This window comes from Photobacterium frigidiphilum, assembly GCF_003025615.1.
GTDB lineage: Bacteria > Pseudomonadota > Gammaproteobacteria > Enterobacterales > Vibrionaceae > Photobacterium > Photobacterium frigidiphilum.
Genome location: NZ_PYMJ01000004.1, coordinates 1 through 230,686, shown reverse-complemented (window position 1 = coordinate 230,686; position 230,686 = coordinate 1). Strand labels below are relative to the sequence as shown.

204 protein-coding genes, 4 tRNA genes and 10 pseudogenes (1 of these 218 cut by a window edge) are annotated in these 230,686 nt (G+C 39.9%); 85 read left to right on the top strand and 133 right to left on the bottom strand.

What is annotated here, in order from left to right; genetic code table 11:
- Both C9J12_RS05990 and C9J12_RS05985 read right to left on the bottom strand, forming a co-directional pair.
- Positions 1-35 carry the beginning of a sensor domain-containing diguanylate cyclase gene (locus C9J12_RS05990; RefSeq protein ID WP_107241887.1) on the bottom strand. It extends 946 nt beyond the left edge of the window, so 35 of the gene's 981 nt are visible here — the first part of the coding sequence; the start codon lies at positions 33-35; the stop codon falls past the left edge of the window.
- The gene (locus tag C9J12_RS05985) at positions 32-1,015 is read right to left on the bottom strand and encodes a response regulator (RefSeq protein ID WP_107241886.1); all 984 of its coding nucleotides are present in this window, start codon (positions 1,013-1,015) and stop codon (positions 32-34) included. The genes C9J12_RS05990 and C9J12_RS05985 overlap by 4 nt, the downstream gene beginning before the upstream one ends.
- A gap of 409 nt (positions 1,016-1,424) precedes the next feature.
- Between C9J12_RS05985 and C9J12_RS05980 the strand changes: the two genes are divergently transcribed.
- From C9J12_RS05980 to C9J12_RS05970, 3 genes are all read left to right on the top strand, one after another.
- Entirely contained in the window at positions 1,425-1,784 is a 360-nt protein-coding gene (locus tag C9J12_RS05980) for a glutathione S-transferase N-terminal domain-containing protein (RefSeq protein ID WP_107241885.1), read from the top strand.
- Between the two features lie 232 nt (positions 1,785-2,016).
- The gene (locus C9J12_RS05975) at positions 2,017-2,691 is read left to right on the top strand and encodes a DUF3334 family protein (protein ID WP_107241884.1); all 675 of its coding nucleotides are present in this window, start codon (positions 2,017-2,019) and stop codon (positions 2,689-2,691) included.
- A 180-nt stretch (positions 2,692-2,871) separates the two neighbouring features.
- Positions 2,872-3,978 carry a ParB/Srx family N-terminal domain-containing protein gene (locus C9J12_RS05970; RefSeq protein ID WP_107241883.1) on the top strand — a complete coding sequence of 369 codons (1,107 nt, stop codon included), beginning with the start codon at positions 2,872-2,874 and terminating at the stop codon, positions 3,976-3,978.
- Between the two features lie 67 nt (positions 3,979-4,045).
- Here C9J12_RS05970 and C9J12_RS05965 read toward each other — a convergent pair whose 3' ends face one another.
- The 3 genes and pseudogenes from C9J12_RS05965 to C9J12_RS31595 all read right to left on the bottom strand — a co-directional run.
- Positions 4,046-4,297: a hypothetical protein gene (locus C9J12_RS05965; protein ID WP_107241882.1), complete on the bottom strand. Its 252-nt coding sequence runs from the start codon at positions 4,295-4,297 to the stop codon at positions 4,046-4,048.
- Positions 4,298-4,473: 176 nt separating this feature from the next.
- Positions 4,474-4,626 (bottom strand): annotated as a pseudogene (locus tag C9J12_RS30945) (DUF188 domain-containing protein); the annotation flags it as partial.
- Positions 4,627-4,634: 8 nt separating this feature from the next.
- Positions 4,635-4,796, bottom strand: a pseudogene (locus C9J12_RS31595) (ABC-F family ATPase); the annotation flags it as partial.
- 129 nt (positions 4,797-4,925) lie between these two features.
- Here C9J12_RS31595 and C9J12_RS05955 point away from each other — a divergent pair.
- Complete coding sequence (locus C9J12_RS05955; RefSeq protein WP_107241881.1) at positions 4,926-5,897, top strand: aldo/keto reductase; 972 nt, start codon at positions 4,926-4,928, stop codon at positions 5,895-5,897.
- 97 nt (positions 5,898-5,994) lie between these two features.
- Here the strand turns inward: C9J12_RS05955 and C9J12_RS05950 are convergent, their stop codons facing one another.
- From C9J12_RS05950 to C9J12_RS05925, 6 genes are all read right to left on the bottom strand, one after another.
- A complete protein-coding gene (locus C9J12_RS05950) occupies positions 5,995-6,360 on the bottom strand; it encodes a MerR family transcriptional regulator (protein ID WP_107241880.1) in 366 nt (121 codons plus the stop codon).
- Between the two features lie 333 nt (positions 6,361-6,693).
- Entirely contained in the window at positions 6,694-7,146 is a 453-nt protein-coding gene (locus tag C9J12_RS05945; protein WP_107241879.1) for a YaiI/YqxD family protein, read from the bottom strand.
- A 125-nt stretch (positions 7,147-7,271) separates the two neighbouring features.
- Positions 7,272-8,867 carry an ABC-F family ATPase gene (locus C9J12_RS05940; protein WP_011218453.1) on the bottom strand — a complete coding sequence of 532 codons (1,596 nt, stop codon included), beginning with the start codon at positions 8,865-8,867 and terminating at the stop codon, positions 7,272-7,274.
- A gap of 186 nt (positions 8,868-9,053) precedes the next feature.
- The gene (locus C9J12_RS05935) at positions 9,054-9,953 is read right to left on the bottom strand and encodes a hypothetical protein (protein ID WP_227876287.1); all 900 of its coding nucleotides are present in this window, start codon (positions 9,951-9,953) and stop codon (positions 9,054-9,056) included.
- A 422-nt stretch (positions 9,954-10,375) separates the two neighbouring features.
- Entirely contained in the window at positions 10,376-11,830 is a 1,455-nt protein-coding gene (locus C9J12_RS05930; RefSeq protein ID WP_107241878.1) for a lipopolysaccharide biosynthesis protein, read from the bottom strand.
- A gap of 75 nt (positions 11,831-11,905) precedes the next feature.
- Positions 11,906-12,859, bottom strand: coding sequence for a glycosyltransferase family 2 protein (locus C9J12_RS05925; RefSeq protein ID WP_107241877.1), 954 nt, complete (start codon positions 12,857-12,859; stop codon positions 11,906-11,908).
- A gap of 196 nt (positions 12,860-13,055) precedes the next feature.
- On the opposite strand from C9J12_RS05925, the gene C9J12_RS05920 reads away from it, so the two are divergent.
- The gene (locus C9J12_RS05920; RefSeq protein WP_107241876.1) at positions 13,056-14,210 is read left to right on the top strand and encodes a glycosyltransferase family 4 protein; all 1,155 of its coding nucleotides are present in this window, start codon (positions 13,056-13,058) and stop codon (positions 14,208-14,210) included.
- 43 nt (positions 14,211-14,253) lie between these two features.
- Here the strand turns inward: C9J12_RS05920 and tdh are convergent, their stop codons facing one another.
- Together tdh and C9J12_RS05910 are read right to left on the bottom strand one after the other, a co-directional pair.
- The gene (gene tdh, locus C9J12_RS05915; protein WP_107241875.1) at positions 14,254-15,285 is read right to left on the bottom strand and encodes an L-threonine 3-dehydrogenase; all 1,032 of its coding nucleotides are present in this window, start codon (positions 15,283-15,285) and stop codon (positions 14,254-14,256) included.
- A gap of 186 nt (positions 15,286-15,471) precedes the next feature.
- Positions 15,472-16,683, bottom strand: a complete 1,212-nt coding sequence (locus C9J12_RS05910) for a glycine C-acetyltransferase (RefSeq protein ID WP_107241874.1) — start codon at positions 16,681-16,683, stop codon at positions 15,472-15,474.
- A 227-nt stretch (positions 16,684-16,910) separates the two neighbouring features.
- On the opposite strand from C9J12_RS05910, the gene C9J12_RS05905 reads away from it, so the two are divergent.
- From C9J12_RS05905 to C9J12_RS05890, 4 genes are all read left to right on the top strand, one after another.
- The gene (locus tag C9J12_RS05905; protein WP_107241873.1) at positions 16,911-17,822 is read left to right on the top strand and encodes a LysR family transcriptional regulator; all 912 of its coding nucleotides are present in this window, start codon (positions 16,911-16,913) and stop codon (positions 17,820-17,822) included.
- Positions 17,823-17,964: 142 nt separating this feature from the next.
- The gene (locus tag C9J12_RS05900; protein ID WP_107241872.1) at positions 17,965-18,408 is read left to right on the top strand and encodes a DUF4174 domain-containing protein; all 444 of its coding nucleotides are present in this window, start codon (positions 17,965-17,967) and stop codon (positions 18,406-18,408) included.
- A 174-nt stretch (positions 18,409-18,582) separates the two neighbouring features.
- Positions 18,583-20,448, top strand: a complete 1,866-nt coding sequence (gene malZ, locus C9J12_RS05895; protein ID WP_107241871.1) for a maltodextrin glucosidase — start codon at positions 18,583-18,585, stop codon at positions 20,446-20,448.
- A gap of 201 nt (positions 20,449-20,649) precedes the next feature.
- Entirely contained in the window at positions 20,650-21,777 is a 1,128-nt protein-coding gene (locus tag C9J12_RS05890; RefSeq protein WP_107241870.1) for an anhydro-N-acetylmuramic acid kinase, read from the top strand.
- Between the two features lie 60 nt (positions 21,778-21,837).
- Here C9J12_RS05890 and C9J12_RS05885 read toward each other — a convergent pair whose 3' ends face one another.
- Complete coding sequence (locus C9J12_RS05885) at positions 21,838-23,715, bottom strand: response regulator (RefSeq protein ID WP_107241869.1); 1,878 nt, start codon at positions 23,713-23,715, stop codon at positions 21,838-21,840.
- Between the two features lie 53 nt (positions 23,716-23,768).
- Positions 23,769-24,842 carry a sulfurtransferase gene (locus C9J12_RS05880; protein ID WP_107241868.1) on the bottom strand — a complete coding sequence of 358 codons (1,074 nt, stop codon included), beginning with the start codon at positions 24,840-24,842 and terminating at the stop codon, positions 23,769-23,771.
- 316 nt (positions 24,843-25,158) lie between these two features.
- Here C9J12_RS05880 and C9J12_RS05875 point away from each other — a divergent pair, with 316 nt between their 5' ends.
- Entirely contained in the window at positions 25,159-26,598 is a 1,440-nt protein-coding gene (locus C9J12_RS05875; RefSeq protein ID WP_107241867.1) for a glyceraldehyde-3-phosphate dehydrogenase, read from the top strand.
- An 86-nt stretch (positions 26,599-26,684) separates the two neighbouring features.
- Here the strand turns inward: C9J12_RS05875 and C9J12_RS05870 are convergent, their stop codons facing one another.
- From C9J12_RS05870 to C9J12_RS05845, 6 genes are read right to left on the bottom strand one after another with little or no spacing between them, the layout of a single operon-like run.
- Positions 26,685-30,476 (bottom strand): cellulose synthase subunit BcsC-related outer membrane protein, encoded by a 3,792-nt coding sequence (locus C9J12_RS05870; protein WP_107241866.1) that lies wholly within the window; start codon positions 30,474-30,476, stop codon positions 26,685-26,687.
- Entirely contained in the window at positions 30,467-31,576 is a 1,110-nt protein-coding gene (bcsZ, locus tag C9J12_RS05865) for a cellulose synthase complex periplasmic endoglucanase BcsZ (protein WP_107241865.1), read from the bottom strand. The genes C9J12_RS05870 and bcsZ overlap by 10 nt, the downstream gene beginning before the upstream one ends.
- A complete protein-coding gene (bcsB, locus tag C9J12_RS05860) occupies positions 31,573-33,849 on the bottom strand; it encodes a cellulose biosynthesis cyclic di-GMP-binding regulatory protein BcsB (protein ID WP_107241864.1) in 2,277 nt (758 codons plus the stop codon). Before bcsB ends, bcsZ begins: the two co-directional genes overlap by 4 nt.
- Positions 33,839-36,463, bottom strand: a complete 2,625-nt coding sequence (bcsA, locus tag C9J12_RS05855; protein ID WP_107241863.1) for a UDP-forming cellulose synthase catalytic subunit — start codon at positions 36,461-36,463, stop codon at positions 33,839-33,841. The genes bcsB and bcsA overlap by 11 nt, the downstream gene beginning before the upstream one ends.
- Positions 36,456-37,253: a cellulose biosynthesis protein BcsQ gene (gene bcsQ / locus C9J12_RS05850; RefSeq protein WP_107241862.1), complete on the bottom strand. Its 798-nt coding sequence runs from the start codon at positions 37,251-37,253 to the stop codon at positions 36,456-36,458. Before bcsQ ends, bcsA begins: the two co-directional genes overlap by 8 nt.
- 12 nt (positions 37,254-37,265) lie before the next feature.
- The gene (locus C9J12_RS05845) at positions 37,266-37,463 is read right to left on the bottom strand and encodes a hypothetical protein (RefSeq protein ID WP_006231731.1); all 198 of its coding nucleotides are present in this window, start codon (positions 37,461-37,463) and stop codon (positions 37,266-37,268) included.
- Between the two features lie 201 nt (positions 37,464-37,664).
- Here C9J12_RS05845 and bcsE point away from each other — a divergent pair, with 201 nt between their 5' ends.
- The 5 genes from bcsE to C9J12_RS05820 all read left to right on the top strand — a co-directional run bounded on the left by bcsE (position 37,665) and on the right by C9J12_RS05820 (position 44,070).
- Positions 37,665-39,257, top strand: a complete 1,593-nt coding sequence (gene bcsE / locus C9J12_RS05840; protein WP_107241861.1) for a cellulose biosynthesis protein BcsE — start codon at positions 37,665-37,667, stop codon at positions 39,255-39,257.
- Positions 39,257-39,445: a hypothetical protein gene (locus tag C9J12_RS05835; protein WP_107241860.1), complete on the top strand. Its 189-nt coding sequence runs from the start codon at positions 39,257-39,259 to the stop codon at positions 39,443-39,445. The genes bcsE and C9J12_RS05835 overlap by 1 nt, the downstream gene beginning before the upstream one ends.
- Positions 39,445-41,082, top strand: a complete 1,638-nt coding sequence (gene bcsG, locus C9J12_RS05830) for a cellulose biosynthesis protein BcsG (RefSeq protein WP_107241859.1) — start codon at positions 39,445-39,447, stop codon at positions 41,080-41,082. The genes C9J12_RS05835 and bcsG overlap by 1 nt, the downstream gene beginning before the upstream one ends.
- A 330-nt stretch (positions 41,083-41,412) precedes the next feature.
- A complete protein-coding gene (locus C9J12_RS05825; RefSeq protein WP_107241858.1) occupies positions 41,413-43,584 on the top strand; it encodes an LruC domain-containing protein in 2,172 nt (723 codons plus the stop codon).
- Between the two features lie 21 nt (positions 43,585-43,605).
- Complete coding sequence (locus C9J12_RS05820; RefSeq protein ID WP_107241857.1) at positions 43,606-44,070, top strand: hypothetical protein; 465 nt, start codon at positions 43,606-43,608, stop codon at positions 44,068-44,070.
- A 159-nt stretch (positions 44,071-44,229) separates the two neighbouring features.
- Here the strand turns inward: C9J12_RS05820 and C9J12_RS05815 are convergent, their stop codons facing one another.
- From C9J12_RS05815 to C9J12_RS05800, 4 genes are all read right to left on the bottom strand, one after another.
- On the bottom strand, positions 44,230-44,592 hold the full coding sequence (locus C9J12_RS05815; protein WP_107241856.1) for a hypothetical protein: 363 nt from the start codon (positions 44,590-44,592) through the stop codon (positions 44,230-44,232).
- A gap of 348 nt (positions 44,593-44,940) precedes the next feature.
- Complete coding sequence (locus C9J12_RS05810; protein WP_107241855.1) at positions 44,941-45,306, bottom strand: hypothetical protein; 366 nt, start codon at positions 45,304-45,306, stop codon at positions 44,941-44,943.
- A 5-nt stretch (positions 45,307-45,311) separates the two neighbouring features.
- A complete protein-coding gene (locus tag C9J12_RS05805) occupies positions 45,312-46,334 on the bottom strand; it encodes a hypothetical protein (RefSeq protein WP_107241854.1) in 1,023 nt (340 codons plus the stop codon).
- A 425-nt stretch (positions 46,335-46,759) separates the two neighbouring features.
- Positions 46,760-49,144 (bottom strand): helicase-related protein, encoded by a 2,385-nt coding sequence (locus C9J12_RS05800; protein WP_107241853.1) that lies wholly within the window; start codon positions 49,142-49,144, stop codon positions 46,760-46,762.
- 422 nt (positions 49,145-49,566) lie between these two features.
- On the opposite strand from C9J12_RS05800, the gene C9J12_RS05795 reads away from it, so the two are divergent.
- Positions 49,567-50,100 (top strand): NADPH-dependent FMN reductase, encoded by a 534-nt coding sequence (locus tag C9J12_RS05795; protein WP_006231723.1) that lies wholly within the window; start codon positions 49,567-49,569, stop codon positions 50,098-50,100.
- 77 nt (positions 50,101-50,177) lie between these two features.
- On the opposite strand, the gene C9J12_RS05790 is transcribed toward C9J12_RS05795, so the two are convergent.
- From C9J12_RS05790 to ygfM, 5 genes are all read right to left on the bottom strand, one after another.
- On the bottom strand, positions 50,178-51,590 hold the full coding sequence (locus C9J12_RS05790) for an NCS2 family permease (protein WP_107241852.1): 1,413 nt from the start codon (positions 51,588-51,590) through the stop codon (positions 50,178-50,180).
- Between the two features lie 242 nt (positions 51,591-51,832).
- Positions 51,833-53,149 (bottom strand): guanine deaminase, encoded by a 1,317-nt coding sequence (gene guaD / locus C9J12_RS05785; protein WP_107241851.1) that lies wholly within the window; start codon positions 53,147-53,149, stop codon positions 51,833-51,835.
- A gap of 206 nt (positions 53,150-53,355) precedes the next feature.
- Positions 53,356-54,771, bottom strand: a complete 1,416-nt coding sequence (locus C9J12_RS05780; RefSeq protein ID WP_107241850.1) for a nucleobase:cation symporter-2 family protein — start codon at positions 54,769-54,771, stop codon at positions 53,356-53,358.
- A gap of 261 nt (positions 54,772-55,032) precedes the next feature.
- Positions 55,033-57,903 carry a molybdopterin-dependent oxidoreductase Mo/Fe-S-binding subunit gene (locus C9J12_RS05775; protein WP_107241849.1) on the bottom strand — a complete coding sequence of 957 codons (2,871 nt, stop codon included), beginning with the start codon at positions 57,901-57,903 and terminating at the stop codon, positions 55,033-55,035.
- Between the two features lie 2 nt (positions 57,904-57,905).
- Positions 57,906-58,700, bottom strand: coding sequence for a molybdopterin-dependent oxidoreductase FAD-binding subunit (gene ygfM, locus C9J12_RS05770; RefSeq protein WP_107241848.1), 795 nt, complete (start codon positions 58,698-58,700; stop codon positions 57,906-57,908).
- 462 nt (positions 58,701-59,162) lie between these two features.
- On the opposite strand from ygfM, the gene C9J12_RS05765 reads away from it, so the two are divergent.
- Both C9J12_RS05765 and C9J12_RS05760 read left to right on the top strand, forming a co-directional pair.
- Entirely contained in the window at positions 59,163-59,708 is a 546-nt protein-coding gene (locus tag C9J12_RS05765; RefSeq protein ID WP_227876286.1) for a Crp/Fnr family transcriptional regulator, read from the top strand.
- A gap of 91 nt (positions 59,709-59,799) precedes the next feature.
- Positions 59,800-60,312, top strand: coding sequence for a YgjV family protein (locus C9J12_RS05760; protein ID WP_107241846.1), 513 nt, complete (start codon positions 59,800-59,802; stop codon positions 60,310-60,312).
- A 175-nt stretch (positions 60,313-60,487) separates the two neighbouring features.
- Here the strand turns inward: C9J12_RS05760 and C9J12_RS05755 are convergent, their stop codons facing one another.
- The 3 genes from C9J12_RS05755 to C9J12_RS05745 all read right to left on the bottom strand — a co-directional run bounded on the left by C9J12_RS05755 (position 60,488) and on the right by C9J12_RS05745 (position 64,939).
- Positions 60,488-62,095 (bottom strand): BCCT family transporter, encoded by a 1,608-nt coding sequence (locus C9J12_RS05755; RefSeq protein ID WP_107241845.1) that lies wholly within the window; start codon positions 62,093-62,095, stop codon positions 60,488-60,490.
- A gap of 440 nt (positions 62,096-62,535) precedes the next feature.
- Positions 62,536-63,246, bottom strand: a complete 711-nt coding sequence (locus C9J12_RS05750) for an HAD family hydrolase (RefSeq protein ID WP_107241844.1) — start codon at positions 63,244-63,246, stop codon at positions 62,536-62,538.
- A gap of 118 nt (positions 63,247-63,364) precedes the next feature.
- Positions 63,365-64,939: an ATP-binding cassette domain-containing protein gene (locus tag C9J12_RS05745; RefSeq protein WP_107241843.1), complete on the bottom strand. Its 1,575-nt coding sequence runs from the start codon at positions 64,937-64,939 to the stop codon at positions 63,365-63,367.
- Positions 64,940-65,288: 349 nt separating this feature from the next.
- Between C9J12_RS05745 and C9J12_RS30615 the strand changes: the two genes are divergently transcribed.
- A complete protein-coding gene (locus C9J12_RS30615; RefSeq protein ID WP_006231711.1) occupies positions 65,289-65,429 on the top strand; it encodes a hypothetical protein in 141 nt (46 codons plus the stop codon).
- 48 nt (positions 65,430-65,477) lie between these two features.
- Positions 65,478-66,143, top strand: a complete 666-nt coding sequence (locus C9J12_RS05740; RefSeq protein ID WP_107241842.1) for an SDR family NAD(P)-dependent oxidoreductase — start codon at positions 65,478-65,480, stop codon at positions 66,141-66,143.
- Positions 66,144-66,276: 133 nt separating this feature from the next.
- On the opposite strand, the gene C9J12_RS05735 is transcribed toward C9J12_RS05740, so the two are convergent.
- The 7 genes from C9J12_RS05735 to C9J12_RS05705 all read right to left on the bottom strand — a co-directional run bounded on the left by C9J12_RS05735 (position 66,277) and on the right by C9J12_RS05705 (position 75,942).
- Positions 66,277-66,879, bottom strand: a complete 603-nt coding sequence (locus C9J12_RS05735; protein WP_107241841.1) for a 2OG-Fe(II) oxygenase — start codon at positions 66,877-66,879, stop codon at positions 66,277-66,279.
- A gap of 209 nt (positions 66,880-67,088) precedes the next feature.
- The gene (locus tag C9J12_RS05730; RefSeq protein WP_107241840.1) at positions 67,089-67,988 is read right to left on the bottom strand and encodes an FAD binding domain-containing protein; all 900 of its coding nucleotides are present in this window, start codon (positions 67,986-67,988) and stop codon (positions 67,089-67,091) included.
- The gene (locus C9J12_RS05725; RefSeq protein WP_107241839.1) at positions 67,982-68,464 is read right to left on the bottom strand and encodes a (2Fe-2S)-binding protein; all 483 of its coding nucleotides are present in this window, start codon (positions 68,462-68,464) and stop codon (positions 67,982-67,984) included. The genes C9J12_RS05730 and C9J12_RS05725 overlap by 7 nt, the downstream gene beginning before the upstream one ends.
- 38 nt (positions 68,465-68,502) lie before the next feature.
- Positions 68,503-70,677: a xanthine dehydrogenase family protein molybdopterin-binding subunit gene (locus C9J12_RS05720; protein WP_107241838.1), complete on the bottom strand. Its 2,175-nt coding sequence runs from the start codon at positions 70,675-70,677 to the stop codon at positions 68,503-68,505.
- A gap of 14 nt (positions 70,678-70,691) precedes the next feature.
- On the bottom strand, positions 70,692-72,020 hold the full coding sequence (gene ssnA, locus C9J12_RS05715; RefSeq protein ID WP_107241837.1) for a putative aminohydrolase SsnA: 1,329 nt from the start codon (positions 72,018-72,020) through the stop codon (positions 70,692-70,694).
- Between the two features lie 15 nt (positions 72,021-72,035).
- On the bottom strand, positions 72,036-75,179 hold the full coding sequence (ygfK, locus tag C9J12_RS05710; RefSeq protein ID WP_107241836.1) for a putative selenate reductase subunit YgfK: 3,144 nt from the start codon (positions 75,177-75,179) through the stop codon (positions 72,036-72,038).
- 367 nt (positions 75,180-75,546) lie between these two features.
- Positions 75,547-75,942 (bottom strand): VOC family protein, encoded by a 396-nt coding sequence (locus tag C9J12_RS05705; protein ID WP_107241835.1) that lies wholly within the window; start codon positions 75,940-75,942, stop codon positions 75,547-75,549.
- A 114-nt stretch (positions 75,943-76,056) separates the two neighbouring features.
- Here C9J12_RS05705 and C9J12_RS05700 point away from each other — a divergent pair.
- Positions 76,057-76,245 (top strand): annotated as a pseudogene (locus C9J12_RS05700) (hypothetical protein); the annotation flags it as partial.
- 249 nt (positions 76,246-76,494) lie between these two features.
- On the opposite strand, the gene C9J12_RS05695 reads toward C9J12_RS05700, so the two are convergent.
- Positions 76,495-76,743: a DUF3297 family protein gene (locus C9J12_RS05695; RefSeq protein WP_107241834.1), complete on the bottom strand. Its 249-nt coding sequence runs from the start codon at positions 76,741-76,743 to the stop codon at positions 76,495-76,497.
- 248 nt (positions 76,744-76,991) lie between these two features.
- Between C9J12_RS05695 and C9J12_RS05690 the strand changes: the two genes are divergently transcribed.
- The 3 genes from C9J12_RS05690 (at position 76,992) to C9J12_RS05680 (ending at position 78,725) form a co-directional block, all read left to right on the top strand.
- Positions 76,992-77,864 (top strand): spermidine synthase, encoded by an 873-nt coding sequence (locus C9J12_RS05690; protein WP_227876285.1) that lies wholly within the window; start codon positions 76,992-76,994, stop codon positions 77,862-77,864.
- 264 nt (positions 77,865-78,128) lie between these two features.
- The gene (locus C9J12_RS05685; RefSeq protein ID WP_107241833.1) at positions 78,129-78,314 is read left to right on the top strand and encodes a hypothetical protein; all 186 of its coding nucleotides are present in this window, start codon (positions 78,129-78,131) and stop codon (positions 78,312-78,314) included.
- 90 nt (positions 78,315-78,404) lie between these two features.
- Positions 78,405-78,725: a hypothetical protein gene (locus C9J12_RS05680; protein WP_107241832.1), complete on the top strand. Its 321-nt coding sequence runs from the start codon at positions 78,405-78,407 to the stop codon at positions 78,723-78,725.
- A gap of 230 nt (positions 78,726-78,955) precedes the next feature.
- Here C9J12_RS05680 and C9J12_RS05675 read toward each other — a convergent pair whose 3' ends face one another.
- The 6 genes from C9J12_RS05675 to C9J12_RS05650 all read right to left on the bottom strand — a co-directional run bounded on the left by C9J12_RS05675 (position 78,956) and on the right by C9J12_RS05650 (position 83,385).
- Positions 78,956-79,666 carry a pseudouridine synthase gene (locus C9J12_RS05675; RefSeq protein ID WP_107241928.1) on the bottom strand — a complete coding sequence of 237 codons (711 nt, stop codon included), beginning with the start codon at positions 79,664-79,666 and terminating at the stop codon, positions 78,956-78,958.
- 245 nt (positions 79,667-79,911) lie between these two features.
- Entirely contained in the window at positions 79,912-80,334 is a 423-nt protein-coding gene (locus C9J12_RS05670; RefSeq protein ID WP_107241831.1) for a GNAT family N-acetyltransferase, read from the bottom strand.
- A gap of 26 nt (positions 80,335-80,360) precedes the next feature.
- A complete protein-coding gene (locus C9J12_RS05665; RefSeq protein WP_107241830.1) occupies positions 80,361-81,362 on the bottom strand; it encodes a S66 family peptidase in 1,002 nt (333 codons plus the stop codon).
- A 116-nt stretch (positions 81,363-81,478) separates the two neighbouring features.
- Positions 81,479-82,426, bottom strand: a complete 948-nt coding sequence (locus C9J12_RS05660) for a 5'-nucleotidase (RefSeq protein WP_107241829.1) — start codon at positions 82,424-82,426, stop codon at positions 81,479-81,481.
- A gap of 10 nt (positions 82,427-82,436) precedes the next feature.
- Positions 82,437-83,096, bottom strand: a complete 660-nt coding sequence (locus C9J12_RS05655; RefSeq protein ID WP_107241828.1) for a DNA-methyltransferase — start codon at positions 83,094-83,096, stop codon at positions 82,437-82,439.
- 7 nt (positions 83,097-83,103) lie between these two features.
- Entirely contained in the window at positions 83,104-83,385 is a 282-nt protein-coding gene (locus C9J12_RS05650; RefSeq protein ID WP_107241827.1) for a hypothetical protein, read from the bottom strand.
- Between the two features lie 584 nt (positions 83,386-83,969).
- Here C9J12_RS05650 and C9J12_RS05640 point away from each other — a divergent pair.
- The 8 genes and pseudogenes from C9J12_RS05640 to C9J12_RS31590 all read left to right on the top strand — a co-directional run.
- Positions 83,970-84,265: pseudogene (locus C9J12_RS05640) on the top strand (IS4 family transposase); the annotation flags it as partial.
- A 263-nt stretch (positions 84,266-84,528) separates the two neighbouring features.
- Complete coding sequence (locus tag C9J12_RS05635) at positions 84,529-85,263, top strand: DNA/RNA non-specific endonuclease (RefSeq protein WP_107241825.1); 735 nt, start codon at positions 84,529-84,531, stop codon at positions 85,261-85,263.
- A gap of 955 nt (positions 85,264-86,218) precedes the next feature.
- Positions 86,219-87,103, top strand: coding sequence for a signal peptidase I (gene lepB, locus C9J12_RS05625; RefSeq protein WP_107241823.1), 885 nt, complete (start codon positions 86,219-86,221; stop codon positions 87,101-87,103).
- A 146-nt stretch (positions 87,104-87,249) separates the two neighbouring features.
- Positions 87,250-87,714, top strand: coding sequence for a hypothetical protein (locus tag C9J12_RS05615; RefSeq protein WP_107241821.1), 465 nt, complete (start codon positions 87,250-87,252; stop codon positions 87,712-87,714).
- A gap of 127 nt (positions 87,715-87,841) precedes the next feature.
- A complete protein-coding gene (locus C9J12_RS05610; RefSeq protein WP_107241820.1) occupies positions 87,842-88,300 on the top strand; it encodes a hypothetical protein in 459 nt (152 codons plus the stop codon).
- Positions 88,301-89,074: 774 nt separating this feature from the next.
- Positions 89,075-89,614, top strand: coding sequence for a hypothetical protein (locus C9J12_RS05600; RefSeq protein WP_107241818.1), 540 nt, complete (start codon positions 89,075-89,077; stop codon positions 89,612-89,614).
- A 158-nt stretch (positions 89,615-89,772) separates the two neighbouring features.
- A complete protein-coding gene (locus C9J12_RS05595) occupies positions 89,773-90,330 on the top strand; it encodes a hypothetical protein (RefSeq protein ID WP_107241817.1) in 558 nt (185 codons plus the stop codon).
- Positions 90,331-90,578: 248 nt separating this feature from the next.
- Positions 90,579-91,685, top strand: a pseudogene (locus C9J12_RS31590) (ISAs1 family transposase).
- Positions 91,686-91,879: 194 nt separating this feature from the next.
- Here the strand turns inward: C9J12_RS31590 and C9J12_RS30610 are convergent.
- Entirely contained in the window at positions 91,880-92,041 is a 162-nt protein-coding gene (locus C9J12_RS30610) for a hypothetical protein (protein WP_170111722.1), read from the bottom strand.
- 117 nt (positions 92,042-92,158) lie between these two features.
- Positions 92,159-92,299, bottom strand: coding sequence for a hypothetical protein (locus tag C9J12_RS30605; protein ID WP_170111721.1), 141 nt, complete (start codon positions 92,297-92,299; stop codon positions 92,159-92,161).
- A 414-nt stretch (positions 92,300-92,713) separates the two neighbouring features.
- On the opposite strand from C9J12_RS30605, the gene C9J12_RS05585 reads away from it, so the two are divergent.
- From C9J12_RS05585 to C9J12_RS05550, 8 genes are all read left to right on the top strand, one after another.
- The gene (locus C9J12_RS05585) at positions 92,714-93,592 is read left to right on the top strand and encodes a hypothetical protein (RefSeq protein ID WP_107241816.1); all 879 of its coding nucleotides are present in this window, start codon (positions 92,714-92,716) and stop codon (positions 93,590-93,592) included.
- Positions 93,593-94,267: 675 nt separating this feature from the next.
- Positions 94,268-95,692 carry an exodeoxyribonuclease I gene (gene sbcB, locus C9J12_RS05580; RefSeq protein WP_107241927.1) on the top strand — a complete coding sequence of 475 codons (1,425 nt, stop codon included), beginning with the start codon at positions 94,268-94,270 and terminating at the stop codon, positions 95,690-95,692.
- 300 nt (positions 95,693-95,992) lie between these two features.
- Positions 95,993-96,517, top strand: a complete 525-nt coding sequence (locus C9J12_RS05575; RefSeq protein ID WP_107241815.1) for a winged helix-turn-helix domain-containing protein — start codon at positions 95,993-95,995, stop codon at positions 96,515-96,517.
- A 143-nt stretch (positions 96,518-96,660) separates the two neighbouring features.
- The gene (locus tag C9J12_RS05570; RefSeq protein WP_170111726.1) at positions 96,661-96,999 is read left to right on the top strand and encodes a CidA/LrgA family protein; all 339 of its coding nucleotides are present in this window, start codon (positions 96,661-96,663) and stop codon (positions 96,997-96,999) included.
- Between the two features lie 2 nt (positions 97,000-97,001).
- Positions 97,002-97,682, top strand: a complete 681-nt coding sequence (locus tag C9J12_RS05565; protein ID WP_211321744.1) for a CidB/LrgB family autolysis modulator — start codon at positions 97,002-97,004, stop codon at positions 97,680-97,682.
- A 210-nt stretch (positions 97,683-97,892) separates the two neighbouring features.
- Positions 97,893-98,780, top strand: coding sequence for a cytidine deaminase (gene cdd / locus C9J12_RS05560; RefSeq protein ID WP_107241812.1), 888 nt, complete (start codon positions 97,893-97,895; stop codon positions 98,778-98,780).
- Between the two features lie 169 nt (positions 98,781-98,949).
- Entirely contained in the window at positions 98,950-99,846 is an 897-nt protein-coding gene (locus C9J12_RS05555) for a DMT family transporter (RefSeq protein ID WP_107241811.1), read from the top strand.
- Between the two features lie 246 nt (positions 99,847-100,092).
- Positions 100,093-101,064 (top strand): TAXI family TRAP transporter solute-binding subunit, encoded by a 972-nt coding sequence (locus tag C9J12_RS05550; protein ID WP_107241810.1) that lies wholly within the window; start codon positions 100,093-100,095, stop codon positions 101,062-101,064.
- Positions 101,065-101,201: 137 nt separating this feature from the next.
- Here C9J12_RS05550 and C9J12_RS05545 read toward each other — a convergent pair whose 3' ends face one another.
- Entirely contained in the window at positions 101,202-101,606 is a 405-nt protein-coding gene (locus tag C9J12_RS05545) for a hypothetical protein (RefSeq protein ID WP_006231694.1), read from the bottom strand.
- Positions 101,607-102,019: 413 nt separating this feature from the next.
- Between C9J12_RS05545 and purT the strand changes: the two genes are divergently transcribed.
- Entirely contained in the window at positions 102,020-103,195 is a 1,176-nt protein-coding gene (gene purT, locus C9J12_RS05540) for a formate-dependent phosphoribosylglycinamide formyltransferase (RefSeq protein ID WP_107241809.1), read from the top strand.
- A 147-nt stretch (positions 103,196-103,342) separates the two neighbouring features.
- On the opposite strand, the gene C9J12_RS05535 is transcribed toward purT, so the two are convergent.
- Together C9J12_RS05535 and C9J12_RS05530 are read right to left on the bottom strand one after the other, a co-directional pair.
- Complete coding sequence (locus C9J12_RS05535; protein WP_107241808.1) at positions 103,343-103,984, bottom strand: thiopurine S-methyltransferase; 642 nt, start codon at positions 103,982-103,984, stop codon at positions 103,343-103,345.
- A 239-nt stretch (positions 103,985-104,223) separates the two neighbouring features.
- Complete coding sequence (locus C9J12_RS05530) at positions 104,224-104,517, bottom strand: hypothetical protein (RefSeq protein WP_006231697.1); 294 nt, start codon at positions 104,515-104,517, stop codon at positions 104,224-104,226.
- Positions 104,518-104,778: 261 nt separating this feature from the next.
- Here C9J12_RS05530 and C9J12_RS05525 point away from each other — a divergent pair, with 261 nt between their 5' ends.
- A complete protein-coding gene (locus C9J12_RS05525; RefSeq protein ID WP_107241807.1) occupies positions 104,779-105,225 on the top strand; it encodes a nitrous oxide-stimulated promoter family protein in 447 nt (148 codons plus the stop codon).
- A 4-nt stretch (positions 105,226-105,229) separates the two neighbouring features.
- Here the strand turns inward: C9J12_RS05525 and C9J12_RS05520 are convergent, their stop codons facing one another.
- Positions 105,230-105,601, bottom strand: coding sequence for a spore gernimation protein (locus tag C9J12_RS05520; RefSeq protein WP_107241806.1), 372 nt, complete (start codon positions 105,599-105,601; stop codon positions 105,230-105,232).
- Between the two features lie 276 nt (positions 105,602-105,877).
- On the opposite strand from C9J12_RS05520, the gene C9J12_RS05515 reads away from it, so the two are divergent.
- A complete protein-coding gene (locus tag C9J12_RS05515) occupies positions 105,878-107,368 on the top strand; it encodes a multiheme c-type cytochrome (protein ID WP_107241805.1) in 1,491 nt (496 codons plus the stop codon).
- Between the two features lie 106 nt (positions 107,369-107,474).
- Here C9J12_RS05515 and C9J12_RS05510 read toward each other — a convergent pair whose 3' ends face one another.
- On the bottom strand, positions 107,475-108,983 hold the full coding sequence (locus C9J12_RS05510; protein ID WP_107241804.1) for a peptide MFS transporter: 1,509 nt from the start codon (positions 108,981-108,983) through the stop codon (positions 107,475-107,477).
- A gap of 270 nt (positions 108,984-109,253) precedes the next feature.
- Between C9J12_RS05510 and C9J12_RS05505 the strand changes: the two genes are divergently transcribed.
- The 6 genes and pseudogenes from C9J12_RS05505 (at position 109,254) to C9J12_RS05485 (ending at position 115,478) form a co-directional block, all read left to right on the top strand.
- Positions 109,254-109,883 (top strand): thermostable hemolysin, encoded by a 630-nt coding sequence (locus C9J12_RS05505; protein WP_107241803.1) that lies wholly within the window; start codon positions 109,254-109,256, stop codon positions 109,881-109,883.
- Positions 109,883-111,400 (top strand): annotated as a pseudogene (locus C9J12_RS31050) (AMP-binding protein); the annotation flags it as partial. The gene C9J12_RS05505 and the pseudogene C9J12_RS31050, both read left to right, overlap by 1 nt.
- A gap of 132 nt (positions 111,401-111,532) precedes the next feature.
- Positions 111,533-112,237, top strand: coding sequence for a TenA family transcriptional regulator (locus C9J12_RS31045; RefSeq protein ID WP_227876290.1), 705 nt, complete (start codon positions 111,533-111,535; stop codon positions 112,235-112,237).
- 53 nt (positions 112,238-112,290) lie between these two features.
- The gene (locus tag C9J12_RS05495) at positions 112,291-113,091 is read left to right on the top strand and encodes an SDR family oxidoreductase (RefSeq protein ID WP_107241801.1); all 801 of its coding nucleotides are present in this window, start codon (positions 112,291-112,293) and stop codon (positions 113,089-113,091) included.
- Positions 113,092-113,326: 235 nt separating this feature from the next.
- Entirely contained in the window at positions 113,327-113,983 is a 657-nt protein-coding gene (locus C9J12_RS05490) for a response regulator (RefSeq protein ID WP_107241800.1), read from the top strand.
- A gap of 34 nt (positions 113,984-114,017) precedes the next feature.
- Positions 114,018-115,478 (top strand): ATP-binding protein, encoded by a 1,461-nt coding sequence (locus C9J12_RS05485; protein ID WP_107241799.1) that lies wholly within the window; start codon positions 114,018-114,020, stop codon positions 115,476-115,478.
- 13 nt (positions 115,479-115,491) lie between these two features.
- Here the strand turns inward: C9J12_RS05485 and C9J12_RS05480 are convergent, their stop codons facing one another.
- Complete coding sequence (locus C9J12_RS05480; protein ID WP_107241798.1) at positions 115,492-115,965, bottom strand: nuclear transport factor 2 family protein; 474 nt, start codon at positions 115,963-115,965, stop codon at positions 115,492-115,494.
- Positions 115,966-116,214: 249 nt separating this feature from the next.
- Here C9J12_RS05480 and C9J12_RS05475 point away from each other — a divergent pair.
- From C9J12_RS05475 to C9J12_RS05460, 4 genes are all read left to right on the top strand, one after another.
- Positions 116,215-116,305 (top strand) — tRNA-Ser (locus C9J12_RS05475).
- A gap of 45 nt (positions 116,306-116,350) precedes the next feature.
- A tRNA-Thr gene (locus C9J12_RS05470) sits at positions 116,351-116,426 on the top strand.
- An 8-nt stretch (positions 116,427-116,434) separates the two neighbouring features.
- A tRNA-Gly gene (locus C9J12_RS05465) sits at positions 116,435-116,509 on the top strand.
- A 6-nt stretch (positions 116,510-116,515) separates the two neighbouring features.
- Positions 116,516-116,591: transfer RNA gene (locus tag C9J12_RS05460), tRNA-Asn, on the top strand.
- Positions 116,592-116,664: 73 nt separating this feature from the next.
- Here the strand turns inward: C9J12_RS05460 and C9J12_RS05455 are convergent.
- The 7 genes from C9J12_RS05455 to C9J12_RS05425 all read right to left on the bottom strand — a co-directional run bounded on the left by C9J12_RS05455 (position 116,665) and on the right by C9J12_RS05425 (position 123,615).
- The gene (locus C9J12_RS05455; RefSeq protein WP_107241797.1) at positions 116,665-117,573 is read right to left on the bottom strand and encodes a hypothetical protein; all 909 of its coding nucleotides are present in this window, start codon (positions 117,571-117,573) and stop codon (positions 116,665-116,667) included.
- Positions 117,570-120,017 (bottom strand): fimbria/pilus outer membrane usher protein, encoded by a 2,448-nt coding sequence (locus tag C9J12_RS05450; RefSeq protein ID WP_107241796.1) that lies wholly within the window; start codon positions 120,015-120,017, stop codon positions 117,570-117,572. The genes C9J12_RS05455 and C9J12_RS05450 overlap by 4 nt, the downstream gene beginning before the upstream one ends.
- The gene (locus C9J12_RS05445) at positions 120,017-120,730 is read right to left on the bottom strand and encodes a fimbria/pilus periplasmic chaperone (protein ID WP_107241795.1); all 714 of its coding nucleotides are present in this window, start codon (positions 120,728-120,730) and stop codon (positions 120,017-120,019) included. The genes C9J12_RS05450 and C9J12_RS05445 overlap by 1 nt, the downstream gene beginning before the upstream one ends.
- Before the next feature lie 57 nt (positions 120,731-120,787).
- Entirely contained in the window at positions 120,788-121,492 is a 705-nt protein-coding gene (locus tag C9J12_RS05440; protein WP_107241794.1) for a hypothetical protein, read from the bottom strand.
- A gap of 61 nt (positions 121,493-121,553) precedes the next feature.
- On the bottom strand, positions 121,554-122,075 hold the full coding sequence (locus tag C9J12_RS05435) for a hypothetical protein (protein ID WP_107241793.1): 522 nt from the start codon (positions 122,073-122,075) through the stop codon (positions 121,554-121,556).
- 306 nt (positions 122,076-122,381) lie between these two features.
- A complete protein-coding gene (locus C9J12_RS05430) occupies positions 122,382-122,858 on the bottom strand; it encodes a hypothetical protein (RefSeq protein ID WP_107241792.1) in 477 nt (158 codons plus the stop codon).
- 106 nt (positions 122,859-122,964) lie between these two features.
- Positions 122,965-123,615: a LuxR C-terminal-related transcriptional regulator gene (locus tag C9J12_RS05425; protein ID WP_107241791.1), complete on the bottom strand. Its 651-nt coding sequence runs from the start codon at positions 123,613-123,615 to the stop codon at positions 122,965-122,967.
- A gap of 708 nt (positions 123,616-124,323) precedes the next feature.
- Between C9J12_RS05425 and C9J12_RS05420 the strand changes: the two genes are divergently transcribed.
- The 4 genes from C9J12_RS05420 (at position 124,324) to C9J12_RS05405 (ending at position 129,960) form a co-directional block, all read left to right on the top strand.
- Positions 124,324-125,304 (top strand): helix-turn-helix domain-containing protein, encoded by a 981-nt coding sequence (locus C9J12_RS05420; RefSeq protein WP_107241790.1) that lies wholly within the window; start codon positions 124,324-124,326, stop codon positions 125,302-125,304.
- Between the two features lie 194 nt (positions 125,305-125,498).
- Positions 125,499-126,464, top strand: a complete 966-nt coding sequence (locus C9J12_RS05415) for an AraC family transcriptional regulator (protein WP_107241789.1) — start codon at positions 125,499-125,501, stop codon at positions 126,462-126,464.
- A 255-nt stretch (positions 126,465-126,719) separates the two neighbouring features.
- The gene (locus C9J12_RS05410) at positions 126,720-128,687 is read left to right on the top strand and encodes a TonB-dependent receptor (RefSeq protein ID WP_170111720.1); all 1,968 of its coding nucleotides are present in this window, start codon (positions 126,720-126,722) and stop codon (positions 128,685-128,687) included.
- Between the two features lie 4 nt (positions 128,688-128,691).
- Positions 128,692-129,960 (top strand): MFS transporter, encoded by a 1,269-nt coding sequence (locus C9J12_RS05405; RefSeq protein WP_107241788.1) that lies wholly within the window; start codon positions 128,692-128,694, stop codon positions 129,958-129,960.
- An 85-nt stretch (positions 129,961-130,045) separates the two neighbouring features.
- Here C9J12_RS05405 and C9J12_RS05400 read toward each other — a convergent pair whose 3' ends face one another.
- From C9J12_RS05400 to C9J12_RS05380, 5 genes are all read right to left on the bottom strand, one after another.
- Entirely contained in the window at positions 130,046-131,734 is a 1,689-nt protein-coding gene (locus C9J12_RS05400) for an ABC transporter ATP-binding protein (protein WP_107241787.1), read from the bottom strand.
- Entirely contained in the window at positions 131,727-133,379 is a 1,653-nt protein-coding gene (locus C9J12_RS05395) for an ATP-binding cassette domain-containing protein (RefSeq protein ID WP_107241786.1), read from the bottom strand. The genes C9J12_RS05400 and C9J12_RS05395 overlap by 8 nt, the downstream gene beginning before the upstream one ends.
- Positions 133,380-133,562: 183 nt before the next feature.
- A complete protein-coding gene (locus tag C9J12_RS05390) occupies positions 133,563-135,089 on the bottom strand; it encodes a YfcC family protein (RefSeq protein WP_107241785.1) in 1,527 nt (508 codons plus the stop codon).
- Between the two features lie 271 nt (positions 135,090-135,360).
- Complete coding sequence (locus C9J12_RS05385; protein WP_107241784.1) at positions 135,361-135,699, bottom strand: hypothetical protein; 339 nt, start codon at positions 135,697-135,699, stop codon at positions 135,361-135,363.
- A gap of 26 nt (positions 135,700-135,725) precedes the next feature.
- Complete coding sequence (locus C9J12_RS05380; RefSeq protein WP_107241783.1) at positions 135,726-136,469, bottom strand: metallophosphoesterase family protein; 744 nt, start codon at positions 136,467-136,469, stop codon at positions 135,726-135,728.
- 354 nt (positions 136,470-136,823) lie between these two features.
- Between C9J12_RS05380 and C9J12_RS05375 the strand changes: the two genes are divergently transcribed.
- Both C9J12_RS05375 and C9J12_RS05370 read left to right on the top strand, forming a co-directional pair.
- On the top strand, positions 136,824-138,410 hold the full coding sequence (locus C9J12_RS05375; RefSeq protein WP_107241782.1) for an ABC-F family ATPase: 1,587 nt from the start codon (positions 136,824-136,826) through the stop codon (positions 138,408-138,410).
- 117 nt (positions 138,411-138,527) lie between these two features.
- The gene (locus C9J12_RS05370; protein WP_107241781.1) at positions 138,528-139,199 is read left to right on the top strand and encodes a glutathione S-transferase; all 672 of its coding nucleotides are present in this window, start codon (positions 138,528-138,530) and stop codon (positions 139,197-139,199) included.
- A gap of 30 nt (positions 139,200-139,229) precedes the next feature.
- Here C9J12_RS05370 and C9J12_RS05365 read toward each other — a convergent pair whose 3' ends face one another.
- From C9J12_RS05365 to C9J12_RS05355, 3 genes are read right to left on the bottom strand one after another with little or no spacing between them, the layout of a single operon-like run.
- Positions 139,230-140,003, bottom strand: a complete 774-nt coding sequence (locus C9J12_RS05365; protein WP_107241780.1) for an aminoglycoside phosphotransferase family protein — start codon at positions 140,001-140,003, stop codon at positions 139,230-139,232.
- A gap of 40 nt (positions 140,004-140,043) precedes the next feature.
- Complete coding sequence (locus tag C9J12_RS05360) at positions 140,044-140,466, bottom strand: GNAT family N-acetyltransferase (protein WP_107241779.1); 423 nt, start codon at positions 140,464-140,466, stop codon at positions 140,044-140,046.
- A gap of 60 nt (positions 140,467-140,526) precedes the next feature.
- Positions 140,527-140,970 carry a CopD family protein gene (locus tag C9J12_RS05355; RefSeq protein ID WP_107241778.1) on the bottom strand — a complete coding sequence of 148 codons (444 nt, stop codon included), beginning with the start codon at positions 140,968-140,970 and terminating at the stop codon, positions 140,527-140,529.
- Between the two features lie 441 nt (positions 140,971-141,411).
- Here C9J12_RS05355 and C9J12_RS05350 point away from each other — a divergent pair, with 441 nt between their 5' ends.
- Positions 141,412-141,693, top strand: coding sequence for a hypothetical protein (locus tag C9J12_RS05350; protein ID WP_107241777.1), 282 nt, complete (start codon positions 141,412-141,414; stop codon positions 141,691-141,693).
- Between the two features lie 21 nt (positions 141,694-141,714).
- Here C9J12_RS05350 and C9J12_RS05345 read toward each other — a convergent pair whose 3' ends face one another.
- Positions 141,715-142,392, bottom strand: coding sequence for a hypothetical protein (locus C9J12_RS05345; RefSeq protein WP_227876284.1), 678 nt, complete (start codon positions 142,390-142,392; stop codon positions 141,715-141,717).
- Between the two features lie 114 nt (positions 142,393-142,506).
- Between C9J12_RS05345 and C9J12_RS05340 the strand changes: the two genes are divergently transcribed.
- Positions 142,507-143,382, top strand: coding sequence for a DMT family transporter (locus C9J12_RS05340; RefSeq protein ID WP_107241775.1), 876 nt, complete (start codon positions 142,507-142,509; stop codon positions 143,380-143,382).
- Between the two features lie 114 nt (positions 143,383-143,496).
- Here the strand turns inward: C9J12_RS05340 and C9J12_RS05335 are convergent, their stop codons facing one another.
- Positions 143,497-143,982, bottom strand: coding sequence for a group I truncated hemoglobin (locus tag C9J12_RS05335; RefSeq protein ID WP_107241774.1), 486 nt, complete (start codon positions 143,980-143,982; stop codon positions 143,497-143,499).
- 378 nt (positions 143,983-144,360) lie between these two features.
- Between C9J12_RS05335 and C9J12_RS31040 the strand changes: the two genes are divergently transcribed.
- Positions 144,361-144,543 (top strand): hypothetical protein, encoded by a 183-nt coding sequence (locus tag C9J12_RS31040; protein ID WP_107241773.1) that lies wholly within the window; start codon positions 144,361-144,363, stop codon positions 144,541-144,543.
- A 60-nt stretch (positions 144,544-144,603) separates the two neighbouring features.
- On the opposite strand, the gene C9J12_RS05325 is transcribed toward C9J12_RS31040, so the two are convergent.
- From C9J12_RS05325 to C9J12_RS05250, 16 genes are all read right to left on the bottom strand, one after another.
- Positions 144,604-144,879 (bottom strand): nitrogenase-stabilizing/protective protein NifW, encoded by a 276-nt coding sequence (locus C9J12_RS05325; protein ID WP_107241772.1) that lies wholly within the window; start codon positions 144,877-144,879, stop codon positions 144,604-144,606.
- Positions 144,880-145,057: 178 nt separating this feature from the next.
- Positions 145,058-145,693 (bottom strand): hypothetical protein, encoded by a 636-nt coding sequence (locus C9J12_RS05320; protein WP_107241771.1) that lies wholly within the window; start codon positions 145,691-145,693, stop codon positions 145,058-145,060.
- A gap of 12 nt (positions 145,694-145,705) precedes the next feature.
- Positions 145,706-147,037: a transglycosylase SLT domain-containing protein gene (locus tag C9J12_RS05315; protein WP_107241770.1), complete on the bottom strand. Its 1,332-nt coding sequence runs from the start codon at positions 147,035-147,037 to the stop codon at positions 145,706-145,708.
- 27 nt (positions 147,038-147,064) lie between these two features.
- Positions 147,065-147,823: a hypothetical protein gene (locus C9J12_RS05310; RefSeq protein ID WP_107241925.1), complete on the bottom strand. Its 759-nt coding sequence runs from the start codon at positions 147,821-147,823 to the stop codon at positions 147,065-147,067.
- Complete coding sequence (locus C9J12_RS05305; RefSeq protein ID WP_107241769.1) at positions 147,813-149,114, bottom strand: hypothetical protein; 1,302 nt, start codon at positions 149,112-149,114, stop codon at positions 147,813-147,815. Before C9J12_RS05305 ends, C9J12_RS05310 begins: the two co-directional genes overlap by 11 nt.
- 14 nt (positions 149,115-149,128) lie before the next feature.
- Positions 149,129-150,526 (bottom strand): hypothetical protein, encoded by a 1,398-nt coding sequence (locus tag C9J12_RS05300; RefSeq protein WP_107241768.1) that lies wholly within the window; start codon positions 150,524-150,526, stop codon positions 149,129-149,131.
- Positions 150,508-151,686, bottom strand: coding sequence for a hypothetical protein (locus tag C9J12_RS05295; protein ID WP_107241767.1), 1,179 nt, complete (start codon positions 151,684-151,686; stop codon positions 150,508-150,510). Before C9J12_RS05295 ends, C9J12_RS05300 begins: the two co-directional genes overlap by 19 nt.
- The gene (locus C9J12_RS05290; RefSeq protein ID WP_107241766.1) at positions 151,686-152,402 is read right to left on the bottom strand and encodes a hypothetical protein; all 717 of its coding nucleotides are present in this window, start codon (positions 152,400-152,402) and stop codon (positions 151,686-151,688) included. Before C9J12_RS05290 ends, C9J12_RS05295 begins: the two co-directional genes overlap by 1 nt.
- Before the next feature lie 11 nt (positions 152,403-152,413).
- Complete coding sequence (locus C9J12_RS05285) at positions 152,414-153,256, bottom strand: hypothetical protein (protein WP_146150077.1); 843 nt, start codon at positions 153,254-153,256, stop codon at positions 152,414-152,416.
- 679 nt (positions 153,257-153,935) lie between these two features.
- On the bottom strand, positions 153,936-154,271 hold the full coding sequence (locus tag C9J12_RS05280) for a DUF1971 domain-containing protein (RefSeq protein WP_107241764.1): 336 nt from the start codon (positions 154,269-154,271) through the stop codon (positions 153,936-153,938).
- 99 nt (positions 154,272-154,370) lie between these two features.
- Positions 154,371-154,607, bottom strand: coding sequence for a hypothetical protein (locus C9J12_RS05275; RefSeq protein ID WP_107241763.1), 237 nt, complete (start codon positions 154,605-154,607; stop codon positions 154,371-154,373).
- A gap of 451 nt (positions 154,608-155,058) precedes the next feature.
- Positions 155,059-155,259 (bottom strand): hypothetical protein, encoded by a 201-nt coding sequence (locus tag C9J12_RS05270; RefSeq protein WP_107241762.1) that lies wholly within the window; start codon positions 155,257-155,259, stop codon positions 155,059-155,061.
- 174 nt (positions 155,260-155,433) lie between these two features.
- A complete protein-coding gene (locus C9J12_RS05265) occupies positions 155,434-155,817 on the bottom strand; it encodes a nuclear transport factor 2 family protein (protein WP_107241761.1) in 384 nt (127 codons plus the stop codon).
- Positions 155,818-155,909: 92 nt separating this feature from the next.
- On the bottom strand, positions 155,910-156,443 hold the full coding sequence (locus tag C9J12_RS05260; protein ID WP_107241760.1) for a GNAT family N-acetyltransferase: 534 nt from the start codon (positions 156,441-156,443) through the stop codon (positions 155,910-155,912).
- A gap of 140 nt (positions 156,444-156,583) precedes the next feature.
- Positions 156,584-157,036: an NUDIX hydrolase gene (locus tag C9J12_RS05255; protein ID WP_107241759.1), complete on the bottom strand. Its 453-nt coding sequence runs from the start codon at positions 157,034-157,036 to the stop codon at positions 156,584-156,586.
- A 169-nt stretch (positions 157,037-157,205) separates the two neighbouring features.
- A complete protein-coding gene (locus C9J12_RS05250; RefSeq protein ID WP_107241758.1) occupies positions 157,206-157,592 on the bottom strand; it encodes a DUF1090 domain-containing protein in 387 nt (128 codons plus the stop codon).
- A 272-nt stretch (positions 157,593-157,864) separates the two neighbouring features.
- Between C9J12_RS05250 and C9J12_RS05245 the strand changes: the two genes are divergently transcribed.
- The gene (locus C9J12_RS05245; RefSeq protein ID WP_227876283.1) at positions 157,865-158,269 is read left to right on the top strand and encodes a DUF3103 family protein; all 405 of its coding nucleotides are present in this window, start codon (positions 157,865-157,867) and stop codon (positions 158,267-158,269) included.
- Here C9J12_RS05245 and C9J12_RS05240 read toward each other — a convergent pair.
- Complete coding sequence (locus C9J12_RS05240) at positions 158,238-158,651, bottom strand: GntR family transcriptional regulator (RefSeq protein ID WP_227876282.1); 414 nt, start codon at positions 158,649-158,651, stop codon at positions 158,238-158,240. The two genes, C9J12_RS05245 and C9J12_RS05240, sit on opposite strands and share 32 nt — an antisense overlap.
- A gap of 200 nt (positions 158,652-158,851) precedes the next feature.
- On the opposite strand from C9J12_RS05240, the gene deoC reads away from it, so the two are divergent.
- The 4 genes from deoC to C9J12_RS05220 all read left to right on the top strand — a co-directional run bounded on the left by deoC (position 158,852) and on the right by C9J12_RS05220 (position 162,944).
- Positions 158,852-159,625, top strand: coding sequence for a deoxyribose-phosphate aldolase (deoC, locus tag C9J12_RS05235; RefSeq protein WP_107241757.1), 774 nt, complete (start codon positions 158,852-158,854; stop codon positions 159,623-159,625).
- A 52-nt stretch (positions 159,626-159,677) separates the two neighbouring features.
- The gene (locus C9J12_RS05230) at positions 159,678-160,313 is read left to right on the top strand and encodes an alternative oxidase (protein WP_107241756.1); all 636 of its coding nucleotides are present in this window, start codon (positions 159,678-159,680) and stop codon (positions 160,311-160,313) included.
- Between the two features lie 203 nt (positions 160,314-160,516).
- A complete protein-coding gene (locus C9J12_RS05225; protein ID WP_107241755.1) occupies positions 160,517-161,884 on the top strand; it encodes a Na+/H+ antiporter NhaC family protein in 1,368 nt (455 codons plus the stop codon).
- A gap of 118 nt (positions 161,885-162,002) precedes the next feature.
- Positions 162,003-162,944 (top strand): NmrA family NAD(P)-binding protein, encoded by a 942-nt coding sequence (locus C9J12_RS05220; protein WP_107241754.1) that lies wholly within the window; start codon positions 162,003-162,005, stop codon positions 162,942-162,944.
- 241 nt (positions 162,945-163,185) lie between these two features.
- On the opposite strand, the gene C9J12_RS05215 is transcribed toward C9J12_RS05220, so the two are convergent.
- Positions 163,186-163,641: a GNAT family N-acetyltransferase gene (locus C9J12_RS05215; RefSeq protein WP_107241753.1), complete on the bottom strand. Its 456-nt coding sequence runs from the start codon at positions 163,639-163,641 to the stop codon at positions 163,186-163,188.
- Between the two features lie 498 nt (positions 163,642-164,139).
- Here C9J12_RS05215 and C9J12_RS05210 point away from each other — a divergent pair, with 498 nt between their 5' ends.
- Positions 164,140-164,472 carry a PBPRA1643 family SWIM/SEC-C metal-binding motif protein gene (locus C9J12_RS05210; protein WP_107241752.1) on the top strand — a complete coding sequence of 111 codons (333 nt, stop codon included), beginning with the start codon at positions 164,140-164,142 and terminating at the stop codon, positions 164,470-164,472.
- Here C9J12_RS05210 and C9J12_RS05205 read toward each other — a convergent pair.
- The 4 genes from C9J12_RS05205 to C9J12_RS05190 form a co-directional block, all read right to left on the bottom strand.
- Entirely contained in the window at positions 164,469-164,738 is a 270-nt protein-coding gene (locus tag C9J12_RS05205; protein ID WP_107241751.1) for a hypothetical protein, read from the bottom strand. The two genes, C9J12_RS05210 and C9J12_RS05205, sit on opposite strands and share 4 nt — an antisense overlap.
- A 102-nt stretch (positions 164,739-164,840) precedes the next feature.
- Positions 164,841-165,620 (bottom strand): alpha/beta fold hydrolase, encoded by a 780-nt coding sequence (locus tag C9J12_RS05200; RefSeq protein ID WP_107241750.1) that lies wholly within the window; start codon positions 165,618-165,620, stop codon positions 164,841-164,843.
- 283 nt (positions 165,621-165,903) lie between these two features.
- Positions 165,904-166,146, bottom strand: a complete 243-nt coding sequence (locus C9J12_RS05195; protein ID WP_107241749.1) for a hypothetical protein — start codon at positions 166,144-166,146, stop codon at positions 165,904-165,906.
- Between the two features lie 146 nt (positions 166,147-166,292).
- Complete coding sequence (locus C9J12_RS05190; RefSeq protein ID WP_107241748.1) at positions 166,293-166,820, bottom strand: phosphoribosyltransferase; 528 nt, start codon at positions 166,818-166,820, stop codon at positions 166,293-166,295.
- A 70-nt stretch (positions 166,821-166,890) separates the two neighbouring features.
- Between C9J12_RS05190 and C9J12_RS31035 the strand changes: the two are divergent.
- A pseudogene (locus C9J12_RS31035) lies at positions 166,891-167,157 on the top strand (integrase); the annotation flags it as partial.
- An 11-nt stretch (positions 167,158-167,168) separates the two neighbouring features.
- Here the strand turns inward: C9J12_RS31035 and C9J12_RS05180 are convergent.
- Positions 167,169-167,882: a hypothetical protein gene (locus C9J12_RS05180; protein ID WP_107241747.1), complete on the bottom strand. Its 714-nt coding sequence runs from the start codon at positions 167,880-167,882 to the stop codon at positions 167,169-167,171.
- A 145-nt stretch (positions 167,883-168,027) separates the two neighbouring features.
- Between C9J12_RS05180 and C9J12_RS05175 the strand changes: the two genes are divergently transcribed.
- Both C9J12_RS05175 and C9J12_RS31710 read left to right on the top strand, forming a co-directional pair.
- On the top strand, positions 168,028-168,186 hold the full coding sequence (locus C9J12_RS05175) for a hypothetical protein (RefSeq protein WP_227876291.1): 159 nt from the start codon (positions 168,028-168,030) through the stop codon (positions 168,184-168,186).
- A pseudogene (locus C9J12_RS31710) lies at positions 168,161-168,268 on the top strand (IS91 family transposase); the annotation flags it as partial. The gene C9J12_RS05175 and the pseudogene C9J12_RS31710, both read left to right, overlap by 26 nt.
- Before the next feature lie 257 nt (positions 168,269-168,525).
- Here the strand turns inward: C9J12_RS31710 and C9J12_RS05170 are convergent.
- The 5 genes from C9J12_RS05170 to C9J12_RS05150 all read right to left on the bottom strand — a co-directional run bounded on the left by C9J12_RS05170 (position 168,526) and on the right by C9J12_RS05150 (position 171,268).
- Entirely contained in the window at positions 168,526-169,032 is a 507-nt protein-coding gene (locus C9J12_RS05170) for a GNAT family N-acetyltransferase (protein WP_107241746.1), read from the bottom strand.
- A 64-nt stretch (positions 169,033-169,096) separates the two neighbouring features.
- The gene (locus tag C9J12_RS05165) at positions 169,097-169,450 is read right to left on the bottom strand and encodes a tRNA-binding protein (RefSeq protein WP_107241745.1); all 354 of its coding nucleotides are present in this window, start codon (positions 169,448-169,450) and stop codon (positions 169,097-169,099) included.
- A 26-nt stretch (positions 169,451-169,476) separates the two neighbouring features.
- Positions 169,477-169,836, bottom strand: a complete 360-nt coding sequence (locus tag C9J12_RS05160) for a DUF6404 family protein (protein WP_107241744.1) — start codon at positions 169,834-169,836, stop codon at positions 169,477-169,479.
- A gap of 219 nt (positions 169,837-170,055) precedes the next feature.
- Positions 170,056-170,508, bottom strand: coding sequence for a GNAT family N-acetyltransferase (locus tag C9J12_RS05155; protein WP_107241743.1), 453 nt, complete (start codon positions 170,506-170,508; stop codon positions 170,056-170,058).
- 190 nt (positions 170,509-170,698) lie between these two features.
- Positions 170,699-171,268: a 1-acyl-sn-glycerol-3-phosphate acyltransferase gene (locus C9J12_RS05150; protein ID WP_107241742.1), complete on the bottom strand. Its 570-nt coding sequence runs from the start codon at positions 171,266-171,268 to the stop codon at positions 170,699-170,701.
- A gap of 232 nt (positions 171,269-171,500) precedes the next feature.
- Here C9J12_RS05150 and C9J12_RS31705 point away from each other — a divergent pair.
- The 3 genes and pseudogenes from C9J12_RS31705 to C9J12_RS05135 form a co-directional block, all read left to right on the top strand.
- Positions 171,501-171,569 (top strand): annotated as a pseudogene (locus C9J12_RS31705) (site-specific integrase); the annotation flags it as partial.
- Positions 171,570-172,288: 719 nt separating this feature from the next.
- Entirely contained in the window at positions 172,289-172,735 is a 447-nt protein-coding gene (locus C9J12_RS05140) for a MauE/DoxX family redox-associated membrane protein (protein ID WP_107241740.1), read from the top strand.
- A gap of 37 nt (positions 172,736-172,772) precedes the next feature.
- Positions 172,773-173,351 (top strand): rhodanese-like domain-containing protein, encoded by a 579-nt coding sequence (locus C9J12_RS05135; RefSeq protein WP_107241739.1) that lies wholly within the window; start codon positions 172,773-172,775, stop codon positions 173,349-173,351.
- Positions 173,352-173,998: 647 nt separating this feature from the next.
- Here the strand turns inward: C9J12_RS05135 and C9J12_RS05125 are convergent.
- The 5 genes from C9J12_RS05125 to C9J12_RS05105 all read right to left on the bottom strand — a co-directional run bounded on the left by C9J12_RS05125 (position 173,999) and on the right by C9J12_RS05105 (position 178,762).
- A complete protein-coding gene (locus tag C9J12_RS05125) occupies positions 173,999-174,775 on the bottom strand; it encodes a zinc ribbon domain-containing protein (protein WP_107241738.1) in 777 nt (258 codons plus the stop codon).
- Positions 174,776-174,959: 184 nt separating this feature from the next.
- Positions 174,960-175,880, bottom strand: coding sequence for a hypothetical protein (locus tag C9J12_RS05120; protein WP_227876281.1), 921 nt, complete (start codon positions 175,878-175,880; stop codon positions 174,960-174,962).
- Between the two features lie 97 nt (positions 175,881-175,977).
- The gene (locus C9J12_RS05115; RefSeq protein ID WP_107241737.1) at positions 175,978-177,303 is read right to left on the bottom strand and encodes a hypothetical protein; all 1,326 of its coding nucleotides are present in this window, start codon (positions 177,301-177,303) and stop codon (positions 175,978-175,980) included.
- Positions 177,304-177,658: 355 nt separating this feature from the next.
- Positions 177,659-178,180 (bottom strand): DUF4823 domain-containing protein, encoded by a 522-nt coding sequence (locus C9J12_RS05110; protein ID WP_107241736.1) that lies wholly within the window; start codon positions 178,178-178,180, stop codon positions 177,659-177,661.
- A 36-nt stretch (positions 178,181-178,216) separates the two neighbouring features.
- Positions 178,217-178,762 (bottom strand): GNAT family N-acetyltransferase, encoded by a 546-nt coding sequence (locus tag C9J12_RS05105; protein ID WP_107241735.1) that lies wholly within the window; start codon positions 178,760-178,762, stop codon positions 178,217-178,219.
- Positions 178,763-178,895: 133 nt separating this feature from the next.
- Between C9J12_RS05105 and C9J12_RS05100 the strand changes: the two are divergent.
- A pseudogene (locus C9J12_RS05100) lies at positions 178,896-179,829 on the top strand (IS4 family transposase).
- 167 nt (positions 179,830-179,996) lie between these two features.
- Here C9J12_RS05100 and C9J12_RS05095 read toward each other — a convergent pair.
- The 3 genes from C9J12_RS05095 to C9J12_RS05085 all read right to left on the bottom strand — a co-directional run bounded on the left by C9J12_RS05095 (position 179,997) and on the right by C9J12_RS05085 (position 182,340).
- The gene (locus C9J12_RS05095) at positions 179,997-180,839 is read right to left on the bottom strand and encodes a DUF3800 domain-containing protein (protein ID WP_107241734.1); all 843 of its coding nucleotides are present in this window, start codon (positions 180,837-180,839) and stop codon (positions 179,997-179,999) included.
- Positions 180,840-180,876: 37 nt separating this feature from the next.
- Positions 180,877-181,569: a hypothetical protein gene (locus C9J12_RS05090; protein WP_107241733.1), complete on the bottom strand. Its 693-nt coding sequence runs from the start codon at positions 181,567-181,569 to the stop codon at positions 180,877-180,879.
- 141 nt (positions 181,570-181,710) lie between these two features.
- Positions 181,711-182,340, bottom strand: coding sequence for a tetratricopeptide repeat protein (locus tag C9J12_RS05085; RefSeq protein WP_107241732.1), 630 nt, complete (start codon positions 182,338-182,340; stop codon positions 181,711-181,713).
- A 755-nt stretch (positions 182,341-183,095) separates the two neighbouring features.
- Between C9J12_RS05085 and C9J12_RS05080 the strand changes: the two genes are divergently transcribed.
- Positions 183,096-183,566: a cell division inhibitor SulA gene (locus C9J12_RS05080; protein ID WP_107241731.1), complete on the top strand. Its 471-nt coding sequence runs from the start codon at positions 183,096-183,098 to the stop codon at positions 183,564-183,566.
- Positions 183,567-183,765: 199 nt separating this feature from the next.
- Positions 183,766-185,172, top strand: coding sequence for a basic amino acid/polyamine antiporter (locus C9J12_RS05075; protein WP_107241730.1), 1,407 nt, complete (start codon positions 183,766-183,768; stop codon positions 185,170-185,172).
- A 103-nt stretch (positions 185,173-185,275) separates the two neighbouring features.
- Here the strand turns inward: C9J12_RS05075 and C9J12_RS05070 are convergent, their stop codons facing one another.
- The 4 genes from C9J12_RS05070 to fruB form a co-directional block, all read right to left on the bottom strand.
- The gene (locus tag C9J12_RS05070; protein WP_107241729.1) at positions 185,276-185,671 is read right to left on the bottom strand and encodes a RuvC family protein; all 396 of its coding nucleotides are present in this window, start codon (positions 185,669-185,671) and stop codon (positions 185,276-185,278) included.
- Positions 185,672-186,201: 530 nt separating this feature from the next.
- A complete protein-coding gene (gene fruA / locus C9J12_RS05065; RefSeq protein ID WP_107241728.1) occupies positions 186,202-187,941 on the bottom strand; it encodes a PTS fructose transporter subunit IIBC in 1,740 nt (579 codons plus the stop codon).
- 21 nt (positions 187,942-187,962) lie between these two features.
- Complete coding sequence (gene pfkB, locus C9J12_RS05060; RefSeq protein WP_107241924.1) at positions 187,963-188,991, bottom strand: 1-phosphofructokinase; 1,029 nt, start codon at positions 188,989-188,991, stop codon at positions 187,963-187,965.
- A gap of 2 nt (positions 188,992-188,993) precedes the next feature.
- Complete coding sequence (gene fruB / locus C9J12_RS05055; protein ID WP_107241727.1) at positions 188,994-190,112, bottom strand: fused PTS fructose transporter subunit IIA/HPr protein; 1,119 nt, start codon at positions 190,110-190,112, stop codon at positions 188,994-188,996.
- A gap of 343 nt (positions 190,113-190,455) precedes the next feature.
- On the opposite strand from fruB, the gene cra reads away from it, so the two are divergent.
- Positions 190,456-191,439: a catabolite repressor/activator gene (gene cra, locus C9J12_RS05050; RefSeq protein WP_107241726.1), complete on the top strand. Its 984-nt coding sequence runs from the start codon at positions 190,456-190,458 to the stop codon at positions 191,437-191,439.
- Positions 191,440-191,542: 103 nt separating this feature from the next.
- Here cra and C9J12_RS05045 read toward each other — a convergent pair whose 3' ends face one another.
- From C9J12_RS05045 to C9J12_RS05035, 3 genes are all read right to left on the bottom strand, one after another.
- Positions 191,543-193,162: a GTPase family protein gene (locus tag C9J12_RS05045; protein WP_107241725.1), complete on the bottom strand. Its 1,620-nt coding sequence runs from the start codon at positions 193,160-193,162 to the stop codon at positions 191,543-191,545.
- Positions 193,159-194,343, bottom strand: a complete 1,185-nt coding sequence (locus tag C9J12_RS05040) for a YcjF family protein (RefSeq protein ID WP_170111725.1) — start codon at positions 194,341-194,343, stop codon at positions 193,159-193,161. Before C9J12_RS05040 ends, C9J12_RS05045 begins: the two co-directional genes overlap by 4 nt.
- A 191-nt stretch (positions 194,344-194,534) precedes the next feature.
- The gene (locus C9J12_RS05035) at positions 194,535-196,361 is read right to left on the bottom strand and encodes an ABC transporter ATP-binding protein (RefSeq protein WP_107241923.1); all 1,827 of its coding nucleotides are present in this window, start codon (positions 196,359-196,361) and stop codon (positions 194,535-194,537) included.
- Positions 196,362-196,794: 433 nt separating this feature from the next.
- On the opposite strand from C9J12_RS05035, the gene C9J12_RS05030 reads away from it, so the two are divergent.
- The 4 genes from C9J12_RS05030 (at position 196,795) to fhuB (ending at position 202,678) form a co-directional block, all read left to right on the top strand.
- Complete coding sequence (locus tag C9J12_RS05030) at positions 196,795-198,894, top strand: TonB-dependent siderophore receptor (RefSeq protein ID WP_107241723.1); 2,100 nt, start codon at positions 196,795-196,797, stop codon at positions 198,892-198,894.
- 84 nt (positions 198,895-198,978) lie between these two features.
- Positions 198,979-199,764 (top strand): ABC transporter ATP-binding protein, encoded by a 786-nt coding sequence (locus C9J12_RS05025; RefSeq protein WP_107241722.1) that lies wholly within the window; start codon positions 198,979-198,981, stop codon positions 199,762-199,764.
- Positions 199,765-199,784: 20 nt separating this feature from the next.
- A complete protein-coding gene (locus tag C9J12_RS05020) occupies positions 199,785-200,711 on the top strand; it encodes an iron-siderophore ABC transporter substrate-binding protein (protein WP_227876289.1) in 927 nt (308 codons plus the stop codon).
- Positions 200,711-202,678, top strand: coding sequence for a Fe(3+)-hydroxamate ABC transporter permease FhuB (gene fhuB, locus C9J12_RS05015; protein ID WP_107241720.1), 1,968 nt, complete (start codon positions 200,711-200,713; stop codon positions 202,676-202,678). Before C9J12_RS05020 ends, fhuB begins: the two co-directional genes overlap by 1 nt.
- 120 nt (positions 202,679-202,798) lie before the next feature.
- Here the strand turns inward: fhuB and C9J12_RS05010 are convergent, their stop codons facing one another.
- The 11 genes from C9J12_RS05010 to C9J12_RS04960 form a co-directional block, all read right to left on the bottom strand.
- On the bottom strand, positions 202,799-203,938 hold the full coding sequence (locus C9J12_RS05010; protein WP_107241719.1) for an AI-2E family transporter: 1,140 nt from the start codon (positions 203,936-203,938) through the stop codon (positions 202,799-202,801).
- Positions 203,931-204,647, bottom strand: a complete 717-nt coding sequence (locus C9J12_RS05005) for a potassium channel family protein (protein ID WP_006232140.1) — start codon at positions 204,645-204,647, stop codon at positions 203,931-203,933. Before C9J12_RS05005 ends, C9J12_RS05010 begins: the two co-directional genes overlap by 8 nt.
- Positions 204,648-204,694: 47 nt before the next feature.
- A complete protein-coding gene (locus tag C9J12_RS05000; protein WP_107241921.1) occupies positions 204,695-205,576 on the bottom strand; it encodes an HlyD family secretion protein in 882 nt (293 codons plus the stop codon).
- Between the two features lie 17 nt (positions 205,577-205,593).
- The gene (locus C9J12_RS04995) at positions 205,594-205,797 is read right to left on the bottom strand and encodes a DUF1656 domain-containing protein (RefSeq protein ID WP_086000062.1); all 204 of its coding nucleotides are present in this window, start codon (positions 205,795-205,797) and stop codon (positions 205,594-205,596) included.
- Positions 205,798-205,802: 5 nt separating this feature from the next.
- The gene (locus C9J12_RS04990; RefSeq protein WP_107241920.1) at positions 205,803-207,356 is read right to left on the bottom strand and encodes a TolC family protein; all 1,554 of its coding nucleotides are present in this window, start codon (positions 207,354-207,356) and stop codon (positions 205,803-205,805) included.
- Positions 207,357-207,472: 116 nt separating this feature from the next.
- Positions 207,473-209,767 carry an FUSC family protein gene (locus C9J12_RS04985; RefSeq protein ID WP_107241718.1) on the bottom strand — a complete coding sequence of 765 codons (2,295 nt, stop codon included), beginning with the start codon at positions 209,765-209,767 and terminating at the stop codon, positions 207,473-207,475.
- A 364-nt stretch (positions 209,768-210,131) separates the two neighbouring features.
- Positions 210,132-211,427: an amidohydrolase gene (locus tag C9J12_RS04980; RefSeq protein ID WP_107241717.1), complete on the bottom strand. Its 1,296-nt coding sequence runs from the start codon at positions 211,425-211,427 to the stop codon at positions 210,132-210,134.
- Between the two features lie 34 nt (positions 211,428-211,461).
- A complete protein-coding gene (locus C9J12_RS04975; protein WP_107241716.1) occupies positions 211,462-212,553 on the bottom strand; it encodes a lipocalin-like domain-containing protein in 1,092 nt (363 codons plus the stop codon).
- Positions 212,553-215,012: an ABC transporter permease gene (locus tag C9J12_RS04970; protein WP_107241715.1), complete on the bottom strand. Its 2,460-nt coding sequence runs from the start codon at positions 215,010-215,012 to the stop codon at positions 212,553-212,555. Before C9J12_RS04970 ends, C9J12_RS04975 begins: the two co-directional genes overlap by 1 nt.
- Positions 214,993-215,664 carry an ABC transporter ATP-binding protein gene (locus C9J12_RS04965; protein ID WP_107241714.1) on the bottom strand — a complete coding sequence of 224 codons (672 nt, stop codon included), beginning with the start codon at positions 215,662-215,664 and terminating at the stop codon, positions 214,993-214,995. Before C9J12_RS04965 ends, C9J12_RS04970 begins: the two co-directional genes overlap by 20 nt.
- A gap of 284 nt (positions 215,665-215,948) precedes the next feature.
- Positions 215,949-217,316: an MATE family efflux transporter gene (locus tag C9J12_RS04960; protein ID WP_107241713.1), complete on the bottom strand. Its 1,368-nt coding sequence runs from the start codon at positions 217,314-217,316 to the stop codon at positions 215,949-215,951.
- Positions 217,317-217,545: 229 nt separating this feature from the next.
- On the opposite strand from C9J12_RS04960, the gene C9J12_RS04955 reads away from it, so the two are divergent.
- The gene (locus tag C9J12_RS04955; RefSeq protein ID WP_107241712.1) at positions 217,546-219,006 is read left to right on the top strand and encodes a DUF2867 domain-containing protein; all 1,461 of its coding nucleotides are present in this window, start codon (positions 217,546-217,548) and stop codon (positions 219,004-219,006) included.
- A 358-nt stretch (positions 219,007-219,364) separates the two neighbouring features.
- Here C9J12_RS04955 and C9J12_RS04950 read toward each other — a convergent pair whose 3' ends face one another.
- From C9J12_RS04950 to rsuA, 4 genes are all read right to left on the bottom strand, one after another.
- A complete protein-coding gene (locus tag C9J12_RS04950) occupies positions 219,365-220,957 on the bottom strand; it encodes a BCCT family transporter (protein WP_107241711.1) in 1,593 nt (530 codons plus the stop codon).
- 337 nt (positions 220,958-221,294) lie between these two features.
- Entirely contained in the window at positions 221,295-221,948 is a 654-nt protein-coding gene (locus C9J12_RS04945) for a DUF2913 family protein (protein WP_107241710.1), read from the bottom strand.
- Positions 221,949-222,041: 93 nt separating this feature from the next.
- Positions 222,042-223,232 (bottom strand): Bcr/CflA family multidrug efflux MFS transporter, encoded by a 1,191-nt coding sequence (locus C9J12_RS04940; RefSeq protein ID WP_107241709.1) that lies wholly within the window; start codon positions 223,230-223,232, stop codon positions 222,042-222,044.
- A gap of 311 nt (positions 223,233-223,543) precedes the next feature.
- Positions 223,544-224,242: a 16S rRNA pseudouridine(516) synthase RsuA gene (gene rsuA, locus C9J12_RS04935; RefSeq protein WP_107241708.1), complete on the bottom strand. Its 699-nt coding sequence runs from the start codon at positions 224,240-224,242 to the stop codon at positions 223,544-223,546.
- Positions 224,243-224,551: 309 nt separating this feature from the next.
- Here rsuA and C9J12_RS04930 point away from each other — a divergent pair, with 309 nt between their 5' ends.
- Complete coding sequence (locus C9J12_RS04930) at positions 224,552-225,046, top strand: GNAT family N-acetyltransferase (protein ID WP_107241707.1); 495 nt, start codon at positions 224,552-224,554, stop codon at positions 225,044-225,046.
- A gap of 122 nt (positions 225,047-225,168) precedes the next feature.
- Here C9J12_RS04930 and arsA read toward each other — a convergent pair whose 3' ends face one another.
- Genes arsA through arsB form a run of 3 tightly spaced genes read right to left on the bottom strand, consistent with a single transcriptional unit; the run spans position 225,169 to position 228,410 of the window.
- Entirely contained in the window at positions 225,169-226,941 is a 1,773-nt protein-coding gene (gene arsA, locus C9J12_RS04925) for an arsenical pump-driving ATPase (RefSeq protein WP_107241706.1), read from the bottom strand.
- A gap of 16 nt (positions 226,942-226,957) precedes the next feature.
- Positions 226,958-227,332, bottom strand: coding sequence for an arsenite efflux transporter metallochaperone ArsD (arsD, locus tag C9J12_RS04920; RefSeq protein ID WP_107241705.1), 375 nt, complete (start codon positions 227,330-227,332; stop codon positions 226,958-226,960).
- A gap of 10 nt (positions 227,333-227,342) precedes the next feature.
- Positions 227,343-228,410: an ACR3 family arsenite efflux transporter gene (gene arsB / locus C9J12_RS04915; protein WP_107241704.1), complete on the bottom strand. Its 1,068-nt coding sequence runs from the start codon at positions 228,408-228,410 to the stop codon at positions 227,343-227,345.
- A 297-nt stretch (positions 228,411-228,707) separates the two neighbouring features.
- On the opposite strand from arsB, the gene C9J12_RS04910 reads away from it, so the two are divergent.
- Positions 228,708-230,471: a DEAD/DEAH box helicase gene (locus C9J12_RS04910; protein WP_107241919.1), complete on the top strand. Its 1,764-nt coding sequence runs from the start codon at positions 228,708-228,710 to the stop codon at positions 230,469-230,471.
- Positions 230,472-230,686: the final 215 nt, after the last annotated feature.

Here is a 230,686-nt window from a genome sequence, read left to right as displayed (position 1 = left end):
GTCAGGTGGAAGTCTGCTAACGTGATTTCATTCAATGTAAAGTGCCCATTATTTTTTTGATGACCTGAGTTGATCCACTATCCATCAAAAACAGCACATCACATTCCAAATCTAACGATTCAGCTTGGTAAGTATATTCGATGGTAAATAATTCTAATGTACTATTTTCGCCATCCCCCCAGCTCATATATTCTTCTAATACAATAGGCTGGCGAACAGAGAAAGGTATATTCATTTGCTCAGACAATGCCACAAGGAAAGATGACACCATCAGATTCGCAGTATCAATCACGATTTCATTTTTGTGTTCATCCATCTGGCTAAACCCCAGCTTTTCACCAAAAACACCAATATCATCGCCGCGTAAACACACTAACGCTTCACCGTTAATACCACCACCAACGAATCGTTGCGCAATAGCAATGGTATCGTCTGTATTTTTAATATCGGTAATAGCCATCGCCAACTCACCAGCATCCATATGAGCAACGTTGGGCAAAGGCATTTTGATGAATTCACCAAAGTGATCTGAAATAATGGCAGCCCCACGCCCAAGAGCAATATTCGCGACTTCTTTGAACGTGTTTACGTAATCAGACTCACTATTCACTAATGTTTCATTTTGCAGAGGCGAGTGACTTTCTACGCTAAGGTCTAAACTGGTTAACAATGTTTTAAAGTCTTTAGAGTCAAAGGGTTTACTTAAAAAATGGTGCGCCCCTAAAGAGAAGCAGCGCTCAATTGCTTGTTGTTGAACATCTGCCGATACAACCACTACTTTTGTGTCAAAGTCACGCACTGGTAATGATTTTAATACACCAAAACCGTCCATCACGGGCATCGTTAAGTCTAAGAATAAAACATCAATATCGTACTGGCTCAAGCACTCTAAACCCGCTCTACCATTTTCTGCAAAATGAAGCGTCAAAAAATCACTGTCAGGTAGCAAGCGAGTGAGTGCTTTATGTACAATCGGTGAATCATCACAAATTAAAATACGCTTAGACTTAGCCACTTATATAATGTGTCCCAATTTAACTTTTTCACAATACATATATAATAAGCATTTGACTGGGCATTCATAATGCCACTGTATGAAAATTATTGAATAAGTGATACGGATCCTCTTTTGAACCTTTATAAGTTGTTACTGATATTGTTATCATGAGTAAAGGTCACATTTTTTAGCCTTATTTGTTCATTTTTTGTACAGGAATGCATCTAGATATCATTTCATCCTTTTTCAATAAAAACGCACTAATCATGAAAATTCTCACATATTCACACAGGGAATAATCTTAATGAATAGTTTTAACTCAAATAAAAAATCACGCCTAAAAAGGCTTTTGTTTCCTGTATTTTAAATCATGTTAAAACGTTGTAATATTGACACTGCTCATCATTATTAAATAGGAACAGCTGTAATGAAAATAGTCCGTTGGGTCTTAGGACGTATCATCCTTTTACTGAATTTCATCTTCTCTCCACGCGCACAAAAACGTGATAATTCTGAACAAAATCGCGTTAATCAAGATGTTGAAAAATTAAAACTCTATCAATTTGATGCATGCCCATTTTGTGTAAAGGTTCGCCGCTCTGCCAAACGTTTAAATTTACCGTTAGAGACACGAAACGCAAAAGTTGCACCTTGGGAGCAAGAACTGATCAACGATGGAGGTGCACGAAAAGTACCTTGCTTACGCATTGAACAAGAAAATGGCAGCATCGAATGGCTATATGAATCAAATGATATTATTGGCTATTTAGAGCAACGCTTTGCTTAGTGGTAATTTTGAGCATTATTAATAACATCTAATGAGATTAAGTGAACTAAATCAATTCGTTCACTTAATCTTTGTGCACTCTTGAAATAATAGTGAGACACTGTTTATACCCAAGTCACTTCAAGATGCAGGATTCATAGTGATCTCAGCGAGCAGCTTGAGGTAACTTGGGTATAATTACTTGCACTAAACGCGGTATCAACACTGGCTTTTTGCCAATACGGGACAAAGAATGAAAAAAAATAAAATTATAACGACTGACGATATTCTACTTAAGCTTTGCCAATCTATTTCAAGTGTTTTATCTACCGCAACAGATAGCCAAATCAACTACTCTGCTATGGTACAAAAGATTAATAAAACAAGTTTAAAACCTGATATCGGGTGTTTTGTACTATTTGATGGTGGTTTCACCGGTCTCGTTGTAAGTAACTTTACCCAACAAGCTGCACTTGAAATTTATCAAGCGTATATGTTGAAAATGGGGATTCCTCGTGAAGATCTTGCGATTCATCATACTTCTGACGAAGTAGCTGATGTACTGGGCGAACTGATGAATCAAACCGTTGGTGACTTTACAAGTAAGATTCGTCGTGAATTGCAAATATCAATTACGCAGAATCAACCTAAAATGTTAGCTTTAAATAAACAAATTATTCTTTCTGTCGATACTAACCTTGACCGCCCACAAGCACGTCGCGTTAGCTTTACAACAGAAAAAAATAACATCTTTTATTTAGAACTCGCAATGGATAAAACTGAATTCATTCAACTTGAAGAGTTTGAACAACATCAAGATATCGACCCTGACGTTATCATCGAAAATACAAAAAAACAAAACGAAAGTAATTTAACGCTTGTAAATCAAACGACTGAACAAGATTTACTCGATGAGCTTGGTATTTAACATCCACTAATACTAAAGTATCAATTACGAAAGGCACTATGAGTTAGGGTTTATATCTACTCATAAATAGAAAACCATGGTGCTTTTCTTTTCACATTAATCCTATGAATTGTAACTGCTAATATTTTTCTCTTTGCTAGACTAAAAAGCATCTTCAGTTACATGTTATAGGTCGGCGCCATGGCTATTCAGACTAAAGCTTACGCATTGTACAAACAATACATCCCCTTCATTATTTTATTATCCACTTTCGTCGCTTTACCAGCCCTAGCCGAAAAAACTAACTATGCTGAGCTTAAACGTGGTGACGTCATTAACGTCAATTTAGACCAATTGCTACCAACCCAAGCAGTCATAAGCTTGGATGAGGAATATTATAATCTTGGTCGCTATGCTGAAGACTTAAAGAAAATGTACAATGACCTCTGCCGTGTTAACGGTGCTAAGGGTATCAAAAAGTGGGATAAAGATTCGAACCCTACCGATATAAGTACATACAGTTGTCAGGCAAAACAAGGGGAAAATATTGATGCCCTCCCCGCAGTAATTATTGGCCCCAAGGATGGCGAACTCTTTCTTATCGATCACCATAATATTCTCTCTACCTTCTGGGATATGCCTAACGGCGGTACTAGTGTGCCAATAACATTAAAAGTTGAATACAACCTATTGGGTTCTGGTGATGATTTTTGGCCGGAGTTACTGAATGATCACGAAGTTTGGCTATACAACAATAAAGGGGAAAAGATCAAACCAAGTGCCTTACCTCAATATATTGGTTCTAAACAATTAAAGCACGACAAGTACTTTTCTCTCGCCTATTTTCTAGATGGTATCGCCTATGACATGCCCGATGAGAACAAAGTGCCTTACGTGAAATTAAATTGGTCTCGCGTATTACGAGAGAAAATGGACATCGGTGATTACAATCTTAACAATCTTGATGAATACGCTACGGCACTAACGGAAGCTGCAACGATTATCACAGATCTAGAAAGTGACACTGTAATAGGGAAATCAGAAAAAATAGCTAAAGAAATGGGTCAGAAAAGTAGTATTGATACTAAAGCGTTAGAAAATTTACTAACGAATGAGAAATCAACTTGGCATTATGCGATGGCTTATCGCCTTGCCAAGAAAGAGAAGGCGACACCAAAAAATATTGAAGATGAAAATAATAATAAAGAAGATGATGCCAGCAATAAAAAAGGGTCGAAGAAAAAAGAATCAAAGAAAAAAGACAAGCCCAATTCAATCAATGAAACAGATAAAGTAAAAGTTGAATAAAGCACAGAATGGAAGAATAGACACTACTGTCACTATAAAAATAAATATTTTAGAACTGAGCCTTACCTTAAGAACAAGGCTCTTTTTTATCACTTAAAGCAGCTAAGTGAATAATCGCTTGCTCTAAAGCTTGTTGCAAAGAGTGCCCTTTAATTGTCGAATAAAAAAATGATTCTCGTAACTGAGCATTATGTAAGTAAACCATTTCAAGGTGCTCTGGAAGGTTATCAATATCGAAAATCTCAGATAAACCGTCAGTGCCTTTCTGATCGAGTGCCATTACATTAACCATTATATCCCCGCTTAAATCTTGTGTCATGATGAAAAACCGTTACGTTCGCTACCATAAGAGTAATTCAAACGTAGCAGATTACACCGCCCATTAACGCAACATAAGATTTACAATTAGATCGAGGCGTTAACAGCTATGATGTGAGAATGACAGTGGCTACACAAGACATTGGGAATATATATTACAGATTCATACACTGCTTATCAGTGTATGAATAATAAAGCGCAGGTAAAACTTTCTTTTTTAAAGTTCTTAACCAAAAAGGTATCAAGCTTATTGGCAAAATTTTGTCGATCTGCCTGACTTAATAGCGGTGGCCCACCAGTTTGAACACCAGAACTACGCATTGTTTCCATGTGATTAGTTCATCAATTAGAAGAATGTTTGGCTTTTGCATAATTAGCTTACCAAGCAGCATGCGACCTTGCTCGCCAGGAACAACTTGTTCGTCGTCACCTTCTTTTTTCCACTTAACCATACCTTCCAATGGTTCCATTGCACCAGCAAGCGTGTTCAGTAATATTGATACCGAATGTAACTCTCCGACCCAATTCACGTTTTCGTAATTAATCCATTGACTTAGAGCATACTCTAAGCCGAACCATAATTGTGATTTAGCAATTAATTCGACGTTAACTTTTAAGGTAAATTCACTATGGATAAAAGACTACTAGGCAACTCAGATATGAACATCTCTCGTTTGGGTTTAGGTAGCTGGGCTATTGGTGGTGATATTGGTGACTGGGGATGGGGGAAACAGTCTGAAAAGGATTCAATTAAGACCATTCACGCCGCACTAGAGTCGGGCATAAACTGGATAGATACGGCTCCTGCTTACGGTTTAGGTAACGCAGAAAATGTTATCGGTAAAGCATTGAAACAAACACACTACAAGCCATTTATTTTTACAAAATGTGGTTTTACTTGGGCTGCAGGTGAATCTGAACTTAACCTTAGATTAGATAAAGCCTCAATAACCGCCGAGATAGACGCTAGCCTTAGCAGATTGAATGTAGATATTATTGACCTATATCAGATCCATAGGCCCCTTTCTAATGACGAGAATGAGGAAGCTTGGCGCACACTAGCAGAATTAAAACAGCAAGGTAAAGTGCGACATATTGGCGTCTCTAATTTTTCAGATACACAGCTTGAACACGTACATGCAATCGCCGAGATTACATCTAACCAACCTCCTTACTCGTTAATTAATCGTGGGATAGAAAAGAAAGTTCAACCATGGTGTCAACAGCATAATGTTGGCATTATTAATCACTCAACCATGGGTTGGGGTTTGTTAAGTGGTGCTATGAATAAAGCACGATTTGCACAATTAGATAGAAGAGACTGGCGTCATAAATGCAATGCCTATAAAGATCCCGCTTTTAGTCAACATTTAGAACTCGTAGATTTTCTAAAAGCAATGGCCGAAGAAAAAGGCTGCTCTGTGGCTCACCTCAGTATCGCATGGACACTGGGGAACCCCGCTACCACAGGATCTATTGTTGGAGCGCGAAATATAACTCAACTTGAGGGCCTATTCGGGGCTACCGATGTAAATTTATCAACAAAAGAGTACACCGCTATCAATAGCTTTATTGATGTACAACAAGCTGTGCCTGTATAGTCAAGAACCCACTATTCTGACACAGGGGGACGCTCAAACATTATTAGTCCTAACGTACTATGCGTTGGGGCTTCATTAACTCAAATCCTATGCCCTATTATGACTGATGCTCTGTAATAATCTCTTGATAATGATTGATCTTCCATTCAATGTCAGACAAGAATGATTGAGTTTCTATCACTTTTTTTTCCAAACGTAGCTTATGCTGTCGTAATATTTTGACTAGAAGCTCTGCTTGATGTTCTGTATCACCAACTTTAGCAGCATACTGTTGGATATCTTTAAGGGGCATTCCTGTACTTTTTAAACACTGCACAAAATGAAGCCAACGAATATCGTGTTCTCGATAAAATCGATGCCCAGCAGTATCTCTAGAAATAGGATATATTAAGCCACTTTTCTCATAGAACCGCAGCGTGTGGCAGCTTAATCCACTCACTGTCGCGGCTTGCTGAATTCTCATCGTATTATTTCCTAAAATCGGGCAGATTTGTCGTAGGATCTATTTATAATAGAAATATATCCAATCTACCCACATTTACCAATAGATGTATCTTCCAGTAAAAAATATTTATTTTCAATAGCTTGAATCTATACTGTAGACGTTAATGCGAGGTACAACACGGTATTCCAGGTACAACGAATAAGACACAATTTACATTATCGGAAATAAATTTATCGGGGCATTAACAGCCATGATGTGAGAATGACAGTGGCTACACAGGACATTGGGAATATATATTGCAAATTCATACACTGCTTATCAGTGTATGAATGATAAAACGTCAGTAAAATTTTATTTTTTAAAATTCTTGACCAAAAAAGTATCGAGCTTATTCGCAAAATTTTGTCTATCTGCTTGGTTCAATGGCGGTGGTCCACCTGTTTGAACACCAGAGCTACGCATTGTTTCCATGAAGTCTCGCATCTGCAAGCGCTGCTTGATGGTATCTTTAGTATATAGCTCACCACGCGGATTTAGAGCATGAACCCCATTGGTGATCAATTCATCAGCTAATGGAATATCAGCAGTAATCACCAAGTCACCAGATTCAGCCTGTTGAACAATATGATCGTCGGCAACATCGAAGCCAGCTAGCACTTGTGTTGAGCGAATATGTGGTGACGGTGGTACCCGTATATGGTGATTGGCAACTAATGTCACCATTATGCCTACCCTATTGGCAACACGAAATAAAATTTCTTTAATGACGTTCGGACACGCATCTGCATCAACCCAGATCTGCATATTATTCCTATCTTTTTAACTGACTCAATACTGAGTATGATAACGCTGAATACAGAAAAGCCACCATTAAAAATGGCGGCTTTTATAATTGTTTACTTTATTTGTAACTCAAGCAAGCGGTTAAATTAACCTGTAAGACCTTGCTTAGCTAGGTACTCTTCGTAAGTACCGTGGAAATCTTCAAGGCCGCTTTCTGTAATTTCAATGATGCGTGTTGCAACTGAAGATACAAACTGACGGTCGTGAGATACAAACATTAATGTACCTTTGAAGTTTTCAAGTGCAAGGTTCAATGCTTCAATAGATTCCATATCCATGTGGTTGGTTGGTTCATCCATTAGAAGAATGTTTGGCTTTTGCATAATTAGCTTACCAAACAGCATACGACCTTGCTCACCACCAGAAATTACTTTTACAGATTTCTTGATGTCATTTTGAGAGAAAAGCATACGACCAAGAATGCCACGAACAACTTGTTCGTCGTCACCTTCTTTTTTCCACTGACCCATCCAATCAATAAGGTTCAAATCTTCAGCAAAATCTGAACTATGATCCTGAGCATAGAAGCCGATATTGTGGTTTTCAGACCACTTAACCATACCTTCCATTGGTTCCATTGCACCAGCAAGCGTGTTCAGTAATGTCGATTTACCAACACCATTCTGACCGATAATCGCGATACGCTCGCCAACTTCTACCATTAGCTTAACGCCATTGATTAGAATGTTCTCGCCGTAACCTTGCTTTAGACCTTCAACTTCTAAGGCGTTACGGAAAAGAGGCTTTTCTTGATCAAAACGAATAAATGGCGATTGACGGCTAGATGCCTTCACTTCACTCAATTGAATCTTATCAAGCTGCTTTTGACGTGACGTTGCTTGCTTTGCTTTAGATGCGTTAGCAGAGAAACGGCTTACGAACGTTTGTAGTTCAGCCATCTGTGCTTTCTTCTTCGCGTTATCAGCATGTAGCTGTTCACGAGACTGCTCTGCCGCTGACATGTACTCATCATAATTACCAGGGAATAGGCGAAGTTCACCGTAATCCAAGTCAGCCATGTGGGTACAAATACTGTTCAAGAAGTGGCGATCGTGCGAGATAATGATCATTGTGCAGTTACGCGCCAACAAAATCTCTTCCAACCAGCTAATTGTATGAATGTCCAAGTTGTTCGTTGGTTCGTCAAGAAGCATAATTTCTGGATCAGCGAAAAGAACCTGAGCAAGAAGTACACGTACTTTAAGACCCGGAGCAACTTCGCTCATTAAGCCAAAGTGTTGCGATTCAGGAATACCAAGACCTAACAGTAATTCACCTGCACGCGCTTCAGCAGAGTAACCGTCCATTTCAGCAAATTCTGTTTCTAGATCGCCAACACGCATACCATCTTCATCTGACATTTCAGGTAAAGAATAAATGTGATCGCGCTCTTCTTTTACTTTCCAAAGCTCTTTGTGACCCATAATAACGGTATCTACAACAGAAAATTCTTCAAAAGCAAACTGATCCTGACCCAACTTAGCCATACGCTCGTTTGGGTCTAATGAAACAGTACCGCCTGACTGCTCTAATTCGCCGCCAAGGATTTTCATGAAGGTTGACTTACCACAGCCATTCGCACCGATAAGACCGTAACGGTTACCACCGCCGAATTTAACTGAAATGTTTTCAAACAATGGCTTATCGCCAAATTGCATTGTAATGTTAGCTGTAGAAATCAAAGTACTGTTCCATAAATAGTTTATGTATAAAGCATTAAAAAAGCCGACATCATCTGCCAGCCTTTTCAATTTTAATTGCGGCGTAGTATATCAGGTTTCGTGAGCCACATCACCATTAATAACATTCATAATATGAACAAGTTACCTGTATAGGCATGCAACCGAAACTTAACGCCGATAAACCGCTTAATAGGTAGACGAATAGTCATCTGAATAATCACTATCTGAATAGTCAGTGTCATCTTCATCGCTGTAACCATCGTCGCTATAGTCATCGTTGGAATAGTAATCAGATGATTTAAGGTCAATCACAAACAGGCAATCAAAAGTAATAGGGCTTCCTTCACTACCAGTAAAGTCTGTCATATTTACCATACCCGATAACCGCACAGTACCTTTACTATTTTTAAAGCGTCCAGTACCACGAAGAACTGAATTATTTTTACTTGATGCACCAGTAATATGCGTCATCTTAACGCCGTTAGGTGTCACTATGTCATGTAGTGCTTCTTGAACCGTCGTTTCGCCTCGAGTAACTAACTTACCATGTGGTGTCTTAAAAAAAGTGGTACCAACTAACCTAATTCCACCGCCCTCATCATCACTTTTAGCCTCAATGTTAGATAAGCAATCTATCGCCGTCCCTATTTGTTTTTGATTTTTTGCATTAACCAGTTGAAGTTTAAAACAAAATGCTTCATCTTTATTACCATCCCCATCAATATCGGGGACATTTCTAATGAACATGTCGCCTGTGCCAATTAAATTATAAATAAGGTGTCTAGCTGTTTTTTTGTTCTTTCTGTACTTACCGTTATCGTAATACTCATGACCGTAATAGTCATCATTGTTATAGCTATCTTCATCATCACTATATTCATAGTTATAATAATTATCAGAGCTGTAGCTGTAGCTATCCTCATAATAACTATCATCGTCATAACGTTGTTTATAATCACGATAATCATCGCTGTAATAATCATTTCCACTATATCGTTCATTGCTTTCATAGCTTTTTGCAAAAACATTGAATGAGATACCGAGGCAGATCGCGATAACAATAGCCATTAAATTCTTGATATTCATTGCGATTTACTCCAAGAACATTTTCGTATAGATCAATGAGTCAATTCGTTACCCATTGTCAAGAAAACACAGTTCATCACAGAGTCACAAAGCAATATTAAATATCGCCATGTATCTACAAAGACAAAATATTAAGCATAATCACTTAATAAATGTTGACTCTGCAATGCATTGTCTAATTATTGTAGGGTATGTTAGTGCTATCGGTTAGTTATGTCAGACTTGTCTATCTCAGTCTTATTTATCTGATAAGTGTCCTGTTTTTAATAAATCATTACTATATTTCGTAAATATTACAGCTATATTCTCAATTATGAGACATGGAATTGACGACTGAAATGAAAAAGAATAAATGCAATGACAAGGTTGATTTATAGACAAAATGGAGTGCGTAAAGAATGAATTATTTCTTTAATACATCCTTACACTTTGCGAAAATTAGTAATATATCGAAAATTCAAAGAAGTAAATTTTCCCGTTAACTGTGAGCGTAAATTAGGAAATGTATTTAAATACACTAAAAGTATGATGGTAAAGATACTAATAACACCACCAGAGATAAACACCATCCAAGTCGAAAACATCGTTGATATAACACTATGAAATAGATATGCCATGCTGCAGATACACAAGGTTTTTATCCAATAAGCATGTTTATAAGGTAATGGCTCTAATGACTGACTAACACAGTAAAACAACACTAAACGCATACTATAAACACTACCTAACACAGCAACCGCAGCCCATACCCCATAAAGTGGAATTAGAAAGTAATAACCCACTACCGCTATTACTGCACACAAACATTGTATCCACATTTGCTTCTGACTTGATTCACCGCTGAAACACCCAAGGTTCATCAATTCACTTAGATTTTTTATTGCACTCACTAAAATAAGAGCAACCGACAGCTTAGCTGCCAGATAATAATCACTTGGTAAACACAAGTAAATAAAACTTGGTACGGTAAGAAGCATTGAAAAGGCAAGGAAAACAATCAAATTACAACCAAGAATAGCCTTTTCAGCGCATTGTTGTGTGCCATTATCTTGTTGTAATATTTTAATTCTATTTGGAAACCACCACAAACAAAATGGTTGCATTAATAAACTTAATATTAGTGCAAACTTAGCGCTGATTGCGTATACAGCTAATGCTTCAACGTTTACTTTATCGGCAAGAATCCATTTATCAAGCCCTGTAACGGCAAACATACCGATACCACTAATAACAATGGGACCTCCAAATTTAAGCAATGGCAATGAATAGCCTAAATAACCTAATCGTCCCATTTGCTGCCATTGGAATTTTAGTAAAAAAACAAGCATTAATATGCTTGATGCCGTACTTGCAATTAACACCCCATCGATTCCAAGTCCATGCTCTAACATAATGACGATAAGTAAAGCCTGAACGATAGCTTTAATAACATTAAAAATACAAAACCACTTAGCCAATGACTGCATGCGCATTAAAGTAAGAGGGATAGCAATTAATCCATCTAATAGTGTTGGTATCGCGATTAATACCACTTGGTACACTTCAACTTTTGCTGGAATATACAAAAGTAACCATGGCATGATTAACCAAACAATCACACCACCCATTACTGCTGCAATGAGGCTAAGCGAGAAGCAATTAGCAATCAATAATTGCCGTTTTTTTCCTTCACTAGAGCCAACATATCGATACATTGCATCGATTAAGCCGAAACCAACCAAAATGGTACCAATATCAGCCAGTAATATTAACACTTCAAGTGAACCATACTCCTTCGTAGGTAAGTGCCCTGTGACATAAGGCATCATTAACAATGATACCCCTTTCATCATCACAATTCCGACTCCATAATACAAAGACTGTTTAATTGCGCTCATGAAACACCTTATTACTTAATTAGAGATACAAATAACTGTTATATCTTTATTAATGATGCATTTTATATTTATAATTCAAATATCTTCACTTGTAGAAGGTTTTATTTTTATTGGTTTCCATTCTTTTTTTACCTTGGCTAAAAAATTGACTACTCTGCGATGTTTGGGTTCGAAGAAAAGCGAGCGAAAACCAAAGATCAACGTTTTAACCTTGTTGCCTTTAGCCCTGTAATAATCTGCATATTCTTCACTTAATCGAGCTTCAGCTTTCGAAATTGATTTTGATGTTATTAACGAGTTCCGTTCTTTACAACGTGAAATAATATTTTCAATTGATTCAAGATTGTTTAACTTGTTCTCATCAGCTTGTGTTATTGAACCATCCCTTATTAAGTAACTCACATATATTTCAGGTATTACTGCCACATCAAAACACTCACACACTTTCAACCAAAGTTGCCAATCTTCTGCATATTTTAACTCAGTATCAAACAGCCCTATTTTTTTAAATACTGAATTTTTTATCATAACTGTCGATGTACCAATCAGATTATTTGAAAAAATGATATTTAAAGGATCATCCAAAATTTTAGCTTGCTCATTACAATCTTGAAATTGATTCCAATAGCTAAAACAATCGACTAACTTCTGATTACTCTCAGTCAAGTGATCATAATTAGTAAAACTCATACCCAATTCAGGATTTAACTGATGCATGGAAAGCTGAGCTTGCAGCTTTCCATCATGCCAACTGTCATCTGAATCAAGAAAAGCAATGTATTCTCCACTGGATTTATTAATACCTAAATTTCTAGCGCTAGATACACCAACGCCTTTCGTTGTTATCACTGTTATTCTGGTATCACGACTAACTAGTCGTTCAAGATACTCAGCTGTACCATCATCACTATTATCGTTTACGACTATTAACTCTATATTTTCATGGTCTTGTTTTAAAACACTTTCAATTGCTTTTGGTAAATAGTTCAAACAATTATAAGTTGGTATAACAACAGTAATTCGGCACATTACTGACTCCTTTTTATTATATTTCTAATAAAGCAGGATTCATGCCGTTATTACATTCAATAACATAGGCGTAAAGACATGCAATATTTTATGTTTTTTGCATAATGCAATCATCTTACTCAAGTTTTGCTTTTTATTCATAGGCACAATAATTGCTATTCAATGATAATACTGAATGTGATTAGAGAAGAATAATATGAAAAAAGTGGCTTTTATCACTCCAACCTTTCCGGTATTGAGTGAAACATTTATTCGTACTGAAGTGGATGCAATAAACGCATGTGGGCATGACGTGTGTGTGATGACATTTGAAAAAAATAAAACTGATGATGCTTTTAACTATACCATTTATAAAATCGGCGATTTTTTTAATTTCAATCTTTTAAAAAAATTAAAACCTCGTAGAGTCATTGATTGCTTGAAATTTATCTACTCACAACAATCTATGCCTAAATTATCTTTATTTTGGCATAGCTTTAAAATGGCATCACAAATGGCAAAGCACAATGTTCAGCATATTCACGCACATTTTGCTCAACATACTTGCTCTCACGGTATTGCTTCAGCCAAATTGATGGGTATTTCATGTTCTTTTGTTGCTCATGGTCATGATGTTTATGAGTTCCCTTTTGATCTTGATTTAAAAATTAAACACAGCGATTTCGTCGTTGCTGTTTGTAATGATATGCGCAATGATTTTAACAAGACCGCTGACGGCAATATTAAATTACTTCACTGTGGTGTAAAAACCCAACTCTTTAAGCCCCATACAAAACAAGATCAAGAGACAATCAAGCTCATTTTTATTGGGCGGTTAGTTGAACAAAAAGGTGTTAAGTATTTACTTGATGCGTTGAAACCCTTATGTGGGCACTATCCTATGACTTTAGATATTATTGGTACTGGTGAGTTATTAAAACCATTAAAAGAACAAGTTGCTCAACTTGGTTTAGCCCCTTATGTGCGATTTTTAGGCTCAAAACAACCAAGCTGGATCCAAGAAAATTTACCTTTCTATGATTGCTTGGTAGCACCGTTTTGTTTCTCACATTCAGGATGTGTAGATACAGGCCCAGTCGTCTTAAAAGAAGCCATGGCTGTCGGTATACCCGTTATCACATCAAACATTATGGGCTGTAAAGAAATTGTCGCCCCAAATACAGGCTATTTGGTTGAGCAAAAAAACGCACTCGAGTTAACTGATGCGATTAAGACATTTGTAACATTGCCAATAGAGCGAAGAAAAGAAATGGGGATTTCAGCGCGGAAAAATGTAGTACTAAATTTTGATGCATTAAAACAGGCAAAGGTACTATCAAATTGGATAGAAACGCATACCGTAAAACAGTAAAAGCGAGCACTAAGCTCGCTTTTCATTTAGGTATGACTGCTGATTATTCCCAATCGAGAATAACTTTACCTGACATGCCTGAACGCATCATGTCGAAGCCTTTTTGGAAATCATCAATCTTGTAATGATGCGTGATAATTGGTGTTAGATCTAAGCCTGATTGAATCAAGCTTGCCATCTTGTACCACGTTTCAAACATTTCACGACCGTAGATACCTTTAATAACCAAACCTTTAAAGATAACTTGAGTCCAATCTACTGCCATATCTGATGGTGGAATACCCAGCAACGCCACTTTACCGCCGTGGTTCATGTTAGCTAGCATGCCGTTGAATGCTGATGGTACGCCAGACATTTCTAGACCAACATCAAAACCTTCTGTCATGCCAAGTTCAGACATTACATCTTCAAGTTTTTCATTTGCTACGTTAACAGCGCGAGTCACGCCCATCTCACGAGCAAGATCTAGACGGTATTCGTTCACATCGGTAATCACAACATGGCGTGCACCAACGTGTTTTGCTACAGCAGCAGCCATAATACCAATAGGGCCAGCACCTGTAATTAGCACATCTTCACCAACAAGATCGAATGATAATGCAGTATGAACAGCATTGCCAAACGGGTCGAAGATCGATGCTAGATCGTCAGAGATGCCTTCAGGGATCTTAAACGCATTGAATGCAGGAATAACCAAAAATTCAGCAAATGCGCCATCACGGTTAACACCAACACCTGTCGTATTACGACAAAGGTGTGTACGACCACCACGACAATTACGGCAATGACCGCATGTAATGTGACCTTCGCCAGATACACGATCACCAATTGTAAAACCACGAACTTCTTGGCCAATACCAACAACTTCACCAACATATTCATGACCTACAACCATTGGAACTGGAATCGTCTTTTGTGACCATTCATCCCAGTTGTAGATATGTACATCTGTACCACAAATAGCTGTTTTCTTAATACGAATAAGTAGATCGTTATGGCCCATTTCAGGCTTGTCTACTTCATTCATCCAGATGCCTTCTTCAGGCTTTAGTTTTGACAGCGCTTTAATTTTCATTTTTTATTCGCTTACATCTGAATGCTGTTTAAAGGGAAGACACTTAGCCTTAATACCCTACTCAGCATTATACGAGGATACTGTTACCTCTGAGCAAACCAGAAGTACGTTTTTGGAAAACTGAATTATCAACGAATATGTTCACGAGATCCGAGAACCTCGTGACACTTATTCATAATTAGGCTATTAAATAATGCCCATATCTTTACCAACTTCGATGAATACATCGATAGCACGGTCAAGTTGCTCTGGCGAATGCGCCGCAGACATTTGCGTACGAATACGCGCTTGGCCTTGTGGTACCACAGGGAAAGAGAAACCTACAACGTAGATACCTTTTTCTAGTGCGCGTTCTGCAAATTCCGCAGCCACTTTCGCATCACCCAACATGATTGGAATGATCGCATGGTCAGCACCTGACATTGTGAAACCAGCTTCTGTCATACGCGTACGGAAATGTGCAGAATTTTCCCATAGGCGCGTGCGTAAATCGCCACTTTCAGCCAATAAATCAAGAACACGGATAGAAGCAGAAACAATTGCAGGTGCCACAGAGTTAGAAAATAGGTACGGACGCGAACGTTGACGTAACCAGTCAATCACTTCTTTCTTACCAGCCGTGTAACCGCCTGAAGCGCCACCCATAGCTTTACCCAATGTACCCGTGATGATATCAACACGATCAATTACATTGTGGTGCTCATGTGTACCACGACCATTGTCACCCATGAAGCCAACTGCGTGTGAATCATCAATCATCACAAGCGCGCCGTACTTATCAGCAAGGTCACAAATAGCAGGAAGGTTAGCGACTACGCCGTCCATAGAGAACACACCATCAGTAACGATTAATGTATGGCGAATACCCGCTTCTTTCGCGGCAATTAATTGCTGCTCAAGTTCTTCCATGTTGTTATTTGCATAACGGAAACGCTTAGCTTTACATAAACGTACGCCATCAATAATAGATGCGTGGTTTAGCGCATCAGAAATGATTGCATCTTCTGGGCCTAATAATGTTTCAAACAAACCCGCGTTCGCATCAAAGCAAGAGGTATAAAGAATCGTATCTTCAGTACCTAGGAACGTTGATAGTTTTTGTTCTAGTTCTTTGTGAGAATCTTGTGTACCACAAATGAAACGTACCGATGCCATGCCAAAACCATGTGCATCCATACCTGCTTTCGCAGCTTCAATTAATTCTGGGTGGTTAGCTAAGCCAAGGTAGTTGTTAGCACAGAAGTTCAGCACTTCTTCGCCTGTATCAACACCTTCTTTGTTAAGAATAGAAACAGCCGCTTTTTGAGCTGACGTAATAATACGTTCAGACTTGTACAAGCCACCAGCTTTAACCTCTTCAATTTGCTGGTTAATTTGTTCGTAGAATGCAGCAGACATAGTGTTCCTCACATTTATTATATTTTGGGGAAATGGCTAACCAGTGAAATACTTACCCAACGAATACCTTACAAACTCGCTAAGGGTGCTTAACATTCATCACTGTGATGATTAGCTAAAAATCGTGCAATTAACTCTTCGATTAACTTTAATCATTCTAATTCAAGTGCATTACAACTATTATCCCCTTATATGGAAAATGATTATTGAACCTGAGGCACAAATCTGTGGATACGAACAAATTGATCGCCGTAATGCCCGACCTTGCCGTCTTTATTATTGTTGTTGATGAAGGCAGTTATACCGCGGCAGCAAAGAAGTTAGGTGTTACCCCATCGGCTCTCAGTAAGCAAATTTCTCGCCTTGAAAAGGCCCTTTCAGTGAAACTTTTAGAGCGCACAACACGTAAGTTAATGATCAGTGAGTCTGGTACTAAAATTTATGAACAATGCAAAGTTATGACGAATGCCGCAAAACAGGCCGTTGAAATTGCAAGTTCAGAACATACGATCCCATCAGGTACATTAACCGTTGCAGCGCCAAAAGCTTTCCTAAGTATAGTATTACAACCTTTAGTTACCCCTTTTCTGACTCAGTACCCTGATATTCAACTAAAACTTAAAGCCTCAGACGGTGAGATCGACATTTTATCTGAAGGCATTGATATCGTTTTTCGCTTAACAGAGCACCCATCAGAAGCTTTAGTGAATAAGAAAATTGGTAAAGTAAACCTAACATTGTGCGCAAGCCCTGAATACTTGGCGCTACGCGGAGAACCCCAAATACCCACAGACTTACGTCAGCATGATTGTATTTATCTTGGTGAAACCACTACCGATCACATTTGGGACTTCATTAAAGATGACGAATTTCAAAGCGTGAGCGTGACAGGTCGTTACGCCGTTAATCATTCTCAAATGCGCTTAAAGGGCGTAATAGATGGATTAGGTATAGGTATCTTTCCAGATTTTGTGATTAAGCAAGCGTTAGAAAATGGTTCAGTGAAAGAGGTATTAAAAGACTGGACAATGAAAGGAAACTATCAAGGAGATATTGCTTTACAGTTTGCTCAGACCAAATTCATGCCTGCAAGATTACGGGCATTTATCGACTACGTTACTGAACACCTTGCACAATAGGTTGTCCTTGTTTCAGAAGCGGTTCAGATACGAAAAGCAACCCGTTCCGCCGTTATTGAGTGTTTTCACCTATAATCAGAAGGGAATTACACTCTATTACGTTGCTAGTTCGTACTAGGTTATAGAACTTAGGTGCACGCTGATGAAACTATTCATATATTTGTTATCTCTCGTTCTGTTTGTGGGAATAAATAATTGCGTCGCCTACCCGATGGATTCTATGCATTGGAATCATCGAAGCATCTTGTACTTTGCACCAGAGAAAGATCAACACGTACAAGAATTTATGAAACAAGTACTAATGAATGAGTGTGTACTGCAAGAACGAGATATAAAGACCGTGATTATTACCAACGACGGTTTTAACCAACCTTATGGTTTTTTTAGTCCAGAAGAAATTAACCACCTTCAGCAAAAATATAACATTCCTAAAGAACATCATACTGGCATTCTTGTCGGTAAGGATGGCTTAGAAAAACACCGCTGGAATGAAAAAACAAATTGGTTACAACTCACCGAAATTGTTGACCGTATGCCGTTAAGAAAAGAAGAGATGCGCCATCAAGCAAGCCGCTGCCAAATCTAATCATCAGATTCCTCTGATCCAAATGAATTGTTACACGTGTTTTCTACGCCTAACGTCTACTCCTTCCATTTTTGAACCAAGGTGGATTTATTTCTCGTCAAAAAGCGGTAGATTGGAACTATACCCAAGCACGTACAGACATTTCCAATTCAGTTTCAGGCAGAGATAATTACAATGAAAACGCCATTTCTTTACCATGGACAGGATAGCGCCTGGCTTACTCCTACAGACAACACGCTTAACGTAACGATGGTCAGTGATGTTGATACACTGATATCAGCCATCTTCATTCGATGTGAACCCGATAATGAAGAACTATTAATTGATATGGAACGCGGTAGAACCCAAGGTCGCCTGCAATACTGGCATGGGAAATTACCGATCAATTCAGATAAAGACACCACTTTTTATACCTTTAAAGTGATGCAAAACAGTCGTCAATGGTGGCTACACGGTTGTGGTGTGTCACCACGAGTACCGGGTAAAGAAAAGCACTTCAAATTCAATAACCAGCATCAACCGCCAGCTTGGGTTAAAGAACAGATTTTCTATCAAGTTTTCCCCGACCGTTTTTCAAATGCAAACCCATCAATCAGTGTTCAATCTAATGAATACTGTTTACGTGGCACAGAAAAACCGACAATAGCAAAAGCATGGGGTGAATCAGCATCAAACCATGATTCGAGTGGACCAAGCGAATTCTTCGGAGGCGACTTACAAGGTATTCATAATAAGATTGATTACTTACAAGAATTAGGTGTAACCGCACTCTATTTAAATCCGATATTTACCGCGCCCAGTAATCATAAATACGATACAACGGATTACCTCAATATCGATCCTCATTTAGGCACGAATGAGCAATTTGCCAACATGGTGGCAGATCTGCATCAACGTAATATGAAGATTATGCTAGATGCCGTGTATAACCATACTTCAGTCGATCACCCTTGGTTCGATATGTATCAACGTAATACCGCAGACCAAGCTGTGGGCGCATACGATCATCCTAACTCTACTTACCGTCAGTATTATCAATTTGCCGATAACAGTAACGAATACGTTGGCTGGAATGGTATATCAACGCTACCTAAACTGAATTTTTCTAATCCTGAAGTACAGGATTATATCTATGCAGGTGACGACGCTGTAATCAAACACTGGCTAAAACCGCCCTATAATATAGATGCATGGCGTTTCGATGTTATCCATATGCTAGGTGAAGGCAAAGGCGCACATAATAATGCTCATTTTGTTAAATCCTTCCGCAATGCCGCCAAGTCGGTCAACCCTGATTGTTATGTATTAGGCGAACATTTCTTTGAAGCGTCTAACTGGCTTCAAGGTGATCAAGAAGACGGTGCGATGAACTATTACGGTTTTGCTCACCCTCTTCGTGCTTTTTTCGCTCAAAAAGACATTGCCTATCACGCATGTCAAATTGATGCTGAAGAATTAGTAGAATGGCTAAACGAAGCGCGTACGAAATTACCGTGGTTGAATCAGCTCTCTCAGCTTAACCAGCTAGATAGCCACGATACAATGCGTTTTTTAACCATGGTGGATAACAACACAGAAACGATGCACCTAGCATTAATGATGCTTTTTGCTTATGTCGGCACACCGTGTGTTTACTACGGTACAGAAGTTGAATTACAAGGCGGCCAAGATCCAGATAACCGTCGTTGTTTCCCGTGGGAAAGAACAGAGCAAGAACAAAAACCACAAACATTCAGTTATTTGCAGCAACTCATTGCTGTCAGAAAATCATCAACCGCCCTTCAATCTGGCAGTGTTCAGTGGTTATTGGCTGAGAACCAACATTTTGCCTTTGCTAGAACGACAGAAACAGAGCATGTTATTTGCCTTATTAATAACAGTGAATCAGCTAAAACGTTGCATTTACCTGTTTGGCAATTAGGCATTGAGTCAGGTTCTTTACGCGACCTGTTAACTGATGATGAATGGCATATTAGCGAAGGAAGCGTTTCAATCACATTGGCAGGTAAAGAAGGAATATTACTGACAGCCAGCGAATAAAACACACATAGAGGTTAAGTGTGATTTTCTATCCACTTAACCTTTTCCTATACTGTAATGGTCAAGGAAAACTGTCCCCTTCTTTGCGCTAACAATTTGCATCAATAATTTACGCTAACAATCATTCCCTCGATTACTTTTTCCGTTTACATTATGACTGTAATACCATTTATCTATGGACAGCACACACTAGAGGTTCTTATGGCAATTGAGCGTTATATCGGCATTATGTCTGGTACAAGTATGGATGGTGTTGATACCGTTTTGGTTGAAATTGAAGAAAACAGTATCCGCTTGATGGGTGAAAACTCTTTTCCTATGGGTGAAGACCTTAAACAGGCATTACTTGACATTTGCCTTGGTCAATCCACCAATTTGCAAGCAGTTGGAGAGCTCGATCACCGACTCGGGCATTTATTTGCTGATGCTGTGCTCGCATTGTTAAAGAAAACCGGTATATCTCCAGACTCTGTTACTGCGATTGGAAGCCACGGGCAAACCGTATTTCACTCACCAGAAACACAATATGCTTTCACCATGCAACTCGGTGATGCCAATATTATTGCGGCTAAAACACACATTACAACCATCGCTGATTTTCGTCGAAAAGATATGGCTCTCGGTGGGCAAGGCGCACCACTCGTTCCAGCTTTTCATCAACAGCTTTTTAGTTCTCTTGATACAACGCGCGTAATCCTCAATATTGGCGGCATTGCTAACATCACAATACTCACTCCCGATCAACCTGTTACGGGCTATGATACTGGCCCAGGTAACATGTTAATGGATGCATGGATCCACCAGTATAATGGCGACCAATATGATGCTAATGCCAAATGGGCTAAAACAGGCACTGTAAATAAAATACTGTTAGAAAGACTGCTCGACGAGCCTTACTTCAAGCAGCCAGCACCTAAAAGTACAGGTCGTGAATTATTTAATTTACCGTGGTTAAAACAAGAATTATCAGGTTTAGATATACCCGCAGAAGATGTACAAGCAACCCTAGCTGAATTTACTGCAGTCACCATTGCAAATGATGTCCTTTCATATCAACATAATGAAAAACCTGAATTATCAACCAAACAGGAATTGTTAGTCTGTGGCGGTGGTGCTCATAATCCATTATTAATGGCGCGTTTAGCAGCACAATTACCCGAATGGCAAGTGATGTCGACAACAGAACGAGGAGTAGATAGCGATAATATGGAAGCCATGGCTTTCGCGTGGCTAGCATACCGAACACATCATAATAAGCCGGGAAATTTACCAGAAGTAACAGGCGCTTCTGGATTAACCAGCCTAGGGGCAATCTACCCAGCATCGTAATATCAATGATGAAAAGCTCAAGTTACAATGGTAGATAATAAACTAACCACTTGAGCTTATTTATTGTTTATACCCATTTTCAAACGCATTTTTTAGACTTGAAAATAACTTAGCCCTTTCTATCGGCTTAGGAATATAATCATTCATCCCCGCGGTTAAACAGCGCGTTTTTTCATCATCAAGCACATTTGCAGTTAAAGCAATTATACTCGGTTGATGACATAAATTAAGTACTCTAATTGCTTTGGTAGCCTCAAGCCCTCCCATATTAGGCATTTGGCAATCCATTAATACCAAATCAACTTTTTGTTGTTTAATAAAATCGATAGCTTGAATACCATCACTTACCATTGAAATAGTTGTTAGCCCTAATGTTTTCAATAGTGCTTTAACTAATTGTTGGTTCACCATACTGTCTTCAGCAACCAAAATATGCTTGTTGGCATAATTTGATAAATTGAAATTTGGAGAGCGTTTTTTTACAACTATCGGTACGGCAACTTCATCTAACTGAACGTCAAAATAAAACTCAGTTTCAACTGATGGCTGGCTCTTTACCTCGAGCTTCGAGCCCATTAATTTACATAGACTATTCGATATAGATAGCCCTAAACCCGTACCGCCATATTTACGCGATATCGAACCATCGGCTTGGGTGTAAGAATCAAAAATAATTATTTGTTTCTCTAAATCAATACCAATTCCTGTATCTTTTACTGTAAAGTGTATACATGTGCCATTTTTTGTTTTATTAATTAATGTAACAGAGAGAGTTACCTTACCATGCTCTGTAAATTTAACGGCATTACCCAGCAAGTTAGTCAATATTTGCTTAATACGACACTCATCACCAAGATAATGAGAAGCTAAGTTCGGATCAATGTTATTGTCAAGGATGATACTTTTCTTTTCAGCCTCATACTTAATGGTCATCAAACTAGACCTAACTAATTCTGTTATTGCTATGGGGGTATAGTTCAACGTCACATTACCGCTTTCAAGCTTTGAATAATCCAATATTTCATTGATTATACTTAATAAGGATTGTGCAGACTCTTTAATATAACTAACTTGGCGTTTTGCTTCATCATCTAATGGTTGAGCTTCTAAACACTGGATAAAACCCAACACCCCATTCATAGGTGTACGTATTTCATGGCTCATGTTCGCCATAAAGTCCCCTTTTATGGTAAGTGCCTTATTCAATGCTAATGTACGAGCTTCAAGTTTCTTATTCAGGGCTTCCATTTTTAGGCCATGTAAATAAATACATTTATCTGCATAGTCTATTTCTTTTGCTAATACAGTAACCTCTCCTTCTAATTTTTTCACTGAATTAACCGAAACCTGACCAGTACCCACTTTGGGTAGTTCACCAATTAAATGGTTTAATGGCAGTGTTACTTCTCGGTACATATAATATAATGTATATACTAATAGCACTACGAATGGAAAAAGAAGAAGTATCAACTGGGTATATATTGCTTTTATAACATTAGATGAGAAATAAAAAACGACATACTTTAATATTGGCAAGTTATTAAAATCTAGCGAGTAGCTTAATTTATAATCACCTTTATAAATTGATATACCTTCTTTATAATCAAGGTGATAGTCAGTTGTTGCATGCATGGTATAGTTGGTATAAAAATGTACTAAATTACCATTTAGATCATATATAGCAACAGAGCCGATCTCTTCGTAATTACTAAATAGACGGTTTAGTTCTATACTTTTTTCTGTATTGTCAAAAATTGTTGCATCAATAATAAGTTGGCTTGAAGAGTTCATCACAGTTTGTATGTCTTTTGATATTCGATGAGTATTCGATGTGTAAGTAATATACAGCGTTGCCATGAATGACAACATCATGACAACTCCCATAATTACTGCAATTTTTTTGAAAATAACACTTTTAGTGAAGCGTTCCAATTCCATGATTGGTCTAACCCTTTTCGTCATACCTCGATATGTACTATTTAATGTATACATTATTTTTCAACAGGTAATTCATTCGAAGACCAGTCCAACCACGAACCATCGTAATGTGCTACATCAAAACCAGAACGCTTCATAAGGTAATATGATAGTGTTGACGCTAGACCTTTATTACAATATGTAACGCTTTTTTTTGTTTTATCTAATGAAGAAAAAATAAGATCCATTTCCTCTTGGCTTTTTAATACACTGTCACCTTTTTCATTCTTTAAAAAAAATGAAGAGATTAAAAGATTTTTTGCCGTGGGGATATGACCATATTTTTCTGTCTTCGATTTTTCACCAATATACTCTTCTTTTGTACGTGAATCATAGAGTTGATAATCGGGGCTGAATGTTGCAACTTTTGCTAACATCGTATTGGCATATACGTCAGCGTTTAACGATGGAATGTAACTCGTTTTTTGTGGAATAACTACCTGTTGGTTACTAGGGTATCCTTGTCTATCCCAATATGCATAACCCTCTTCTAATATCACAACTTTACTAATGCCATAGAGCTCTAACACCCAAAATATTCGTGCTGCATGCTTAACGTCTCCACCATCGTAAAGTACTATGAGCTTACTTTTATCAATACCTTTTTCACGCAGCAATGGTGCTATTTCATTCTTCCCTTTAACATAGAAAGAATTCTTTTCGGTTTTATATGACATCTCTGTCGGGAAACTTATTGCACCCGGTATATGCCCATTCTCATATGCACTCTGATCACGAGTATCATAGATAACGACTTCATCACTGTTTAAATTCTTATTCAGCCATGCACTATCCACCGCATACTTAGAAGCAGTAGCACTTGAGATATTAACCCCTGAAGAGTGAATAAATACACCAAACCCTAAAAGAATTAACCATAAAAAACGAGGTATAGACTTCATTCTTTTCATTATGATCCCCAGCCAACAACAATACGCAAGATGGCTGAAGCCAGTTACTCTAAGCCCATCAACGTGTGACATGCCTACAACAGAAGCAATTTTCTTACCAAAATTATTCAAGTTGTATCCAGTTGATAAGTCGCTCACAACCTCATTTCGAGCCGAAAAATCAGCAATTAAGTGCATTTTGCAATGCTTTTTAACATGTAAAATAAAACACTAACGGCACGTTATGTGAAACGACCAAATAACACAATTAGGAAACATATCGCTTACACCTCATCAAAAAATAAGCAGGGGGTTTTCATGCCAACATTTAGAAAATCACTCATATATTGATAGGAATCCACCCTCAAAATACAATCTATATCACAGTTTAAAAGCCTTAATTTTACTAGGACAATAACGCAACATCCATTACAATCCCGTCACATAAAAACAATAAAAACCTTCAGGTCTTTAAGCCTGTTTTATTCCCTAACGTGAAAGGTTCCTAGTAAAGATGAGTCCGGAAAAATACCTTCTAGACTGGCAAGCAAGCCAGACGAATGCAGAATCCATCTCACCACTTCTTGGCCAGTTATACCGACAGAAAGGCGTTGAAGTCATTTTGTTTGGTCGCCAGTTAGTTAACGCATCAACCATAGACATTATCAAAGCTCACCGTGTGGCACGTCGTTATACTGGTGATGAGCTATCCCCTGCTCAAACACTTCCTTTAATCAAGCAACTTGCTGAGCTAGAACTCTCGCCTTGCCGTATAGATGTAGGTCAACTTGCTCATTCTTATTGGAAAAACCAAGAAGATGAACAAAGTTTAAACGATTATTTACAAACGGCTTTAGTTGATTCATTAAACAGCTCAGAATCTGTTGTGCCGCGTGATGTCGTTTTATATGGTTTTGGTCGTATCGGTCGTTTACTTGCTCGCTTATTAATTGAAAAAAGCGGTCAAGGTTACCCATTACGTTTACGTGCAATTGTTGTACGTGGCGGAAAAGAAGGTGATCTTGAAAAACGCGCAAGCTTACTACGTCGTGATTCAGTGCATGGTCCTTTTAATGGCAGCATTACTGTTGATGACAGTCGCAAAGCCATTATCGCTAACGGCAATTACATTCAAGTAATCTATGCCAATAAGCCTGAAGATATTGATTATAACGATTACGGCATTAACAATGCGCTAATCGTTGATAACACAGGTATTTGGCGAGATAGCGAAGGTTTAAGTCAACATCTTGGTTGCCAAGGCGCTGAAAAAGTATTGCTAACCGCCCCAGGTAAAGGTGATATCAAAAATGTCGTGTTTGGTGTTAACGAATCAGTAATACAAGATAGCGACACAATCATTTCAGCCGCAAGCTGTACAACAAATGCAATTACCCCAGTGCTAAAAGCAGTTAATGATAAGTACGGTATTATTTCGGGTCACATTGAAACCGTTCACTCATTCACCAATGATCAAAATCTGATTGATAATTTCCATTCAGGCGATCGTCGTGGTCGTTCAGCATCATTAAACATGGTACTAACGTCAACCGGTGCAGCTAAAGCAGTAGCAAAAGCATTACCAGAATTAGCAGGTAAATTATCAGGTAACTCTATTCGAGTACCAACGCCAAATGTTTCGATGGCTGTTGCTAACTTGAATCTAGAGTCTAATGCTACCGCTGAAGATCTGAATGCTTATCTACAAGAAATAGCATTAGTTTCTCCACTTTCTGGTCAGATTGATTTCACTAATTCGACCGAGGTTGTATCAAGTGACATCGTGGGTTCACGACATGCAGGTGTGGTTGATGGTGTTGCAACAATTGCACAAGATAACCGTTGCGTATTATATATCTGGTATGACAATGAGTTTGGTTACAGCTGTCAAGTTGTACACTGCATGGAACAAATGATGGGCGTTAAATACAAAACGTATCCAGCATTAAAATAAGCACCTTGAAATAAAGAAGCTAGATAAAAAACCATGTGATTATTATGCCGCCTTTAATTTTTATAGGCGGCATTTTTATAGTCATTTTAATCAAAATTACTGTATAAAATTGGTGTATTGGGCGGTGTTGGAATCAATTGCCAACGGTCATTAAATGTATATCGAGCATAAACAATAAAATGATTAGGTTCATAGAAATCTGAACGTTGTAAATCTAATGCAGCCCCTATATACCATCTTTTACTAACACGTTTTTCAAGGGCTGCAAGAAATGAATAACCAAACCCACCCCCTGTACTTGAATCACCATCAGATAAATAAGGCGCATCTTCTTTTGTCCAAGAATTTGAAATTGAGCCATTTAATAAATAAGCCCATGTATTATCGAAACGACCATAATAGTTAACGGGCAAAGATATCGAAAAGTAACTTTGAGGGCTGTAATAACCGCCATGACCTAAGGTATATTCACTGAGGTTTTTATCATAGGTTAAATACATTAAATTCATACCAAGGCTTAAACGCTCATCCTCCTCTGCAATCAATTTATAGTAGCCCCCGCCTAACAACCCTATCCGAGTATTATCTTCAACTTTTTCACCCGTAATTTGATGATACTGCAAGCTACTCCAAAAACCAGTGGGACCACCAATGTCGTAGCTACCACCAAGTTTAACACCAGTTCGTACTACTCCACCCCACTTTGTACCTTCTTGGTCAATACTTCCTGCAGATGGTGATCCCGAGGGGACAGATAACCCAGCATAGGACAACATACTACTCGTTTCAGGCCTACGTGAAAGTGTTGCATTCCACCCAAAATCTCGTATGTCACCATTCAAATTAACACCACCAACCCAAGTGGCATGATCAAAACCTATTGGTGTTGTACCAATATCTGCCGACCATGTTTCGGCTTCCCAACCGACCCCTAAAGTAGTACCAAATGCGCTTTGATCAATAGCTTCAGTAACATTTTCAGCTGACGTCTTGTTGAAATACTCTAATTCCCCCGAGCGGATACTCACAGAATCAATACGAATAAGTAGATGACCATTATATTCTGCAATCGGAATGCGGGCTTCGATAGGTATTTGAAACGCAGTATTTTCACCATCTCTACCACTGTAATCGAAACCAAAAACAACATGCCCATCATTGCGGTCACGAAGTTTATCAATATCTCTTTTTACATTACGTGTTAACCAATAATCGTCAGCATTATCGTACAACTCGCGCAGTTCAGGTTGATCTTTGTTTACTTGTAGGGGCATTTTGCTCTTTTCGATTCGATCTGAATTCAACGCTTGATAAGCCAAAGTATCTGCCATACCCCATTCATGGTTAACCATGGCAACAGCCATTGCATCACGATAATCCATCGCCTCGGCATCATATTTAGTTAACAAGATTGAATTTAATGCATTTGCTTGCGTTTTTCGGTCAATTTGATTGAAAGATACTGCCACATCAACCAGTTGTTTCGCTGTTAATTGCGTTCGTTTAGCGTAAAGGTCTTCTGCTAACTTGCTATATTGCGACGAGGTTTGTATTGGGACACTCGATTGTAGTACACCTATTTGCCCATCTGTACGTAAGGGGCCTGCTTGCGTTGATACTACAGTGTATAGGCGATTTGCTTCAGCATAATTGCCCGTTAGCATTTTACTGTCTGCTTCAGATAAATAACGTCGAGTATTTAATTGCCGTAATGCGCTGTACTCAGATGAAGATAATCCATCACCATTAAACGGCTTTATCCATTGATCAAATACGTGGTACTTTTCAAGTTTTACGATTAATTCGCCATAACTCAATTGAGTCGAAAATAGCCATTGTTTATCAAAAATTAACCCATCAAAAATCGTAATCGCTTTTGTTGGCTGCAAGAACTCAACCCATGTCGACGCAATTCGCATCATGGCTTCTGGGTTAGATTTATAATTTCTCGACAATAGCTTTAGCTGCTGTTCGGCTTCAAAAGGTTGAACTAAAAATAAAGATTGGATATCACCAAGTTCAAGATCAAGCTTTAAACGAGCTAAATTCCGCTCTATTGCAGACGAGCGTTGTGCAATATCTATTTTTTCTAATTCATTAACTGCCGCTTTGAGTTGTCCATTACGTGATAAATACAAAGCGTAAGCAAAACGCATTTCTGGGTCAGGATTATTATTGGCCCAAATCGCCATTAAACGGTTGGCTCGTTCACTTTGCCCTGTCAAACGTAGTGCATCTGCGATATTGGCGCGCTGCCAAGCTGATGTTGGTTTTAACAAAAGTAATGCTTCCACTTTTTGACTTGCGAGAGGATTGTCTCCTGCCAATAATGCCGCCTGTACCTCTTTATTTAGCTGGCCTATTTTCAGTTCGTTCACTTTCGCTTTAACAATGCGCTTCTGACTGTTTGAGTAACTATTCGCAAATCTTATAGCTTGCTCTGATTTATTTTGACTCAGTAATAGGTCAATTCTTCCTCTTAAGGCAGTGCTATTTAAAGTATCTAGCTTTAACGCTTGGATATAATATCTATCCGCCTCTTTATAGTTACCTTTTATTCCATATAACTCTGCTAAGCGATTTAATGTATAAGGATTCTTGGGCTGAAGTGCTTTGGCTTTCTTATACTGCCGCTCTGCACGACTATATTGTTTTTTCTCTGTATATTTATCGCCTTGATCCACAAAAGCCCAATAAGAAGAAGTATCAATTAAACTTTTCCATTTAGATTGGTTGTCAGGGTCATTATCATTTTCCTGTGCTTTTTTAAAAAAAGCTAATGCCTTGGTTTGATTTCCCCAACGTAAGTACACCTTACCCATACCACCAAGAATTTCAGGATCATTCGGTCGAGTTGTAATTGCATATTGAAGTTGTCGAGCTGCTGCATTCGTTTGGTTTTTTTCTAGTAATGCTAACCCTTTTAGCTTCGCTAAGTAGGTTGGATCTTTACGCAACTCTTTTTCAGTCGCAAGGCGACGTTGTGCACTTTGACTTGCACGTTTTATCTCTAAATCTGTAGGGTAATAGCTTGCCAATATTGCATACTGCTTTTCAACATCGTCAGTAATTGGCAATTGATTTAACGCCCTTAGCCATGATGTTGCCGCCTGTTTACCAATATTAGGCTTAAGCGCTAAACGCTGGTACGTTGCTAAAATCCAAGGGTCTGCTGGGTTCTGTTTACGTATATGATTTGCCAATGCTAATTGAAAAGTAGGAACCCCAGGATAATTAAAGTTAAGTAGCTCCAACTCAGATTTAACATGAGACCAATGGTTATCAATATTACCTTCAACTTGAAGGTACTCGAGTTGCAGTACCTCTGTTGGCATACCGTTAGGGAATAGCTTTTGATAGGCCTTTAATGCTTCTTCATCACGCCCTGATCGCGCAAGTAAACGGGCATGTTGAAATTCAGCTTTCTTTTCATATCTTATAGCAAAAATTGCTGTTAATTTTTTTGTTTGTTTAGCATTGGGTGCCAATGACTTAAGCTGCTCAAAAGTCGCTTTCGCGTCATCAATTTGATTAAGCTTTAAGTACATATTGGCTTGATAATAAAGCCCATCAAGATTGTTTGGTTCAATCGCGAACAAACGCTCTAACGTACTTAATACAATATCATCCCGACTCATTGCTTGGGCAAATTTAAGCTGGCTAGAGAGCCACTCTACTGAGTCAACCTTCAGTAAATTCGAAGAGAAAATAACATTCGCACTATTCAGTTGATAAACTTGAGAGGTATCTTTTTTCGTTGATTGAGAGCCAGTCATTCCATTTCCGGAATTATATCCAGCAGCCAATGCTGGACTCGTGCCCAGGACTAGCGTTAAACCGATAAACAGCGGGTAATAGACCTTCGTTTTTACTGACATTGCTCAACCCAAAACGGTTGTAGCTCGCCATTGACTCCAAACTGATATTTACCTTGATACCACCCCATGCCAAATAGAGCTAATACGTTGTCATAGTAATAATCATTACTATTAGAATGAAGCGAAATAGATACGACCTTGGCTTGCTCTATCGCCAATTCTTTTTCACCTAACGATTGTAATAACGGTAATAAAGCGGCAGAAAAGCCAGCACTACCGCCCCCCTTAAATGTGCCGGTTTCAGTATTCACACTTCGAGGTGGCGCCTGTAGTTGCTTTATGGCATTCACCATTGGCGACATCATTGATAATAAGGTTTCTTTTTCCTCCGTTTTATCATTTAACATGCCTGCCCATAGGTAAGTTCTTATCGCATTGTAGCTACCAATAGGTCCCGTTTCTGCATCAGCGTAAAACGTTGCATTAGACAAAGTCACCCAATCAGGACTAAAACCTTTTGGCATCGTCTTTTCTAACATGGTGTAGCTTGAATTGTATAAAGATTGCCATTGATCATTCGGGTAATGGGATGCCATGTTTTTAATAAGAAATAGTGGCACATAACTTGGGTTAAGGCGTAGCTGCCCTTTGCCATTATCAAAGCCCTTTTTCCCTGGTAGTAAAACTGTCCCTATGCCTTCAACTTCACGTGTTTCTTCACGTAAGATGCGGCTTGCTAACAAATAGCCTAGCGATTCATAGTAATACTCTCCCCATAAACGACCCGCTTCAATTAAGCTGTATGCTATCCATAAATCTGAATCTGATGCAGGGTTGTTATCAAGTACGCCATATGTATTAAAATCTTTCTTTCCCCACAACCAAGCAGGCAAGCGTGCCGTTAAATCACCATCAGCTAGGTGGGTTTCAGTCCAATTTAGCATTGCCTTGAATGTAGTCGGATCATTAGCGACTACCGCAAAAAACAAGCCGTAAGATTGCCCTTCTGAGGTGGTAATTTGTCGTGTATCGCTACCGTCAATCACTCTGCCATTTTGGATATATGTCGATTTAAATTGTTCCCATTCAGGCCAACTACAAGTACTTGCATTCACTTGATAAGAAAAAATAAAGCCAATAATTAATACTAACTTTTTCATACGTCATCCTCATCAGTTTCTAATCGCTTACGCGCTACTGTACGAAGCAATCGCCACAATACAATCGTAATAATGACAACAAGAAATGCCGAAATAAAAGCTAATAACACAGGACGATTAGAAAAGTGATACCAAATTAATTGCCAAATTGGCAACTCACCAACGAAGTAATGATCACCTACGTTGAAGCTAGCAACCTCATTATTTCGAAGCGTAACAACAGAGCCAAACATATGTGTTATTTTACCGCTGTCTAATAACGCCTCATCAATCAAACTGAAATCGGCTGAATTTGCTGCCAGCAATGATACAAGGCTGCGATTTTGCGTAAACGGTGATTCAGCACCCGTTATTGCAGCAAAGGCACCTTCCGAACGAACTGAAATAACATCTGAAACCACCTGCACATCTTCGACATCAAGTATCCAATTCAGATTAGCTTCTTGTTCATTTTTAACGGGTAACCGAATCAGTCGTTCACCCGCTTGTAATACTAGATTCACTTCATTTTTATCAGACGCAGCTTCTTGTAATTCAGGAACAACGCCAATGCTGAGAATATCTTTATCTTTCAGCTGTTCTTCTGCCCAAGTATCAATTAATTCAACTCGGATGGCTGGGTAGCCTGATTCGGAACCAATTACGCCCATCACATTAATAAACGTCTGTAACGCTTCAATGGGGGCGTTTTTAGGTACTATTGCAACGGTCTCAGATAAGTCAGCCATACGGGTAAAAGGAAAACCTGAATTAGCAAACGCCCGTAAATTTGGCATTTCGATATAGTGTGGAAAGCCTGAAAAATCGATCGTCGAATCAGCCTGAATAACCGCATATTGCTTACTCGGCTGTGAACTTTGACACATGCCTTCAGTCATTGAAGCAAAGCCAAATTCAAACTCAATCTCATTATTACTACCCACTTTAAATGCAGGAATTCTTACCTGATCGCCTAAACCAAGTAAACCATCATCCAATAAAGGGACCCGTATACGCTTAGATTTACCGCCTTCACCTTCCATTTTCAAATTAAAGGCTTCAATAAATTGGCTGTTAATACTCAAACTCATTCGAGAGCCAGAGTTTTCTTCACTCGGTGGCGAATAGCGATACCTAAGATCTAATGGTATACCTCTACTTTGCCAAGTAAATAAATCAGGAGCCAGTCGAAAGTTCACACTAATTGGTGGTGGTGTTCTGCCCTCTACTTGTAAATCTTGTACATCTTTGATTAATTCAGACAAAGCAATAGGCCGTAATGTACTTACCCAATTGGGTGCATCATAAGGTCGGCGAGGTGAAATCTGCTTTACGTCATTAATTGTTGCAATGGGCCCAGTTAATATTTTATTACCTAAAGTCAGCCCCATAACCGCGTCGTTCAGATCTTTGCTATCGCGCCCTATAATCAATAATAATTTAATGTATGGATTTTCTGGGTGACTAATCATTTGTAATGTAGGCTTATCAACATCAGGAAAGTCTTGTAAAAAAGCAGGTTTATTGGTGTTAGTAACAAAAACAATAGCATTCTCTTGAGGTAACTCATCCAAAGATATTGGGAAACGCGCACCGCGCCAGTCTGATAGAACACCAAAATACGACGCTAATACCCCTGCTGCCTTTACTTCACTTAAATCATAATGTTTACCCATTACGAACGGGATATTAACTTGGCTAAAGTCTCGCTCATCAAAAAAAGGCGCTGGTAATAAATTTAAATCACTCTTAAGAACCGTTTTTTGGACCTGTAATGCTATATGGCTGCTTTGGCTTATTTCAGTCCAAATACTGGGATGATTAGGGTTAGCACAAAGACCTTCGGTATCACCTATAAATTCAATATGCAGTTGATTAAAATTACTAAAAAAACGAGGATCTAGCGGGATATCTGCATTTATTTTTTTACCCTGATCACCATCATTAATAGAAATAACACCCATCAACTCATTATTTAAATAAACCTTTAGATGTGATACAAGTGAGCGCAATGCTGGTGAAGGTGTAAAATCAAATGAGAGCATGCCTTTTGAAATCACTTCATCCAACCGAGAGCCAAAACCAATATAAGCATTACTTTCACTGCCAAGCATACTAATAGAACCGTTATAGCCTAATTGTGAAAATTGAATTATCCGCTCTGTCACAATAGGAAAGTCACCAACTTCACTTTTAATCAAGTGCTCTGGATCGGATGTCGCAGCACCTGTAATGCTTGATAATGCAAGCCCTAATGCGGTTGCGACTATTTGTATTATTCTCTTAATTCGCATTATCGTTTGCTCTTGTTAATGTATTCCTTGGTCTAAATGACCCAACAAAATTACCCACTTTTAGAAAACTCTGAACAATTAATACAACTGGTTTGGGGCTGTGTTGCAATAAACTGTGGTAACCATTAAAACCAACTTTGAGTACGCTTTTCATACTCATCAACGGTTTATCAGTTTGATAGCCTTGCTGCCATTTAGTCCAGGTATCTGCACGCGCAAAAGTACATTGCACATAATCAACTTCTTGCTGAGTCGTTAATGGCTCTAATTGCAAACCCATAGTACTGCCATTCGAATAGGTTATCTTTGCAGGAAAAATAAACTCTTGATCTGCTCGGCTTAATATTATGTCTAGCTTCTGATCTTGCTGTAATGCCAGCGACTGACCTATGACAACCCGTATTCCACCTAAAGAAAAGTCATTCATTTCAGCTTGCAGTAAATGACCAGAGTGCAAACGTATCGTCATCGGAATTTTAACGGGCACTCGGTGATCTTTTCGAATTTGCTTTGTTTCAGCAGCAACCGCAACTGCACCGCCAAGGATCAAGAGGTTATATACTGTCCATAAAACATTGACTATCACAGTCGCAATCTCATCTGTTGGTCCCCACCCCAGTCGATAAATGCCAAAACCGGCACCAATAATATTAAGAAAGACCAACGCCAAGTAGGGTTTCGATATTACCCAGTCATAATGTGTTTTATGAATTAACCCACCTTTCGCAGTTACATTAAAGGTGCCTTTATGAGGAGCAAATAACGCAATCGTCGTGGGACGTGCTATATACCATGCCAATACTGTTTCATAAACCTCCCCCCAAAATGAGAAACGATAATCCCCCTGTATTCTTGAATTTGTAATACTGGCATGAACCATATGAGGTAATACATAAAGAACGATTGCTAACGCTGGCGCATAAATGACATAAGAGTGTAGTAATAAAAAAGCTAGAGGGGCAATTAAGAAAATAATTCGCGGAATACCAGAAAGAAAATGCAGCATCGCGTTGGCATAGCAAAGGCGTTGTTGCCATTTTAACCCTTTTCCTGTTAAGGGGTTATCGACTCTAAATATTTGTGCCATTCCCCTTGCCCATCGAATACGCTGCCCTACATGAGCTGAGAGCGTTTCTGTCGCCAAACCTGCCGATAAAGGTTGCTTTAAATAAGCAGAACTGTAGCCAAGGCGATGCATACGTAATGATGTATGTGCATCTTCTGTAACGGTCTCGACAGCTATGCCCCCCACCTCCTCCAGCGGCTTACGACGTAAAACCGCGCACGAACCGCAGAAAAATGTACCGTCCCATAAATCATTTCCATCTTGAATCAAGCCATAAAAAAGGCTTCCCTCATTTGGGACATCACGAAAATTCGATAAATTTCTTTCAAAAGGATCCGGCGAGAAAAAATGATGAGGTGTTTGTACAAGGGCAAGCTTAGGATCGTTAAGAAATAGCCCCATAGTTAATTGGAAAAAAGCACGTGTTGGAATATGATCACAGTCAAAAATAGCCACATATTCACCATTCGACCGTTCAAGCGCGTAGTTAATGTTTCCCGCTTTAGCATGGTTATTTAATGGACGTCGAATATAATGAACACCAGCTTCTTTGGCGAACTTTTTAAAACTATCTCTTTTTCCATCATCTAGAATATAGATATTCAATTTATCTTTTGGCCAATCAATACCAAGTGATGCATAAACCGTTGCTTTCACAACATCAAGATCTTCATTGTAAGTAGGTATCATTAAATCAATACTCGGCCAAAGCGTCGTATCAACAGGTAAGAGAGCAGGTTTACGATTAAGTGGCCAAATATTTTGAAAATAGCCGAGTATCAAGACAACCCATGCAAATGTTTCAGCAAATAACAATAAAAGCCCTAAAACAAGCGCGAGAGGTTCATCCCAATTTAATGTCGATGTATAACGCCACCATATATAGCGGCAGGAGGCAGTAAGTGACAAGACAATCAATAGCATTGTTGGAAAACGACCAGGCATTCGCCTGAACATCATGGCTAATGACCATAAAATAAATATAAAAACAGTCTGAGCTTGTAAGTTAAAAGGGACGGTAAAACACAAAAAGATCAATAATAAAACAATGAACAACAGCACATAATTCACGGCATTAAATAATTCATCACTTTTATTTTTATTTATAAAAGGCACACTCTCAGACGAACTTGCTTTCTTTTCAAGCCAAATAACCAGTAATGAAAGATACTCAAAAGGCATACGAAAAACACTCACAACGTTGCTCTTCAGTCTTAATGAATAGTTTTTTACTGCAACATTATTTGTATTAGAGAGATCTTGCCTAACAATTAACAACCAAAACGATTGTATTATAAAACGTAGCAAATCCAACACTTTTGGCCTGGCGAAATTTATTTGCGGGTAATACAGTAAGAGTAATTTCCAACTCGGTGTTTCATTGATTTTCTCTTTCAAAAAGATAAAGCAAAATGTAAACCAGATAAAAAGAATAAAACGACCTATACGATTAGAAGCTCCTCCCCCATCATGCTCATAAATTTTCAATTGCTGAAAAAAAGCATTAACAATCCATCTTTTAAATATCACGTTTAAACCACTATACATACTCACCTCTCTTATCATTACCCCTCGAGTAAAGATGAGTAACACACCAAAAAGCTAATGATTGATAATCACGAGCAGCTTGGCTATGTGGTGAGGTAGTATGAACATTTGTTAAGTTGGCAATACTATCAATAACAGTTGTATCACGGTGCAATGACACTGGAAGTAGTATACTGGTGAGTTCTTTTTGTAAAACAAGTCTAAAATCTTGACTCACTTCACTTTCTGGCTGAAAATTATTAATAAGAAATTTAATTTTATTTTCATCCGCAACCAATTTCTTTAACTCGAGATAATTAATAGAGTCATTACGTATCAGATAATAGCTTATAGGATCAGGGTTAATAACAACAATAACAAGATCAGCACTATTCAATATCTCTCTATTTACTCTTTGATTATGTTCTAAATTTGGTAAGTGAATAATTTGCCAATGCTCAGCATCCATATCAACAATTGACAGCTCACCGGCTAGTTTCGCTACCCATTCCTCTTTATGTACACTATATTTTTCTAACTCAGATGAGTTTAACGTCCCAAATGGAACAAAGCGCATTCTTTGAGGGCTTTCATAACAGGCATTCGTCCAACATTTATTATTTAAAAAATGCTTAGCCCAACCATCATCATTATTAATATCCATAGTGAAATGTAAACGTAAAAGGTTTAACTCAGCTAAATCCACCGTTATTGTTTCTTTACTCAATAAATGTAAAGCGTGAGAAAGGTTTGCCGTAACCGTTGTACTGCCAACACCTCCCTTCAGACCAACAATAACGATACGATTCATATAAGGTCCCACCTATTCATGATGTATTGTCGTTGAAGGAGTCACTCGTAGCTTCATACTTGTTATCTCATTTGACATGACACTAAGCATTACCCACTTTTTTTTGATTGAGTGATATCGTTCATCTTCACTTAACTCAGCATAATTACATTCATCAAGTTCAAACGATGCATAAATAGCATCAATATCTTTAGCTGGCTTTTTCGTCATAATACAAACCCCTGCTAGCATTACTAATGATAGTAGGTTTATTATTATCATGAATCAAATGCTTTTACTATTACATTCAAATTGTTAGCAATATAATTGGATTTTTAAAAAACAACACGTTAGTATTATTACAAGTTCTATTTATAACTAATAACCCTTCTTAATGACATCGCATTCTGTAAACTCATTTAAGGTCATATTATGTCAGGAATACTAAATCTAGATTTAGATGCAGCTTCATTTGATTGTACCTGCCAGTATATAAACCTGTTTAATACAAAAAAATCGAGTTTTAAGTACATCAACCGACTCATAGTAGATGTAAAATTGGTATCTCTTGTTTCCTTATCAAATATAGATGATTATTTTTCTGGTTTTGATGCTAATGAAAGGCAAGAAAGTTACAATAATATTAATGTAAACTGCCAAAAAAAGTTTTTCCTTGGTTCCAAGTTTACAAATAAAACTATCAATTTAAAAAAAATCGTCAATGATCTCATTAAAATGCAGTTCCGTACCGACTCTATCTTAATAATCTCAATACCTGATAAAATCTTTGATCAATGTAATAATAACGATGTAACGTATTTCTTCAGAAAAACAAAAATATGGGCTATAGATCAAAAAATAGCCATTAATTTTATAATAAATGGCGCTACCGTAACATCTGTCATCAAGCCTCAACTTGCTTTACTTAATCGCTATATATCTGGACTAGCTACATTGCAACACGTTGATGACACTCACTCTAATTACCATGTAATTTTTTGGGGTAGTCATCATGGCGTAATAAGTAATGTTGAATTCAATCTCAATACAAATGACCGAAATCAATATTATGTTAGCTCTCGCGAAAACGACAGTAATTACCATTCGGGGCTAAAATTCACAGACGATGAGCGGATATATGCCCCAATGACAGCCATCGGTGATGGCATACATGTACCTGGTAAAGTCATTATTAGCAATACTAATACTGACCTTTTCAACATACTAGAGACTATACATATACAAGCTTCCACCGTAATTCTAAGTTGTTATGATACGCATGAAGTCAAACAACTTGCACTCGATAGCTTTCATCTAAGACGCAAAGCAGGCAGCGCTGTTAAAATCATTGTAAGAGAAATGGCTCAATGTCTACGGTATTCTGACGAGAAGTTTCTGATGAAAGCCGGGATAAACCTTATTACTCCTTATAATATGTCTTACGCCAAGTTTCTTAGTTTAATTGAAGCTATTCAAGGGCAAATTTTTACTCGTCAGATACCAGATTCAATTGAATCCTTACTAAAATTTGATAGAGAATATGGCTACAAGGGCTACCTTTCTAATAAAAACTTCGTTTCTTACTGCTCTAAACTGATTGAAGTATCAGAGCAAACACAGCTACATTTCTCTTTGATAAAATTGAACCTTTTACCTGGTATGAGCGCAGAAGAATGTTTACGTTTATGTCACATCCGTCGAGATGGTGATATTGCGACTGCATGTGAACACGCAATATATGTGTTATTCAGCGCAGTACGTATGAATGACGCTCAGATCGCCCTCAATAACATTTTTGACATCCCAGTCAGCGATCTCTTTCACTCCCATATTATCATTGAAGATAATTACGATTTTGAGTTGGAATTAAAGAATATTATTAAACATGCCGTCGATATACCATCTGATATTACAATAACGTCAGCAGAACATCATCTTTCATATTTAAACAAAGAACATATAATACCTGAACCAGCCATTACACAATTTGCGATAAACAAACCGCTTAAAGTAAGGTGCAAATAATGAATATTAGCAATTTCATCTTAACAGTCGTTGCTAGTCTCTCTATTGGTATTATCATTGGCTACCTATTGCGAGATATCTTTTCAGGTTTAAAGAAGTTCTACCGTCATCGCATTCAAAAACCAATATACTTTGAAGAGAACATGAAAAAAGCTCAACCGTCAAACCAAAAGAATGAATATAAATAATGAATAGCCAAACATCGGAACCAAAAAACATTCTTAACGGTTTAGGCTGGTGGAATGTTTACTTTATTATAAAGATAGCCTTGTTCTTAAAAGGTGATATCAGCTTTCATGCTATTGAAAATTTCGCCTTTATCAGCTTTTTATTATTACCCATATCGTTTAAATGGCTAAAAATCACTCGATTTTTTATCTCTATTCCAATTGGCTTATGGCTATTGTACTTTGACTCCTATTTACCACCACTTGACAGGCTGTGGTCTCAAATAGGGCAACTTATGCAATTTGAGCTGAGCTATCTAATAGAGCTCGCGGGGCGATTTGTCTCACTAACAACGTTATTAACTATTTTTACGTTGTCTGCTGCTTACTATTTATTGAATAAATATATTCGAGTAACTGTACTGGTTTTAATTTCGCTAATTTATATTAGTGTTCCACAATCAATTATTACAACGCCAAATATTGGCAATACCCCATCATTATTAGCACAACAGCAAACAACAGACCAAAATGGAAAAGAAAAACAACCGCTACAAATTTCAGACGTTAACGATGATGTACTCAATGACTTTAAAAACAACTTCTTTGCAGATGAAGCAAAACGAGTCACAAACTTCAATAACAATACTCAATCAGATGCACCATTCGACCTTCTTTTCTTAAGTATCTGTTCTGTTGCGTGGGATGATATTAAACTTGTAGGCTTGCAGAATCACCCGATCTTTGATGATTTTGACATCATGTTTGATAATTTCAACTCTGCTACATCTTATAGCGGACCAGCGGTAATTCGCCTTTTACGGGCAAACTGTGGACAAGAAGAACATAGCCAGTTATTTGACGATGCAGCATCTAATCAATGCTATTTATTTGAAAATTTAGCAAATCTTGGATTCCAAGAAAACTTATTAATGAACCATGATGGTGTTTTCGATAGCTTCTTAAGCCTTATTAAAAAAGATGGTAAGATTGAAACAAACTTAATGCCGCAAGAAGGGTTAACCCCTTATCAAAAAGGTTTTGATGGCGCATCTATCTTTAGAGATAAAGATGTTTTAGACCGTTGGTGGCAAGAGCGTATAGAAAATGACAGTGGTCAAGTCGTCGCTCTATACAATACAATTTCACTTCATGATGGCAACCGTATTATTAACAACAATGCGTCAACTAGTCTAATCAGCTATAAACGTCGATTAAACAATTTACTCGACGATTTGTATTCCTTCTTTAATGAACTAAAAGTATCTGAACGTAATATTGTGGTTGTGCTGGTGCCTGAACATGGTGCTGGAATACGCGGTGATAAAATGCAAATTTCTGGAATGCGTGAAATCCCAGCACCATCAATAACCCATGTACCAGTCGGTTTAAAAGTGTTTGGCAAGAATATTGAGCGAGCTGGAAAAACTGTACATATTACAGCACCATCAAGTTACTTAGCTGTTTCTTCTTTAATATCAAATATCTTAGACCAAAATATTTATGAATTAGCCACCTTTGATCCAGAAAAACTTGTTATCAATTTACCCGAAACATCTGTTGTAGCAGAGAACTCAGGAACAACAGTTATGGATATAAACAATAAACATTATATTTCACTAGATGGTAACACTTGGAGTGAATACCCAACGAATTAAGATTCCACTAAAAATAGTGAAATGATTTACGCTCTAGATTAACAACTAGAGCGTAAATTACATTGCCATATAAATAGCTATAAGAATAAACATAGAAATTCTACTCGTTGTCTAAAAACACCCTTCCCTTGTCTAAATTATATTTTTTTAATCATTATCATTTTGCGAATAAAGGCTCCATATTGGCAATCTTATTATTAATATGATGAGACTCTTACGCAACCACCTGTTTTCCCGATAAATTCAAATGAAAATATCAGTTTAAAAACTGGTATACATATTGATGCTTCTCGTATGAACTCGACTTTAAATAATTTAGAAGGCATAAAAATGAAATGTCTGAAACGTTCGATACTACTTATCTTATTATCTTCAGCTTCTATTGATGCTTATAGTGCTCAAGCATTTGATGATTGTCCAACTGAAGCAATGTTATTTCAAGGAAGTCCATCCACAGTTTATGAAGTTGACCTTTCCTCTGGGTCATATCGAGTTGCAAATAATCAGAATACCGGTGCTACAGGCGTTATCAATGCGGTAGGTTTTAATGAAACAGATCGCTATATTTATGGCTGGAATAAAGGTGATTCAACGGTTACGCGTATCAATCAGCTTTACCTTATTGAAAATATATCCGTTACAGGTTTACCTGCTAATACTAATTTCTTTGTCGGTGATGTATTTGATGATGCTTTGTACTTCTATCTTAGAGGTACTGGTATGTTTAAAATTGATTTAAGTACAGGTGATGATAATTTCACTGCAGTAGAAATAATGACGGCTGCTGAAGCGACATTAAATTTAACTGACTTTGCATTCTACCCTGACACTGGTGAGCTTTTTGCGGTAGAAAACAGTGCTAACGATCTGTATAAATTCAGTTTCGATGGTTCAGGCAATGCCAGCTTTGCACGTATTGATTCAACAGGCTTAACAGGGTCTACAACATTTGGTGCACAATATTTTGACGTGAATGGCTTCATGTACATCAGCAATAATGTAGATGGGAACATTTATCGGTTAGATTTACGCGATATTTCTGGAACGATCGACGCCACAGCAGAATTCTTCGCGAGTGGACCGATTTCTGGCCAAAATGATGGTGCTCGATGTGCAAGCGCCCCTGTTGTGGCGACAAATACTGATTTTGGTGATGCACCAGAAAGTTATAAAACAAGTTTACTAACCAACGGGCCTCGCCACTTTATAGGACCTAACTTTTTCTTTGGCGCACTGGTTGATGATGAAGGCGACTCTGCCGTTTTATCAGGTTCTTCTGACGACGCTACAGGCTCTGATGATGAAGACGGTATTGTATTTATTAACGATTTGAAACAAGGCTCAGATACTCGCATTCAAGTTACCATTGGTGGAGGTGCAAATACTTATGTAAGTGCTTGGTTTGATTGGAATGATGATGGTGATTTTGCCGATGATGGTGAACAAGCGATAACTGACCAATTATTACCACCAGGGGTGAATATCCTTAAATTACGAGTGCCAGAATCCGCAACCCCCGCAACAACTTGGGCACGATTTAGAGGGGCAAGAAATACAGGCATCACATATTTTGGGGGCGTAACAGACGGGGAAGTAGAAGATTACAGCGTAACGATTAACGAACAAAACCTAACCCATAATTACTATCCTGGGGAAGGTACATGGGTAACCCTAGCCTACGAAGATAATTGGCCAGAAAAAGATGACTTCGATTTTAACGACGTTGTTATGTTTTACCGTGTTGATACTGTCACAGATACAAATACAGGGAACATTGTTCGCTATGATATCTCAGGCAGTTTACAAGCATACGGTGCTGACTTTAACAATGGTTTTGCTGTGCAACTCGATGGTATAGCAAGGTCATCTATTGATGAAGATTTAACAAAGCTTGTCGTGAATAATCAAACTAAACACGCGGCAACAGTACTAGAGGTTGGTACAACGAATGCCGTCGCGGTTATTTCTACCGATTTAAAAGCCGAAATTACAGATCCTGTATGTTCAGGTAGTGAAGGAAACTATTATCGAGTCTGGCAAGGTTGTTCAAGCGATAGCGCTAATCAATTCGTCTTTGAAGCAAGTATTCCTTTCAGTACACCACTCGCAGCAGGTACAGGACCTAGCATGCCACTTAATCCATTCATATGTGGGTTAGAAGGTCGCTACCATGGTGATTCATTTAGCGGTAATCCTGGCCGAACTCTCGAGATACATTTAAAAGGTGATGATATTACATCTGTTGCATCTTCAAGCTTTTTTTCTACCAATGATGATACATCTACGCATACTAATTGCCCAGGCGAGGATTGCGATACTTACCACACCGATAACGGAATTTCATTTGGTTTACTCATTGATGGCGAATGGAACCACCCAAGTGAGAGAACCGATATTCTAGCGGCATATCCAGATTTAGAAGGGTACGCAACCTCTGGCGGAGAAACGAATACTGACTGGTACCTACGCAGTAATGCTGTTATCAATCAATTATTTGAATAAAAAAAGATAAAGGATTCCAATATGAAAAATTTACTCTTGATCATACCTGTCGTCTTTTTATTAATCGGCTGTGGTGGCGGTGGCGGTGGCGGAGATGATGCATCGACCAGTAATCCTGATTCTCCTGCCGATAGTGCAGCGGCAAATGATGAGTCTTCAGCAAAATTTGAATCATTAGTCGTACCAGACGGCTTCAATTTTAAAAGCTCTTATCCTGTAAGTATTGTTATTGACCTTAATGAAACAGAAACCATGTTTTTAAGTGTTTATGGGAAGTATTCGATCGATGCGACAGGCACGCCAGTACCTGATGCAAACAGCCGAATTATTGCTGGTGAAATTAAAAATGGTAATTTCAAAGGTACAATAACTGCTACATCCCAATTAAAAAGTTTATTAATTGAAGCGTGGTATGTAGATAGCACACAAGAACCTTTTAGAGAAACCGTTAGCCTACCCGCGGAACAAGTAAATATTACGAATTAAAATCATAATACAAACATCCTCAATACGATCAAGCAGCCAGTTTCTGGCTGCTTTCATTTCAAGGCTAGCTGCTGTTATTACAATCGTGATTATTTAATATCTACCGTTCTGCTTACTTTACGGCACTATATTTCCATTTAAGTGCAGTGCAAATTACTCTTATAAATCATATGCTTTGACCATAATTGCACTTGCTGCCATCAACGTCCCGCTAGACATGAACCAACAAAAAGTAAATACAAACCATTTTTGAATGTGCTTAGGAACATTATCCCTTTTTTCGAGCATCCCATAACGTTTAGCATGAAAAGACCAAAGGAATACTGTGGCATATTGCAATATCCCTGGACCTGCAAGAAAGAAATTCAAGCTATAAAATCGAACTCCATCGTCAAGAATATCTTCTAATAAAGGTAGCCACTTTGATTTTAAATAGAACACTAGTAATATCCAAATAAAAGTGCCAACACTCCAAAATAATAATAAGATTAAAAAGATGTTTTCAGCTGTTTTCAATGCCATTTTATTTAATGGAATTCATACGATATAAAAATCCCCCTCCTTTATTGCCTAAAAATCCACCAGACATTCCGCCAGCATAACCACCGCCAGCACCTGCTACGACGCCACACCAAAAGAAACTAGTCCCGCCGGTTGGTAAACCAAATACAATAGAACAAGTAACCCACGTTGTACTCGATACAGGTTGTGGGTTAAACCTTTCATGACAGGGGCTTTCACCCTAAATATGCATCAAGCTTTGCTTGACGCACTAACGCAAAACTAAACGGAAAAATACCGTTTGGCTAAAATGCATAAGGTACGAACCGCAGCCAACAGTATTTTTTTTAGCGCCATGCAACTTACTTTTTATAAATCATATACTTTGACCATAATTGCACTTGCAGCTATCAACGCCCAACAAGACATGAACCAACAAAAAGCAAATACAAACCACTTTTGAATGTGCTTAGGAGCATTATCCCTTTTTTCGAGCATCCCATAACGTTTTGCATGAAAAGACCAAAGGAATACTGTGGCATATTGCAATACCCCTGGACCTGCTAAAAAGATATTCAAGCTATAAAATCGAACACCATCGTCAAGAATATCTTCCAATAAAGGTAGCCACTTTGATTTTAAATAAGCGACTAGACCGATCCAAATAAAAGTGCCAATGCCACCAGCGATACCAAGAACCAGCATAACGTTTGTTAATAAACTTAATACTTCCATTTTAATTATTTAATTCCTGTTGAAATATATAATTTTTCGCCTATATAATCCCCACCGCTACCGCCTATCATACCTCCAGCATAACCACCGCCAGCACCTGCTACAAGGGAACACCAAAAGAAACTGGTCCCGCCAGTTGGTAAACTAAATACAATAGAACAAGTAGCCCAAGTTGCTGCTGCACCACCCAAAGTCCCCCCTACGATACTTCCTGCAGCCTTACCCGTTTGAGTAAACTTAGCCTTGCTACACGCAGTCGTATCACTAACAGTGCAAGCTTTTTGAATATTAGCTACCGCATCAAATCCAGTTAGTGCAATACCTACATAGCCTACACGCTTCAAATTACGTGACATTTCAGCTACAGCGGCATAGTTTTTGTGGAAATTAGGAATAGTGGTGACATTGCCGGGTTGCTTGCTCCATTGGTGAATAATGCTTTTAGTGCTTAGTCCTAAATTACTGCGAATATCTCCAGATATAAGCTTTCCACCTAATGTAGGTTGTGCAAAACGACTGAGTGCGGTATCTAAACGCGCAAATTGAATTTTACGTTGAGTAAAGAAACTTCGGTTATTTAAATTTCCGTTCAATTTATAACTCGTAACATAGGTACGTTCTAAATCTTTTAAAATTAATTTAACTTGTTTGGTATGAGCATTCCATGCTGTATTACTTACACCTAAAAACAAGCCATTATAGCTAGCAACGTTAGATAAAAATTCATACCTATTCACCAGCAGCTGTTTTTCTGAATTGCTCATTTTTAATAAGGTTGAGTCAACAGATTTAGCTATGTTTAAAAACTCCGTTTCTTCAATTGTACACTCTCGACTAGTAGCTGGTGATAACAATACAATTTGTCCAACTTTTACCTTATTGTCTTTCAAATGAGAATTCACAGCCCTAAAATGCTCGTAGACTATTTTATCTGGCGAGTTATATAAAATAATTATTAGCTGATCAATAGGCATAGCCTTTTCAACTATGTGCATTGCCATGTGATTTTTATCAGATGACGCAACCATTTATTACTCATCAATATTATTTCTGAAGTATTTCCAATTAACTTACTAGTATGCATAAGAAAGAATAATCAATTGAAGCATGAAGAAAAACAAACAAACATGCCGAAGAGTAAATACTGCGATGGACAACAAATAAGTCTCTGTAAAAAACAATAATTTCACTGATATGTATTTTCGACTAAGGAAGGTAGCTAACGCCGAAAAACTAACTACTGTTGACCTTGTTATCACTATTTAATGCGGTGTCTTGGCATATTTCGACCAAGATAAAATAGCGTCATATAAGGTAGTTCGGGCTTGCTGAACAGGTAAATATTACAAATTAAACAATACCATCCTCAATACGATCAAGCAGCCAATTACTGGCTGCTTTTATTTGAAGGCTTAATACTGTTATTTACAGTCTCCGGTTATTACAATCGGGATTATTTGATATCTATCGTTCTGCTTGCTTTACAATACTGTATTTTCCACCCTTGCCAACGAGGTAATTCCCAACGCTTAGGATCCGCTTTTCGGTTACCTTTAATATAAGTAGCAACAACACTTTTACGGTAAATATCGTATTTAATATTCATCACTAAATCATTTAATTGCACTTGATATGGATATTCGGTATCAAAATCTTCCCTTTCCCATTCTGGGATGCCTTCAAAATGAAAGTCGTCCATAGAAAATAATGCCAGATCATCTGACGACTCAATTCCAAGATCTTCAATTTGAATAGATAGCCACTTAACAACATCGACAGGTTCGGGCTTTATGTTGGTGTTGTAGAGCGAGGCATCATATCGCCCCAAAGCTAAATATAAATTCCACTGTTGGATATCAGCACTGATCTTTTCTGCTAAGCCTGAAAGCATGTGTCCTTGAAGAATCAAATCGACTAATGTCTCTTTAGCCACACTTCCTTTAGGTTTTTGCCATTGTCGTTGAATAACCCGCCCAGCATAGCGACGTTCAATTTCAACTCGGCATTCGCCCTCTACAATTTCGCTTTTCCCTGCTACCTGCTCACCCAAATCTAACGCAATCATCTGGTCAAGGGTTATAGGCGTCATACAGGTTGCCAGCGCTAATGTTTGTTTACTGCCACGACCAGGCATTGCATATTGATCAAAAACGATAGCGGCTTCATCATTATCTGAAAAGCGACTTTCACGGCCAATACTCACCTCACTATAGCCATTACCTAACGCCTGCTTGCGTTTTTCTCGGCGTACAAACACTAATTCAGGTGCTGCTTCAATAACTGCATTTAACCATTGTTCACGTTTAATTGATGTTGCAACTTCAAGCATCGGTAATTCCAATGCTTCACGAATTTGGCTCGATAACTGACGCGCATCTTGAAGCACTTGCCTATCAACATTGAGTGATTCAGGTGCGTCTTCACGTAATATTTTAATCAGTGTTGTCGCGTCACAATGCTGGGGCTGCCATTGTACTAATTCTTCTCTGCCCTCTGCGTTTTTAGGAAACTGCCATAAACGCTGAGGAACAGATAGCGCAGCAGACAAATCGACCATCGCTTCTTGGCTGGCTTTATTGGGCATTACCGTAATTAAATGCGCAAAAAGTGTGTCTATCGGCAGTGGAAATAACAGTCGCCCATGTGCGGTGACTCGCCCTTTTTCATCAATCGCCCTCATATTGCGTAATCGATCAATCGCTTGCTGAGTCGTTTTCTCTGGAAGACTATCAACAAATGCCAAGTCATTGAATTTATAACCACAACACGCAGCGGCTAACATCGGTTCAACCAACTCTTCTCGATGTAATTCGGGTGGTGTTAAGTGCTCTAATGGTGCGGCTTTACCGTACAACCGAACGCATATCCCTTCACTTACTCGTCCAGCCCTGCCTTTTCGTTGTTCTGAACTGGCGTTAGAAATGGCATGTAAACCCAACACAGTACGGCCATTTCGCTGATGTGTTCTTCGCTCTAACCCACTATCAATAATTAAGGTGACACCGGGAATCGTTAACGATGTTTCAGCCACATTGGTTGCAACAATTATTCGCTGCTTGTCACTTTGAGTTAATGCGCGATAGCGTTCATCATCAGATACTGAGGCATGCAATGGGATTACATCGATTAAACCTAGGCTGATTTGTTCTTTAAAATGCTGCGCTAATGTCGATACACATTGGCTAATTTCTTTACGGCCGGGCAGAAAAATTAAAATATCACCTTGTTCACGATAATATTGTTCAACCACCTCTTTTATCTTTCGTTCAATACCACGGGCATCTGGCATATCACGGCTATCATTCGCCTTGTAAACAACCTCTACATTATACGTTCTGCCTGTCGCTTTAAGATGCTGCGCACCAAGATAGTCAGCCAAACGTTGGCTATCCATCGTCGCTGATGTTGCAATCAATTGATGCGCATTTTCTTTTTTTAGTAACGCCAACAATAAGTCTGTATCCCACCTGCGTTCATGAAATTCATCAATCATAATGGTAGTAAAAGACTGCAGTTTATCTTCTATCATCCAGCGTAAGGCAACACCGGGAGTAACGAAAACGACTTGAGTATTGTCATTAAAACGATTATCAAAACGGATGGCATAACCAATTCGCTTACCTAACGTTTCACCATTGCTAGAAGCAACATATTCAGCCAACGCGGTACACGCCACTCGACGAGGTTCAACCACTAAAACACGTCCAGATTCTGCTGCCCATAAAGGCAATCTGGTTGATTTACCAGAACCGGTTTCAGCTTCAATAACAAGGTGAGATGTTTGTAAAGCCTTCAGAAAGTCGAGCTTTAGCGAATCAATGGGTAATGGGTTTTGCATAGTATTCTGTAATCGATGAACAATATCTTGCCGCTATGATCGCAAGTATTTTATTGGCTGTCATATTTATATTGAATTAACGTTGCAGAAAAAAGGCAGCTACATTCAATACTTCGTAACCATAAATCAAACAGCCCCTTCTTTAGGAGCTGTAATGTGTCTCACCGAAAAAATAAAAAAGGTCACTTCTGCGATCTTTTGTCTAACTCAGAGCTGCCCCATTCTCATTTAGAGCTAGAACTCATTCACTGACTGTTAAGGCTGATTTGTAATACCTGTGCTAATGTGATTACAGGTGGTGTTCCTCAGAGTTAGCGGTTAGAAGAGTTGCTAGTCATAATGTTAAAACTAGTGTCTTGATAAATAACATACTCCCACTACTCCTATTTTGCGACTAAGTAATAACTATTAGGAAAATAATCATGAAAATTATTGCCTTTGCTGCTAGCAATCACAAGAAGTCAATCAATAAACAACTGGTTGGGTATGCTAGTCAGTTATTAAATAAAGTTGATGTTGAAATTTTAGATTTAAATAATTATGAATTGCCTTTGTATAGTCAAGATAAAGAAGAAGAATTGGGACATCCAAAATTAGCCAAAGATTTTTTAGCAAAAATAGAGGGATGTGACGGAATTATCATTTCATTTGCAGAACATAATGGTTCGTATTCAGTCGCATACAAAAACATATTTGATTGGTGCTCTCGTATTGAGCCTAAGGTTTTTCAAAACAAGCCAATGGTTCTGTTTTCCACTTCACCAGGTTCTTTGGGGGGGGCTAGTGTACTAGCCTCTGCGGTACAATCAGCACCATATTTTGATGGAATTGTTAAAGCTAGTTTATCTATACCTAGTTTTTATGATCATTTTGATACTGAAAAGCAAGTATTAAGGCACGAGGAACTCAATGAGCAATTTAAAGATGCGGTCAGTCACTTAAACCATTTGAATTGAACATAGAAAACAAAAAAAGCCGCAGCATAATATGCAACGGCTTTATTTATTAATAATACTGTAGGTATAAAGCTATATTAAATAGCCCAGCCTCCTGCATAGAAAACAATTAAGACGATTGCGATAAGTACCGTACCGACATTCAGCTTTTTCCATTCACCAGAGATAACACGACCAATAACCAGCGCGCTAAAGCCAAGCATAATACCTGTAACAATATTGCCCGTTAACACGATGAATACTGCGCACATTAAGCCAGATAAGGCATCAACAGAATCGTTCATGTCTAACTTGCTTACATTGCTAAGCATTAATAAACCCACATACATCAGCGCAGGGGCTGTTGCGTAAGCGGGAACAAGATAACTAACAGGTGACAAGAACAACATGACTACAAACAATAAACCAACAACCGTTGCTGTTAATCCTGTTTTACCACCAGCAGCCGTACCAGCAGCAGATTCAATATATACTGCAGCAGGTGCACCACCCACGCAACCAGCAACAATACTACTGACTGAATCTGCCGTTAACGCTTTACCGCCATTGATAATTTGACCATCTTTATCAAGTAAGTTTGCTTGACCCGCAACAGCACGAATAGTCCCTGTTGCATCAAAAATTGCGGTCATAACCAAGGCTAAAACACTTGGAATAACGATAGGGTTTAATGCACCCATAATATCCATAGTGCCCAGTAGTGATTCACCTTCAGCGCCAAACGATGGCATAGCAAAAAGCCCTTGATACACAACATTAGGATCAAAAATAATACCGAATACTGAAATAGCGACGATGACTAAAAGAATACCACCTGGTACACGGCGTTTTTCAAGACCAAAAATAGCCGCAAGACCGAACACCGACATAAGCACAGGTAACGAGGTAAATTCGCCTAGCATTACCGGTAAACCTTCATACGGATTTTTCACCACTAAACCCACACCATTTGCGGCAATTAATAGTAAAAACAGACCTATACCAATACCCGTACCGTGTGCGATACCATGCGGTAAGTTCGTTAAAATCCACTGTCGTACCCCTGTTACAGTAATGGCGGTAAACACCACACCCATAAGGAATACAGCACCCAACGCAACAGGAATACTGATGCCCTGCCCTAATACCAAGCTAAATGCTGTAAAAGCAGTTAACGAGATAGCACAGCCTATTGCCATTGGTAGTTTTGCCCATAAGCCCATTAACAATGAACCAAATGCGGCAACTAAACAGGTTGCTATAAATACAGCACCTTGATTAAACCCAGCCGCCCCAAGCATGCTCGGTACTACAATAACGGAGTAAACCATCGCTAAAAACGTCGTTAACCCGGCTACCATTTCTGTTTTTACTGTACTGCCACGCTCTGTAATATAGAAGTAGCCATCAAGCCCTCCTTTTATTTCAGGTTTCGCTTCTGGGTTTTCCGTGTTGTTAAGATCAGTGTCTTTTGTTGATTGTCCTGTATGTATTGCACTGTGATCAGACATGATGTTAGTTCCTTTGATTTGTCGTCAGGAGCAAAAGCGATAAAAATCGAACCGAAATTCTAGAAACTCATTATTGAAATTTCAATGATCAATTCTAGAAACTCAAATTTAGACACTCAGCTCTATAAACTCAGTTGAAGTATCAAAGGTCGATCTTTGTTGTTACTTTTGCTGCCTATAGGTTCGTTGAGCTTCCTCTCAACAATGTTCAATTATATTTTTAATTCGGTATCAAACTTTAATTAGCCGCGTTCATACACTAAGCGCCCATCAACATAGGTACGATAAATGCTGCGATCATCGCCTAATGTCATTAAGACAAATAATTCATCAGCAAGGCTTTTTGAGCTGTCATAACGCAACTGTTGTAATGGTGTGGCGCAAGGATCGATCACAACAAAGTCAGCTTCTTTTCCTACTTCAAAGTTGCCAATTAAGTGATCGAGTGATAGCGACTTTGCCCCGCCTAATGTCGCTAGGTAGAACGCTTCAAATGCCGATAAACGGTGTTGTTGCAGCTGCATCACCTTGTAGGCTTCATTCAATGTTTGCATCATATTAAACGTGGTTCCGGCACCAATATCCGTCCCCATACCCACTTTGATTTTACGCTGCCATGCTTCTTGTAATTTGAATAAGCCACTGCCCAAATACAGATTTGATGTAGGGCAAAAAGCGATAGCAGAATCGGTCTCTTGCAAGCAATCCCACTCTTTATCTTCAAGATGAATACAGTGAGCGAAAACACTTTTAGATCCCGTTAAGCCATGATGATGATACACATCGAGGTAACCATCTTGCTCAGGGTATAATTCTTTTACCCATTCAATTTCATTTTTGTTTTCACACAAATGCGTATGTACATAAGTATCGGGATATTCTTGTTTCAGTTTACCTGCCATCGCAAGTTGTTCTGGCGATGAAGTTGGCGCGAAACGAGGCGTAATCGCGTATAACGCACGACCGCGCTTATGCCACTTTTCAATTAATTCTTTGGTTTGGTTATAACTCGTTTCGGGTGTGTCTAATAGATAATCAGGGGCGTTACGATCCATCATTACTTTACCAGCAATGATCCGCATATTGATGCCTTCAGCCGCTTCAAATAATGCATCAACAGATTCAGGGTGTACCGTACCAAATACCAATGCGGTCGTTGTACCATTGCGTAATAACTGCTTGAGGAAAAACGCCGACATTTCACGTGAATAGTCTTTATCTTTATAACGGGCTTCTGTCGGGAAGGTGTAATTATTTAACCACTCTAAAAGCTGTTCACCGTAAGCCCCCACCATTTCTGCTTGTGGGTAGTGAATATGTGTATCGACAAATCCTGGCATAACAATCTTGCCTGGGTAACTACGAATACGCACTGAATCAGGTATTTTGTCTTTACCCTCTTCCCAGGTTCCCACCCATTCGATTCGACCATTATCAACCAGCATTAATCCGTCTTCGATAAAACGCAGGTGTTGTTCGATATCTTCCGGTTTATCAACGACACTCGCTATATCTAAAATAGATGCACGAATCGCTTTAATTGATTGGCTATATTCCATATAAACCTCTAATAATTGTCTTTACGCTTTCGTCGCCTTTTAGCTGCCAATTAAAAAATATTGTAGGGTTAAACGGCAACTCGACGTAACGCCTTTTTTTAAATATTCTATTGTTATAAACGGCTGTTTTTATAAATAACTGCTTTTATAAACAGTTGCTCTTATAAATAATGGCTTTTATAAACAACAGTTTTTATAAACTACGGCTATTTCGCACTTTCCAACCGCTCTTTTTGTTCAAGCGCTTCCTCTTCTTTCAGTGCTTTATCGCAGGCTTCACATTCTATAATTTGTGTTTCTAATGCTTCACGTTTTTCTTGTGCGCTTTCTGCTTCATCTGCACGATTGATACTTAAGAAAGCGTTCATGCCCAACGCGACTAACGAACCAGTTGTAATACCAGAGCCTAAAATTACGCGGAATGAATCAGGTAAATAAGTCAGTATTTCAGGGCGAACAGTCACCGCCATGCCCGATGCAACACCCACGGCAATAATCAGCATGTTTCGTTTGGTAAAACTGATACGAGAAAGAATGCCAATACCCGATGAAATGATCATCGCGAACATGACTAAACCTGCGCCACCTAATACTGGAGAAGGGATTGTGACAACAATACCGCCTAACTTTGGAAATAAGCCTGCTATCAACATAATGAAGCCCGTTACCGCCACAACATGACGACTCGCGACCCCAGTGATAGAAACGATACCAACGTTCTGGCTGAATGATGAGAAAGGTGTTGTACCAAATAAAGAAGCTAATGCACTACCCAAACCGTCGCATAAAATCCCTCTAGAGAGTTTTTTACCGGTTAATTTTGTATGGGTGGCATCACTCAAGGCAAGAAAGTCACCCGTCGATTCCATAATAGTGACTAAATACGCTATCGACATGCCGATAATGCCGCTAACCGTAAAGCTTAAGCCAAACGGTAATAACTTCGGTAATGCAAAGAACTCCGCATTTCGCACAGGTGAAAAATCAACGATTCCCATAAAAATAGCAGTGATGTAACCGACAGCCATACCTATTACAATCGCCGCCGCAGAGATAATACCTTTACCAACTTGGGATAAAACAATCACCACGACTAAGACTAATAAGCCCAATAGTAGGTTGTTTATTTGACCATATTCTTCTTGCCCGACAAAACCGCCAGCAAACCAATCGACTGAAACCGGTAATATGGTTAAACCAATTAAGACCACCACAGTGCCAGATACAACTGGTGGAAACAGCTTTCGAATTTGCGTCATAAATCGGCTGCCCACAATCATCACGATTGAGCCGACGAGGGATGCTCCAAAAATACCGGAAACACCTGCATCTAATCCAATAGAAATCGAAATAGCCACAAAAGTAAAACTTGTGCCCATGACGACAGGTAAACGAATACCAACAGGACCAATACCTTTGCACTGAATAATGGTAACAATACCCGACACCATCAATGCCGCGTTAACCAGAATCACCATTTGTTCAGTCGGTAAGCCTATGGCACTTCCAACAACAAGTGGTACTGCAATAATTGCTCCCATCGCGGCAAGCATATGTTGTAACGCCAATAAAATTGACGCTCCGACTGGTGGTTTGTCTTCTACGTTATAAAACAGTTTCATCTCAATACCATCCGTTAATGACTTCCCTGAACGAGTATGGAATCGATAACCTAACCAGAATGACACTAAGGGCCTTACACTTAACATGACTATAGCGATTGCTATTACTAACCGCTAATCACAAGTGTTGCCTTCCCCCAATAATTGCGATCAAATAATTTTGTAATCACTTAATCTATTGGCCAAGCTATGACAGCTCACTCGTAAACTAAAAAAGTGGTCATCTCCCCATCCCCAGAAAAATGACCACTTCAATATTACTTAGAGCTTATTCAAACCTTTTAGCACTTTCTCTGGCGTGAAGTGCCAGTCTCTTAACCACACACCACAAGCATCATGTATTGCCGATGCAATTGCTGGTGCTGCACCATTGACCCCAATCTCCGAGATTGATTTCGCACCATAAGGCCCAACAGGATCATCACTTGGTACAAGTACCGCTTTGAACTCTGTTGGAATATCACCAATCATTGGTGCGCCATAGCTCTTCAAGTCACGGGTTAGCGGAATGCCGTTATCATCATAGACAAGTTCTTCCGTCATACTATGTCCGATAGCGCGCATGCTGGCACCGTAAATTTGCCCCAATGCTAAATCAGGGTTAACGGGCGTACCGCAATCTAATAAAGCATGGAATTTATCAAGCTTAATTTCACCAGTTCGGGTATTAACCGAGACTTCTGCAAAGTTTGCACCGTACGGGAAAGCAAATTCAGACGTTGTAAAACAGCCCGTCGCTAATAGTTGTCCCCACCCTGTACCACTTTCTGCTTTATGGGCAATGTCGAAGTAGCTAACTTCACCAGTTTTACCCTTCACTAAGCCCGGAGCCACAACATCGACATCTTCCACTGGCTCTGCCAGCATTTCAGCACCGCATTTTAATATTTTTTCACGCATCGCTTCAGCAGCACGTTTTGCCGCATTACCGGAGAAACATGTACCCGATGAGGCGTACGCACCTTTATCAAACGGGGCATGGTCAGTATCGCCAGAATGAATCGTGATTTCATCCATAGGGCAACGCAACACTTCAGCAGTCAGTTTACTGACAACGGTATCAAGGCCTGTGCCAATATCAGCACCACCAGAGTGAACAATAAAGGTGCCATCAGATGCCATCTTAATGCTGCAATTGGCTTGGTCGATGTCAGGAATACCGGATTTTTGCTGGATAATCGCAGCACCACGGCCGACTTTCCAATCACCTGTTGCTTGTTTAGCTGAATCCCACTCGATCAACTTTCGACCTTCTCGTAAGATTTCTTTCAGTGCACAGCTGTGTACTATCGGGGCACTCGTCGGCATTTTACCTTCGCCAATCGCCGCCAATATTTTCAGTTCTTGCCCTTCAACCACACGGTTTGTCTCAATCATGTCTAAATGATCGATACCCAGTTCTTCGGCTAATTCTGCCATTGCCATTGTTAAAGCAAAGTTACCTTTTGGTGCGCCATAACCTTGATAAGCACCCGTAGGACAAATATTGGAATAGTACGTTGTCACACGGAAATCGACGTTATCACAAGGATATAGTGGCAAAGATAACGCTGGGCCATTACTTGGTACGGTTAAAGCGTGGTTACCATAAGGGCCCGTATTTGCACGGAATTCCATATCAATGGCAGTCAATTTACCGTCTTTCGTTGCGCCTAATTTCACGGTTACTTTGGCAACGTGGCGGGTAGAGTTACAAATAAATTCTTCTTCACGTGTATGGTGGAAATACACAGGGCGACCGGTTGTCCAAGTTGCCCACGCACACACATCTTCTAATAAGATGTCTTGCTTAGAGCCATAGCCACCACCCACACGTTCTTTAACGATGTGTATTTTATTTTGCTTAATACCCAAGATTTTTGCTACCTGACGACGCACATGCCATGGCACTTGCGTGGAATCATGCATAACGAGGCGTTCGCCATCCATGTAGCTATAACAAATATGGGTTTCTACGGGTAACTGCTGAACCTGTTTTGATTCGTAAGTGCGCTCGATGATCACATCAGCTTCTTCAAAGCCTTTGTTCAAATCACCAATATGTCCACGTACACTGGCTGCAATATTCTTACGAGGGAAACAGCCAATCGGGAAGTTAACGATCAGCTTACCTTCACGAGGATCTGCGTTGGCATTTTGCTCCTCTAAATCATCAGGGGCACCAACGCCATATTCAATCGGTTCATTGTGAATAATGGGCGCTTCTTCTGCCCTTGCTTCATCAATGCTCATAACTGGTTTTAGAACATCAAATTCAACATCAATCAGCGTTAATGCATGCTCTGCAATTGCAGGGCTTTCAGCAACAACAGCGGCAACCCTATCGCCTACATGACGCATTTTCTGACCAAACATACGACGATCGAGCGGTGACGGCTCAGGTGCACTTTGTCCACCCGGTGTATAAGGAATATCAGGGCAATTTAAATGAGTAATGACCGATACCACGCCCGGTAATGCTTCGGCTTTACTGACATCTAAATGAGTGATCCACGCGTGCGGATGCGGGCTACGCAATACTTTAACAACACATGCATTAGCCGGAATACGATCTTCTACGTAGCAGGGTTTTGCTTGCACCATTTTAGCCGAATCAATCTTAGGGCAGTTTTTACCGACGATAGTTAGATCATCACGAAACTCTGGTGCAAAACTCTGCTTATGTTCAGGATCTTTTAAGCGTTTTACTGCTAATTCAACCACTTCATAAAACTGCTGATAACCTGCATCTCGGCTAAATAAGCCAGATAATGCATCGTCAATTTCTGCACGGTTTGGTTGGGTATTCGTTTCAAGCAATTGCGTAAGGATCAATGCTAATGCTGGATCGTTATAACCTGATTGCACTACGCCTACATCAATCATGGCTTGTTGCACTAAGCTTAATTGGTTCCACTGCCCTAGTGATTCTGCAGTTTGTACTTCTTTACCTTCAAGCTGTGCTGCCACTAATAACGATGCATTCTTTAACACACCATTAAGTAAAATAACGTCTGAACCAGCAAAACCAAAACCATCATCACTATTACGTACTGAGTGATAACCCATACCATGCAATAGTGTTTGCACGTTTTCACCCAATTTACATTCCAGCGTTTGCGGTCGACCATTTAAAGTAAATGTAATCGTCATGATTATGCCTCCTGAGCAAGATGCTGACATTCAGCAAGTAAATCGGTAACCACAACACCAGCGATATAACGTTTGTACTCCACACCGCCGCAAAGGTTCGCGACCGGATGTACAGCATCTGCCACGGCTTGTTCTAGTAACTCACCTTTTAAGTCTTGCGCTTCAACATCACGCAATCGAACAGGAACGGCATAGCCATGATGAAATGGCGACACACCATCTAAAGCTATAATTTTATTTCCTTGCTGATCAACAGAAACAGCGGCAGTCACCACAGCAAGCCCTGCAGCCGAACGCGTAATGTTATAACCGATACACATCAAATTTACGTTCGGAATAATGACTTCAACGATCAATTCACGTTGCTCACTATTGATATAATCTTCGATGTCCATCTGACTGGCATTAGCGAGAATAACCTTTGCTTTTAATGCCATTAAACTTGGCACTAACAACGCTTCTGATTGGAATGCCGCAATTTCACCACCAATTGTGGCTTGATTGCGAATATGACGAGAATAGATGAATGCCGCAGCTTGTTTTAGTGCCACTGGCGTTAGCTCGTTATCAATCAAGCTTTGAATATGACACATCGCGCCGATATGAAGGGCTTCACCTTGTAGTTCAATTTTATCCAGCGCTAGCTTATCAAGAGAAATAGCCACTGTTTTGTCGGTTTTAGTTGGCGTAGCATTGAGTTTTGTACCACCAGCAAACCATGCTGCAACACCTGTATGTTGCTTCATGAGTTCAAGAGCTTGAATGGTCGACTCTGGCTGTAAATAATGTTCAATCATTGTTCTTACCTTTTTTGAATTCTACTTCTATTTGATAGCCATCAGGCATGTCTCTAAGACGAGAGAATGAGTGATTGTTAATATCTATAGATTCAAAAAGGCAACTATTAAGCCAACCTTATTAAAGTGTTAGATAAGCCGTCAGATTCGTGAGCACCGTCAGAATTCGGATTGAAAATGAGAACTGTATCAATAGAAATGCTTTGATTTAGGAAAGAAATAGCGCGCTTAAAATTGCGCTAGATAAGAGCGTTTCTCACTCACACATGACTATCTATCAAAATAGTAAGTCCCCTATCAATTTGATAGTTGATAATAATAAATAATGAGAGCTCTCAGTTTAGGCTAGCTATATCTGCGATAACGATATTTATCGTGACGACACTTAAGGTGATTATGCTAGTCTTGGCACAAATGATTTTATAGATATAGGTTTATTTGAAAGTGGCTGCGTTTACCAAAGTGATTAATTTCTTTTCTGATTTAGGCGTTCCAAATCAGGTCATTGAATCACATATATCCCAACTAAAACCGATAACCCTAAGGGCTGGCGAGCCATTACTCGCACAAGGTTCAGAGCAACGTTATGGGTATTTTATTACGTCAGGTATTCTGCGAGCCTGCCACTTTAATGAAAGAGGTAGCGAACGCTGCAAAGAGTTTTATTTTTCAGGTGAGCTCTGTTTTTTATATTCAAGCTGGTTACAGGGAATATCGGCTCATTACCAAATTGAAGCCATAGATGAGGCTAAAGTAATAAGAGTACCCTTACATATTTTATCTTTACCAGAATATTTACCTGCAAAGGTTTCTCTATTACAACAACAGCTTATATTTAAAGAACAAAAAGAGGCCTTACTTTTACTCAATACTCCCGAGCAACGTTATCAGCATCTTGTGCAATATTGGCCACACTGGGTTAAGAAGCTTAACAATATTCAAATAGCCAGCTATATCGGCATTAGTCCTGTTAGCCTATCCCGATTAAAAACAAGAATTAAGGACTGAATTAACTTAAGTTAATTCCTCTCACAGTATTCACCTTCATAATAATCACTCTATTTTCATTATTAAACAAAAGCTTAGAGTGGAAAAAATTATGTCGACATTTGTATGGTCCCAACTATTAATTGCCATTGCTATCGTGTTCGATCTTGCATCATTTCAATTTAAACAAAGGCAAAAAATTGTCTGTTGTTTATGTTTTTCAGGGATATTGATTAGTGCCCACTTTATCTTACTTGAGCAATGGACAGCTGCGGGTTTAATGCTGCTTGCAAGCATACGCTATTTATCCAGCATTTTTACGACGTCTAAAATGTTGATGTCATTCTTTTTAGTTTGCGCTTTAGTCATCACATCTGCGACCTTCACTGGCTTACTCAGCCTTTTAAGTTTCAGCGGTACAGCATTCCAAACATCAGCTTCATTTTGCCAGAACGATCAACGCCTACGACAATTAATGGTCGTTGGAACAACAATCTGGCTAGTACACAACTACCTTGCAGGATCTCCAACGGCTGTGATTATGGAACTACTGTTTATCGGCAGTAACATAGTCGGCTATTACCGATATTATGGGATAAATCTAAGGAGACATGCTCAAGGATAATAGCAAGTGTATCGGTGGAATAGTTCATTCTAATAACCCCTTAATAATAGTCACAGACGTAAAACAATACCTGAAACGTTTTAGTTTCATCAAACAAAAAAATCGGTCTCAAACATTCGCTTGAGACCGATTAAATTGTTGTCATCATCGTTCAAATAGAACTAGATGAACAACCTTAAGCTGTTTTAGGCAACTTTTTATGGTTCGTATATAACGCACTTTCGCTGTGTAAGCCTTTCACTAAGCTAACGCACATTAATAACAACACAAAGGTGAATGGCAAGGCTGTTGCAACCACACCAGACTGTAGTGCCTGAAGCGCTTCTTTACCGCCAACCCAAAGCATAACGCCAGCGATAGCACCCTCGACTGTTGCCCAGAAAATCCGCTGCGGAACCGGTGCATCTATCTTACCACCAGAAGTAATACTATCGATGACCAATGAACCTGAATCAGACGACGTAATAAAGAAGATCAATATCAATACAATCGACAGTACTGAAATTGCTGAACCATATGGTAGTGCATCGTAAACATGGAATAAGGTAAGTGAGATATCATTCATACCATTTATACCCAATTCACCTACTTTATTAACCACTTGATCAATCGCAATACCACCAAAAACAGCCATCCAAATGATCGTTACCAATGTCGGGATAAAGATCACAGCAAGTAAGAACTCACGCACTGTTCGACCTTTAGAGATACGCGCAATAAACATACCTACAAATGGTGACCATGAAATCCACCACGCCCAATAGAACACAGTCCAGCCGTGCATCCATGTTGTGTCTTCACGACCATGAGGATTACTTAGACCAATGATATTTTCCACATAAGCTATAAATGTGTCTGGGATCGAAAGCTTCACAACATCAAAACCAACGTAACCAACAAACAGCAACAGAGCAAATGCAAATAGCATATTGATATTGCTCAGTACTTTTACGCCACCATCAATGCCACGAATAACAGAGACAATCGCAATCATGGTCACGAACGCAATAACAGTAAGCTGCATACCAATGCCGCCATCTGTACCGAATACATGGTTGATACCACTGGTTGCTTGCTGTGCACCTAGACCAAGCGACGTCGCCAAACCAAACAAGGTCGCGAGTACTGCCAGAATATCGATGACATGCCCTAACCAGCCCCACGCTCTATCCCCAAATATCGGATAAAACACAGAACGAATCGATAATGGCAAACCTTTGTTATAAGTAAAAAATGCTAACGATAACGCGACAATGGCATAGATAGCCCAACCATGGATGCCCCAATGGAAGATAGTCGACCCCATAGCCAGTGCTTTGGCTTCTGGCGTGTACGGCTCTACGTTAAAGGGTGTTCCCCACCAATCAGTAAAGTAAGCAACCGGTTCTGCTACCCCCCAGAATAGAAGACCAATCCCCATACCGGCAGCAAATAGCATTGCTAACCATGAAACTGTTGAGTGCTCAGCCTTAGCCTCTTTGCCACCAATACGAATTTTACCGTACGGCGACAACATCAGCACTAAAGAGAAGATCACGAAAAAGTTTGTTGACCACATGAAGAACGTGTCAAAACCATTAATGATGCTGCTCTTAAGACCATTTAGTGCTTCTTTCGCTGTATTTGGATCAACAATCATAAGAGTTGTGAGGAATAAGAGAATAAACCCCGCGCTAATGCCAAATACGGGGTTATGAATATCAAATCCCCATTTTTGAATGTTATCTTGACCCACCTGATAGTCGGTCGTATCAATACTGTACTTCTTAAATTTGCTATCCATAAATGCTACTCAAACGTTTTTCCGTAATATTTTTTTGATCAAAAAGTAGAAACGAAAATGGTCAATCAAAAACCAAGATAATTAGACCACTAAATAAAAAATCCTGATGATCTTAACAATAACGACATAAAAATTCAAACCTTCTTGGTTAGATGAGGCATTCATACTACTAAGATGGGAAATTTACCCACACATTTATTACGTACACTAAACATTTAATCATGATACTAGCGTGCTCTGAAATACCTGAGACATATGAAATTCAAATATGATGTTCTGGAAGAGAAGAGCTGAAAAAGAAGTGCTAAAACGAAGGAGAAGAATAACTCTAAAAGTGAGATGCGTTAAATAGCTAGTACCTGAGTAATATCAGAAGACTAGCCAACAAATTGTTAGTGACAAATCATGCCGATAGACACCTGTTCTTCATCAATTATTAATTATAGACACGGATCACAAATAGTCGCTAATTCAGACGGATCTCGAATGATATAATCAGGTTTAACAGACCAGTCATCTGGCGCTGCCCCACTGTATGCAGCTGCCACAGAAATAACGGTTAATTTTTTACCAAAGGCAGCTTGCACATTACGAGCAAACTGTACATCAGCTTCATGATCGCCGATATACATCACTGTTTTATTCTCTGCACTATCAAATATTTGTTCTAAACAAATTAAACCACCATCTGCGGCAGGTTTCTGTGCATCACCTAATACATCGTCGTAACCGATGACTGATTTGAAAAAAGAATCAATTTTCGCCTCAGATAAAACATTGCGTATATTCTTTGAAGCATTCTGCGAGCAAATACCATGCGGAATAGAAGATAAGCGTCGCACCACATCATCTATCCCCGTAAACAATTTAACTGGCGTAGTATTACTTAACTGATGTTCAGCCCATAACGTACCCGCTACCTGCATTTCTGATTCCGTCATGCCGTAGTAATTTACATAAAGTTCTTGCCAGTTTTTAGCTGCATGATTTGCGTGATGATATGCCACCTCACTGAGTAGGCATTTAGGCAGGTTATCGCCACTTAAACGGGGTGCAACAATGGATAAAATACTTTTGGTAATCTCTATATTTTTAGGAACAGAGTTAACAATCGTTCCATCATAATCCCACAAGATAGCATCTAACTTCATTATTCCTCTCAGATTCATTTATAGCTAACAGCTAAAAATATATCCGATTCATTCAACAGAATCATATTTAAAACGTCCATACACAGAAACAATGAGTTGATTGCTTTTTCGGCAGGATTTATCCTATTGTTACCTGCATATTAACCCCAACGTCTCTGACAAAATCTTTATCATGACTCACCAAAATGAACCCTCCTTTAAAGGCTTTTAGTGCGGTTGCTAGCATCTGTTTTGAGTCGATATCTAAATGATTATCTGGTTCATCAAGCAGTAACAAGGGCGCATCATCAACATGGCTCACCATGAGCATCGATAATTTCATTTTTTCGCCACCACTTAACTCTGCCACTTTGCGGTAAACAGAATCTCGCCTAAAACCAATACCTGCTAATAAGATTCTGGCGTCGCTTTCAATGAGCCCTCTGCAATGGTGCATTAAGCTGTCTAGCATCGAATCATCACATTTCAACAAGCCAAAATTTTGATCCAAATACACCGTGTTTGTATACCGTTTAATCACCCCAAAATAACTCGAGTGTTGCTGTTGAATTGCTTTTAGTAACGTGGATTTTCCACACCCATTCGCACCATCGAGGTAGCAGCGATCCGTCTGAGATAAAGAAAAAGAGAATAGACTCCCTAAACCATAATGTAACTGGCAATTTTGGACGTCTAATAGCTTTCGTTTCTTTACTTGCGCTGCTTGCTGTAAATACAACGCTTGGGGTTTCAATGCCTCTTTATGAACACCTAAGCTATGCAGTTTGTCTTGATTACGGTCTACTTGATTTTGCTGATTAGTTACCTGTGCCGATTGACTGCGTCCCGCTTTGTCTTTCATCGCGTCCATTAAAATCTTAGGCTGGCTACCCGATTTTCTTAGGCGGTTGCCTTGGGCTTCACGTTGCTGTGCCTTTTCTTTGTTGGCTTGGGTTTGACGCTCTATCTTTTTTTGTTCTGCTTTCAATTGCACTATTTTTCGGTCTAATGCTGCTGACTGAGTCGTCACCTGCTCTTGATATACATCGTAATTTCCGCTGAAAAACGTTAGCCCTAAGCCTGTTAGCTGATAAATAGCATCGACATGTTTTAGCAAGCTTCTATCATGGCTAACCAAGAGTATTTGCCCTTCGAATTGTTGTAATCGATTAATGAGCCAACGCTTACCGACAGAATCTAAATGATTAGACGGTTCATCAAGCAGTAAGATTTCAGCATTAGATTCGAACAGTTTATACAACTGCAAAAGGGCTAATTGACCACCGCTTAACGTATGGCAATACGTATTCAATTCCGACGTAATGCGCAGTGTCTTTAACACTTGCTGTAATCGAATTTCTATATCCCAATCATCGCCGATTACATCAAAACATTCTTGCTTACAGCTTCCCTGTTCAATGGCTCGAAGTGCCAGTAATTTATCGGTAACGCCTAAATAATCAGAGATACGGGTATTGCCATCAAGCAGTTCAGAAGGTAATTGAGAGTAATAAGCAATCTGGCCTTGGCAAGTTACAGAACCCTGAGTTGGTGAAAGCTTACCCAATAACAATGAGAGAAAAACAGATTTCCCTACCCCATTGCGACCCACTAACCCTGTAATACCATTAGGTAGGGTGAAGTTTAAGTTGTGAAATAGCCACTCCCCTGTATCGAGTTGGGATGACAATTGATGTGTGATTAATGCAGGCATAAGAATACCTCCCCTTACGAATGAAATGTAAAAGGGGTCTAAGCCGTTACTTCGGTGTGATTGCCGCAAGAAGAAGCAAGATATAACTGTGCTGTGACAAAGTAACGCCCACTAACCCCGAGTGTCCAAATAATGAATAGTCATTGGATGTCGGTAAGTTAGTTGTTCATTATGGCGTTAGCTCCGATAGATATGATGGTGGAATTATAATCAAAGCGGTGGCTGTTTTTCAAGTACCTTGATCACAATCCCAATAACAGGCCCGTCACCATGAAATCAATTATTCATAAGGTATAATTAATGGGTAATTAGTGTATAACAAGTAACATAGGTACACCTAGGAGGGGTTATGAGCGTTGTATTTGGATTCATTATTTTGGCTATCATTGCCGCCTTAATCAAAAAGAAGACAGGCCTAACTTTAACTAAGTTCTTTGAGCAAAAAATTCAAAACTATTACAAAAAGAATGAAGATAAAGAAAATCATTAAACCGTGGCTTTGTCTTTTTAAACAAAACCCCATTAATAAAGGCATTTTATGATTGTAATTACAGGCGCAAGTAGCGGTTTAGGTGCAGCATTAGCACACTTATACAGCACTGAAGGAAAACCATTACTGATCACAGGGCGAAATGCACAACGCCTTGAAAACGTTGCAGCCAATATGCCAGAAAAAGTACAGGTTAAACAAGCTGACCTCGGTAAAGCCACAGACGTCGAAGCACTATTAGATTCTTTAGAGTGCGTGCCTGATACTGTTATTCATTGTGCTGGCAGTGGTTATTTTGGCCCTATCGAACAGCAAGATCCTGAAGCAATCAGCCAGTTAATTCAAAACAACGTGACCTCAACGATTTTCTTATTACGCGAATTAGTTAAGCGTTACCGTAATCATAAAGTCAATGTAATCATTGTAATGTCGACAGCAGCACAAGCAGCTAAAGCTGAAGAATCAACCTATTGCGCTGCAAAATGGGCGGTACGTGGATTAGTTGAATCGGTTCGCCTAGAACTGAAAGGCAGCCCAATGAAACTTATCGCGGTTTACCCAGGCGGCATGGCAACTGATTTCTGGAAAACGAGTGGGAAAGAATTTGATACCTCTTCGTTTATGACAGCAGAAGAAGCCGCACACATGCTGAAACAAGCGCTTGTGGGTACTGAACACGGTTTTGTTTCAGATATTACGATTAATCGCCATTAAATTCGTTATCAATTTAATAGGGTCTCTGTTCATTTTAAAATAAAAGCAGACCCCATTAATTTCTTTACCACAGTCCGTTTCATACCATTCTGGATAAGTGAATGATCAGATATTTGTCTAGTCTAGATTGGTATTACCGCGCGATATCGAGAACATTGTCTTTCACGCCGTTAATACGAAACCAACCTGCAATACTAAATCGCTGTTTATTGGTAGGTAATACTTCGTGTGGGAACTGTTCAGATAAAAACACAAACAAGCGACCAGATTTAGGTGGAAATTTAGCAATTACATTATCATCTAAATCATAAACAACCAGCTCGCCACCATCTTCTTCAGTCCAACTGTCGTTCATATAAAAAACAGTGGTTAATCGGCGATTTTCATTGCCACGGAAGCAATCAAGGTGCTTCTTATAGAAATCCCCTTCTTCATACTTCGCAAAGTGAGCTTCGTACTCAAATAAACCAAGGTAGAAATGTTGGTTTACCTCATGACGAATATTTTCCATTTGATTAAGAAAGACCTGAACTGGCTCGCCTAAATTTGAGGCTAGCCAGTGAATTTTATCACTACGAATTGATTCAATTCGCGTAACGTCATCATTACGCCCAATACAGGCTTGTTTCCAATTTTCAGGCAGACATGATTTGAGCTGTTCAACCTCCGTAGCAGACATAAAATCATCCCAGATGTAGTAACCGTTTTTATCTAGTGCATCAATTAACTTTTGCATCACATTTTCATTATGGGTATTTCAATAATGCGCGTTATATGATCATCTGCACTCACCTACAATTCAGATTACTGATGGTTATGATGAACGTTTTTAATCCTAGCTTCTAGCTGCCTTTATACACCTTAAAATAAAAGAGGCTATTGCCATGAGCAACAACCTCTTGAAGATAAAACAGACGATAAATGAACAAACAGTTAGGTCATTACTTAGGCAAGTTGAGTTAACCAGCGTTCTAATAAATTCAGTGACGCCCTGTGCCGATATTGCGCTGTCGAACGTTGATCATCGATAGGACAAATTACTTTGCTGTAGCCGCTCAGTATATTTTCAATAAATAACGGCTCACGTAGCATCTCAACCGGTTGACCAATGATTTTCTGCTCTAAAACAGTGCTACGCACAACGGTTGGACCCACAGCCCCAAACGCGACTCGCCAATCTACTACTTTACCTTGCTCAACTTTTGCTAACCCTGCAACCGACAGTTTAGTTAAAGCATTCGCCGCCCGTGTGCCGACTTTGTGATAGAACGTAACGGGAAGATCTGCTTTAGGAATAACCACGTGGGTCAGTACTTCTCCTTGGTGTAAGCACGTTCTGCCAGGGCCGGTAATAAAGTTGGCTATCGGCATTTCACGTTGACCATGAATCGACGATAGAACAAGCTTTGCATCAAGCAAATACAAAGCAGGTAACGAATCTGCAGCGGGTGACGCATTACAGATATTACCCGCCATAGTGGCGCGGTTACGCAATGCTGGCGCGGCAATATTAGCAACACTTTGACGAAGTACATCTGGCACTAGCGGATTAATTTCAATATCGTGCAAGCTAACACCAGCGCCGATACATAGACCAGATTGACATAAACCAGACTGTAAACCAGCCTCTGTACCCAAATCAGACTCTAGTTCAATCGGCGTTATATGTTGTAGCTCTTCAATAGCATCAAGAAAGACAACATCGTGCTTAAAATCAGGGGTTATTCCCGGTCGTGCACTGTGCCTTACCATTAAATCGGTGCCACCTGAAAATAAGGTATGCTCACCAACGGCTAATTTGTCTAATGCTTGTTCTAAAGTGTCTGGACGATATACCGTTACCATAATCCTTCCCCTTTAGTGGCCGCAATATTCGCCGCGTCGATAATCATCCCATAACCCGTACAACGGCAGAGGTTACCTGAAATCGCGGTACGAATTTCTTTTTCAGTTGGGTGCTGTGTCGGATCGCTTCGACCATTTAATAATACATACAACGCTAAGACCATTCCTGGTGTACAAAACCCACATTGCACCCCTTTTGCTTCTAATAGCGCATCAATCACGCACTGACCTTTAGCGGTTTGCCTTAAGCCTTCGAGCGTCATGATATTTGCGCCTTCCGCTTGCGCAGTAGGCATCATGCAAGCGTTAACCAGTTGTCCATTAAATATAACAGAACACGCCCCACACTCACCTTCACCACAACCTTCTTTCGTTGCTGTCTTTTTCAGGTTACCGCGTAATGTATTCAATAATGATTGCATCGGATCTGCATCCACGGAGACACATTCATTATTAAGGAAAAATTCAATTTTCATATTTTTCTCCTTGATATTTATACTGTTCTCCTTGATATTCATACTGCGCTCCCTGATTCATTCGCTTTTATAACAACCGCCGTATTTTCTGCATATAGCGCTTCGCATACTTTTTCGGGCGTAACTGGAATAGATGAAAATGGTTTACCAATCGCTAACTCAACAGCAGCGGCAAATGCAGCGGCTCCGCCATTATGAGTGAGTTCACCGCCCCCTTTGGCACCATTAGGGCCATATGGGTATGGATTATCCACCAAATCACTTTCAATTGATGGCACATCCAGTGCGGTTGGAATCACATAATCAGCCATGGTCTTCTGAGCAAACACACCATCGCTAGTCAGCTCCATTTTTTCACAGCTGCCATAGCCAAGAGCTTGCACTAACCCGCCATCAATTTGGCCTTTAAATACCTGAGCATCAATCGCGCGCCCAATATCGTATACCGCCCATGCACCCGTTATTTGTGTTTCACCTGTTGCCATATCGACATCAACTTCCACGACATTCACACCATAGCTAGTCACTTGGTAGGCATTGCCTTGATACGTATTTTGATCCCATACGTGATAGTCAGGCTTGCGATAAACTTCTTCTAGCTCTTGATGTTCACCCTCTACCCAGCAAGATTTCAGCTTTTCAGCTGCTTTTTCGAGTAAATAGCCGACAATAACGATAGAGCGCGAAGCAACAGTAGGACCAGAATCAGGCACAACACCGGTATCAGGTATGGCTAGGTGCACCGATTCAAGCGGTTTGCAGAGGCTATCTGCCACAATTTTACAGAAGGTTAGGCTTAACCCCTGACCAATATCAGTGTTCGATGCCAAAATATAGACATTGCCATCAGGTTCTTTAATCAGGCGTATTTTAGCGCGTACCAAGGTATCTTCTAGATCTCCCGCAAAGCCACAACCATGCTGGAAAATAGCCATACCAATCCCTTTACGGGTTGCTGTATTCGGCGCTTGATCCAAGTAAGATCGTGTTTTTTGAGAGTAGTCCGATAAGTCAGTAATACGTGCCATCATTTGATCGAGCACCAGATCACCAAAGATCTTCGCGCCCGTTAATGTGGTCGAGTCTGACTGTAAAAAATGACGTTGCTTAAAGGCTGCAGGATCTTGCCCCAATTGCTTTGCAACGTGATTAAGGTGAGTTTCGATGCAGAAACAAGTCTGCGGTGAGCCAAATCCACGGAATGCACCTGTCGGCACAGTATTGGTTGCCCAAGCATGCCCTTCGACACGTACATTAGGAATATCGTACACATTGGTGACAGTTGTGATCGAACGCTGAAGCACAATACCGGAAAGGCTAAGGTAAGCACCGGAATTTACATCGAATGTCACGTCCATCGCGACAATGTTTCCATGCTTATCAATACCTGTACGGTAGTGAAATGCGACAGGGTGTCGCTTGGAGGTAAACGCAATATCTTCACTGCGTTCTAATACAATTCGAATCGGTTGTTGCAGCTTTTCTACCGCAACAGCTAACGGACCGGCGAGTACATCAGGGTAATCTTCCTTACCACCAAAGCCGCCACCCGTTGGGCATTGAATCGCACGCACATGATCATGACCAAGCACGACAGCCATACAGTGATGCACATACCACGGGCACTGCATCGAACCTTCTATAACCACTTTGCCATCTTGTGGGTAACCAACAACACCTTGGGTTTCTAAGTAAATATGTTCTTGATAACCCGTACTGCATGTTTCTTCAATAATAGTAACTGCTTGTGCAAAGCCCTCGTCGATATCACCTTTTGTCAACGCATGAGTATCAAATACATTGTCTGTTGAATGAATGGCGCCATCGATAAGTGCTTTTGATTGTTCAATAGTATAAGCAGGTGTCAGCGGCGAATATTCTACCTTTATTTGTTGCAGTAATTGCTCGATAACATCAGGAACAGGACCAACTAATAGGAAAATCACTTGGCCAACGTAACGTACTTCTTTTTCAGCGAATGCTGGCCAATCGATTTCAACAATCGGCAATACATTGTGTCCCGGAACATCTTTGGCACCAAACAAATGGTAGCCTTCAGGTAATTCCGGCACATAAACCGCTTTAATTACGCCTCTAGAACAAGAAGAGCGGAAAAACCGCCCTTCCAATAGTCCTTCGTAATGGCGGTCGGCAATATACTTCGCTTCTCCAGTGGCTTCTGCCAGCTTGAATCTAGTATTAACCGTATCCATAACGGGATCTCACATTAGTCTAATTGATCCATGGTTTTCCATAAACGCTCTGCCACTTTGCTGGCTTCTGCATAAATGGGCGCGATATCAAACGGGAATGCACGGTCTTCGTATACGAAGCGCCCTTCCACCATCACACTGTTCACGTTACCCGCATTCATACCAAAAGCGACATGACCTGCAAGGTTATCAGCAACAAATGGCGTTGGGCTAGTGTAATCCAAGATTGTTAAATCAGCCTTATTGCCTGCTTCAAGTCGACCGAACTTAGCACCAAAGTTACGGGCTAAAATCTCGTTACCATTCCAGAGGTTCTTCATGAAACTGTCTGGCCATAACGGACCACCAGCATCACGGTGTTTAAAGAACGAGAACTTCAATTCTTCAAGCATATCCGCCCCTATTCCATCAGTGCCTAAAGCGACATTTTTGAAACGAGTAAGCTTGTTGTTATAACCTACGTTGTTGTTCATGTTTGAACGTGCGTTATGCACCAAGAAACCATCTTTCGCATTTAGAATATCGATATCACGATCGGATAAGAACAAGCCGTGTGCTAACAAGGTTTTCTCGTTAATCAGCCCAAAGCTATCTAAGCGCTCTACAATATCTTGACTATAATGATGGTGGCTGTGCGTTACGTCGTAGCGATCTTCTGCCACATGCACATGAATACCACGCCCTGTCGCTTGCACAGCTTCGGCCATCATGGCTAAGCCGTCGTTAGTTACCGTAAACGGTGCATGAGCACCAATATGGGCTTCGACCAAATACGGTTCAGTGCCTTCTTCTTTTGCACGATCAATCAGCTGAGCAAAAGCGATATTTTCTTCTACGCCCGCCATCATCTCTTTCATGCCACCATTGCGATCTGTGGTCTCAAAACAAGTCATGCCGCGAAGACCTGCTTTTATGAACCCTTTACGCATCGTACTAAGTGAACCACCAATGTAATTCGGTGAAGCATGGTGATCGATAACCGATGTACAACCACTTTTAATCGCTTCAAGTGAACAAATTAAACCGCTGTAATACACCGCTTCTTCATCTAAGGCGCGATCCATACGCCACCATAGATTCTTCAAAATCGAGATAAAATCGGGGCTTGGTTTAATATCAGCCATTACGCCACGGGCTAACCCTGAGTAGAAATGGTTGTGTGAACACACCAAACCTGGCATAACGAGCTTGCCATGCATCTCTTTTACGATGGCATCTGGATATTTCATTGAAAGATTAGCGCCAACTTCTTTAATTGTGCTGCCATCAATCGCAATATCGACGCCTTCTTTAATAAATGCAGGTTCAAATTGCACAGCAGTTGCGTTTTTAAGTAATAACATTCCCTTACTCCTTACCTATACGTCCACTTTGCCAAGTAGGTAGCTATGATGTGCATGCACGTAGCTAATAATGGTTGCTTCATCGGCTAACGACTCTGGCATATCTAGTTCACTTTGCTCATTGATGCTGAAGGTGTAAATTTCCCCTTCAGAACGTACTAGCACTTCAGTTCCTTCGATATAGAAGCCTGCATTTGTGCTATTGGTAAAATCATCGCGTAGGTTAAACAGAGTGAACTTATCTTTGTACGGTTTGCTGTCCCAAGGGCAGAACTGGGCACAGTTACCACATTCATTACAGTAAGCATCGAGGTGTATTGTTTGGAACTGATCACGGAAGCCCGGAATAGGTAGAGAAATATTTGCACGGTTAGGACATACGTCGACACACTTGCTACAAACATACGAGCACTCTAAGCAACGCTGTGACTCTTGTTGGATAAACGCTTCATGGTCATCAATTTCAAGCGTATTAGCTTCAATCAGCTTGACCTGAATTTCCCCTTTACGGGCATAAATATCGTCCACTTGCACATCTGATTTCACGGCAATTAACTCATCATTTTGAGCTTCTCGCGCAAGAATCGTTGTTGCAGCTTTGCGTCCACCAGAAATGGCAGAAACAATCGATGACGGGCCTGTACTCGCATCGCCCATTAGGAATACATTCTCGACACTGGTTTCACCTGTTTCACTATTCACGACAGGCCAACCATCTTCGCCCATCGGAATACCAATACGGGTAAGTGCATCTCGATTGCTTTGCTCACCAACAGCGGTAATAAGCGCATCTACATGCAGCTCAACCGTTTCATCGGTTGCAACCGGACGACGACGCCCTTTTTCATCAGGCTCACCCAATTTCATAACGCGGGCAACTACCGTACCGTCAGCATTAAACTCTTCTGGATTAGTCAAGAACATGAACTTCACACCATCTTCAACGGCTTCATCATATTCATCTTTATAAGCAGGCATTTCAGCCAATGTACGACGGTACAATACCGTAACTGTTTCAACGCCATCGACTTGCAATGCCGCTCTTGCACTGTCCATTGCTGTATTGCCTGCGCCAACAACGGCAACATGCTTACCCAATGCGTGCATTGGTGCGTGTCCAGGGCTAGCCGTAAACTCGCCATCATTAAAACTACGTAAGAACTCTAACGACTTGAACACATTGGTGTTATCACCCGTTAGCGACATAGGGTTGCCTTTATCTGCCCCTATACCCAAACATACATATTTAAAGCCACTCGATTTCAGTGTATCCACCGTCATATGCGGATTACAGCCGTATTCGATATTCACACCATGATCTTGCACAAAGTCGATATCATGTTGAATCACTTCGGCAGGAATACGGAATTGAGGAATGATATTTTTAACCACACCACCTGCATTATGTTCTTTCTCAAAAACAGTTACAGGATGACCCGCACGCGCCATAAAGTAGGCCGCAGATAAACCAGAAGGACCCGCACCAATCACGGCAACTGGGTGTTTTTCGTTGTCTAGATCCGGAGCATGCCATTTGGCTTTATAGCCTTCCCAGCCTTTTGCAAGGGCAACCTTTTTCATTTCACGAATGTTCAATGCACCTTCGTAATCACGACGGGTACAGTTGTACTGGCACTGGTGATCACAAATATGCCCAGTAATTGCAGGTAGCGCATTACGTGAATAAATTACTTCCAGAGCTTCGGTATACTGGCTTAAACCCATTAAACGAATATATTCAGGTATGTCTTGGCTGATAGGACATGCCGTTACACAAGGCGCAACGTAACAGTCGGTTAATGGCAGCGCTTTTTTCACACTGATTTCTTCTGGTCCACGCCATTCTTTTTGCGTGTATTCCGCCACTAATGATTTAGCAGCTAAGGCTTCCAGTTTCACCAAATCAACTTTACCCATGCCCCATTCGCTGCTTGTTTCCAGCTCTTTGGCACAATCGGCTAAACGCAAATAACCACCAGGCTTCAACAGATCGGTTGCCATGGTGATAGGACGAATACCCGTTTCAAAAATCTCTTTGATATTGAATTTACTTGCGCCGCCAGAATATGAAATAGGCAACGTACCATTAAATTCACGTGACAATTCGAGCGCGACATTAATCGACAATGGGAACAAAGCACGACCAGACATGTACATTTCTTTGTCTGGCAAGCGTCCTTTTTTATTCAGCGTACCTAATGTGTTGGTTAATTTAACACCAAAACCGATGCCTTTTTCTTTGCCTAAATCAACCAAACGGTGAAGCATGGCTTTCGCAGGCTCAATTTGTAAATCGTGACTAAATGCCTCTTCACTTAAGGAAATATAATCAAAGCCAGCGTTATCCATAATGCTACGAACACGCGTATAACCAAGCAATGTTGGGTTTAATTTCACGAAGGTATTGATATGTTTATCGGCAATCATGTAACGACAAATTGCTTCAATTTCATTTGGTGGACAACCGTGCATGGTCGATAAAGTAACGCCACGTGTTAGTTGAGTAGAAATACTCGCAGGTAAGCTCTCTAAACGTGCAAGACGGTGCTCAAATCCGTAGGTTTTAATGAATTCAGGATCGTTAATGAAGGTTTTTAGCTCTGCAACATACGCATGGAAATTTTCATGTTGGCTAGAATCGACCATATCATCGATATATTTTTGCATTGGAGCAGTTTCAATACCGGCCAAGTCATAACCGACGCTCATATTGAAAACAAATGACTTATCTTCCCCTTCTGTACGAGGGTCGAAAACCTCTTCAAGTAGGTGAAGTGCAATCCACGCTTTTAAGTATTCATCGTACGCTTTTACCAAAGTGAATTCGGTAGACCATTCCGTATTGAAGCACTCATCTTCTGCATCAATACACGGTTTAGCGATTTCTAACTGATCCAATTTCTGGACAGTTTTAAGTTCCATGAAACGCCCGCCCGCTAGCCACGAACAAACAATGTTTTGTGCCAACTGCGTGTGTGGACCGGCTGCTGGCCCTACGGGTGTTTCACAATGTTCGCCCCAAACGGATAAGCTCTTAGCATTTTCTTTTCGATAAAACTGCTTCGATGGGATTCCAAAAATTGACTTGCTCTCTTTGTATTCGCTAAACATACGATTGAGAAGCTCGCCAAATGGAACGGGACGCATGATGTCTCCCATGATAAATCTCCTTGATGCTGTTTCTTTTTGTTATTACAGCCAGCACATTTCGTCGTGCAATGCGTAGGGCTCAGAAAGTGAGATAAATGCATTGATTTACCTCGTAATGCATTCAATTGAGCAACTACTGCGCCAAACTTTTAAAACACGATAAATAAGAAGGAAATTCGTGACGAATGTCGAAAGAAAGGTAGAGAGTGTGATTAAGGTCAATAGACTGAATTTTCAGTTAATTAATAACAAAAACAGCCAATTGAGTATGATTCTTACTACGCATTTAATTCCTATCAATTTAATAAATCGCTATCACTTTGATAATGGGCAAAGTGATAGTGTTATATAAGACCGCGGCACATATCCTTATATGTTAGCCTCTGAAGAATTGTTTGAACTCACCGCTTGGCTCTCGATCAGAATAAACGTAAACAGAGTTCCCTATTGGATCTACTACAGAAAAACCTCTGTCGCCCCATGGATGGTCTTCAAGGGGCATGGCAATTTGCAGCCCTGCTTTAGTAAGACGAGAATATTCAGCATCTACATCATCAACGTTGAAATTTAGCATCACCCCTTTACCGTCAAAAACAGGCATATTTTCTTGTGGTTGAATAAAGCAAATTTGAGGCCCATCTAAATTTATTTTCAATATGACATACCAACCACAATCAAAAACGGCTTTCGCTGCAAAATACTTTATGTAGTACTCACGGCACGAATCCACTTTGGTTGTGCAAAAACATGTAGATAATTCTTTCGTTTTCATATGATTTCCTTATTCGAATAACACCAAATGAGCGGTTAACGCCGAACATAAGTTGTGCCACGGCTAACTTGCCAAACGCACTAAACTTCTTACCAAAACTGCGGAGTATTTATCATGAATGCCAAACAACAACTTCGCGCCGACTTTCTTTATGAACAACAGCTTACTAACTTAAAACTGCAAGGTAAACGCCCTGCAACCATTGATGCCTATTCACGTGTGATGCGTCGCATTACAGGCCACTTTGATAAAGCACCCGACACCCCTTCTTGGAGTACTGTCAGGGTTGAGCGTAATGGCTTGGTCAATCACCTCAGAGATGAGTCGTTGATTGTCGTCATGTTAGGCGGGGGATATACCGTGGCGTGTACGTGGTTACGGTTTTCTTTGCAGATAGTAATGTTTGGTTGGATATCAAGAATACATAGGGCCTAAATTTCTTTAGGCCATTTTTTGGTGCTGATCGTAAGTGGTATTGCAAAACTTCGTAACTACTGCGCCAACTAAGCAGGGGGATTACCGTTGACTAAGTTATCGGTTTTTCAATACGTCTTACTTATAAAACGCTTCAACAGTTCCTTTTAGCGTCATCATAAGCGGTTGACCGCGACGATCTAACGCTTTGTGCGACGCGACTTTTACCCAACCTTCACTGATGCAATATTCCTCTACATCGAAACGCTCTTTGCCGTTAAGCAGGATACCAATTTCGTGCTCGAAAACTTCTGCTACATGATGTGGGCTACGAGGATTACCCGCAAGGTGATCCGGTAAAGCTGGACGTGAGTTAGTATCGTTCATGTTAGTGACCTGTCGTAAATAAAAAGTGCGCTATTGTAGAGAATATAGGCCTAACGCTCAAGAGCTGCAGTAATAAATCGTATTGATGCATTTATTACATGCTTACACCAGAAGTGACTTGATTTCTTTTATAAAATCATACGCTTCAGTCAGAATGTCAAAACACAACCAACTCGATGTTGTTTTATACAGGCAAGGTCAAAAGTATTATTTTTCGTATGATCTCTACTTTTAGCTTCAGGTGAATCATGGTAAATCGGAAGAAGAAAAAAAGACCTGCCCCTATTTTCCGTTATAATGCCCTACCCGTTATATACCCGTATTTAAGAGGTATTAAAAATATCATGGATATCAGTGGAACCTGCATCTCATCAACAGAAGATGAGCACGGCCCAATTTATGTTTACCAAACAAGGAACAGCCGGATTCTCAGCTTTGATGGGAAAATCTATCAAAGTTGCATGAAGCTAAATAACATTAATGGATTACACCTCGGCTACACCCAAGCCATGATGGCAGGTTTATTTTTTATCCCCATAGTAAAAACAGCCACCGTCATGGGACTGGGCGCAGGCTCAATGGCAAAGAACCTGCTCAATAGTTTCTCCGAGTTGAACGTACACGCGATTGAATACCGTGAAGCAGTGGCGAAGGTTGCAAAAGAATATTTTTACTTACCCGACACAGACCGCCTCTTCATTCATATAGACGATGCTGTGAACTATATGAAAAACACCGAGATGAAAAGCGATATTATCTTTTCAGATCTCTACAACTCGGAAGGCATGGAACCGAAACAAGTACAATCATCCTACTTGCGTGATTGCAAAAAGGCGCTCAACAATCAAGGTGTTCTCGTGCTCAACATCTGCCATACGGCACCTAAGTTACGAGAAGAGTTAGATGAATTACTCGCGAGCGAATTTGAAAACCGACTACTCAGTTTCGAAGTAGAAGGTGGAAATACGATCGTACTCGCATTCAAAAACGACATCCCCTCGATAAAAAGAGAAGAACTACTGACTAAAGGTAAATGGTTGCAAGAGGAAATGAGCATTCCAATGGAACGTTATGCCAAATTACTCGGGGATACACATGGTTATGATCACACTCATTTTTAATCGATAAGCCGCTTAAACATGAGTATATTTTATGGCTACCAAAAGGTTGCCAAGAATATATTCCATGTTCACTAAGACATTATTGATTTACTTTTGAATAAAATTCGATTGCATGACAAACAAATATGTTTATATCTTAGATCTAGGTGAGTAGTTAATGGCTGGAAAATATAAAACGTAATAATAGAAAACACCGTCAGCAACGATAATACCTAAACCAATTAAAAACTGCATAAAACACTCCAATACTATGGAGTCATCATTATGGATACAGAACAACAACTTCGCACTAATTTTCTTTATGAACAACAGCTTACTAACTTAGAACTGCAAGGTAAACGCCCTGCAACCATTGATGCCTATTCACGTGCGGTACGTCGCATTACTCACCATTTTGATAAAGCACCCGACAAAAAAAATTATCTATCTATCGCATATCGAGCTATTTAAGAATAAATGCCTAAGTATTAACTTTACTTAGTTACGTCTAAAAACTTAAATTAAAACCCACCCAAGACTTACTAATGGTAAATACAGATCATGTTTGGAATATTAAAAAACAAAGCAAAAGAGCTATCTTCTTCAAATGATACCGACAATGAAATGGGATCAACAAAGATAAACGAAATCATTCAATCACAATGGCCCAAAATTGAAAGCATCTTATTGGAACGTATGATACCTCTGGCAGGTGATAAAATAAATGATGATGAATTTATAACAAAGGCTTTTGAAAACACTTACGAATTTTTACCTATGCCTATTAGAATGCTATTACCAAAAGAAAAGTTTGTTTCCTATTGTAAGACACACAAAGAGCCATTAATAGAAAAAATCAATGAACTTAACAATGTAAAATAATCATTATTGCATAGACCAATTAATGCACTCATCCCTCTTTTTGATTTTGTAATATGCTTGGTTTGATGTGCATTAATTAAAAAATATCACTTGAGAACCGAACACTTACGAATCCCCACAAGATATCTTTGTAGTTCAATCGCTTTTATCCGGCCATCTTGATGAGTTGATGCTGCATACCAATAAACGGCAATGGATAGGTGTCGATTCGCGACACCTATCCTTATCTGTTATACGGCTTCATTTGTCATCAACTCCTTTTGTGTAAGCAGCCTACTGTGCCCCTCTGCAAGCCCCTCTAGGCAAATATTCCCCACAGAAACTCGATGAAGCTCCAACACTTCGTTTTGAAAAAAACCAAACATTCGTTTAACTTGATGGTACTTACCTTCAACCAGTGAGAGCCTAGCGGTGTACTCAGAGAGTATCTCTAAACAAGCCGGCTTAGTTGTAATGTCTTCGTAACCAAAATAGATACCCTCTCGAAATACAGTTACATATTCTTCAGTTAATGGCTTAGACAAGGTAACCTCATACACCTTTGCAAGCTTTGTTTCGGGTAAACTGATCTTGCGTGACCATGCCCCATCGTTAGTCAGTAGCACCAGTCCCGTTGTATTAAAGTCTAAGCGTCCAACAATGTGCAGTTCGTTCTTCTGAGGGTGCTGAATAAGGTCTAACACAGTAGAATGTTTAATGTCTTTCGTCGCGCTAACAACCCCCTTGGGTTTATTCAGCATGATATAAAGCGGATTGTTATCTTGTAAGCAGTTACCATCTAATTCGACATAAGTGAATTTAGTCACTTTCTGTTGATTTGAATGCGCCACATGCCCATCCAAAAGAATCCGTTTTTGAGCAATTAAAAGGCGAGTATCTGAAATTGAAAAAGTACTATTCTGGCTAATAAAACGATCAAGTCGGTTGGTAGTAGATTTCATGAAATAATTATAATCACTGTTTGATACAAGATTCACCGATAAGGTAAGTCTGTTTTTGAAAATCAATAAATTCACGCACAACCGTGTATCTATTCCTCTATTTTTTATGCTGAAACTAAAGACCCACTCGCTCTCCAGAAACATAACGCCGCAATAGCACGTGCGAACGCCTTAATTACCAATTATACCCAAGTCACCTCAAGATGCTCGTTTCAGCGAGAATTTATTGCTTTGTATCTGTGTTCTTATTTAACCAATGCACTTTTAAGTACGAAATGATCCTCGTGCGTTTCAATTACTTGCCAGTTTAGCTTTGAATACAATTCTGGGATTTGAGCAAAAACCAATAGCTCTGACTCACCGATACTCTCGACCAATTTCTCCGCACGATTAATCAATTGTGAGCTAATACCCTGTTTACGATTTTCAGGTTTAATAAAAACGGCATTAATCCAAACAGCTTGCTTATTAGTCATTGGAGATAGAAAACGAGTAAAAACCAAGCCACCAACCAATTCGCCGTCTTTTAGGGCAATGATTGGGCTTGGAATTACTTTCCCATCCTTTATTGACGCTAAAGGTTCAACATCATCCCACTCACTTTCAAACCATTGATATAAAGTAATTAAATACTGAGAATTACTTTCAACCTCTTGAATTAAAACCATGATTACTCCATAGAAATTACTTTCTATTACGCTGATACCCACGGGCCATTCAGGCTGAAACTTTCTGTATCAAAGTCTATCGTGGCCTTTACCCCGATTGGAGTAACTAACATCGGGTGGGTATGACAACTATCAAAACCACAAAAAATCGGAATGTTCTGACCATTCAGAACTTCAAGCAACACATCAAGCGGAGTTCTATTTGTACCTTTATCATCAAATAGTTCGTGCTTGCCAAGTATGACGGCAGACACCCTATCAAATACACCGCATACTTTTAAATGAGAGAATGAGCGCTCGACAGTTTCGATTCCTAACAGAGAGTCCTCAATTAGCAGCAGATCTCCATCAACTATTTCGGGCATATATGGACTACCCCAAACACCGCCCATCGTGTTTAAATTTCCACCGATTATGCGCCCAGTAACTTTACCAGAGCCCAAAAATTGCCATTCATTTTTATACACAGGCTTTGACGATGTTTGATTTTCCCATTCAACTTTTACATCAGTCCACAAGCTTGGCATCGTATATTGAAAATGCATTAAAGAATCACATAGAAGATCACTAAAAGACTGAAATGATTCGTCGACTAATGGTGAAAATTCACCAAAAGAAGCCACTAATGCAGGGCCATAAAACGTAACAAGGCCAGTTTGTGCATAAATACCCAAAAGAAGTGCAGTCACATCTGAGTACCCAATAATGATTTTAGGATCTCGTTTCAAAGACTCGTAATCAATATATGGAAGTAAAGCATTGCTGTTATTTCCCCCTATCGTAGAAATAATACAGCGGATACTCGGATCTCGAATTAACGTATTCAATTCTTCAGCACGCTCTTGAATTGAACCAGAACGGTAGCTATCAGCCTTGCCAGTTAAGTCACCAGCTACAAGCTCGAACCCTTTACTTTCTAGGTAACTTTTTGCTCGTTCAAAACGCTTAGGTGCAAATACTGTTGCCGGAGAAGATGGTGAAAAATAACCAATTTTATCTCCAACTTTTAATGCTTTCGGTACTAACATTAATGAAATCCTCCATGATTATTTAATCGTAATGTAACCTGCAGAACACGTTTATTACTATGACGAATCTAATAATTCGTGTTGATGGCTTTATGGCATTTAAGTGAAAACACGTACTACTTCGGAGTATCTTCAACGTTTTTAATGCCAAATGGAATATGGACTGATGGCGCGACAGAACTCGTCGAACTTAAATGCCCAGATTGATCATCAAAAAAGATATGAGGTTTAAGAACGCCCAAGATAAGCCCCTTATCTACACCCCCAAGGAAAAAAGCATCGTTAGTCATAACGCCCCAGTCCTTTAGCGTATTTAATGCCCTTTCGTGAGAAGGTGCATTTCTCGCTGTAACAATAGATACCCTTAATCTATTTTTATATTCAGCATCTATTGTTTTCTTTTCCTCTTCAACTCTCTGAATCGCTGAAATTTTAACAAGAAACTCTTTTAGAGGGCCTGGATTATGAGGTTGAAGGACATTTTTTGTTTCATAATCATGAAACTGGTTTAAATCATTCGTATTATGCATGACGGTTTCTGATTCATCGTCAGCAAGAACCCCATCGAAATCGAATGCAATTCTTAAATCATCACTATCATCATCAATAATTGTAGATTTCATTACATAACCAGCAGGATAACCCATACCTATAGCTTCTTTAACATCAGATGCGTTACCAGATAAAAAGAGTGAAATACTCAATGCTGGAATATATTCATAAGGTGATTTCCCCTGCATGAATATTGCTCTGGTTATGGGTAAATTATGATGTTTAATTGACTTCATAACCCGAAGCCCTGTATCAGGGTCATTTCTAGATAATAGAACAACTTCAACCAGCGGATCTGATTCAGGGTTTTCACTTAAATCATTAAGTGAAAGTAACCTTTTTACAAATGAAAATGAAACCCCTTTATCCAGTGGATTCTCTACATTTTCAGTTTGGTATTTACGATATTCTTCTTCGCCTTTATTTCGAAATACTTGATCGGATTCTGACAAATCAAACATTGCACTAGAAGCAACGCCAATAACTAATCGATTACCCAGCTCATAGGCCATATATAACTCCTTAATTCTCGCTAAGCCTGCTTCTGAAGTGCTCGTGAGCAGCATCTGAAATGTCGTTTCCCATATACCTGCGATCTGATTTTTTTGCAGCAATCAAAGTAGCACCAGAGCCAAAAAATGGATCAACAACTAACTCATTGTTAGCACTGCTTTGAGAAATAAGAGTCTGGATGAGTTCTACTGGCTTTTCAGTCGGATAACCACGATAAACACGCTTAAATTCCAGAATGTCAGGTATACCTAAATCGTTTAACTTACGCTTACCTTTTTCAAAGAACAAAATGTACTCATGTCGAGCTCGATAGTGGTATCCCATACCAATGCTAACCTTGTCCCAAATAATTGGTTTCCAGAACTTAAAACCAACCTTCTCGGCAATTGGCTTAATAAAGAACATAGTTTCTTGGTCACAAAATAAGTAAAAGTGAGCGTTTTTCTTTAAAACTCGGTAAACCTGATGCAAGAATTCTTCAAACCGGTTATTTGGGAATATTTCAAACCACTGATTACTCGAAGACTTACTGACTTTTAGCCTAGTTGTTGTACCTATTTTTCTATGCTTCTCCAATGATTCATATGGAGGATCGGTCACAATAAGATCAACGCTCGCATCAGCGAGCGTTGAAAGCCAAGTTACAGCATCTTCTTTAAAAACTTGCATTTAACCCCTAAACTAAACCGCTGCACGGCCGTCCATTTTTATATACCCGAGAGGCTACACCTTTCGATAGTCTACGACAATCTATGCAATAGCTTTGATAGCCATCAGGGTTACGAGCGGTCTTACGAGCTGGCGTTTTGCCAAAAGATGACGGATATGGATGAAAGACATGTTCACCACCATTCGCATCAGAACAATGAGGACAAGATTTGAGCTTTTGACCTGTATTCAGATCGGTTTTATGAATCATTCCAACATTAAGGTATTTACCGCAGCAACTACATGCCATATTTATCTCCTATGATTAATTGGTGAATCAATCATAAGACAAACTTAATATGCAAACTGAGACATATGCATACAGCCTAATAATATCTAACATAAGTTGCGTCGCGGCTAACCTACCAAGCACACTGAATTTCATACCAAAACTGCCGAGTGTAATGCATCACCTTGATCGTTATGTGTATGACCAAACTAGTTAGTAAAAGTACATTCAGAATGTAAAAAACTTAAGCTAAACTCTATACGTACTAGTGCGGAACATTGAATGCGTATGAGCAAACAAAAATTCAGTAGACCTATATCACCTGACTTACTGGCTTTCGGTATCCTATTTCTTGCTCTTTTTTCAGGTTTCATCATTCTGATTTTGGGTACGATTTTTATTGTTGGATACATATATTACTACGGCTATCACATTGAGGTATTAGCGTACCTGTGCTTCATGATTTTTGGATTAACTTTAACGTATATTTTAGCGCGCTTTGCCCAGCCTATTTCAATCTATTTTTATCGTAAACATGACGACTCTTAGATTATTCAACCTATTGGGTATGGATATTCACCAAAAATTAAATAATTGAAAGCAAGATGCGTGATATTCAAACACTACACGAGTCGCTGGAAAATCAATGCCCTAACATTCACAAAAAGAGATTCACATCACTCATGGACTCTGTGCAAGTATTGCTTAGCAATGATGCACTTACGCTTACTTTGCTAGGGCGTTCGCTTCCTTCTAGGGCTAAAACGAAGCACTGTATTAAACGCATAACCGCTTATTAGGTAACAATCACCTGCATCATGACAGATTCGATAATTTCAAAGCTGTTTTACCTTCGCGAGCCATCCCTATAATAGTGGCTGATGCCAGCTTTCGTAATACCTAAAAGCGTAAAGTATGGTGGTGGCATCTTTGAACACAAAAAAACATTTCACGAGAGTCGGGCTTGCGAGGCGATATGGCGATATGGCGATATGGCGATATCAGAATAACCTATCTTACTAATATTGTTGAAAGATGGCTCAAAATCCCACAACTGTAACTCATAAAAAACACCCATCACAATCTATGAATATATCAATACCAACACATACGCTCAGCCAATACTATCGCCCGTCTTATACATTTATATAATACGGACAAGACATGAAACACCTCTTAATCGCAATATTTAGTATTACCCTATCGCTATCTGCTTCAGCTGCAGTCTGTAATCAGCACCTAGATAAAGGTACACCAAATGATAGTGATCAAATTCTATGTCGAGATGGTTATGCTGCTGGGTATAACTACCAGAATAAAGTCTCAAACTGGGTTTCTTACCACATCACTAAAGAGAGTGTGAATGCTTTCTATAAGCGCTCTAACAGCTTTCGTATTGATCAAGACCTACCAGACGCTTTTCGTGCAACAAGCAGTGACTATTCAAAAACAGGCTATGACCGTGGGCACTTAGCACCGTCTGGAACAATGGACTTTTCTCAAGTATCGATGCAAGAAAGCTTCTTAATGTCGAACATGGCACCACAGCTACCAGGCTTTAATCGCGGGGGATGGAAAGGCCTTGAAGAAAAAGTACGTGAATGGGCCAATACTTACAGCGAGCTTTATGTTGTATCCGGACCTATTTGGGATGGTAATGAAACGTATATTGGTAACGGTGTCTACATCCCAAATCGTTTCTATAAAGTCATTCTCGATCCAAACTACAATGATGCAATTGCATTCATTCTTCCACACCGAAAAATATCTTCTTCTGAATTACCCTCTTTCATTACAACTGTTGATGCAGTTGAAGAAATTACACAACTCGATTTCTTCAGCGATCTACCAGACGCTGTTGAAAATGAAATTGAAGCTCAAGCTTGGGATATGTGGTAATTCCAACTAACAACACTCATAGATAAATTTAAGAGTGTTAAATAATCATAAAGGCGGCAATGCTGCCTTTTCTAAATTAATCGATAAGTAAACTGGATCCCCCCACTGGCCCTGACTTCAGATGAGCGTTCAAGAAATGATTGATTATAGATCCGCTTAAGAAGGCTACAGGCGTGTGAAAGAGTAATATAGCACCGCTCACTTATTATCTGCACTTGTAACCACCTTTTCCCTGTAAATAACCTTTAATACTCTTAGCTGAGTTTTATCAGCCGCTTGCTGCCCCCACATTGAAAACAAAGCTGACGAACACATCGAACGGGTACTGTTCAAGAGGAACCGCTGCCAGATTATCAATCAACAACCCCACACCAATAATGGTTGCCCAGTCTTGCAGTGAGAACGCCCCAAAGAAAGCCAGTAGCCAAGGCTGAACTGATTTTCCTTCATGTTTTCACCCATACAAAAAAGCGTCGTTGATGAAAAGGCCAAAAGCGCCCATTCATGTTGATAGTGCTAAAACGAAAAAACCCCGCCATTAGGCGAGGCTCTTCAACGTAGTAATCCTGCACCGTTTCAGGGTGAACGTCAACAATCAGGTTAAAATATGTACAAATAAATAGACCCACACTCTTTCTGCCAAACCAGCCAATCCTTTACAACTAATTAATTTTAAATATATTTATTTGGATTTATATTGATAAACTTGATGTACAACAAACATTTAATGCCGAATATTAAGGCATAATAGCCCGTAAATTGTCTGTCATATTGGGCTGTGAGGCTGTTACTCAAGGGCGGTAGCATGCTCATAAAAAGATGTAATATGAATCCCCCTCCTCTATTCCGCTATGTCTAAGGATATAGCGATCGCAGAGTGTATATATCCCAATTCAGGATGGATATGCGATCTAGGATCGTTGAATAAAATGTTAGGCAATAAAAAGGTGTTCACTTGGAAAATCATTGGAAACCTAAGGGGTGGGTGGCGATTATCTTAGGGTTAGTAGTTCAGCCATTCGTGTTTCTATATGTAAATAGAGCAAAATATTTTTTCTTTTATGTTTTATTGCTCGTAAATGTATTGATAATTGATTCTCAGTTGCTTTGGGTTATTTTTATACTGTGTCCTATGCATGCCTTCTTAGTTACACGTAAGTATAATAGCACTGAGGATAGGAGATGGTATGCTAAATGGTGGACAACGTTACTTTGCTTTTTCGTAACGCTTACTTTTATTATCATATTGAGAGTGTTTTTGTTTGATCTATTTAGAATTCCAGCAAGTTCGATGAGTCCTTTATTAAATCCTGGCGATCATTTGATTGTAAATAAACGTGGGTTTGGGAACTATAGATATTTTGGTATGCAAGTTGCGAAAACCACATCATCTTTTAATCTTGAACGGGGTGAAGTTATTGTCTTTCAATATCCTCTTAAACCACAGATAGATTTTGTAAAAAGAGTTATTGGTTTACCTGGAGACAGAATCATATATCGGAATAAGAATATTTATTTAAAACAAGCTTGTATAAAAAATATTGAGGGTTGTGCTGATTATAAACTACTAAATCAAATCAAAAAGGAACAGCTTGATAATGACTTTTGGTTGTTTGAAGAGTCTATTGACGTCAATACATATAGCATATTGATCGATGTAACCAAAAAAGATAGAACTAGTCGATATTTTTCTCAAGACAACTCTCTGTTAGATGAGTGGGTCGTACCATCTGGGCATTATTTTGTTTTGGGTGATAATCGAGACAATAGCTCGGATAGCAGGTATTGGGGGTTCGTTCCAAAAGAGAATATTATCGGAACGGTTACTTTTACTTGGTGAATTTGCCTAACAAAAACATGAAGTTGACACGTTTTACTCCGCAGTTTTGGTATGAAGTTCAGTACGCTTGGTGAGTTAGCCGCGGTGCAACTTATGTTAGACGTTAGGTAAAATAATAACAATTCAGAAAATTTGGTAAAAATATTATGTATAAAGTGGTGACCATTCTTAGTTTAGGTGTTTTAGTTGGCTGTTCATCAACTACTACAACAGAAACCATACAAGATATTGCAGGTAGTTGGGAGTGTACATCTTTAGATGATAAGTCTATACAGCTTTCATATAGTGATCGCACAGATTACATTAAAGGTGGTTCATTTAATAAATTGTCAAAGATGAGCTTTAAACTACCAAACTATGCTGAACTCTATGATGTGACTATTACAAGTAAGGGAAACTGGAATCAGAGAAATAGCTTATTGAAAGAAGAAATTAGCAATTACACAGTAGAAGTAGGTGATAGTTTTCCGGATATGTATGTTGAACAACTAAAAAGTAATATTAAGTTGCCAGATAAAGCTAACTGGAAGCTAGGTACAGTTAATGAGCAAGCAATAACTAAAACAAGTAATTTTGGTCAAAAACTTACATGCAAAAAGGTATTACTTTAGGTGTTTTTGATTAAAAAAACATGAAGTTGACACGTTTTACCCCGCAGTTTTGGTATGGAGTTCAGTGTTCTTGGTGAGTTAGCCGTGGCACAAATTATATTCAACGTTATACGAATAAGGAAAATATATGGGAAAATTTCTAAAAGTTGTAGGTGCTATTATTCTAACCATCGCAGTTCTAGTCGTTAGTCTAATGTATTGGGCTTCAACCGAAACACAAGAAGTTACCGATGCTGCAACTCCCTTTATTGAGGAAAGCTTACCTTTATTCACTACATGGGATGCAACACAATTTGAACATCTATTTACCCCTGACGGCTTAGCTGCAGTTCAAAGTGATAAAGGTAAAAAAATTATCAATTATATTTCGAAAGTCGGTAAACTTAACACTTTTGAGCCACCAGTATTTGTTAAATCAACGTCTTCTATCTCCACAACTAGTGGAAGCAGAGAGATCGCTATATTTACGGTACATGCTCAATTCGAAAACGGTGCCGGTGATTTAACTTTAAAACTTGTTCGTAGTGAGTCCGGATACCTTTTCGAAACTGTAAATGTAAACTCAGATGTATTTTTAGAACAGTGACCACGTATAACAAACAATTTAAGTAGACTGCCAACGCGTGGCATTTTAACTCAGCTTAGTTTCAGTAATTTCGGTAGTGTATTTGGTAGCGTTGTCAGCTACTTAATTGGGCGTTAGAACAATTTTTTCATGGTTAGATGGGACTCAATTCCACATGATATTAATGGCTCAAGTGGAACTAATAATAGGAAATAGATTTTAACTTTAGAGGTTATAGGTGATAAATAAAGAAGAGAGGGAAAGGCTTAGAAAGTATAAGAGGAATTCGACTTAGTTTTCATCAAGAGGAAAAACATTATGTTTTCTGATGATGGATGTTACCAGGTTCAATTATATCAATGTATTATTGAAATATAGTTGTGGATATCGAATGTCCATTTGTTATTCAATTACTGTTTTTCGTATCTATTGTCGTGGCTTTTTTATTTGAAAAATCATTCTATAACTTTTCAAAAAAATTTAGATACTACTTGTTGTCTTTTTCTTTTGTTACTTTTTTACTAAATGCTTTGTTCTTGATTAATGTTTATTTGTTTTTTGTAGGGGTCATTGTTGCTCCGTTAAATGCTTTGTATTTTGTTCATGAATGTGAAGAATTGAATTCTGAAATAATGAAAACTAAAGTGTGATTGTTTAATTTTAATCTATCAATTCATTGCTATAACAAAAGAATCAAGGTGATTCGTTACATTCTGCAGTTTTGGTATGGATCTTGGTAAGTGTAACGTTCGCACACCTTATTCTAGACGTTATTACTTAAAAAGGTGATATCACTTGAACATTGGCTTTAAAAGAAAAATGGTTATCTCTTGGATTGCTAGTAGTATATTTCTGACCATGACCTTTACTGTTACTTCCGCTTTTTGGATTGTAAAGTCTGGTTATGGACTATGGAATGTCGTTTCTATGCTCATTGTTATTGCTAACGTCTACAATATAATAAATGTTTTTGCTCATTATAAGAGTCTTAATTCAAATTCACTAGCTTTAGAGTTTGATGGTGACGGTATGACAATAAACGCCCCTTTTTCTTTAAACATGAAAGTAAAGTGGGCAGATATAGTTGACGTTAAGTATCATTCGTCATCAAGAGTACCCTATAAAATTTACGTTAGAAATGCTAAAACTTACTTAAATGAACTGAATGGTATGATAAGAATATACTTTACTATTACAGATATTCTTCGTGGAACTCCATTTATAATCAATATGTATACTATTGACGGTGAAGCGTATGAACTGACGGATATTATTTCCAGATATAAGCAAATCAATGATAATGATTTTTATAGCGATGATATAAATATTAGATAGTTTCAATCAGTAACTGCTGTGGTGATAAAGTTATAATAAACACATCAAGTTGACACGTTTTACTCCGCAGTTTTGGTATGAAGTTCAGTGTGCTTTGTGAGTTAACCGTGGTGCAACTTATGTTAAACGTTAAATGGTTTATATATTAAGGGTAAACAGTGAAAAATAAATTTTTGTTAATAAGTGTTTTAAGTATGTCATCGTTGCTTATTGGGTGTGGTAGCGATAGTAATTCGAATTCATCAACAGATGAAAAAACTGCTATTGAGAAACAGTTGATCAGTGAAATGAGCGGTACGTGGAAAAATGAATGTTTTCCTGTGTATGACGTTGAAAATGGTAATAAGCTTTCTGCTTATAATACAATTGTAATGACTGTGGATTCTGACCTGTCATTAACGAGTAGCGCAAGTGTTTATGATGCGGCTGACAATAAATGTGAATCTAATTCTCTGCTAATAACAATGAATACCAAGATTGAAGTTAAAGGTAAAGCATATAGTGATGAAAGCTATGAAGCTTATGCGGTGGATGTAAACAAAGGAGAGATTGTAAATGGCTCTTGGAATACATTATCGACTACCTATACATTAGTTTATATAGAGAGCGAAAAGTTTTATTTTGGTCAGCAAACAGGAAATAATACTGGTGAGAGTGATGCTAAACGTCATTCGTCTTTAAATCTCGTAGAGTATTTCAATCAAGTTATCAATTAGCCGTAGGAAAATTCAACAAAAACATTAAGTTGACATATTTTACTCCGCAGTTTTGGTATGAAGTTCAGTGTGCTTGACAAGTCAGGGCAAGGTCATGAAGAACCCTTATTCAGAAAGGGCTCAGCCACTGTTGAAATTTAATTAAAACTACCGTTTACTGCACAAAACTGCAATCCCAATTAGGATCGATTTGACGATCTATATCAGCTGTGATCATATACTTATCTTTAGGTATATGGATATCACTTATGAACGGACTTAGCCTTTTGGATCATATTTCAATAATCAAAGACCCACGGCAACAGTGGAAAATAGAACACAAATTGACAGATATTATATTTCTGTCAATTAGTGGTGCTGATGGTTGGGAAGAAATACAAGACTTTGGTGAAGACCACCTTGATTGGCTCAAGCATTATGGCGATTTCGAAAGTGGCATTCCCGTCCATGACACAATTGCTAGAGTGATGGGGATGATATCAGCCAAGCAGATTCAAAAGTGCTTTGCTATGTGGATGGATGACTGTCATCAAGCGACTGATGGTGGTGTTTTACGATTGATGGCAAAACTCTGCGTGGCACTTATGACAAAGAAAGGCGTCAAGGCGCAATCCATATGGTGAGTGCTTTTAGTGCTGCAAATCAAGTGGTTATTGGGCAGGTTAAAACATCAGAGAAATCGAATGAAATCACCGCTATACCTGAGCTTCTGAAGCTACTCGACATACGTGGATGCCTTGTCACTATTGACGCAATGGTTTGTCAGCGTGATATAGCCAAGAGGATAGTAGACTTATTTACTAGCGGTAAAAGGTAATCAAAAGCGCTTAGAGAAAGCCTTTAATGACTACTTTAGAATGGAGATGTTGCAAAACTCCGAAGGAAGCTCATACAGTACTTAAGAAGAAGGGCATGGCCGTGAAGAAACCCGCGTAGCGTTAGTCAATGAAGATTTATCGGTACTGGGTGATATTGCTTATGATTGGCCAGAATTAAAAGTAATGGGTATCGTTGCATCGGTCAGGCAGGTTGGAGACATTCCAGCGGATGACATTTCAATTCGTTACTACATTAGCTCTAAGAAACTAGATGCAAAAACGCTGCTTGAATCCAGCCGATCACATTGGTCGATTGAGGTTCAATTGCATTGGAAGCTGGATGTCGGCATGAATGAAGATGCATGCAGAATAAGGCGAGATGAAGCGGGTGAAAACTTTGCTGCAATTCGTCATATTGCATTAAATCTATTAAATGCAGATAAATCCTTTAAAGCGGGTTTAAAAAGAAAGCGAACACGTGCAGGTAGAAATAATAGCTACCTATCTGGAGTCCTTATGGAGCAAGGAGCTTCGTAAGCTTGCCCTGAGGTCTGAAGTCAAATGCCATACAAACCATCAAGGTGATACATTTCTCTAAGCCTCCACCTGTGTCTCTTTTTCTCCATCTCCCCTTCCCAGCAACGCTGGGATAGCAACTGTTTTCTGTCCTGTTAGCCAGTCAACTAATTTAGCTAACCCTGGTTAACAGGTATAACGCTCTGACGGATTCTTTATCCGACAGACATTTCACAAACAACAAATGAAAACCGACGGGTAATTCCTTCCACGATAGCCAATTGCTCCTCGAGGCTTAGTACAACCTTGCCACCTTGTGATGGTTCGTAGTTAATTCCCTTGATATTAAACTTGGCCAACAAACGTTCAATATTCATACCCTACCCCCTAATATCTCTTACTCACTGCAATATTATCCTTAGGCATTTGAGCGGTAGCTTTCCCAGTTGAATTCAATCAAATGCGCTTGATTTATATTTAAGCCGGTCTATAACTCATTCGCCGAGTTGCTTAACAAGTTCGCTGTAGTTGAGGTTAGTTAAAACTCCTTTTGCTAAGCCGTCTAAAGTGACGGAATCTTGTTCATTTTCTGTAGTTACTTCGCAACTCATTACTGATTCTATTAACTCTGGCATGATTTTGTCTTTAAGGGTTGCTGCGAGATACTGTACCGATTGGGTATCGCAATGATTACAAAACGATTAACAACACCGCTACCCATTTGTTATCAATTGTTTGTTATCAATTGAAGGTTTAAGACACGCTCTCTGAATTAAAAGGGCTGTTTAATACTGCTAAGCTGTTTGTGTAAGACGAGTATGTGGTAATGTGCATATAAAAGTATATTATCATCTTCATTAATCTAGCATATTCAAATCGCACGATTCCTCAACACTTAATTTAAGAATGGATACTGAAACGATTTGTATTTTATTTGCAATTGGTAATATAACATTTATGATCCCAACAAAAATGCTATCAGTAATTGTTTGAATCCTTTCAGACGACTCCCTGATAATAATTTGTAGTTTTTATATACAGGAATACGAGTGTTACCAATGAATGAATGGCTAAAATATGTAGATATCACAGAGTTAAATGACAAGATTTGTTCTTTTCGTGAGTTAGATTTTAAAAAACTAACTTACAGAGATATACAAAAGGAAATATCAAATGTTATCTCTTTTAATACCCCAAGAGGCAATTACACACTTTTAGCACCAACAAACTCGAGCTATCCAGTAAATACAAGGTTCTACCGTGTAAGAAATATAAAAGAAGGTGATACCACATTACCATTAAACTCAATGTCAACAGTGGCTGATTGTTGGGAGCCACCAAAAAAGGTTGTTAAGCCAGGACGACTAAATCGACAGCATGAACCTTTACTATATACATCACCAATCTTTCCTGATAATGCGGTCGAAGAATTAAAGATTGTTGATGATAAGTTGTTTTCTTTGATTGTTTATGAAGCTGTAAAACCAATAAAAGTAACTTGTATTGCTTTCCCACCGCTTATTGAAGGCCTCACTAAAGATGACGCTCTAAAACTAGAAATGATTCAAGATTTTCTAAAACATGAGTTTATTCGTGATGTCGATAATGGCGATGAATACCTATATCGTATTTCGGAATCAATCACTAAAGATTATTTTGACTTACGACATATATCTCAAGATGCATGGTGCTACCCATCGATAGCTAAACAAGGTGGTTATAACGTCAGCTTTCGCCCAAATAAAAAACAAAAGCTGAAACTTGTGGGAGTTCAAATTGCTTCTATAAAGCGCGATGATAATGGTCACCGTTTTGAAGTAAAAGCTATAGCCAAAGATTCAGGGGATGGTTTAAATCTTTCTTACCATGAAATGGGTTCTCCTGAACAAGAGGATTTATTTCCTGAAATATCACCAACGAAGATTTAGCAATAAAATACAATTTTTAGAGCTCAATAATATCAGCTTTCCTAGTGTTAGCTGTTAATCTACTAAAATATTACCGTTACGCATCACGCTCTGCCCTTCACCATCGAAAATGGACTAAATCGCCAACCTCGGTGGTGGTGGCTAAGAGAGCCAGAAAATTTTCATTTCCCGCAAGTTGCCCTCGTAAGCATATTTCTACCTTCTAAAAGAAGCTATATCAACCTTAGATGCGCAGTCATCACTACAACTATAGTGTTTTAGCCAGTAGCTAACGCAATCGTCTAAAGTGACGAAATCTTGTTCATTTTCTGCCGTTACAGCGCAATTCATTACTGATTCTATTAACTCTGGCATGATTTTGCCTTTCAGCCTTGCCTCTTCAAGGGTTGCTGCGAGATACTGCACCAATTGGGTATCGCAATGATTACAAAACGATTAACAACACCGCTACCCATTTGTTATCAATTGAAGGTTTAAGACACGCTCTCTGAATTAAAAGGGCTGTTTAATACTGCTAAGCTGTTTATGTAAGACGTGTATGTTGGAATGTGCGTATAAAAGTATGTACATAAACACATGAATATAATTTGTGCTTACAAACAGTACATTATTTGTAAGCCATTCGAATCACACAAAATAGACGTTAAGTGATTCTAATGGCGTCAGGGTATTATGATGAAAAAAGACAATACGCCAACACTTTACTGGATTGATTATGAAACCTTCGGGGCAACACCCGCTACCGATCGCGCATGTCAATTTGCGGGTGTTCGTACAGATATGGATTTCAACATTATCGGTGAGCCACTGGTAATTTACTGTAAGCCCCCTGTTGACTACTTACCGTCACCAGAAGCCTGTTTAATAACAGGTATCACGCCACAAGAGGCGCAAGAAAAAGGGCTATCTGAACCAGAGTTTATCGCCCAAATTCATGCCGAGTTATCTAAACCGAATACCTGTGTTATTGGTTATAACAATGTGCGCTTTGATGATGAAGTAACACGCTATACCCTTTACCGTAATTTCTACGACCCATACGCATGGGGCTGGCAGAATGGTAACTCGCGTTGGGATTTACTTGATATTATGCGTACCTGTTATGCCCTTCGTCCTGAAGGTGTTAACTGGCCCAATAATGATGAAGGTTTGCCAAGCTTTAAGCTAGAACACTTGTCTGTTGCGAATGGCATTGAACATGCGAACGCACACGATGCAATGGCAGATGTATATGCAACCATTGAGTTAGCAAAAATATTAAAAACGAATCAACCAAAGTTATTTAACTACCTGTTTGATTTACGCCAGAAGCGTAAGCTGCAAGAGTTAATTGATATTGTGAACTTAACGCCTTTAGTGCATGTTTCTGGCATGTTTGGCGTGGGGTGTGGCAATACAAGCTGGATAGTGCCTATGGCATGGCATCCTGATAACAAGAATGCTGTTATTACGGTTAACCTTGCGCAAGATCCTACGCCATTGATCGAGCTAGATGCCGATCAAATACGTGAACGTATGTACACCAAGCGCAGTGAGCTGAAACCAGACGAGTTACCGATACCAGTAAAATTGGTTCACCTAAATAAATGCCCTGTTCTTGCGCCAGCGAAAACATTAAAAGCAGAAGATGCCGATCGTATTGGTATTGATCGCGCCCAATGTTTAAAGAATCTACAAATTCTAAAAGAGCACCCAGAAATAAGAGAAAAACTGGTGGCTATTTTTGCAGTTCAGCGTGAATACAAAGAAAATACCGACGTCGATTCGATGCTATATGATGGTTTCTTCTCTACTTCGGATCGCTCTTCTATCGATATTATTCGCGAATCGACACCTGAAGCACTGGCTGAAATTCAGCTTAACGTTGAAGATAAGCGCATTAAGCCGCTGTTGTTCCGTTACCGTGCGCGTAATTTTCCGATGACATTAAATTACGAAGAACAGCAAAAATGGAAGCACCACTGCCAAGATTTCTTTCAAGATAATTTACCTGCTTATATGGAAAATTTTGAAGCCGTGGCGACAGAAAACCAATCAAATGAACATAAAATGAAAATACTGAAAGCACTGTATGACTATATCAACAACAGTGTTAGCTAAATTAGTGAGTTTTTTTTTGTTATGCAGAAAAATTGAGATTCATATTAGTCACTGAAATATGAACGATTATCTTCTCAAATAGAATAAGCCTATTAGCCTTTGCGGTTAATGGGCTTTTTTTTGAGACAATATCTCGCTTGCTAAGTTTGAACTTCACTCAAATAGCAACAACACTTAAGCAGAGGAAAAGCGTTTACACCTAGCAGATTTAATCCAAAATCACTCAATAACATCGTCGCGTTCAATGCTGTGTAGACAACGTTTTATCACATTCTATTTTAATTCAAATAAGTGATGACTATGACAACGAAAGCCCTAACCCGCTGTTACCGTTTTCATGATGTTGATTTTGAGCCGGATCTCAATTTATTAGTATGGCATGATGAAACCGAAACTCGTCTCACACTGCATGAGTCTCGCTTGTTAGAAGTCTTATGCTATTTCTCTGGTGAGGTCATCACGTCTCAAACCTTATTTGATAAAACATTTGTACAGCTTGGACCTGATACAGAAAATACACACGACCAGTTTGATTTAAACTCACTCTTTATTTCGCTTAATAAAAAGCTTACGCACAATAATACGATGGCAATTCCTATTCAGGTTGTACCTAAATACGGTTTTCGTGTCCCCCTTCCTGAAAAAACGTGTCGGCTATTTCATACATTTAAAGAATCAAAGCAAGACGTTGTCCCTATTCCCCACAAAGAAGAAACGCCCGTATCTACAACGGAAGATATTGTTAAAAATAGTATTTTTCATAAAGTGTCAGTGCTTCTGATAGCAGTTGCAGGCGTTGTATTATACCTCGCGTCTGAGCTATAACCATTTTTATGAGGCTCTGATGGGAGCCTGCATGATCACTGAAAAATACAACGTAATTGAAGCATAAACCATGGCGTTAAATGTGGCATAGATCACAAATTAATTGTATGATGAATGCGTTATTTGACGTACCTGAAGGGTTTATGAAATACATTCGCTCATTCGCGATCATCTTTGCTTGTCTTTTTCTCGGTAAAGGCATTCAAGCGTTAACGGGAGTCGCTATTCCCGGCAGCATTATTGGCATGCTGATTCTTTTCGCCGTACTTTCTATGGGGCTAATTCCCTCGCATTGGGCAAAAGATGGTTGCCACCTGCTTATTCGCCACATGGCGCTATTGTTCGTGCCTGTGGGCGTAGGGCTTATGGATTATCTCGATCTTATCAGTACGAATACCCTTCCCATTTTGCTTAGTACATTAGGCAGTAGCTTGGTTGTATTAATTGTTATTGGTGTTGCTACGCACCATAAGGAAAAATAATGATCTGGCTTATTACTACTCTGATCGTTTTTTATCTGGCGCGTCTTATATCTAAACGATTACAGCACCCTATTGTGAACCCACTGCTTATTTGCCTTGTCATTATTATTCCTTTGCTGATGTGGCTGAATGTGCCCTATACAGAATATATGGCACAAAATAAGTGGCTGAATTATTTGCTAGAACCTGCTGTTGTTGCGTTAGCATTTCCGCTTTACGAACAACTGTCGCAAATACGCCAAAAGTGGAAAGTCATTTTATCTGCCTGTTTAGTGGGTAGCCTTCTTTCGATGATTGTTGGCGCAAGTATTGCCCTATCAATGGGGGCTTCACCTGAATTAACAGCCAGTATTTTACCTAAATCTGTTACCACACCTATTGCAATGGCGGTGGCTGATCAAATTGGTGGTGTACCTGCGATTGCTGCCATTATGGTGATTATTGCGGGGCTATTTGGTGCTGTATTCGGGTATCCATTATTTAAGCTATTTGGCATACATGCTCCCATTGCGAAGGGGTTAACAATGGGCACGGTTTCTCACGCATTGGGTACAGCGAAAGCGGCGGAAGAAAACCATCAAGAAGGCGCATTCAGTTCATTAGCCTTGGTGATTTGCGGTATTTTTACATCTATATTGGCACCTGTTGTCTATCCAATCATTTTGATGGTGTTTGGTTATTGAAAAATAATAGGTAAAAGCTGCAAGGTGCATGCAATCGTGTACATTTTTAAGTCGTTGATAAATGGTAGTGTGATTTTCAAAATACGTGTGACGCCACTCGCATTAATGTATGGAGTGAAACAAGACTTGCTATATTGTGACCGAGATCACACAGAATTTAAAATTGCTCGCCTACAATGTTTCTCCATCAACTAAACGGAGTAACACCTCATGCATGCTAAGATCATGGATGCTTTAGGTTCCTTACCCTCTGATCTTGCATCAGCGGTAAAACCTATATTTGAAGATGCTAATTTTGATGCAACACTAAGTCCCGAACAATTCACCACACTGCTTTCAACAACCCACATGACAGACAGTGAATTACGCGTTGCCCTTCTTCCTATCGCTGCTGCTTACTCCGTTGCTCCTATTTCTAAATTCTTTGTCGGTGCCATTGTTCGTGGTGAATCTGGTCGCTTGTATTTCGGTGCAAACATGGAATTTGTCGGCGCATCGCTTTCTCAAACTATTCATGCTGAACAATCTGCTATTAGCCATGCGTGGATAAAAGGCGAAACGGGTATCACTGATATTACAATTAACTACAGCCCATGCGGCCACTGTCGTCAGTTCATGAACGAGCTTACAACGGCGAAGACGTTAATTGTTCAATTACCCGAGCGTGAAGAACAAACCTTACAACAATATTTACCAGAATCGTTTGGCCCTGCTGATCTGAATATTACCGATGCACTGCTAGGTAAAATTGACCACGGTATAACGATTAAAGAAACAGACGAGTTTGTTGCTATTGCTTGTAAAGCAGCGAATGGATCACATGCGCCATACACTAAGAATTACAGCGGTGTGGCATTGAAAGCGACTGACGGTAAAGTGTTCATTGGTAAGTATGCTGAAAACGCGGCCTTCAACCCTAGCCTTCCGCCATTGCAAGTTGCCTTGGTTAATATGAATATGGCGGGTTATGCGTTAACTGAGATTGCAGAAGCAGCATTAGTTGAAAAAGCAGACAGCACCATTAGCCATCTTTCAGATACGCAAACAACACTTGAAGCATTGAACCCTGATATTCCCCTTACTTATGTAGCGGCATAATATCTCTACCCACCAGCATCTGTTGGGTAGCGTTCATTGTAAGCACAACGAAGAAGCCGCTTTTTAGCGGTTTTTTCTTTTAGAATCAGAACCAATCAACTCGCTACTGTACCAATCATAATAAGTTCGGAGTATTATCCGACTTCATTATTCTTATTAGTCTCATTCCATGTCTCACAAACATAATCCAATTCAAGGTGCGAGCTGGATGCTAACTGCTGGCTTAGCATTTGCACTTGTAAATAGCTTGGCACAGTACTTAAGCGTTAAACTTCATTTACCCTCGACGACTGTCGGTTTTATCCAATATTTTATTGCTTTGATTGCAATGCTTCCTTGGTTAAAAAATTTAGGGTTACGACACGCTTTACGTACCGAGCATTTCAAACAACATTGCTTTCGGGTTTTCCTATCTGTTATAGGTATTCAGTTGTGGCTGTGGGCTCTCGCTTATCCTGTACCTATTTGGCAAGGTATCGCGTTACTGATGACATCCCCTTTATTTGCCACGATTGGCTCAGGTTTATTCCTAAAAGAAAAAGTCGGTACGGCGCGCTGGGTGGCAACATTAGCAGGCTTTATTGGCGCGATGATTATTCTAGAACCTTGGGGCGATTCGTTTAACTGGGCGTCGTTATTACCGATAGGTGCCGCTTTCTTTTGGGCAAGCTACTCACTTATGGTTAAGAAGTTATCGGTTTATGATTCACCGACTACGATGGTGGTTTATCTTTTAATTTTGATCACCCCGTTTAATCTGTTTTTGGCATTGCCAACATTCACCGTTCCCGATCAAAACATGACTTGGGTATTACTGGCGGCGGCTGGTTTATTAACAGCATTGGCACAATGGGCAATCGCGAAGGCTTATGCAGCAGCCGATGCCTCTTTTGTTCAGCCTTTTGATCATGCCAAATTACCACTAAACGTATTCGCTGGTTGGGTTGTATTCGGTTGGGCACCTCCCGGTCGTTTGTGGTTAGGGGCGGCCATTATTGTCGCGTCTGTTGCCTTTATTACGCATTGGGAAAACCGTAAAAAAGTAACTAAACTGCTAAATAGCTAAATAGCTAAATAGGAATTTCTAAGCTAAAACACTTAACGCCACTGTCATACTTTTTGTATTTTATTATTGAATACAGGAAAGAATAACAGTGGCGTTGTTCTTTCTGCTTTTCTCTACCGACCGCCTCATCACTGACACATCGAATTAAACAGTACTGTCTATACTGTTCAGAACACATTTTTACATCCACATTCACAATATTGCAGTGAAATGCTTTTCTACACATTTTGATTCAAGGAAAAGAGAATGAAACGTATATCTCTTAGCTCAGTTCTAGTTGGTTTTATTTCATTAGTTGTATCGCTTACCGCGCATGCAGAACAGTTCATTACTATTGGTACAGGCGGCGTTACGGGCGTGTATTACCCAACAGGCGGGGCAATCTGTCGATTGGTGAATAAAGACCGTAAAACCCACGGTATACGCTGCTCTGTCGAAAGTACGGGGGGCTCTATCTATAACATCAATACTATTCGAGCAGGTGAACTTGATTTAGCCATCGCGCAATCAGATTGGCAACATCATGCGTATAACGGCACAAGCCTATTTGAAGAAAAAGGCCCTTTTAAGTCATTACGCTCCGTATTTTCTCTTCATGCTGAACCTTTTACCGTTGTCGCAAGAGCTGACTCTGGCATTAAGACCTTTGATGATTTGAAAGGAAAGCGCGTCAATATTGGTAACCCGGGTTCTGGGCAACGAGGCACGATGGAAGTCTTAATGAAAGCCAAAGGCTGGACAATGAAAGACTTTAAATTAGTCTCTGAATTGAAAGCATCTGAACAATCCAAAGCATTATGTGATAACAAAATCGATGCAATGATTTACACCGTTGGGCACCCTAGCGGCGCCATTAAAGAAGCCACAACATCTTGCAGTAGTGTGATTGTTGAAGTGTCAGGACCGGTCATCGATAAGTTAGTCGATGAAAATGCATTCTATCGTATTGTGAGCATTCCTGGCGGCATGTACATGGGTTCAGAGAATAGTGTAAAAACATTTGGTGTCGGCGCGACTTTCGTAAGTTCAACTCAAGTCGATAACAATGTGATTTATGCGGTTACACAGTCTGTTTTTGATAATTTCAATGAGTTTAAAAGATTACATCCGGCTTTTAGTGGCTTGAAAAAAGAAGAAATGATTAAAGATGGATTATCAGCACCGCTGCACGATGGGGCTAAAAAATACTATATCGAAGTCGGTTTACTCGCTGAATAGTGAGTAAGCCGCATTTTTTATAATGCAAAGCAGCACGAAACATAACAAGTAAAAACAAACAAAAAGGGCTAACCACATATTATTGGTTAGCCCTTTTATATACATTCTTTATAGCTTGGCACTGGTTTTAAATTGATTTAAAAACGGACACGAAAACCAAGCGCAGCTTCTAATTCAAGGTCAACATCTTCAACAACATAAAGTGTTGGACCTAACTCACCGTAGAACTCAAAGCTATTCACTGGTAGCTCAAAACCAACACCTGAACGCACACCCACTTTATCGTGTTTGTTATCAACGTATTGTGCACCAACAAAGGTATATAAATTATTTAAATCCGAATTTTTTGACAAAGAACCAAGGTTGAACGTTTTATCAACTGCCAGCCCGAAGTCATCAATGCCAAGCGAAAAACGTAAATCGTTATGCTTATATTGAATACCAGACATTGGGCTACCTAAGAAGACGCCAATGGCTTGCGCCGCATGGGCTGAAAATGGAACAACAAAAAATAGTGCTAACCCTAAGAAATACTTTTTCATTTTGTACTGCCTACTTTGTGTTTGATAGAACAACTAAAATCGCAACGCTGTTGTTGCTATAAGTAAAACCGAATAATTCATATTGGTTACATTGTCACTTAATGTGTAGGTGTATACACCCCTACTGGCCTCTAGTGGGCAGAAGTAATCTAACCAAAAAGTTCCCTAAACACGATGCTTTAAACGAGAACTGACACAACGTTGACAGGAAAATGCGCTTATCAATACGTTATACCCAAGTTACTTCACCATTCACACTTAATTCATACTTACCCAATACAACATTGTATTTTTATTGTCCATTACGTTCTGATCGTTCAAAACATCAACGAAAACAACAAAGCAAACGTTTGCGTCACTGTTAAAATCAGTTATCATTTACCCAGTATCAATACTCATCGTAAGGAAATTCAATGTTTGGTTCAGCAACGCGTTCTGATGCAACCCGTGTATTACTTCTTGGTTCTGGTGAATTAGGTAAAGAAGTGGCGATTGAATGTCAGCGTTTAGGCTTAGAGGTTATCGCCGTTGATCGCTATGACAATGCACCAGCAATGCAAGTTGCTCATCGTAGCCATGTTATCGACATGCTGGATGGCGATGCACTTAGAAAATTGATTGAATTAGAGCAGCCACACTACGTTGTTCCTGAAATTGAAGCCATTGCAACAGACACCCTAGTCTCGCTTGAAGCTGAAGGGGTGAATATTGTTCCTACGGCAAATGCGACTAAGCTAACCATGAACCGCGAAGGAATTCGTCGTTTAGCGGCTGAAGACTTACAGATTCCTACTTCTCCTTTTGAATTCGCCGAACAATACGATGATTTTGTCGCAGCAGTAGAACGCGTGGGTACACCGTGTGTTGTTAAACCTATTATGAGTTCTTCAGGTAAAGGACAGAGTGTGATTAAAACACCTGCCGATATCGAAGCATCGTGGCAGTACGCACAAGAAGGCGGCCGTGCGGGTACTGGTCGCGTTGTGGTTGAAGGCTTTATTCAGTTCGATTACGAAATTACACTGCTTACAATACGCGCCGTTGATGGCGTGCATTTCTGTGCGCCGATTGGTCATCGCCAAGAAGAGGGTGATTACCGTGAATCATGGCAGCCACAACACATGTCAGATGAAGCACTAAAAGCCGCGCAAGATGTTGCTGAAAAAGTGGTTAATGCACTGGGTGGCTATGGGTTGTTCGGCGTAGAGCTGTTTGTGCGTGGAAATGAAGTGCTGTTCAATGAAGTATCACCTCGCCCGCATGATACGGGAATGGTTACGTTGATCTCTCAAGATCTGTCTGAATTTGCATTACACGTTCGTGCGTTTTTAGGCTTACCTATTCAGCAAATCATTCAGTATGGCCCAGCGGCTTCTGCTGTTATTTTAGGTAACGGTATTTCAAGCAATATTCGCTTCGATAACTTAACCGCCGCGTTATCTCGTCCACAGACTCAGGTGCGCCTGTTTGGCAAGCCAGAAATTAACGGACGCCGTCGCCTTGGTGTTGCGTTAACACGCCGTGAGGATACCAAACAGGCTGTTTCTGACGCTATTAATGCAGCAGCAGACGTTAAAGTTATTTATTAATCCAACGTTATTCTCTACCACTGAATATACTAGTGACAACAGAGGCGAGGCTCTATCATAGAGCCTCGCCTCTTTTCATTCTGCTACTGTTAACTCAATAAATAGATTCATGACTCAATAAACGTACCGAGCTTGAAAATCCCGATGTTAAACGACTTCAATCAACCATGCTTCTTCAGCAAAATGGCTTAATCCATTTTTACGTCGTGGGTGTGTTTCATCTTTTTCATCGCGTGCTAAAAGCGTGATGTTACATCCATCAAATAAACGGCGTACCTCATCACTCGTCACAGAAAACGGAGGTCCATTTAATTGCTCTTGTGGGTAATCTAACGTTACCAACAAAATGCGACCGCCTTTTTTCACTAACGACAATAAACGCTCAACATACATTTCACGCATATTCTTTGGCATCGCAATTAATGCAGCACGATCGTAGACCACATCAACAGGATCAATACGCACAGAAAAGTAATCGCCACAATGAATGGTGATCTCATCAAATGCATACACACTTTCATGACCGATTGCAGTCACCATGGGTGTATACAAGTGTTCAGCAAAAAACGATCTTACTGCGATATCGCTCAGCTCAATACCGATTACGTTATTATGTTTTTGTGCTAACCAAACCAGATCAACAGACTTTCCACACATAGGCACAAGCACACGATCGTCGCGTGTTGCTTTAACCATTGGCCAATATTGCGTTAATACTGGGTTGGTATCGTCAAGGTGAAAGCCAATACGATTCTCTGCCCAGCGGCTATGCCAAAACTCTGCGTCCATTTTTAATCCTGTTCTAAAGCTGACTTAGCCGTAGTTGACCATAAATCATGTGCTGGATCTACCCTATCTGCGGTAACCAACATTCGCGGGTTATTTTTTGTAGATTATAGATAGCAAAAAGGGATGCCGAAGCATCCCTTTTTGTCGATTTAACTTCCTGTCAGTAAAGCTAAATCCATAATCTATTCTTCAATGTCACTTTGGAGTGATTATTGAATCAACGATCGAAACTATACAGATTAAGATACTCTGAATAGTTTAATCGAATCACGACGAACAGTTACACCGCGGAAAGTAACAGGCTCTAGCAATGTCATAAGCTGCTTAGAAACAAAAAACTTACCGCTGTAGCTACGATCGCCACCTCGATTTACCCAATCAGCAAATTCATCTGCAAGATTGAACATAGAGTTCCCAACGAGCAATACAAGTACTTTAGCTACTTCACTGTCATTATGTCGATTGAACTCAGCGTCACGAACTTTTTTACGATATTCGTCGACAATTCTTTCAAGGCACTCAAATCTGCTCATTACACACCACCACAAAAAACGAGGAGCGGATACTACTGCTCAAACCCACTGAGATCAACCCATCAAGCAAGGAATCTTGCGACTAATAGCGTTATTTTTGCATGCTGATAACATGTTACTCAAAATGTGACATATAAATCACGTTTTAAGATCAAGTTTGGTGCTGAAAAACCATTTGTTGCATTTTAAATATCACTTTGTTCGAGTAAAATATTCACTCGATATTGTGTAAGTTCTATCGCTCGAACTAAAGGTAATAATATGCATTCAGTTTTGCCAAACATCTTAGCGGGCTCTCTCAGAAGCGAATTTAAAACCGTCCAGCTAATGACAAATATTTACTGCAAAGCACACCACCAGCATCACAAGATCGCTCAGCACGCAGTATCTAGTCCAAATGCACTTAAGCCAAACGGCAAACTGTGTGAGCAATGTGCCGACTTTCTTGAATATGCACTTCTGCGATTAGATCGCTGCCCTTATGGCGAAAACAAGCCAACATGTCGTCAATGCCCTATTCACTGCTATAAACCAGAATACAAAGCAATGTCGCAAACGATAATGCGCTATGCTGGGCCAAGAATGTTATTCACACACCCTATATTGGCTATTAAACACCTTTTAGCAGAGAGACGCCCAGTTCCAATGAAACCGACGGCGGGTGCATCTAATCGACATAAACGAAAGCAAAGAATAAATAACAAATAAACGATTAACGATAAAAGTCAACAACTTGAATTTTTGATACGTCGTTATCAGCAGCCAGATCCATGCTGAAGCTGTTTTCACCTAATACTTTTACTGTTGAGCCCATTCTACCCGTCACGCTCACGCCTTCAATCTTGCTGAATATCTTGTCATCGTTGTAATGCATGGTAACAACAACGTTCGTTTCAATATTCGATGACAAGTCAAAAATACAAATTCCTGTCGGGCAATATACATCTAGTGTCGTTTGATCAGAAGCAACCGACATTTTATCCACATTTTTAACCTGTGCAGCAGTGAGCTGTAACTCATCTCCACAACCAGATAGCATTAATAATGAAGCGACAATTACACTACCTAAAAAAATTTGCTTCATATCTATCCCCTAGATTTGCATTCTTAAATACAAGTTCTTTACCATTGTCAGTAAAGAAGCACATTGATAACGATGCCTAAAATATCTAACGTATTCTACGGGAATATCAAAAAAAATAGTCACAATTGTGTAAATTTTTTCACATTTCATTATCCACACAAAAGTATGCCAAGAATCTTATATTTGTGAAGTCAGTTCCATTTGTCACACCTAAACTCAATAGGTGGCAGCTTAGCTAATCAGCAATATATTCATCATTCTTTAATGGGTAAACCTATGGATATTAGAAGTGCTCGATACTTTTTAATTAAAAACGAATTCAAACCAATTCAACATCAGGCTTTATGCTTATTGCCTCTATTCAATTTCATCCGATCTTTTTTTATATTTATAGTATTACTATCACCCTTTCACATTTATGCACAAGACGGTCTGTATAAATGGCAAAAACCGCATAAGCCACTAACAGAAGAACAAATAACGGAAAGCAGCCCTTTTTATCCATCACGGGCTACCACCGATGGCCGTCAGCTAACACCTACCATGTTTGAAGACACTGAAGTCTGTAAAGGGTGCCACAGTAAAATTTACCAGCAATGGGAAAAATCAGCCATGGCTTACTCTTGGGAAGACCCTATTTATCAAGCGCTATTTCTACGCGCGAGTAAAGCAACTGATGGCCAAGTAGATAATTTTTGTATTGCTTGTCACAGCCCGATAGGCATGACAAGCATGGATGCTTCTGCCGCAATGATAGAGACGAAGACCGACCTACCTGGGGTAAACTGCGAAGTTTGCCATAACATTATCGGTATAACGGGCAACGATAACGCGGCTTACATTTTATCACCCAACAAAGATAAACATGTAAAACTAGGTCCGCGTACCGATGCAAGTTCGCCTTACCATAAAACAGAATACTCTGATCTTCATACTCGCTCTGAATTCTGTTCTACTTGTCATAATGTTACTCACCCTTTCAATAGTACACCGATAGAACGTACTTACGATGAATGGCAAGAAAGCGCTTATAACGAGCAAGGCATACAGTGCCAAGATTGCCATATGACACCAGGTCCAGGGCAACGCGATAACCCAGGTAAATCAGCCATTATGGGAAAAGAGCGTAAACACATTTATTCCCATGAATTCACTGGGGGTAATTCAACGTTACATCAATATTTTAATAACCCGGAAAGTGCCGAGCTCTCACGTGCCATGCTTAGATCGGCAGCAACCATTGAGTTTATTGGTTTACCTGACTCACTCATATCAGGCGAGCTTGTCACCATAAAAGTCAAAGTGGCCAATGTGGGTGCGGGTCATAAACTGCCTACTGGTTTCCCTGAAGGCCGTGAGGTGTGGGTTGATTTTAATGTTAAAACAGACGTTCAACCCTCAATCTACCGTTCTGGTGCAGTTGTCGATGGACACACTGAAAAAGGGACACGTAACTTCAAAGTCACGTTAGGTGATGCCAATGGCAATGTGGTTGACTTAAATGTGTGGGAAGTTGATAGAGTGTTGTCTGATACGCGCATTCAACCGAATGGCTATTCAATCGTCGATTATACTTTTCAAATACCAAAAGGGACTTCAGGAACTATTACCTTATATGCTCAGCTCAATTACTGGCCATTCCCTCAAAAAATTGTGGATGAATTACTCGGTAAAGATAAATTAAAGGTAGACATCGTTAATATGACATCGGTCAGTGCTGCATTACCAATTGCTAATACTGAACAGACAATTGCAATGAAGCCTTAACCGCAATCTGCCTACATATAAAAGAACACCCTCTGTTATTTATAAAAATAATTATAATAACAAAGGGTGTTTTACTATTACTGTATTAATAATGAGTCACTAATGATTAGTGGTTTGTTGCTAATTCTTTTTCTGTTTCTAATTTCTCTAACTCTTCGCCTTTGCGAATAAGCTTTGCTATCACTTTAGACAGTGCCAATGTGACGAAAACCATCAAGAATGCAAATACTGCTAATGTATAGAAATAGTTAGTATAAACATTTTCTATAATTTCTTGGGTTAGTACCTGATCTTTCGGTAATGCTATTTTGGTTGAAATTACGGCCGCTAAAATACCGCTTAACGACAAGGCAACAGCTCGCAACCCCATCGAGAATGCAGATAGATAACGTGGCACCATTTCAAAAATGAAACCAGCACCCAACGCGCCAACAATTAACTCTGCAAACGATTGGAAAAAATTCACCCACAAAATCCAGTCTGCAGAAATTTTTCCGTTCTCGCCCACAAAGCCAGTTGATAGACCCAACAAAGCAAACGCAATCGCGGTAAAGCCAAAAGCGGCAGCAAACTTAGTTGGAATCGTCGGTGAGTATCCCTTCCGATCCATCCAACCATAGATATAAATAGCCGGACCACCCAGCACAAAACACCATAATGGATTAAACGCCACATTAGATTCAGGGCGAATAGGAATAAACCCTAAGAGCTGATCACCCATTAAGTTAATTGCGTAAATGTTCATCGAAGTGAGCATTTGACCATAATAGAAGTAAAAAACCATGAAGATGAAAATCATGATTAATACACAACACATCTTATATCTGTACGCGATAGTCGCTTTAGTGATTTCATAAATAAAATACAAAATAACCAGCACACCTAGTGCGTAAAGCAGGTATTTACCTTCATCTAAGTTCGCGAATATCCAATACACTAAGCGCAGCATTATCGCAGAACCCACAATAAAACCAGCCCACACTTTCATACTTACAGGGCGTTTATCGAGGTCATTACCCGCTTCAACCAACTCTTTGCGGAAAGTGAAAAACAGAACTAATGTCAGCATCATCAAAAATGATGAAATAAAGAAGTTGCCTTGATAGGCGAGATACGCAACAAAAAATGGGAATAGATATTGTGATAAAAAAGAGCCCAGATTATTGATTGAATAGTTAATCGTTAAGCCCTGCTGGAAAGACTCACGGTTTGTAGCAGAATATGAATTACCGAACAACACCGTCGGACAAGTTGCAGACAACCCTCGCGAATAACCAATTAACGCAATAGCAAAAATACTCATCGGTATATTAAGCTGTGATGCACCGATTCCAAGTAAAAAGAAACCAATCGTATAAGTGGTATAACCGATATAGACAGCACGGAACGAACCAATATAGCGGTCAGCGACAAAACCACCAACAGCCGAAAATACTGGCCCTACAGCACCAAAAGCACCCAGCATCATAATGGTATCAGCTTCACTGTAGTTAAGCTCAAACAAGAAATATTTTGTTAATAATACATAGGTACCGTAGAAAGCGGCCCCCCACAAAAACTGCCTAAGGATTAAAATTCTAGCTGTGCGTGGGAATCTAGCATTTGCATCTTGCATATCATACTCCTTTGAAATTATGCATTGCGAAACTTACCACCAATAGGCTTTAATGTTTCGCAATCAAAATCACAATATTCAACAAATAGCGTATGACAAGAGTGTTTTTTTCTCATTATGATGCATGGCGCATAATCAAGGAGTTAGCACTATTACAAAGGTATATTTCAAAAAATAAGCATGATCTTAATATCAATATCTGCTCTCTTAAGTCTTTCTTAAGTTTCGCCCCTTAATGTTAACTATAACGGTAATGATTAGGGGAAAGCGATGAACACAAATCACCTCAACACCCATGCCAATTTACTTATTATTGATAAGCAACATCCTTATCGGCAAGACGTAGAGCAATACGTTTCCACACGCTATAAAGATGCCTTTAATGCAAAGATTGTCGAATTCATGCCAACCTTTATGGCTATCTATGATGATCGGCAAATGCTGCTCTCTGTTTGTGGATTTCGCGTTGCAAGCCAAGAATCCCTCTTTCTTGAGCAATACCTGTCTCAGCCTGCAGATGCATTAATGGCTATAGCATTTGATCAGAAGATTGACCGCAGCAAGCTCATCGAATTTGGGCAACTGGCCTCTTTTTCACACGGTATGTCACCGCTGCATTTTATGCTGATGACCCAAAAACTCGTCGATAGTGGTTTTGAGTGGTGTATTTTTACGGCGACCGATCCTCTCTACGTCATGATGTGCCGCCTTGGTTTACAGCTGCATGTGTTATCGGATGCAAATCCAAATGTCATACCTGACGCTGAATCAACATGGGGAACGTATTACCACCACCAACCGCGTGTTTCTGTCGTGAATTTACCCTTAGGGCTAAAGCAATTAACAGCACGGTTTTCACGTTTGACTGCAATTAAACAATACCGTGAGGAAAGACGCTAATGGATACTATTTTCGATCACAATACTCAGCATAAAAGTGTGCTGACAGCCCTACAAAAATGGGCAGCACAATACCCGACAAAACTGGCTGTAATCGGTAAGCCAAACAGCAGTCTAACGTTCAGTGAATTATGGCAAGCGGTACAACACGCAAAGCATGCATTAATTGCATTACAAGCTGAACGCATCGCCTTAAAAGCAGATAACAGCATTAACTGGGCAATTATCGATCTAGCAGCAATAGCGGCAAACATTGTATTAGTACCTGTACCCGTGTTCTTTTCTACCAGTCAGGTGACTCACCTACTAGACGCTGCCAATGTAGATACGTTAATAGGTAATTGGGAAGAAACGACAGATACGGTGGGTTATATAGCAGCGCTACCGGTGTACCACCGAGCAACACATAATAAGCAACAACAGTTGCCAGCAGGCACGGCAAAAGTCACTTTTACATCAGGCTCTACTGGTCAGCCCAAAGGTGTCTGCCTGAGTATGGCGCATTTAGATAACGTGGCTCAAACACTGGCCAATGAACTACTCTTTTCATCGTGCCCTAACAAGCATTTTGTGCTATTGCCCCTATCCACTTTACTTGAAAATATAGCAGGATTGTATGTACCGATAATGCTTGGCATTTCAACCACCATCATTTCTGGACGTCACCTCGGATTAACCGGTTCAAGCCAATTTAATCCTTCACTGTTTATTCACGCATTACAAAGCCATAAGCCACAAAGCCTTGTGCTAACACCACAATTATTGATGGCATTAACTGACATTGTTCAAGCTGCACCTGAAGCCGTTTCTCATACCATTCGGTCATTAAAATTTGTTGCTGTGGGTGGCGCACGTGTTTCACCTCAATTGTTAAGTAAAGCACACGCTGCGGGTATTCCAGCTTATGAAGGTTATGGGTTATCTGAATGTGGCTCAGTTGTCAGTTTAAACCGCCCTGATAAAGCCCATCCTCAACGTAGCAACTTGCAAGGCAGCAGCGGACGCATATTGCCTCACTGCCACGTCACGTTTTCTGAAGATGGCGAAGTATTGGTGTCTGGCTCTACCATGCTTGGCTATATCGGCGCTTCTACGCAGCCGACATTGATCGCAACGGGAGACCTAGGTTACTTAGATGAAGACGGTTTCTTGCATATTACTGGGCGTAAGAAAAACGTTCTAATCACCAGCTATGGTCGTAACATTTCACCAGAATGGATTGAATCAGAAGCACAAGCTTATGCCGGGCTGCAACAAATGGTTGTACTGGGCGATGGGCAAGCCTCGCTCACCGCCATTATTGCCAGCCATGCTTCAGATCACCCATCAGCACAACAGAATCGAAAACAAAACCTAAAACAAATAGCGGAATCTATTACGCAATTAAATGCTTCGTTACCCGATTACGCACGCATTGGTTCCATCATTGTTTCTCGTCCATTTAATCAATTACCTGAATTGATAACCAGCAACGGCCGTCCGCGTCGAGATGCCTTTCTGCATTATTTTCAGGCAGAGCTTAACAAGCTAGATAGCACAATAAGTGACAATGTAACCACACCTGCGGTAACAAAATGTACTGAATCAATAGATACAGAGATCATCATTTTGAATACAGTATCGACTATTTCAATACCTAAGGAAAACACTATGACTACAGTAATGCCGTTCTTTGAACAGTTACAACAACACACTAAAGACGCACAACAAACCATGCGAAACGCGCCCGTTTTTGCTGCATGTGCTAATGGTGAAATGAGCCTTGATGCTTATATCAGCTTTCTTACTCAGGCTTACCATCATGTGAAGCATACCGTTCCACTATTAATGGCTTGCGGCTCGCGATTACCCGAACACTACGAATGGCTACGCCAAGCAATTGGCGAATATATCGAAGAAGAAAAAGGCCATCACGAGTGGATATTGAATGACATTCAAACATGTGGTGGTAATACCAAAGATGTACGTGCGAATACCCATCAAGGTAAAGTCGGTGCCGATATCGAACTGATGGTCGCTTACCTGTATCACCAGATTGATCGTCGTAACCCAATGGCCTTCTTTGGCATGGTATGGGTACTAGAAGGCACAAGTGTGAGTGAAGGAGGGCAAGTCGCCGCAGCAATCCAAACAACGTTGACGTTACCCGATAGCGCAATGACCTATTTAAAATCACACAGTGAATTAGACCAAGAACACATCAAAATGTTTGAAGGCCTGATGAATCAGATCACCGATCCCGACGATCAGCAAGCCATTATCGACGGTGCAAACATTGTGTACCAACTATACGGTCAGATGCTGCATAACTTACCCATTACTCAATCACATTCAACGTCAACCGCAGCTACCTGAATCTCACGAAAAACGCATAGCGCCTCACTCCCACAAGAAGAAAGGAGCAACTAATGGATTTAAAACAAAAACGTATTCTACTCACTGGTGCAACAGGTGGTATCGGATCAGCCTTAGCGATTCAATTAGCCAAGCAGGGAGCATATTTAATTCTTGCTGGAAGAAAACAAACGAAGCTTGATGAACTTAAAAATAGCCTTGAAAACGCAAGTGAACACCTTTGCATCAGGGCTGACTTAGAAGCTGATGGTATAGAAACCATCAACACAGCTTGTTTAAATTGGAAAGATCAGGGCATCTATATTGATATCGTGATCAACAATGCAGGCACCAATACTTTTGCTTATCTCGCACAGCAAACTGCGGCCGACATTACACGAGAAACGCAGCTAAATATGCTGGCACCTATTTTGTTAAGTCAACATGCCCTTTCTTGGCTTAAACGTCCGGGCATCATATTGAATATAGGATCAACATTCAGTGCCATTGGATACCCCGGATACAGTACGTACTGTGCAACAAAAGCCGCCATTCACCGTTTTAGTGAGGCGTTGCAACGCGAACTTACCGGCACAGGTATTCAGGTGTTGTACCTTGCCCCGCGCGCAACAAATACCAAGCTGAATGATCAGCGGGTTACAGAGCTCAATACATTACTCGGTAATAAAACAGACAGCCCTGAATATGTTGCCAGTGAAATTATTGCCACATTAAAAGCAGAGACAAAATACCGCTGGCTTGGTTGGCCTGAAAAATTATTCGTTCGTCTAAACCAATTATTACCCAGTGTGGTGTCGTCATCTATTCGTAAACAACATACACGTATCACTGAATTTGCCAGTAAATCAATATAAAAAGCAGTACCTATTCACCAGAATTTCGACGTCAAGGAGTACACAATGAAACGGAATAAACAACAATCACTTAATCAAGTACCTAACCAAAGTGATCAAAAAAGATCCAGAAGTGCTTGATGGATCAGCATTTACCCGTTTAGGTTCACTATACTACAAGGTACTAAGCTGGCCGATTGGCAGATAAAGGACGACAGCAAGAGATTGCGAATAAATTAAAGGAATTGCAGTAAACATGCGTATTTTACTTGTCGAAGATGATGTGATGTTAGGGAAATCCATGGTGACGTCGTTAAGTCGCCATGGCTATACCGTAGACTGGTTACAACAAGGTAATGGTGTAGAGGTAAATCTAAACACTGAAACCTTTATGGCGATTATTTTAGATCTCACATTGCCCGATACAGATGGTTTAGAAGTACTGCGCCGAGTACGGAAAGCGGGACACACCCTACCCATCTTAATTTTAACGGCTCGAGATGAAATCCATGATCGTGTAAAGGGGCTTGATGGCGGTGCAGACGATTACCTCGTCAAGCCTTTTGCACTTGAAGAATTATTAGCTAGGCTTCGTGTATTAATAAGACGTGTATCAGGGCATACCGACACACAGTTAGAAATTGGTGATTTATCTATTTCACTCAAAACCAATGACGTACATTATCAAGGTAACCCAGTAAAACTCACTAAAAATGAATTTAAGATCTTAGCCACCTTGGTAACACAATCGGGACGCGTACTCAGTAAAGAAAGCCTTCAACAAGTACTTCATGGTTGGGATGATCTGGCAAGCGACAATGCTATCGAAGTGCACATTCACAATTTAAGGAAAAAAATTGGTGGCCAGCTAATCAAGAATATCCGCGGAGTGGGCTATATTATTGAAAACTAGTTTTTTAATAACTAATGCCTTGAGAACGAATACTTTGAGTGATAAAAAACCATCAAACCCAGATCTTTTTTCCATCAAAAGACGACTAACCCTTACGACCATTACGGTTGCGTCTGTGCTGGTACTATTATCGTGGATTTTAACCTTCTACGAAACTCGGCATGAGATAGATGAAGTCTATGATGCACGCCTTGGGCAATCCGCTAAAATTTTAGCTTTAAGCATGCCCCATATGCTGCAAGAACCTGCAGATATACGTACAAAAGCCTATTCTGATTGGTATCACGATATTCAAATATACGCCGACGACGATGATACCGTCACAACCTTTGGTCACCCTTACGAACAAAATTTGATGTTTCAATTTTTCACCCCGACTGAAGTCATACTCAAATCACCAGGGGCGCCTACAACATTAATCGGCGATGTTAATCAACCAGGGTTTAGCTTCGTTACAATCAACAATGAGGAATGGCGTCGCTTTCAAATTCAATTACCGCCTCAGCCCGACATGAACCAAGCTGCCTTTTTAGTCACGGCAGAAAGGCATGCGATTCGCTCAGAGTTAATCAATGAAATAGCCATCTCTACCGGATTACCTCAGTTAGTGTTGATCCCTATTCTTGCACTAACAATTATCTTTTTAGTGAACAAATTTCTTCAGCCTATCGATGATCTTCGTAAAGCTATCGCTCAACGCAACATCAATAAACTCGATAGTATTCACGTACCACAGCCAACAGTTGAGTTAGCACCACTGGTTAATCAGCTTAACTATTTATTCGCTGAATTAGATAAAGCATGGCAACGTGAACGTCGGCTTACTCGCACCGCTGCACATGAATTAAAAACCCCTCTCGCGGTGCTTCGGTTAAATGCCGAAAATGCCCTAAATAGCTCAAATAAAAATGAATTAAAAAACGATTTAACAAATATTCTGCATGGCATCGATCGCACAGATCGCCTGATCCAACAGCTACTGATGCTTTCTAAAGTGGAAGCAGCACAAGCCTTTCATCCTGAGCCCATAGAGGTAATGGCATGTCTACGTGATGTTATCGCCTCACTTGCACCGATTGCTTTAAAGCAGAAGCAAGAATTATCACTCGATGGGCCCGATATCGTCATGACGCAAGGCAACGCCATGTTACTGAGTATCTTATTTAGCAATATTATCGATAATGCCACTCGTTATTCTGGCACTCATTCATCAATTGAAATTACCGCAACCTGCAAAAACAACCATGAGATGTTAGCTTCCGACATGGTCGAAGTTATTGTTCATGACAATGGCACTACGATTCAACATGATGTTCGAGACAAGATCTTTGAGAAATTTTTTCGAGGTAACACAGAACGAGGCGATGGTGCTGGTTTAGGCATGTCTATTGTGGCAGATATTGCCACAATGCATGGGGGTAATGTCAGGTTACTGCCCCCAACGGATCAGCAAGGTAATGCATTTTTAATATCATTACCTTGTGACCAATCATAAGACGATAATGCGTTTATTCAGGCATTGCAGAAGAATGGTGGCTGGTAATTAACCACTCGGTACCATCCCAACGATACGTATAAGTGTAACGTCCACTAACAGTCGCACCTGTTTTCGCGAAGGTAAACGTATAAAGGCCAGCATCTACCGCAGTATTGCACCCCAACTCAATGGTGCGTAAATCAATATTCCCTGATGGGCGATCTTCAAGAAAGTGATCGAAATAGTCTTCTTTTTCGTTCGCGGTATAACGTGCCCTATTAGACACTGTCGGTAAAAGCACAGAGCGCACTGCATAGTTAGCAACAACATTTTTGGAGTTACCTGTTCGCAATGAGTTATTCCAACGATCAAATAAGGATTCGATTTCAGCTTCAGACACCACTTTACAACTTTCAGTGTACATTTTAGGAGGGCTGGATTGTTCAGAAGAACAACCAACAAGAGCAGTAGCCACAACCATTACGCTAGGTAATACTATTTTCATAAACGTTCCAACGACTAATAAGTGAGAATACAAACGTCTAGATCAGTATATGAACGATTCTGGCTCTTAGTCGGAATATTTACCCGTCGATTAGTGAGACATAACGAGGTTTTACCATTAAAAATATTACTAAAATCTAAATAAACAGCTTTTTATTTGCGATTTAAACTTAAAAAGACCAAATATTAGTCAGTTAGCATTATAGCGCTTTACATCGACATCAGTATTCATTATTATCTTTCGCACTCAGGAGAGATGGCTGAGTGGTCGAAAGCACCGGTCTTGAAAACCGGCAAGGGTTTATAGCCCTTCTAGGGTTCAAATCCCTATCTCTCCGCCATATTGGTGTTTAGGCGTAAGCGTGAATACAAAAAGAATAAAGTGTGCCGACTTAGCTCAGTAGGTAGAGCAACTGACTTGTAATCAGTAGGTCACCAGTTCGACTCCGGTAGTCGGCACCATTTATTTTGCGTGCATCGTATAATGGCTATTACCTCAGCCTTCCAAGCTGATGATGCGGGTTCGATTCCCGCTGCACGCTCCATACAATTCCCTCTTAGTTCAGTTGGTAGAACGCCGGACTGTTAATCCGTATGTCACTGGTTCAAGTCCAGTAGAGGGAGCCATACAACAAATAGCCGCTCATTGAGCGGCTTTTTTGTGTCTGTCGGCTGGAGTAAATATCGAGAACAATCGTATTTAGTAAACCAGGGATGGCGTAACAGTAATTGTGATTACATCTGAATAATTACCCGCAGGTTTTGAGCGTACATTGCCCAGCTTGAACATCATCGAAAATCGGTCACCAACAGCATTAGCGGGTTGATTGTAATTGGCTATTTGCGCGCCTAAACCTAATGGAATTAGGCGTTTATTGAGAAAAAAATCGTAGCTAACATCCCATTTAGAATCGCCCTTCATGTGCCTCATATGCCCATTATATTGCGATTCAAACTGAATCGAGTAATTCGCCGTACTTTGAACTAATAACTTAGGGGTAAGTCTTAACGTTTCACCTGAAGTCATCTCACCAAAATCAACGGTATGTTGATACGCATTACTGGTACCCCATAAACTCACTTTTGCGACTTTATCTACCCTTACGGTAAAGTCATGCTTCTTTTGCTGATAAATAACAGTACGATTTAACGGTGCCTCAACTGCTGAATAGGTAAATTCATTGGCATATCGCCCATGCGTTACATATTGGCCAGAAGCAAACTTCACTTGATAAGAAACAGTCCTTTTTTCATTTGGCTTTAAATTATTTATCACGATAGCCAAGCCATTCTCATAAATCGAAGCACTGTTTTTACCTGCAAGAATTTGATAATCCAGCTTCTTGTTCGCTTTCTGCCTTTTATAAAAGTTTTGTTTCGGTTTAATTAACAATACGGTACTGCAAGCCTTGTCGTTACTGTTGTTCTTCACGTCAATGAGGTGATTTTGAATAAGGGAAAAACTGCCGGTATCAAAAATATCATACAGATTCCGCTTACCTGTATTTTCAAGGCGAATATTTTGGAGCGATAAATTACAATCAGCGGCCATTATATTGGTGCTAAATATAATAATACCGAATGAAAATAACATGTTTTTTATAATCATTTTCCTGCCCTTATATCACCTAAGCGAATGATATTGCCTTCATTTTCAGGTATCGTCATTAAGAATTCAATTGGAGTAACACTGTACAACTTCACTTCATAGATTCCTGGTTTTAGCCCGGTTATGGCAAAACGTCCTTTGCTGTTTGTGAAAAACTCTACAGGTGTAAATTCGCTATCTTGTTGATGAGTCGCCGTACCTTCAGTCAATGGCACAGGTTTTTCATTGCTATCATAAAAGTACCCCATTGCAGTGATATTGGCATCTGAGCCGATAGTGAAATTATAGCTACTGCTATGTAAAGGGTTAATTGAAAATCCCCCTTCGCCAAGATCATAGCCAATCGGTAGGTTTTCAACATCATAATCGATTCTTTGCGCTTGGTAAGAGGCAATATCCGGCATCAATAAAGGACCTAAACCATCCGATTTCACTGCATACGAGCCATCATATTCAGGGTTGAGGATTACCGGGCTATCATCCAGCGAACTATGAGGGGATATAATCGCAAAGGCATCACCAATCGGTCTGCCTATTGCCGCACTGGAACCACTGAATGCCAATGCCCCTTGAACACCTATTTGATTACGAGTTGAATAGTCATTATCAAGATCAACCAAGCTATCGTGATCAAAGGTTAATACGTAACGGTTACCGGTATAATCAACAGACACGTTGCCATTAACATTATTGTCTTCGTTATTTTCAACCAAGGCAAACACGCCAACACCACCGACAGCGCCAGCGTTATTATTATAGCTGTATCGTGCCTGAGAACGGCTATTATCAGTGTCGTAACTGGTACTCATACGGTGGTTATTTCCCCATAGAAGATCAATCGGTATACTGGTCGAAACAAAAAAGCGCCATTCATCGCTGTCGATATCATCATCATCTTCATAGGTTGCTCGCAAACTCCAACTTGATGTTGAGTTTAACCAAGAGCCAGATAAAGACGTGGTCAACGCATATTCGTAATCTTGATTATATAAGTAGCGAATATTTCCCGATAAGCCAACATTAAAATCATTTGAAAAGCGGTAGTTATAAAAAGCATCCAAACGGTGTTGCACGCCGGTTTCATTTTCAATGAACGATTCCAATTGGTTATCGGCTATCGATACAAAACGTTCTGATAGGTATTCATATTGGGCATTAAAACTGTGCACATCAGAGCTATAAAAAGCATCATAGTTAGCACGTAATGCATAGCCTTCATCTAAAAACTCATGCTGGCTTGCCGCACCTTCTAATCCGAATAAGCCAACATTGGTCGCAAAACCAACACTAGTACCTATCTGTACGATATTTTCCCGCGCTTGAGTATTAGCCCCTAACGTCAGCGATTCTAACACGCCGTATTCTATTCCGGCTGAAATAACATAATCATCAGTGTCGTATTCTAAACTGGTGTCGACTTGTTCACTGCTAACACCAACAGAAAATGAATATTCAAATTCCCCTTCAGCCAATAAATTCACACCAGAAGCAATATTAAACGTAAGCACTTCACGCCGCCCAGAGGGATCGGTTATCACTAGTTCAATATAATTAACCCCTGTTGTGAGTGGAATATCACGAATATCGTAGGCACCAGGCGCCAAACGTAAGCTTCGAATAAGAATACCATCAATCAGTACCTCGACAGTAGAAGGTCGATCAATCACAAAACGCTGACTGGTAATCGGACGTACATTCTTAGTAGGTATAATACCGAAGTTACGATTGATATTAATGCCCAATAAACTTTCACCACCTTGAAAACCAAATGTTTGAAAGGCGTAATCACCTAACGTAATACGGGTTCCTTCATCTGGGAAATCATATGTCAGCTGGGAGCCCAAACGATAGAAGTCATTAATATCACTATCAACATCAAATGAAAAATCATTGAAAAAGTTAAACTTATCATACCTTAAAGCGGTTTCAAAAGTATTAATTGATTGCCATGTATTATCAATATTATCATTTTCAAAGTGAGCACCAGAAATGAAATAATTAATATAGCCACCAAAAAATGATGACTCCTGATAATTATATAAATCATTTTGAGTTTCAAATATATATAAGCCACTATCAATAAGCAACTCAGTGGGGATTGTTACATTTGTTTCTAACGTTTCAGAATTTAACACAAAAAATATATCATAACCTTCAAATTCAAGGCTATCCACATATCCATCTATATTTTTCTTATCAATTTCATTTAAAATAGATTCAAGCAGTCGCCTCTCAAGAAAACCACGAATAGATTCATAATCGATAAACAATTCTTTCTCAGGTGTTACCTTAACAATTATTTCAGTAACAGGCTGCTCATAAAAATTAAGCAACGTTGAAAAAGACACTGTTCTTGAAGTAATAAGATCTGTTTTTGCATAGCTCACACCACAATTTAAAACCAACACCATAAAAATTAAGAATGATTTATTACAAGGGGGCATTAATACCCCCTCTTAATCAAAGTTACTGTGTCATAGTGACTCTTTGGCAGTAAATTACTAGGTAAAACAATATCAATACTTTGATTTTCAGGAATAAATACATCATACCCCTTAGAAGCAACACTCTCTCCCGTCAATACAATGTTTTCTTCATGTTTTCTGTTAAACCGAATATCATAATCACTTAGCTTAGTGTACTTATTTCCCGTATTTATTACGGAGAAATTCAATATTGAGTTATTTTCAACTATAGGTATATCATTACGCATAATAAACGGTTGATGAGAGGACTTAGAAACATGTATGATAACATTGTAATTAATAGCTAATTTTATCACATCATCTTCATGCTTATTTACATTTTCAACCAAAGAAAATTTAACACTGTAACTGCTTGAGTTACTTATGTCATCATCACCAACCCAAACAGCAAGTACGGTTTGAGTTTTGCCGGGAGCGAGTTTGAAAGCAGGTGGCGAAACAATGATTTTTTCTTTTTCTAGTGAGCGTACAGAATACCCTTCACTATTGAATGTCAATTCAAGAACTTCAGTATCGATAAGTTTTTCATTTGCAGAGTTATTACTTACTAATATTTTAGTACTCTTTCTAGTCGAATCAACTTCGATTTCATGTACTAAAGGCCCTATCTCAAGAGCATTGCAAGCAAAACATGTAACTACCCCCAACATACCAATAAGAATTCTTTTCATTCACCCTCCCTAATTAATATTTACAGCCTCCCTAACTAATATTATTTATAACCCTCTCTAATTAATATCTCTAATATCAATATTGAGTGATTCACTATCACCAAACTCATTCCCCAAATCAACTATAGCTTGAATTGAAGAGCGTGGTGGAAAAAATTTATGACTTAACTTATTTGAAATATCTTTACCAGTAAAAACAACAGAATCTTTTCCATTTCCGATAGCCCAGCTATATTTAGCTGCCCATTCATGCTTATTACCCACATTATCGACTGTAACTAACCATTTACCATCAACTTCCTTAACAATAGATGATATCTGCAAACCTGACGAAACCTTGTTAGGTAATAATGTAAGCACAGTCTCAAAATTGACAGCCATGTTTACGTTTGTTCCACTTACATTTTTAGAGTTATTTGTCGACACTTGCTTAAATTTAATAATATATGCTTTAGATGATTGAACATCAGGATCACCAAAGTATTTAATCAGAATAGTCCTTGTTTCTCCTGGCTGAAGAACGGCAGTATCAGGCAACACCATTAAATCATCAGTTTCTTTTTCAGCGTTATACTTCCCTTCTATCCATTCTAATAGATGAGGGGTGATTTCAACATCGAGTGGTGTTTTAAATTGATTTGTGACAACAAATTTCTGCTGTGAAAGCCGACCTGAAACGTCTATCTCTCCAGTCATTGGGCTAACACCAAAAGCAAAACTTTTAAATGAAAACAAAAAAAACAATAGTAATATCCAGCGCATAATAACTCCTAAATCTAGGTGTGGACAAACCACACCTAAATAACAACAATTAATTGACCATTTAGATAGGGCTAATTGTAAAGGTAATTGTATCGTATTTCATACCTGGAGGAACATATTCAAAGTCATACATTTCAGTCATGACAGAAACATTATATACATAATTTGTATATGTGAAATCATAAGGGAAATCACCGGATGCAAGACCATGATTGTTACCATTAACATATAATTTATAATCAATGATATCGTACGCGCCACCACCACCGGTCAATCCATCATAAAGAGATTCTGCACTCAAACTACCGCCATATTCAGTATTACATGAGATAGTCAGTTTTTGATCTTCATAAGGCGTTGCGCCTCCATATAATGCATCATATTTATTCAACTTCCCAATATCTAATGTTGGATAATATCCCTCAAAGCTACATGAACATTGCTCCGCAACTTGTGCTTTAACTATCAGTTCACATGAACCCGAAATAGAACAATCGTCTTTTGTCGGTTCAGTAGCTAAAGTAGGTAACGATATAGAAGATAGAACTAACGCTGCTGCTGCTGATAACATCATATTTTTCATGATATACTCCGTATATAATTAATAGTTATATTTAGTTTATTTATATTTCTGTGCTGCTTTACTGCTTACATTCGACCATGCTTAGATCAAAACTTTAATATTCTTTTGGATATACGCCCATTTTAAATACAACTTAAAATTAACACGTGCAAATTAAAGCTTTCAATATTTAATTTTTACACTTACATCTTAGTTAAACCCTTAGGTATTATAGTGCTAGAAAAGTATGAATTTAAACTTGCACTGTAATTAATAAAACTCATAAGCACTTCAACTAAAATCATTTTACATTGTCATTAGCTTGGTTTAAAAAATCAATTTAGGGTAAAGGTTAATTTGTAATATTTCTTTATAAACACCAGCCATGATTGGCTTATCAATTAAAGTAATAGTAATTTCACCATTGCTTTTAAATGGTATTTTATCTATCACCTTAACCGACTTGTTATTTTTTATTTTTTCACTATCCCCAGTCAAGCTTAAACCAACCTTTGGAATATTTAGTGCTACAGAATAACGCGCAATGTACCGGCCATTTTTCAACCCACCATTTACTGATGATACAGAAATATCAAAAGGACTATTGCAATAAAAACCAAAATTAACTGTTTTTGTATTCACCTTTGATAAATCAATTTCATTTTCAATATCAGATATACCGCACTTAGTTTTTATATGCCCCTTCAATGCTAGCTTCACATTATCGCCAGCCATTGAATGAGTCGATAATGCAGCAAAAAACAGAGCTATTAAAAATTTATGTCTATTCGTTGCTGCAAACATCTTTCGACACCACATTATTTCTTACATATTTATATTTTAGTTAACATCCTTATTACTGTAGTGCTAGAAAAGTATGAGTTTATTTGATTACACTGTAATAAACTCATCACATAAAACGCCTCTCAGCCCACGCTCTCGCTTCCCTTCTATTTTTAACTTCTATTTTTTTAAATGTGTTATAAAGATGAGTTTTAATGGTGCTCTCTGAAACAAATAATGAGTCTGCCATTTTTGCATTGCTATCACCGCTAACCAGTAGTTTAAGGATATCCTCTTCACGCTGAGTCAATTTAAGCGTTGTCGCTATTATTTCTTTTTCGATTGGCTTTGACTGCGCACGGTAATTGGTCACTAGCTCTGACATTACTGACCTCGGTAGCCAAATTTCGCCATCATTAATTTTTTTTATCGCATCAATCATGATCGTACTACTAATATCAGTACAGAAGATCCCACAGCAATTCTTCCAATGAGTAATGAGTTCAACGTCAACCTTTTCACCGACATTAAATAATATAACCCGCCAAGACTTATTAAACCCACATTGATAAGGCATTATTTTTTCTATTAATTTCGTTGATAATGAAGACAGATCAACCATAAGAATAAGATTGCATTCATATTGATATCGTCTTAACTCTTTTTCCTCATGAACATAGTGAATTTTATTTTTTAGTTTATTTTTCATAACATTAGCCAATACTTCATTCTTTATACACTTTTCAGCCAATAGTAATATTTTGAAGTAGGTGTTCATGCTCAACCCTCATTATGATATTGACGATTGTAATTATTTATCATTTTGTATAAATATGTGCCTCTCAATGTTGAGATTATTAGACATCAGCTTTAAACGACTGATTCATTTAACTTTTATCAACCAATTAAAAACTATTATATTTTCAGATAATCCATTAACACTCTAAAATCAACAAAAAAATACAATTAAAATATGCACGTTATATTACGACCTAACAAATTAAAAACTTGCCATAAAAATAAAAATGATCTAAAAAAATCAATAAATTGCAGTTAAATGGAACGTGGATATAAGTTGGTATGGCACCAAATTTACTCGAACAAGATTTTGCAACAACAGAACCGAGCATAAATGTACAATCACTGACTGGCTCTAGTTCGACTCCGGTAGTCGGCACCATTTATTTTGCGAGCATCGTATAATGGCTATTACCTCAGCCTTCCAAGCTAACGCCATCCTTGATTGTAAAAATATCAACTACTCAAATTAGACCAAATGATGTAGAAAATCACTTCTAATCTGAGTAGACAAATAACCGATTCCTCAACAGAATGGAGGTTCTGGTTTATACACTTGAAGCTCACTAAAATACAATATTATAAAGACCAGATAGAGAAATGCTCGGTATTGTCGTGCAACAAATTTCCAAATCAAGCTGCAGTATACATATGCACGAGCTGACCACGCTATTTCGGACGATAAAAAATGAACAAGCATTATATGAAACACGGCTCAAATTCTATTCCTATTACCAACATTAATTCTACTCATGACCAACTAATTTCTAGTTTTGACAAGGCACCTTTAGGCAGCTCTGTTGGTGATTGCTTAGGCTGCCAAATACATACCCTTTCCGGGTATGGTGGATGTACATCTCATCAAGAGGGTCAGAACAAAAAGACCACCTTCCTTCGTCTCCTAACGGTTGTTAAAGGAGACAACATTCGTTGGCACAATGGAAAAGATGAACCCAAGCAATTACAGAAAGGAAAAAGTGTACTCATTTTTTCAGAAAACACATTTAACGATGTCTTTATCAGCGAAAAAGAAAGCTATATAGAAATTGCCGATATTCGATTTGATTGTAATTATCTTAGCCCTATTTATCAGCAAATGAGCGCAAAATTCCAAGAAAGTGGCATCAATCCACAAACCGATAATATACCTTTAGTATTTAATACAATCATTGAGATCCAGCAGTTCATCAATCAATTACAGACAGAACTGACGAACAAAGAATCAGGCGTCACCGACAATCTGCTTGCCGTCTTACAGGCCTATCACTGTTTGTCGAAAATACTAGACCAGCTTGAGATGATTAAGAGCAATAAGACAGACCATGAATATTCATGTTTATCTAGCCGCACACTCAACAAAGTACGCAAAGCCCATACTTTGATAACATCTAAGCCGGGGGAAAACTGGTCTATTAAAGAGATCTGCAAAGAAGTCGGTACTAATGAAACGAGTTTTAAACGTGGCTTTAAATTGCTGTTTGACAATACATTCTCTAAAGCTTTGCAACAAGCCCGCATGGAAGTTGCTGCCAAAGAGCTGTTATATACTGATAAACCTATCATCGACATTGTATACAACATCGGTTATTCCAGCCCTTCGTATTTCAGTAAGCTATTTAAACAATACTCTGGAGAAAAGCCTCTTCAATATCGTCGACAGCGTCAGTAATTGTACTTTCGTCAGTATGTAGTGTTCAAAAAGAACTTATTGTAATGAAAGCGTCCACCTAATCATTTATATGAAATAAACTTAATAATCAAACCGATAAATTTAACTGTTGAATATATTATTTTTATGGATTCCTCACACCCTTAAGTGGTAATGTGCATCATTATCATTTACGTTATGATTGTTATTTAACTATGGCCTACTATACAGTCCCCTTTAATTTGGAACTAATGGAAGAATCCATTCAAACCAATGAGAATATACTGTTTAAGCATAACGACTGTGAGTTCTCATTACGTTGTTGTGCGCTTAACGAAGAAGTGGTTCTAAGCCTATTTATGGGGCGGTTCTATGCCCCTGTCCAACTCGATACTCCAGATAAAACTGAGTACGATACGGTTACTGTCATGCTCAATTTAGGCAGCGCTGTTTATTATCAAATTGATAGCCTCAAAGCACCCAGAATTTTTCCAAGTAACGCGATAGCATTGTGCTACTCAGACACCAGAGCTGGACTCTGTCGTTATCAACCTCAGTCAACAAAACTTTTTGCCTTACAAGTTCCAAGACGAGTTCTACTTGAGTATATCGATGTCATGCAAATTGGCTTACTCACCAAAAGAAAACTAGAGCAGCGAGAGCCATTTTTGATAATGAAATCGGCAAGCTCTCAATTTCATCGTATCGCTGAAAAGTTGTCCGAACCTAATACAAAATCCAACGCTAGCATACATCGCCACCTCGCATATTCATTCATCAGTGATGCTGCACGCTACCTGCTACAAGAGGAAGTCACCCTCCCCCAACGCATGGACAGTAGCAAAGGCTTAGAGAAAGCAATTGAGATCTTGGATAAAGAGTTTGTGCTACCGCCAACTATTACTCAATTGGCTCGCAGAATTGGTACAAATGAAACCTCTTTAAAGCAGTGGTTTCGTAAAGAGTTTAACACCACCATCCACCAATATATTCTTCAACAAAGAATGTCTAAAGCTGTAAGGCTTCTTTCTCTAGGGAAAAACCCAATTTCCCACATTGCCTTAGAAGTTGGGTATGCCAATCATGGGCATTTTGCTGCAGCCTTTAAAAAAGAGTTCGGATGCACACCGTCTTCGTATTCAAATAAAAGTAATACACAGCGCATCGCTCTAAGTTACTAGTAGAGTGAATCCCCTTCATTAAGTTTCTACTCTAGCTAGAAAAAGCAGAACTGTTCATATCGTCTAGTGCTGAAAAATTAACATCAGGGAGCTCTTTTCAAATAAAAGTCACCTTTCCAAGGTGACTGTTGCTTTATCGCAAATATCCATCATCAAAAAGTCTATTCGTGTTTTTTTTTCACCTTATTGAGTTAGCGAGTAGAAGCGGAAATTTGCAATATATAGTCATAAAGCTAAACCTCAAGGAAAAAGAAGATGTACAAGAAATGTTTCAAGCTGTCTCCAATCGCATTATGCGTTGCTATTACTACGCTAAGTTACAACACGTTTGCTCAAGATAATGTTCAAGATGTCATTATTGTCGAAGCAACAAAGCAAGGTACACCTATAGGTAGAGTTAACAACTCAGTTATTGTTAAAACAGGCGATGAGCTTGAAAAAGCGGGCATACATGAAGTCAAAGACCTTGAAAAAGCGTTCCCAGGCTTAGTCATTCAAACTCGTGGTAACCGCACATATGCCAATACAACGATTAGGGGTATCAGTTCTCCGGATTATCACTCACCGACAATTGGCATCTATGTTGATGGGGTCTTACAGGACGCTGCTTTCCTTACACAGCAGCTGTTAAATGTTGAACGCGTTGAATTGCTAAGAGGCCCGCAAGGAACTTTATATGGGGGCAATGCGCAAGGCGGCATCATTAACATTGTTACTAAGAAAGCGACAAATCAGCCGAAAGCCTCTGCGGGTGTCACATACAGTAACCAAAGCCAACAACTTGATGCTTCCACCGCTATCGCACTCAGCGACGTAATATACGCTGACGTAGTGATTCGTTCTCTAAAGGGTGAGGGGAACATTACGCACGTGCCGAGCAACACTAAGAAAGCCAACGAAACTAAAGAAATTAGCGGAATGGCGCGTTTGCACTATATACCCGATGATTCTCCTCTTAACGCGACCTTATCTTTTTCAGCTGATGATCTCGACAGCCATGAGGAATGGTATCTGACTAAAGCTGAATTTGACAAAAAAGAGACAAACCAAGACATACCTGAGCTTAAACGTAATGTGAATACGGTATCACTAAATGTTGGATATGACTTCGGAAGCGCCCAACTAACCAGTATCACAGCCTACCAAGACAGAGATGTAGATCGTACCTTTATCGGTGGCACGTGGGTAGAAGACCAAAATACATTCAGTCAAGAGCTGCGAGTTAACACACATTTCAACGATGCTCTGACAGCCCTTTTTGGAGGTTATTTTGAAAATCGCCAATTTGACGTAAACTCAGGTTCACAAAACAAAATTTCGACGGATACTTACGCATTGTTCGGGCAGTCAACGTATGCAATGACAAACACAGTAGACCTGACCTTTGGCCTCCGCGCTTCTCGAATGTCGACTAACTCAGACTACGCAGGAAATGCAGCATGGGGCATTTCAGCGTATGATCAAAGCAAATCTGAAAATATAATATCACCCAAGGCTGCTATCGGCTGGCAAGCCAATGAGCACTCTCGACTGTATGCATCTTTGACTAGTGGCTATCGCCCAAGTGGCTTCAGTGCTGCACCACGTAGTAACAGCGATAAAGATGGATTTGATGCCGAGAAATCACTCAATTGGGAATTAGGCTGGCGTACAACTCTGTTAGATAATAGTGTGGACCTAAGCGGGGCACTATATTTAATTGAAACCAAAGACGTCCAGCTCTATACCGGTGCACCTGGAAGCCAAAAACTGAGTAATCATGGCGATGCTAAAAGCCTAGGTTTAGAACTAGAGCTAGCTTTCTATCCAACGGATGACCTAACGCTGAATCTTGCTGGTACATCAGGAAGATCTACATTTGAATCTGGTAATGGTGGACTAGAAGGAAATCGTTTACCTTACGCTCCTGACACAACGGCTACCGTTGGTGTAGAGTATTTCTTACCCCAATCATTAGTCGAAGGCGAGATCTCGCTGGTATCCAACGCTCGCTACACATCTAAAATGTATTTCAATGAAAGCAACACCCTATCACAAGAAGGTTACGCGCTAGTGGATGTCGCGATCGTTTATGACTTCAACGATCACCTGTCTTTCCGACTCTTTAGCAATAACATTACCGATAAAGAATACAAAACCTATTCATTTGCGATGGCAGGTACTTCACTTAGCAACTACGGTACTGGACGAGAAGTAGGACTAAACGCAAAGATGGAGTGGTAACTAGATGACCTTCCCGACTCGCCTTACTTCTGGTTTAAAATTATCTTCGCTGCTCTCTATTATGGCAGGCGTCTACACGACTCAAAGTTTGATTGGCATGTTTACTCTGCAGGGGATGCCTGCTGTATTAAAGTCGCAAGACGTTTCTACATCACAAATAGGGCTTTTTTATCTTGCGATACTTCCTTGGGCACTGAAATTTCTTTGGTCGCCATACTTGGAAAAAATAAGAAAGAAAGGTGATACCTTGAAGAATCACGGGTATCTAGTCCTATTCGCTCAGGTAGCGATCTTAGTCATCCTAGGGATACTTGCTTTTACTCAAGCTTTGCATCAGCTGTCGCTTTTATTCCTATGTGTTTTCGCGCTCGCGATGTTTTCTACTATTGCAGATATGAGCACTGATGGATTGGCTGTAGATCAACTGCCTCGTTCTAAGAGAAGAATCGGAAATGTAATGCAAGTCGGGGGGGCATACCTTGGCGCCATCTTTGGTGGTGGCCTGTTTATCTATTTAACAGGCGCAGTAGATTGGCAGGTTGCTCTGTTCGCTCTAATGGGCTTGGTTATCATAATGTCGCTTCCAACACTCCAGTTATTTAGCCGGACAACATCACAACCAACTATAAAGGACGTTTCAACCCCATCTCTTAAAAGTGCATTTTCAAGCTCTAAAGTAAGGCGTGGGCTCTTCCTAATTATGTTATGCCAAATTGGTACTCGCGGCGTATTGTCTATGATGATGCCTTTTCTCTACGAAAAAGGGATTAACTTAGAAAATCTGGGGCTGCTTGTCGCTGGCGGTGGTGCACTTACAGGTTTCATTGGTGTTGCTTTGAGTGGTTGGGCAATAAAGCACATCAATGCGATAAAGATGCTCACTATTTGCTTAGCAGTAGAAGCCATCCTATATACTGGTTTCTTCTTATATTCTGCCAGTTTAGTCAACATCCCTTACATGTTAGAGGTGCTTTTCATCCTTAATGCAGTTATATCAGCAGCCAAGTTCTTAGCACTGTACACACTGATGATGGAATGGTCATACGGTTCGCAAGCTGGCATCGATTATTCCTTGTTTCAATCTATGGATATGATCGTGACCATTATTATGGCAGTACTGTGTGGTTGGCTAATATCTTATTTAGGTTACTCAGCTCACTACTCTCTTGCCATTATCGCTACGTGTTTTGCTGCTTATCAGATAACACGCTTTTCCGACTTAGCATCCCGCAATACGTTTAGTGAAGGCACACTAAATACACAAAAAAACTAATAGATAAACTCCAAAGGCTTACTCTATGCTGGTTCGCAATGAACCAGCATAGAGATATAGATCGGCCTAACAGAACTAAGAGCGTTTAAGCCACTTGGCCTGCCTGCCACAACTGACGATAATCAGGTTGCGTTGCAACCAACTCATCATGCTCACCAGAATCAATTATTTGCCCTTTTTCCATCACGTAGATTCTATCAGCACTTTTGATGGTTTCTAGCCGGTGAGCCACTGAAATTACTGTTTTCCCCTTTGATAGCTTCTCGATCGAATTTAATACCTGAGCTTGAGTATTGGTGTCCAATGCCGAGGTAATCTCATCCAAAAGAAGTACCGGAGCGTCGTGTAATAATGCTCTCGCGATTGAAAGCCTTTGACGCTCTCCACCAGAAAGTTGGTTACCATTTTCACCAATTAGCGTATCGAATCCTTCAGGTAGTCTTGTTACCAAGGCGGTCAAGCCTGCTGACTCAATCACTTCAAAGAGCATGTCATCATCTGCGCTTGGCTTCGCTAATAATAAGTTGTCTCGTAAACTACCACCGAGCAGCTGCACATCCTGAGTAACGTAAGAGATATGACGATACCAGTGCCTGGTACCGACCTCTTCAATCGTTTTATTACCTAATGATATAGATCCCGAATTAGGAATATGGAAAGCAGCAATTAAGTCGAGCAACGTTGATTTCCCAGCCCCACTCTTGCCAACCAGAGCAATATGTTCGCCTTCAGCAACTTTTAAGTTTATCCCCTTGAGTACAGGAGTCCCTTCTAGAGTAAGATCGACATCAGATAAGCAAACGTCAAATGAGTGAGGCTCAACACCTTCTTCTTTCTGTTGTGGTAACTGAGAAAGAAGTTGTAAGCGGCTAGCGGCTTTAAGCATATATCTAAGCAATGCAGCATATACCGTCATTCGAGCCAATGGACGAATACAAGCGATGGTTGCTGCCGTAACAACTAAAAACTGAGGAAGGGAAAGCGTTCCTTGATCAATAAACCACACAGACAGAGCAATATTTAGCACCAATACAAACTCAAAGACTAAAGTCGCCATAAGCACCCCCGTGCCACCAGCCCATTCAAGCCCTAACCCCTCATGTCTCTGCTGTTCAATCTTGTCGCACAATGGTTTTGCCAATTTGTTACTTTGCGCGAATCCACGCAGCATGGGTAGGCAATCTATGTACTCAAGAAGTTGGTTGGCACTGTCTATATTCGCGTGGTGATAGTGTTCTGCTTTTTGACTAAATGTTTTCTCAGACATCACTAAAACACCCAAAGCCAACAGAAACATCCCCAGCATAGCCAATGCAATCAGAGGCTGGACCCACAAAAGAATTATCACCATAGCAATAGGTATGACCCAAGCGGCAACGAACTCAACAATCATGTGGCTAAATATGTCTTCAAATTGCTTCAAATCTGTTGTGATGAGTTTCATCTTTTCACCGAGCCCCTTACCTTTAAGGGTAGCAAGTGGCTGGCGACGAATATCAGTTAAAAGTTGACTGCGTAGGTGGTGAGTTATTTTATAGGCTCCCAAAAAACTCTTTCTGGCACTTTTCCCCAAAACAAACTGAACGGCAATGACAGCCAAAGCCACAAGTGCCATATAGGCGAATGGCAGTACGTTTAATGACAATATAAAGGAGAACAACATTAGCCATATTATTAATGGAATAGACTCTGTTGCTATTTTTCCAACTAAGCCAAGCCAGAACTGACCGGTTTTTGCTCCACTATGATTAATTAACTGTTTAACGTTATACAAGGGACACCTCATGAATAGAACCAGAGCGGACATTAAAATGCGCATCAACGTGTTTAACTTGTTGATAACGATGGCTGATAATCAATTGGATTTGATTCGGAGAATATTCTCGCAGTGCGGCCAAGGCTTTTTGTTCATTCAATTGGTCTAGATGTGCTGTTGCTTCATCCAAGATAAGGATCGGCGTTTTAGCTAATGCAGCCCTGATAATAGCGAGACGTTGCATCTCTCCACCACTAAACAGTCGATTCGTTTCTCCAATATCACTACTCAGTTTACTAGGTAAATCGCTGACCAATTGCTTTAAGCCAAAGGCATCTAACAAGTGCCAGATTTCTTCATCTTTAACATCACGTTTAGATAATAGGAGGTTTTCTTTCAATGTTCCGGTGAAGAATTTTACATGTTGGTCGACTGCTGCAATATACCGACTTCGACTTTCGTCATCGAAATCATGAACAAAGTCGTCGTTAATTTTCCATCCACCAGCATCAGAACTGAGCGCCCCAGATAAAGTAGATAAAAGCGTGCTTTTACCTGAACCCGACTCACCTTCAATTAGCACTCTTTGTCCCGGTGTAATATTGAGGTTTACATTCTCGAATACAGTGTAGTTGCCACGACTAACAGCCATATTTTCGCAAGAAAGAACTTGTAGAGGCTTCTCATACATCACACTGATGCCATCATTGGATGAACAAAGCGGTAATATTCTATCGATAGAAACGGTCGATTGCTGAATCTGAGAAAATACTTGAGTCAAATCCAACCACGGCTTAAGAAGCCCAGCGCTGATACAGACAACCATCACTAGGTCTACAAGAGAAAGCTGCCCTACCTCAACGAGTAGTATTGCTACAGGTACAACCAAAGTCAGTGAAATTTGAGCCAATGTAACAAAGGTAACCCAAGCTCCCACCATTTGTTTGGTATAAGTCGTGACGATTTTATCATGTGAACGCATCGTTCTGCTTAACTCCAAATAAGAGTTAGCATCGACGGCAAATAATTTCATTACCCCAATACTACGCAGAAATTCCAATTGAGCCTGATGCATGTTTGAAACAATTTTGGTGTATTTTTCCTGACGATCAGCAAAGCCTCGCATCATCAGAAACTGGGCAGTGAGGGCTAAAGGAAGAGGTACCAACGCGATAATTGCTAACCACCAATCTATATAAAAAAGGAACGAAGTCATAATAACAGGCATAAGCAAACCATTAATAATATCAGTTCCATGGTGTGCAATAAGTGGTTCTAAGCTCTGACAATCATCCGTAATACGCTTTTCAATATCACCTCTTTTAAGACCACGTAGCTTATCAATTTTCATATGGGCCAAAGCCATCACCAAATGCTGACGGACCTTTTGAATAATGTGATAAGCCGCTAAATGAGCGTACCAGATAGCCACCGTATAAAGTGCATAACGCACTATTAAGGCTATAGCCATCGTAGCTAAATACATATAAGGGGAACTTCCCTCATAGATTGCATTGAGAGAAAAATATAAACATAGCCAAGGGATAATTTCCACAAAACTACAAAGTATGGCACTACAAATAGATACCCATACCCTGCGCTTCTCGCTAGACAGCATTACTTTGAAAGCAGCCAAGCGATTCATATCTTTTGTAAGTAACATGCAGACTCCTAATGAAAATAGGAATCATTCTTGCTACATTCGGAGTAGTTAACTAACAGGATCGGCAATTAATTTAACACTATAGGGTATTAATATTGTTATGAAACATTCAGGGAGTCATATACCCAAGCCGCTCATTGAGCGGCTTGTTTATGTCGGTTAATTAAGAATGCATTAAACAAACTAAAGCATCATGACTTGTGCAACCAAAAGAATAGAGCCAAACACAAGTAAGAAGCCAACGATAGGAAGTACGAATTTAACCCACTTGTTAAATGGAATATCGAGCATCTGCAGGGTAACTAAAACTAATCCTGTAGGTGCTAAAAATAGCATTGAGTATTGCCCCCAGTTATAGGCTGATACCACAATATCACGAGGTATCATCACGGTATCTGCGAGTGGTGCCATGATTGGCATCGCTAATACAGCAAGGCCAGATGAAGATGGAACAACTAACCCAAGGAAGAAAAAGACAATCATTTGAGAAACAGCAAATACACTGCCATGCATGCCTGATACAAGACCAGATGCATAGGCTAATATTGTGTCTGAAACCATTCCTTGCTCAAGAACAATATTTACACCACGCGCCATTCCAATGATTAATGATACTGCGACTAACTCAGACGCCCCTTGGGTAAAAGCTTCAACAGCTTCTTTTTCTTTTAGGCCTGAAATGAAGATTATTATTATAGCGATAGTTAAGAAAGATGCCGCCATCTGCGGAAACCACCATCCCCCCATAGAAACGCCCCATATCATTACTGGGAATGCGATTGCAAATAAAGCGAGAATCACTTTACGGCGTGTAGTGAAAGGCACATTACCTGAGAGGTTGTCGCTTTTTAAAAATCGCGCTTTAAATGATTCTCGGTCTTCATAAGTATAAGAAAATGAAGGATCAGCTTTAATTTTTTGACAGTACCAATACAAATAACCGATAACCACAGTAGTTCCAACGACTAGCCCAAAGGCCCTAACACCCAACCCTTCAGTAAAAGATATGCCAGCCGCATTAGATGCGATAACAACAGAAAATGGGTTGATGGTTGAAAAAGCTGTACCAATGGATGCTGCAAGGAATATTGCGCCTACGCAAACAATAGAGTCAAACCCTAGCGCTAGAAAAATAGGAACAAGAATCGGGTAAAACGCGACAGCTTCTTCTTCCAAACCACAAGTGGTTCCACCCAATGCCATAACGATACAAACTAAAGCAACAAATAGGAATTCTCGTCCTTTCGTTTTTTCAGATAAACTTATTAAACCAGCATCAAATGCCCCTGTTTTATTTATTACTCCAATCATGCCACCCAATATCAAAATAAAAACAATAATGTCTGCACCTTCAATTGTGCCTTCAACTATTGAAACAGCAACATCCAACAATCCTTTCGGCGCTTGTTCAACTTGTTGATAAGTATCTGGTATTGCTATTGGCTTTCGTATTACACCGTTAACGAACTGTTCAATATCAATATTGATATTAAGCTTTTTCAACTCATCTTGAGTTGCTGCTACTGTTGTTACATTCCCTGATGGGCTAGCTATCTGTAACGTATTATCATTTTCGCTATACGCTAATTTTGAATATGATCCAGCAGGAACAATCCATGTAAGACCAATGGCAACTAACATAATTACAAACAAGATTGTGAATGCGGTTGGGAATTGAAATGTTCTCTTTGACTCTTTAATAATATCCATTTTATAACCACTACGTTATTTACATATAAGAAAACTACCTACTTATTACCCACAAAGTATTATGTAACCAAATGTAAAAACGCTATACCTATCACAAAAAAACAAATGCAATAAGTTGGATATTGAAAAATAGAGAAACACTCACTGTAACAAGACGAACACAGTGAAGAACCCTATGAATAATTAAGCTCTAGAGGAGGTTATGGTAAGACAGCCACTGTACTAAAGGGAATTGAGTACCAATCAATAAACATCTTTGGGATATAATTTTTTATGTATTTACGTGTTGCTTATTAATTTTGAGCCAAAACGATTCTTGGCAATGGTTTATAAATGTCTTTCTTTTAGGCTGTACTAACGTATTCCCTAATTCTGAAATCACTTCGTACGAAATCCAGCACTCTGGGCACGCCTGTTCATTGGCTTCAAAAAGCTCAGACTCAATGCAATGTTTTATTATCACGCCATTTGAAAATGTAAATAACGACTCTGTACAGTCAACCTCGATACCTTGATCTTTATAAGATGTATCAACCGACTCATGGCTAACGAGTTTTAATTCGGTAGTTTCACCTTTTGTGGCGGTAATGTAAGTGTAAAGATCGTTCATACTGTGTATCTCTTTTATGACAAATGCTAACGATTAATCGGTATTATGGACTCTTGTACACTAAACCCTTCCCTCTCGATTTCAATGTTATAAGACATAATTCCAATCTCTTCATTCCTTTCATAACAAGGGTTGGCGTGATCAAAGCCATAGCACGTAGCAGGACAAACAATTTGGCTTGTCCCCTCTTTTAGCGGCACCTTGAAGAAAGAGTGTGCATGCCCACTAATAACGGAAAGAGTATGATGATGTATCGCTCTTACTACTGCAGCTTTGTTTTCTATTCCAATTTGAGTGAACCACTCTGTACCCACATCAACCACGGGATGATGTACAACAACGATTGAGGCTGTTTTTCGTGACCATTTCTTCAGCAAACTAAGATCTTTGTTTGAAACACGACCCGATCCAAGCGGCATATTGGTTAAAGGCTTTTGACTTGAATCGACAAAGATCAGCCGGCAACCAATCGCCAGTTTTACCGTTTTCTTAACCATAATACGACTGCTCTTAAATACAGCCTTCATCATTTCAAAGTCATCGTGATTACCAGCAATGGCATATATTTCACGGATCGATACATGAGCCTCTATGATTTCTCTAAAATGCTCATAAACGTCTACCGAAGGGTTACAAACCAAGTCGCCAGTTAGCAGTAAAATAGCACCATCGCCATTGCGCTCTATGTGCTGTAAAGCACGGACTAGATTGGCGCTAGCCTCGGTATTACCAGCTTGAAGGTGACAATCACTTACTTGGTATATTTTCATTTCACTCAATCATCAGCGTTATTATATATTTAATCAATTTGTATGACAAAGGATCTACAGCAAAGTGTAACAGTAAACCAATGATTAAAAAGAAAATAGTAGATTTACTTTTATCTAATTACCGTAAACAACAATGCACTAAAGACTCAAAATCGCCATCTATTACAAATAAAGTCTCCTACTGTATATATTACTTGCCTCTACCGCTCGACATCTTCAAGGTAAACTCTGTATAATCCGTGACCCTAATCACACTAATACGCACCTTACTTTCGCAGTACTTATCCTGAGCTCGTTTATTCATAAACAGTAAGTCAGATAATTAACCTGTTAGTAAACAGCTAGGACACTCTTTTGATCTCGACCGCAAATATCACAATGCAATTTGGCCCTGAGCCATTATTTGAAAACATTTCTGCCAAATTTGGTAACGGCAACCGCTACGGTTTAATCGGCGCTAACGGTTGTGGTAAATCCACATTGATGAAAATTCTCAGCGGTGAATTAGCACCGACTTCTGGCAATGTATCAATTACTCCAGGCCAGAAAGTTGGCACACTAAGCCAAGATCAATTTGCGTTCGAAGAATACAGTGTTATCGACACCGTGATTATGGGTGACGCTAAGCTTTGGGAAATAAAGCAAGAACGTGAACGCATTTATTCGCTGCCAGAAATGAGCGAAGAAGATGGTATGAAAGTGGGTGAGCTTGAAAGTGAATTCGCAGAGATGGACGGCTACAGTGCTGAAAGCCGTGCGGGTGATATTTTACTAGAAGCTGGTATTGAAGAAGAATTCCACTTCGGTTCAATGCAGCAAATTGCCCCTGGTCGTAAGTTGCGTGTGCTACTTGCACAATCATTATTTTCTAACCCTGATATCTTGTTACTGGATGAACCAACCAACAACTTGGATATTCACACCATTAACTGGTTAGGTGGTGAACTTAACAAGCGTAAGTGCACCATGATCATCATCTCGCACGACAGACACTTCTTAAACACTGTCTGTACGCATATGGCAGACATTGATTACGGCGAACTGCGTATTTACCCTGGTAACTATGAATATTTCATGGAAGCTGCGGCACTAATCCAAGAGCAATTACTTGCGGGTAATGCGAAGAAAAGTGCTGAAATGGTAGAGTTACAAGACTTCGTTAACCGCTTTGGCGCTAACGCATCTAAAGCAAAACAAGCTAGCTCACGCGCGAAGAAATTAGACAAGATCAAACTTGATGACGTTAAATCATCAAGCCGCATGACACCATCGTTAAAATTCCAAGATGGTAAAAAAATGCACCGCCAAGCATTAGTCCTTGAAGATGTTGGTCACGGTTTTGATGGCGAAATGTTATTTGAAGGTGGCGACCTTATTCTTGAAGCTGGCGCTAAACTCGCCGTTATCGGTGAAAATGGCGTAGGTAAATCAACGTTTTTACGCTGTTTAGTGAATAAGCTACAACCAAATGAAGGTGTGATTAAGTGGTCTGAAAATGCTTCTGTTGGTTACTGCCCACAAGATAGCTCTGCATATTTCGATAACGATCTTAACCTGTTTGATTGGATTTCTCAGTACCGTACTGAGAAGCACAATGATCTTATGATTCGCGGTATGTTAGGTCGCCTTCTGTTTACTGAAGATGACGCAAACAAAAAAGCACGCAGTTGTTCTGGTGGTGAAAAGAACCGTTTGTTATTTGGTATGCTAATGCTGATGGACATTAACGTGTTAATCATGGATGAACCAACTAACCACATGGATATGGAAGCGATTGAAGCATTAAACAACGCATTAAAAGTGTACCAAGGTACGCTTATTTTCGTTAGCCACGACCGTGAATTCGTTTCATCACTGGCTACACGCATTATCGACATTAAAGATAATAAAATGATTAACTTCCAAGGTACGTTCAACGAGTACCAATCAAATAAAGCATAATCAGACACAAAAAAGTCGCATAGTGTAATACAATAAATAAAGCTGATCGCATAGTAACTCGTCAGAGTTCAATATGAGGTCAGCTTTTTTATGATTTATACATACCTAGGCAATAATATGACGCTTCCAATACTGTATTCTTTACGACGATGCCCTTATGCGATGCGAGCAAGAATAGGAATACTATTGGCAAAGCAGCCTGTTATGTTACGCGATATTGTGATGAAGAATATTCCTGCCGAGATGATTGCAGTGTCACCTAAAGCAACAGTCCCGGTGTTAGTGCTTGCCGATTCAACCGTCATTGATGAAAGTATTGATATCATGCTTTGGGCATTGCAACAAAGCGATCCGAGTAATCTACTTGTTAAAGAAAGTACTGATGCTCTGCCTACCATGCTTAACCTTATTCACCGTAACGACAATGAGTTTGTCGAATCGTTAGAAAAATATAAAGTTGCCGCGCGTTATCATGATATAGCAGAAGTGTTTTATCGCAACCAGTGCGAGATTTTCATTACTGATCTTGAAGGACGCTTAACGAGCAGTGAGTATTTGATGAGTGATAAACCTTGTTTAGCTGATTACGCACTTTTACCTTTTGTACGTCAATTTTCCCGTGTTGATCGAAAGTGGTATCTACACTCCCCCTATACAAACATTCAACGCTGGTTAAATACACATTATCAAAACCCACTATTTTCTAAAGCAATGAAGAAATACCCCCAATGGCTAGATAACCATGAATCCGTTTTAATTGGTGTAGATGAAACTAAGAAAGCTATATGAGAACTAACAAGCCTTAACCTCTTCTTTCTGCTAGAACAAACAGCGTGTGATGTACGCTTTATTACACTGTAAATATTCAATATCTGCTATATACGCTAAATGATGACCATCTTGAAGGTTGGCAATAAATGTCTCATTACCTTTGGTAGCTTCATCACGCATATAATCTAGCAATGTTTGTATTCTAACTATCATCGTATCGACTAAATGTTCACGGCTTTCACTTGATAGACCATAAGAATCACAAAATTGCTTTGCACGTCTCGATTGTTCTGCAATATCACCTAATGAATCATAGGTATTCGTTTTAAAGGGTGCCCAACAATAAACAGCATAAGCGACATCCCAAACTCTTGGCGCAGGATGTGCGGTGTCAAAATCAAAGATACCAACAACACGACAACCATTTAATGCCACATTATATGGCGCATAATCGCCATGACAGATAACCTCTTGAGGCTCTCTTATAGGTAAAAGCCACTTCAAATCACTGCATTGTTCACGTTGAACAAAAGATACAGTGGCATCGTGGTACTGACACAACAACGCAGCTGCTGAACAAAGTGCTTCAGTTGTCGCAATAGCACCAACTAGCGGGTAGTTATAAACATCTCCCGCGATATATGAGAGAATTTCATTGCCCTTGTTATCAAAACCAAATGCTTCTGGTGCTGAATAAAACTGCTCAGCTTTAAGGTGTGTAAATAAATGATGAATCGATTGAGACCAAAAACCACAAGGTCGATAAACCTTATCACCAGAACGTTTAATTTGCCCTTCTCGACCGCCTTCAAGCTCTTCCATGCTGTACCTTATTAATGTCAATTTTCGGCTAACTAAATCTTTATAGACAATTGGTCATTACGTAGTAATCACAATAATCATCAGATCCTTGAGACGCAATAACAAAGCCTTTTGACGTATAGAATTTTAGCGCCATGTCATTTTTGTTCATGCATTTCAACGTTAGCGGTTTGTCGCTTAAATTTTTGGCGGTTTCTAACAATTGTGTACCCACACCTATTCCATTGGCATGATCTGACACATAAAGGTGATGGATGAAATTGTCAGGCTCCCACACAGAGATAAACCCTAAAACATCATCACCCTCAAGTGCTACGTGAATACGCTCTGCTTCTGTATCTTGGTCAAAATCTAATAACTGATATGTACTGGTTTCTAGCCAAGTAAAAGTGGATTTTCTTGATTCGAGATAGATGCTTCGCAAAGCATTTCGGTATTTATCAGAAAATGTTTTAATTTCCATATGCTTCCTTCAATGTCTAATAGCATTCTTGATAAGTCATAAAAAGAACACCGCTCAGACTTACATCAACCATCCTGTACGAAACGATACACCGACTAATACAAACAAAATTGAGAGAACAGTCACTGGAATGATATGTAACGCCATATCAACGAGGTTTTCTTCTGATAATTTAGGTATCACTCGAAATCTCGCATCTAGCGCAAACATTACAGTCAGCGCGAGTAAACTTAATTTTGCGACGATTCCATGAGCCAACGGGTTAGAAAAATCAAACCACAACGACACATCAGGCACTAAGTGATACGCTAGCATTAGCCCACTAATTACCTGAATAATGAGTGCTGGCATACCTATTTTTTCATATGCCTCTTCAAATTTGAGTAACTCTTGAGGCGAGCGATTTTTTAAAACGCTCGGTAAAATAACGCAGGACAAAACAATATGTCCGCCTGTCCAAACAGTGGCAGACAGGATATGAATTGCCAGTAGAAAACCATACATTATTGATACTTCCTTTTATGTGCTAACAACCTTTATTTAACGATCTTAATCTTGCATTTTTTCACAGCACCGTATCTGATGCATAACTAAACGACACACAATAGCAACCGACTTAAGACTCATGCTTATGTTCGCACCATTAAACATGTATAATTAATATATCATTTGATTAAGATACATTAAACCTAAAACGTTCAAACACTGTTTGTTTATCAAAGGGTAAGGATGTTGAACAAATGAGCGTTGTAAGGCTAGCCAAGCAAGAACAAAATTGACGAGTGTAGCGTGAGATAAAATGTAGCCTTAGAATACTAGAACCATTATTAGCTCATAGGCATTTACTGGTAAAATTGAATATTCAATTACCACTTTTGCGGAGTTGCCACCACAGTAACTCACTTTATAATACTCACTTCAACTTTTAGAGAAATCACCGTTAGTATGAGCAAGAAACCCGACAGAATTACCGCTATGCAACAAATCATTGATGCCGTCAAAAAGGAGTTTCCATTATATGACTCCGATACTTTTGTGTGCGGCGTTGATAATAGCTGTATCGGATGCCCTAAAAAACTCATGGAACTTGTAGATACAGACCTCACCTATTGGCAATACGCTATAGACCGAGGTATATCCCCTAGTTTTGATGAGCTATATAGCTTTGGAAAACTCTGCAAAAACGTGCGGCGCGGCTTAGTTCGCAACAACAGAATCAAAGCTTAGTGATAAACGCTCTATCAACGGTTATGCGGCATTGTATGCTACAGCTGTAATCCAACTGCTCAAATTCTTACTATAGCGAGTTATAAAATCTATTTGAATTTTAAAGTCATTTATTCTTTCTAAATCGTAGCCACCACCGACATAAAGTTGGCTTGTTGATGGTTTTACTTTTGAATGAATAAGAATGTCACTCGCATGGCTGTAACTATTGTAGAAGTTTTTAGCGACTTTTAGGAAGGTAGCTCCCTCTTCGTTTAAGCCTAGCACTTCTTTGTTTTTTATTACTAGATTTAATGCTTTATCTGCTCGTGCATTTGATGTTTTTTTCTTAAACTCATCATAGAAATTAAATACATGTTTGCCATTAGCGATCTGAATTTGAACATCTTTCTTTAACAACGTTGCCATACACAATGATTCATAAGAGATTCGCATTGAATTCCCTGCTGGTGCAATATGTCCGGTAGACAATAGCTGAACGGCTGTAACTGCAGATTCTACAGCTAAATAAAGATACCTCGACACAAGGTTTGCTCGATGTGAATCCTCTTTTGCACAGTCTGAATCATCAAGAAGAGAAAATGCTTCTGAAAAGGTATTAGATAAATGACCTAACTCAACTCTGAAGTCATCAGTAAACTGATTTCTTGCTTTTGTATCATCTTTCGTTAATAACTCAAATATTTCGGAACTTTTCAACGTCCCCTCCCAGCCACTTAGGTACTTGTAGCCGATATTTTCAAAGACCATATCATTATTAACAACAACACTTTATGATTTACCTTCATAACTTTTAAAGAACAAGAGACGAAGATGAGTTGGATTGTTTTAACCTGTTTTGCCGCTTTTTGTCAGGCATGGCGAAATGCTTTTCAGAGTAAATTAAGCAAACAGTTAAATGTTATCGGTGTTACCCTCTCTCGCTTTCTTTTGGCTAGTCCATTGGCTTTGTTATATCTCTATGGCCTTTATCAATGGCAACCCACAGGCCTACCCAGCTTCTCTGCTAAATCTTGGGGCTTCATTATTAGTGCAGCTGTCATGCAAATTGTAGCAACAGCACTGATGGTTGTTCTATTTAAGCAAAAAAACTTTGCTGTTGGGGCTGGCTTAGCAAAATGTGAGGCACCTGTCGCAGCCTTTCTCGGCGTTTTATTTTTTGGTACAACATTAACTTACTGGGGCTGGCTTGGCGTTGCAGTTGGTGCTATCGCAGTATTAATTTTAAGCTCGCCAGATATGATTAGAAATATATCTATCAAAACCGTCGCTATTGGGCTTGCATGCAGTACTGCATTCGCCCTTACATCACTATGGATTAGAGAAGCCAGCCTGAGCTTATCGTTACCTTTCCCTCATAGTGCAGCATGGATTTTATTCTTAGTTATCTTTATTCAAACTCTAATACTGACTACGTACTTATTTATACGTGATAAAGAAACACTCAGGCAGATGTTTAAACAAAGAAAACTTGTAACAATGACCAGTATTGCCAGTTTCTTCGGTTCATTAGGCTGGTTCAGTGCTATGTCATTACAAACTGTTCCTTACGTGAAAACGTTAGGTCAGATTGAAATTTTCTTTATGATGCTCATCTCTGCCTTTTGGCTAAAAGAACAAACCCGTAGAAAAGACATCTTTGCATTATTACTTGTTGCGGTTGCTGCTACTTTGGTGATATTTCAATAGGAATATTATTATTACTAGATAAGTAAATGGTCAGATAATTGCGCAAAGAAATCGATAATAGCAAGGCAGCAGACGATGGCATCGCCCGACTGCCTTTACTTGTTTGCTAAAGTTTTACTTACTGCTTACAACGACAATATCAGCTTTGGTTGAACCAATAATTTCAAGTAGCTCTTGAGATTCCTTTGCCGGAACCTTATGCTTTGCTAGTACTTCCTTAAAAAGAACAACCATGCGATCCCACTCCGGTTCAGTGATATTCAAATTCGCATGTGCTTCTTTCATCCCTTTTCCTTGATACTCGCAAGGGCCACCAGTCGCATTACACACCATAGACGTTACACGATATTTCAAATATGCTGCTGGCACATGTGCCCTTGTGGCTTGAACTGCTGGATTTTTATTAAGAAAAGTATCAGGCACTACGACGTCTATAAAGTCACTAACAACTACAGATATCGGCGCTAGCCCTCCCAAGCGGCTATATAGCGAAGATGGTTCTGATTTAGTATTGCTTTCGGCAGAAACTGAACCAATGACCAAAAACGATGTTAAAACAAAAATAAGCACTGCTTTTAGGTTATGCACACTCTTAATCATAACGATTTCCTCTGTGACCAAATTTATAACGGGTCAAAAAGATCATAGTTCACGTTATGGTTTATTTCAGCGCTTTCAATAAAAATAACGCTCAACTTCGAGGAGAAACCATCTAAATTTAAAGATAACAAATGCGAGTAATATCAAGCTATTAAATCAACATCAGTTTTAAATTAATAAATATCTAGAGGTGGTGTCCTTTATATATACCAATCACAACAAGTTGCGCCACATTGAACCAATCAAGCGCAAAAAAGCTGACATTCAAGATAATACTATAGAGGTAAACTACCGCAGCAATTGATTTAGATCATTTTAATAACAGGTGCCTAACGATATGTTAATGATTGATTAACGGTTGATTTGAGAGGTATTCGTATGAAATTAATACAAGACACTAGATGTTACACAGATGTTTGTGTAAATGGAAAATGGTTTCACCACGATCACTGTACTACTACTGCCTACATGCTAAAAGGTGGAGCTTCTTCCAATATTGAACTCGCTAAAATGCCAACAACAGAAAGCGAGCTAGTCGATCTATTAGCTGAAACCTTATGATGACTATAGTGCCGCAGATTGCGGCCTAGTTTTCCCATATTCATATCAATACTGCCCTATTCAACGACGCTGACACGACGTACACCCTCGACAAGCTGAACGAGAGTGAGGATCTAGACGGCTTCGCTGTACTTTGCAATAAGCACTTTTAAGTGCGCGACGGGCTGAAAACCAATCATCTGGCTTTTCAAGTAACAAATACCCATTAAAGCGTTTCACTAACACTGTACGGTATTCATCGATAAAGCGGCTATCAAAGCCTATATCAAAATACTCTAACGCTTGCTCTATTGAAGTAAAACTAGCGATAATTTGTTTAATATCAGTTTGGGTCATAATCTAAAATAATGGGAATATTTCCGTTAGTTTAGAAGAGCGGGAATATTCAATCATTGATATAAGACGTATTTCTCTCGGTTTTTATATGCAGATATTGAAACATAAAAGCTGAATTTAGCCTCCTCTATCTCACTTTTCTCAAAACAAAATAGAAGAGACAACATATAAGCTATGTTTAAGATTCTTTCGCCACTGGTGCAGTAACATCTGTAACTTCAGACAACGTATTCACTTGATTTTCCAGTTCTTTTGTTGTCTTCTGACTCATGAATTCTTTGTATAACGCTGCTTTATCAGTTGGATCAATCGCAGTGTTAGTTTCAACCATGTTATTGAACAACTTTTCACTTTCCATTTTTGGCATGGTTACCAATGCACACACCTGATCAATACCAGAAATTTTCACTAACGCGATCTGCTCTACTTGACTTTTTTGCAAAGACACGCTTGTGATCTGTTTCGCTATTTGTTCAAACGACGTACCTGTTGTAGATACACCTGCCGCTGAATCCATCTTCTGATATGTTTTTTCTAATACGTTAGCTTTCAAATCCATATTCTGAGCCAATGTATTACGCGTCAGTGATACCACATGATTACGGTCAACCGAGAAATTGCCTGAAGCTGTTACACAATTCGAAGCGGCAAAGCCATTTGCAGATGACGGATTAAACACCCACGCAGGCATTGCCTGTGAGCTATTTACTGATGGTATATTGGTCTCTGGCTGTTGAGTAACCTGAGCTGACTCTGTTGCACACCCAGTTAAAAGCACGGCTAGAACCGCAGCTGATAGTATTTTTTTATTCATTATGTGCCCTTATTAAATCATTGTATAAGTTTGATGCTGCTGATAACTCTGCATTACTTTATTTACTTTTTTCAGATAATTACGTGTTTCTTTATACGGCAAATTTGCAAGTAAATGCTGATAAACCTGCTCTGAGCTCATCGTATTGATCTTCTTTACGGCAGCTCTTACACTTCTTTCACCAAATGCTTTCGCAACATTGCCAGAACCGGTGTTGTAAGCCGCGATAATGGCATATGTCGCACTCTGTGGATTATCGATACCGCGTAAATAACGACTTTCCAATATTTTTAGATAAGCCGTTCCCGTTTCAATATTAATTTTCGGGTTATAAAGCTCATTCTCTTTCATTGGCTTATCTTTACCACGGTAAAGTTTATTAACATCATGCCCTGCTGTAGTCGGCACAATTTGCATCAAACCATAAGCTGGCACATGTGATTTTGCTTTCGGGTTAAAGTGCGATTCAGTGTGCATAATCGCTAATACCAGTGGAGCAGGTAATTCACGTTTTTCACTTTCTGCATAAATATAAGGCATGTAATTCTGAGCGCGCTTTGATATAGCGGTACTTGGGATCTTGGTTTTATATTCAACAATCTGTGCAGAAGAACGCTGGAACTTCACTTCAGATTGACTAAAGTTTTGCTCAAGTTTAGCCAATCGTTTCGCTTCATTTGCCTTCATGATCTGCTTTTGATCTTCTAGCAATTTCGCTTTTTGTTTTTCAGCTAACAATTGCTGTGAGTCTTGATCAACATATATATCAAGTTGACTCATCTGCCGATCTGTCTGCGCTTTTATTTCTTGCTTAACCTTAGCCAGCTCTTTTTGATCTAACTCTATATCTTTAACTTCAACCTGTTGCGGGGTCGCCTTTACAGGTTCGGTAATGCCGACATCTTGCCAAAGTTGGTTATTTTTTTCTATTACTTGATTAATGATTACCAATTCAGCAGCTGTTTGCTGTGATGTTTTTGAGGTCGCTGTCTCTGATTGCGGCAGTTTATAATTAATTGTAATTTCGCCGTTTTCGAGATCAATAACCGTGCGCGATGCATTCTTCGTATCGTAAACAACAATCACATCTTGCGAATCGGTTTTGGCATCTCCCCAATCATTTAAAGCGTCTTCCTTTTGCTTATCCCACTCTTGCAAATAAGCCATTTGCCACTGATTAAATTCTTTAATATGGTTGGCATACCACTGAGTAAACTCTTCTGTGTGGTCGGCCGTTAATTGCCCTACTTCTTGATCCAATTCAGCAAAAGGATCATTAGCATGAACATTACCCATTAAAAAAACATTGATAGCGACAGCCAATACACCATGTCTAAATTTCATAAATAGGGATTTCCTTATTGAGAAGCACTAGAAATATGACGATAAATCACCAGCAGAATCTTGTTCTTGCTCTGCTATCATTTCTTCAAGTTGTATTAAGAGTTGTTGGCACGCAGAACTTTGGCACTGTTTAGCAATTGATATACTCTGTGATAGATCAATATCTTGCTGCCATTGCGCTAGCCACAATTTGATGCTGTCATTCTTCACCGCTGCGACATCAACATAATGCTCGAAATATGCTTGTGCTTTCTTTATGTCTTGTTGACTGAGTAGCAACGTCACTAATCCCGCCCCATCCATTGCGATGGCAGGCTGTTTCATTACGTAAGGTAGCATTTGTTTTAGTGCATCATATTGCTTGGTCGTGTAGTACGCGACGGCATAGCTTAATGCCGTTGTTTTCAAGTTCGTTACTTTCCCACTATCGGTAAGTGTGGCAGAACAAGTGGCAGAGGTACGGCTTACATCAGAATAGCGAATATCTGCTAATTCATACTTCAAGTTGGTAAGAGGCCAGCTAGAAAAACGTTCGTTTATCACACCTTTTACAATCAACTCATCTTCGTATTCTGCTCGTAACGGTAAACCCAACCCCTTTCTGCAGAGGGATTTTATCTGGTTTGTTGATAATTCCGAGGTTCTTACGGCATCTACCGTATAATTCGATGAATGCCCTTGTACCGTATAGGTGGTACCGGCAAACTCCCAAATTACCGCCTCATTAGCCATTGTTGGCAGGCTAAATGCGCCTGCCAACAATAATGCTCTGTAATTACAGATCATTGACATTGCTTACCTGCCCAGATGGGCCTTGAGTATTGCTACCACTATCAGTCAAGCCACCCGTAGTGCCTATTTTGTGGCCTGTACCCGCTGTTTTACCTTCACGTACCCGTTGCTTATTTTCTGCTGCTGCTTTTGTTGCTACAGCCTCCATTGATGGTGAGTATATGGCAACAGCTAACATCCAATCGCCATCGCTGGTCTTGAACGTTTTAACCGACACACCCGGTGGTACTTTACCTGCCGCAATCGTTCTATAAGAATCAGTTTGCTTGAACTGATTAATGAACTCATGCTGTTCTTCACCAAGCACTTGGACTTGTTTTGGATCTAACGTATCTGGGTGGAAATCAAACTGCTTATTGCCTTCACTTTGCATTTCATCAGAGCTACCTTCCCAATACACTTTATCACCTTGCATCGTGGCAATAAGCGCATTGCGAGCTTTGGTTTGAGATTGTGATTTTGCCGCTGATAACAATTTTCGCTGAACGTTCTTATTTTTATTATGGCGAATAATTGATGAACCAAAGCCCATCACGTAAGACTCACCACTATCAGGATTGGTAATCACTTTTGCGCCAACAGGTGGCATAATACCCGCCTGAAGATCATCAATAATTTGCTTAAAGATCACATTAGGTGCCGTTGTTTGCGTTAAGGCACCCACTTGACGTTTTGTTAGCTCACGTGTTTTAGGTGTAGAAATCAAGCTAACACGAACAAACTGCTCTGTTGGATCATCGAATACATCAAAAGTCACATAACCAGCAATTGCACCATCTACCGACTCTGAACAGCTCTCAGCCATCTTGCTTGCAGTATTTGCGGTACTTTCAATACCAGAATCAATCGTTCTCATTGATTCATCCACCATGGTGTCACACTTATTTTTCATTCCTTCCAAGTTCTCTACTAGCTGCTTTTTCGCAATCTGTAGAGCTTTAACATAGGCTTGACGCTTAGATAAGAGTGATGCGTTACGGTTTTCATAAACATTGTAACTACCCGAACCCGTCGAAAGAATACCGACACCTGAGCTTACCGCAATCATTTTTACGCCATCACCCTCGTCTTCCATCAAGCTTTGATGAGCGACCAAGACTGCCGCTTTCGGGTCATCTGCAATAATAAGACCGTCGACTTCTTTTACAGCTGTTGTATCAACAGCTTGAGATTCTTCCGCTGAGGCGGTTGCAGGAACTAGATCATTAAGATCAAAATCAACGTCTGCATGAGCAGCACTAAAGGTTGTCGCTAGCACTAGTGCCAACAATGTTTTCTTAAACATGGTAAATCCTATTTTTAAAGTACGTTGATCTGATATTCATTCAGAACGTTAAGCTTTGAGGTGTATTTAGGCTGATGAATTCGCAGTGTGGGTTCAATGTATTGAGCAAGATCATTAGCATTATTTAACGACCGCAACTGAACCACGACTTTGTCAGATTTTTTCGTCATTTTGATATCTGACACACCATTAATTGCACTGAGCAAGGTGAATAACTGCCCTTGCTGACCTGCAGCACGTTTAGAGAAAATAATTTCTCTAACTGGCCCACCACGCATTGCCATTTTTTGTGCAGAATCATGCAGTTTAAACTTAATCGCTTGCTGGTTACTCTCGACAGCAAGGTGAACAGCTGCCAGTTGATTCAACATTCCAGCTTTGTTAGGCAATGTCATGAATGTCGGATCATTTCGCCACGTACCGTATTGGTTACCAGCGCGATCGCGAACAACAGCAATAAGTTCAAGCTGAAGACCAGACGGTGTCACTTTTTTGGTTTCTTTCACATCAATAATAATGCTTGATTGCGCAGGATACGGTGATAAGTCAAACCCCATGTTTGCGAGAGCTTCAGCAAACGAGCTTTTCACCGCAGGCAATTGAGCATTGATATACACCGAGGGTTGCCCAAGACTTTTGATCAATTGAGCGACTTTGTCTTCCATTTTCTGTCGCTCGACAGTGATATCCAAAGTGACCGCAAACAGTCCGTTATCTAGTTGTTTATTGGATATCTCATTCCAGCTTGAGATCATACCTTGAGATTGCAACGATAACGATTGGCGAGTAACTTCTTCTAAATTAAAGTCATCACTGTTCGTGCTCGCCGACATATTGGAATAAGCCTGCTGCAAATAACCTGACTTCACCATTACGCCGAGGGCTTGGCTAACTGCACGGCGAAAAGCGTCTTGCTCTGCTGCCTGACGCGCACTTAAGCCTGATTTGCTATCACTTTTCCCTTCACCGATTACAACCAATGAGATAGTGGGTGAATCTGCCCAATCGATGCCATCATCACCATTTGATAATTCTGATGCGGGAGGCTGAAGCCGAACCGTAACACAGGTATCATCACCTTGAATTTCTGGCTGACCAAAATCAGCACGAACATTACCTTGTGCAATGCCAGAAATAAGTAAATCACGCGTTTCTTGATTGAACTGCTCATCGAGTAAAAGAGAGTCATCTGTCGTTAATGAAAACGAGACCTCTCCCTGTAAAAATAGCCGAAGGTTGTTTAAACCTTCAGCTTTAGCAGCCTCTATTGCTAGTGCCCCGCGTCCATACGCACAGCCTTGTTCGGAAAGAGCCAGCGTCAGCTGGCTCTTATCAAGTTCCAATGCGGAAGACGACAAGCATACAAATAAGGTACTTAGGGCAATGCCTTGAGTTAACCTTTTTGTGCCCATGTGCTTCGTTCCTTCATGAATTCCATTGGAACACCCACGCTAACAGCAAAGATGCGACGTTGGCGATCAGGACGGTAAATACCAGCTTCTGCTTCATCTTTAACTTGATCAGCTAACTGACTATTCTTCCAGCGCACAATTTTTCCTTGTGCACTCTGCTGGCTAGGATTTACCGTTGCGACACCAATTGGCTCCACAAAACCAGCACTGTACTCAAATACCACCATAGTTTCATTCGGCAATACACCGGCATTTTGGCCGCGATCTAATGAAATACGGTCACCTTTAATACCCATAACTTGTGCTGTTGCTGGCATTTCTTTCAGCAAACGCGTCAGCATAATATCAAAGCCACGAGAAGACATTTCATTCAATACTGCATCAACATCTTTACCACTGGTGTAATTGAAACCACGGTAGTAGTCACCGTTAGCAATCACAGTGGTGTAACTTTCTTTATCGCGCACATCGAAATTAGATACACGGATCTTACCGATATTTGGGTAACTCAGCTTTTCACGCGTGTATGGGTCTATTACACCCGTAGTCATTTCAATTGATGTTTGAAAAAGTGACTGAGTTGAACCAAACAACATGTCACCCGTTTTTAATACATCCACTTTCATGATGTAATCGGTAGACAACTTACTGCGGCTACCCGCTTTCTTAGCAACATTAACTGCGCCTTCATCTGCCAGAATTTCTTCCATGGCAGCATTCACAGACTGTGTATCACGCGTCACAATTCGGAAGCGGTTCACACCAGCAAACTGGTTTTCAAGCGTATTTTCCAATGCTTTCGTCTGGAACTTACCAATATTGGAGTGCATAGCATTAAAAACATCTGCAGATTGGCCTTTTAGCGTTGAGCTAACGTCTGTTTGCACATCACCAAAATAAAGACGGATAGTCTTTTTAGCTAATGGGCAGCGTTGATCTTTTTCATCCGCCTCATAAGAACAAAACTGTAGCCCCTGCGTATTAAAATACGCAGGAACTTCAATATCTTCGTTCTTAAAATCATGAGCTGATTTGCCAATAATTAACGAAGAGTTACCGGCATTACTCTCTACAGCATAAGTTTGATTACTTTTGCTACTCTGACACCCAGCGAGAGCCATACTCACTGCCACTAACCCAGCAATTTGAGATAACTTCATTATGATTTCACTTTCTCTGCTAGTACTTTATCTAGGTTCTCTAGCTGTTCGATGGTGTTTTTATCCATAGAAATTAAAGTATTAGCATCATAAGCTAACAGAGAACGCGCTTCTAATTCGTTGTAAGCTTCAACAACAGGCACTGTTTCTTTCTCTTCGCCTTCTTCTTTTGATTCGTTTGATGCAGCAGAAAATAGGTTAGTTAAGCCAGCCATTCCTGATTCTTGTGCAATAGCTACCGCATTTTGCGATGCTATAATGGCAATTTCAGCGGCTTGCATAGCAATATCTGTCGCTAACTTAACGTTCTTCTCGAAAATAGCGTCAGAAGCATTTTTGTATGCTTCAACTTGTGGACGGATTTTCTTTCTTTCAGGTTTACCTTCGTCGAATTCATTCATTGCAACAAGCAGCTCTTCATCAGACTTGTCGGCATTCACTGCCAAAAAACCAGCAACATCGCCATGCTTAGAAGTTAAAGTACGGTAGTCGCCAAATACAGAACACTGACGTTCCTGAATTGAAACCATCATTTTAGATGCTTTATCAACTGCGTAAGAAACAGCTGTGTAATCAGAACCTAGTTCCGTACAGTTCTGCGTCAATGATTTGCTCATTTCTGCACGATCAACGGTTGCTGATTCCATACCAGGTATTGATGAACAACCAGCCAATACTGATACTACAAAACCGGCCATAACTGTTTTCTTTAGCATTTTTTTGTCCTTTAATCTAACAATGAATAAATAGAATGAGTTTTTAATGTTTTAATTATTTTTTGACGTGCCTTTTTTAAAGCACTATCGATACTGTTCGGGGATCTAGCCATTTCCGACAGCTGCTTCTGAGCCACCACAACCCCTAGGTTGTTGGCTTCAAAAATTTGTAACAGTACAGTTTGCTTGGCAACAAAGTGGTTACCCTGCTTTCCTTTTTGCATATTAGCTTTAATGTAAACGGTGATATTTCCAGTTGAAGATGCTACTTTTGACGCAGATAACAACGTTTTCACTTCCGACGAAAATCGATCTGATGATGAACGAAAGGAAATCTGAAATTGATTTTCGTATTGGGTCGCTCGACGTAATAATCTTGATTGCTTATCTTCCAATAAAGCCAAATCACTCGCGCCTAGTGATGATAATATTATTAAAGATTGTTCACTTTTAAGTAGATCCGATTTTATTATTTCTAATCGTTTTAGATCCCGCCATTGCTGCCCTGCAACACTTAAGTAATCAGACACGATATTATGATATTCAGCTACATCTCGTTTAAGAAAAGCGAACCATTTATTTTTATCAATTTTAAATTGATACTGACATGTAGAATGTTCACAAGTGGTACGATTTATATCCATATATTGAATTTCAATCGGTAATGTCGTTATCTTCGATTGCAATTCATAGGAGGTGCTAATATTGTTATTCACTTTAGACTGGGTATTCATTTCTTTTACATCAACTTTGCTATAAATACGCAAAGCTAATTGTTGTTTAGCGTCTATTGCGGCTTGTTGCTCTGTTTCACCATAACCATCGATAAAAAGGTATGATTCGGCATTAACCAAACCTGACATACAAAGCAGGCATAAGATTTTGATAAAAAGAGCGCATGACGAATGAAGTAACTTCACAAACAATTCACCAGAACAAAATGAGATGCTGAATTTACAGAATAAATTTTATTTGTTCAATCAAGCAACTAGCCACACGTCAGACCACAAAGTTGAATAAAAAACCACAAAAACGAATAGAGAAATGTGATATTGACCTAGAAAATAACCATGCAACATAGTTTCACACCCGCCCTGTAAGAGCATTTAACTGCTTTGTTACCCGACCTTTACTCATCGTCAATATATTGGCGAAATGATTATATTCAGAATCAAGAATAAAACAACTTTTTGTATGCAGTTACCTTATTTATACTTTTGTGATCTAAGGCATATAATAAAAAGTAGGTATTTATTTTTATGTATAAAAAACACACATGAAATTGATTGGTAATATTTACAACCTTAATTAACCTTAGAAAATAAAACGCTGAACAATTATAAACACCTAATAATAGACACCTTAAATACGGTATAAAAGTATAAACAGAAAGAACCTATACACTTAGGGGTCGCTTACATATTATCAAATTATACGTTTTAGTATTAAAGTAGTTCTCTGCTTAAATTCGCTAATGTACATATTGTAATACAGCTCTTCTACGGTAGAGAACATCAAACCTTTAGGTAAATGCTATTCGTTACGTTCACTTAGATTTTTCTGCACGATGTCTGAGTCTTTCTGGGCGTAGAACTCAACACGGAATTCTGTGGCTGGTGTTAAAAACTCCACTTTATGCCAGTATTCAGGTGGCGAAATAGCATCGTCACCAGCATTAATAATCACTTCTAGCTCAACGTCACCTCGTCGTTCTTTAAAACCGTAAAACTTCAATGAGCCCGCTATCACACAGATCTTTCCAAACACCCCCGCCTTAGTGTTGTGTTCAAACAAAAACATCTTAGGTATGTTATCGGGCGTAAATACAGGTGTCGTTTTATAGTTAACGAAATCATTAGGTATGGTCATATGGCATCCATTATCCAGTTAAAGAAAGAAGTATAGTGGTTGAAAATGCATCATGATTCAGGAATACAGAATACAGTGGTATATAAAACCCCGTAGTACTTACTGGAATTCATCGCCATGATTCTCAAGTTTTCGATGGTGGCATGTTTGGCATTCCACATAACGATCGAGCAAATCTAGCGATGCCAATACCGGACTGGCAGTACCAGAAAAGAAACCTTCAAGAAATGCTTTAAACTGCTCTTTCTTGCTTTTACCGTACTTTGACGGCTTTTGTTTCATAATTTCCTTATGTTCAGTGTCTTTACTGCACTTCTCACAATATTGTACCGCCATAACCTAACCCCTTTCTTTTTCACTGCTAATTAGTGGGTGACAACAATCTTGAAAAACACCGAAAGCAGGCATTAACGCATTGCTTTGAAACATCATATTTCATTCAAAACAACCAAACATTGAATACCACTTATTTGTATTGTGAATTTATCTCACAATACAATCACAGATTCAAATGATTTGGTTTTTTTGTTTATTTAACAAAATGTTGTAAGAGGAAATAAGATGGTAGGCGTATGAAGAGGTAACCTTTAGTCAATCGATGATAGGTTACTTAGAGTTAGATACCTGTCGATAGCCTACATAGAGAACACATGGTTTTTATGCAGCTCCCCATCAAGGTCAAAATTCAATTCACCAATAACTTGGAAACCTAAGTAACGATAGAAGTCGATAGCTTTCTGATTATTTACCCAAGTCGATAACCAGAAAGGAGCACCGTGAAGGCTTTCTACATGCTTTTCGTAAAGTGTTTACCAATTTTAGAGAAAACGAATTGCAACGGCATGTAAATGGCGACAAACAGTAACACATCGAACATAAACGATAAGTTGCTCAATTCTGCATAGTTGTCGACAAGGTAGTTCTTAATAAGCACCGCACCAAATACGGTTAAAAATGTCACTAAATAATAGACATGTTTTTCTTTCATATGACCCTCTATCGCCTTTTTTAATAGCTTAATATGGCGTTACATTCGATATTCTACGAAATAACCGCCAGACATTAAGCGGAATAAGGCTAATAATGCCATAGGCTTAGAGTACGTAGCAACAGTAAGCGTTTTAGTTGTATGTCTTACCGTTGTGCTTTAACAATCCGTAGGCTATTGTTCGCCCATCGTTTTCACCCACTTTGCACGCCATTTGGGTGCTTCATAGTCATCAGGCCAAAACTCTATCTGTTTACAAATCAAACCCTTTTCAATGGTGTGAAAAGTGATTGCTCGTGCTTTTTGCTCGCCATCAGTTATAGATATGTCGGTAACAACCTGCTTTCCTTCACATATAACGGAGTTAAGATGAAATTCCCAACGCCCCTGAGCAGGATAAAATGAGTTAATTTCTGCAAAGTTCTTACGACCAAGAATAAGCTCTGCTGACTGAGGCCAAACACCCTCAAAATCTTCCGACAACCATTCACTTGCTTTGTAAAAGTCATTGCTCTTCATTGCTTCCCAAAACGAAAGCACTATTTCTTTTGAATTCATCGAATATCCCTTTTAAATCGTATAATCGAATATAACTATATCTTCAAGAATTGGTCTAAACAGTTTCTTTAATATGTCTGATCATCGAGCAACTACTTACTCGCTAACCACTCATTTCGCAGCACGCCATATTTAACGGAATCGTAGTACTCACCTTGATGATATCGGACTTTACGTAGCCTCGCTTCTTGCTTTAAACCCAGCTTTTCAGCACACGCCATCATTCGAGGATTACCCGACCAAGTAGTTAAACCAACACGTTCAATTTCCAGCGTCTCAAACAAGCAATTAATCCAAGGAATTAAAGCATTGCGACCAATGCCATTTGACCAATAATTAGAATCATATATTACGATCCCGATTTCTAGCCAATGCGTCGATTCACATTCCCAGTAGTAACTGACATTACCAACTAGCTTACCGTCTACTTCGATTGCTAACGTTTTATCGCCTTCGCATAGCCGTTTAAAAAGGCCACTTTCAAACTCTAGCTTAGTGGGTGTACTATAAGGGAAATAGGGGCCGTTGTACTCTGTCCACTTTTCATCGAGAGTAATAAGCGCATATAACAATTCAAATTCATTACTTTGAGCTTTCCTTAATACAATATTTTCGTGGTTTAACATTCCTGCCTTCCATTGCTTGTAGATTTCAAATATTTGGTCGCAAATAACACCAGCTAAAAGGAATCCTCCATCAAGGCTAACCAAGCACATAAAACTCAACACCAAAGATACCTAATGTAATTAGCACCGTTTGATTGTTGTTAGCCGATTTTCACTCGCATTAATTCTGATGGCTTATTGTCTACAAAGTAATGCCAAACATGATCATATAATACCTTTTGACCAGGAAATGCAGCTAGTTCCTTCGCTTCATTTAAAGTGCACCACTTATATTCCGTATGCTCGTGATTAATGATTACGGGTTGATTCGGTTTACAGTAAATAACAAATACAGGAATAACTTCTATTGTATTGAGGTTGTTTTCGTAGAATTGTTCTAAGTATTGCCCATTGTATAAGTCTCCCACATCAATTTGAGTTTCTTCTTTAAACTCTCTGATAATGGTTTGCCAACCTAGCTCATTACTTTCAACTGTTCCAGCAACATGGCACCAAAAACCACCCTTTGTTCTTTTCATCAAAAGGATCTTCGTCTGACCATTCACCTCAGATAAGGCAATACCCGAAACGACAGCACATCTAACAGGGATCATTTATTATACCTCATTGTTTATTGAGAATAGGCTAACACCAGCCAGAAGATATATAGCGACAAATCTGTGTCAGGCAAGATCCGCTAACACATCGCTTTGCAGAAACACGTTAAAGCTTGTGGTCTATAAAACAACATTCGAACAAGACGATGTAAAATAACGTTTGTATTTAACGTAGAAGTTCATTTTTAGCTTCATTGAGTTCATCAATCGCTTCCTGCAACTTTCTCTCTTTCTTTTCTATTTTGTCAGTATTGCCTTTTTCTTTTGCTTCATTTAACTCTTGTTCTCTTTCCGCTACCTTCTCCTCTTTTTCAGCTATTTTTTCCTTCTGCTCTACTCTTAGTGAATCATCTGTACAGTATTCATTTACTTTTTGTAATGCCGTTTCTAAACCAGCTAAACGATGTGTATTTCCATATTCCTTTGCATATTTTATTTGCGTTTTGATCTCTTCCTTTTTAGCTTCACAACCTGTTACTTGAGCCGCCTGCGTTGTAGCTGATAAAGAGAGAAGAAGTGAGAGTGTTACCGCTGTAATAACTTTATTTTGCATATTCGTTATCCTATGTTTGGACTATTTTCGTGTTACGAATGGGGATATAGCAATAATCCATACAAACCCAACCATTCATTGTACGCCTTTCAAGGCAAATCTACCCTGTTTAATTTCATTCCCACAGCGCATATCTGTTTATCATTGAACGCGCATCCCAAATAAAAACACATCTATTTTTTATATTGATTATTAAATGGCATAAATACTATGAATGCATGGTATTGCACTACAAATGCGCAGGATAAAAACTTAATAGAAGGATATATGGTATGAATATAACACTACCTTTAGCGATTACTGCTGGCATACTCTCTGCGGGTGTGACTGCAGCGCCAGTGTCTAATGCACAATTGGCTCCCACTCTAGATAAATCAAGCTCGGCATCACCAACAATGGTATCGGTTACGGAATCAAAACGTGCGTTAGCATTGAGCTTAAGTCAACAATACGCACAACTTGCACCTGTACTTCATGAAGAGATCAGCCAGTACCAATTGAATGCGCCACTCAATGAATTAAAACGTAGTAAGCGTGCGGCCCCTTTTGCGCGTTCGATGGTGGCGATGGATGAGACGTTACGAGTAGAGAAAGGCATCGAAGATTATACCGATACCATTATGGAATTACGTTTGGCTGATAAAACTATGTTGGCATGGTACGCGCAGCAGCCATAAGTGATTTGTTTACTTGGTGCCGGGGATATAGTTTCGGATCGGGATATACAGAGCCGAAATCAACGATATACGGCGTTCGACTCGCTTGTAAAACCTCAAAAATAAAGTCATTAATATCGATATTTTCAGTTGTCTGAACTGTCACATCTGAACTTTTAGCACTCAAGTATTGAACTTTGGGAGCGACAAAATACCCTGACCGAGCATGAGAAACGACCCACCCTTGGCTTTCTAGTACCTGATAAGCATGCAGCACCGTCATTAGGCTCATGCCTGAAACCTCAGTCTGCTTTCGTAACGAAGGAAGCTTATCTCCTACTTTCCAAATTTCATTTTGAATTTGATTACGAATTTGCTCTACGAGCTTTTCATATTTTGCCAACGCAACAACGCCTTCTATTCCCGAGTCTCGGCACAATAGCACCAAACATCTTATCTGTTATACATAAAATAGCCATTTCTGTATCTATTATAGTTTCCAGTCTGTTCTTATAATCACCCTACTTTCATTTTGAACCGAAGACGATTTCAAGTCTTCGATAACACATCAATTTGCTAAAAATAACTGAATAGGAAACATCTATGAGCAACCTAAAAACAGCAGCACTACGCGCACTTAAATTAATGGACCTGACGACTTTAAACGATGATGACACGGATGAAAAAATAATCGAATTGTGTAAAAGTGCTAAAACAGCGGCAGGTAATACGGCAGCAATATGTATCTACCCTCGCTTTATTCCTGCAGCCAAAAAGCAATTACGCTTACAAGGTACACCAGACATTCGTATTGTAACTGTTACTAACTTCCCTCACGGGAACGACGATATCGACATTGCTGTTGCTGAAACTAAAGCCGCAATTATGTACGGTGCTGATGATGTAGACGTCGTATTCCCATACCGCGCTCTAATTGCCGGAAACGAAAATATCGGCTTTGAACTTGTTAAGCAATGTAAAGCAATTTGCGGCGATACCCTTTTGAAAGTCATTATCGAATCTGGTGAGCTGAAAACGAATGCGCTGATCAAAAAAGCGTCTGAGATTTCAATCAAGGCAGGCGCTGACATCATCAAAACATCCACAGGTAAAGTACCCGTTAATGCAACCCCAGAAGCTGCCGAAATTATGTTATCGGTAATCAAAGATATGGGCGTTGAAAAAACGGTTGGCTTCAAAGCATCTGGTGGCGTACAAACCACTGAAGAAGCGAAAATATACTTGGATATGGTTGATGACATTTTTGGAGCAGAGTGGGCAGACAGCATGCACTACCGTTTTGGTGCATCTAGCTTACTAACCAACCTACTTTATACGCTAGGGGAAGGTGAAAAAGTACTAGAAAGCGGTTATTAGTCGCATCTTTTGCGGTGACATTATTGCCACTTAAAGACAGGAAAGATCACACATGTCTGATTTTGAATTAAAACACAGAACCGCCTCCAAACTCTCTGAGCACGTTGCGTATAAAATAACGCAATGCCTCAAGTTTCTTTTAAATATATTCTATGGAACAAAATACGCGAAACGTGCCGTGATTTTGGAAACCATTGCCGCAGTACCGGGAATGGTGGCAGGCATGTTTAATCATCTAAAAGCCTTACGCCGGATGAAAGATGATGAAGGATGGATCCGTGAATTATTGGATGAGGCAGAAAACGAGAGAATGCATCTGATGATATTTTTGAATATTGCTAAACCTAGCTGGATTGAACGGGTGTTAGTACTAATTGGCCAAGGTGCTTTCATTATGGTGTATAGCTTGATTTATGTGCTGTCTTCTAAGATTGCGCATCGCGTAGTCGGGTATTTTGAAGAAGAAGCCTGTAAAAGCTACACTGAATACTTGAGTAAAATCGATGCCGGTGAAGTAGAAAATGTAGCCGCCCCGAAAATTGCCATCGAGTATTACCAGTTACCGTTAGATGCCATGTTGCGAGATGTGATTGTGAAAATACGCAATGATGAAGCCAAACATCGCGATCAGAACCATTTTTTCGCCGATGCGTACGAAAACCACAACTTACCAGAACATCAGCATTAGCTATTTTTCATACACACCTAATATTCATAAACACCTAAAAATCTCCCCAGCGATTACGCTGGGGAAACGATAGATAACGGCAACGTTAGCATCACCACCAGCAAACCATAGCGTTCGATATATACCATTTTCCCACCTACCTTTACCATGTAATAAATATCTGCACCACTACACTAAACCTTCACAATTTTGGACGGTTTATTATGAACAATTGGATATCCTTACTTCCACCACTGTTGGCTATTTCATTGGCAATAACGACTCGCAAAGCCTACTTGGCGATTTTTTCAGGCATCGTGGCGGGATCTTTGATTTTAGCACCGTCATTCCTATCTGGATTAGTCTCAAGTGTGAATGCGATTGCGCTGACCCTTCAATCACCAAGTGCATTAAAAAGTTTGCTATTTATTTTGATGATCGGCTCAATTATCCATTTATTACAATGCTCAGGGGCCATTCGTCGCGCATTGTTTATCATCACAGAGAAGAAGTGGGTTAGAAGTCGAATTCATGCACAGTTACTAACCTTTGGGGCTGGTTTTCTAATGTGCCTAGAAGGTGTAGGCTCAATGATGATGGTTGGGGTGATTGGCCGCCAACTGTTTACTAACCATCAGGTGTCTAAACAAAAATTAGCGTTTGTAGCAAATGGTACAGGGGCGCCTTTAGCATGGCTTTTACCTATCAGTAGCGCTGGTATTTTTTTGACCAGTTTGATTCAAGTTCAAATTGAACAAGGTATTATTGAAGGCGTTGCGACTCAACTGGTTATGGATTCAGTGCATTATCAGTTTTATACCCTATTTATACTCCTTTCTGTTCCTTTGCTATCCGTGCTACCTCACGACTTCAAATACGAACAAGAGAAAAGTACGATACAGGCAGTGGAAACCCATATCGAGCAAAGCAATCCGAGTCACCCCCTATGGGTATTAATGGCCCCACTCTACTTACTCATACTAAGTATCGTGACTATCGCAACCGTTACAGGCAGTGGAAACCCAATCAACGGCGATATCAGCAATGCGATTTACTGGAGTGGATATATAGCACTCATGGGAAGTGCACTTCTCTACCGCCTAAGTGGAATAAAATTCAATCAGACCTTACGTTGGGTTTTTCAGGGTGTAATACGAATTCTCCCAGCGGTCATCATACTGACCTTGGCATTTACCCTTAGCCATGTCATCGGAGAACTTGGCACAGGGAACTACCTTGCCCAACTCATGGTGGGGCATATTTCAGAAAAAACACTACCAGCAATCATCTTTCTGATTGGTATTGCCATCTCATTTGCAACAGGAAGCTCTGGAGCGACCGTAAGCATATTAATACCGATTGCATTACCAATGGCTGCTCAAATGGGATTGTCGTTACCGCTTATTATTGGTGCTGTTATTTCTGGTGCTGTTTTTGGTGATCAAAGTTCGCCTATTTCCGACTCAATCATTGTGGCATCTTCAGCTGCAGGGTGTAGCCCTGAAAGTCACTTTAGAACGCAGCTCCCAATCACGCTCAGTGTTGCAACAATGGCATTTATCAGCTACCTCTTAGTAACCACCGTAATATAGCCCTTCAAACCCATGCCAGTTCAATATTTACCATTTTTAGATTCACCTTAACCATGCGCAAATAGGTAATTACTTTTAAAATTCAGTCATTACTTACAAAATAAAAGAGATTAAATCCATGTCAACTTTCCAAAAACAAACCATTGCAGTAATAGGTGCCACAGGACAAGTCGGCAGCCCAACGGTGCGAACACTTTTAAAACTAGGCCACAACGTTATTGCGATCACTCGAAACCTACAGAGTGACTTATCCGGCAAACTAAAAGAATTTAAAGACAATGGTGCACACATTGCAGAAGTAACAGACATGCGAGATAAAACTCAAATAATGGCGGCAATCAAAGGTGCAGATACATTAATTTGCTGTGCGCCAGGCGATCAAACCGTTATTACTGAACTAGAACCTATTTGGCTTGAAGCTGCGATAGCGAGTGGCGTAAAGCGCTTTGTACCCACAGAATTTGGTTGTCATACTCGAGGGGTAGATTACGGTGATGGAATTTTGTTTGATTACAAAAAAGACTTACACGAGAAGATTTTTAAATCAGGTATCGGCTGGACGTTCATTTACACTGGTGGCATTTTTGATTATTTCCTGCCTAATCTTCGCTTTTTCAACAAAATTACAACCTTCGGTAATATGGAACTACCGATCTATGCTCACGAAATAAAAGATATTGGTCAGATTATCGCGATGGCGATCACTGATGATCGCACCATGAATCGTTGTGTACAAATGGATTACAACGTTCTTACACAACTCGAAATGATTGATTTATTGAAAGAGCACCACCCAAATCATGCTTTTGAATATGAACATTTCTCATCAGAGTATATTACTGAGCAACGACTTATAGCGAACGATGAAGTTACCGCGAAAAAAGGAGCCGAGACAGATCGTGAACGTTGGGGTATTAATTACGTGATTTACGTGATTGGTAAGTTGGCGAACTTTACAGATGAAACCATCAAGGCTTCAGAGCTATTCCCAGATTATCGCGTCAGAAAAACACCTGCACAAGCAATTGCTAATCCTGAGTTTATTTTTGACACTGAGTAGTCATCGATTCACCCTCGTTAATTTCAACTTTCCAGACGTTAGTGAGATTAGAACGTATCAGCATTCCTCCGCTGATACGTTTTTGAGGTGTATTCATCGAATCAAAATCGATGTTGGACAGAAATGAGTTGTAACGTTTTTCCCACTGTACCCAACCAATTTGTTAGCACTTAGCTATACCATTTCAGGTACATTTGTAATTGACCTTCCTGCCTAGCCTATAAGAGGTTAACAACTTCTATTACAATCCAACATTAAGCTCCATAAGAACATAACGAATACCATTTATGCTCAACTCTTCCGACATAGCCTTAAACCCTACTTTTCCATAGAAGCCAAGTGCATAAATTGATGCTTTGACGCTTATTAACTTTGCGCCACTAATCGTCTTCATTTCCTCAACTAGCCGTTTAGCTACACCAAAGCCATGATATTCAGTTTTAACATAAAGATGGCCAAGGTAGTTTCCATCACGCCAAGCTATATAACCTATTATTTCGTTACCAATGATTGCTTTAACCGCTGAATAAATTTCAGGATTCGTTACGTTTTCGACATCAGACATAAACGCAAGCCGAATGGCTTTCTGACCTTCAGCATCAAGTAAAGGTACAACGTGCTCTTCATTAGCCGATTCACCTAATTTAAGGATTGAATCTAGATCTCTGTGAGTCACTTTTTCAAGAGCAAATTCCATTTTTCCTCCTAGCACATAACCTCGCCATAACACTCTGATTACTATGGCAACAAGCTCCAAAATTACTACTTAAACAACTGAAAATAAATCAAAAAAACAGTAAAACACCACCTTGTTTATTTAACAACAAATATAACTCGGTAATTACAAGCCACGCTACCATTTAAAGGGGCATAAAATACAAATTTGATCTATTCCTTTGAGCCATTCGAAAATATGGTTGAATACAAAATAATACGAACTCAAAAAAGTACAGAGAGCTTCATGAAAAGTACTTTCAGGCTCCACTTTTACTTATTCATACTATTATCTTATGTAATAGAATTCGGGCTAGTTCAACATCTTGAATAGTTGTCGGATTTTCGACAGAAATCCTTCCCTGTTATACCATTTGTCACGGCCTTGCCAATAACTAGAATTTATCATTGCTTTATCAATCGTTGAATATGAGTATAATCGCCACCTTATTGCGTCATACCAACTATAAATGAGTAAACAATGTCAAAATTATTTTTCAAAGGCCGAATAGACGCAAGACAAAACCACATTATGTCAGGCTATAACGTAAGCCGTGACGTAAAAGCAGGAACCGAAGGGGCACCAGTTCCTGTTGTGGTAAACACTGAAGAACGTAAAGCTCAAATCGAAGCGCTGGCAGCTGAGAAATCAATCGTTGTAAATATTGTTGTTGATGCAACAGCTGCAGAAAACACTATTGAGCTAGACACTATTCTCAACAAACCAAAAACGGCTACCGTTGAAAAAACACAAAACCGCAACGAACCCTGCCTTTGTGGCAGCGGGAAAAAATACAAGAAGTGCTGTGCTTAAATATAAATAGATTGCATATAAACCGTCTTTTGACGGTTTTTATCACGTAAAACGAAAACACTCGGCAAACTAAGAATGCCGAGTGTAATGAACCGTGGTGATGCATTTGTTGAACGAAGCCGCGTCGCATTACCCATCACTGGCAACACCCTACCTTCTGGTTTTGAATTAACTAACTTATCGCTATAGCCCCAATATCGTTTAGCCGATTCAATGAGCCTATTTATCTCTTTAATCTCTGTTGATTCTGCTAATACAATATTCATAACCTTTTCGCCTTATAACGTCCAACATAAGTTGCGCAGTGAAAGTACGGACCGCATGCAGGGTGTCGTGGGGGCTAGAGACCCTCGGCTACCCGATTAGGTTTAGTTCGCACAAGATAGAGTTTGACTTATGATGGAACAACAAATGCCTGAAGATTCCTTATGCGCCTCATGTTCAGCGTATGCGATATTCATGAACTTAGTATTTTCAATTTGCTCTACGAGCTCAACGGCTTCATCCAATGAAAACAAAAAGTCATCATCACCACGCATCACAAGCACCGGACATCGAATGTCACTAACCGTCTCATTTGGGTAACCTGCTATTGATGTATCTATCCAGACATTCTTCACCTTTTCAACGAGTAACTCAAAGTCTGGTTGTGGATTAACGTCGTTATAGTATGCAACTGATTCTGGGAACATTTCTTTCCAGTCATCAGACGTGACCCCACCTAAGAATTCAATAGATGGGTCATTTATTTTTAGTCGCCACTGTGAGCCTAATGTAATTAACCTTTCAACTTTTAAATTACCAACGGCGGCTAAACGATAGCTCACAATACCACCATCGCTAAAACCAAACATTGAAAATGAATGAAGTTCTAGATGGTTTAGCACAGCTTCAACATCACGTTGATATTGCGAGTAATTTAATTCTTTATCACCAAGAGTTGATTTACCATGCCCCCGAAGATCAATACCAATAACCCTATAACCACTTGGAATACCTTCAAGAATTACGTTCAAATCAGTTATACAACCTAGCCCACCATGTAATAACACAAGTGGTTTACCTTCGGGATCGCCTAATAATTCATAATAAATTTCGGCACCATCAACGCTCAAATAGTGTCCTGTTTTATGGGTAAAAGCTAACAAACTAAATTCCTTCTTAATTGCGATAACACCTAACGCCTGTCACTTACGCTTACTTTGCTAAGACGTTCGCTTCCTTCCAAGGCTAAAACGAAGCACTGTATTAAACGTGAACGCTGCATAGAACTCCAAGCATAATACTCGAATAGTCTATTGGGTCTATAACCCGCATTACGCAAGCAATAGTTAGCTTATTACGAATCAAAACGATTAAGGGACACTCACCAAAACCGCTGAGTAAAACGCGTCAACTTAATGTTTTTATATGTGCCTATTAGTAGGATGATTATTCGTTTATATGGTTACTATACCAAGCGTCAAGTAGCTCCTTACCATAAACAACCTCAATATTCATATGCATGAACAAAAGATAAATTGCCAATAGAGCACAAGTCAAATTAAACCAAAAGGTAATTTTGTTGCGAACCGTATCATAAGTAAATAGATTGATAGAAATCAGTATAAAAGGATAACAGAGTAACAATAAAACAAAGCCACCAAGATAATTTGATATTGCCATCTGTGTCATAATTAACTCCATTTATTGAAAGGCGAAATCAAATTAATACAATTCATAGCCGCTAGATACTACACTGAACTCCAAATCAAAAATGCCGAGTATAAGGCATCACCTTGATTGTTATTTATAGCGAGCCCTAAGTTATATCCAATGATTTACTTAATTAGCTTCGATACGAATGGAATATTTTGATATTTATTTTCCCAAGATAATCCGTAACCAATTAGCATATCGTCATTTTCCATTTCATAAGCAAAATATTGCGTCACTGGTATATTGACTCGATTAGGCTTTACAAATAACGTAGCAATGGAAACAGATTTAACACCGAACTCAGCACCAATGAATAGCGCAACTCGTTTCATCGTTCCACCAGTCTCAATGGCATCATCGACTAAAATGACATGTTTATCTTTAATATTAATGTCTTGATGATACACAATCGGCGATCCATTCTCACTAACACCAGGTGTATGATGACAAGCTATATAGTCCATATTGACATCAAATTTCAATTCCCGAACAAGATCCGCGGTAAATAGAATACCCCCAGGAACAACTGAAATAATAACAACCTCTTCACCTGAAAATTTCTGGTTTAGTTTATCTGCTACAATTGCCACTCCTAATCTAATCTGTTCTTGGCTAAGAACTAAACTCCCAATATGTTTATTCGTTTCCATAAGTACCTCCTTGTAATTTTCCGCATAACATTGAACAAAAAAACGCGCCGATTTTCTTTATGGATAACAGGTTACTAACTTAAAACTGCAAGGTAAACGCCCTGCAACGATTGACGCCTATTCACGTGCGGTGCGTCGCATTACCCCACCACTTTGATAAAGCACCCGACACCCATTCTTGGAGTACTGTCAGGATTATTCGCAATGGTTTACCGTTCTTTTTTAAGCATGTACTTCATCGTGAAGGTAGTGGCTTAACATCGTTAAACCTCAACAAAACAAACGATTATCTGACATTCTTACCCCACATAAGGATAATGCTACGCTTAATAAAACGTAGCTTTGGGCTTAGTTTGGAGTTTTAGTCATGCCGAGGACAAGTGGATCAACAACAGAGGAAACAATCTTCGTTAACCGAGATGATTTGGTCGTACTCAAGCCAGATGTTCCAGTCACCCAATCAACAATACTTGATTGAGAGTACAATACCTCTGAAGTTCTTGTTCTTACCATCACCAATTTAATTTCCATTGGGAGACGAATTTCACCATCCACAATTAATTGTGACATTTGAGTTGCTTGGTTACTCAGAGAGCTAATGTTCTCGCCCTCTGTGTCTATATCAATTGCCACAACACCATGCACAGTTAACGCTTTACCCACTATCGCCATTGATTCTTCAATATCCTCGCTAGAATCCACGGTAAGATCGATATCTTGATCTTGGCGCTTAATTTCATCTCGAAATTTAGACGATGAGATCACTTTGTATTTACCTGATCTCTCGAGGCTTTTTTCTAATTGTTTCACCATCACTTTATATACACGGATATTATCAGCAGGAAATCCCTCTAAATAATCCACGTAATCAGCAACAACTATAGTTTTCACTTTGTTGAACACATCGCTTTTGACTGGTTTTTTATCTAAATTCTGACTTTCTTCTTGTACTTGTAAATCAAACTGCGTCGCACTTGAACGATCCTGCATAACTGCCCCACATCCAGTGAGCATGGAAGTAAGGACTCCTGCGATGATTAGTGTCTGCACTTGTTTTTTCATTATGTAACTTCCTTTTAAGAACGATAATTTAAGATGTAATTTAATTTCGCTTTATCCCTTTGCTTCCATGTTCCATTTGTTACTCTATGAAATAAATAATACCCTCGCCCCCCCTTAATACTCCAATCACTACAGAGTATTTAGCATGAATGCCGAACAACAACTTCGCGTCGATTTTCTTTATGAACAACAGCTTACTAACTTAAAACTGCAAGGTAAACGACCCGCAACCATTGACGCCTATTCACGTGTGGTGCGTCGCATTATCCACCACTTTAATAAAAGACTTCGCGTATCGTGCTAAGAATATCGGTGAGACTATCGGATTTACGTCGGTGCTTCATACCCATAATCGACGACGAGATTTACATCCACATATTTATCTTGGCGTATTTCGACCGAGAAAATATTGGGTTACATAAGGATAATAGTTCAACTTTTATTTGAGGAGATAACCAGAATTAAACATTAAAATCAGTCAATTATGTCTATTGGTCTTAAGCCAAGGCAGGTGCTCGCTTCAATATAACCGCTTACCAGCAATCACATTTTTACTTTTTCGTAATATTTCCCTATATAAGGTAGCTCGGGCTTGTTCAACACTTCGGATAGGTGTCGGCTTCGCGACACATATCCTTATCTGTTATGTGCATTTAGCTAACACTGAAGTGTTTCTTGATCCTGCTGACCTTTTTTTAGGGTCATAAAAAGTATCAATAATTTCAAATCCGGCTTTGCGCATCATCCCTGCTGAAGCAGCGTTCTCCTCGTGCCTTTCAATGAACACGTTACTCGCATTCTGATTACGGGCAATAAGAACACACTCTTGAAGCAACTTACTACCCAATCCTTTCCCGCTGTGACTCTTACTCACAACTACTTCCTTGATATAAGCGATGTCTGAAGAATCAGTATATTTTACAAGTTTGACAGGGAATGCATCATTATGAATGATTACTGCAAAACCTATGATTTCACCCTCTTCAACTTCAGCTAAAACAACCGATGCCCTCCCTTCATCTATCAATGTAAATTGGTTGGATATACTTTCTTCGGTAATATAATTCCAGTCATTCGCCCCATCTCTTAGCAGGAGAGTCCTCATATTAAAATAATCAATATCGTTCAACTTTCGACAATGTATTTTCATTTCAGATTCACTCTTTGCATATAACGTCTAACATAGGTTGCACCACGGCTAACCAACCAAGTACCTACCCTGCTCTACTACCATTGGGAACTGAGGTTTCTGGCATCGCTAAACAAGGAGTCAACTTGTCTGCATAGCCAATATCAAACAGCATTCCTTGAGAAACCTCTCCTGCCATTTTTTGCTCTGGTAGATTAACAACGAATAGAGCTTGCTTACCTTCAATTTCGTATGGATTTTCACGTTCTTGTTTTATGCCAGCAAGAATTGAACGAACATGATCACCAAAATCCACAGTCAATTTCATCAGTTTTTTAGATTTTTCAACTTCTGAAACCGCTGTTATTGTTCCCACTCGTATATCTAGTTTTTCAAAATCATCGAATGTGATTAATTCTTTAATTGGTGCTTGTTTCATGTTGATACCCTTGAATGTTTTTATGGCTATTCAGCTAAATGGTGCTCGCTTAACCACTCTGGCCATGATGTGATTTTAAGCTTCTTTGAGTAGTACAAAACTTCTAAGCTCAACCATAAACCTGTAGTGAAGCCAAAAAGTAGCGATATGTATAGATTATTAATACTTGGTTCTTGAAACTGCCATACCATTAGCCACATACCTCCCCCCCAAGTCACCGTTCCCAGAACTAATTGCCAAACAAAGAGCTTCAATGGTGATTCAAATAAACAAGGTTTAGCGTTCGAATTAAACAACTTGTACCATAAAAAAGGAAAAGGTTTCACTACTGTTCTACTCGCACCTTTTTGGCGTAAATAAATCTCTATAAATTCTTTCTTATTCATGATTAACCGTATTAGGTTTAATAAAACGCAAGCTAATCACATCAGATTTACGCTAAATGTGATGTATGACTCATACATTCACCTCGCATATGAAAAATAAGATTTCGAGAGCCATAACGCCGAACATAAGTTGCACCACGACTAAATCATCAAGCACATTAAACTTCATACCAAAACTGTGGAGTAAAATGCGTCAACTTGATGTTTGTTAAATGCGATTCAACGTAATCTACACACTAACCGCAACATATCTTTATGCTGAATACCATTTTCAAAGATTGGTTCATCGTAATTATCGAGAAAGAAATCCTGTAAAATAGAATCCACTCTAAAACCGTACCGTTGATAAAACGATAATTGATACCCAAAAGTGCCCGTTCCAAGTTCAACTTTACTGTAGCCAATTGTAGATAATTCTTTTAATACAAATTGAAGTAACTTTGAACCAATACCCTTTTTCTGATACTCCGGTTCTGTTGCAACATTATAGATTTCGGAAGTTGATTCGTTCAGCGGCTTAGTTGCGCAAATACTAACTATTACGTCACCATCAAATGCAGCAAAACAATCTGAGCCGTCTAAATATTTTTTGATGCACGTTTCTGAAGGATCAGCTTCAAGTAGTAATTCCATTGGAGCTAACTTTGCTGATATTTGTTTAAACTGAATCAAGCCATTACCCTCTTAGAGCCCTTGAAGTATTTAACGCCGAACATAAGTTGCACCACGGCTAACCGACCAAACACACTGAACTCCATACCAAAACTGCGGAGTAAAACTGCGGAGTAAAACGCATTACCTTAATGTATTTAGCCGATAAGCCACTGCAATATATAATATTTCAAGTCCATATATTTTACGATTAAAGCTGTATATACCTCTCTGGATAGCGCGGCGGAATCGTACTATAAAAGTCCCATATTTGGCGCAAATCTTTTTCTAAGTCACCACTTGGGTAAATAACCTTACCAACCCCAACTTCACGCTTTTCATAGTCTAAGTACCCTAACAGTATTGGCACTTTAGATTGCATTGCGACATGATAAAAACCTGTTCTCCACCGTTTGGCTGGCCCCCTAGTACCTTCTGGTGTTACTAAAACGGTTATACCATCAGAGGCTTCAACGAATTTAACTATTTCATCTACCATTTTAGGCCGTTTGTCACCCGCTTTTTTTCCTGAACGGTCAATCGGAATCGCCCCCATTGGTCCAAGAATCAGGTTAAATGGAAAGCGCATCCATTCTTTTTTTATTGTAAAACGCGGCTGGGGTAAGTTCATATAATCGCAAGCTGCCATTGTAAAAACAAAATCCCAATTACTCGTATGGGGAGCACCAACCATTACACAGTTTCTGATATCAGAAGGCGGCAAATCACGTACTTTCCAACCCTGAAGTCTAAACAATAGACGAAAAATAAATTTAAACATTTTCTAGAAATACCATTATTAATAGTTATAAAAAACTCTATGGAGCCCGATTTCGGCTAACGCAGCTTAAATGCACTTGTTAGCACGGTTGTATTGAAACCAAGCTAGTTTAACAAATGCGTTGATATAACAAAGTGACCAAACACTTGAAAAATAAACACATTCATAAATTCTATAATCATTCGTGACGAGACTCGGAAAACGAAGCTCTTTGCATACGGCTGAAAGCAACCAAGGTAAATACCCTGCAACCATTGACGCCTATTCGCGTGCGCTACGTCGCATTACCCACCACTTTGATACCAATAAACGGCAATGGATCAACTGGAAAAATCAGTATTTATTCAATACCTTTCCTTTGGCTAACGTATGGAGAGCACGTTTACTCAGCCATATCACTGACACGCTAAATTGGCGATACCTCGTCGATTACCTCAGAGATGGGTCGTTGATTGTCGTCCTATTGGGCGGGGGAAATCAGCTTTTTTGTATTTATCTAAATACCTATACCGTGGCGTATTAGCCCCCCAGCACCTGTGCCATTCGCCTGAATTTTTGCTGAAGTTACTTACATGTCATCACCGATACTTATCCCCTAGCGCCTTTGACGATTCACTTTTCCCCTTGATTATTTTTTATATTTTTCAACAAGTTCTAGCTCTCGATAACAAAATAAGAGCGTATTTTCGCTACTTGCATCAAGGTTCATGTACTACTGGTAAGGTATTATAAGCACTCTATTACTTATCATTACTTGAATCCCACTTGTGGTTACCCAATCAGCCTCAAGGACAGAAAAACAAGTCTGGCTGATAAACAACATGGATCTGGTCAATGACACTTAGAATTGGGGTAGATAGCCGAGGCGCTATTGATGTAAGCAGGAAGTTTCAGAAACAACTACAAGTCACATACAGCCTAGCTTAAGAAATTCAAACCAAACAGATTTGCCAGATTAGATCTTTGGCTGTTCATTCGGCGACTCAAGAACCGGACAATACAAAAGGAAGCGATCAATTTATGAAAATTAGAGGCTATTTCCATCTTTTTGTTACCTCTTTTGTACTGATGTGCGCTGCAGCACTCACGGCCAAAGGGTTTGTCTTAGCGGAACACACCAGATTGCTACTTAGCGATACCGGTATCGTCCCTATTATGTATGCCGAACCAATCGCTTTTGCCATACCACTAGTGCTTGGCATTAGCGCACTCACCGCCTACTTTGGCATTACAACCTTATTTCCTGTTGTTGCTGCCTTCTGCATGCACATTGCCCTGTTGGGACTTGCCCTTTATCAAGGATTACATTTTGATTGCGGCTGCTACCTGCCAGGTTCGCTTCAGTCAGCTGTCTACAGCACACTTCAGCCACAATTTTTCATCATGCTGCTAGTACTTATTGTTTCAGCAGCACTTTATTATTTCAATAACTTGGCAAACCACCGCGCTATAGCACCAACAGTGTGATGTGGTGGAACAAGCCTATTTTCATAAGGATACAATCATGATACAAAACAAGGCATCTTTGCACTCGCTTTCTTTCTTGCGTACCGGACGCAGTTCTTCACTCAACATTCTTATTCTTGCCAGTGCATTGTTAACCTTACCGTTTAGTGCCAATGCAGGCCTGTTCGGCGGTAAATTCAAAGCCGAAGTAGAGACAGAGCAAGTGGCCATCAAACTTCATAATGAAACCCTTGCTGGCGACTACCTGCTTATCGACACTAACAGACTCAAAACACTCATCGAACAAGATACCGATGTGATGATTGTCGATGCCATGCCGTTCAAAGACAGCTACAAGAAAGAGCATATCCCAAGCGCTAAGCAGTTCGAGTTTCCGATCCCTAATATGCCGGAGTGGGACTCTGCATTAACCGACCAGCAATCAGTCGAGGATTTCACCCAGCTTCTCGGTGAAAACAAGAGTAAAACCTTGGTCTTTTACTGTGGGTTCGTGAAATGCAGCCGTAGCCATAACGCCGCTGCTTGGGCGGTGAAACTCGGTTACACCAATGTCTATCGTTACCCTGGCGGTATTTTTGCGTGGAAAGGCGCTGGCTTTAAAACCTCTTCGATATAACTCTTTCCTATCAATCACCTCAAATATCAAAAAGGCTGGATCATTAAAAATGATGACCCAGCCTTTTCCTTTAATACTGTAATGGCCCTACTGCTAATACCAAACAATGGATGACAACGCTAGCCAAACAAAATCCGGATTTCCGATTCAAAGATTTAGTATTAAGTGGCTCCCAGCCCAGTGCTAGCAAGCCTAAAGCTGGTCGGGACGCAGGTCGGTAAAAGTGTTTATAGGCTAGCGTATCTGCATCTGTTGGTTATCAAGTAACAAACAGCCTAGATAGTTTCCATGACTTAACCCTAAGCCAAGTAGCTAAGGGGAAACGTCTTATCGGAATGACCGTTACAAATTACTTGTGTCCTTGTTGTCACCATTTAATGCGATGTCTTGGTGTATTTCGACCGAAGTAAGATTGGGTTATAGAAGGATAATGGTTCAGCTCTTACTTTAGGAGATAACAATAATTAAACATTAAAATCAGTTAATTATATCGATTGGTCTTGAGCCAAGGCAGGTGCTCGCTTCAATATAACCGCTTATCAATAATCACCCTTCCACTTCTTCGTAATATTTCCCTATAGTAAGGTAGCTTGGGCTTGTTCAACACTTCGGATAGGTGTCGGCTTCGCGACACATATCCTTATCTGTTAGCCGATATTGAAAGGAAATACATTTTTGCAATGTGGGCACTGAATGCTTGAGTAGCCTGCAAGAGAACGCTTATCAAGTTCGATTTTATTTTGGCAACTAGGACATCTCCCTGATATTAAGTTGGGATTTCCACCAAAAAGCAAAGCTCCCCCATTACCAAATCCGACACTATTTCCACTTACATGAATATCACCTTGAGTTGATATCCCTTGCATGCCAACAGTGCGGGAACCGTCAGTAAAATTGGTTCTATCTACAAAGTTACTACTACCGCCACTTGCATGTAAGTGAGTATTAGCACTGTGAACATTTGTATCTTCAATTACGTTAGCACTGGCATTGGTAGCAGAAATACGTACCCGTGATGCTTCAATAACAGTTCTTACCAACTCCTGATAACTATGATCATCCGTTTCAACAGAAAATATTGACTCTTTAGCGCCAAGAATATATGAAAGCTTCTCACATTCTTTCTGAAGTGCTTCATTCTCAGCAACTGTTTTAGCTATTTCCGCAATAGACTCTTCAAGCGTATCAACAGAGTTAACTTTTTCATTTACTTCCGCTATCTTTTCCCAAATCTCGGTTAATTCCCTATCAAGATCCTTGTCTGATAAATGCCTATCTAATGCTAATCCCGCCTGTTGTATGACTGGTATTGGTAACATACTCAGACAAAAACCTAATAACCTCATTGGTTTCTTAATACCGTGCTTTTCCCATAATTTTCGAATTGCACTTGCTGACTCATCAATTGAGTTAGAACTTCTCATTTATACTCCTAAATCGGCTAACGCCGAACATAAGTTGCACCACGGCTGACTCACCAAACTCCATACCAAAACTGCGGAGTAAAACGTGTCAACTTGATGTTTTTATACGAATTTGCAATGGTTCTCGATGAACTCCTGTGGTTTGCACACTATTATTGAACAGTCCACGTATGCAAAGCACGCTTTAGCTTTTTTTGAGAAAATTTATGTCATCTGAAATCAAGAAGCTAGCCCCCAAAGCAGATACTGCATGTTGCATATCATTATTTGAAGCGTTGAAGCGATCTTTACCCTTTTTGGTTCTCGTAAAATCATCTGCGTGATAACCAGCCCAATTCATTAGACTATATGCACGCGCAACGGCTGTTTGTGGTGTATCCTCGAAATAATCAGCAAGATTAAAACTACTATTCTCCAAGTTAAACGTCGCTTCGATAGCATGTACCACATCCTCCGCTTCAAGATTTTTAACTTCCAAAGCTTTGATGCCCGGCATATCTCTAAATTGCTGAGGTCCTAATTGTTGCTCACTATCAATTTCAGGAGCTTGCAACGAGGACGATTTTACTCTCAATTCATCCAATTGACTTTGCATGTTTACGAAATAGCTTTTTAACGGTTCATCAAGTTTTTCGACGTTAATCGAAGTCAATTGCGCTTCACAATTGGAAATTAGAGCACCCAAGTTAACCTTTAACTTCTCGTTGATTTCAGAAAAGCTCTCTTCAATCGGCAATCCCGAAATTTTACGAGAAGATAACTGGCTAACCTCCATTAAAGCAGTGATACCGAGGTCAGCATTTGATTGTTTGTTTTCTAGGTGCGCATACCATACATTTTCTGGTTCTTGGTTACTAAGTGTACGTGGTAATGGCTCAATATACTTAGCGTCTAATTCAGCTAGGGTATCGATATGTTCTTGACGATATTCAGCCTTTGAAATTTGCAAAATTTCATCAAGAGTAACATGAGAATAAACGACCACTATTTGTTCAGATTTTAGAACGTGTTTGAGTAGTCTGAATTGCTCATTTTGAGACTCTTCGATTCTACGTTGACGCAAATCACTCAATGTATTTTGATCTAAATAGATCAGGAAACTCATAGACCACCTCTATTTGTATAACGCTCAACATAAGTTTCAGCACGACTAACTCACCAAGCACATTGAACTCCACAGTAAAACGCGTCAACTTGATGTTTTATAGCTCACTGCAGCATCGCTTGCTCCCAAAGTGTAAAACCAACTCATTTTGATATTTCTTTACTACAGAGAAACCATGAATAGGCTGAAGCAAACTTTTAAGCTCTTCAGTTGACCTACCAGTAAGATATGAACCTCGATAGACAACTAATGAGGAAACGTCTGAATATGATGATGCTGTACCAAGTAAAATATTTAGCTTAACCATGCGTGCTAATTCTTCTTGATACATAAAAAACTTACGTAAATGTGTATTGTTTACTTGCTGTTTTTCAGAGCTATGAACAGTCAATACTTCATCAATCATTCGATTTAATCGACTTCTAGCCTCGATTGCATTATTCATGACTTCTAGCCATTCATTCTCTTCATTAGTCAATAAAAGTAAAAAAAACAGAGTACGTGCCTTATTATAATCAATAAATCCAGGCCACATTATGTCATCTCCACAAGCTAAGTGTGCCCGTTCAAATTGCTCACATGCTGACTTAAAATACATAATTGCATCTTCTTTATTTGATGGTGACATCAAACCTATTTTTTTACGTACTAATTTCACACCTTCGATAGAAAGAGCATCAATACCCTTTAGACCTAGTGACTCATTAATTAAGAACATTCCTTTCTTATTGTAATATAAACCTAGATAATTATGGTATATGGTCTTAGTAACAGGGTTACGAAGTATTGGTCCTCTTACATGAAGTAAATCTGCGTGAATATTGAAGCTTTTATCAGCAACAAAGCTTTGATATGAAATTACTGATTTAAATAACTTTATCGTTTCCGTAATTTGTATTGAATTCCCTTTACTAACTGCATGTAAAATTCCACGACGACGTTCCATCTCTGACAGAATAGAGCCCATACGTTTTCTATATACTTCTTTATCAATATCACTAGCATTAAACACTGCCGGAAAGAATACGATAAGGTCAACCATATATTGAAGAGTATCGGCAAATAAAACAGCCGTATCAGACTCTCTCTTTAGCTTAAGTTCTATGGATTTGAATAACTCTTTTTCTAAAGTTTTTTCATCATGACACTGAAAGCGTCTAACTAATTCAGGAACTGAAATTACATAATTTTCATTATCTAGTATATTTCCCTCCATTTTACTTATGTTATTTACACTATCTATCGATGTATAAGTTCTAACCGCAATAAAAAGAGCTAATACAGCGATACAGAACCCAACTATAGATATCGTAAAATTTAGTAGATCCTTGCCTTCTTTTATATAGTAAATCCAAATAGCAAATGCCGATGACAAAGCAACAAGAGCGGCAATCACAACATAAATAATTCTTATTGCTCTCATTTACATACCTCCATGTTAAATTTATTAGAGCTAACGCCGAACACTTACGAATCCCCACAAAATACCTTTGAAGTTCAATGAGTAGACACAAAGCTTGTCTACAAATCTAATGAATTAGCTCCAAATACAAAAATTCACAAGCAAGTTGTTTGATGTTCAAACATTACACGAACCTTCGGACAATCAATACCATGAGCCAAGTAAATCAACAGATATAACAAACCTAATTGGTGGTAATCATTCATGATTTTGTGGGGATTCCCCAGCGCCTACAATAAGGTGTGCCGACGTTGAACTAACAAAGCACACCGAACTTCATACCAAAACCGCCGAGTGTAACGCATCACCTTGATGGTTAGTTAAACAATTGTGCCGTGAATTTTTCAACAGGTTCAGGAAGAAGATCCTGCGGATGATCACCTCCAAATGTTGCTATCCCACTTGTGCCGTCAACAATAGCTGATTTAATTTCTGTTTGAGTCTCTACATCTATGACTGCAATTTTGACCGTTACCTTGTCAGGTTTAGCTGACCATTCTGTTGATCTATCTTCCCAATGCATTATTGTGGGATAAAATAAGTAATCGTATCCATCACGTTGTGCTGATTTTAAAGCCTCAGGAAACAACTCTGGTTTCCTTGCTATCTCAACGTTATGTAGCCTTTTAATTAAACTAGATTGAATTGTCTGGCTTAACATCATTCCAGAACCATCATAATGATGTTTACCGTATGAACCATCTTTCGACAATGCAATATAAACGGATTGTGTTGAATTGATTGTTGCCGTTATATTTGATTCAGTAACATTTAAACTATGTGAATCAGCACATCCCCAAAGAGAGGCTAGACACACTGCCATAATGATTTTTTTCATATATCCTCGATACTTAAAATAATGCATAACATTTTATTATGCGTAATTTTTGGTACAAAGTGTCATCGTAAGTTCTGACACAGACTTACCGTCAATACGATAACAATCCGACATTTCACCAATAACTTTAAAACCGTACTTCAAGTACAAGTTCTTCGCTGGAATATTGTTTGAAAGCACATTTAAATCAAGCCATTCAATACCTTCGGATTCTCGACAAAACTTGATGACCGACTCGATTAACTTTGCACCTAAACCTTGTTTTCTCGCACTTCCGTCAACACCCATGCCCAACATCACACGGTGAAACCTATACTCTTCGCTGTAATGACGTAGGTCTATGTGACCAATAATTTTTTCGTTTGTCTCTTTGACCATCCAGAGTTTTCGCCAACCAGCTTGACCCACACTTAATCCAAAACCATCACGAAACTTAGCTTTAAGTGGTTCGGTAACTACGCAGTGTTTTTTGGCCATAGGCTGGAAGAGTGGAAAATCGTCAGCAGCATTATCTAAAAGCTGCGTACCTAAATACTCAAAGAACGACTCTAAATCTGATAATTTTGCTTCTACTATATCCACGTATTCTCCTGATTACGCATAACGTCTAACACTTACGAATCCCCACAAAATACCTTTGTAGTTCAATAAGTAGACACGCACCTTACCTTCTGATCTAATGAATTCACCACAAACACAAAAGATTGGAAGTAAGATGCGTGATATTCAAATACTACACGAGTCGCTGGAAAATCAATGCCCTAACATTCACAAAAAGAGACTCAAATCACTCATGGACTCTGTGCAAGCATTGCTTAGCAATGATGCACTTACGCTTACTTTGCTTGGACGTTCGCTTCCTTCAAAGGCCAAAACGAAGCACTGTATTAAGCGCGTTGACCGTTTATTAGGTAACAATCACCTGCACCACGACAGACTCGATATTTATCGTTGGCACTGTCATCAATTTTGTTCGGTCAATCCACAACCTATTGTCTTTGATATTCGCGAATACGAACGACTCATGGTACTAAGAGCTTCTATTGCTGTAGAAGGACGTTCTGTTACGCTTTTCGAGCAAACTTTTACCTTTAAAAACTACAATTCTCCGCGCAGTCATCAGCAGTTTCTCGATAATTTCAACGCTGTTTTGCCTTCGCATATCATCCCCATTATCGTGACTGATGCTGGCTTTTGTAATACCTAAAAAACGTAAAGACCGACTAAAAGGTCGAGAGCATTTCTCCGCCCAAGCCGTCCATAAGAAGTCAGCACTAGAACCTTGGTTGCTGGCGACTAATCTCCCAACAGATATATTTTCATCTCGGTGTATCGTCAGGCTCTACACCAAACGTATGCAAATTGAAGAAACGTTCCGTGACTTAAAAAGTCCGCAATACGGTTTTGGCTTACGCCAAAGCCGAACCCATGATCCTAAACGGTTCGATATTTTGCTGCTCATTGGTCTGCTCGCTTTTATGATCTATTGGTGGTTTGGAATAATTGCAGAGCATAACGGTTGGCACCGTCATTTTCTGACAAATTCAGTAAAAGGCCGACGAGTTTTATCATTTTTTCGGCTAGGAAAAGAGGTCTTCCGACAGCTGGAATACCACATCAATGGATCAGTAATACGTTGGGCGCAATGAACTCTAATTCTAATGGCAAGGAACAGTTATCGTGCGTAAATTATGTGGGGATTCCCCAGCGTCTAACATAAGTTGCACCTCGGCTAACTTACCAAGCTCACTGAACTCCAAACCAAAACCGCCGAGTGTAAAGCATCACCTTGATGCATTTAGGCGATTTTGAAATCTTAGTGTATACATCCTAAATAGTTGATACCAAAACACTCTTTAGCATGTTCTCTTAGATCTTCCGAGCACGACTGAGCTACAAACAACCCAAAACCATCGACAAGAAAATATGGATTCGCAGGATCATCTGGATGTGGCGATAAGCCTTTAATATGAGTATTTTTACCAATTAATGAGTGACGTAGATCAGCCCATAACTCAAAACCGAGATCCAACATTTCTGTAGGATGATAGCCCGAATTTTCGCCTGCTTTTACTTTCTTTTTTATAATACCCATTTGTTCTAACAACATACCGCCTAAAGCATGAGAAGCATGATCTGCAACTTGGATACCAGCAAATTTTGTTGAGTCAGCCTTAAGGCACAACTCAACATTCAGTTCTCTTAATAACTTTTGATAATCATTTCTCATCTTTATATTGTCATCAAGGATTAACTTATGATTATCCGCTGGAATTAATTGTGATTCCAAAAGTTGAATAACTAATTCAGCACAATAATTTCCGAGATTATTACGATCGTTATGAGGCAAAACCACTAAACCGACCTTAACCTGTTCCATTAAACTTTTAATATACTCGCGTTGTATATTTGATACAGATGCATCAGATTTCTTTGCTGAGCTTTTGTATTCATCGATATCCGGTTCAAGTCCCATCGACTTCCATCTTTCACGTATACGTGGAGATAAGTCATAATTCGAAATAATTAAAGCCCCTATCATAAACTTTCCGTTATCACGTATTGACTCATCAAAATAGAAATATGGCATATAGCTCCTTTCGCCTAACATCTGTAGAAGGTGTGCCACGGCAAACTTACCAAGAACACCGAGCTTCATACCAAAACCGCGGAGTAAAACGCATCACCTTGCTTTGTTATATTTTGGCTTGAGTGCTAACAGCGTGACATGCAAAGAAAATTTTATTTTGTCGATAACCACCATCAAGCCAAGATGGATTTTCATCAACGATTAAACTAACTTCAGGATAACGTTTTAATAAATCGGCCTCATTGAACATACCCGAAACTCTAGACATGGCGTTTTTTGCAGGAAGCCTGAAATTAATAACTGTGCCATGCCAATTTGCTTTACTAATTACATTTTGTGCAATTTTACCGCAACAAACTACTACTTGGGGATTCAAAATAGGAAGAAGCTGTGACCATACTTCTGAAGACAATTGTTGAAGATTAAGATCAGGGTTTACATTCTCTTTTTTAGCTCCCCTTTGAGACCACAGGACTGCATTTGAAACACCGACTTCTAAAGCCTTAACTTGCAAAGATGCCTCAACAGCTAATTTCATGGAACCATCATCCCAAGGGTATACACCAACATAATCAGATGATGACCCTAACCGCTGTATACGCTGCTCTACAGACATTTCAGAAAGTATTTCTACGTAATCACCATTTGAAGATGATAAATTCTGGCTTTCAGCCAATACTAATATCCGATTCCATCGATGTGGGATGTACGGAATATAAGGTTCTTTAATCACAACATTTTCATCACTAGGAAGAACATATTGCTTGCAGATATCAATTAATTGTTCTTTTTCGTCCATGCTTACTCCAAAATATAACGTCTAACATAAGTTGCACCACAACTAACTCACCAAGCGCATCGAACTCCATACCAAAACTGCGGAGTAAAATATGTCAACTTAATGTTTTTTTGTGTTTTTTACCGACAATATCGCTAATACCTAGTTCTTAGCCACGTCATTCTTAGCGCGTAAATGCTCTAGGCATTCGTCAATGAATTCTGATGCCTTCTGCTTATATTCTGAACTTCCATCCATTGCAATGACCATATTAAACATTTCTATCGCTTTCTCGTAGGATAAATACCCATTATCGACATTGCCCACAAAAACATCATACTCTGCATCACTCATCAGGTGCAGCCCTTTTAGATAAAAAGCCAGAAGTGAAGGCTGGATAGATATTACTTTATCCATAATTTCGATTGCAATGTGGGCATTCTCACCATGATAGGTGATTATTTCTGAGTGTTTTATTAAGAAGTCCACATTATTGGGTTCTATTCCAAGAGCATGCTCAATTAATTCGCAAGCTTCCTCATCGTCTATATCAAGTGCAAAATATAGACAAGCTTTATGGAAATATGCGTTTGCAAAATCTGGTGACAACTCTATTACTTTTTCAAAGTCTTTAATTGCCTCATGTACATTTTCAACATCATTAGACCCACAGCACTCATCTGATTCAATATATTTCCCACCATAAAGAACCCCTCTTTGATAATAAGATTGAAATGAGTCAGGGGTTTCATCAATAAACGCTGTTAAGTACTTAACTTTAGACTTATTCACTACAATTACACCTTAAATATAAAAAACATAACATTTTATTCAACGAACCTAATGCGTATATCGCTCCTAAATCCGCAAATATACGCATCGAACATACGATCTGTGATCGTATATTTCACTTCAGAAATTACCTAAACCACACACAACTAACTTCAGTATGTAGAACCCTATAAATACGCTACCGCCCTCGGTATGCCCCCGTATTCGTGTTCACAAAATGTAGGCTGTATGATACCAACTGATTTGATATGTAACTTGATGAAAGTCTAATAAATTAGGCATTAATTTCCACCTTATAAGTCAACATACATTCGACATGCAATTTTCAGACATTCATTTATTAAGTTTATTCCTCCGAAACTGGGCTGGCTGATTCTTGTCAAAACGGTCATCAAACAGTAAACGCTTTAAAAAACACGATTAAGAAGATAAACAGTAAACTACTGTATAAACCTTCCTACAGACCGCTTAACTGGCGTGAAGTCACTCAACTATTCGATACTTTATTTCTCATTATTTCTGAATTTAAGCTGAAATTCGATTTTTCATGAAATCACCACCCATACAAAATCACACTAATAAACAATAAGATAGAACACACAACAATCTCTGCATCCCGAAAGTAATTTCCGTTAAGACATAAAAGTACAACAAAAAAACACTTGCATCCCCGCCCAAATAACACTACTGTACGTTCATACAGTACAGTATAGATACACAGTACTATTTAACCACTGGTATAAGGATGACAACCCATGACAGCATTATTAAATAACCTACAATCGGTTACTGCTTCTCAGGCATATAAATCAACCTTTACAACAAACTCTACCGTGCCTAAATACCAGTCGGTTAAATGCCCTATTGATGTTTCATTTACCGATGAGTCGCAAACTCAACTCGCCTACTTTCTACGTTTATTAAAGCAAGCGAGCTTGCAGAGCCGTTGGATTATGTTCATTGGCGATGAAGCGATGATTGATAAGAAGCTTCTTATAAGCGCAGGCGTTGATATTAGTAAGGTGCTAGTCTTAAAAAACAAAAAGTTGTTAGATGACCAAGCGTTGATGACAAAAGCATTAATTAGTGGCAATTGCAGTGCCGTTATTGCGGCGGGTAACATTACTAGTTTCCAAACAGATGCTATTCGCCAAGCATCAGAACAAGGTCAAACGCTAGCTTTTGTTATTAATCACGCGACAAAACATAAGGTTACCCTTCACTAATTCGCGATAAATGCTAAAAAAACGAATAGTGTTGTTGTTTAATCAAAATATCTGATTAAATTTTTGATCTGTAGCAATGAAAAGGGTTATCCACTGCTATTAAGTTAATCAATGTCACATAATTTCTGAAAATTATCAAAAAAGCACAATGAAATGCTTTATTATCTACGCCCTATAGTTATATACACCGGATTTTATTTTGGATAATAAACTTGGTTTAGGTGCGATGACCGCACTGGTAATAGGGTCTATGATTGGTGCGGGCGTCTTTAGCCTTCCTCAAAACATGGCTTCAGTGGCTAGCCCAGCAGCTGTAATGATTGGTTGGAGCATTACAGGTGTAGGCATGATTTTTCTCGCCCTCGCTTTCCAACATCTTTCCCACTTAAAACCAGAAATCGAAAGTGGCGTTTTTGGTTACGCCCAAGCAGGTTTTGGTGACTTCGTAGGCTTCTGTTCTGCATGGGGCTATTGGTTAAGCGCAATGCTTGCCAACGTTTCTTATTTAGTGATTGTCTTCAGCACGCTAGGTATGTTTTTCGATCAACCTGATATGATTTTATTTGGCGAAGGAAATACCTGGCTTGCTGTTGCGGGCTCCTCCATTTTATTATGGCTTGTACACGCCTTAGTACTTCGTGGTATTCAAACTGCTGCCATTATTAATATGGTAACAACCATCGCTAAACTTGTTCCCCTCTTTATGTTTATTGCTTTTGCCTTTGTAGCATTTAAGTGGGACACCTTTATTTTTGATTTTACTGGGCTTCATTTTGGTGAAGAGCATGATCTACTTTCTCAAGTAAAAAGTACCATGCTAATTACTGTCTGGGTATTCATTGGTATTGAAGGCGCTGTGGTTGTTTCAAGCCGAGCAAGACACCGTCGAGATATTGGTAGAGCAACCATTCTTGGCCTATTAACTGCTTTATCTATTTATGTACTTGTGACGCTGCTTTCTATGGGGGTTATTACCACTCAAGAGTTAGCGACTTATCACAACCCATCAATGGCACAAGTGCTCACGCATATCTTAGGCCCTTGGGGTGGGATTATTATTGGCTGTGGTTTGTTAATTTCAGTATGCGGAGCATTCTTAAGCTGGACTGTATTAGCCTCTGAAGCGCCCTATCTTGCCGCTAAAGATAAGATGTTCCCTAAATGCTTTACCACTCAAAATAAAGCGGGAAGCCCTGTAAAATCCCTTTTATTAACTAACGTCTGCATTCAAGTTTCATTGTTTTTCGTGATGTACGCAGGGGGAACGTATGACACCCTACTGGCCATCGCTTCTGAAATGATCTTAGTGCCTTATTTCTTAGTTGGTGCATATACATTGCAATTAGCTATCCAGACTAAAAATCGCGGTTCGCTGTTATTTGTTGGGATTTGTGCAAGTAGTTACGGCTTATGGCTTCTATATGCTTCGGGCTTAAATTACCTGCTACTTTCTGCATTACTTTACCTCCCTGGTTTGTATTTCTACGTCAAAGCTAAACGCGAACAAGGCGTAAAAGTATTCATTGGGAAAGAAAAAGCGGCGGCTGGTGTGCTAACCGTTGCTGCTTGTTTTGCAGTCGGTATGCTTTGGACGGGTATCTTATAATTCTGTTAATTTTACTCGTTCTAAAATAGCAGACACAAAAAAGCCAGCTTACAACTGGCTTTTCTTTTATCTACAAATGCAGATTTAGTGTTAGATCGTGGTATTAAATACTCACTCTTAACTGTTCGCTATTGTCTTCAATAAACCCAATGTGACACCCCGACTTCTCTTCAATTAATCGTAATTGTTCTTCATCCAAAGAATATGGCAAAGAAATCACAATCTCATCAATATGTTCTGAGCGCGCTAAGCGCAACAAACGCACAAGATTACTGGCATCACTCACATTGGTAGAAAGCACTTTTAATGCTTGCATTTGCAACTGTTCAGAAACACTTAACCCGCTAGGTAGAGATGACCTCCATGATATCTCAAACGCAGGTATACACGCTTTTATCGCATCTAAAAAAGTGAATCGATGCTTACAAGACGCAGATAAGAATAACGTGTAATCAAACACTACATTTTCTTTTTTTGAGGATGCGGCTAATATTTCCATATATCTCCTTAAAAGAAAAATCACTTACCTTTACTAATATGGCTAGTGCAATTAATTGCACTAGCCATTTACTATACGATTAAGTTGTTTAGAAGGTATTCTCAGTTTTAAAAAACTTGCACTGGATCTTACTTTTAGAGCATAAAAATCAATAATTAAATACAATGAAAACATACATTTAACAACCAACAAACCTAACCTGAACATATTTCACACGAAACGTATAATTCTCTCTTTTTTCGTAAGAGACATAATAACAACTAACATTAACTCCATTATTCACATTGACATTAATGCATAAGCTATTATTTTTATGGATATAATTATAAAATGAAGATGTTAAATACTTCCCTTCAAAAGCCATACATAAACAGAGCTGATGTATGGAGCTTAAACATATCATTTTATTACGCCCCTATAACGTTACTAGTATGTTATTGATATTATCAATGCGCATAAAAAAACCTCAGATACTATTAATGATTAATAGATTATCTGAGGCTTTTTAGATATTACTTACACACTATATTCTATGCTGTTGCTAATTGCTCTTGGTCTGATTTTTTCAAGACCGCATAGCTAATACCTGTTACCAATGTACCTGCCGCAATCGCCACTAAATACATAAGTGCTGGGCTAATCGCATTTGGAATAAGCAGAACAAACAGACCACCGTGTGGTGCCATTAGTTGCGCACCAAATAGCATCGACAATGCACCTGTTAACGCACCGCCTGCCATACAACATGGGATTACACGCATTGGATCGCGAGCTGCGAAAGGAATTGCACCTTCAGAGATAAAGCAAAGACCTAATACAAATGATGCTTTACCCGCTTCTGATTCGCTTGAGTTAAACTTACGTTTCGCAAGGAATGTGGCTAAACCCATACCCATCGCAGGTACCATACCCGCAGCCATTACTGCTGCCATTGGTGCATAAGTTTGTGACGCTAATAGACCCACACCAAATGTATATGCCGCTTTGTTTACTGGGCCACCAAGGTCGAAACACATCATACAGCCAAGAATAATACCCAGCAGTACCGCGTTGGCAGAACCCATGTTATTCAAGAATTCGGTTAAACCCGTCATTGCTGCAGCAACAGGGCCACCAACAACGTAAATCATGATTAAACCCGTGATTAAACTCGCAACAAGCGGAATAATCAGTATTGGTTTAAGTGCTTCCATCGATTGCGGTAGCTTCACTTTATCGGCTAAGAACTTCGCACTGTAACCAGCAAGGAAACCTGCAACAATACCGCCAAGGAAACCAGCCCCCGTTGAACTCGCTAACATACCGCCAATTAAACCAGGAGCTAAACCTGGGCGATCAGCAATAGAGAAAGCAATAAAGCCGGCAAGCACTGGAACCATTAGTGCGAAGGCTGAACCACCACCAATTGTCATTAATGCCGCTGCTAATGTGCCTTCTTCTTTAAAGGCTTCAATACCAAAAACAAAAGAGAGAGCAATAGATAAACCACCTGCAACAACCAGTGGCAACATGTGCGAAACACCCGTCATAAGGTGTTTATAGGCACCTGTTTTTTCTTGATTCTGAGCGCTAGAAGATGCACTGCCCGCTTCATGCTTGTATACCGATGCACTTGAAAAGGCTTTGTCCATTTCTTGCTTCGTTTTCTTCAGTGCTAAACCTGTGCTTGTTTTATACAGCTTTTTACCATCAAAGCGGGCTAAATCCACTTCGATATCAGCGGCAATGATCACAAGATCAGCAGCTGCAATTTCTTCATCGGTTAATTGGTTTTTAGCACCAACCGACCCACGAGTTTCAACTTTAATATCGTGACCTTGGCGCTGGCCTTCTTGCTCAAGCGCCTCAGCCGCCATGAACGTGTGTGCCACACCAGTAGGACACGCTGTAATAGCAACAATCTTCTTCTTTCCAGATGTATTACTAACAGCAGCCTCTGCATTTTTTAGTTCAGATGCTGACAACACAGCGGCCTTATCAACAGCAAGTTCTAAATAGGCTTTAGGATCCGAGAAACAGGCAGATACTGCTGATTGATAAACTTTTTTACCCGCAAAACGTGATGTGTCAACCGCAGTGCTCGCTGCAATAACAATGTAGTCTGCCGCTTTAATTTGTTCTGTTGTTAGTGATGTAGAAGCTGTAACGGTTGACTGACACTCAATGTCAGCATTCCATTTAAGCTCTGCTGCTGCTTTTTCTAATAAGCCAGCAGCAATTACGCTGTTGGCAATGCCACTAGGGCAAGCTGTTACGATTGCAATTTTCATGTTGATACCCTCATATCCGTGTTAGCACTTCACATTATTAATTGAATTATCCAGTTCGTTTGTACTTGCAAGTACACAACCAGAAATAGTGACTCTTTCTTTCATCGCATTCACCGCGTTAATGTCTTCAACGCCTACACCAACTTGGCTGACAGCTAAAGCAGAAAGCGCAGTTGCGAAACGAAGAGTTTCTTGTTTCGACCACTTATTGATATGTCCCCAGCACATTCCAGCCACCAGCGTGTCACCAGCACCAACGGTACTAACAACCTGCATTTTCGGTGGTTGCGAACGTAACCAGCCTTCATTATTCAGCCACATCACACCGTCTGCCCCTAAAGAAACCACTACATTAGCGATACCTTGTTCAGCCAGTTGTTCTGCAACCTCTGTAAAATCGTGTTCCGTTGTTAACTCTCGACCCGCCCACTGTGCAAGTTCTTCATCATTAGGCTTAACTAACCACGGGTTCTTGCTAAAGCCAGCGACCAATGCTGCTTTACTGCTATCAAAAAGCACCTTTTTGCCTTCTTGATGTAAACGTGCGATCCAATCGGCACATAATTCAGGTGTAATGCCTGCTGGTAAACTGCCTGCAATTACAAATACGTCGTGTGTTTTCGCTAATTCAAATAACGTCTGTTCAAATCGACTAATATCATCTTGTGATACAGCAACACCCGGAAAATTGATGTCACTGACTTTTCCCGTACTTTCAACAAGTTTTACATTAATGCGGCTAGCACCCTTTACACGAATAAACTTGTCTGTCGCGCCAATGTCTTCAAACAATTGGCAGAAAGGTTCTTGGTTATCGGCACCTAATAGCCCCGTAACCGTTACATCTGCACCTAATTCAGCCAGCACTTTTGCTACGTTAACGCCTTTGCCTGCAGGATGAAGGCTACCTTTGTTCACAACATTAACGGTGCCAAGGGACAATGAATCTAAACTGCCCGTTAAATCCAATGCTGGGTTTAACGTAACAGTAACGACTTTAGGCTTAATTACGCCTGTCGCTATAGTTGTAGTTGTAGCCGTCGTATCCATCATTATTTACCCTCTCCTAAACCATCTGCAATTGCTTGACCAATCGATTCAAGTGCAAGTTCAGCGTCATCACCTTGAGCGGTAAATTGCAGTTCGTGTCCACATTTCACACCCAGTGCAATCACTTTCATCAAGCTTTTCGCATTCGCAGGTTTGCCTTCACCGTTAAGATTAACCACCTGAATAGCGGAGGTAAATTTCTTCGCGACACTCACTAACATCGCACCAGGGCGAGCATGTAAGCCATGTGAATTACGAATTTTGAACGATGCTGTAGAGCCTTCTAAGGTTTCTTGAGTCAGTAAAGACACCACTTTTTCAGCATCTGCACTTGCCAACTTGTCGGCTTGCGCTGTATAGACAAGCTGCGTTATAAAGCCCAAATTTGATACATGTGCGCTGTTACACGCTGCCACCATAATCAAACCTTTAACGGCTTGACCATTCTCTTCAAACGCCACAGTAGGAGTAACAAAAGACAGTGCAGTACGTGACACATCTTGGTTACTTTTTGCCAACCAAATTCCCTGCCCTAAATGCGTAGCACCTGTTGCAATCGCATCTGCTACACAGCCATTACCTGCAAACTGGCGATTCTTAATAAGCCCAGCCGCAACCGCTGTTAGTTGAATCAAATCTGTAGCTGGAAATGCCAATTGAACAAGCTCTGTATCAAATTCAGCTTCTAGTTGCGCTTCACCATTTAAGATAGAAATGATGCCACTTTCACTCTCGCAATTTTTTAATTTATCTTCAACGCCATCAGCTGAAAGCACTTTCGTTAGCTGCTTCAAAATACCAAGATGTTCATCAGATTTCGCGGCAATACCAATCGCTAAATAAACCGTTTTGCCATTACCCCAGTTAACACCTTGTGGGAAATGATGCACTTTCACGCCTGTCTGCTTCACCAAACTGCGAGTATCTGTTGTACCGTGTGGAATCGCGATACCGTTACCTAAAAATGTGGAGTTCTGCGCTTCACGTGCAAGCATGCCATTCACATACCCAGCTTCTACTAGCCCTTGTGTTTCAAGGCTTGCTGCTAATGCTTTAATCGCATCTTCTTTATTGGTCGCGGTTTGCTTTAACTGAATATCGTTTTTAGATAGTGACAACATGTATTCACTCCACTGGTATTTTCTGTCTTCTATTTGTCTGATTAAGCGCTAATCACTGAGGTAAAAGTCTCTATTCATACCCAGTTAAAATGCCCATCGACACGTCGTATAATTATAAATTACTACTTCAACCTAAAAGCTGAATCGTTTCAGCATTTGGTGAAATTAAAAGTTTCAGTAAAGCCACTTAACATTTTAGAGCTTTGCTGAAACCTTTCAGCAGACATACTGAATCGTTTCAGCTATGATTGCAATTGTTCTATAAAGGATCATTTGCGATTATATGATCAAGCGCACAGATCTCTTTTTAATCTCTATTATAAGCAAACGATAAGAACTCATCATGACGTTAGATGAAATTGCAAAATTGGCTGGTGTATCTCGCACAACAGCTAGCTATGTCATTAATGGTAAAGCTAGCAAATATCGGATCAGTGAAAAAACACAAGTAAAGGTAATGGCTGTTGTTAATGAACATAACTTTCGCCCAGATCACGCTGCTACCTCTCTTCGTGCAGGCAGTAGCCGGTCGTTTGGTTTAATTATTCCCGATCTAGAAAACAGCAGTTATGCCAAATTAGCGAAATTGCTCGAAAGAAATGCGCGTAAAGCAGGCTATCAATTGATCATCTCGTGTTCTGATGATGATCCTGATACAGAAATGAAAGTTGCAGAAACACTGTTAAGCCGTCGTATCGATGCGCTGCTTGTCGCCAGTGTGCTTCCTGCTGATAATGCGTTTTATCCACGCATTCAAACTGGCGGCGTACCCGTTATTGCACTCGACCGTGCGTTAGACGATGAAATCTTTGCTAGTGTAATCAGTGAAGATTTAGAGGGAGCATTTGAGCTTACTCAGACCCTTCTCAATAAAGGTGTGAATAGTATTGGGCTGGTAGGAGCCGTACCTGAGTTAGGTGTATCGAAAGAACGTGAGCAAGGTTTTTTGACCGCGATTCGTCGTCATCAGCCAGATATCACCATGCACATTGCTTATGGCGATCATTTCAGCCAAGAACAAGGGCAAAAACAGGTGCAACAATGGATTGATTCAGGACACTTCCCTGATGCGATTCTCGCCACCTCTTATACTCTATTTGAAGGCATTCTTGATTGCTTACTGGCGAATCCCGAATTGATGTCAAAAATTCATTTAGCGACATTCGGTGACAACCGCTTATTGGATTTTTTACCCATTAAAATTCAATCGTTACCCCAACAGTTTGAGCTAATTGCAGACAACGCCCTAGAGTTAGCACTCAACGCTGCAGCAGGTCGCTACCGTACTGGTGTTGAAGTTGTACCAAGAAAGATAAAAAGACGATAACGTAAGAAAAACCTCAGAGAGTAATGTGAATAAGGATAATTCAGCCTATATTCACATTGCTCAGCTAACGTTATATATAGTAACAACCTTTATAGTAGCAACCTCAAGTAGAGTGCTTATCGGCATCTCTTAACTGTTTAAACGCCACTTTACTTAAACTAAAAAGCCGTTTCGCTTGATTGAGGTAATCGGTTTTATCACCCTCAATTCTTCGACGATTAAGCTGTGTATTAACGCCATCTTCATACGAAAATTGTAACAGCACCCCTATTTCATCGAGGTTAAATGCCGCTTTATTTTCACTCACGCACACCGGAATAATATGATCGGGAGATAACAATTCTTGGTTATATTCAACGGCGGCTTTAATGGTTTTAGCTTTGGCTGTTGTTGGCTGTTCTATGTTGTAAGGTGGTTGCCACTCTTGCACAGGCTGAAGGCGATCAACTTGATTGACCAAAGCCAATATCTGCGGTTTTTTTCGTGATCGGTTTTTCGGTTGTGTATAAAATTCATCAATCGCCGCTTTGAGATGAGTGTCTAATGTTCTGGCTGATTGATTGGCTTTGAGTACCCAAAAGACAAGATCACTGTTAGCAATTTGATCAACAATCAAAGCTTCTGTTTTAGGATTGCCATCAATACCAGGAAGATCGAGCAAATGGATCAGATCGACACCCTCGACTTCGCATTTATGAACATGAATACTGTCGGTTGAAGGAATGGCACTCACTTCTGCCACCATACTACCAACCACAGCATTCACCACTGACGATTTACCCGCACTCACTTGCCCGATAACAGCAACACGCAACGGTTCAATATTAGGTTCGACTCGCGCACGATCTTTAGTGACAACGTCACTCTCTGCGAGCTCTGCGTCTCTGGCTTTAAACCGCCCACTGTATAAATCGATTGCCACGGAAACCACTTCTTGTAACAGCGTCTTCTTCAAGCGATGTTGTACATCGATACTCACTTCATCAAAAAGCCGACCAACAATCTGACTTCTGGCTTCGGCAATCCAACCTGCAGGGGTAACGGCACGAAAGATACGATAGACGTCGTACGCTTTCTTCGCGGTGTCCATTTTGTCTTTGTGTGCATACCCTTGCTTGATAGTGGTTAGCTTTATTTTTTCTGAAAATGGGATATTTTCTTTAAGGAAGTGACGATAACGATGGCTTACCTCTTCTACCATCAATAAGAATTCTGGTGCTGTAAATGCTAAATCATGGGCGGTAGCATTGGGCGCATATTCGCGGGCAACGTGAGAGGCTAATTCGAAGCCATGTTCACGCAAACTGCCCCACTCATCATCGCTATCTAGTTTCTGCTGAATAGTCGTATTGAGTTTTTTCCACACTTGAAGATCAAACTCAGACCATTCTGCATTAGGTTCGACAGTGGCTTTCTCAAAGTCGTTATCAGTTAACGTATTCTGTTGTGAGCCGCCTTGTGCTTGCTTTTGCTTAAACTGCTCTTGTTCAAACAGGCGCTGTTTCGTCGCCCTTTGTTTCAAAAAAAGAAACGGCAAAAAGATAACGAGACAAAACGCGGCTGATAAGCCTAAAAATAACAGCCATTGCCCTTTTTCAAACAACGACACTGCACCAAAAACAGCCAAAATAATGAAGGGAATGAATATCGCAGTAATCATTAAAGGGACAAAGCCATGAGATAAACGGCTCAATAATCGATAATTATTTGTAAGCTGTTTCATCTCTTGCCCTGCTTCAATTCTGATTTCATATCGCTGGTATGCTTACTTTGGCGCTTTTCTAGCGTATCCGTTTTGTGCATTTCAGTTTCAGCGACATTTTTAATGCTTTCAAACGCTTGCTCAAAAACGGCTTTCATTTCTTCTTTTGTTACCGTTTCACCTTTACTCTTATGGTATAGGTACTTACATGCAGCACGACCAATCGCGTATGTCGATGAAAAGCTCATTGCAGCAGCTGTTGCACTACCGATAGTTTGACCATAAGCCGGAATGAATTTCACTAACTGCCGAATACCCAACTTCGAAAGATACTGCACCATAAAACCCGTGCCCAACGTGCCTATAAACTCAATGAAATCTTGTTTAGTCCACTCGATGCCGTATTGATTGCCTAAACTGTGTAGCATCTTCCCTTGTATCGCGGGCACCGAGACAAACCCGACAGCAGGAATAGCATCACTTGCACCGGCAGCGCCTGCATACCACAGCACCTCGGTTTTAAGTTTATTGAAATTACCTTCTTCACGAGAAATGTGTGCTTTGGTATTCGTGAACAAACTTAAAATCGGCAGCATCTCTGCCAAGGTAGTTTTCAGTGTATCAAGCCCAATTACGTCACCTGTTTCAGGTGAGAAATCAGCTTGAATAGACTGCACGCTCCCTCCCAAAACATGTTCAATTTGGGTTTGATTGTGCAAGATAGCTTGCTGTTGCTCGGTGTGAGAACCCAGTGAACTAATGGCGGTATGAACAATCAAAAAGTGCTTGATATCACCAGATTTTTTAATCTGTTTAAGCGCATTCAGTACATCACTTTGTTCTGGCTCTTCTGCTTTTAGTACCACAATTAAGGCATGGCTTCGATCTTTACAAGCTTGAATATCGTCATGAGGATCGTAATCAGATTCTGATAGCCCACGCGTATCAAGAAAGCACAGTAATGGGTTATCGACAGGATAATGATAGCTATGTGCCGTTTGGGTACAGGGTTTAAAACCATTACCAATTTCAACAGCTGAATTACCCGTTAAGGCTTGAATCAAGGTCGACTTACCCGCGCCCGTTTTACCCAACAACCACAATGTGGGTAAATGCTGCTGCCATTCTGTGAATGCGGGCTCGATATTAGGGTTCACCGACGGATTCATGTAGCTAAATACTTTCTTGAAAAAGCTATTCATTGCCATAAGGGGTTCTTATTCTCTACTTACGTGATGCATATACCCAAGTTACCTCAAGATGCTCGTTTCAGCGAGAATTTGTTGGCTATAGCAAACCAACGGAATAACATCTAAGTAACTGCAAAAGGTAATATTTATACCTATAAGGCATAACGGGGCTAATCCATCAGCCCTGTATACTCAAGCGTTTATTACTCTGCTAAAAATCCACCCGTTTGATACGCCCATAACTGCGAATAGATACCTTGCTTTTCAAGTAATTCTTGGTGTGTTCCCTGCTCTACCACTTGCCCGTTGTCCATCACAATTAATCTGTCCATCGCCGCAATGGTTGATAAACGGTGGGCTATCGCGATCACTGTTTTACCTTCCATTAACGCTTCAAGGTTTTCCTGAATGGCTGATTCAACTTCTGAATCAAGCGCAGACGTTGCTTCGTCCATAATTAGGATAGGTGCATTTTTTAATAATACGCGAGCGATGGCTATACGTTGGCGCTGACCGCCAGATAACTTAACGCCGCGTTCTCCAACTTCAACGTCGTAACCAATGTTGCCCTGTTCATCTTTTAGATCTGCGATAAAGTCATGTGCATGAGCCTGTTGAGCAGAATTGATCAACGCTTGTTCGTCGGCATCCGGATCGCCATACAAAATGTTTTCTCGAATTGAGCGATGAAGCAAAGAAGTATCCTGAGTGATCATACCAATTTGTTTACGCAAAGACTCTTGGCTAACCTCAGCAATATTCTGACCATCGATGCTTATGGTACCAGATTGAATATCGTAGAATCGCAGAAGCAAGTTCACCAAGCTCGACTTACCAGCACCAGAACGCCCTACAATACCGACTTTTTCACCCGGCTTAAGTACTAAGTTAAGGTTCTCGAATACTTGCTTGTCATCATTGTAGTTAAAACCAACATGATTGAAGTGAATTGCACCTTCATTAACAACGAGTGATTCTGCATTTGGTACATCTTTAATTTCAACATCGTTAGAAATGGTATTCATACCATCTACAACCGTACCAATATTCTCAAACAACGCACTCACTTCCCACATAATCCATTTGGACATGCCCTGAACTCTCAGCGCAATGCTGATAGCTACGGCAATCACACCAACAGTCACTGCTTCATCCAACCAAAGCGTGACAGATAAGGCCGCGATGGAGAAAAGCAGTAAGTAGTTAATAGCGTCAACACTGAATAACAAGCAAGTTACCATGCGCATCTGGCGATACACGGTTTTAAGAAACTGCTTCAAACTACTTTCTGCGTAATCAATCTCTCGTTGAGAATGCGCAAACAGCTTCACTGTTGTGATATTGGTGTAACTATCTACGATTCTTCCTGTCATGATAGAACGAGCATCCGCCTGATCTATGGCGACTTTTTTCATTCTCGGAATGAAATACAGCTGAACAAATACATAGCAAATAAGCCAAATAGCAATCGGTAACATCAGTAACATGTCCGACTCACCCATCATCCAAATCATCGAGATGAAGTAGACTGAAATGTATATCAATACATCCATCAACTTCATGACAGTTTCACGCACGGCAAGCGCACTTTGCATCACTTTCGTTGCAACACGACCAGCAAAATCGCGCTGGAAAAATCCAACACTTTGCTTAAGCAAGTAGCGGTGCACCGACCAACGAATAGACATTGGGTAATTACCAAGCAAAGTCTGATGCATGATCATCGAATGAAAAAACCCCAAAACAGGCATGATGACAGCCACTAGAAATAGCATCGTTTTTATCTGATCGCCCTGATCAAGCCAGAAGGTGATACGATCTTGAGTGCTTAAAATATCGACAAGTTCACCCATATAACGTAGCAAGGTGACTTCAGCTATCGCAATTAGCGCACTTAAGATAGACATCACCACCAACGGGATTTCAAACCCTTTGGTGTAATGACGGCAAAAGCCAAAAATCGACTTTGGGGGCTGTTGCGGCTCATCCGACGGGAATGGCTTTGTGAAACTTTCAAACCAGCGAAACATTACTTTACCAAATTGTATTAACTCGAGATGACAATCATTATCATTACTAAAGTGCATTTATATAGTGATTCTTTTTTTACCTCACAATTACGTGACCCAGATCACACTAACGCAACCATAGTGCATAACCAACACCCCTACCAAAATCAAATTTGATACAGAATTATTATGAACCAAGCATGCAAACACGATCTATATCTCATTTTTAGTTAAGACTAGAGTCATTATTTTGTGATCTAAATCAATAGCAGGTCTATCTTTTTCTTCGCGGCTTATTTACAATTCACACAAAAGGCAATGATAGTAGTTATCATTGCGCTTTCCAGGTAAATTGACCATTAAAACAATACTGTTTGTTAGGGACAAGTAGCTTTGCAAATGCGCTCTGAGACAGATTGAAAATAATAAAGTAACAATTTGAAATGAGGGATTCATGGATACTTTTAAATTAAGGCAGCTGAGTTTGTCGATAAAACAAGGATTTGCTGTCGGAACAGTTGCACTGCTGCCGTTCACATTCCCACTAGCCAATGCTGCTGATCAAAGTGACCTTGAGCAAATGGAAACCATAGTGGTAACCGCTCAAGCGCTTAAAGTAGAAACACCCGCTCAGGAAACCCCTAAATCCGTATCGATCATAACGGAAGAGGAATTGAAAACGCGTGCACCACAAAAATTAGATGAAGCACTCCGTTATACTTCTGGTGTAACTGCACAGCCTTACGGTTCAGACAATGATACCGACTGGTTTAAAGTGCGTGGTTTTGATGCTGCGACCTACCTTGATGGCAACCGCTTATTCCGCGATGGTTATTACACCTGGTTGCTAGAGCCTTATGGCCTACAACAAGTAGAAGTCATTAAAGGGCCTTCTGCAATTTTATTTGGTGAAGCACCTTCAGGCGGTGTGGTCAACGCAGTGCAGAAAAAACCGACCTACACACCACAAGGTGAAGTGAAAGTTGAAGTGGGCAATAATAACGCCCAATCTATCGGCTTCGATATTTCTGATGAAGCCAACGAGAGCGGCTCAATGCGCTACCGTTTAGTCGGTTTGATGAAAAGCGCAGATGGCGAGTTAGATCATTCAGAAAGTGAGCGTTTCTATCTGGCACCAAGCCTTGAGATCGATATATCTGATCGCACAATGCTGACCTTAATGGCGACATACCTGAAAGATGATGGCACACCTACGAACGGTTTCTTCCCAGCAGCTGGTACGCTTATCGATTCTGATTTTGGTAAGATTGATCCATCAACCAACCTTGGCGAGCCTGGTTATGATACTTACGAACGCACACAAATCTCGGTCGGCTACCTACTAGAACACGATTACAATGACACATGGTCACTGTCACAAAACCTAAACTACGGTTACAACGACTTATTACTTCGCAGCGTTTACGCATTCCCAAATTCTGATCCTACTGCTTCTGAATTAGCACGCGGCGTCGTATTTCGTGATGGACACAACCAGAGCATTACGATGGACAACAACGCGGTTGCTAGCTGGTTTAGTGATCGTTCAGAGCACACTGCGCTTATAGGTGTAGACCTGCAATATCACGAAACAGAGGGTGAAGAACAAGACAGCTTCGCCTTTAGTTCAATTAACCCTTGGAACCCTGACTATGGTAACTACACTCCGCTAGATCCCGCTAACAACATTGATCGTAAAATCACAAAATCACAAGCAAGTATTTACTCGCAGTATCAAATAAAGTTTGATTCTCAGTGGATAGGTTTAGTTGGTGCTCGTTACGACTGGGGGCAAACAGAAAACAAAAGTATAAAAGGCGATCAAGATGAATCACGCGATGATGGTCAATTATCACTAAATGCTGGCGCAATGTACTTAGCTGAAAACGGTCTATCCCCTTACGCAAGCTATGCCCAATCTTTTGAAGTATTAAGTACAATAGATCCAAGTACAGGCAAACTATACAAACCACTTGAAGGAGACCAAGTTGAGGTGGGTGTGAAGTATGAACCAAGCTTTATGGACGGTTACGTTAACCTCGCGTGGTTTGATATTACCCAGAAAAATGCGCTGGTAACCAATCCTAACACCTTTGTAGCCACACAGACTGGTGAATTGACGTCATCAGGTATAGAAGTGGAAACTGTTAGCCAAGTTACCAAAAGCATAAAAGTATCTGCTGCTTATACGTACACAGACGCGAAGACTGACGATACCGGTGGTCAGGGTAAGAAACAAGCAGGTCTGATCCCGGAACATGCAGCATCAGCATGGGTTGACTATAATGCCTCACTTGCTGGCATCCAAGGGCTCAATATTGGTACAGGTGTTCGCTACATTGGTGAGTCAAAAGACAGCCCAGCAAGCAGTAACCTAACCGTACCGAGCGCGACACTATGGGATGCAGCCGTCACTTACGACATTACATCTCAATGGCAAGCACAGCTTAACGTCAACAACATCTTTGATGAAGAGTATGTCTCGGGTTGTGATTACTACTGCTACTACGGACAGTCTAGAACAGTCATGCTAAACGCGAACTACCGCTGGTAATCAAGCATTCACCCTCAACAATATGAGGGTGAATTTTTTACACGCGAGTATGTGTCTATTGGTATAGAACAATAAGAAAAACGAATGTATAAGCTCTCTAATATTCAAATGGTTCGTGGTGGACGTTCGATTCTTGAGGTAGATTCCTTACAGATTCCAACCTCTGAGTTAACGGTAGTACTTGGTCACAACGGATCAGGCAAGTCGACGCTGGTGAGTTTACTGTCTGGGCAACAAGCACCAGATTCAGGCCTAGTGGAACTCAATGGACACAGCCTTACAGGTTACAAAACAAAAGACTTAGCAAAACAAGTGGCTTTTCTGCCACAGAAATTACCCACTTCCGCCGGACTAACCGTTAAAGAGCTCGTCAAGTTGGGCCGTTTCCCATGGCGAGGTACACTCGGCCGTTGGAACGCAGAAGACAGCCATATTATTGATGAATCCATTGCTAAAACAGGCGTAGAGGCATTTGCTCATACCTTAGCCGACGAATTATCAGGTGGTGAACGCCAAAGAGCATGGGTTGCGATGTTATTAGCACAACAGTCCCCTATTTTGATTCTTGATGAACCAACATCAGCACTAGATATTCAGCACCAATACCAATTGATGAATCTACTGGCCGAACTTAACCAAACTCAACATGTTGGAGTGATTGTGATTTTACACGATCTGAATTTAGCGCTTCGTTATGCCACTCATATCGTCGCCCTAAAGAATGGTAAGATCGCATTTGAAGGACAATCTAACATATTACTGGACGAACAACGGCTGTCTGATCTTTATGAATCGACGATCAGGTTGATCGACCATCCCGAGCCCTCTAAAAAGAACGGTAATAATAAGGTTGCTATTGTATGCGCTTAAGCCGCTCTTTCTCTCGCATTATGTATTTTCTAATGCTGTTCTTTATCAGCTCTCTGAACATCGTTCATGCCGAAATTACAATCACAGACAGCCGTGGCGAACAAACTTTTGCTGAAAGTCCGAAGCGTGTTGTCGTACTCAATTGGGATCTTCTTGAACAATTGCTGGCACTTGAAGTCACACCTCTTGCTGCGCCCAATGTTATTGGTTATCAGCAATGGGTAGTACGCCCTACCGCACCCGATTCTATCGAGGAAATAGGAACACGTTCGGAACCTAATCTTGAAAAAATTGCAGCATTAAATCCCGATGTCATTATCGCGGCATCGCCTCAGCAAGATCTTTTGCCAATTTTAGAAAGCATTGCCCCCGTGGTTTACTTGTCTAATTTTGGTAAACAAGAAGATGCTGCACCGGTTGCAATTAAACACTTTAAGACACTCGCAACACTGTTTGATAAGGAAGCATTGGCCTCGCAGAAACTGCAACAAATGGATACGCGATTTACCGAACTAAGGCAGCAACTTGAAGCCAAATTCTTTAAATATGAACTCGCTAAAGACCCCGTTCAAAAACTTCCAGATGTTGTCGTTATGCGGTTTTCAACCCCGAGCTCAGTTTTCTTTTATACCGAAAACTCAACAACTCAGTATGTTGTAAATAAGTTAGGGCTCAGTAATCCTCTGCCTTTTCAGGACCAACCATGGGGGGTAATACAGCGAAGAATCAATAAATTACAGTACATTGAAGATGGCTATGTGCTTTATATCTTACCGTTCCCTGAAGAAAAAAAACTAAAAGAGTCAGTGCTATGGCAAGCAATGCCCTTTGTTCAGAATAAACATGTTCACTCTGTTCGATCTGTTTGGAATTATGGTGGTGCGATGTCATTGCTATACATGGCAGAAGCGATCACCGACAGTCTATTGGAAGTCGCACCAGAATAATGAAAAAACTACACTATGCAGGGCTAGTTGCCCTAACTCTCCTCTTCGGCCTTTTGAGCCTACAAGTCGATACCAGTTTGTCGCTTACTAATCAGTGGCTACTCGTACGCTCGCCAGAACTGGCAGAGTCCTTTACCGACATATTTTTCATTCATTCTCAACTACCAAGACTGAGTATCACTGTTCTGGTTGGCGCTATGTTGGGTTTAGTGGGCAGCTTAATGCAACAACTCACTCAAAATAGCTTAACCTCACCACTTACATTGGGAACGTCGTCAGGTGCTTGGTTAGCACTGGTTATCGTCAACATTTGGTTTGTCGATTGGGTCGCCGACTATGGCGCATTGGCAGCTATGGTCGGGGCTTTAGTTGCATTTGGCTTAATTGTAATGATAGCCGGTATACGCAATATGACAGGGCTGCCACTGGTGGTTTCTGGTATGGTCGTTAATATATTACTCGGTTCTATCGCCACTGCTTTGGTGATTTTGAATGCTCAGTTTGCACAAAATGTCTTTATGTGGGGCGCTGGCGATCTCGCACAATATGGCTGGGGGTGGTTTAACTGGCTGTTACCACGCGTGTCAATTGCAATCATTATTTTGCTGGTTGCACCGCGTATTCTCACTTTACTCCGTCTTGGTCAGGAAGGAGCCGCTGCACGTGGGTTAGCAGTACTGCCCGCTTTTTCTCTGCTTATGATCATGGGTATTTGGCTTGTTTCCGCTTCGATCACCGCTGTTGGTGTGATCAGTTTTATCGGCCTACTTACGCCTAATATTGCTCGAGCACTTGGGGCGCGTACTCCAAGAGAAGAGTTAATCACAAGCTTACTACTTGGTGCTAGCCTGTTACTCGTGACGGATAGCCTATCAATGCTTCTCGGTCATTGGCTTGAAGAAATGATCCCTAGCGGCGTCACCGCAGCGGCAATCGGCGCACCCGCACTGATATGGTTCAGCCGAAGAAAGCTCAAGGCTCAAGATCAACTCAATATATCTTTAGCCACGAGCAGTGCTAAATTATCACCGCTATTGATAATAAGCCTCGTGGGTTTATTCATCGCGGGTTTAGCAATTTATACCTTTGTAGAACTCGATAGCCAAAGTTGGCAATGGGCAATACCAGGACAATATCAATGGCAATTACGCTGGCCGCGTATTGTTACCGCATTATTCTCGGGTATCGCTTTAGCCATAGCTGGTACACTGCTTCAACGTATTCTCTACAACCCACTTGCTAGCCCCGATATCTTGGGTGTCTCATCTGGTGCTACTTTTGCCCTTATCATCACAAGCTTATTTGTTGGTTCATCAATGCTTGCATTTCATTGGGGAGTCGCATTAGCAGGCAGTTTGGCTGTACTTGTCTTATTGTTACTATTAGGCAAACGTCACAACTTTTCTCCTGCTAGCGTTATTTTAACGGGTATCGCCCTCACCGCTTTATTAGAAGCCTTAGTGCAATTTTTCTTAGCGAAAGGCTCTGCAGATAGCTACAAAATTCTATTATGGCTCGCGGGTTCAACCTATCGTGTTACAGGGCCGCAGGCACTATCTTTGGCACTGTTTGTAACTGCCCTTGCGGCGGTTGCATTCGGCCTTTCTCGTTGGCTTACACTCATATCAATCAGTCGTGAATTTGCTAATGCAAGAGGCCTTAAAGCCGAACACGCCAACATCGTTCTATTGGTTATCGTTGCGCTTATGTGTGCGATTGTAACGTCTACTATGGGGCCTGTTTCCTTTGTCGGCTTAGTTGCTCCACACATGGCAATGTTGTTAGGCGCTCAAAAAGCGAAATATCAATTAACGGTGGGCGGTTTAATTGGTGCAACCTTAATGCTTTGGGCTGATTGGCTGGGACAAGTGATCTTATATCCAACACAAATCGCTGCAGGCACACTTGTCGCGATCATTGGTGGATGTTACTTCTTATTGTTAATGACAATCAATAGGTTAAAATAACAATAGATTGAAGTAATAAATCAAGACTAAAAGCGTTTTTCTCTTGGTTACAGGGTATGCAGTACATACCCTGCCCCACGATTAAAGTGCTTTTATATTCATTATCACAAATGAAGACGGTTAATCTTTTGCTTCAACCAAATCTTCTTGAGCGGCTTCTAATGGCGTTTCATCTTGATCTAACTTCAACCAAGTCACGAATAGTTCATACCAAATAGCCAATACAACCGCCCCAAGGAATAAACCAATAATGCCAGCCGCTAACATACCACCGATAGCACCAATCAAAATGACTGGCATAGGTACATCAACACCACGGCCCATTAGCATTGGTTTTAAGAAGTTATCAGAAATACCAGCAAGCAATACCCAAACTGTGAAAATGGTTGCCGATGTTGTGTCTTGTGTCGAGAACACATAAAAGATAACAGGAGCAACAATAATAAGCGCTGGAAGCTGAGCAATACCCAAGATCAACACGCCGAGTGTAATTAAACCCGCAGCAGGCACACCGAACACGAACATGCCCGCACCCACCAGCATTGACTGAATAAAGGCAACGCCAACAACACCAAGTAATACACTACGAATAGTTGCCGCTGTCAGTGTTGTCCATTCTTCACCGTGTTTACCCACAACACGAACAGCCACGGTTCCAATTGCCTCAGAACATGCTATAGAGTGCGTCATGAAACCTGCCGCAATCGCTAAGGAAATAATAAACATCACTAGGGATGCTAAACTGCTGCCGACCAAAGATGCCATTGCGCCTACTGCAGTTTTAATTTCAGGCAAAAAGTGCGTGACGGCTTTTTCTAAATTCGTCGAAAACAGCGACCACACTTCAAACAACTTATCACCAACAACAGGGATATCAGCAATGCGCTGTGTTGGACCGGGAATTTTAATTTCGCCGCTTTGTACTACGTCAGTTAAGTGTGTTACTGCATCAAAAATAGAACCTGACACCAAAACAAAAGGAGCAACTAACAGCGTAATACCCAGCAATGCCAATATTGTTGCCGATAAGCCACGGCGACCGCCTAGCATATTTTGTAATTTTTGAGTTAATGGTAATAATGCAACGGCAATAATTGCACCCCATAGCACAGGGATGACGAACGGTTTTATAATGTCATACGTCCATACAATTAGGATAAACAACAATCCAATTCGAATGGCAGATTCAACCATATTATTGACGAATATTTTACTCTGCTGAGCGTCTATTTGTTGCTTAGCATCTACTTGTTTATCCATTTTGTTTTTCCTGATTACTTTGACTCGAACTCACTAAACTGGCTACGACAATCGCCATATAAAACACGCCAGCAATTGCTTCAAGATATACAACAACTTGTGCAAAAGGTGATAAAGGGCTGATATCGCCATAACCTAATGTGGTTAAGGTGACGAAACTGAAATAAGCCATGCGAGAGAAGTTCTCTACCCATGGGGCGGCAGTCATGCCTGTAAATGCTTCAGGTGAAAATTCCATTACTAGCAGATAGATAATGGTCCACATTAGGCCTAAAAGAAGAAATAACGAGACAGAGCCAACAACTTTGTTGGAATCAACACTGCCAGTGAACAATATTTGTCGTGCAACGGATTTAAACGTTCCAAAGAAGAAACTAAACATTAGCCCCAACATGATTAAATCCATTTGCTGTACACCTAACAAGTTCCGAATAATTGTGGCAACTAACCAGCACCCGGCCAATGTCATCATGAATCGGTACCAATTTTTATCAAACCGCAAACTCACTAAACAGACCAAAAATGTAAGCGCAGTAAAGCCTTCCAATATATATTCAAGTAGACCGAATTTATTCGGTAACACCTCGACGAGTGACGTACTCACTAACAACATAACAAGCGCTACAGTCATATAATAAAAGTTGTTAGCCTCATTTATTTTCTTCTTCGGAACATTGTTGTTCTGATTATTATTTGTCTCTACGGTCATAATTAGCCTCGCAGTTATTATCTGAAATCGGGAATAAATTTTTCACATTATTCTTCTGGTTTGTCTTGCAGCACCATAATGGATGCAGACAAACCAAACCGTAATACGACACCTTCAGGTAATTCATTAACGGCAATACGAACTGGAATACGCTGTGCTAATCGTATCCACTGAAAAACAGGGTTCACGTTGGGCAGTAAGTTATACCCTACGGTGCCGTCTTTCGGGGCTATCCCCCAGCCTAACGATTCAACAACCGCCTCAATGGGTTTATCGGGATGTGCCATTAGCGTTACTTTGGCTTTGCTACCAATTGCTATTTGTTCTAATTGGTTTTCACGAAAATAGCCAAATACCCAGAAACTATTACTATCGACTAACGCAATCAAAGGCTGGTTGGCAACTGCTTGTGTGCCATTGCGAATATCAATATTGGATACGTAGCCATCAACCGATGCATGCACATTAGTGAACTCCATGTTCAATTTAGCGGCTTTTAATTGTTCTTCTGCTGATTTAATTTGCAGCAGTGACTCTTCATACGTAATTTGTCGACGCACAAGATCTTTATGAGAAACCGCCCCTTTATCTTTAGCGCGAATATCCAGTAAGCGATCGTATTCGATCTTTTTACCGCGCGAGCTTACTTTTGAACGCTCTAGTGATACTTCAGCTTGTGATAAAGAAATCGCATAAGTGCTTGGATCAACCTGAAACAGTAAATCACCTTTACGTACAAATTGGTTATCATTTACCGCCACATTCACAATGGGCCCAGAAACACGGGGGGCGACTTTGATTATATTTGCCCGAACTTGACCGTCGCGCGTCCATGGGTTGTTGAAATACTCTTCATATTTCTGATACCCCAGATAGATTGCGCCTCCTATGATTAGGATATTAAGCGCTATAACAAATAGTTTTTTTATCTTGTTCAAAATCACACCTAAAATCGTAAAAAGAAACTATCAATCGCGACAACATAGAAAACAGAAATCGCAATAAACGTAATTGATGGAAATGCTATTAATCGAGATAGCCGTGTTTTATTTAAAATAGCGACGGTTATCCATGTCGCAATAATGGCAATAATCATCACTAATAAAAAAGGCGAATAGTAAATATCACCGAGTTGTAATTCATGAGGGATCTGCACTATTCTGCCCCCTCATTGCTCGTAGAATCAGTAAAGCCGAGTTCATCTTCAAATAAGGGTTTGGGTTGCTTAACGGGATCGGGCAATAACGGAGGTAATACTTGAGGATTATCTAGCTTATCACCCCAGTCTGTTCTTTCTTTCATTTGCTGGATTTGCGCATCTTTAATAAACGCTTTACCTGTGTTCGCTTCCCAGCCACCGCCTAATGCTTTGTATAAAGCAACAACCTGATTGGCAACATTGCCTTTGATTTGCGCGTAGCTGTCTTCACTTCGTGTCATCGTTTCTACCGAATTCAGCAAGCGTTCAAACGTAATTTGTCCGTTCTCATATTGCGTCATAGAAATATTGTAGGCACGTACTGCAGAGCTAACAGAACTTAAACGGAGGGCTTTTTGCTGTTGGTATAACTCGTAAGACTCCAAAGCATTACTGACTTCTTGAACAGCCACTAACACCTTTTTGTTGTAGTTAGTCAGGCTTTCTTGAAAACGTGCATCTTCTAAGCGAACGTTATTTTTCACTCGACCATATTGAAAGATATTCCAAGAAAAACTTGGGCCAGCAGCGAGCGTGAGTGAATCACTAAAACTAAAGCTACTGCCCGACTGAACGGTACTATTAACACCAATGGAGCCAAACAAAGAGAAACTTGGGTATAACGCTGATTCTGCAACACCAATTTGGGCACTTTGCGCATGTGCTTGTAATTCTGCAACCTGTAAATCAGGGCGGCGAAGTACCAAAGACGCATCAACACTTGTACTCATGCCTGGAGCACGAGGGACCAAGGAATAATTATCATAACTCGCGGCTGTACGTTTTGAGTTAGCTTGAGAATACCCCGTGTTATATGCCTTCATTCGAGCCTCAATGGCATCAGATTGAAGGAAAGGCTCAACTTCGAAAGGCATAACACCTAATAATACCGCCAATGCATTTCGAGCCTGATTCATGCCAATTTCTAATGATGGCAGTGCCGCTTGCGTGCCATATAACTGACTTTTTGCTTGTTGAATATCCAGCTCGGTTACATTGCCAGAGTCAAATTGAACCTGAGTAATATTAACCACACGTTTTTGCACTTCAATGTTACGTTTTGATAATAAGATACGTTCTTGGAATGTACGGTAGTTAACGTAATTACGCGCTACTTCGGCAGAAATAGTCACCGCAATATCATTGTAAGACGCAATGGTTGCGTACATTGCAGCTTCAGCAGATTCAATGCCACGCGAATATTTACCCCAGATATCCATTTCCCAGCCAGCATCAAAAGACAATGCAGCGTTGTTAAACGAATTTTCGTTATTGTAAGCACGCGCTAAGTTACCCGATACAGTTTGTACTTGTGGGTAACGGAATGAATCAGAAATGCCTAATACCATTCGAGCTTGCAGAATACGTAACCCTGCCGATTCAAGATCAAGGTTTTGCTGGTTAGCACGTTCAACCAAGGTATTTAATGTAGGATCATTAAATTGCATCCACCATTGTTCAATATTCTTATTCGCTTGCTCGGTATCATTTTGAGTCCAAGCCTCTGGCATTTTTACTGACTCGATAGCCTTATAATCAGGCCCTACAACGGTACAAGCGGTTAAGCTGCATAACGGCAGTATAGTGATACATGTTTTTAAGTGTTTCTTAAACATTGCTCATACCCCTAAAACCTCTTCTGTCGCAAATTCACCCAACTGATATCCTCGTACGCTACTTTGCATTGATTCATTGCTTCAAAGACATTCTTCTTTAAATTCAGAAAAATATATAATCCTGCTATATCTGTATGAGAATAGTCACTCAAACTCAAGCCATTGAAAAAGCTTTCAAGTTTTTCTTCAGTGCTCTCATAATTGATAGTATAAGAATGAAAAATCTCATTCAGTGCTTCATTTTTACGCCCACCCGCCAAAGATTTCGCCATGTGCGGTAGTACTTGATCGGTGTAGGTTTCTCTTACTTTGTTAACTAACATATTTGTTTGGAATTTTTGGTCAGCCATTACAAATGTGTTTAGGTGGTTATTTAATAAATTGCATGCACCTGTAAATTTTGCGAGAGCTTCTGGTGAGGTTTGGTCAAAATATTTGTGATTAATTTTACTGCTCCACATCATCATTTTTTTTATCGTCACATTCATCGTGACGACATGCCAACGGCAACGTAAACGACTAAACAGTGAGGGGTTGTGTATTTGGTGCGAGCGCAAAACACCCATAACATGCCTGAAAAAACGCTCTTTCATAACAAGAAACAGATGTTCAGGTCTGGATGAAAATGGAAAGTAATAAGAAAAAATGATCATGAATACGACAAGATAAAACAACAACATAATCGTCAGAATAATGCCGAAGTGGTATGTCATCGTATTATCGATACCTAAAATAAACAGTCCCAATAAAAAGAAAATAGTGACTGGGCCTTTGAATAAATAAAACGCCACAAAGGTATAGATAAAGAGAAAGGCGCCCAGCTCTATACCTAACGACAGTTGAGGTAAAATAAAGACATAGGCAGGTACAGCAAACAAGAAACCAAAAGTAAATAACACTAACAACAACACAGGATGAACGGGTAAGTAAGATAATACCGATGCAAAAATTGTGGCAAAAATAACGAAACTGTACCCTCCCGGAGGATTAAAATAAATCCATAAAATACCGGCTACCCAGTAGGTTACAAAAACCTTAATGGCAGTTTTTGCATTTTCAGCATCCCACAGTAAAAATCGACCCGGTTTCTTAGGAAACGTTTCATTAAAAGAGACACGCCCTGTTAATGAGTCAATGCAACTTGCTGTTACTGCTAAGCGTGATAGTTTTTCGTGTAAAGTATTAATCAAATACCCAAATGCAATAACAGAACCCTTTTCAAGGTGAGTACACTGCGATAATTTTTGTGTATTAATATCGACCTTTAAGGGTTCCCCCACCTCACGCACTGTATCTTTATCATCCCAAGCTTCTTGTGATGCAGTAAATAAAGCATCTATTTGTGATACGGCATCTTTGTAGTCGTTAATTAAAGAAGGGATATCAATAGATTGTTCATTTTTGCTTTCTGCAACAAAAATAAGTAGAAGCGTCACTTGTTTGTAGTAAAACAGCGCTAAATCCCATTCTTTTTTATACGCCGACAAATCACTGCATTCTGTACTTATTGCGCTGTACCTCTGCTCTAAAGCATTTTGTGCAGCATAAAGCTGTTTAATTGCATCTTGTAAGGGAATTTCTTTGGCCTCTGGATCGTCGGTTGCTTCCAGTGCATCTTCATTTTTTTCGTCTGGATTTTTATCTTCTGGTTGTTCATTTATGCTTTGAACATCTGACGGTACAGCAATTAAACGGTTAAACAGTGTTTGTTGTATCTGGCTTAAATCATCGGTTAGCTTTCGTAAGTTTTGTTCTGTTTTGGTAGGAAAAACAAACACACCAACTAAGGTGTAAACAATGACACCAAACGACGTCATGAAGGTACGATCGACACCGTATGTAAATGCGCCTTCTGCATCACCCCCGTTCGACATCATCAACACCATTACGCCTGTTAGCATAAACAGCGTCGGGTCTTGTTTGTAAGCATTACGGATATAAAACACAAAGGAAATAACAATGGATACCGCTAGCATGTACAGCAAACGATCTTGCGCGAACAATCCAACCAGCAACAACCCAATGATCGCGCCTACGATAGTGCCAAGCACACGTAATGTACCTTTAGCGAGGGATTCACGGCGGCTGCCAGTAGATGCGATAAGCATAACGGTTGTTGCCGCCGTTGCCGCTTGAGACCAGCCCATTGCCATTGGAATTAAAAAAGCCAACGTCAGGCTCAGTGCGACTTTAGAGGCGAACTTAAACTTCTCGCTTAAACAAAAAGGAAGAAGCCAGTTATTAAATAACAGTATTGACCTTAAAACATTAGGTTGTTCCAATTGTTTGGTGTCTTTAACTGACATCCATATTCCTTATCAAAAAAATCACGCTTGGCACATCTCAAGGTTAGGTCAAAACGGGAAATTAGCGTAATTAAATGTTTCAATCTACTGATAATTATAGAATCAGAAAATAATCAGATTTTTTAATTTCACCTAGAATAGTAAAAACAAAAAAGTTCTAATTCGTCAGGATCGAACGATTCAAAGAAGATAAAAGAATATTAAAAATACATGCTGATTTTACGGTTAAAAAGTGGAAACTTATGCATTCATGATTTATGAATATAAAATATAGTATTTTTTAGATATAAAAAAACCCCCAATACATTCATATTGAGGATTTGAGAAATATGTTCTGTCTATATATCGATAAGAAGACTAATGCTTATTGCTGGACTTGTATTTTCTCAATCACAGAGGCAAATAACTTTACGCCTGATAGCATGCGGCTTTCATCAATGTCGAAATCACCATTGTGATGCCCTGCTGTTAAGTCAGATCCCACTAAACAATACACGGCCTTTCCACCTTTAGATTGCACCCGATCAACCAAATAGCCAGCATCTTCACTTGCACCAAAATCTTTCTGGCGTACAACATGAGTAAAGCCGCTGTCGTAGCCAACACTCTCTAAGATATCGACCATTTCAGGATCATTATGCAAACCGATTGCTTCACCTTGTGCTTGTATTTCAACACGCACGCCGTGCATCATTGCTGATGCTTGAGCAATTTGTTCGACCTGCTGATACATGAAACTGTTCAATTCACGGTTTTCACCGCGAGTTTCACCTTTCAGAACAGCATGTGCCGGTATTACATTGCGCCCTTCACCTGAAGTAAGCTGACCAATATTTACACGAGTCATTCCGTCACGGTGACGAGGTATGGCTAACATCTGTGTAACTGATGTACAGGCAGCAGCGAGAGCATTACGCCCCACATTAGGCTCGATACCTGCGTGTGCTGGCTTACCTTTAAAATGAAGATCAAACTTAGAGCTACAAAGGAAATGCTGAGGATCACAGACTAATGTGCCACTTGGCACATTCATACCAATATGCGCAGCTACAAAGTAATCAGCATCGTCTAACCAACCACTTTCTGCAATCGCTTTACCTGCACGGCAACCTTCTTCGGCGGGTTGAAAAAGTAATTTGATTTTACCATTCAGTAATTCTATATTTTCAGCAAGCACTTCAGCTAAGCCTAACCCCATAGCCGCATGGGCATCATGGCCACAAGCATGGGCGACACCAGGCGATAGCGAAGAAAAACCGAGAAAACAAGGTCGGTGGGAATCATTCTGGCTTTCCATTACCTCGACAGCATCAATATCGAAACGGAATACATATACAGGCCCTTCCCTGCCAGTATCAAGCAACGCACCAACACCGGTAATACCCTGCATTTTAGATATGGTATTCTCGTCTGTGCCCCAATTAAGTGCTCGCTGTTGTTCTTTTGCTATCGCACTTTCATCACGACCCATGATCGTATCGGACGCTATGATCTGATCAGAAAAAAATAATTCAAACCCTAAGTTTTCTAAATGACCTGCAATACGACTGGTTGTAAAAAACTCACACCATGCAGCTTCTGGATAGCGATGAAGCTCGCGACGGTAATTCATTAAACGCTGTGACAGCGCCTGCTCATCAAACGTTATTCTTTGTACCACGACATCATCCTATTGCTTCTTATGGTAAACAAGATTAGTACCCCGTTAACTCCATAAATCCTTGTCCAGAATGGCTACCTACAACCTTGATTGGCCCTTCCCAATATGGAAAGACAAAAGGTAACCACTGTTCCTTTCGGACAGCTTCCACTTTTAATTTTAAATCTTGTGATCTCACATCTAAACGCCAATTCAGCGGAACATTCTTCCCTTCAACTGACGTATATATAATAGGGGTTAATCGAATATCGCTTGTACCTAATTGCACCACTCGACCATCAGGCCAACTTCGAGAACCAAAATAAAACGGCAGGGCGTTTTTTTCTCTTACTTGAGAAATCATTAAGGCACTTCCATCATCAAGCTGTATAGAGAACCAATCCCACCCTTGTTGGCTCTTTGACAGCATACTGCTGCTCCACTCTCGATCGTACCAGCCTTTACCGGTCACATTATATTGAATGTCATCGAGTGTAATACTGCCGTTGATATCTAGAAAAGGGGCGCTGTAATAGTAAGAGGCTATATCATCAGTCGCATGTTTTTTGCTGTAGCCGTTTTCACCTTGCAAGACGATTGAACCGACATTGTTGATATCCAACCGTGCAGACATATCGTCATCTTCAAATTCTAATAAGCCAGGAAATGGACCTTGCCCTAATGAACGCCACGACCAGTTATCCAACCATGCACGATATGGCTTTTGCAGTACCCCTGCTTGGCCAATACCACCACGAGAAAATCGCTCGGCTTTCCACACTTTTTCATCAGTCGTTATAACAGCATGTGCCATATAGATTTGAGGTTTTTTCCAACCGATCGCTTTACTTTGCTCTAACCCTGTTGCAATACGAAACAGTGTCCATTGAACGGCTATTTGCTTGCCAGCATCGGTTTCAAGATTAGCGGTAAAATACCACCACTCTGACTTGAATGATGGATGGCTATTATGATCTCGAGGAAAGCTAAGTTCATACCCTTTAACAACTGGTTGATACTCATTGGTATTAGATTGCTTTAATACCTCTGTTGTATTTGAAGAAGGCTCACTTTGCTCACAACCGACTAATGGTAAGATCAACAATAACGTTACCCAGAAGAAATGTTTAATATTCTGCGTAAACATTAGAATGCCTCTCGTAATGATAAAATAGCGGAACGTTTAACTAATCGCCATACAGGCCATGCGCCAGCACACAGCAAGACAAACAATGCGGAGCCTAGAGACATTAAATACTGGCTCGGGAAGAAACTGATTGGCATTGTCCAACCAAATGAGTATTTCAATACAACATCTATCAATAACTGTGCTAACACCAAGCCTAATGGTAATGCCATTAACGCAGATAATAACCCAATAACCAATAATTGCCCGCCGCCAAGAGCCGCTAATTCTCGCCCTGTCATACCCATGCAGCGTAATAATGCAAACTGTCTTTGCCGTGACACTTCACCCGCGATGGTCGCGACAAATAACCCGCATACAGCAATGAATAACGTCAATTTACCTAAGGTTTCAGTCACGATAAAAGTACGATCAAAAACACGCATTGCCTGATTCAATAAGTTGGCATTATTACTAATTCTTTCAGGCTGCAGGCGGAATCGTTCTCCCATTCTGGCCATCAAATCTGTACTGTCGGTATTATCATTCATGTGAATGGCTAATCCAACTTGACCATTTTTAGGCCATAACGCTTGCCATGTTGGTTGAGAAATTAAGACCTGACCGTATGGGTTACCATAATCATAATACACCCCAGTGATTAACCAGTTTTTCAACATGGGTGCTGGTAGGTCAATGATATCGCCCGGATGCCAACCATTTTTGAGCGCAAGCGATTCACTCACCATTACAGCACGCTCAGTATGTAATTTTTCCCAATAATTAGGCTCTACCACTTTAATTGATAAGGCTTTTTTTTCACCTTTACTTGTGCCGACACTCATGGCTTGTAAAGTGCCTGCATCGGTCTGCGTTTCTTTACGCCATTGCCACCAGACCTGATCAACTTCAGGTTGCTCTGCTAACCACTCAGACATACGAGGTGCAACATTCGTTGGCGGACGCACATAAATATCAGCAGCCAATCGCTGATTTAGCCACGTTTCTGTTGTGGTGCGGAAACTGCCTACCATGGTTTCCATACCAATATTTGAGGCTAAAGCCAGCATAAATGCCATTGCCGCAACGCCACGATAGCTCAGGCTTGCAGCAGCATCTGAAAAAAACCAACGTAATCGAGCATCTTTGAAAACTCGCCCTAGCCCTTGAAATAACTGCCATAACAGAAATGGCATCATTAATCCTGATGCAATCAAAATGAAAGCAATAAGCACAAACCCAGCTAACTGGCCATGCGGTAACTGATAAACGGCAAAAGCAGCACCAATAAACACACAAGAGAATAAAGCTTGTAAGGCGAACTCTCGTCCAGTAATACGAACAAGTGCCATATGAGTCGCTAAACGTGCCGGCGGTGTATTGATCAAACGCAACATTGGCCAGCCGCATGCTAGTAAACTGCCAAATACAGCAATGGCAACACTCGCTAAGCCCCATGTCCAATGCCAATCAATCGACATATTCACATTGGCGCTATAAAGATCATTTAACGTTGCGGCAACCGAAGGAAGTAACTGCTGAGCAAGTAATAATCCCAACAGATTTCCGCCAATTAATCCTAGAATAATCCAAACAATAAGCTCAATGATCAATGCACCGGCCAGTTGAAATCCAGAAACACCTGCTTGTCGTAATAACCCAACTAAAGGTTGACGCTGTGTTAACGATAATGACATGGCTTGATAAAAAATAAACAAGCCAATCACAAACGATAACATGCCCATTGCAAATAAATTGAGGTGGAATGCTTCGGTTAATGGCTCTAATTTCTCACTTTGGTGACGCTCTAATGTTAAACCAGGCGGTAACATTTTCGTTAACTTCGCTAATGCTTTTGGTGACATTTCACCACAGGCTATCATTGAAAAACCAGCACTTGGCTGTAGTTCTCGAATCAGTGCCATATCAGCAATCATTCGTGGCCCACCCACGCGATCATCACTTACAACATGTAATGGCCCGATCTTCCGCCCTGAATCTAATGTCAGTTTATCGCCCTCTTGCACACCAATGTAATTGGCTAGCTGAGTACCAATCATGATTGGGTAAGGCGGTTTCATTATATCCATTAACTGACTTTGATCTTGTACGGTTGTGTGACCTTTAACTAGCGGGAACATGGCAATTGGATCAATGCCAATGATTTCAAAATCGCGCGCTTGGTCTGTAACAATGCGGTGTTGTTCTATGGGCATGCAGGTTTTTAAGCCCGCGCGTCGCATTTGAATATAGAAGCCTTGAGGTACTTTAAGTCCCGTTTGACTATTTCGAATACGATAAGGGAAAGGGTTTGCAAAGAGCTGTTCGCCCTGCTGGTAGCTTTCTTTCGCTTGTTGATTCACGGCCATTACACCGACAAGCAGTGCAATACCCAGCGTTAAACCTAACCAAACAAGTAATATTTGAAATGGATGACGTTTATAATGCCCCCACAGAGCTTTAGCTACAGGGCTTGACATGTAAGCGTCCTCCTTGAAGACGAATACAACCATTCATATGAGAAGCAACCTGCTCACTGTGCGTTACCATCAGCAAGGTACAATCGAGCTTTTTCGTTAAATTGATAAGCAAACGAATAACCGCACTGGCATTTCGTTCATCTAAGCTACCTGTTGGTTCATCAGCTAATAAGATGGTCGGTTCCATGTACAATGCACGGGCAATTGCCGCTCGCTGTTGTTGACCACCCGACATTTCTTCAGGGTAGCGACCAAGCAAAGGCATAAGATCTAATGCTGAAATGATTTGTCGCCACAATTCAGGTTTTTCTGGTAATTTTTTAAGTTGGCGACAAAAGCGAATATTGTCGGCAATAGTCAACGTCGGTAATAAGTTGAATTGTTGGAAAACGAGCCCGATATTATGTCGACGAAATGCAGTACGCTCACGTTCTGAAATAGAATGAATAGGTACTTTATCCATCCATATTTCACCCGAATCAGCAGAATCCAACCCTGCAATTAAGTTTAATAAAGTACTTTTACCAGAACCACTTTCGCCCATTAGCGCAAGTTGCTCTCCTTGTTTAAGCTCAAGCTCCGCACCCTGTAAAACAGAATGGTATTCACCGCCATCCTGATAACCTTTACAAAGTTTCACAAGTCGTAACATCAACACTCACCAAAATAAAATATACCCGAAGGTGAAACTTAATGAAATTTACAGTAAAGCCAGACAACGAGAAAGGCTTTTGCGTGTTATCGTCATAAATAAATGTAATACGTTACATTTTCGCTTTAAATAAAACGAATAAACTACACTGAATCAACATATTTTTTATTAAATATTCCACTTCTCGTCACCTTGTATAAATAGCGACCAAAATATGCAACTAAACCCATAAACATCAATGGCTGAACATTCTGCTCTGAATCAATGTTTACTGACGACTTTCTTTAAGCCACCAAATTATTCATCCATGCTTTTGATCTCACTCTAATTGTAGAACCAAACCATTTAATAACTTCTTCAAGTGCAAGTAATGCATAAATCCATTCAAGTGGTAACTTCAACACGAGCGCGCAAAATGCTGTTACAGGAATGCCTATAGCCCACTGTGCGATCAGGTCTTGATACAAGCAAAAACGAATATCACCGCCGGCACGAAGCACACCCACAATCATTGTCATCGGTATACTTTTCAATATGATAGAAACAGCTAAAATCACAAAGAAATGTTCTGCCAGCTCTCTTGTATCACTCGAAATAGCAGAAAAAAGATCCAAAATTGAATCTTGGATCAATAGCATACCAATGGCGAGAATGATGCTACAAAGAAGATTAAATATCGAAACGGCCCATGCTTGTTGATAGGCTTCTTCCATGTTGTTTGCACCAAGCTGATTACCAATCAGAACGGCTGATGCATTGGAAATACCAATTAACATCGCAAGTGATAAAGACTCTATGGGTGTCATTATCGATAAAGCCGCTAAGCCTTCAACACCTGCTTGACCAATTATCGCGTGGTAAACAAAAATACCTGAAGACCATGCTAAATGATTAAATGTAGTGGGTAACGATAAGCTTAAAAAGCGTTTAACCCGCTGCCACTCACAGACTGCAATCAAGGTTTTAGTCGTAAATGCGAGAAGGTGTTTACGTGAGTATAAATAGGCATACAATAAGCTAACTTCAACAAGGCCACTGATTAATGTTGCCCATGCTGCACCAACAATCCCCATTTCAGAAAAACCAAATTTCCCGAAGATCAGCACCCAGTTAAGAAAAATATTTAAACCAATGCCAATTGCGCTAAAGAAAGTACTCACACCAGGTTGGTGCATCGCACGTAACCCTACCGCCATACTGATAACCCACGCCATAGCAAACATACTAAACGACGTAATCGCGAGATATTTTGCTCCTAGCGTAATAACGTCTGGCGATTGAGTGGCTAACCCGATCACTTTTTCAGGCATCCAGAAGAATACACAGCCTAAAATCACAGCCGTTATTGTGCTCATTACCCAGGTTAACGCTGTGCCTTGCTTTACCCCTTCTCTGTTTCCTGCCCCCCAGTATTGCGCGGTGAGTAAGGCACCACCAGTGCTAACACCAAACAACATAATCACCGCGACAAATAGCGCTTTGCCTGCAATACCCATTGCTGCGACTTCTAATTCACCCAGTTGCCCTAGCATCAAAATATCAACAAGACTTCTGCTCGAAAACAGCATTGACTGCAAAGCAATAGGCAATGCGATAAGTAACAAGCGGCGTAAAAAGTCACCACGTAAATGCGATAATGCCAGTGAAAGCATGCGGGCCTCGGCAAGAAGTAAATCACCGTCTTAATGATTCGATGGTCAATAAGAAGTGTGAAGTTAAAGAAATATGAAAGACAGAGTAGATATTATCCGCTACAGTTTGAATAGCTATGATTTTTAACAACTAAATGTACTTAATTAAGTGCATAACTGCGCGTATTACAAAAAATAATTTAATCTCATTTCCTTACACCAACCGTTGCAAGCAAGGAGCATGCATTACATGATTAAAACAATTCTGGTTGTCGGGGCATCAGGTTATGTTGGCAGTCACCTCGTACCAGAACTCGTGAATAGCGGTTATAAGGTAAAGGCAACAGGGCGCAGCTTAAAATTACTGAAAAAGCGAGGCTGGGATGGGATTCCCAATATTGAGCTCCATGAACTTGATTTAAGTAAAGATACTGACCTCAAACCGCTTCTTGAGGGTGTTGATGCCGTATTCTTTCTTGTTCATGGTATGAACCATGGCCATGATTTTATCGATATTGAATTGGGGGCAGCTCGGCACTTTAGCCAAGGGTTAAAGTTCAGTAACGTAAAGCGTGTTATCTACCTTGGTGCGCTTCAATCTGACTCGAGTGATTCTAAACATTTACTTGCACGTAAAGTGACGGGTGAAATCTTACGTGAAAGCGCTATTCCGGTTACTGAATTACGTGCGGGTATCATTATTGGCCCTGGCTCTGCGGCATTTGAAGTGATGCGAGATTTCGTTTACCACTTGCCGATAATGCTAACGCCTAAATGGGTAAAATCGCGTAATTCTCCTATCGCTTTACACAATTTACTCCACTACTTATTAGAGCTCCTTAAATTTGAACCCACTCGACATCAAATTATGGATGTTGCAGGGCCAGAACCATTAACCTATGAAGATCAAATGCGTTCGTTGGGCAAGTTAATGGGGAAAAATATCCGCGTTGTTCCGCTTAGTTTTCTCACGCCCACAATGGCAGCCTACTGGTTAAAGATTATCACCTCTGTACCCACCAATATCGCAAAAGCATTAATTGGTGGATTACGTTTTGATTTATCTGCCGATGGTACTGCGATTCAATCTTTAATCCCTCAACATCTATTGCCTTATGATGAAGCGGTTAAAGAGGCACTTCGACAAGAAACTGAAGTGGTTCGCAGTGAAATTTGGGGGTTTGACCCCGACGCCCTTGCCCGATGGCAAACGGGTTACGGCTATTACCCCAAGCAAGCGGGATATACATTAAAGACCGACGCAAGTGCAGAAGACCTTTGGCGTCAAGTTCAATTAGTGGGTGGTAAAGAAGGGTATTTTTTCGCTAACAGTTTATGGCGAATTAGGGAGTGGATGGATTTTGCCATTGGCGGTGATGCATTAAAGCGTTATCGGCGCGATCCGAACACCTTAAAGCAAGGCGATAAGATTGACTCGTGGAAAGTCATTAAGCTCGTACCTAATAAATTCCTGTCATTATTATTTGGTATGAAAGCCCCAGGGCTAGGACGACTTGAATTTACCATTGAAGATAAAGGCGATCATCGAGAAATCGATATTCGCGCTTGGTGGCACCCTGAGGGGTTTTCTGGCTTGTTGTATTGGTTCGCCATGATGCCTGCACATTTGTTTATCTTCAGAGGCATGACTTATGCCCTTGTGAAGCGCTGTAAAGCAAAAGCTCAAACTGGTAATCATGAAACTATTTAACTAATATACCCAAGTTACCTCAAGATGCTCGTTTCAGCGAGAATTTGTTGGGCTCTAGGCAAGGCACTTATTTATAGACCTAGTCGTTCTAAGTTGAAAATAAGTAACACCGCATAGAGCCCAACAAAACTCGCCCTTCGGGAGTGATTCAGCGTATCTACTTCTGTGTCAAATGTGTTTAAAAGGGAATGCCATTCCTACACACATTTTCCTTGAATTAAATACGCTGAGATCACTCTGAATCCTGCATCTTGAGGTAGCTTGGGTATAAATAACAGGTATAAAAAAAGAGGCGAATCTATCGCCTCTTTTTCTTCACGCTTTATCAATGCCTTAGAAGGAATCGATATGTGACCGATTATGCAGCTTGTAATGCTTTCTCAGCAATACGTGCATTCTGCATCTTGGTCATTTTAATCGCAGCTATAGGACCCGTTATCAAGGTCGCAGCGATGATGAAGGACACTGGCACTGCTGTAATCACAATGAAGGACTGCAACGCATTTAAGCCGCCATCACCAGCAAGTAACAATACTGCTGCAACCGCACCCATAATAACAGCCCAGAATATACGCTGCTTACGGTCCGGTTCATTATCGCCAGACACAACCATTGCGATAGAATACGCCATGGAATCGCCAGTCGTCACAACAAACGTTGTGGTCAATACCAAGAATGCTGGCAACAAAATGCCACTTAATGGTAATTGCTGAAGCGAAGCCAACAGTACAGCAGGTAAACCAGCATCGTTTAGTGGACCAGAAATGATTCCGGGAGTTTGTAACTCAAGGAAGATACCTGTACCACCCAATACGGTAAACCAGAAGTTAGTTACAATCGGTGCGCCAACAGCAACAGCCAATACTAACTCACGAATACTACGGCCTTCTGAGATACGCGCAATAAAGATTGCCATCATAGGAGCGAAACCAATGAACCAGCCCCAGAAGAACCATGTCCACCATACATTCCACCCAGGTGTGCTGTTAGTCAAACTCATCGTTGGCATGTGCTGTAAGTAACCAGCGAACGCGTTACCAAATTGTTCGAAAATAAACTGTGTTGGACCTAGAATAAGAATAGCTAGTAGCAAAGCAAACGCACCGATTACGTTCAAACGGCTTAGCCACTGTAAACCTTTGTCCATACCTGATGCTGCAGATATAGCGCAGACAGAAACAACTGCACCTAAAATCATTAGCTGAGTACTACTGTCATTTTTAATGCCAGTAAGCACTTCTAGGCTATAGCCCATTTGTGATGCTAAGAAGCCAATTGGACCAATCGTACCTGCAGCTACTGCAATAATTGAACATGCATCGATAACAGCACCAAACCAATGGTTTTCAAGGCGGTCACCAACTAACGGGAACAACAATGCACGTGGACGCAGTTTAATACCATGGTTATGGTGTGCATACATCAATACGATCGTTGCTAAGGTACCCAATACAGACCACGCTAAAAAGCCCCAGTGTAAAAAGCTTTGGCTTAATGCGGGAACAACAGCTTCAGCTGTAGAACCAACGATACCAGGGTAGCTTGGTGACGGTGTAATGAAGTGATAAATAGGTTCGGCCGCAGACCAGAAAACACCACCACCCGCTAATAGCGTACACATGATCATCGCTAACCAGCGAAATGTGCCAATAGTAGGTTTGGTTTCAACACCCATACGGGTTTTTCCGTAGCGGCTTACTGCGATGCATAGTGCAATGGCAAAGTTAGCAACCATTAGCCACTGCCACCAGAAGCCAAATTGTCCGGCTGCTGCTGAGAATAATTCTTGGATTAAGAGTGTAAAACGAGGAAGATCAATAAGGGCAGCTAATAAGAAAAGGCTGATAAAGCCAATCGTTAGTGCTGGAACGAGTTTACCGTCAATACGACGCTTTGTTGTACTTGATGTTGCTGTAATATCTTTGCCAATTTGGCATGCATTGCTTTGCATAAAATACTCACGGTGTGTGTGAGGGGCGTCACATTAACAGCATGATCAGGATTGTTCCAGTGAAAAATACGTTTATTTTTAGTCACTAAGCGATTTTAATCCGTGAATAGTATTCCACGACAATTCAAACCATCTTCAATATCAGGTAGTTAGAGTACTCATTACCATCACTTTAACAAGTTAACTCACTTCACACTTATCACCCTGCCTTGACGCCTAAACTGCCTGTTTTTTCACCCGCCCAGCGCTTAAAATACAACCAGGGATTGGTAATAAAAAAGCAAAAAAAATGGACCCTATTGGGTCCATTTTGATTTGTACTCTAATGAATTCACACTTACAAATTGCGTGTTGGCAGTTCTGGTAGGTGCTCACCATTATTAGCTGGGTATATTACAAATTCTCCGTGATACTTCACCTTCGACTTGTAATCTGTCACTTTAAAAAGTAGCAAGCCAGATGCAAATGCAAGATCAATGAACGGTTGAATGTTTCCTCGCACATACAAAGATAATGGTTTTACCAATTCACCCTGCTCATCAAAGGCGTTCTGAAGCTGATTACTACATACAACTAATGATGCCTGTCCGTCTGTAAAGTGTGTCACCTTACGGTTTACTTCAAACTCTTTAGTGATAAGCCAGTCATCGTGCTCTAGCGCAGCATAAAACCCCTGAAGTGTTGTGTGTGTTACACGCTTTTCTTCACCTTCAGCATTTACTACACCCGAAAATGTTTCTGCTAAGCACTCAAAATTCAATTTCAGTTGGGCGTTTTTCCCCATACTGCGGCTTTGTTGTTGCCACATCATCAAGGTTTTTACAACGCTACGATCAAAGCTTTGCTGCTTAAGCGCTTTTGTCACCCACGCACTCAAATAATGCGCTTCACTTACTGGGTTTCGCGGTGTTTTACCTGATGCTTGTGATGATTCCAGCGCATTCAAGCCAATTGTGACCACTTTATAGATTTCTTGAGAGAAAATTGCCATGTTATTCCTTTGTACAAGTGCTTAATCATGGCTGTGATTAAGCACATATCATTTTTATATCTTAGGCTTTAGATTCAACTGCATTGCTAAGGGTTATGCATTTTTTGCTAGTAACCAGTAAAACGCAGCAGATAATACAGCACACAGTGCCATTGTCGCTGCCATCGGCCATACAGTCGAGTTATGTAATAAGGCGACAATACCACTTACCACGGTACCCGTACCAAAACGTAATGTACCGGCTAATGAAGATGCTGTACCTGCCATATGCGGGTATTTAGATAATAAGCATGCCATGGTATTACTACCAATGATCGAGATAGTACCCACGAAAAGCATGACAGGAACTACGACGCCCCACAAGCCAAGATTAAACACCTGCCCAACGATAAGCCCGATACCGGCAATAAGCTGGATACTCAAACCGAAACGTAACATCCAGTGTGAGCCTACCTTTCTCACCATTCGGCCGTTTATGCTTGTCATCAAAATTAAGCAAAGCACATTAAGGCCAAATAAATAACCAAAGTTTTGGGTGCTAACATGGTAAATATCGATATAAACAAACGAGCCAACAGTAAGAAATGTAAACATACCAGCGAAAGAGAAACCACTACAAAATACCAAACCAACAGCCGTTGGTGTGGTCATTAGCTTGGCATAATTTCTGAACGTTGAACCAATATGGAAAGGTAAGCGCTTTTCAACCGCCAGTGTTTCTGGAATTTTCCATACCACAGCAATAATAACCAATACGGCACATATCGCGAGCAACCAGAATATAGAACGCCACCCAAACCAAATTGACATATAACCGCCAATCATTGGTGCTGCAAGTGGCGCTATCGTCATTACCAACGTAACAAAAGACATAGTACGAGCAAACTCATCGCGCTCAAACATATCACGTACTAAGGCCTGAATAATCACGGCAGCAGAGGCACCCGCAAAACCTTGTGCCGCACGGAACCACATAAGTTCATGAATATTTGTGCTTAATGCACTCATCACCCCAGCAATAGTAAAGAATATAATACCAATGATAAGAATTGGACGACGACCATAACTGTCTGCTAATGGTCCGTGTAGTAATTGTCCGATAGCAAAACCAGCAGTGTAAGCGGTTAATGTAGCTTGAACTAAGCTTGGAGATACCATCAAATCTTTAGCGATCGCAGGCATCGCAGGTAAATACATATCGATAGCAAGCGGGGTTAACGCCGCAATCGCACCCAAAATAATAATAAGTTGCAGGCTCAGTCGTTGACTGTCTTGTTGGGTCATAATTTCACTATTTGTATATGCCATCGAGAAAACAGCAGAATGGAAGATAAAAAAGTTATTGTACGATGAATTGATGTTTTCTATTCTTTCCTATTAGGAACAGATAAGTTTCTATTTTATGCAGATTTACTCAATATTCATGAATATTCGTAACGAAAAACACTAAACATCACGATACTCAATTAACGTTATACCCAAGCGAGCTCAAGATACAGGATTCAGAGTGATCTTGAGATAACTTAGGTACACGTTATAAAAAAGCATAACAAGATAAGAAGCCTACGTTATGCCTTCGATTTTAGCTCAATACATTACTTTTTCAGAAAAGAAGCAATCTCTTCGTCTGTTAAGCGACGGTATTCACCTGGTTCTAAGTTTTCATCTAGAACAACAGCACCTACTTGCTCACGATGAAGACCAACAACTCGGTTACCTACAGCGGCAAACATACGCTTAACTTGGTGATATTTACCTTCAGTGATCGTCAGTATTGCTTCACGCTCACCTAAAATTTCTAATTTAGCTGGACGAGTAATGTCTTTCTCACCGCGTAGCTGAACGCCCTCTAAAAACGTTTGAATCGTTTCTTCAGGAACAGGATCTGCCAACTCAACGTGGTATACCTTTTCACAAACATGACGAGGAGAAGTCACACGGTGTGACCATTGACCATCATCGGTTAATAACGTTAACCCTGTTGTATCACCATCTAAACGCCCTGCAACATGCATTTTTTCAGGGCTTACTTCATCGAACAAAACGAACACTGTTGGGTTATGGTCATCAACATGCGAACACACAAAACCTTCTGGCTTGTTCAGCATGAAGTATTGCGGCCCTTGTAAGGTTAATTTTTTGCCATTAAATTCAACATCGCAATCGTCGGTGATCTTCAGTGAAATGCTCTTAACAACGTCACCGTTCACTTCAATCATTTTGTTATTTAATAGTCTACCGGCTTCTTTACGAGTAATACCTAAAGTGGTAGCTAAGAATTTATCAAGCCTCATTACTGGCTCCGCATGTATCAAAAGGGACGGCATTATAAAAAGCTCGCGTCTAACTTGCATTAAAAACTTACGAATTTTAACGAACTAAGTGAAATTCAATTCTTTGAGACAAAGTTTTCACCTTTTTTTACGATCTATAACTAAGCTCAAAAAGCTGAACATTTTTGTCATATATAGGTCTTATAACAATAGACTCATGACACAGTTGTTACGTATAACCTGTATGCTACTAACGTTACTCAAGAACCAAAAAAGAGTAATACTGGTTACTAATCAAAATAATGATACGCCTTATAACAAAGGTCTAATATGAATATATCTCTTGTTGCGCCGAGCTCGTCGTCTGTAGACGTGCTAATGAAACTCATTGAAGAACTTTTTGCATATGAAGCTCTACCTCAAAAAATAGAGCAGACTAATCATGCAGTTAACCAACTACTTAGCAACCCGGAACTTGGGCAAGCATGGTTGATTGAAGTTGAACATGAAGGTGAGAAAATCATCGCAGGTCATATCATCGTCAGCTACAGTTTTAGCCTTGAGCACGGTGGACGTGTTGGGCTTATCGACCAATTTTACCTAAAATCTGATTGGCGCCAACAAGGTATAGGTACTGAGTTAATTCCACAAATTGAACATCAAATAGCGCAATCAGGAATCCATGCGCTGTCCTTAGAAGTAAATATCGGTAACGCTGGTGCTCGTAGCTTCTATGAAAGACATGATTTTGTTCCTCGTCGGCAGTTTTGTATGATGACAAAAGTCATTACTCCAAGCGAAGTACCATTGAACATCGCGTCATAGTCTTACGACACTACAACATTGATTACCCGTACATAAAGACAAAGGCGCATCATAGGATGTGCCTTTGTCATTTACTGCTGTAGCAAGACCATTAAATCACCTTACAAGCAAACTCCCGTTAATTACGATGCACAACAGAGTGCATGCAATGCCTCGGTACCAACCGGCTCAACATGCTGTAATGGTACCACCGCCAATCGTTGACTGTGCTGAGCTTGTACAGCTTCAATGTACGGTAGTTGCTGTGCCGCCCTTTCTTGCATCAATGGCGCTGTCAGTGGCGCCTGTACCAAAGCATGATTCACGACCCACGCCCACGGTGAAATTCCTGCACGTTGTAAATCGGCTTGCAAACTCACCGCTTCTTGTACCGGTGTCGGCTCTGCCAATGTGGTAATCACGACTTTAGTTAATGCCGGATCTTGCAGTTGCATCATCGGCGTCGTGAATTGCATGCCTTTGTCACCCATTTGGCGTGACACTTCTTTATGGTAAGCACCTGTCGCATCAAGCAACAATAAAGTATGCCCAGTTGGCGCGGTATCCATCACCACAAAGCGCTTATTCGCATCACGAATCACACGAGAAAACGCTTGGAACACGGCAATTTCTTCTGTGCACGGTGAACGTAAATCTTCTTCCAGTAATGCTTTGCCTGCCTCATCCAGGTTTTTACCTTTGGTCGCCATCACGCGATCACGGTAACGCTGGGTTTCAACCTCAGGATCAATACGGCTCACCTCTAAATTCGCTAACGAACCGTTTAATGTTTCACTCAAATGCGCAGCTGGATCGGAGGTGGTCAAATGCACATCGTGACCCCGTAAGGCCAGTTCTGTTGCCAATGCCGCAGCAATGGTGGTTTTCCCTACCCCACCTTTGCCCATCAGCATCACTAAACCATGACCGGTTTCAGCTAGTTCATCCACCAAAGTATTTAGATGCGGGTAGGCATCCTGTTGGATCGTCGTAACGTCAGACGCTGACGACTCACTGACACTCTCTACCGAGGTTGAGACTAAAGCACGCAAGCTATCTAAGCCCACAATATTGCTCGATAACAAAGGTAATCTATCTTGTGGTAGTAGCTGCAAGCCTTCAGGCATCGCTACCAGCGCATGTTGTTCACGCTGATACACCGCCAACGCCAGCGCATCATTGTCGATAGCCGCTTCAGGATATAAGCCATTGATCGCGAGGTACTGCTCTTTTAAACCAATATCCCCCAACTCAACATGCGTTCGCGCGACTTCTTGTAACGTCGATGCTTGTGCACGTGCCACCAAAATCAAACGCGTTTGCGCCTTATCTGACAATGCATCCACTGCTTGCGCATATTTTTCACGCTGCTTATCAAGCCCAGCCAGTGGGCCTAAACAAGATGCATCCCCCTGCCCATGCTCTAAAAACTCATTCCAAGCACCCGGTAATTGCAGTAAGCGAATAGTGTGACCAGTTGGGGCGGTATCAAACACAATATACTGATACGTTGTTTGCAAGGTTTTGTCAGTCAGCAGGGCCGTAAATTCATCAAATGCGGCAATCTCAGTCGTGCATGCCCCAGATAACTGCTCTTCGATACTGTTGACGACCGCTTCTGGTAACTTACCACGCACTGGACCTACAATTTTCTCACGATATGCCTGTGCAGCTGCCTGTGGATCAATTTCAATAGCGGACAAATTTTCGACATGTTGAATCGGGGTGATCTGATTACCGATTTGGGTATCGAACACTTGACTGACATTCGAAGCCGGATCAGTGCTCACTAACAACACTTTATTGCCTTGCTCTGCTAACGCCAATGCCGAAGCACACGCCAGTGATGTTTTGCCGACACCGCCTTTACCCGTAAAAAACAGAAACGGTGGAGGGGTATGTAAAAATCCAATCATGACACAGCCCTTTTGATTAACACTTACATGAAGATGAACAGCATGATGTTGAAGTAGATACATCCACTGACGTTTCAGAAGCAGTAACGTTAAGCCCTGCCCAACGCGTTAATTCCTCACGTGTGGCATAGCGTCCTGTCAATACAACTTGGTCGTTCACTAATGTCAGTGGCAAACCTTCTGCACCAGCTGTTTCTAGAAATCCTGCCACGGCAGCATGCTCTACAAATGCCATTGGTTGTTGCGCCAAATTAAAACGCTCGATGTCCACATTTTTCGCTTTTAGCCAATCTACATCGGCAGAAAAAGCCACGAGTAATGCATCAACATCCGTCCCGCAGACACCACTTGAACAACACATCGATGGATCAAATACTTGAATACTTTTCATCTTATTACTCCTAGCTATTCGCGTTATTGGTTTGCACTTGACCTTTGGTCACGTAATTTTTCTTCATCTTCAACGTAAAGTTCACAAGCGCAATCAGTATTGGTACTTCCACCAGTGGACCAATAACCCCTGCAAATGCTTCTGGTGAGTTCAAACCAAACACTGCGATGGATACAGCAATCGCCAATTCAAAGTTATTACCTGTCGCGGTATATGCTATGGATGCATTCTTATCAAATGGCACCCCCATCTTTTTCGCAGTAAAAAAGCTGATCAAAAACATCAATACAAAGTAGATAACCAATGGAACAGCCACCAGCACCACTTGCATTGGTAATTCAACAATCATCTCACCTTTCAAGCTAAACATCAGAACGATGGTGGCTAATAGCGCAATTAACGTAATGGGTGAAATAGCAGGAATATACTTCTCGGTGTACCACTGCTCCCCTTTCTTCGCGACCAATACCTTGCGGCTAAGAAAACCAGCAATGAACGGAATACCAAGGTAAATAAAGACACTTTTTGCAATTTCACCAATCGAAATATCAACCAATTGACCTTTAACGCCAAAGTAAGGTGGCAGTACTGTTATAAATAGCCACGCCATGAAACTGTATGTCACGATTTGGAACACGCTATTCAGTGCCACTAATGCCGCAGCGTATTCTTTATTGCCACCACCTATGTCATTCCATACAAGTACCATTGCGATACAACGCGCTAAACCGATTAAAATGACGCCCGTCATTAAACTTGGGTGATCACCTAAAAAGATGACTGCCAACGCAAACATCAAAATCGGACCGACTAACCAGTTCATCACAAGTGACAACGTAATGGCTTTTTTATCTTCCAATACCTTGCCCATTAAGCTGTAATTCACTTTTGCCAATGGTGGGTACATCATCAGAATAAGACCAATCGCTAGCGGTACATTCGTTGTACCAACCGACAACGATGTATTCCAACTCGCAATAGCATCAGGAAAAGAAACACCCAAAACAACACCCACAGCCATCGCTATGAATATCCACAATGTTAAAAATCTATCGAGAAAACCTAATTTAGGTTGCATATGAGCCTCACTCAGAACTTGAATGTCAATCGTCAATCGTCAATCGTCGAAATACGATTGTTAATGTTAAATAAATATAAGGCAATCGCCTTTTAACGATTAATATACGCCTTTCTCATACTGGATCAATCGTTAATTGACGATTAACGATAGTTGCGACTCAAAGACTATCAGTATCATCTTCATTCACTTCCATAGTTCCTCAATATCTTACGCCACCTTAGCACTGCTTTCTTATCGCCATCCGCCTTATTTATCGTTACACTGATAACCTGTTTTATGTGCATTATCGAGTTTATGTATACCCTTCGTCCTTATCAACAAGACAGCGTGAAAGCGACTGTTCATTACTTTCGTAAACACACCAGCCCAGCCGTTTTAGCATTACCTACCGGAGCAGGTAAAAGCCTTGTCGTGGCTGAATTAGCACGTATTGCTCGTGGTCGAGTATTAGTGTTAACGCACGTGAAAGAACTTGTTGAACAAAATCATGCGAAATATGAGAGCTATGGCCTAAAAGCCTCTATCTTCTCTGCAGGATTAGGGCGAAAAGAAACAGATCAACAAGTTGTATTTGCCTCGGTGCAATCCATGGCCAATAGTTTAGAGTTGTTTGCTAATGAATTTTCATTACTGGTAATTGATGAATGCCATCGTGTGCCTGATGATGAAAATAGCGCGTATCGCCGTGTAATCACTCATGTTCAAAGTATTAACCCTGGCATTAAAATTTTAGGATTAACGGCAACGCCTTATCGATTGGGTACTGGGTGGATTTATAAATACCACACCCGTGGGCAAGTAAAAACTGAACAAGAACGCTTCTTTCGTGATTGCATTTTCGAGCTACCTATTCGCTACTTGTTGGATGAAAACTTCTTAACAGAGCCCAAAGTGATGGATATGGCGGTTATCGGGTATGACTTTTCTAGCTTAACGCCATCTGCATCGGGTAATTATCGAGAATCAGATCTAGACAGTATTATCGAAAAATCATCTCGTGCTACACCTATGATTATTGAGCAAGTGATTGATTATGCAAAAGATCGTAAAGGTGTCATGATCTTTGCTTCTACCGTTAATCATGCTCAAGAAATTCTTGGTTATCTTGCTCATGAAAATGCAGCATTGGTTGTTGGCGATACGCCATTAGATGAACGCGATCGCATCATTAATGCGTTCAAACGCCAAGAAATTAAATACCTTGTGAATGTATCTGTACTCACAACAGGGTTTGATGCCCCACATGTCGACTTAATAGCGATATTACGCCCAACAGAATCCATCAGCTTGTATCAGCAAATAGTCGGACGCGGCTTGCGCTTATCTGAAGGTAAAGAAGATTGCTTAATATTGGAATATGCAGGTAACTGCTACGACTTGTATCAACCTGAAGTCGGCGATCCTAAGCCCAACAGCGACAGTGAAGTGATTATGGTTCCCTGCCCTGCTTGCGGTTTTAATAACAGCTTTTGGGGTAAGCTCGATCCAGCTGGATTTTTGGTTGAACATTATGGTCGTCGTTGCCAAGGTTATTTTGAAGACGATGACACAGGCGAACGTGAAGAGTGTGGGTATCGTTTCCGTGCTAAATATTGTGAAGAATGTGGCGCAGATAACGATATAGCGGCTCGTCGTTGCCATCAATGTAATGCGGTAATGGTTGATCCAGACAAAAAGCTGCGTGATGCATTAAAGCTAAAAGATGCCATGATCATGAAGTGTACAGATTTTCGTTTAGAGCCAGGCAAAAACAAATTTGATAAACCCCAGCTTAAAGTAATTTATGTGAGTGATGAAGGGGCTGAAATTAGCGAAGTATGGCCACTTTCAAACAAAACGCAGAAAGAGAATTTTTTGAAGAAATTCATTAATCCTCACCTTGTTGATCGCCATCGTCCGTTTACCGATACAGCGCCAACAAAAGTGGCAAATAACGAACACCGCTTACGCCCACCAGAAATTGTTATCGCTAGAAAGAGCGGTCGCTTTTGGGCTATCCGAGACAAGCTGTTTGATTTAGACCAATACCAAAAAGTCGAAGTACCAACCGCGTCATAGCTTATTTTATAGGGTAAAAAGCTGAACATTGGGCACTGTAGGTACCCAATGTTCGCAGTACTAAATTAACGTTGAATTAACTCACTTGTTATCTCATATATCGGCTTCTGATAGATTCTCTATAATTATAAATAGGTGCTTCCTGTTCATAACTTTCCTCATCGTTATGATCTAAACGACTTTTATCATAGGTATATGGCAGGTATACACTTGGC

What these genes read in the sequence shown, in the direction of transcription:
- C9J12_RS05980 (WP_107241885.1), top strand. Translation starts at nt 1,425, where the DNA reads ATGAAAATAGTCCGTTGGGTCTTAGGACGTATCATCCTTTTACTGAAT.
- C9J12_RS05975 (WP_107241884.1), top strand. Translation starts at nt 2,017, where the DNA reads ATGAAAAAAAATAAAATTATAACGACTGACGATATTCTACTTAAGCTT.
- C9J12_RS05970 (WP_107241883.1), top strand. Translation starts at nt 2,872, where the DNA reads ATGGCTATTCAGACTAAAGCTTACGCATTGTACAAACAATACATCCCC.
- C9J12_RS05965 (WP_107241882.1), bottom strand. Translation starts at nt 4,297, where the DNA reads ATGACACAAGATTTAAGCGGGGATATAATGGTTAATGTAATGGCACTC.
- C9J12_RS05955 (WP_107241881.1), top strand. Translation starts at nt 4,926, where the DNA reads ATGGATAAAAGACTACTAGGCAACTCAGATATGAACATCTCTCGTTTG.
- C9J12_RS05950 (WP_107241880.1), bottom strand. Translation starts at nt 6,360, where the DNA reads ATGAGAATTCAGCAAGCCGCGACAGTGAGTGGATTAAGCTGCCACACG.
- C9J12_RS05945 (WP_107241879.1), bottom strand. Translation starts at nt 7,146, where the DNA reads ATGCAGATCTGGGTTGATGCAGATGCGTGTCCGAACGTCATTAAAGAA.
- C9J12_RS05935 (WP_227876287.1), bottom strand. Translation starts at nt 9,953, where the DNA reads ATGAATATCAAGAATTTAATGGCTATTGTTATCGCGATCTGCCTCGGT.
- C9J12_RS05930 (WP_107241878.1), bottom strand. Translation starts at nt 11,830, where the DNA reads ATGAGCGCAATTAAACAGTCTTTGTATTATGGAGTCGGAATTGTGATG.
- C9J12_RS05925 (WP_107241877.1), bottom strand. Translation starts at nt 12,859, where the DNA reads ATGTGCCGAATTACTGTTGTTATACCAACTTATAATTGTTTGAACTAT.
- C9J12_RS05920 (WP_107241876.1), top strand. Translation starts at nt 13,056, where the DNA reads ATGAAAAAAGTGGCTTTTATCACTCCAACCTTTCCGGTATTGAGTGAA.
- tdh (WP_107241875.1), bottom strand. Translation starts at nt 15,285, where the DNA reads ATGAAAATTAAAGCGCTGTCAAAACTAAAGCCTGAAGAAGGCATCTGG.
- C9J12_RS05910 (WP_107241874.1), bottom strand. Translation starts at nt 16,683, where the DNA reads ATGTCTGCTGCATTCTACGAACAAATTAACCAGCAAATTGAAGAGGTT.
- C9J12_RS05900 (WP_107241872.1), top strand. Translation starts at nt 17,965, where the DNA reads ATGAAACTATTCATATATTTGTTATCTCTCGTTCTGTTTGTGGGAATA.
- malZ (WP_107241871.1), top strand. Translation starts at nt 18,583, where the DNA reads ATGAAAACGCCATTTCTTTACCATGGACAGGATAGCGCCTGGCTTACT.
- C9J12_RS05890 (WP_107241870.1), top strand. Translation starts at nt 20,650, where the DNA reads ATGGCAATTGAGCGTTATATCGGCATTATGTCTGGTACAAGTATGGAT.
- C9J12_RS05885 (WP_107241869.1), bottom strand. Translation starts at nt 23,715, where the DNA reads ATGGAATTGGAACGCTTCACTAAAAGTGTTATTTTCAAAAAAATTGCA.
- C9J12_RS05880 (WP_107241868.1), bottom strand. Translation starts at nt 24,842, where the DNA reads ATGCACTTAATTGCTGATTTTTCGGCTCGAAATGAGGTTGTGAGCGAC.
- C9J12_RS05875 (WP_107241867.1), top strand. Translation starts at nt 25,159, where the DNA reads ATGAGTCCGGAAAAATACCTTCTAGACTGGCAAGCAAGCCAGACGAAT.
- C9J12_RS05870 (WP_107241866.1), bottom strand. Translation starts at nt 30,476, where the DNA reads ATGTCAGTAAAAACGAAGGTCTATTACCCGCTGTTTATCGGTTTAACG.
- bcsZ (WP_107241865.1), bottom strand. Translation starts at nt 31,576, where the DNA reads ATGAAAAAGTTAGTATTAATTATTGGCTTTATTTTTTCTTATCAAGTG.
- bcsB (WP_107241864.1), bottom strand. Translation starts at nt 33,849, where the DNA reads ATGCGAATTAAGAGAATAATACAAATAGTCGCAACCGCATTAGGGCTT.
- bcsA (WP_107241863.1), bottom strand. Translation starts at nt 36,463, where the DNA reads ATGTATAGTGGTTTAAACGTGATATTTAAAAGATGGATTGTTAATGCT.
- bcsQ (WP_107241862.1), bottom strand. Translation starts at nt 37,253, where the DNA reads ATGAATCGTATCGTTATTGTTGGTCTGAAGGGAGGTGTTGGCAGTACA.
- C9J12_RS05845 (WP_006231731.1), bottom strand. Translation starts at nt 37,463, where the DNA reads ATGACGAAAAAGCCAGCTAAAGATATTGATGCTATTTATGCATCGTTT.
- bcsE (WP_107241861.1), top strand. Translation starts at nt 37,665, where the DNA reads ATGTCAGGAATACTAAATCTAGATTTAGATGCAGCTTCATTTGATTGT.
- C9J12_RS05835 (WP_107241860.1), top strand. Translation starts at nt 39,257, where the DNA reads ATGAATATTAGCAATTTCATCTTAACAGTCGTTGCTAGTCTCTCTATT.
- bcsG (WP_107241859.1), top strand. Translation starts at nt 39,445, where the DNA reads ATGAATAGCCAAACATCGGAACCAAAAAACATTCTTAACGGTTTAGGC.
- C9J12_RS05825 (WP_107241858.1), top strand. Translation starts at nt 41,413, where the DNA reads ATGAAATGTCTGAAACGTTCGATACTACTTATCTTATTATCTTCAGCT.
- C9J12_RS05820 (WP_107241857.1), top strand. Translation starts at nt 43,606, where the DNA reads ATGAAAAATTTACTCTTGATCATACCTGTCGTCTTTTTATTAATCGGC.
- C9J12_RS05815 (WP_107241856.1), bottom strand. Translation starts at nt 44,592, where the DNA reads ATGGCATTGAAAACAGCTGAAAACATCTTTTTAATCTTATTATTATTT.
- C9J12_RS05810 (WP_107241855.1), bottom strand. Translation starts at nt 45,306, where the DNA reads ATGGAAGTATTAAGTTTATTAACAAACGTTATGCTGGTTCTTGGTATC.
- C9J12_RS05805 (WP_107241854.1), bottom strand. Translation starts at nt 46,334, where the DNA reads ATGGTTGCGTCATCTGATAAAAATCACATGGCAATGCACATAGTTGAA.
- C9J12_RS05800 (WP_107241853.1), bottom strand. Translation starts at nt 49,144, where the DNA reads ATGCAAAACCCATTACCCATTGATTCGCTAAAGCTCGACTTTCTGAAG.
- C9J12_RS05795 (WP_006231723.1), top strand. Translation starts at nt 49,567, where the DNA reads ATGAAAATTATTGCCTTTGCTGCTAGCAATCACAAGAAGTCAATCAAT.
- C9J12_RS05790 (WP_107241852.1), bottom strand. Translation starts at nt 51,590, where the DNA reads ATGTCTGATCACAGTGCAATACATACAGGACAATCAACAAAAGACACT.
- guaD (WP_107241851.1), bottom strand. Translation starts at nt 53,149, where the DNA reads ATGGAATATAGCCAATCAATTAAAGCGATTCGTGCATCTATTTTAGAT.
- C9J12_RS05780 (WP_107241850.1), bottom strand. Translation starts at nt 54,771, where the DNA reads ATGAAACTGTTTTATAACGTAGAAGACAAACCACCAGTCGGAGCGTCA.
- C9J12_RS05775 (WP_107241849.1), bottom strand. Translation starts at nt 57,903, where the DNA reads ATGACGATTACATTTACTTTAAATGGTCGACCGCAAACGCTGGAATGT.
- ygfM (WP_107241848.1), bottom strand. Translation starts at nt 58,700, where the DNA reads ATGATTGAACATTATTTACAGCCAGAGTCGACCATTCAAGCTCTTGAA.
- C9J12_RS05760 (WP_107241846.1), top strand. Translation starts at nt 59,800, where the DNA reads ATGTCGACATTTGTATGGTCCCAACTATTAATTGCCATTGCTATCGTG.
- C9J12_RS05755 (WP_107241845.1), bottom strand. Translation starts at nt 62,095, where the DNA reads ATGGATAGCAAATTTAAGAAGTACAGTATTGATACGACCGACTATCAG.
- C9J12_RS05750 (WP_107241844.1), bottom strand. Translation starts at nt 63,246, where the DNA reads ATGAAGTTAGATGCTATCTTGTGGGATTATGATGGAACGATTGTTAAC.
- C9J12_RS05745 (WP_107241843.1), bottom strand. Translation starts at nt 64,939, where the DNA reads ATGCCTGCATTAATCACACATCAATTGTCATCCCAACTCGATACAGGG.
- C9J12_RS30615 (WP_006231711.1), top strand. Translation starts at nt 65,289, where the DNA reads ATGAGCGTTGTATTTGGATTCATTATTTTGGCTATCATTGCCGCCTTA.
- C9J12_RS05740 (WP_107241842.1), top strand. Translation starts at nt 65,478, where the DNA reads ATGATTGTAATTACAGGCGCAAGTAGCGGTTTAGGTGCAGCATTAGCA.
- C9J12_RS05735 (WP_107241841.1), bottom strand. Translation starts at nt 66,879, where the DNA reads ATGCAAAAGTTAATTGATGCACTAGATAAAAACGGTTACTACATCTGG.
- C9J12_RS05730 (WP_107241840.1), bottom strand. Translation starts at nt 67,988, where the DNA reads ATGGTAACGGTATATCGTCCAGACACTTTAGAACAAGCATTAGACAAA.
- C9J12_RS05725 (WP_107241839.1), bottom strand. Translation starts at nt 68,464, where the DNA reads ATGAAAATTGAATTTTTCCTTAATAATGAATGTGTCTCCGTGGATGCA.
- C9J12_RS05720 (WP_107241838.1), bottom strand. Translation starts at nt 70,677, where the DNA reads ATGGATACGGTTAATACTAGATTCAAGCTGGCAGAAGCCACTGGAGAA.
- ssnA (WP_107241837.1), bottom strand. Translation starts at nt 72,020, where the DNA reads ATGTTATTACTTAAAAACGCAACTGCTGTGCAATTTGAACCTGCATTT.
- ygfK (WP_107241836.1), bottom strand. Translation starts at nt 75,179, where the DNA reads ATGGGAGACATCATGCGTCCCGTTCCATTTGGCGAGCTTCTCAATCGT.
- C9J12_RS05705 (WP_107241835.1), bottom strand. Translation starts at nt 75,942, where the DNA reads ATGAAAACGAAAGAATTATCTACATGTTTTTGCACAACCAAAGTGGAT.
- C9J12_RS05695 (WP_107241834.1), bottom strand. Translation starts at nt 76,743, where the DNA reads ATGAACGATACTAACTCACGTCCAGCTTTACCGGATCACCTTGCGGGT.
- C9J12_RS05690 (WP_227876285.1), top strand. Translation starts at nt 76,992, where the DNA reads ATGGTAAATCGGAAGAAGAAAAAAAGACCTGCCCCTATTTTCCGTTAT.
- C9J12_RS05685 (WP_107241833.1), top strand. Translation starts at nt 78,129, where the DNA reads ATGGATACAGAACAACAACTTCGCACTAATTTTCTTTATGAACAACAG.
- C9J12_RS05680 (WP_107241832.1), top strand. Translation starts at nt 78,405, where the DNA reads ATGTTTGGAATATTAAAAAACAAAGCAAAAGAGCTATCTTCTTCAAAT.
- C9J12_RS05675 (WP_107241928.1), bottom strand. Translation starts at nt 79,666, where the DNA reads ATGAAATCTACTACCAACCGACTTGATCGTTTTATTAGCCAGAATAGT.
- C9J12_RS05670 (WP_107241831.1), bottom strand. Translation starts at nt 80,334, where the DNA reads ATGGTTTTAATTCAAGAGGTTGAAAGTAATTCTCAGTATTTAATTACT.
- C9J12_RS05665 (WP_107241830.1), bottom strand. Translation starts at nt 81,362, where the DNA reads ATGTTAGTACCGAAAGCATTAAAAGTTGGAGATAAAATTGGTTATTTT.
- C9J12_RS05660 (WP_107241829.1), bottom strand. Translation starts at nt 82,426, where the DNA reads ATGGCCTATGAGCTGGGTAATCGATTAGTTATTGGCGTTGCTTCTAGT.
- C9J12_RS05655 (WP_107241828.1), bottom strand. Translation starts at nt 83,096, where the DNA reads ATGCAAGTTTTTAAAGAAGATGCTGTAACTTGGCTTTCAACGCTCGCT.
- C9J12_RS05650 (WP_107241827.1), bottom strand. Translation starts at nt 83,385, where the DNA reads ATGGCATGTAGTTGCTGCGGTAAATACCTTAATGTTGGAATGATTCAT.
- C9J12_RS05635 (WP_107241825.1), top strand. Translation starts at nt 84,529, where the DNA reads ATGAAACACCTCTTAATCGCAATATTTAGTATTACCCTATCGCTATCT.
- C9J12_RS05615 (WP_107241821.1), top strand. Translation starts at nt 87,250, where the DNA reads ATGTATAAAGTGGTGACCATTCTTAGTTTAGGTGTTTTAGTTGGCTGT.
- C9J12_RS05610 (WP_107241820.1), top strand. Translation starts at nt 87,842, where the DNA reads ATGGGAAAATTTCTAAAAGTTGTAGGTGCTATTATTCTAACCATCGCA.
- C9J12_RS30610 (WP_170111722.1), bottom strand. Translation starts at nt 92,041, where the DNA reads ATGAATATTGAACGTTTGTTGGCCAAGTTTAATATCAAGGGAATTAAC.
- C9J12_RS30605 (WP_170111721.1), bottom strand. Translation starts at nt 92,299, where the DNA reads ATGCCAGAGTTAATAGAATCAGTAATGAGTTGCGAAGTAACTACAGAA.
- sbcB (WP_107241927.1), top strand. Translation starts at nt 94,268, where the DNA reads ATGAAAAAAGACAATACGCCAACACTTTACTGGATTGATTATGAAACC.
- C9J12_RS05575 (WP_107241815.1), top strand. Translation starts at nt 95,993, where the DNA reads ATGACAACGAAAGCCCTAACCCGCTGTTACCGTTTTCATGATGTTGAT.
- C9J12_RS05570 (WP_170111726.1), top strand. Translation starts at nt 96,661, where the DNA reads ATGAAATACATTCGCTCATTCGCGATCATCTTTGCTTGTCTTTTTCTC.
- cdd (WP_107241812.1), top strand. Translation starts at nt 97,893, where the DNA reads ATGCATGCTAAGATCATGGATGCTTTAGGTTCCTTACCCTCTGATCTT.
- C9J12_RS05555 (WP_107241811.1), top strand. Translation starts at nt 98,950, where the DNA reads ATGTCTCACAAACATAATCCAATTCAAGGTGCGAGCTGGATGCTAACT.
- C9J12_RS05550 (WP_107241810.1), top strand. Translation starts at nt 100,093, where the DNA reads ATGAAACGTATATCTCTTAGCTCAGTTCTAGTTGGTTTTATTTCATTA.
- C9J12_RS05545 (WP_006231694.1), bottom strand. Translation starts at nt 101,606, where the DNA reads ATGAAAAAGTATTTCTTAGGGTTAGCACTATTTTTTGTTGTTCCATTT.
- purT (WP_107241809.1), top strand. Translation starts at nt 102,020, where the DNA reads ATGTTTGGTTCAGCAACGCGTTCTGATGCAACCCGTGTATTACTTCTT.
- C9J12_RS05535 (WP_107241808.1), bottom strand. Translation starts at nt 103,984, where the DNA reads ATGGACGCAGAGTTTTGGCATAGCCGCTGGGCAGAGAATCGTATTGGC.
- C9J12_RS05530 (WP_006231697.1), bottom strand. Translation starts at nt 104,517, where the DNA reads ATGAGCAGATTTGAGTGCCTTGAAAGAATTGTCGACGAATATCGTAAA.
- C9J12_RS05525 (WP_107241807.1), top strand. Translation starts at nt 104,779, where the DNA reads ATGCATTCAGTTTTGCCAAACATCTTAGCGGGCTCTCTCAGAAGCGAA.
- C9J12_RS05520 (WP_107241806.1), bottom strand. Translation starts at nt 105,601, where the DNA reads ATGAAGCAAATTTTTTTAGGTAGTGTAATTGTCGCTTCATTATTAATG.
- C9J12_RS05515 (WP_107241805.1), top strand. Translation starts at nt 105,878, where the DNA reads ATGGATATTAGAAGTGCTCGATACTTTTTAATTAAAAACGAATTCAAA.
- C9J12_RS05510 (WP_107241804.1), bottom strand. Translation starts at nt 108,983, where the DNA reads ATGCAAGATGCAAATGCTAGATTCCCACGCACAGCTAGAATTTTAATC.
- C9J12_RS05505 (WP_107241803.1), top strand. Translation starts at nt 109,254, where the DNA reads ATGAACACAAATCACCTCAACACCCATGCCAATTTACTTATTATTGAT.
- C9J12_RS31045 (WP_227876290.1), top strand. Translation starts at nt 111,533, where the DNA reads ATGACTACAGTAATGCCGTTCTTTGAACAGTTACAACAACACACTAAA.
- C9J12_RS05495 (WP_107241801.1), top strand. Translation starts at nt 112,291, where the DNA reads ATGGATTTAAAACAAAAACGTATTCTACTCACTGGTGCAACAGGTGGT.
- C9J12_RS05490 (WP_107241800.1), top strand. Translation starts at nt 113,327, where the DNA reads ATGCGTATTTTACTTGTCGAAGATGATGTGATGTTAGGGAAATCCATG.
- C9J12_RS05480 (WP_107241798.1), bottom strand. Translation starts at nt 115,965, where the DNA reads ATGAAAATAGTATTACCTAGCGTAATGGTTGTGGCTACTGCTCTTGTT.
- C9J12_RS05455 (WP_107241797.1), bottom strand. Translation starts at nt 117,573, where the DNA reads ATGATTATAAAAAACATGTTATTTTCATTCGGTATTATTATATTTAGC.
- C9J12_RS05450 (WP_107241796.1), bottom strand. Translation starts at nt 120,017, where the DNA reads ATGCCCCCTTGTAATAAATCATTCTTAATTTTTATGGTGTTGGTTTTA.
- C9J12_RS05445 (WP_107241795.1), bottom strand. Translation starts at nt 120,730, where the DNA reads ATGAAAAGAATTCTTATTGGTATGTTGGGGGTAGTTACATGTTTTGCT.
- C9J12_RS05440 (WP_107241794.1), bottom strand. Translation starts at nt 121,492, where the DNA reads ATGCGCTGGATATTACTATTGTTTTTTTTGTTTTCATTTAAAAGTTTT.
- C9J12_RS05435 (WP_107241793.1), bottom strand. Translation starts at nt 122,075, where the DNA reads ATGAAAAATATGATGTTATCAGCAGCAGCAGCGTTAGTTCTATCTTCT.
- C9J12_RS05430 (WP_107241792.1), bottom strand. Translation starts at nt 122,858, where the DNA reads ATGTTTGCAGCAACGAATAGACATAAATTTTTAATAGCTCTGTTTTTT.
- C9J12_RS05425 (WP_107241791.1), bottom strand. Translation starts at nt 123,615, where the DNA reads ATGAACACCTACTTCAAAATATTACTATTGGCTGAAAAGTGTATAAAG.
- C9J12_RS05420 (WP_107241790.1), top strand. Translation starts at nt 124,324, where the DNA reads ATGAACAAGCATTATATGAAACACGGCTCAAATTCTATTCCTATTACC.
- C9J12_RS05415 (WP_107241789.1), top strand. Translation starts at nt 125,499, where the DNA reads ATGGCCTACTATACAGTCCCCTTTAATTTGGAACTAATGGAAGAATCC.
- C9J12_RS05410 (WP_170111720.1), top strand. Translation starts at nt 126,720, where the DNA reads ATGTACAAGAAATGTTTCAAGCTGTCTCCAATCGCATTATGCGTTGCT.
- C9J12_RS05405 (WP_107241788.1), top strand. Translation starts at nt 128,692, where the DNA reads ATGACCTTCCCGACTCGCCTTACTTCTGGTTTAAAATTATCTTCGCTG.
- C9J12_RS05395 (WP_107241786.1), bottom strand. Translation starts at nt 133,379, where the DNA reads ATGTTACTTACAAAAGATATGAATCGCTTGGCTGCTTTCAAAGTAATG.
- C9J12_RS05390 (WP_107241785.1), bottom strand. Translation starts at nt 135,089, where the DNA reads ATGGATATTATTAAAGAGTCAAAGAGAACATTTCAATTCCCAACCGCA.
- C9J12_RS05385 (WP_107241784.1), bottom strand. Translation starts at nt 135,699, where the DNA reads ATGAACGATCTTTACACTTACATTACCGCCACAAAAGGTGAAACTACC.
- C9J12_RS05380 (WP_107241783.1), bottom strand. Translation starts at nt 136,469, where the DNA reads ATGAAAATATACCAAGTAAGTGATTGTCACCTTCAAGCTGGTAATACC.
- C9J12_RS05370 (WP_107241781.1), top strand. Translation starts at nt 138,528, where the DNA reads ATGACGCTTCCAATACTGTATTCTTTACGACGATGCCCTTATGCGATG.
- C9J12_RS05365 (WP_107241780.1), bottom strand. Translation starts at nt 140,003, where the DNA reads ATGGAAGAGCTTGAAGGCGGTCGAGAAGGGCAAATTAAACGTTCTGGT.
- C9J12_RS05360 (WP_107241779.1), bottom strand. Translation starts at nt 140,466, where the DNA reads ATGGAAATTAAAACATTTTCTGATAAATACCGAAATGCTTTGCGAAGC.
- C9J12_RS05355 (WP_107241778.1), bottom strand. Translation starts at nt 140,970, where the DNA reads ATGTATGGTTTTCTACTGGCAATTCATATCCTGTCTGCCACTGTTTGG.
- C9J12_RS05350 (WP_107241777.1), top strand. Translation starts at nt 141,412, where the DNA reads ATGAGCAAGAAACCCGACAGAATTACCGCTATGCAACAAATCATTGAT.
- C9J12_RS05340 (WP_107241775.1), top strand. Translation starts at nt 142,507, where the DNA reads ATGAGTTGGATTGTTTTAACCTGTTTTGCCGCTTTTTGTCAGGCATGG.
- C9J12_RS05335 (WP_107241774.1), bottom strand. Translation starts at nt 143,982, where the DNA reads ATGATTAAGAGTGTGCATAACCTAAAAGCAGTGCTTATTTTTGTTTTA.
- C9J12_RS31040 (WP_107241773.1), top strand. Translation starts at nt 144,361, where the DNA reads ATGAAATTAATACAAGACACTAGATGTTACACAGATGTTTGTGTAAAT.
- C9J12_RS05325 (WP_107241772.1), bottom strand. Translation starts at nt 144,879, where the DNA reads ATGACCCAAACTGATATTAAACAAATTATCGCTAGTTTTACTTCAATA.
- C9J12_RS05320 (WP_107241771.1), bottom strand. Translation starts at nt 145,693, where the DNA reads ATGAATAAAAAAATACTATCAGCTGCGGTTCTAGCCGTGCTTTTAACT.
- C9J12_RS05315 (WP_107241770.1), bottom strand. Translation starts at nt 147,037, where the DNA reads ATGAAATTTAGACATGGTGTATTGGCTGTCGCTATCAATGTTTTTTTA.
- C9J12_RS05310 (WP_107241925.1), bottom strand. Translation starts at nt 147,823, where the DNA reads ATGATCTGTAATTACAGAGCATTATTGTTGGCAGGCGCATTTAGCCTG.
- C9J12_RS05305 (WP_107241769.1), bottom strand. Translation starts at nt 149,114, where the DNA reads ATGTTTAAGAAAACATTGTTGGCACTAGTGCTAGCGACAACCTTTAGT.
- C9J12_RS05300 (WP_107241768.1), bottom strand. Translation starts at nt 150,526, where the DNA reads ATGGGCACAAAAAGGTTAACTCAAGGCATTGCCCTAAGTACCTTATTT.
- C9J12_RS05295 (WP_107241767.1), bottom strand. Translation starts at nt 151,686, where the DNA reads ATGAAGTTATCTCAAATTGCTGGGTTAGTGGCAGTGAGTATGGCTCTC.
- C9J12_RS05290 (WP_107241766.1), bottom strand. Translation starts at nt 152,402, where the DNA reads ATGCTAAAGAAAACAGTTATGGCCGGTTTTGTAGTATCAGTATTGGCT.
- C9J12_RS05280 (WP_107241764.1), bottom strand. Translation starts at nt 154,271, where the DNA reads ATGACCATACCTAATGATTTCGTTAACTATAAAACGACACCTGTATTT.
- C9J12_RS05275 (WP_107241763.1), bottom strand. Translation starts at nt 154,607, where the DNA reads ATGGCGGTACAATATTGTGAGAAGTGCAGTAAAGACACTGAACATAAG.
- C9J12_RS05270 (WP_107241762.1), bottom strand. Translation starts at nt 155,259, where the DNA reads ATGAAAGAAAAACATGTCTATTATTTAGTGACATTTTTAACCGTATTT.
- C9J12_RS05265 (WP_107241761.1), bottom strand. Translation starts at nt 155,817, where the DNA reads ATGAATTCAAAAGAAATAGTGCTTTCGTTTTGGGAAGCAATGAAGAGC.
- C9J12_RS05260 (WP_107241760.1), bottom strand. Translation starts at nt 156,443, where the DNA reads ATGTTAAACCACGAAAATATTGTATTAAGGAAAGCTCAAAGTAATGAA.
- C9J12_RS05255 (WP_107241759.1), bottom strand. Translation starts at nt 157,036, where the DNA reads ATGATCCCTGTTAGATGTGCTGTCGTTTCGGGTATTGCCTTATCTGAG.
- C9J12_RS05250 (WP_107241758.1), bottom strand. Translation starts at nt 157,592, where the DNA reads ATGCAAAATAAAGTTATTACAGCGGTAACACTCTCACTTCTTCTCTCT.
- C9J12_RS05245 (WP_227876283.1), top strand. Translation starts at nt 157,865, where the DNA reads ATGAATATAACACTACCTTTAGCGATTACTGCTGGCATACTCTCTGCG.
- deoC (WP_107241757.1), top strand. Translation starts at nt 158,852, where the DNA reads ATGAGCAACCTAAAAACAGCAGCACTACGCGCACTTAAATTAATGGAC.
- C9J12_RS05230 (WP_107241756.1), top strand. Translation starts at nt 159,678, where the DNA reads ATGTCTGATTTTGAATTAAAACACAGAACCGCCTCCAAACTCTCTGAG.
- C9J12_RS05225 (WP_107241755.1), top strand. Translation starts at nt 160,517, where the DNA reads ATGAACAATTGGATATCCTTACTTCCACCACTGTTGGCTATTTCATTG.
- C9J12_RS05220 (WP_107241754.1), top strand. Translation starts at nt 162,003, where the DNA reads ATGTCAACTTTCCAAAAACAAACCATTGCAGTAATAGGTGCCACAGGA.
- C9J12_RS05215 (WP_107241753.1), bottom strand. Translation starts at nt 163,641, where the DNA reads ATGGAATTTGCTCTTGAAAAAGTGACTCACAGAGATCTAGATTCAATC.
- C9J12_RS05210 (WP_107241752.1), top strand. Translation starts at nt 164,140, where the DNA reads ATGTCAAAATTATTTTTCAAAGGCCGAATAGACGCAAGACAAAACCAC.
- C9J12_RS05205 (WP_107241751.1), bottom strand. Translation starts at nt 164,738, where the DNA reads ATGAATATTGTATTAGCAGAATCAACAGAGATTAAAGAGATAAATAGG.
- C9J12_RS05195 (WP_107241749.1), bottom strand. Translation starts at nt 166,146, where the DNA reads ATGACACAGATGGCAATATCAAATTATCTTGGTGGCTTTGTTTTATTG.
- C9J12_RS05190 (WP_107241748.1), bottom strand. Translation starts at nt 166,820, where the DNA reads ATGGAAACGAATAAACATATTGGGAGTTTAGTTCTTAGCCAAGAACAG.
- C9J12_RS05180 (WP_107241747.1), bottom strand. Translation starts at nt 167,882, where the DNA reads ATGAAAAAACAAGTGCAGACACTAATCATCGCAGGAGTCCTTACTTCC.
- C9J12_RS05175 (WP_227876291.1), top strand. Translation starts at nt 168,028, where the DNA reads ATGAATGCCGAACAACAACTTCGCGTCGATTTTCTTTATGAACAACAG.
- C9J12_RS05170 (WP_107241746.1), bottom strand. Translation starts at nt 169,032, where the DNA reads ATGAAAATACATTGTCGAAAGTTGAACGATATTGATTATTTTAATATG.
- C9J12_RS05165 (WP_107241745.1), bottom strand. Translation starts at nt 169,450, where the DNA reads ATGAAACAAGCACCAATTAAAGAATTAATCACATTCGATGATTTTGAA.
- C9J12_RS05160 (WP_107241744.1), bottom strand. Translation starts at nt 169,836, where the DNA reads ATGAATAAGAAAGAATTTATAGAGATTTATTTACGCCAAAAAGGTGCG.
- C9J12_RS05150 (WP_107241742.1), bottom strand. Translation starts at nt 171,268, where the DNA reads ATGTTTAAATTTATTTTTCGTCTATTGTTTAGACTTCAGGGTTGGAAA.
- C9J12_RS05140 (WP_107241740.1), top strand. Translation starts at nt 172,289, where the DNA reads ATGAAAATTAGAGGCTATTTCCATCTTTTTGTTACCTCTTTTGTACTG.
- C9J12_RS05135 (WP_107241739.1), top strand. Translation starts at nt 172,773, where the DNA reads ATGATACAAAACAAGGCATCTTTGCACTCGCTTTCTTTCTTGCGTACC.
- C9J12_RS05125 (WP_107241738.1), bottom strand. Translation starts at nt 174,775, where the DNA reads ATGAGAAGTTCTAACTCAATTGATGAGTCAGCAAGTGCAATTCGAAAA.
- C9J12_RS05120 (WP_227876281.1), bottom strand. Translation starts at nt 175,880, where the DNA reads ATGAGTTTCCTGATCTATTTAGATCAAAATACATTGAGTGATTTGCGT.
- C9J12_RS05115 (WP_107241737.1), bottom strand. Translation starts at nt 177,303, where the DNA reads ATGAGAGCAATAAGAATTATTTATGTTGTGATTGCCGCTCTTGTTGCT.
- C9J12_RS05110 (WP_107241736.1), bottom strand. Translation starts at nt 178,180, where the DNA reads ATGAAAAAAATCATTATGGCAGTGTGTCTAGCCTCTCTTTGGGGATGT.
- C9J12_RS05095 (WP_107241734.1), bottom strand. Translation starts at nt 180,839, where the DNA reads ATGAAGCTCGGTGTTCTTGGTAAGTTTGCCGTGGCACACCTTCTACAG.
- C9J12_RS05090 (WP_107241733.1), bottom strand. Translation starts at nt 181,569, where the DNA reads ATGGACGAAAAAGAACAATTAATTGATATCTGCAAGCAATATGTTCTT.
- C9J12_RS05080 (WP_107241731.1), top strand. Translation starts at nt 183,096, where the DNA reads ATGACAGCATTATTAAATAACCTACAATCGGTTACTGCTTCTCAGGCA.
- C9J12_RS05070 (WP_107241729.1), bottom strand. Translation starts at nt 185,671, where the DNA reads ATGGAAATATTAGCCGCATCCTCAAAAAAAGAAAATGTAGTGTTTGAT.
- fruA (WP_107241728.1), bottom strand. Translation starts at nt 187,941, where the DNA reads ATGAAAATTGCAATCGTAACAGCTTGCCCTAGTGGCATTGCCAACAGC.
- pfkB (WP_107241924.1), bottom strand. Translation starts at nt 188,991, where the DNA reads ATGGATACGACGGCTACAACTACAACTATAGCGACAGGCGTAATTAAG.
- fruB (WP_107241727.1), bottom strand. Translation starts at nt 190,112, where the DNA reads ATGTTGTCACTATCTAAAAACGATATTCAGTTAAAGCAAACCGCGACC.
- cra (WP_107241726.1), top strand. Translation starts at nt 190,456, where the DNA reads ATGACGTTAGATGAAATTGCAAAATTGGCTGGTGTATCTCGCACAACA.
- C9J12_RS05045 (WP_107241725.1), bottom strand. Translation starts at nt 193,162, where the DNA reads ATGAAACAGCTTACAAATAATTATCGATTATTGAGCCGTTTATCTCAT.
- C9J12_RS05040 (WP_170111725.1), bottom strand. Translation starts at nt 194,343, where the DNA reads ATGAATAGCTTTTTCAAGAAAGTATTTAGCTACATGAATCCGTCGGTG.
- C9J12_RS05035 (WP_107241923.1), bottom strand. Translation starts at nt 196,361, where the DNA reads ATGTTTCGCTGGTTTGAAAGTTTCACAAAGCCATTCCCGTCGGATGAG.
- C9J12_RS05030 (WP_107241723.1), top strand. Translation starts at nt 196,795, where the DNA reads ATGGATACTTTTAAATTAAGGCAGCTGAGTTTGTCGATAAAACAAGGA.
- C9J12_RS05025 (WP_107241722.1), top strand. Translation starts at nt 198,979, where the DNA reads ATGTATAAGCTCTCTAATATTCAAATGGTTCGTGGTGGACGTTCGATT.
- C9J12_RS05020 (WP_227876289.1), top strand. Translation starts at nt 199,785, where the DNA reads ATGTATTTTCTAATGCTGTTCTTTATCAGCTCTCTGAACATCGTTCAT.
- fhuB (WP_107241720.1), top strand. Translation starts at nt 200,711, where the DNA reads ATGAAAAAACTACACTATGCAGGGCTAGTTGCCCTAACTCTCCTCTTC.
- C9J12_RS05010 (WP_107241719.1), bottom strand. Translation starts at nt 203,938, where the DNA reads ATGGATAAACAAGTAGATGCTAAGCAACAAATAGACGCTCAGCAGAGT.
- C9J12_RS05005 (WP_006232140.1), bottom strand. Translation starts at nt 204,647, where the DNA reads ATGACCGTAGAGACAAATAATAATCAGAACAACAATGTTCCGAAGAAG.
- C9J12_RS04990 (WP_107241920.1), bottom strand. Translation starts at nt 207,356, where the DNA reads ATGCCAGAGGCTTGGACTCAAAATGATACCGAGCAAGCGAATAAGAAT.
- C9J12_RS04985 (WP_107241718.1), bottom strand. Translation starts at nt 209,767, where the DNA reads ATGTCAGTTAAAGACACCAAACAATTGGAACAACCTAATGTTTTAAGG.
- C9J12_RS04975 (WP_107241716.1), bottom strand. Translation starts at nt 212,553, where the DNA reads ATGTTTACGCAGAATATTAAACATTTCTTCTGGGTAACGTTATTGTTG.
- C9J12_RS04970 (WP_107241715.1), bottom strand. Translation starts at nt 215,012, where the DNA reads ATGTCAAGCCCTGTAGCTAAAGCTCTGTGGGGGCATTATAAACGTCAT.
- C9J12_RS04965 (WP_107241714.1), bottom strand. Translation starts at nt 215,664, where the DNA reads ATGTTACGACTTGTGAAACTTTGTAAAGGTTATCAGGATGGCGGTGAA.
- C9J12_RS04960 (WP_107241713.1), bottom strand. Translation starts at nt 217,316, where the DNA reads ATGCTTTCACTGGCATTATCGCATTTACGTGGTGACTTTTTACGCCGC.
- C9J12_RS04955 (WP_107241712.1), top strand. Translation starts at nt 217,546, where the DNA reads ATGATTAAAACAATTCTGGTTGTCGGGGCATCAGGTTATGTTGGCAGT.
- C9J12_RS04950 (WP_107241711.1), bottom strand. Translation starts at nt 220,957, where the DNA reads ATGCAAAGCAATGCATGCCAAATTGGCAAAGATATTACAGCAACATCA.
- C9J12_RS04945 (WP_107241710.1), bottom strand. Translation starts at nt 221,948, where the DNA reads ATGGCAATTTTCTCTCAAGAAATCTATAAAGTGGTCACAATTGGCTTG.
- C9J12_RS04940 (WP_107241709.1), bottom strand. Translation starts at nt 223,232, where the DNA reads ATGACCCAACAAGACAGTCAACGACTGAGCCTGCAACTTATTATTATT.
- rsuA (WP_107241708.1), bottom strand. Translation starts at nt 224,242, where the DNA reads ATGAGGCTTGATAAATTCTTAGCTACCACTTTAGGTATTACTCGTAAA.
- C9J12_RS04930 (WP_107241707.1), top strand. Translation starts at nt 224,552, where the DNA reads ATGAATATATCTCTTGTTGCGCCGAGCTCGTCGTCTGTAGACGTGCTA.
- arsA (WP_107241706.1), bottom strand. Translation starts at nt 226,941, where the DNA reads ATGATTGGATTTTTACATACCCCTCCACCGTTTCTGTTTTTTACGGGT.
- arsD (WP_107241705.1), bottom strand. Translation starts at nt 227,332, where the DNA reads ATGAAAAGTATTCAAGTATTTGATCCATCGATGTGTTGTTCAAGTGGT.
- arsB (WP_107241704.1), bottom strand. Translation starts at nt 228,410, where the DNA reads ATGCAACCTAAATTAGGTTTTCTCGATAGATTTTTAACATTGTGGATA.
- C9J12_RS04910 (WP_107241919.1), top strand. Translation starts at nt 228,708, where the DNA reads ATGTATACCCTTCGTCCTTATCAACAAGACAGCGTGAAAGCGACTGTT.